At 74.8% G+C, this 216,447-nt stretch carries 174 protein-coding genes, 1 tRNA gene, 2 rRNA genes and 1 pseudogene (1 of these 178 cut by a window edge); 71 read left to right on the forward strand and 107 right to left on the reverse strand.

Translation table 11 applies throughout. The features are described 5' to 3' along the window. Positions 1-1,623 carry the 3' portion of an ATP-binding protein gene (locus tag J5Y04_RS01985; protein ID WP_209409517.1) on the forward strand. The gene continues 639 nt to the left of window position 1, outside the view, so 1,623 of the gene's 2,262 nt are visible here — the last part of the coding sequence; its start codon lies beyond the left edge, outside the window; its stop codon occupies positions 1,621-1,623. Positions 1,624-1,799: 176 nt separating this feature from the next. Here the strand turns inward: J5Y04_RS01985 and J5Y04_RS01990 are convergent, their stop codons facing one another. The 6 genes from J5Y04_RS01990 to J5Y04_RS02015 all read right to left on the reverse strand — a co-directional run bounded on the left by J5Y04_RS01990 (position 1,800) and on the right by J5Y04_RS02015 (position 5,496). Further along, positions 1,800-2,006 carry a hypothetical protein gene (locus J5Y04_RS01990; protein ID WP_209409520.1) on the reverse strand — a complete coding sequence of 69 codons (207 nt, stop codon included), beginning with the start codon at positions 2,004-2,006 and terminating at the stop codon, positions 1,800-1,802. A gap of 168 nt (positions 2,007-2,174) precedes the next feature. Then, positions 2,175-2,387: a hypothetical protein gene (locus J5Y04_RS01995; protein ID WP_209409523.1), complete on the reverse strand. Its 213-nt coding sequence runs from the start codon at positions 2,385-2,387 to the stop codon at positions 2,175-2,177. Then, positions 2,384-3,139: a cupin domain-containing protein gene (locus tag J5Y04_RS43405; RefSeq protein ID WP_209409525.1), complete on the reverse strand. Its 756-nt coding sequence runs from the start codon at positions 3,137-3,139 to the stop codon at positions 2,384-2,386. The genes J5Y04_RS01995 and J5Y04_RS43405 overlap by 4 nt, the downstream gene beginning before the upstream one ends. A 274-nt stretch (positions 3,140-3,413) precedes the next feature. Further along, entirely contained in the window at positions 3,414-3,824 is a 411-nt protein-coding gene (locus J5Y04_RS02005) for a hypothetical protein (protein ID WP_209409527.1), read from the reverse strand. Then, a complete protein-coding gene (locus tag J5Y04_RS02010; protein ID WP_209409529.1) occupies positions 3,821-4,267 on the reverse strand; it encodes a hypothetical protein in 447 nt (148 codons plus the stop codon). The genes J5Y04_RS02005 and J5Y04_RS02010 overlap by 4 nt, the downstream gene beginning before the upstream one ends. Before the next feature lie 137 nt (positions 4,268-4,404). Continuing rightward, positions 4,405-5,496, reverse strand: a complete 1,092-nt coding sequence (locus J5Y04_RS02015) for a hypothetical protein (RefSeq protein ID WP_209409531.1) — start codon at positions 5,494-5,496, stop codon at positions 4,405-4,407. A gap of 160 nt (positions 5,497-5,656) precedes the next feature. Between J5Y04_RS02015 and J5Y04_RS02020 the strand changes: the two genes are divergently transcribed. The 7 genes from J5Y04_RS02020 (at position 5,657) to J5Y04_RS02050 (ending at position 14,043) form a co-directional block, all read left to right on the forward strand. Next, positions 5,657-6,994 (forward strand): alpha/beta family hydrolase, encoded by a 1,338-nt coding sequence (locus J5Y04_RS02020; protein ID WP_209409533.1) that lies wholly within the window; start codon positions 5,657-5,659, stop codon positions 6,992-6,994. Between the two features lie 273 nt (positions 6,995-7,267). After that, a complete protein-coding gene (gene hppD / locus J5Y04_RS02025; RefSeq protein ID WP_209409535.1) occupies positions 7,268-8,482 on the forward strand; it encodes a 4-hydroxyphenylpyruvate dioxygenase in 1,215 nt (404 codons plus the stop codon). Between the two features lie 55 nt (positions 8,483-8,537). After that, on the forward strand, positions 8,538-9,737 hold the full coding sequence (locus tag J5Y04_RS02030; RefSeq protein WP_209409538.1) for a homogentisate 1,2-dioxygenase: 1,200 nt from the start codon (positions 8,538-8,540) through the stop codon (positions 9,735-9,737). After that, complete coding sequence (locus J5Y04_RS02035; RefSeq protein ID WP_209409540.1) at positions 9,734-10,618, forward strand: hypothetical protein; 885 nt, start codon at positions 9,734-9,736, stop codon at positions 10,616-10,618. Before J5Y04_RS02030 ends, J5Y04_RS02035 begins: the two co-directional genes overlap by 4 nt. Further along, positions 10,615-11,835 (forward strand): fumarylacetoacetase, encoded by a 1,221-nt coding sequence (gene fahA / locus J5Y04_RS02040; protein ID WP_209409542.1) that lies wholly within the window; start codon positions 10,615-10,617, stop codon positions 11,833-11,835. The genes J5Y04_RS02035 and fahA overlap by 4 nt, the downstream gene beginning before the upstream one ends. Before the next feature lie 178 nt (positions 11,836-12,013). After that, entirely contained in the window at positions 12,014-13,078 is a 1,065-nt protein-coding gene (locus J5Y04_RS02045; protein WP_209409543.1) for an enoyl-CoA hydratase/isomerase family protein, read from the forward strand. A gap of 176 nt (positions 13,079-13,254) precedes the next feature. Further along, positions 13,255-14,043 (forward strand): enoyl-CoA hydratase, encoded by a 789-nt coding sequence (locus J5Y04_RS02050; RefSeq protein WP_209409545.1) that lies wholly within the window; start codon positions 13,255-13,257, stop codon positions 14,041-14,043. A 198-nt stretch (positions 14,044-14,241) separates the two neighbouring features. Here J5Y04_RS02050 and J5Y04_RS02055 read toward each other — a convergent pair whose 3' ends face one another. Next, positions 14,242-16,098, reverse strand: a complete 1,857-nt coding sequence (locus J5Y04_RS02055; RefSeq protein WP_209409546.1) for a potassium channel protein — start codon at positions 16,096-16,098, stop codon at positions 14,242-14,244. 270 nt (positions 16,099-16,368) lie between these two features. Between J5Y04_RS02055 and J5Y04_RS02060 the strand changes: the two genes are divergently transcribed. After that, entirely contained in the window at positions 16,369-16,968 is a 600-nt protein-coding gene (locus J5Y04_RS02060) for an HdeD family acid-resistance protein (RefSeq protein WP_307852883.1), read from the forward strand. Positions 16,969-17,014: 46 nt separating this feature from the next. Here the strand turns inward: J5Y04_RS02060 and J5Y04_RS02065 are convergent, their stop codons facing one another. Next, the gene (locus J5Y04_RS02065; protein ID WP_209409550.1) at positions 17,015-17,689 is read right to left on the reverse strand and encodes a DUF6461 domain-containing protein; all 675 of its coding nucleotides are present in this window, start codon (positions 17,687-17,689) and stop codon (positions 17,015-17,017) included. Positions 17,690-17,823: 134 nt separating this feature from the next. Beyond that, positions 17,824-19,260, reverse strand: coding sequence for a CoA transferase (locus J5Y04_RS02070; protein ID WP_209409552.1), 1,437 nt, complete (start codon positions 19,258-19,260; stop codon positions 17,824-17,826). Between the two features lie 331 nt (positions 19,261-19,591). Between J5Y04_RS02070 and J5Y04_RS02075 the strand changes: the two genes are divergently transcribed. After that, positions 19,592-20,335 (forward strand): N-acyl homoserine lactonase family protein, encoded by a 744-nt coding sequence (locus tag J5Y04_RS02075; protein WP_209409554.1) that lies wholly within the window; start codon positions 19,592-19,594, stop codon positions 20,333-20,335. A 182-nt stretch (positions 20,336-20,517) separates the two neighbouring features. Here the strand turns inward: J5Y04_RS02075 and J5Y04_RS02080 are convergent, their stop codons facing one another. Both J5Y04_RS02080 and J5Y04_RS02085 read right to left on the reverse strand, forming a co-directional pair. Then, positions 20,518-21,783, reverse strand: coding sequence for a cytochrome P450 (locus tag J5Y04_RS02080; protein WP_209409556.1), 1,266 nt, complete (start codon positions 21,781-21,783; stop codon positions 20,518-20,520). A gap of 90 nt (positions 21,784-21,873) precedes the next feature. Further along, on the reverse strand, positions 21,874-23,208 hold the full coding sequence (locus J5Y04_RS02085) for an ATP-binding protein (protein WP_209409558.1): 1,335 nt from the start codon (positions 23,206-23,208) through the stop codon (positions 21,874-21,876). Between the two features lie 421 nt (positions 23,209-23,629). Here J5Y04_RS02085 and J5Y04_RS02090 point away from each other — a divergent pair, with 421 nt between their 5' ends. Beyond that, complete coding sequence (locus J5Y04_RS02090) at positions 23,630-24,535, forward strand: hypothetical protein (RefSeq protein ID WP_209409560.1); 906 nt, start codon at positions 23,630-23,632, stop codon at positions 24,533-24,535. Positions 24,536-24,799: 264 nt separating this feature from the next. Here the strand turns inward: J5Y04_RS02090 and J5Y04_RS02095 are convergent, their stop codons facing one another. Continuing rightward, positions 24,800-25,117: a zf-HC2 domain-containing protein gene (locus tag J5Y04_RS02095; protein ID WP_209409562.1), complete on the reverse strand. Its 318-nt coding sequence runs from the start codon at positions 25,115-25,117 to the stop codon at positions 24,800-24,802. A 79-nt stretch (positions 25,118-25,196) separates the two neighbouring features. Between J5Y04_RS02095 and J5Y04_RS02100 the strand changes: the two genes are divergently transcribed. The 4 genes from J5Y04_RS02100 to J5Y04_RS02115 all read left to right on the forward strand — a co-directional run bounded on the left by J5Y04_RS02100 (position 25,197) and on the right by J5Y04_RS02115 (position 30,143). After that, the gene (locus J5Y04_RS02100) at positions 25,197-25,787 is read left to right on the forward strand and encodes a sigma-70 family RNA polymerase sigma factor (protein WP_241002464.1); all 591 of its coding nucleotides are present in this window, start codon (positions 25,197-25,199) and stop codon (positions 25,785-25,787) included. Positions 25,788-26,081: 294 nt separating this feature from the next. Continuing rightward, positions 26,082-27,464: an MFS transporter gene (locus J5Y04_RS02105; protein WP_209409566.1), complete on the forward strand. Its 1,383-nt coding sequence runs from the start codon at positions 26,082-26,084 to the stop codon at positions 27,462-27,464. Positions 27,465-27,511: 47 nt separating this feature from the next. Beyond that, entirely contained in the window at positions 27,512-28,849 is a 1,338-nt protein-coding gene (locus J5Y04_RS02110; protein ID WP_209409568.1) for a cytochrome P450, read from the forward strand. A 103-nt stretch (positions 28,850-28,952) separates the two neighbouring features. Next, entirely contained in the window at positions 28,953-30,143 is a 1,191-nt protein-coding gene (locus J5Y04_RS02115) for an L-tyrosine/L-tryptophan isonitrile synthase family protein (RefSeq protein WP_209409578.1), read from the forward strand. Here the strand turns inward: J5Y04_RS02115 and J5Y04_RS02120 are convergent. The 4 genes from J5Y04_RS02120 to J5Y04_RS02135 all read right to left on the reverse strand — a co-directional run bounded on the left by J5Y04_RS02120 (position 30,128) and on the right by J5Y04_RS02135 (position 33,791). Further along, positions 30,128-30,949, reverse strand: coding sequence for an ABC transporter ATP-binding protein (locus J5Y04_RS02120; protein WP_209409580.1), 822 nt, complete (start codon positions 30,947-30,949; stop codon positions 30,128-30,130). The genes J5Y04_RS02115 and J5Y04_RS02120 overlap by 16 nt on opposite strands. Continuing rightward, positions 30,946-31,989: an iron ABC transporter permease gene (locus tag J5Y04_RS02125; protein WP_209410033.1), complete on the reverse strand. Its 1,044-nt coding sequence runs from the start codon at positions 31,987-31,989 to the stop codon at positions 30,946-30,948. Before J5Y04_RS02125 ends, J5Y04_RS02120 begins: the two co-directional genes overlap by 4 nt. Before the next feature lie 111 nt (positions 31,990-32,100). Next, positions 32,101-33,189 (reverse strand): ABC transporter substrate-binding protein, encoded by a 1,089-nt coding sequence (locus J5Y04_RS02130; protein ID WP_209409582.1) that lies wholly within the window; start codon positions 33,187-33,189, stop codon positions 32,101-32,103. A 191-nt stretch (positions 33,190-33,380) separates the two neighbouring features. Further along, positions 33,381-33,791: a hypothetical protein gene (locus tag J5Y04_RS02135; RefSeq protein ID WP_209409591.1), complete on the reverse strand. Its 411-nt coding sequence runs from the start codon at positions 33,789-33,791 to the stop codon at positions 33,381-33,383. Between the two features lie 188 nt (positions 33,792-33,979). Here J5Y04_RS02135 and J5Y04_RS02140 point away from each other — a divergent pair, with 188 nt between their 5' ends. Together J5Y04_RS02140 and J5Y04_RS02145 are read left to right on the forward strand one after the other, a co-directional pair. After that, a complete protein-coding gene (locus J5Y04_RS02140; protein ID WP_307852885.1) occupies positions 33,980-34,768 on the forward strand; it encodes a helical backbone metal receptor in 789 nt (262 codons plus the stop codon). 114 nt (positions 34,769-34,882) lie between these two features. Continuing rightward, positions 34,883-35,899: a lytic transglycosylase domain-containing protein gene (locus J5Y04_RS02145; RefSeq protein ID WP_209409599.1), complete on the forward strand. Its 1,017-nt coding sequence runs from the start codon at positions 34,883-34,885 to the stop codon at positions 35,897-35,899. A 1,232-nt stretch (positions 35,900-37,131) separates the two neighbouring features. Here J5Y04_RS02145 and J5Y04_RS02150 read toward each other — a convergent pair. From J5Y04_RS02150 to J5Y04_RS02185, 8 genes are all read right to left on the reverse strand, one after another. Further along, positions 37,132-39,639, reverse strand: coding sequence for a hypothetical protein (locus tag J5Y04_RS02150; RefSeq protein WP_209409601.1), 2,508 nt, complete (start codon positions 39,637-39,639; stop codon positions 37,132-37,134). A 207-nt stretch (positions 39,640-39,846) separates the two neighbouring features. Then, positions 39,847-41,391, reverse strand: coding sequence for a lipase maturation factor family protein (locus J5Y04_RS02155; protein ID WP_209410037.1), 1,545 nt, complete (start codon positions 41,389-41,391; stop codon positions 39,847-39,849). Positions 41,392-41,670: 279 nt separating this feature from the next. Then, positions 41,671-42,138, reverse strand: a complete 468-nt coding sequence (locus J5Y04_RS02160; protein ID WP_209409603.1) for a MarR family winged helix-turn-helix transcriptional regulator — start codon at positions 42,136-42,138, stop codon at positions 41,671-41,673. A gap of 149 nt (positions 42,139-42,287) precedes the next feature. After that, the gene (locus tag J5Y04_RS02165; protein WP_245203970.1) at positions 42,288-44,399 is read right to left on the reverse strand and encodes a hypothetical protein; all 2,112 of its coding nucleotides are present in this window, start codon (positions 44,397-44,399) and stop codon (positions 42,288-42,290) included. Further along, positions 44,396-48,325, reverse strand: a complete 3,930-nt coding sequence (locus J5Y04_RS02170; RefSeq protein WP_209409605.1) for a DUF5682 family protein — start codon at positions 48,323-48,325, stop codon at positions 44,396-44,398. The genes J5Y04_RS02165 and J5Y04_RS02170 overlap by 4 nt, the downstream gene beginning before the upstream one ends. A 4-nt stretch (positions 48,326-48,329) precedes the next feature. Then, positions 48,330-49,532: an AAA family ATPase gene (locus tag J5Y04_RS02175; RefSeq protein WP_209409607.1), complete on the reverse strand. Its 1,203-nt coding sequence runs from the start codon at positions 49,530-49,532 to the stop codon at positions 48,330-48,332. Further along, a complete protein-coding gene (locus J5Y04_RS02180) occupies positions 49,529-54,778 on the reverse strand; it encodes a hypothetical protein (RefSeq protein WP_245203971.1) in 5,250 nt (1,749 codons plus the stop codon). The genes J5Y04_RS02175 and J5Y04_RS02180 overlap by 4 nt, the downstream gene beginning before the upstream one ends. Further along, complete coding sequence (locus J5Y04_RS02185; RefSeq protein ID WP_209409609.1) at positions 54,775-55,635, reverse strand: DUF4132 domain-containing protein; 861 nt, start codon at positions 55,633-55,635, stop codon at positions 54,775-54,777. The genes J5Y04_RS02180 and J5Y04_RS02185 overlap by 4 nt, the downstream gene beginning before the upstream one ends. A gap of 216 nt (positions 55,636-55,851) precedes the next feature. Here J5Y04_RS02185 and J5Y04_RS43410 point away from each other — a divergent pair, with 216 nt between their 5' ends. Then, on the forward strand, positions 55,852-59,925 hold the full coding sequence (locus J5Y04_RS43410; RefSeq protein WP_209409611.1) for a DEAD/DEAH box helicase: 4,074 nt from the start codon (positions 55,852-55,854) through the stop codon (positions 59,923-59,925). 16 nt (positions 59,926-59,941) lie between these two features. Here J5Y04_RS43410 and J5Y04_RS02195 read toward each other — a convergent pair whose 3' ends face one another. From J5Y04_RS02195 to J5Y04_RS02205, 3 genes are all read right to left on the reverse strand, one after another. Further along, positions 59,942-61,081, reverse strand: coding sequence for a sorbosone dehydrogenase family protein (locus J5Y04_RS02195; protein WP_209409613.1), 1,140 nt, complete (start codon positions 61,079-61,081; stop codon positions 59,942-59,944). Between the two features lie 183 nt (positions 61,082-61,264). Further along, complete coding sequence (locus J5Y04_RS02200) at positions 61,265-62,131, reverse strand: ABC transporter ATP-binding protein (RefSeq protein WP_209409615.1); 867 nt, start codon at positions 62,129-62,131, stop codon at positions 61,265-61,267. Between the two features lie 137 nt (positions 62,132-62,268). After that, a complete protein-coding gene (locus tag J5Y04_RS02205) occupies positions 62,269-63,312 on the reverse strand; it encodes an ABC transporter substrate-binding protein (RefSeq protein ID WP_209409625.1) in 1,044 nt (347 codons plus the stop codon). 254 nt (positions 63,313-63,566) lie between these two features. On the opposite strand from J5Y04_RS02205, the gene fhuB reads away from it, so the two are divergent. From fhuB to J5Y04_RS43415, 4 genes are all read left to right on the forward strand, one after another. After that, on the forward strand, positions 63,567-65,732 hold the full coding sequence (gene fhuB, locus J5Y04_RS02210; RefSeq protein WP_209409628.1) for a Fe(3+)-hydroxamate ABC transporter permease FhuB: 2,166 nt from the start codon (positions 63,567-63,569) through the stop codon (positions 65,730-65,732). Positions 65,733-65,752: 20 nt separating this feature from the next. Then, the gene (gene fes, locus J5Y04_RS02215) at positions 65,753-66,961 is read left to right on the forward strand and encodes an enterochelin esterase (RefSeq protein WP_209409631.1); all 1,209 of its coding nucleotides are present in this window, start codon (positions 65,753-65,755) and stop codon (positions 66,959-66,961) included. A 150-nt stretch (positions 66,962-67,111) separates the two neighbouring features. Next, positions 67,112-67,444, forward strand: a complete 333-nt coding sequence (locus J5Y04_RS02220) for a hypothetical protein (RefSeq protein ID WP_209409640.1) — start codon at positions 67,112-67,114, stop codon at positions 67,442-67,444. Between the two features lie 206 nt (positions 67,445-67,650). Next, entirely contained in the window at positions 67,651-68,607 is a 957-nt protein-coding gene (locus tag J5Y04_RS43415) for a GNAT family N-acetyltransferase (RefSeq protein WP_209409642.1), read from the forward strand. A 100-nt stretch (positions 68,608-68,707) separates the two neighbouring features. On the opposite strand, the gene J5Y04_RS02230 is transcribed toward J5Y04_RS43415, so the two are convergent. The 4 genes from J5Y04_RS02230 to J5Y04_RS02245 form a co-directional block, all read right to left on the reverse strand. Further along, entirely contained in the window at positions 68,708-69,922 is a 1,215-nt protein-coding gene (locus J5Y04_RS02230; RefSeq protein WP_209409644.1) for a hypothetical protein, read from the reverse strand. 92 nt (positions 69,923-70,014) lie between these two features. Then, positions 70,015-71,451 (reverse strand): DHA2 family efflux MFS transporter permease subunit, encoded by a 1,437-nt coding sequence (locus tag J5Y04_RS02235; protein WP_374105934.1) that lies wholly within the window; start codon positions 71,449-71,451, stop codon positions 70,015-70,017. Beyond that, the gene (locus J5Y04_RS02240; protein ID WP_148641942.1) at positions 71,448-71,645 is read right to left on the reverse strand and encodes an MbtH family protein; all 198 of its coding nucleotides are present in this window, start codon (positions 71,643-71,645) and stop codon (positions 71,448-71,450) included. Before J5Y04_RS02240 ends, J5Y04_RS02235 begins: the two co-directional genes overlap by 4 nt. Beyond that, positions 71,638-79,011, reverse strand: coding sequence for a non-ribosomal peptide synthetase (locus J5Y04_RS02245; RefSeq protein WP_209409653.1), 7,374 nt, complete (start codon positions 79,009-79,011; stop codon positions 71,638-71,640). The genes J5Y04_RS02240 and J5Y04_RS02245 overlap by 8 nt, the downstream gene beginning before the upstream one ends. Before the next feature lie 120 nt (positions 79,012-79,131). Here J5Y04_RS02245 and J5Y04_RS02250 point away from each other — a divergent pair, with 120 nt between their 5' ends. Continuing rightward, positions 79,132-80,328 carry a M20 family metallopeptidase gene (locus tag J5Y04_RS02250; protein WP_209409662.1) on the forward strand — a complete coding sequence of 399 codons (1,197 nt, stop codon included), beginning with the start codon at positions 79,132-79,134 and terminating at the stop codon, positions 80,326-80,328. A 50-nt stretch (positions 80,329-80,378) separates the two neighbouring features. Here J5Y04_RS02250 and J5Y04_RS02255 read toward each other — a convergent pair whose 3' ends face one another. The 6 genes from J5Y04_RS02255 to J5Y04_RS02280 all read right to left on the reverse strand — a co-directional run bounded on the left by J5Y04_RS02255 (position 80,379) and on the right by J5Y04_RS02280 (position 86,146). Next, positions 80,379-81,260 carry an AMP-binding protein gene (locus J5Y04_RS02255; protein WP_209409670.1) on the reverse strand — a complete coding sequence of 294 codons (882 nt, stop codon included), beginning with the start codon at positions 81,258-81,260 and terminating at the stop codon, positions 80,379-80,381. After that, positions 81,260-81,484, reverse strand: coding sequence for a phosphopantetheine-binding protein (locus J5Y04_RS02260; protein ID WP_148641946.1), 225 nt, complete (start codon positions 81,482-81,484; stop codon positions 81,260-81,262). The genes J5Y04_RS02255 and J5Y04_RS02260 overlap by 1 nt, the downstream gene beginning before the upstream one ends. Positions 81,485-81,489: 5 nt before the next feature. Next, positions 81,490-82,122 (reverse strand): isochorismatase family protein, encoded by a 633-nt coding sequence (locus J5Y04_RS02265; RefSeq protein ID WP_209409672.1) that lies wholly within the window; start codon positions 82,120-82,122, stop codon positions 81,490-81,492. Positions 82,123-82,134: 12 nt separating this feature from the next. Beyond that, on the reverse strand, positions 82,135-83,928 hold the full coding sequence (locus tag J5Y04_RS02270; protein WP_209409674.1) for a (2,3-dihydroxybenzoyl)adenylate synthase: 1,794 nt from the start codon (positions 83,926-83,928) through the stop codon (positions 82,135-82,137). Further along, on the reverse strand, positions 83,925-85,127 hold the full coding sequence (gene dhbC, locus J5Y04_RS02275) for an isochorismate synthase DhbC (protein WP_209410052.1): 1,203 nt from the start codon (positions 85,125-85,127) through the stop codon (positions 83,925-83,927). The genes J5Y04_RS02270 and dhbC overlap by 4 nt, the downstream gene beginning before the upstream one ends. A gap of 236 nt (positions 85,128-85,363) precedes the next feature. Continuing rightward, positions 85,364-86,146, reverse strand: a complete 783-nt coding sequence (locus J5Y04_RS02280) for a 2,3-dihydro-2,3-dihydroxybenzoate dehydrogenase (RefSeq protein WP_245204152.1) — start codon at positions 86,144-86,146, stop codon at positions 85,364-85,366. 371 nt (positions 86,147-86,517) lie between these two features. On the opposite strand from J5Y04_RS02280, the gene J5Y04_RS02285 reads away from it, so the two are divergent. The 3 genes from J5Y04_RS02285 to J5Y04_RS02295 all read left to right on the forward strand — a co-directional run bounded on the left by J5Y04_RS02285 (position 86,518) and on the right by J5Y04_RS02295 (position 89,228). Next, the gene (locus J5Y04_RS02285) at positions 86,518-87,786 is read left to right on the forward strand and encodes an MFS transporter (protein WP_307852886.1); all 1,269 of its coding nucleotides are present in this window, start codon (positions 86,518-86,520) and stop codon (positions 87,784-87,786) included. Positions 87,787-87,790: 4 nt separating this feature from the next. Continuing rightward, a complete protein-coding gene (locus tag J5Y04_RS02290) occupies positions 87,791-88,462 on the forward strand; it encodes a TetR/AcrR family transcriptional regulator (RefSeq protein WP_209409678.1) in 672 nt (223 codons plus the stop codon). 67 nt (positions 88,463-88,529) lie between these two features. Continuing rightward, on the forward strand, positions 88,530-89,228 hold the full coding sequence (locus J5Y04_RS02295) for a siderophore-interacting protein (RefSeq protein WP_209409680.1): 699 nt from the start codon (positions 88,530-88,532) through the stop codon (positions 89,226-89,228). A gap of 12 nt (positions 89,229-89,240) precedes the next feature. Here J5Y04_RS02295 and J5Y04_RS02300 read toward each other — a convergent pair whose 3' ends face one another. The 9 genes from J5Y04_RS02300 to J5Y04_RS02340 all read right to left on the reverse strand — a co-directional run bounded on the left by J5Y04_RS02300 (position 89,241) and on the right by J5Y04_RS02340 (position 98,930). Beyond that, a complete protein-coding gene (locus J5Y04_RS02300; RefSeq protein ID WP_153882763.1) occupies positions 89,241-89,378 on the reverse strand; it encodes a hypothetical protein in 138 nt (45 codons plus the stop codon). Between the two features lie 196 nt (positions 89,379-89,574). Further along, positions 89,575-90,615: a zinc-dependent dehydrogenase gene (locus J5Y04_RS02305; protein ID WP_209409682.1), complete on the reverse strand. Its 1,041-nt coding sequence runs from the start codon at positions 90,613-90,615 to the stop codon at positions 89,575-89,577. A gap of 69 nt (positions 90,616-90,684) precedes the next feature. After that, entirely contained in the window at positions 90,685-92,550 is a 1,866-nt protein-coding gene (locus J5Y04_RS02310) for a 1-deoxy-D-xylulose-5-phosphate synthase (protein WP_209409684.1), read from the reverse strand. Between the two features lie 30 nt (positions 92,551-92,580). After that, positions 92,581-93,630, reverse strand: coding sequence for a hypothetical protein (locus J5Y04_RS02315; protein WP_209409686.1), 1,050 nt, complete (start codon positions 93,628-93,630; stop codon positions 92,581-92,583). A gap of 240 nt (positions 93,631-93,870) precedes the next feature. Further along, positions 93,871-94,551, reverse strand: coding sequence for an LmbU family transcriptional regulator (locus tag J5Y04_RS02320; protein ID WP_245203973.1), 681 nt, complete (start codon positions 94,549-94,551; stop codon positions 93,871-93,873). A gap of 379 nt (positions 94,552-94,930) precedes the next feature. Then, on the reverse strand, positions 94,931-96,013 hold the full coding sequence (locus tag J5Y04_RS02325) for an aldo/keto reductase family protein (RefSeq protein ID WP_209409688.1): 1,083 nt from the start codon (positions 96,011-96,013) through the stop codon (positions 94,931-94,933). Positions 96,014-96,092: 79 nt separating this feature from the next. Further along, complete coding sequence (locus J5Y04_RS02330) at positions 96,093-97,382, reverse strand: ATP-grasp domain-containing protein (RefSeq protein ID WP_209409690.1); 1,290 nt, start codon at positions 97,380-97,382, stop codon at positions 96,093-96,095. Then, complete coding sequence (locus J5Y04_RS02335) at positions 97,379-98,677, reverse strand: hypothetical protein (RefSeq protein WP_209409692.1); 1,299 nt, start codon at positions 98,675-98,677, stop codon at positions 97,379-97,381. Before J5Y04_RS02335 ends, J5Y04_RS02330 begins: the two co-directional genes overlap by 4 nt. A gap of 4 nt (positions 98,678-98,681) precedes the next feature. Further along, a complete protein-coding gene (locus J5Y04_RS02340; protein ID WP_148641959.1) occupies positions 98,682-98,930 on the reverse strand; it encodes an acyl carrier protein in 249 nt (82 codons plus the stop codon). Positions 98,931-99,297: 367 nt separating this feature from the next. Here J5Y04_RS02340 and J5Y04_RS02345 point away from each other — a divergent pair, with 367 nt between their 5' ends. After that, the gene (locus J5Y04_RS02345) at positions 99,298-99,702 is read left to right on the forward strand and encodes a hypothetical protein (RefSeq protein WP_209409694.1); all 405 of its coding nucleotides are present in this window, start codon (positions 99,298-99,300) and stop codon (positions 99,700-99,702) included. Here J5Y04_RS02345 and J5Y04_RS02350 read toward each other — a convergent pair. Next, positions 99,638-100,783 (reverse strand): CapA family protein, encoded by a 1,146-nt coding sequence (locus tag J5Y04_RS02350; protein ID WP_209409696.1) that lies wholly within the window; start codon positions 100,781-100,783, stop codon positions 99,638-99,640. The genes J5Y04_RS02345 and J5Y04_RS02350 overlap by 65 nt on opposite strands. A 310-nt stretch (positions 100,784-101,093) precedes the next feature. On the opposite strand from J5Y04_RS02350, the gene J5Y04_RS43420 reads away from it, so the two are divergent. The 4 genes from J5Y04_RS43420 to J5Y04_RS02370 all read left to right on the forward strand — a co-directional run bounded on the left by J5Y04_RS43420 (position 101,094) and on the right by J5Y04_RS02370 (position 105,038). Further along, positions 101,094-101,900: a universal stress protein gene (locus J5Y04_RS43420; protein ID WP_209409698.1), complete on the forward strand. Its 807-nt coding sequence runs from the start codon at positions 101,094-101,096 to the stop codon at positions 101,898-101,900. 53 nt (positions 101,901-101,953) lie between these two features. Then, entirely contained in the window at positions 101,954-103,213 is a 1,260-nt protein-coding gene (locus tag J5Y04_RS02360; RefSeq protein WP_209409700.1) for a M48 family metallopeptidase, read from the forward strand. Between the two features lie 121 nt (positions 103,214-103,334). After that, entirely contained in the window at positions 103,335-103,757 is a 423-nt protein-coding gene (locus J5Y04_RS02365) for a MarR family winged helix-turn-helix transcriptional regulator (RefSeq protein ID WP_148641963.1), read from the forward strand. 111 nt (positions 103,758-103,868) lie between these two features. Then, positions 103,869-105,038 (forward strand): PP2C family protein-serine/threonine phosphatase, encoded by a 1,170-nt coding sequence (locus J5Y04_RS02370; protein WP_209409702.1) that lies wholly within the window; start codon positions 103,869-103,871, stop codon positions 105,036-105,038. A 114-nt stretch (positions 105,039-105,152) separates the two neighbouring features. Here the strand turns inward: J5Y04_RS02370 and J5Y04_RS02375 are convergent, their stop codons facing one another. Next, a complete protein-coding gene (locus J5Y04_RS02375; protein ID WP_209409704.1) occupies positions 105,153-106,580 on the reverse strand; it encodes an ABC transporter substrate-binding protein in 1,428 nt (475 codons plus the stop codon). Then, the gene (locus J5Y04_RS02380; RefSeq protein WP_209409706.1) at positions 106,571-107,185 is read right to left on the reverse strand and encodes a hypothetical protein; all 615 of its coding nucleotides are present in this window, start codon (positions 107,183-107,185) and stop codon (positions 106,571-106,573) included. Before J5Y04_RS02380 ends, J5Y04_RS02375 begins: the two co-directional genes overlap by 10 nt. A gap of 310 nt (positions 107,186-107,495) precedes the next feature. On the opposite strand from J5Y04_RS02380, the gene J5Y04_RS02385 reads away from it, so the two are divergent. From J5Y04_RS02385 to J5Y04_RS02395, 4 genes are read left to right on the forward strand one after another with little or no spacing between them, the layout of a single operon-like run. Further along, on the forward strand, positions 107,496-108,107 hold the full coding sequence (locus tag J5Y04_RS02385) for a hypothetical protein (protein WP_209410058.1): 612 nt from the start codon (positions 107,496-107,498) through the stop codon (positions 108,105-108,107). Positions 108,108-108,123: 16 nt separating this feature from the next. Beyond that, positions 108,124-110,097, forward strand: coding sequence for an ABC transporter permease (locus J5Y04_RS02390; protein WP_374105935.1), 1,974 nt, complete (start codon positions 108,124-108,126; stop codon positions 110,095-110,097). Then, entirely contained in the window at positions 110,094-110,858 is a 765-nt protein-coding gene (locus tag J5Y04_RS43870) for an ABC transporter ATP-binding protein (protein ID WP_374105936.1), read from the forward strand. Before J5Y04_RS02390 ends, J5Y04_RS43870 begins: the two co-directional genes overlap by 4 nt. Then, positions 110,855-111,535 carry an ABC transporter ATP-binding protein gene (locus J5Y04_RS02395; RefSeq protein WP_209409708.1) on the forward strand — a complete coding sequence of 227 codons (681 nt, stop codon included), beginning with the start codon at positions 110,855-110,857 and terminating at the stop codon, positions 111,533-111,535. Before J5Y04_RS43870 ends, J5Y04_RS02395 begins: the two co-directional genes overlap by 4 nt. Here the strand turns inward: J5Y04_RS02395 and J5Y04_RS02400 are convergent. Then, positions 111,480-111,899: a MerR family transcriptional regulator gene (locus J5Y04_RS02400; protein ID WP_209410060.1), complete on the reverse strand. Its 420-nt coding sequence runs from the start codon at positions 111,897-111,899 to the stop codon at positions 111,480-111,482. The two genes, J5Y04_RS02395 and J5Y04_RS02400, sit on opposite strands and share 56 nt — an antisense overlap. Positions 111,900-111,967: 68 nt before the next feature. Here J5Y04_RS02400 and J5Y04_RS02405 point away from each other — a divergent pair, with 68 nt between their 5' ends. Beyond that, positions 111,968-112,915 (forward strand): NAD(P)-binding domain-containing protein, encoded by a 948-nt coding sequence (locus tag J5Y04_RS02405; RefSeq protein WP_307852887.1) that lies wholly within the window; start codon positions 111,968-111,970, stop codon positions 112,913-112,915. Here the strand turns inward: J5Y04_RS02405 and J5Y04_RS02410 are convergent. The 7 genes from J5Y04_RS02410 to J5Y04_RS02440 all read right to left on the reverse strand — a co-directional run bounded on the left by J5Y04_RS02410 (position 112,869) and on the right by J5Y04_RS02440 (position 120,102). After that, positions 112,869-113,684 carry an SDR family NAD(P)-dependent oxidoreductase gene (locus J5Y04_RS02410; RefSeq protein ID WP_209409710.1) on the reverse strand — a complete coding sequence of 272 codons (816 nt, stop codon included), beginning with the start codon at positions 113,682-113,684 and terminating at the stop codon, positions 112,869-112,871. The two genes, J5Y04_RS02405 and J5Y04_RS02410, sit on opposite strands and share 47 nt — an antisense overlap. Positions 113,685-113,840: 156 nt before the next feature. Next, complete coding sequence (locus tag J5Y04_RS02415) at positions 113,841-114,527, reverse strand: response regulator transcription factor (protein WP_245203975.1); 687 nt, start codon at positions 114,525-114,527, stop codon at positions 113,841-113,843. Continuing rightward, the gene (locus tag J5Y04_RS02420) at positions 114,517-115,806 is read right to left on the reverse strand and encodes a sensor histidine kinase (RefSeq protein WP_209410066.1); all 1,290 of its coding nucleotides are present in this window, start codon (positions 115,804-115,806) and stop codon (positions 114,517-114,519) included. Before J5Y04_RS02420 ends, J5Y04_RS02415 begins: the two co-directional genes overlap by 11 nt. Before the next feature lie 157 nt (positions 115,807-115,963). Then, the gene (locus J5Y04_RS02425) at positions 115,964-116,749 is read right to left on the reverse strand and encodes an ABC transporter permease (RefSeq protein WP_209410068.1); all 786 of its coding nucleotides are present in this window, start codon (positions 116,747-116,749) and stop codon (positions 115,964-115,966) included. Positions 116,750-116,796: 47 nt separating this feature from the next. Beyond that, complete coding sequence (locus J5Y04_RS02430) at positions 116,797-117,735, reverse strand: ABC transporter ATP-binding protein (RefSeq protein ID WP_245203976.1); 939 nt, start codon at positions 117,733-117,735, stop codon at positions 116,797-116,799. A 145-nt stretch (positions 117,736-117,880) separates the two neighbouring features. Beyond that, complete coding sequence (locus J5Y04_RS02435; RefSeq protein WP_209409714.1) at positions 117,881-118,456, reverse strand: RICIN domain-containing protein; 576 nt, start codon at positions 118,454-118,456, stop codon at positions 117,881-117,883. 131 nt (positions 118,457-118,587) lie between these two features. Beyond that, the gene (locus J5Y04_RS02440; RefSeq protein WP_209409716.1) at positions 118,588-120,102 is read right to left on the reverse strand and encodes a glycosyltransferase family 39 protein; all 1,515 of its coding nucleotides are present in this window, start codon (positions 120,100-120,102) and stop codon (positions 118,588-118,590) included. A 66-nt stretch (positions 120,103-120,168) separates the two neighbouring features. On the opposite strand from J5Y04_RS02440, the gene J5Y04_RS02445 reads away from it, so the two are divergent. Then, entirely contained in the window at positions 120,169-120,621 is a 453-nt protein-coding gene (locus J5Y04_RS02445) for a protein phosphatase (protein ID WP_209409718.1), read from the forward strand. A 34-nt stretch (positions 120,622-120,655) separates the two neighbouring features. Here J5Y04_RS02445 and J5Y04_RS02450 read toward each other — a convergent pair whose 3' ends face one another. Both J5Y04_RS02450 and J5Y04_RS02455 read right to left on the reverse strand, forming a co-directional pair. Then, positions 120,656-121,384 carry a hypothetical protein gene (locus tag J5Y04_RS02450; RefSeq protein WP_209409720.1) on the reverse strand — a complete coding sequence of 243 codons (729 nt, stop codon included), beginning with the start codon at positions 121,382-121,384 and terminating at the stop codon, positions 120,656-120,658. 168 nt (positions 121,385-121,552) lie between these two features. Further along, positions 121,553-122,887, reverse strand: coding sequence for an MFS transporter (locus J5Y04_RS02455; protein WP_209409722.1), 1,335 nt, complete (start codon positions 122,885-122,887; stop codon positions 121,553-121,555). An 88-nt stretch (positions 122,888-122,975) separates the two neighbouring features. Between J5Y04_RS02455 and J5Y04_RS02460 the strand changes: the two genes are divergently transcribed. Beyond that, complete coding sequence (locus J5Y04_RS02460; RefSeq protein ID WP_209409724.1) at positions 122,976-123,968, forward strand: DUF5937 family protein; 993 nt, start codon at positions 122,976-122,978, stop codon at positions 123,966-123,968. Positions 123,969-124,056: 88 nt separating this feature from the next. Here the strand turns inward: J5Y04_RS02460 and J5Y04_RS02465 are convergent, their stop codons facing one another. Continuing rightward, a complete protein-coding gene (locus tag J5Y04_RS02465; RefSeq protein ID WP_209409726.1) occupies positions 124,057-124,251 on the reverse strand; it encodes a hypothetical protein in 195 nt (64 codons plus the stop codon). 311 nt (positions 124,252-124,562) lie between these two features. Between J5Y04_RS02465 and J5Y04_RS02470 the strand changes: the two genes are divergently transcribed. Both J5Y04_RS02470 and J5Y04_RS02475 read left to right on the forward strand, forming a co-directional pair. Continuing rightward, positions 124,563-125,474, forward strand: a complete 912-nt coding sequence (locus tag J5Y04_RS02470) for a ribosome-inactivating family protein (RefSeq protein WP_209409728.1) — start codon at positions 124,563-124,565, stop codon at positions 125,472-125,474. A gap of 423 nt (positions 125,475-125,897) precedes the next feature. Continuing rightward, a complete protein-coding gene (locus J5Y04_RS02475) occupies positions 125,898-126,422 on the forward strand; it encodes a GNAT family N-acetyltransferase (protein ID WP_209409731.1) in 525 nt (174 codons plus the stop codon). Between the two features lie 94 nt (positions 126,423-126,516). On the opposite strand, the gene J5Y04_RS02480 is transcribed toward J5Y04_RS02475, so the two are convergent. Next, complete coding sequence (locus tag J5Y04_RS02480; RefSeq protein WP_209409733.1) at positions 126,517-127,176, reverse strand: helix-turn-helix transcriptional regulator; 660 nt, start codon at positions 127,174-127,176, stop codon at positions 126,517-126,519. A gap of 149 nt (positions 127,177-127,325) precedes the next feature. On the opposite strand from J5Y04_RS02480, the gene J5Y04_RS02485 reads away from it, so the two are divergent. Next, positions 127,326-128,729, forward strand: a complete 1,404-nt coding sequence (locus J5Y04_RS02485) for an MFS transporter (protein WP_209409735.1) — start codon at positions 127,326-127,328, stop codon at positions 128,727-128,729. Positions 128,730-128,878: 149 nt separating this feature from the next. Here the strand turns inward: J5Y04_RS02485 and J5Y04_RS02490 are convergent. From J5Y04_RS02490 to J5Y04_RS02500, 3 genes are all read right to left on the reverse strand, one after another. Then, positions 128,879-128,950 (reverse strand) — tRNA-Glu (locus J5Y04_RS02490). Between the two features lie 178 nt (positions 128,951-129,128). Further along, positions 129,129-129,611, reverse strand: coding sequence for a YbaK/EbsC family protein (locus J5Y04_RS02495; protein ID WP_209409737.1), 483 nt, complete (start codon positions 129,609-129,611; stop codon positions 129,129-129,131). Continuing rightward, entirely contained in the window at positions 129,608-131,278 is a 1,671-nt protein-coding gene (locus tag J5Y04_RS02500; RefSeq protein ID WP_245204172.1) for a 2-isopropylmalate synthase, read from the reverse strand. Before J5Y04_RS02500 ends, J5Y04_RS02495 begins: the two co-directional genes overlap by 4 nt. Before the next feature lie 256 nt (positions 131,279-131,534). Between J5Y04_RS02500 and J5Y04_RS02505 the strand changes: the two genes are divergently transcribed. The 6 genes from J5Y04_RS02505 to J5Y04_RS02530 all read left to right on the forward strand — a co-directional run bounded on the left by J5Y04_RS02505 (position 131,535) and on the right by J5Y04_RS02530 (position 138,186). After that, a complete protein-coding gene (locus J5Y04_RS02505; protein WP_209410072.1) occupies positions 131,535-132,230 on the forward strand; it encodes a FadR/GntR family transcriptional regulator in 696 nt (231 codons plus the stop codon). 384 nt (positions 132,231-132,614) lie between these two features. Further along, entirely contained in the window at positions 132,615-135,506 is a 2,892-nt protein-coding gene (locus tag J5Y04_RS02510) for a nitrate- and nitrite sensing domain-containing protein (protein ID WP_245204174.1), read from the forward strand. After that, a complete protein-coding gene (locus J5Y04_RS02515; protein ID WP_209409739.1) occupies positions 135,503-135,934 on the forward strand; it encodes a roadblock/LC7 domain-containing protein in 432 nt (143 codons plus the stop codon). Before J5Y04_RS02510 ends, J5Y04_RS02515 begins: the two co-directional genes overlap by 4 nt. 7 nt (positions 135,935-135,941) lie before the next feature. Further along, positions 135,942-136,364: a DUF742 domain-containing protein gene (locus J5Y04_RS02520; protein ID WP_374105937.1), complete on the forward strand. Its 423-nt coding sequence runs from the start codon at positions 135,942-135,944 to the stop codon at positions 136,362-136,364. A gap of 3 nt (positions 136,365-136,367) precedes the next feature. Further along, the gene (locus J5Y04_RS02525) at positions 136,368-137,015 is read left to right on the forward strand and encodes an ATP/GTP-binding protein (protein WP_209409742.1); all 648 of its coding nucleotides are present in this window, start codon (positions 136,368-136,370) and stop codon (positions 137,013-137,015) included. A 37-nt stretch (positions 137,016-137,052) separates the two neighbouring features. Beyond that, entirely contained in the window at positions 137,053-138,186 is a 1,134-nt protein-coding gene (locus tag J5Y04_RS02530) for an FAD-dependent monooxygenase (protein WP_209409744.1), read from the forward strand. A 276-nt stretch (positions 138,187-138,462) separates the two neighbouring features. Here the strand turns inward: J5Y04_RS02530 and J5Y04_RS02535 are convergent, their stop codons facing one another. The 3 genes from J5Y04_RS02535 to J5Y04_RS02545 all read right to left on the reverse strand — a co-directional run bounded on the left by J5Y04_RS02535 (position 138,463) and on the right by J5Y04_RS02545 (position 143,880). Beyond that, the gene (locus J5Y04_RS02535) at positions 138,463-139,248 is read right to left on the reverse strand and encodes a serine hydrolase (protein WP_209409746.1); all 786 of its coding nucleotides are present in this window, start codon (positions 139,246-139,248) and stop codon (positions 138,463-138,465) included. Between the two features lie 310 nt (positions 139,249-139,558). Further along, positions 139,559-140,326: a leucyl/phenylalanyl-tRNA--protein transferase gene (locus tag J5Y04_RS02540; protein ID WP_209409748.1), complete on the reverse strand. Its 768-nt coding sequence runs from the start codon at positions 140,324-140,326 to the stop codon at positions 139,559-139,561. Positions 140,327-140,340: 14 nt separating this feature from the next. Further along, positions 140,341-143,880, reverse strand: a complete 3,540-nt coding sequence (locus J5Y04_RS02545; protein WP_307852888.1) for an amino acid adenylation domain-containing protein — start codon at positions 143,878-143,880, stop codon at positions 140,341-140,343. A 141-nt stretch (positions 143,881-144,021) separates the two neighbouring features. Between J5Y04_RS02545 and J5Y04_RS41295 the strand changes: the two genes are divergently transcribed. Further along, a complete protein-coding gene (locus J5Y04_RS41295; RefSeq protein ID WP_245203979.1) occupies positions 144,022-147,195 on the forward strand; it encodes a bifunctional diguanylate cyclase/phosphodiesterase in 3,174 nt (1,057 codons plus the stop codon). A gap of 25 nt (positions 147,196-147,220) precedes the next feature. Here the strand turns inward: J5Y04_RS41295 and J5Y04_RS02555 are convergent, their stop codons facing one another. From J5Y04_RS02555 to J5Y04_RS02565, 3 genes are read right to left on the reverse strand one after another with little or no spacing between them, the layout of a single operon-like run. Then, positions 147,221-147,586 (reverse strand): helix-turn-helix domain-containing protein, encoded by a 366-nt coding sequence (locus J5Y04_RS02555; RefSeq protein WP_209409752.1) that lies wholly within the window; start codon positions 147,584-147,586, stop codon positions 147,221-147,223. Further along, positions 147,583-147,981, reverse strand: coding sequence for a type II toxin-antitoxin system RelE/ParE family toxin (locus tag J5Y04_RS02560; RefSeq protein WP_374105938.1), 399 nt, complete (start codon positions 147,979-147,981; stop codon positions 147,583-147,585). The genes J5Y04_RS02555 and J5Y04_RS02560 overlap by 4 nt, the downstream gene beginning before the upstream one ends. Positions 147,982-148,012: 31 nt before the next feature. Continuing rightward, complete coding sequence (locus tag J5Y04_RS02565; protein WP_209409756.1) at positions 148,013-148,978, reverse strand: DUF4331 family protein; 966 nt, start codon at positions 148,976-148,978, stop codon at positions 148,013-148,015. Positions 148,979-149,216: 238 nt separating this feature from the next. Between J5Y04_RS02565 and J5Y04_RS02570 the strand changes: the two genes are divergently transcribed. Then, entirely contained in the window at positions 149,217-149,921 is a 705-nt protein-coding gene (locus tag J5Y04_RS02570) for a TetR/AcrR family transcriptional regulator (protein WP_209409758.1), read from the forward strand. Between the two features lie 136 nt (positions 149,922-150,057). On the opposite strand, the gene J5Y04_RS02575 is transcribed toward J5Y04_RS02570, so the two are convergent. After that, the gene (locus J5Y04_RS02575) at positions 150,058-150,801 is read right to left on the reverse strand and encodes a hypothetical protein (RefSeq protein ID WP_209409760.1); all 744 of its coding nucleotides are present in this window, start codon (positions 150,799-150,801) and stop codon (positions 150,058-150,060) included. A gap of 90 nt (positions 150,802-150,891) precedes the next feature. Continuing rightward, positions 150,892-151,428, reverse strand: a complete 537-nt coding sequence (locus J5Y04_RS02580) for a PadR family transcriptional regulator (RefSeq protein ID WP_209409762.1) — start codon at positions 151,426-151,428, stop codon at positions 150,892-150,894. A gap of 214 nt (positions 151,429-151,642) precedes the next feature. On the opposite strand from J5Y04_RS02580, the gene J5Y04_RS02585 reads away from it, so the two are divergent. Continuing rightward, complete coding sequence (locus tag J5Y04_RS02585) at positions 151,643-152,101, forward strand: pyridoxamine 5'-phosphate oxidase family protein (RefSeq protein ID WP_209409764.1); 459 nt, start codon at positions 151,643-151,645, stop codon at positions 152,099-152,101. Between the two features lie 74 nt (positions 152,102-152,175). On the opposite strand, the gene J5Y04_RS02590 is transcribed toward J5Y04_RS02585, so the two are convergent. Next, positions 152,176-154,215 (reverse strand): NADPH-dependent 2,4-dienoyl-CoA reductase, encoded by a 2,040-nt coding sequence (locus tag J5Y04_RS02590; protein ID WP_209409766.1) that lies wholly within the window; start codon positions 154,213-154,215, stop codon positions 152,176-152,178. 222 nt (positions 154,216-154,437) lie between these two features. On the opposite strand from J5Y04_RS02590, the gene J5Y04_RS02595 reads away from it, so the two are divergent. Next, positions 154,438-155,775 (forward strand): monooxygenase, encoded by a 1,338-nt coding sequence (locus tag J5Y04_RS02595; RefSeq protein ID WP_245203983.1) that lies wholly within the window; start codon positions 154,438-154,440, stop codon positions 155,773-155,775. Between the two features lie 27 nt (positions 155,776-155,802). Here J5Y04_RS02595 and J5Y04_RS02600 read toward each other — a convergent pair whose 3' ends face one another. After that, the gene (locus J5Y04_RS02600; RefSeq protein WP_209409770.1) at positions 155,803-156,378 is read right to left on the reverse strand and encodes a TerD family protein; all 576 of its coding nucleotides are present in this window, start codon (positions 156,376-156,378) and stop codon (positions 155,803-155,805) included. A 336-nt stretch (positions 156,379-156,714) separates the two neighbouring features. Continuing rightward, positions 156,715-157,620: a LysR family transcriptional regulator gene (locus J5Y04_RS02605; protein ID WP_209409772.1), complete on the reverse strand. Its 906-nt coding sequence runs from the start codon at positions 157,618-157,620 to the stop codon at positions 156,715-156,717. Between the two features lie 105 nt (positions 157,621-157,725). Between J5Y04_RS02605 and J5Y04_RS02610 the strand changes: the two genes are divergently transcribed. Together J5Y04_RS02610 and J5Y04_RS02615 are read left to right on the forward strand one after the other, a co-directional pair. Next, a complete protein-coding gene (locus tag J5Y04_RS02610; RefSeq protein WP_209409774.1) occupies positions 157,726-158,505 on the forward strand; it encodes an SDR family oxidoreductase in 780 nt (259 codons plus the stop codon). A gap of 200 nt (positions 158,506-158,705) precedes the next feature. Then, positions 158,706-158,999, forward strand: a complete 294-nt coding sequence (locus tag J5Y04_RS02615; protein ID WP_209409776.1) for a hypothetical protein — start codon at positions 158,706-158,708, stop codon at positions 158,997-158,999. Between the two features lie 148 nt (positions 159,000-159,147). On the opposite strand, the gene J5Y04_RS02620 is transcribed toward J5Y04_RS02615, so the two are convergent. After that, positions 159,148-160,716, reverse strand: a complete 1,569-nt coding sequence (locus tag J5Y04_RS02620; protein ID WP_209409778.1) for a glycerol-3-phosphate dehydrogenase/oxidase — start codon at positions 160,714-160,716, stop codon at positions 159,148-159,150. Between the two features lie 137 nt (positions 160,717-160,853). Beyond that, entirely contained in the window at positions 160,854-161,462 is a 609-nt protein-coding gene (locus J5Y04_RS02625) for a TetR/AcrR family transcriptional regulator (protein ID WP_209409780.1), read from the reverse strand. 20 nt (positions 161,463-161,482) lie between these two features. Between J5Y04_RS02625 and J5Y04_RS02630 the strand changes: the two genes are divergently transcribed. Both J5Y04_RS02630 and J5Y04_RS02635 read left to right on the forward strand, forming a co-directional pair. After that, on the forward strand, positions 161,483-163,105 hold the full coding sequence (locus tag J5Y04_RS02630) for an FAD-binding oxidoreductase (RefSeq protein ID WP_245203984.1): 1,623 nt from the start codon (positions 161,483-161,485) through the stop codon (positions 163,103-163,105). Positions 163,106-163,342: 237 nt separating this feature from the next. Then, positions 163,343-164,260 carry a diacylglycerol kinase gene (locus tag J5Y04_RS02635; protein WP_209409782.1) on the forward strand — a complete coding sequence of 306 codons (918 nt, stop codon included), beginning with the start codon at positions 163,343-163,345 and terminating at the stop codon, positions 164,258-164,260. A gap of 64 nt (positions 164,261-164,324) precedes the next feature. Here the strand turns inward: J5Y04_RS02635 and J5Y04_RS02640 are convergent, their stop codons facing one another. Together J5Y04_RS02640 and J5Y04_RS02645 are read right to left on the reverse strand one after the other, a co-directional pair. After that, positions 164,325-164,603, reverse strand: a complete 279-nt coding sequence (locus J5Y04_RS02640; RefSeq protein WP_209409784.1) for a hypothetical protein — start codon at positions 164,601-164,603, stop codon at positions 164,325-164,327. Positions 164,604-164,821: 218 nt separating this feature from the next. Continuing rightward, entirely contained in the window at positions 164,822-165,412 is a 591-nt protein-coding gene (locus J5Y04_RS02645) for an HAD family phosphatase (protein ID WP_209409793.1), read from the reverse strand. 103 nt (positions 165,413-165,515) lie between these two features. Here J5Y04_RS02645 and J5Y04_RS02650 point away from each other — a divergent pair, with 103 nt between their 5' ends. The 4 genes from J5Y04_RS02650 to J5Y04_RS02665 all read left to right on the forward strand — a co-directional run bounded on the left by J5Y04_RS02650 (position 165,516) and on the right by J5Y04_RS02665 (position 169,308). Further along, positions 165,516-165,878 (forward strand): hypothetical protein, encoded by a 363-nt coding sequence (locus J5Y04_RS02650; protein ID WP_209409795.1) that lies wholly within the window; start codon positions 165,516-165,518, stop codon positions 165,876-165,878. 1 nt (position 165,879) lies between these two features. Continuing rightward, the gene (locus tag J5Y04_RS02655) at positions 165,880-167,199 is read left to right on the forward strand and encodes a tetratricopeptide repeat protein (RefSeq protein ID WP_209409797.1); all 1,320 of its coding nucleotides are present in this window, start codon (positions 165,880-165,882) and stop codon (positions 167,197-167,199) included. Next, positions 167,196-168,773: a Clp protease N-terminal domain-containing protein gene (locus J5Y04_RS02660; RefSeq protein WP_209409799.1), complete on the forward strand. Its 1,578-nt coding sequence runs from the start codon at positions 167,196-167,198 to the stop codon at positions 168,771-168,773. The genes J5Y04_RS02655 and J5Y04_RS02660 overlap by 4 nt, the downstream gene beginning before the upstream one ends. A gap of 97 nt (positions 168,774-168,870) precedes the next feature. Beyond that, entirely contained in the window at positions 168,871-169,308 is a 438-nt protein-coding gene (locus J5Y04_RS02665; RefSeq protein WP_209409801.1) for a hypothetical protein, read from the forward strand. A 12-nt stretch (positions 169,309-169,320) separates the two neighbouring features. On the opposite strand, the gene J5Y04_RS02670 is transcribed toward J5Y04_RS02665, so the two are convergent. Next, the gene (locus J5Y04_RS02670) at positions 169,321-169,641 is read right to left on the reverse strand and encodes a hypothetical protein (protein WP_209409803.1); all 321 of its coding nucleotides are present in this window, start codon (positions 169,639-169,641) and stop codon (positions 169,321-169,323) included. A gap of 204 nt (positions 169,642-169,845) precedes the next feature. Further along, complete coding sequence (locus tag J5Y04_RS02675; RefSeq protein ID WP_209409806.1) at positions 169,846-171,402, reverse strand: hypothetical protein; 1,557 nt, start codon at positions 171,400-171,402, stop codon at positions 169,846-169,848. Between the two features lie 364 nt (positions 171,403-171,766). Here J5Y04_RS02675 and J5Y04_RS02680 point away from each other — a divergent pair, with 364 nt between their 5' ends. After that, positions 171,767-172,201 (forward strand): hypothetical protein, encoded by a 435-nt coding sequence (locus tag J5Y04_RS02680; RefSeq protein ID WP_209409814.1) that lies wholly within the window; start codon positions 171,767-171,769, stop codon positions 172,199-172,201. On the opposite strand, the gene J5Y04_RS02685 is transcribed toward J5Y04_RS02680, so the two are convergent. After that, positions 172,180-173,022, reverse strand: coding sequence for a helix-turn-helix domain-containing protein (locus J5Y04_RS02685; protein WP_209409816.1), 843 nt, complete (start codon positions 173,020-173,022; stop codon positions 172,180-172,182). The genes J5Y04_RS02680 and J5Y04_RS02685 overlap by 22 nt on opposite strands. A gap of 86 nt (positions 173,023-173,108) precedes the next feature. On the opposite strand from J5Y04_RS02685, the gene J5Y04_RS02690 reads away from it, so the two are divergent. Beyond that, complete coding sequence (locus J5Y04_RS02690; RefSeq protein ID WP_209409818.1) at positions 173,109-174,047, forward strand: LLM class flavin-dependent oxidoreductase; 939 nt, start codon at positions 173,109-173,111, stop codon at positions 174,045-174,047. A 30-nt stretch (positions 174,048-174,077) separates the two neighbouring features. Here the strand turns inward: J5Y04_RS02690 and J5Y04_RS02695 are convergent, their stop codons facing one another. The 7 genes from J5Y04_RS02695 to J5Y04_RS02725 form a co-directional block, all read right to left on the reverse strand. Then, positions 174,078-175,439, reverse strand: a complete 1,362-nt coding sequence (locus J5Y04_RS02695) for a DUF2252 domain-containing protein (RefSeq protein WP_209409820.1) — start codon at positions 175,437-175,439, stop codon at positions 174,078-174,080. A gap of 212 nt (positions 175,440-175,651) precedes the next feature. After that, the gene (locus J5Y04_RS02700; protein WP_209409822.1) at positions 175,652-177,292 is read right to left on the reverse strand and encodes a multicopper oxidase family protein; all 1,641 of its coding nucleotides are present in this window, start codon (positions 177,290-177,292) and stop codon (positions 175,652-175,654) included. After that, positions 177,289-177,777, reverse strand: coding sequence for a hypothetical protein (locus J5Y04_RS02705; protein ID WP_209409824.1), 489 nt, complete (start codon positions 177,775-177,777; stop codon positions 177,289-177,291). Before J5Y04_RS02705 ends, J5Y04_RS02700 begins: the two co-directional genes overlap by 4 nt. A 377-nt stretch (positions 177,778-178,154) precedes the next feature. Then, entirely contained in the window at positions 178,155-180,716 is a 2,562-nt protein-coding gene (locus J5Y04_RS02710) for an FtsX-like permease family protein (RefSeq protein WP_209409826.1), read from the reverse strand. Further along, positions 180,713-181,525 (reverse strand): ABC transporter ATP-binding protein, encoded by an 813-nt coding sequence (locus J5Y04_RS02715; RefSeq protein ID WP_209409827.1) that lies wholly within the window; start codon positions 181,523-181,525, stop codon positions 180,713-180,715. Before J5Y04_RS02715 ends, J5Y04_RS02710 begins: the two co-directional genes overlap by 4 nt. A gap of 278 nt (positions 181,526-181,803) precedes the next feature. Beyond that, entirely contained in the window at positions 181,804-182,592 is a 789-nt protein-coding gene (locus J5Y04_RS02720; protein ID WP_209409829.1) for an aminotransferase class IV, read from the reverse strand. Beyond that, positions 182,585-183,553: a GNAT family N-acetyltransferase gene (locus J5Y04_RS02725; RefSeq protein ID WP_209409832.1), complete on the reverse strand. Its 969-nt coding sequence runs from the start codon at positions 183,551-183,553 to the stop codon at positions 182,585-182,587. The genes J5Y04_RS02720 and J5Y04_RS02725 overlap by 8 nt, the downstream gene beginning before the upstream one ends. 150 nt (positions 183,554-183,703) lie before the next feature. Here J5Y04_RS02725 and J5Y04_RS02730 point away from each other — a divergent pair, with 150 nt between their 5' ends. Beyond that, entirely contained in the window at positions 183,704-185,074 is a 1,371-nt protein-coding gene (locus tag J5Y04_RS02730) for a glycosyltransferase 87 family protein (protein ID WP_307852889.1), read from the forward strand. Then, positions 185,020-186,303, forward strand: coding sequence for a glycosyltransferase family 4 protein (locus J5Y04_RS02735; protein ID WP_209409844.1), 1,284 nt, complete (start codon positions 185,020-185,022; stop codon positions 186,301-186,303). The genes J5Y04_RS02730 and J5Y04_RS02735 overlap by 55 nt, the downstream gene beginning before the upstream one ends. On the opposite strand, the gene J5Y04_RS02740 is transcribed toward J5Y04_RS02735, so the two are convergent. From J5Y04_RS02740 to J5Y04_RS02750, 3 genes are read right to left on the reverse strand one after another with little or no spacing between them, the layout of a single operon-like run. Continuing rightward, positions 186,285-186,941 (reverse strand): response regulator transcription factor, encoded by a 657-nt coding sequence (locus tag J5Y04_RS02740; RefSeq protein WP_209409846.1) that lies wholly within the window; start codon positions 186,939-186,941, stop codon positions 186,285-186,287. The genes J5Y04_RS02735 and J5Y04_RS02740 overlap by 19 nt on opposite strands. Then, positions 186,929-188,263 (reverse strand): sensor histidine kinase, encoded by a 1,335-nt coding sequence (locus J5Y04_RS02745; protein WP_209409848.1) that lies wholly within the window; start codon positions 188,261-188,263, stop codon positions 186,929-186,931. The genes J5Y04_RS02740 and J5Y04_RS02745 overlap by 13 nt, the downstream gene beginning before the upstream one ends. 9 nt (positions 188,264-188,272) lie before the next feature. Continuing rightward, the gene (locus tag J5Y04_RS02750) at positions 188,273-189,217 is read right to left on the reverse strand and encodes a DMT family transporter (protein ID WP_209409850.1); all 945 of its coding nucleotides are present in this window, start codon (positions 189,215-189,217) and stop codon (positions 188,273-188,275) included. 191 nt (positions 189,218-189,408) lie between these two features. On the opposite strand from J5Y04_RS02750, the gene J5Y04_RS02755 reads away from it, so the two are divergent. From J5Y04_RS02755 to J5Y04_RS02785, 7 genes are all read left to right on the forward strand, one after another. Beyond that, complete coding sequence (locus J5Y04_RS02755) at positions 189,409-190,284, forward strand: LysR family transcriptional regulator (protein ID WP_209409852.1); 876 nt, start codon at positions 189,409-189,411, stop codon at positions 190,282-190,284. Between the two features lie 296 nt (positions 190,285-190,580). Beyond that, positions 190,581-191,795 carry a chitinase gene (locus J5Y04_RS02760; protein WP_307852891.1) on the forward strand — a complete coding sequence of 405 codons (1,215 nt, stop codon included), beginning with the start codon at positions 190,581-190,583 and terminating at the stop codon, positions 191,793-191,795. Between the two features lie 201 nt (positions 191,796-191,996). Continuing rightward, entirely contained in the window at positions 191,997-192,239 is a 243-nt protein-coding gene (locus J5Y04_RS02765) for a hypothetical protein (RefSeq protein ID WP_209409855.1), read from the forward strand. Continuing rightward, on the forward strand, positions 192,236-192,709 hold the full coding sequence (locus J5Y04_RS02770; protein ID WP_209409857.1) for an SsgA family sporulation/cell division regulator: 474 nt from the start codon (positions 192,236-192,238) through the stop codon (positions 192,707-192,709). Before J5Y04_RS02765 ends, J5Y04_RS02770 begins: the two co-directional genes overlap by 4 nt. A gap of 383 nt (positions 192,710-193,092) precedes the next feature. Next, positions 193,093-193,251, forward strand: a complete 159-nt coding sequence (locus J5Y04_RS02775; RefSeq protein WP_209409859.1) for an SflA family class IV lanthipeptide — start codon at positions 193,093-193,095, stop codon at positions 193,249-193,251. Between the two features lies 1 nt (position 193,252). Further along, positions 193,253-195,904: a class IV lanthionine synthetase LanL gene (gene lanL / locus J5Y04_RS02780; protein ID WP_209409862.1), complete on the forward strand. Its 2,652-nt coding sequence runs from the start codon at positions 193,253-193,255 to the stop codon at positions 195,902-195,904. A gap of 149 nt (positions 195,905-196,053) precedes the next feature. Next, complete coding sequence (locus J5Y04_RS02785; RefSeq protein ID WP_209409871.1) at positions 196,054-196,887, forward strand: PIG-L family deacetylase; 834 nt, start codon at positions 196,054-196,056, stop codon at positions 196,885-196,887. Positions 196,888-197,067: 180 nt separating this feature from the next. Here J5Y04_RS02785 and J5Y04_RS43125 read toward each other — a convergent pair whose 3' ends face one another. The 12 genes and pseudogenes from J5Y04_RS43125 to J5Y04_RS02840 form a co-directional block, all read right to left on the reverse strand. Beyond that, on the reverse strand, positions 197,068-198,177 hold the full coding sequence (locus J5Y04_RS43125) for a chitinase (RefSeq protein ID WP_374105940.1): 1,110 nt from the start codon (positions 198,175-198,177) through the stop codon (positions 197,068-197,070). Positions 198,178-198,219: 42 nt separating this feature from the next. Continuing rightward, a pseudogene (locus J5Y04_RS43130) lies at positions 198,220-199,146 on the reverse strand (carbohydrate binding domain-containing protein); the annotation flags it as partial. A 30-nt stretch (positions 199,147-199,176) separates the two neighbouring features. Beyond that, positions 199,177-200,721 carry an FMN-binding glutamate synthase family protein gene (locus J5Y04_RS02795; protein ID WP_209409879.1) on the reverse strand — a complete coding sequence of 515 codons (1,545 nt, stop codon included), beginning with the start codon at positions 200,719-200,721 and terminating at the stop codon, positions 199,177-199,179. A gap of 662 nt (positions 200,722-201,383) precedes the next feature. Next, on the reverse strand, positions 201,384-203,600 hold the full coding sequence (locus tag J5Y04_RS02800; RefSeq protein ID WP_209410087.1) for a PAS domain S-box protein: 2,217 nt from the start codon (positions 203,598-203,600) through the stop codon (positions 201,384-201,386). Between the two features lie 530 nt (positions 203,601-204,130). Next, positions 204,131-204,958, reverse strand: coding sequence for a tyrosinase family protein (locus J5Y04_RS02805; protein ID WP_209409882.1), 828 nt, complete (start codon positions 204,956-204,958; stop codon positions 204,131-204,133). Between the two features lie 50 nt (positions 204,959-205,008). Then, on the reverse strand, positions 205,009-205,401 hold the full coding sequence (locus J5Y04_RS02810) for a tyrosinase cofactor (RefSeq protein WP_245203994.1): 393 nt from the start codon (positions 205,399-205,401) through the stop codon (positions 205,009-205,011). A gap of 349 nt (positions 205,402-205,750) precedes the next feature. Then, positions 205,751-206,092 carry a hypothetical protein gene (locus tag J5Y04_RS43875; protein ID WP_374105939.1) on the reverse strand — a complete coding sequence of 114 codons (342 nt, stop codon included), beginning with the start codon at positions 206,090-206,092 and terminating at the stop codon, positions 205,751-205,753. Between the two features lie 37 nt (positions 206,093-206,129). Next, positions 206,130-206,474, reverse strand: a complete 345-nt coding sequence (locus J5Y04_RS42785; protein WP_209409884.1) for a transposase — start codon at positions 206,472-206,474, stop codon at positions 206,130-206,132. A gap of 232 nt (positions 206,475-206,706) precedes the next feature. Continuing rightward, positions 206,707-207,063: a hypothetical protein gene (locus J5Y04_RS02825; RefSeq protein WP_209409886.1), complete on the reverse strand. Its 357-nt coding sequence runs from the start codon at positions 207,061-207,063 to the stop codon at positions 206,707-206,709. 174 nt (positions 207,064-207,237) lie between these two features. Beyond that, the gene (locus J5Y04_RS02830; protein WP_209409888.1) at positions 207,238-207,966 is read right to left on the reverse strand and encodes a flavodoxin family protein; all 729 of its coding nucleotides are present in this window, start codon (positions 207,964-207,966) and stop codon (positions 207,238-207,240) included. Between the two features lie 223 nt (positions 207,967-208,189). Further along, the gene (locus J5Y04_RS02835; protein WP_209409890.1) at positions 208,190-208,915 is read right to left on the reverse strand and encodes a DUF5995 family protein; all 726 of its coding nucleotides are present in this window, start codon (positions 208,913-208,915) and stop codon (positions 208,190-208,192) included. A 170-nt stretch (positions 208,916-209,085) separates the two neighbouring features. Beyond that, a complete protein-coding gene (locus tag J5Y04_RS02840) occupies positions 209,086-210,750 on the reverse strand; it encodes a peptide-N4-asparagine amidase (RefSeq protein ID WP_209409893.1) in 1,665 nt (554 codons plus the stop codon). Positions 210,751-211,022: 272 nt separating this feature from the next. Here J5Y04_RS02840 and J5Y04_RS41300 point away from each other — a divergent pair, with 272 nt between their 5' ends. Beyond that, a complete protein-coding gene (locus tag J5Y04_RS41300) occupies positions 211,023-214,205 on the forward strand; it encodes an AAA family ATPase (protein ID WP_307852892.1) in 3,183 nt (1,060 codons plus the stop codon). 173 nt (positions 214,206-214,378) lie between these two features. Here J5Y04_RS41300 and J5Y04_RS02850 read toward each other — a convergent pair whose 3' ends face one another. The 3 genes from J5Y04_RS02850 to J5Y04_RS02860 all read right to left on the reverse strand — a co-directional run. Beyond that, positions 214,379-215,815 (reverse strand): glyceraldehyde-3-phosphate dehydrogenase, encoded by a 1,437-nt coding sequence (locus J5Y04_RS02850; RefSeq protein ID WP_209409895.1) that lies wholly within the window; start codon positions 215,813-215,815, stop codon positions 214,379-214,381. 311 nt (positions 215,816-216,126) lie between these two features. Next, positions 216,127-216,243: ribosomal RNA gene (gene rrf, locus J5Y04_RS02855) — 5S ribosomal RNA — on the reverse strand. An 83-nt stretch (positions 216,244-216,326) separates the two neighbouring features. Further along, positions 216,327-216,447 (reverse strand): 23S ribosomal RNA (locus J5Y04_RS02860); the annotation flags it as partial.

Below are 216,447 nucleotides of genomic sequence, written 5' to 3' on the forward strand. Positions count from 1 at the left end.
GCCGGCGTACTGCTGTTCCGGCTGCTGCGGCCGGCGCCGGACGGCCCCCCGGACGGGCCCGCGCCGCACCCGGCGCACCGGATGCACGTGGCGGCGATGCTCGGCGCGTACCTGCTCTGGGCGGGCATGCAGGACTACTACAACCGCCGCTTCCAGTACGAGTACTGGCTCAGCTACTCGCTCTTCACCGCCGCCGGGGCGGTCTGGGCGGTCGCCGTGGCGTACCTGGTGATCCGGGACGGCGGCTGGCGGCTCGACCGGGCGGCCCGGTCCGTGCTGACCGGGCTGCTCCTGGCCACCGGGCTGACCACGGTGTTCGTGGTGTTCGCCGCCGTGCTCTCCGGCTGGCTGGTACCGGGCCGGGGCGGGGCGGCGCTGGTGCTGATCGCCCTGGTGTTCGGGCTGGGCGGCTTCCTGCCCCGGGCCGCCCGGTGGGCGGTCGGACTGGTCGACCGCCTCTACTACGGCGACCGCGCCCAGCCGTACCAGGTGCTGCGCACCCTGGCCGGGCAGGTCCGGCAGACCGTCGACCCCGAGCGGCTGCCGGCGGCGCTCTGCGCCACGGTCGCCGAGGAGCTGCGGCTGCCCGGGGTCGCACTGAGCGTCACCACCCGGGCCGGGCGGCGCCGGCTGGCCGCCGTCGGCCGGCTGGACGGGCCCGGGCAGGACTTCGCGCTGGTCCACCACGGCACGGTGATCGGGGAGCTGACGGTCGCGCCGCGCGAGGGCGAGGAGCGGCTGGACCCGGGCGACATCGACATCCTGCGCTCGCTCGCCGACCAGGTCTCGCCCGCGGTCGCCTCGCTGCAACTGCGGGAGGACCTCCAGGCGAGCCGGGAGCAGATCGTCGCGGCGCGGGAGGAGGAGCGGCGCTGGCTGCGCCGGGACATCCACGACGGCCTCGGGCCCGCGCTGGCGGGGCTGCGGCTGCGGGTGGACAACGCCGCCTCGGGAGCGGCCTCGGGGACCGCCTCGGGAGGCGCCTCGGAAGCCGCCGGGAGCGCCGTCCCCGGGAGCGGCCCGGGCGCGGGCCTTGCGGAGACCCTGCACGGGATCTCGGGGGACCTCGCGATGGCGATCAAGGAGGTCCGGCGGATCACCGACCGGCTCGGTCCGGCCCCGCTCGGCGAGTTCGGGCTCGCGAGGGCCGTCCAGCAGCTCGCCGCCAACTTCAGCGGCGCCGCGCTCACCGTCACCGCCTCGATGGCCCCGGACCCGCTGCCGGACCTGCCGGCCGCCGTCGAGGTGGCCGCCTACCGGATCACCGCCGAGGCGCTGAACAACGTCCTGCGCCACGCCCGGGCCCGGCGCGCCCAGGTGTCCGTCCGGGTGGACGCGGAGACGCTCACGCTGACCGTGCAGGACGACGGGGTGGGGGTGGGGGAGCCGACCGGGGCGGGGCGCCCGCCGGAGGAGGCCGCGGAGAGCACGGGCGGGACGTCCGGGTGGGCGGGCGGCGGGGTCGGCCTCCGGTCGATGGCCGACCGCGCGGCGGAGATCGGCGGCAGGTGCACGGTGGCGCCCCGGGCGGGGGAGCACGGGACGCGGGTGCTGGCGGTGCTGCCACGCTTCCCGTCGGCGGGCGGGGCGGACGGGGCCCGACGGGAGGCACCCGGCGGCTGACCGCCCACCGCGCGACGACCGCCCCCGGCGCTCGCGGCGCCGGGGGCGGGGTCGGGATCGGGGTCGGGATCGGGGGTCGGGGGTCGGGGCTCGGGATCGGGGGTCGGAGTGGGTCGGGATCGGGGGTCGGGGGGAAGGTCCCGGCAAGGGGCTCCGGGGAAGGGCGGCGGGAGGGCTCAGCCCTTGCAGTCCTTCTCACCGGCCTTGCACTTCCTGTTCCTCACGACGGGCCGCGCCGGCCTCCTCGCCGTCGACTCCTGCGTCCGGCAGGACCTGGCCGTTGCGCTGACGACGGAGTTCTTGAGTACGAAGGTCGCCGCTGCGCAGCCGACGACCACGACCGACGTGACGCCGAGCGTTTTCCTCGCGGTGTTCGTTGCCATGGGTGGTGCTCCAGACTCTTCGTCTTCCGCGCGACCGGGCGGGCCGGCCGCTCTTCCACCACTGTGCGCGGGAGCCCGCCCCGGGCACATGGGCCCGCCGTCCCGTTCCGGTCCCAGGGTGCGGGTCCGAAGCCGGGACGGCGGGCGTCCGTGCAGGCCGGGGCGGGATCAGCGACTGCCGTTCCAGGGGCCGCCGGGCGTGAACGGCCGGTCGGCGGCGGTGCGTTCGTCGGGGATGGTGACGTTGACGATCCGCCCGCCCCGGCGCCGGCCGGCGTGGGCCGGCGCGATGACCGTGGCCCGGTCGCGGTCGTCATCGGCGCCGGTGACGACCGCGACCGGCAGCGCGCTCCGGCCGGTGACGGTTCCGGGCGCGTTCATCGCAACGCCTCCTCCGCGGCCGGCCGGACCTGGTAGCCGGCCCGGGCCGGACTCGCCGCGCCCAGGTGGCCGAACACGGCGGCGGTCGGATGCCCCGGACCGGCCCGGAAGCCGTGCCACTCCCCCGCCGGGACGTACACCAGGTCACCCGGGCGGACCGCGACCTCGCGGGTCGCGGCGAGGTGCCGGCCACCGCCCGCGAGGACGAGGAAGAACTGGTCCGCGTGCGGGTGCCGGTGCAGTTCGTGGCTGCCGCCGGGGGCGAACCCGGAGGCCGCGACGGCGACCTGCCGGGCACCCACCGTCTCCGCGGTGGCGAGCCAGTGCACGGCCGTCCCGGCCGGACCTCCGGCGGCCGGGCCGTCCTCCCCTTCGAGCGGGCCGGTCCGTCGTGGCGGAGCCGCGAGCGGCACCGCCGACGGGGCGGGCGCGGGCGGTGGGCCGGCCGACGTGCCTGCCCGGACGGTCAGGACGACGGCCGGGGCGCCGGGCAGCACGACGAGTCCGCAGTCACTGCCCGGCGGGTGGTAGAGGCCTTCGCCGGGGCCGAGGACCCGGCCGGCCGAGCGGACCCGGCCGGAGAGCACCACGGTCACCGACTCGCCGGCCGGGGAGGGTGGTTGCCCGACGCGGACGCCGGGCGGCAGGGTCTCGACGGTCAGCCCGCCGAGGGCGGACGGCAGGCGGCGTGGGTCGATCAGCCGGCGGAACGCGGGGGCCGTCCGGGGGACGGCCGCGGGGACGAGGATCACGTCGTTCCTCCTTGCGGGGTTCGGTGTTCACCGGCGCTCCGGTGTCCGCCGGTGGTGTGGAGTCCGCCGGTGGTGCGGTGAACTCCGGTGGTCGGGGGTGCGGTGGTCCGGGGTGCGGTGGTGTGGCGCTGCGGTGGTCCCCGGTGGTGCGTGGTCCGCTGCGCGTGGGGCCGCGGCGGGAGGCACCGCGGCCGTCGCCCGGGGAGCACCCGGCGCCGGGCCTCGAAGTGCAGGGCGGTCGTGGTGCGGGCCGGCCCGGGGGCGGTGACGGCGTTCACGGCCTGGTCCGTCGTTCGGCGCGGCGGAGCGCCAGGGCGTGTCTGGTCGCCGAGGCGCGGCGGGGTGCGGTGAGGGCGAGGCCGAGCAGCTCGGCGCCGAGCGGTCCGGCGTCCAGGTGCAGCGGGGTCCCCCGGCGGGCCAGCAGCAGGTCCCCGTCGACCGCCAAGTGGGCCGGCTCGTCGGGGGACCGGCCGACCAGGAGGGAGCCGCGCAGCACGTAGAGGACGTTCTCGGTCTCGGTCTGTCCCGGCAGCACGTGGTGGGCTCCCGGGCTCAGCCGCAGGTGGTCGAAGGACTCGCAGGCGCTGGCGAGCATCGAACGGCGGGCCAGGCAGCGCAGCCGGATCCGTTCGCCGTGCGGGCCGAGGATGACGGCGGCGGCGGCCGAGGCGGTGGTGACGATCACCTGGTCTCGCCTCCCTTCGGGCTTTCGGGGTGGTCCGGGTGGTGGGGGTGGTCCGGGCCCGCCGGGTCCTCGCGGCCCGCCGAGCCGGTGGTGGCCCGGTGGCCGGGCGGGCGGCCGGCGACGGCGAGGACGGCGTGGAAGTACTCCAGGCCCGCGGTGCTGGCGGTCAGGACCGTCCGGGCGCCGAGCGGCAGGGTCAACGCGGTGCCCTCGACGAGCGGGACCGCGGCATCCGGGCCCGCCTGTCCGTCGGCGTCCGGGACGGTCGCCGTGCCCGAGCCGGCGGTGATGTAGAGGGCGTGTTCAACGCCTTCGGCGGCCACCTCGGTCCTGCGGCCCGGGTCGAGCCACTGGAGGCCGACCACGCGCAGCGGGCCGGTCAGGACGCGGCCCGGGTCGACGGCGCCGCGGCGGCGGAGGTCCGTGATGACGGTGCCCGTCATGACGTGAACTCCCTTCTGGTGTCCGGCGGTCCGTGCCGGTCCGCCTCTGCTGTCCACGGTGTGGCGCCCGCCGTCCCGGCCGCACGGGGAGCCGGTCCCGTCCTGTTCCCGCCCGCCGCCCGAGCCCTTCCGCCGGGTCATCCGGCGGCCGACAGGCAGTCCGGGGCGAGGCCGCGGCTGTGCGGAACGACGGTCCGGCCCGGTCCCCCGACGGCCGCCAGGAGCGCGGCGGCGTCGACCGGGGTGAGCAGGCGGCCCCCTGCGCAGTGCGGGCGCCCGAGGCCGGCGAGCAGCAGCAGGCCGGGCCCGGCCGCGGTGGTGAGGGCCGCGGCCAGGGCCCGGGCGTCGGCCCCGGCGGGCGGCGCGGGCAGGCCGGTCGCCGAGCCGTTGCGGGCCAGCAGTTCGTTGTGGGCCCACGCCCCGGCGCCGTCCAGCAGTCCGAGGCCGGCCGCGACGCGGGCGGCGAGAATCAGCCCCAGGGCGTCGGCGTCGCCCGGTGCGAGCGCCACGCCGGAGGCGGTGGCCACGGTGCTGCGGACGGCCTCGCCGAGGCGGCGCCCGTAGCCGAGCGCGAGGGCCGGTCCGGTCTCGAACGGGTCGAAGCAGACCAGCGCGGCCCTGGCGTCCGCACAGAGGGCGAGGCAGGCGGCGAGGGTCTCCGGGGTGTAACGGGCGTCCGGGCGAAGGGTTGTGGCGAGCGCCGCGAACTGTGCCGGGCAGACGGCGAGGACGTGCCGGACGACCTCGACCATGCCCGCCCGGGTCTCGGGGGCGGGTCGTCCGGCCAGCAGGTCGCTGCGGACCCAGACCAGCCCGGGTGCGTTCCGGGCGGGTGCGCGGGGTGCGTCCGGGGGCGGGCGCAGCAGGGTCAGGGCCGGGCCGCACGCGGCCGCGAGGGTGGTCGGCAGACGGATGTCGGCCGGGACACCGCAGGCCCGTTCGCCGCCGAGCGCGATCACCACGGTGCGGCCGTCGGCGGTCGGCCGGGCAGGAGGCGGGCCGGGCCGTGTGAGCACGGTGCACGGCGCGATCGCCGCGGCGACGGCACGGACCCGGGCGAGCGCGCCGGCGGGAGCGGCGGCGTCGGCCACCAGGACGAAGCGGTCGGCCCCGAATCCGGCGATCCGGTCGGCGAACTCCGCCCAGGAGGCTTCGCCGCGGCGCACCAGCAGGGCGAAGTTCGCGGGTCCGGCCTGGATGCGGCGGTCGAGTTCACCGGTGCGGCCCATCGTGGTCCTCCTCCAGCCGGGTCTCCGGCCTCGACCTTGGGCCGCCCGACGCCCCGGGCGCCTGAGCCGCCGCTCCCGTCCCGGTCGGTCCCGGGACGGCCCCGCCGGGCGCCCCCCACGCCCGCCCCGCCGACGTACGGTGGAACTCGGAGGCCGCGCCATGCACGTCACCGGGACCAACTTCACCGACCGCACCGACGCGGGCCGCCGGCTGGCCGCCCGCCTGGGCCACCTGCGCGGGCCCGGCACCGTCGTCGTCGCCCTCCCGCGCGGCGGCGTGCCGGTGGCAGCCGAGGTGGCGGCCGCGCTCGGCGCCCCGCTCGACATCTGTGTGATCCGCAAGCTGGGCGTGCCCTACCAGCCGGAGCTGGGGATGGGCGCGATCGGCGAGGACGGCGTCAGGGTGCTGAACGACCAGGTGATGCGCGTCGCCGGGGTCGGCGCCGGGCAGCTCGCCGAGGTGGAGCGGGCGGAGCGCGCCGAGCTGGAGCGCCGGGCCCGCCGCTACCGGGGCGACCGCCCGCCCGCCGACCTGCGCGGACGCACCGTGGTCGTGGTCGACGACGGCGTCGCGACCGGCTCCACGGCCCGGGCGGCCTGCCGGATCGTCAAGGCCAGGGGCGCGGCCCGGGTCGTGCTGGCCGTCCCGGTGGCGCCCCGGGACTGGACCGACCGGCTCTCCGACGTCGCCGACGAACTGGTCTGCGTGAGTACGCCGTCGCCGTTCTTCGCGATCGGCGAGTTCTACCGCGATTTCTCGCAGACCGGTGACGACGAGGTGCTGCGGCTGCTCGCCGCGGCCCGCGGCGAGCAGCCCCACGCGCCGGCCGAGGTGGACCGCGAGCTCACCGTGCCGGCCGCCGGCGTGCTGCTGGCGGGCCGGCTGACCGTCCCGGTGCGGGCGGCGGGCGTGGTGGTGTTCGCGCACGGCAGCGGCAGCAGCCGCCACAGCCCGCGCAACCGCCACGTGGCCGCCCACCTGAACCGCGCGGGCCTGGCGACGCTGCTGTTCGACCTGCTCACCGAGGCCGAGGAGCCGGACCGGCGCAAGGTCTTCGACGTCGACCTGCTCGGCACCCGGCTGACGGCCGTCGCCGGGCGGCTGGCGGACCAGGAGGAGACGCGGGACCTCCCGCTCGGCCTCTTCGGCGCCAGCACCGGCGCCGCCGCCGCGCTCTGGACGGCCGCCCGGATGGGCGAGGGCGTGCGCGCCGTGGTCTCCCGGGGCGGGCGGCCGGACCTCGCCGGCCCCGAGCGGCTGGCCGCGGTCACCGCGCCGACGCTGCTGGTGGTGGGGGGCCGGGACACCGTGGTGATCGAGCTGAACCGGCAGGCGCAGTCCCGGCTGCGCTGCGAGAGTGTACTGGCGGTGGTCCCGCACGCCGGCCACCTGTTCGAGGAGCCGGGCACGCTGGACCAGGCCGCCGAGCTGGCCCGTGACTGGTTCCTGGGCCGCCTTCCGGCCGACCCGCCGGGGCCGCCCGGCCACCCGGCCTGACGGGGCCGACGGGGCTGGCGGGACCGGCCGACGGAGCGGACGGGAGGTGCGGGCAGGTTTTCCGCAGCAGCCCCGATCGGCAGCACATTCTGCCCAGCCGAACCCGGGATTTCCTGATCAGCTTGTACACATTGAACAGTGAAAAAGCGACCTGTTGCCCAACCACCCCGACAGGAGCAAGCTCTCCGCTCAGCCGTACCGCGCCCACCCTACGCGGCGCGGCCGCCTCAAGCGGATGCCTCAGAGCCGAGGCCCAAAGTGGAGGAACGACCGATGACCCCGCAGTCCCACGCCCTTGAGCTGACCCCCGAGGAGCGCGAGGCCGGCCTCGACGCCGACCAGCTGCGCCGCCTCGTCGGCCTCGTCGAGCACGACCCGGCCACCGACCCGTTCCCCGTGACCGCCCAGGACGCGGTCGTCTTCGTGGTCGGCAACGCCACCCAGACGGCGCAGTTCTACCAGGCCGTGTTCGGCATGGAGCTGGTCGCCTACTCCGGCCCGGAGACCGGCCGCCGGGACCGCAAGGCCTTCGTGCTCCGCTCCGGCTCCTGCCGCTTCGTGATCAAGGGCGGTGTGCTGCCGGACAGCCCGCTGCTGGACCACCACCGCCGCCACGGCGACGGCGTCGTCGACCTGGCCCTGGAGGTGCCGGACGTCGACAAGTGCATCGAGCACGCCCGCGCGACCGGCGCCACCGTCCTGGAGGAGCCGAACGACGTCTCGGACGAGAACGGCACCGTGCGCCGCGCCGCGATCGCCACCTACGGCGAGACCCGGCACACCCTGATCGACCGCTCCCGCTACCACGGCCCCTACCTGCCCGGCTTCATCGCGGCCGAGAGCAAGGTCAAGCACCCGGAGGGCTCGCCGAAGCGCCTCTTCCAGGCGCTCGACCACGCCGTCGGCAACGTCGAGCTCGGCAGGATGGACGAGTGGGTCTCGTTCTACAACCGCGTCATGGGCTTCGTGAACATGGCCGAGTTCGTCGGCGACGACATCGCCACCGACTACTCCGCGCTGATGTCCAAGGTCGTCGCCAGCGGCAACCACCGGGTGAAGTTCCCGCTCAACGAGCCGGCCATCGCCAAGAAGCGCTCGCAGATCGACGAGTACCTGGAGTTCTACACCGGCCCCGGCTGCCAGCACATGGCGCTCGCCACCAACGACATCCTCACCACCGTGGACGTGCTGCGTTCGCGCGGCGTCGAGTTCCTCAACACGCCGGACTCGTACTACGACGACCCGGAGCTGCGGGCCCGGATCGGCAAGGTCCGGGTCGACATCGACGAGCTGAAGAAGCGCGGCATCCTGGTCGACCGCGACGAGGACGGCTACCTGCTGCAGATCTTCACCAAGCCGATCGGCGACCGCCCGACCGTCTTCTACGAGTTCATCGAGCGCCACGGTTCGCTGGGCTTCGGCAAGGGCAACTTCAAGGCGCTGTTCGAGGCGATCGAGCGCGAGCAGGACGCCCGCGGCAACCTGTGAGCGTCGGGGAACGGTGAGCACGGCCGGCTGAGCCCGGCCGAGGAGGAGCAGGACGATGGCGCACTACCGGCAGCTGGGCAGCATCCCGCCCAAGCGGCACACCCAGCACCGCACGCCCGAAGGCGGGCTGTACTACGAGGAGTTGATGGGCGAGGAGGGGTTCTCCTCGGACTCCTCGCTGCTCTACCACCGGGGCATCCCCTCGGCCGTCGTGGACGCGGTGCCGTGGGAGCTGCCCGACCAGTCCCTGGTGGCCAACCATCCCCTGCTCCCCCGGCACCTCAAGCTGCACGAGCTGTTCGCGGGCCAGGAGTGGAAGTCCGCGGACGTCGTCGGCAGCCGCCGTCTCGTCCTCGGCAACGGCGACGTGCGGATCTCGTACGTCGCCGCCGGGGCCCCGAGCGAGCTGTACCGCAACGGGCTCGGCGACGAGTGCGTGTACGTGGAGTCCGGCGCGGGCACGGTCGAGACGGTCTTCGGCACGCTGGAGGTCGGCCAGGGCGACTACGTGGTCATCCCCCGGGCGACCACCCACCGCTGGGTGCCCTCCGGCGACGAGCCGCTGCGCGCCTACTGCATCGAGGCGAACAGCCACATCACCCCGGTGAAGCGCTTCCTCTCCAAGTACGGCCAGCTGCTGGAGCACGCGCCGTACTGCGAGCGGGACCTGCGCGGCCCGTCCGGCCCGCTGCTGGTCGAGGGCACGGACGTCGACGTACTGGTCAAGCACCGCGGCCCGAACGGGATCGCGGGCACCCGGTACACGGTGCCGCACCACCCGTTCGACGTGGTCGGCTGGGACGGCTGCCTCTACCCGTACGCGTTCAACATCCGGGACTACGAGCCGATCACCGGCCGGATCCACCAGCCGCCGCCCGCGCACCAGGTGTTCGAGGGCAACGGGTTCGTGATCTGCAACTTCGTGCCCCGCAAGGTGGACTACCACCCGCTCTCGATCCCCGTCCCCTACTACCACGCCAACGTGGACAGCGACGAGGTCATGTTCTACTGCGGCGGCGACTACGCGGCCCGCAAGGGCTCGGGCATCGGCCAGGGCTCGATCTCGCTGCACCCGGGCGGCCACACCCACGGCCCGCAGCCGGGCGCCTACGAGCGCAGCATCGGCGTGGAGTTCTTCGACGAGCTCGCCGTCATGGTGGACACCTTCCGCCCGCTGGAGCTGGGCGAGGGCGGCCGGGCCAGCGAGGACGCCAACTACGCCTGGACGTGGGCCGGCCGGGGGCCGCAGCGGTGACCGGCACCTCCGCGCCCGCCGGGGGCGGCATCCCCCCGCTCTTCCAGGGCCTCTTCGACGACGCGGCGGTGTTCCCGCCGGGGAACCTGCCGGTCGCCGAGGCGGTACCGGCGCACCGCGCGCACCGCTCCGCGTGGTACTCCGCCGCGGTCGGCCCGCTCCTGTGCGGGGCGGGCCGGCTCGGCGAGCTGGCCGCCGCGGCCCCGGCCGGCGCGGGCGGCCCGCTCCGGGTCGGGCTCGTCCTGCCGGGGGGCAGTGCCGAGCTCGGCCCGGCACTCGCCGCCGCCGCGCCGTTCGAGGTGGCCGGCGTCGAGCTGGCCACCCGGGACGCCGCCGAGGCGGTGGCCGCACTGGACCTGCTGCTGCCGCCGGACGTCCCGGCCGCCGTCGAGCTGCCGCGCGAGCTGCTGCACGGCGACGCCCTGGGCGAGGTCCTGGACGTGCTGGTCGACAGCGCGTACCGGGCGAAGTTCCGCACCGGCGGGGTGGTGGCCGGTGCCTTCCCCGACGAGGACGAGCTCGCCGGGTTCCTCACCGGCTGCGCGCAGCGCGGCCTGCCGTACAAGTGCACCGCGGGGCTGCACCACGCCGTCCGGCACACCGACCCGGTCACCGGCTTCGAGCACCACGGCTTCCTGAACGTCCTGCTGGCCGCGCTGGAGACCGACCGCCGGGCCGCGGCCGAGGTGCTGGCGGAGCGCTCGGGCGAGGTGCTGGCCAAGGCCGTCCGCGAACTGACCGACCATCAGGTCACGGTGATCCGCAACTCGTTCACCGCCTTCGGCACCTGTAGCATCGCCGAGCCCCTGGACGACCTGGCCGCGCTCGGCCTGCTGTCGCCCGGGACCGGCCCCAGCCCCACGTCCCAGGAGGACCGTTGACCACGCCCCGCAGCTGGCTCGCCAGCGCCCAGGACTCGCCGTTCGGCGTGCACAACCTGCCGTACGGCGTCTTCACGGCCGCCGACCGGCCGGGCCACCGGCGGATCGGCGTGCGCATCGGGGAGTTCGTCCTCGACGCCGGGGCCGCCGCCCGGGCCGCCGGGGAGCCGTCCGTCCTGCTGGACGCCAACACCCTCAACCCGCTGCTGGGCGCGGGCCGTCCGGTCTGGACCCGGACCCGCGCGGCACTGACGCACTGGCTCACCGACGAGTCGTTCCGGGACGCGCTCTCGCCGCTGCTGCTGCCGGTGGCCGAGGTGGAGCTGCACCTGCCGTTCGAGGTCGCCGACTACGTCGACTTCTACGCCTCCGAGCACCACGCCACCAACCTGGGCCGGATCTTCCGCCCCGGGTCGGACCCGCTCACCCCCAACTGGAAGCACCTGCCGATCGGTTACCACGGCCGGGCGGGGACGGTCGTGGTCTCCGGCACCCCGGTGGTCCGACCGCACGGACAGCGCAAGGCGCCCGCCGACGCGCTGCCGTCCTTCGGCCCGACCCGCCGGCTGGACATCGAGGCGGAGGTCGGCTTCGTGGTCGGCGCCCCGTCCACGCTCGGCACTCCCGTCGCCCTCGACGACTTCCGCGAGCACGTGTTCGGCGTCTGCCTGGTCAACGACTGGTCGGCGCGCGACATCCAGGCCTGGGAGTACGTGCCGCTCGGCCCGTTCCTCGGCAAGTCCTTCGCCACCTCGGTCTCGCCGTGGATCGTGCCGCTGGACGCCCTGGAGCACGCCCGGGTCACCCCGCCGGCCCGGGACGTCGAGCCGCTCCCCTACCTGGACGACCGGGGCGGCGAACCCTGGGGCCTGGACCTGGCGATGGAGGTCCGCCTGAACGGGCACCCGATCTCCCGCCCGCCGTTCGCCTCGATGTACTGGACGGCGGCGCAGCAGCTCACTCACATGACGGTGAACGGCGCCTCCCTGCGCACCGGCGACCTCTTCGCCTCGGGCACCGTCTCCGGCCCCGCCCCGGAGACCCGCGGCGCACTGATCGAGCTCACCTGGAACGGCGAGGAGCCGGTCAAGCTCCCCGACGGCACCACCCGCACCTTCCTGGAGGACGGGGACGAGGTCACCATCACCGCCACCGCCCCCGGCCCGGACGGCGCGGTGATCGGCTTCGGCGAGGTCACCGGCCGGGTCGCGCCGTAGCGGCCGGCGCGGCGGCGGGCCCGGACACGGAGAACCCGTTGGGCACAGGGGCGGTACCGGTGGCCGGTGCCGCCCCTCCGCCCGTCCCGGACGGGTCCTACCGTCCGGGACGGGTCCTAGTACGGTGGACGGCGAGGATCTTCGGAACGAGCGGCGACGAGGAACGGGAGCGGGCCCGATGGGTGCAGAGGTGCTGGTCCACCAGGACGGCGGCGTCGGGCGGATCGTGCTCGACCGGCCGCGGGCGCTCAACTCGCTGACGCACGGCATGATCACGGCCGTCCACGCGGCGCTGGAGGAGTGGGCGGCGGACGACACCGTGCGGGCCGTGGTGCTGACCGGCGCCGGCGAGCGCGGGCTCTGCGCCGGCGCGGACATCCGGGCGATCCACGAGGACGCCAAGGCCGGCGGGGCCGGTTCGCGGGCGTTCTTCCGCGACGAGTACGGGCTCAACGCGCTGATCGCCCGCTACCCGAAGCCGTACGTCGCGGTGATGGACGGCATCACCATGGGCGGCGGCGTCGGCCTCTCCGCCCACGGCGCCGTGCGGATCGTCACCGAGCGCTCCACCGTGGCGATGCCGGAGACCCGGATCGGCCTGGTGCCGGACGTCGGCGGCAGCCGGCTCCTGGCCCGCGCCCCGGGCGGGTTGGGCACGCACCTCGGCCTCACGTCCGCCTCGATGGGCCCCGGGGACGCGCTGCTCTGCGGCTTCGCGGACCACTTCGTCCACTCGGCGCGGATCCCCGCGCTGCTCGCGGACCTGACCGCGCGGCTCGCCGGGCCGGCCGTCGGGGCCGCGGCCGCGGTCACCGCCGCCGTCACCGCCCACGCCGAGGCCGCGCCGCCCGCCGCGCTCGCCGCGCAGCGGGCGTGGATCGACGCCTGCTACGGCGCCGACACCGCCGAGGAGATCGTCGCGCGGCTGCTGGACACGGGGCTCCCGGAGGCCAAGGAGGCCGCCGAGCAGGTGCTCGGGAACTCGCCGACGGCCGTCAAGGTCACGCTCGCCGCGCTGCGCCGGGCCCGCACGCTGCCGTCGCTGGAGGCGGTGCTGGACCAGGAGTACCGGATCTCCTGCGCGGCCCTGGCCGGGCACGACCTGGTCGAGGGGATCCGCGCCCAGGTGGTGGACAAGGACCGCAACCCGCGCTGGTCGCCCGCCGACCTCGCCGGGGTGTCGGAGGCGGAGGTCGCCCGCCACTTCGCGCCGCGCGGGGACGACGAGCTGGGCCTGGCCTGACCGGGCCCGGCGGGCCGGCCCCGCACGGGCGGCGGCGCCGGGCCGCGGCGGCGGCGCCGCCCGTGACGACCGTCTCGCATGGCAAGACTGGCGCGAGCGGGGGTGCTTCGGAGATCGTTGGGCGGTCAGGGCGCACCGTGCACGGTGCCGAGCAGCGGAAATGGGAGTCAACGGCGATGACCGAGACCACCGAGACCTACGAGACGATCCTGGTCGAGCGCAAGGGCCGGGTCGGGCTGATCACCCTCAACCGGCCGGAGGCGCTCAACGCGCTGAACACCCGGCTGATGAACGAGGTCGTCGTGGCCGCCACCGCCTTCGACCGCGACCCGGAGATCGGCTGTCTCGTGATCACCGGCTCGGAGAAGGCCTTCGCGGCCGGCGCCGACATCAAGGAGATGCAGGGCAACCGCTTCCCCGACGTCTACCTGGACGACTGGCTGGGCCCGTGGGACCGGCTCGGCGAGCTGCGCAAGCCGGTGGTGGCGGCGGTGGCCGGCTTCGCGCTGGGCGGCGGCTGCGAGCTGGCGATGCTCTGCGACATCCTGCTCGCCGCGGACACCGCGAAGTTCGGGCAGCCGGAGATCAAGCTCGGCGTCATCCCCGGCATCGGCGGCTCGCAGCGGCTGACCCGCGCGGTCGGCAAGGCGAAGGCGATGGAGCTCTGCCTGACCGGCCGGATGATGGGCGCCGAGGAGGCCGAGCGGGCCGGCCTGGTCTCCCGGATCGTCCCGGCCGACCAGCTGCTCGCCGAGGCGCTGGCCGTCGCCGAGAAGGTCGCCGCGATGTCGACCCCGGCCGCCATCATGATGAAGGAGAGCGTGAACCGCTCCTTCGAGACCACCCTCGCCGAGGGCGTCCGCTTCGAACGCCGCCTGTTCCACGCGGCGTTCGCGACGGCCGACCAGAAGGAGGGCATGGCCGCCTTCGCCGAGAAGCGGCCGGCCTCCTTCACCCACCGCTGACCGGTCACGGGTAGCGGACGGCGGCCGGCAGGCTTCTCGGCTGCCGGCCGCCGGGCGCCGGGCGCCGTCCGTTCGCCGGAGCCGCCCGCCTGGACTGCCCGCCCGGACTGCCCGCTCCCCGGAGCAGCCGGAGCCACCGGGCGCCGGCCGTCCCACGGCCGGGGCCGCTCCCGGTCCGCCGCGCCCCGGCCCCGCCCGTCAGTCCTCGCTCACCAGTGCCGTGTTGAGCCGGGCCAGACCGCTGCGGGTCGCGGCCACCACGATCCGGTCGCCGGGCGCGAGGGCACGGGTGCGGTCGGGGTAGCTCCACCGGTAGGTCTGCGGGCTGGCGGCCAGGCGGACGGCGACCACGCGGACGCCGCCCGGGTCCTCCAGGTCGTGCCGGTTCATCCCGACCAGGCCGCCGCCCTCCTCGGCCCGCAGTTCGGCGATCAGCAGCACGTGCCGGAACACCGACAGCGTGCCCAGCACCTCGCGCCCCATCAGGGCGGCGGCGAAGGCCGGCGCGGCCAGGTAGGACGTCGACCGGGAGGCGGCGTTGTCCAGCGTCGCGTACACGTGGCGGGCGAAGTTGTCGTCGAACAGGCGGACCACCACCCGCACGTCGGGCCGGCCGGCGCGGGCCTCCAGCGCGGCCTCCAGGTTGGTGGCGTCGTCCCCGCTGACCGCGACCACCGCCCGGCTGTGCTTCAGCCGGGCCCGGCGCAGCTGTTCCGCCAGCGGGCCGTCGTCGACGACCACCGGCACGCCGAGTGCGCGGACCGCGGAGATGCCGCGGGCCTGCGGGTCCCGCTCCAGGCCCACCACCGGCACGCCCAGGCCGTGGAGTTGGGCGACGACGCGGGTGCCGACGTTGCCCAGGCCGGCCACGATGACGTGGTCCCGGGTGCCCGCCCCGGGGTTGCGGGGCTGGCCGCGCCGGCCGGAGCCGAGCACCTCGACCATGATGGCGGTGGCGACCGGCGCGAAGGTGATGCCGCAGAAGGTGATCACCACCTGGGCGACCCGTTGCCAGAGGCCGCCGGTGCCGGTGCCCGAGGCCGCGTCGGAGGGCTGGTCGGGCTGGGCCGCGCCCGCCAGGTCGAGCAGCGCGACGTAGAGCGACCAGCCGAAGTCCCGGTTGAGATACCAGAGCACTCCGAAGGCCATCAGCACCGCCGCGAGCGCGGTGATCAGCACCAGCCGGAGCCGGGCGCTGGTGAAGAAGCGCAGGGTGTCGAGTAACCGCCAGCGCAGTCGGCGCGCCCAGGAGATCCGGACCGGTGGTTCGCTGGGCAGGGTCTGCAGTGCGGCCACCCCGCCGGCCTCCTCGGGGTCCGGCTCCGGCTCGGGCCCCGCCCCCTGATCCGGCTCCGCCCCCTGCCCCCGCTGCGCGGGCACTCCCCCGTCGGCCCTCCGGACCGGGCCGTCGTCGCCGAACTCGGAGGCCAGCCGGACGAAGGGGGCCGAGTCGCCCTCCTGCTCGGGCAGCAGCCGGATCCGGCTGACGTCCTGCCGGTCGATCTGGTCGGCGACGATGCAGATCCGGCCCGGGTCGATGTCGTCGTCGTAGGCGATGTGCAGGAAGCGGTCCCCGACCTGGACGGAGTTGGGGCGGGAGAGCGCGGCCGCGGCGAAGGCGGGTGCGGCGGTGGCGGAGCCGGAGAGCGCGGCGCCGTTCCTCAGCAGCCGTTCGATGTTCTCGCCGAGCCGCTGGTTGAACATCCGCAGCACGATGCGGATGTCGGGGTTGCGGTCCTGGGCGGTCAGCGCGGCGTGGATGTTCTCCTGGTCGCTGCCGTCGACCAGGGCGATCCCGCGGGCGGTCTCCACCCGGACGGCGCGCAGCGCCTCCTCCGTGATGCTGCCGGACTCGACCACGGCCGCCACCCCGGGCAGCCGTTCGATCTGCGGCGCGTGTTCGCGCGTGCGGTCCGGTACCAGTGCCACCACCGGGACCTCGTAGTGCTCCACGAGTTCGACGATCAGGCGGTGGGCGAGCGCGTTGCCGCCGCAGACGATGTAGTGCTGGCCGATGGGCTCGACCGGAGGGGTCCCCCACCCTTCAGAAGTCATATCGCCGGATGATATCGACAGCGCATGAGCAGAGGGTGTCCGCGGAGCGACTGAGGGGAGATCAGTTCCCCCTGTGACCCCGCCACTCGAACGGGCGTACCCGGCGGGCGGCCCGACCCTTCCGTGACGATCATGAGAGCGCCACCTGTCCGAGGCCCACACCCGTCCGAGGCTCACGCCCTCCGCGGGCCGACGCCCCTTCAGGCCGACGCCCGGCCAGGGCCGCCCCCGCCCGGGCCCACGTCCGTCACCCGTCAGGAGTACGCCACCGTGGTCTCCCCGATCATCACCCCCAACGGTTCCCCGGTCCAGGGCCCGCTCGCACAGCTCGCCAAGGCCGCCTGGCAGGTGCTGCTGTTCGCCGGGCTCGCCTCGCTCGCCCTCGGGATCGTCGTCTTCGTCTGGCCCAAGCAGACCCTCCTCGTGGTGGGCGTGCTGTTCGGCCTCTACCTGCTGATCATCGGGATCGTGCAGCTGGTCGCCGCCTTCGGCACGCACGCCACCACCGCGATGCGGGTGCTGGCCTTCATCAGCGGCGCGATCTGCGTCCTGCTCGGTCTGCTCTGCTTCCGCGACGCCGCCCGGTCGGTGCTGCTGCTGGCGATCTGGATCGGCATCGGCTGGCTGTTCCGGGGCATCACCCAGCTCGTCGCCGCGATCTCCGACGAGGCCATGCCCGCCCGCGGCTGGCAGGCCTTCGCCGGCGCGGCCAACACCCTGGCGGGCGTGCTGCTGATCGTCTGGCCGGTCGGGTCGATCACCGCGCTGACCGTACTGGCCGGGTGCTGGCTGCTGTTCCTGGGCCTGATCGAGATCATCACGGCCTTCCGGATCCACTCCCAGGCCAAGCGGATCCCGTCCGGCGTCTGACACCGGGAACCGCCGGGCCCGGGTCGGGAAGCCGGGGAGCAGGGGACTACGGCACGGGGGCGTAGCCGAGCCGGAAGCCGGCCGTGTCCAGGCGCTCCGGGGTGAGGCGGACGTCCGTCAGCCGCTCGGCGAGCGCGAACGCCGCCTCGGTGTGCAGCCGGGGCCCGGCGTCGACGGCATCCGGGGCCGGGTCCGGCGCGGCGTCCGCGTCCTCGTCGTCGGTGAGGTCGAAGCCGCAGTGCGCGAGCAGCTCCGCGATCCCCGGGGCCTCGGCGTCCTCGCCGTCGCGCTGGGTGGGGAAGAGCGGCTCGAAGTGCAGCCGGTTCGCCGCCCCCTCCTGCCAGTGGAAGCTGTCCACCGCGTTGCAGTTGCGGAAGTGCGAGACCAGTCGGGTGCCCTCGGCGAGCCGCGACAGCGCGTCCCACAGCGAGCCCAGGTAGCCGTTGACCTCGACCGCGACGGCCCAGCCGTCGAACTCGGTGACGGCGACGAGCATCAGATCCTCGTCGCCGTCCGGGGCGTGCTCGTCCTCGCCGTCGTCGAACGTCTCCCAGGCCTGGACCACCGCCGCCAGGCCGGTGACCGAACGGCCCGGGGCGGCGTCGAACCGGCGCAGCAGCTCGTCGGCGGAGATCCCCTGGACGTGCGTCAGGCAGTAGGCCTCGGCGAGCTCGGGGTAGCGCTCGTCGAACCAGGTGAAGTCGGTGGCGTGTGCAGGCATGTCAGGGATGCTGCCAGATCACACCGACAGCGCCGGCGCCCGGCGGTCCCTCGGTGCCGCACCGCCCGGTCACCGGTGCTGCAGCGCCTGGCCACCGGTGCTGGTCCGCCTGGCCACCGGTGCTGCACCGCCTGTCACAGCCAGGCCGGCGCGTCCGTCCCCCAGCGGCCCGGCGGGCGGGCCCAGTCGGTGGGGCCGCCCGCGTACGCGACCGGGGACAGGGCGTGGCGCAGCACGCCGTACGGCGAGCCGGTCTCGGTGATCCACCGCTCGGGCTCGTACGGCCGGTCGTCCAGCGGTTCGGCGGGCGTGATGCCGTGCTGGAGCCAGGAGGCGGTGCCGGCCAGGGAGTAGCGCAGGTGGCGGCCGCCGGGGCGGCCGGTGCGCTGGTCGGTGAGCGCGCGCAGGACGCCGGCGGCGATCAGGTAGCCGGTGCCGTGGTCGAGGGCCTGCGCGGGCAGCACTCCGGGAGGTCGGCCGCCTGCCGCCCCGGCGCCGTCGTCACCGGCGCCGTCGTCACCGGCCTCGGTGACCGCGATGCCGACGCCGGCCTGGACCAGGCTGTCGAAGCCGCGGCGCCCGACCCAGGGCCCGGACCAGCCCCAGGCGTTGAGCTGGGCGACGATCAGGCCGGGCCGGCGTTCGAGCAGGGCCTCGGGGGCGAGGCCGTGGGCGTCGAGGGCACCGGGACGGTAGCCGGTGACGACGACGTCAGCGGTGGCGAGCAGCTCCTCGAAGGCGGCGCGGTCGGCCGGGTCGGCGAGGTCGAGGCGGGTGGAGCGCTTGCCGAAGCCGGTGTCGGCGTGGGCGTCCTCGGCCTCCGGCAGCCGGGTCGGGTCGATGCGCAGGACGTCGGCCCCGAGCAGCGCGAGGGTGCGGGTGGCGACGGGGCCGGCGATCACCCGGGTGAGGTCGAGGACGCGGACGCCGGCGGCGGGCAGCGGTGCGGCGGCCAGCGGACGGGCGGCCGTCTCACCGACCACCCGGACCTCCACCAGGGGGTGGGTGGTGTCACCCGGCGGCACGACGGCGACGGCAAGCGCCCCCGCCTCGTACGCGCGCTCCTGGATCCAGGCGGCCGGGTGGTCGCGCAGCGTCCCGGCGAGCTGCTCGGGTCCGGTGTCGGCGGGCAGCCCGAGGGCGCCGAGCAGGCGGGCCCGGTGGTGCGGGTAGTTGGCGTGGGTGCGCACCCACCCGTCGGCGGCCGGCCAGAAACCGGAGAGCGGCGCGAAGCTGACCGGCGTGCGACCGTCGATCCGGAGATGGCGTTCGCTGACGAATGCGGTGGCGACGGCGCCCTGGTCGATCGACACCTCCGGGACGGCGCCGGCGCCCCGCAGCGCGGACAGCTCCGCGGCGGCCAGCGAGCAGGCCGCGACGGTGGCCCGGGCCAGCTGCCGGACGGGGAGCCGGGCGGGCAGGACGCCGTCGGGCCCGTGGAAGGAGACCCGCTCCAGCAGCCCGGCCGACCCGCCGAGGGCGGCCCAGGCGTGCGCGGTCGGCCCGTCGTGCGGGCCGGGCCCGCCGTCCGGAGCGGGCTGGTCGGACGGGTGCATCGGACGCTCTGTCATGCCCGCATTCTGCTCCGCTTCTCAGGAGTTCGCCGTGACGCCCGCCACCCGCAACCGGCAGCGCCACGGCGGCGACGGTCATCCGCCGGACGGCCCGCGGGGTCGGGGCGGAACGGCCGCCATGGCCGCAGCCGGCGGGCGGTCCGGCCCGGCCCGGCCGTACACCACGGCGCGGGCCGTGGAGGGCGGCGCGGGCCTGTGCGTCCGGCGGGCCTGTGCGTCGGGCGGGCCGGGGGCGCACGCCTTCCGACCGCGGCCTCCCGGGCGGCGGATAGGGTGCGAACGGCGGGGGCCGGCCGCAGCCCCCGGACCGGCACAGGGAGGCCACGCCATGCAGAGCACCGTCCGCCGTCTCGACCTCGGCCACTTCGTCCGTCCCGCGTCCGAGACGGGCTGCCCGAACGCGGGCGGACCCGCCGCGGGCGGGCCCGAGCCGCGCGTCGAGCCGGTCCTCGCCTACCTGGTGCGGCGACCGGAGGGGCTGCTGCTCTTCGACACCGGGATGGGCGGCGGCGACCCGGAGACCGCCGACCCGGAGACGGAGGCCCACTACCGGCCGGTCCGGCGGCCGCTGCCGGAGGCGCTCGCGGCTGCCGGGGTCGCGCTCGCCGACATCGACCTGGTCGTCAACTGCCACCTCCATTTCGACCACTGCGGCGGCAACCCGCTGCTGGCGGGCACGCCGGTGCTGGTGCAGGCGGTGGAGCTGGCGACGGCCCGGCGCGGCGACTACACCTTCGACGCGCTGGTGGACTTCCCGGGCGCGGTCTACCGCGAGCTGGACGGCGAGGCGGAGGTCTGGCCGGGCGTACGGGTGGTGCCGACCCCCGGGCACACCGCCGGGCACCAGTCGCTGGTGGTCGAGCAACCGGACGGCGGCGCGGTGGTCCTGGCCGGCCAGGCCTACGACTTCGCCTCCGAGTACGGCTCGGCGGTGCTGGCACGGCGGGCGGCCCGCGAGGGCGTCGCGCCGCCGCTGCCCGGCTACCGGGCGTGGGTCGACCGGCTGGCGCAGTTCACGCCGCGCCGGGTGCTGTTCGCGCACGACAACGCGGTCTGGGAGCCCGCCGAGTAGCCGTGGGCGCGCCGGCGCGGCGCACCGGCGCGAAGGCCCGGGCCCGGCGGACGGTGGCGGCGGGCGCTCGTGGCTCTGCCCCTCCCTGCACCGGGACGAAGGACCCCGACCCGGGATCGGAGGGAGCCCCGGCCGGGTTCGGAGAGGCACGGCCCAGGATCGGAGGGAGCCCCGGCGCGGTGTCAGAACGCGAACCGCAGGGCGCGGACGCGGTTGTCGAAGCTGGACGGGATCAGCTCCGGTTCGCCGACCGAGCGGGCCTCGGGCAGGCGGGTGAACAGCTCGCGGTAGAGCACCTTCATCTCCTGCCGGGCGAGGTGCGCGCCGAGGCAGTAGTGCGGGCCGCCGCCGCCGAAGCCGAGGTGCGGGTTGGGGCTGCGGGTGATGTCGAAGGCGTCCGGTTCGGCGAAGACGGCCTCGTCGCGGTTGGCGGAGCCGAAGTAGAGCACCACCTTCTCCCCCGCGCGCAGCAGGGGCCCGTCGGGGCCGCCGAGCCGGTGGTCGACGGCCAGGGTGCGGCGGAACTGGATGATCGGGGTGGCGTGGCGGACGATCTCGTCCACCGCGCCGCCGAGGTGGCGGTCGAGGTCGCCGACCAGCAGGGCGCGCTGCGCGGGGTGGGCGGTGAGCAGGTGCAGGCCGTGGGCGAGCGCGTTGCGGGTGGTCTCGACGCCGGCCACCAACAGCAGGGAGAAGAAGGCGCCGAGCTCCCGCCCGGTCAGCCGACGGCCGTCGACGTCGGCGGTGACCAGGGCGGACACCAGGTCGTCGGTGGGGCGGCGGCGGCGTTCGCGGCCGAGGTGGGCGACCATGCCCTGCATCCGGGCGAGCGCCCGCAGCCCGCGTCCGGGCACCCGGAGCCGGCTGCGCAGCGGGCGGGCCACGCCGGTGTGCTCGGAGGCGTGGTTGACCTGGTCGAGGATGGCGCGCCGCGGCTCCTCGGGAATGCCCATCATGTTGCAGATCACCTGGAACGGGAGCTCGGCGGCGACCGAGGTGACGAAGTCCTCGGGCCGCTCCCGCTCCACCCGGTCGACCAGGCGGGCGGCCACCTCGCGGATGTCGTCCTCGACCCGGGCGATCAGGCGCGGGGTGAAGGCGCGGGAGACGATCCGGCGCAGCTGGGCGTGGCGTGGGTCGTCCAGGTTGACCATCGAGTCGCCGAACAGGAACCGGACCCAGCGGGCGGGTTCGGGGGTGGTGACGCCGGGACCGCTGAGGAAGACGGCGGGGGTGCGGCTGGCCTCGACCACGTCGGCGTGGCGGACGAGGGCGTGGAAGCCCCGGCCGCCGGACCGGCCGCCCGCCGCCCGCTCGCCGAAGTACACCGGGCCGGGCAGCCGGCGCAGTTCGGCGAAGGCGGCGGCACGGTCGGGGGCCGGCAGTTGCCAGAAGCGGGGGTCGGCGAGGTCGGCGGCGGGGGCGTCGGATGCGGTCGTTGTGTCCATGCCGGGGCCTCCTGTCCTGTCGGTTCCCACATTTAGTCAGCACCGACAGGGATCGTGTCAAACCGCAACTATCGTCATACAGAAGGACTTTCAGACCCTGGCATGCGAGGTGATGTCCGCGCCGAACTCCTCGATCATCGCCGGGGTGACGGTCGGCCGGGCCTGGGCGATGGCCGCCAGGTAGTCGGCGGTGCTCGCGCCGTCGTCCCCGGAGGCGCCGCCGTCCGTACCGCCCGCCGGGGCGCCGTACGAATCGCTGCCGCCCGCCGGGCTGCCGTCCGGTGCGACGAGGTCCCGCTCGAACGCGGACTGGGCGGCCACCCGGGCGGCGTGCTCGATGTCGGCCGGGGTGAAGAGTTCGCTCGCGCCGACCAGCGCATCGAGGTCGACGTCCGCCCGGCCCGCGGCGTACCGGGACCAGATCGCGGCCCGGGCGGCCGCGTCGGGGGTGCCGATCGGGATCAGGTAGTCGAAGCGGCCGGGGCGCAGGAAGGCCGGGTCCAGCGAGCGGATCGAGTTCGTGGCGCAGACCAGCAGCCGCTCCTCACCCTCGCGGAAGCCGGGGATGAGCTTCAGCAGCTCGTTGGTGACGCCGTGCATGCCGCCCTGGGCACCCTCGGTGCGGACCGGGGCGATCTCCTCCACCTCGTCGATGAAGACCAGCGCCCGCTCCAGTCGCCCGATCCGGGCGAAGGCGTCTCGCAGCGCGGCCGCCAGGTTGCCCTCGTCGGCCAGCCGGGACGGCAGCAGCTCGACGAACGGCCAGCCCAGCCGGGAGGCGATCGCCCGGGCGAAGGTGGTCTTGCCGGTCCCGGGCGGCCCGAACAGCGCGATCGCCCGCGGCGGGCGCACGCCGTGCCGGGCCGCCCGCTCCGGCTCGGCGAGCGGGAGGACCACCCGGCGCTCGATCAGGTTCTTCTCGGTCTCCATGCCGGCCACCTTGGCCCAGAGGTCGCCGGGCAGCAGCCGGCCGCCCAGCTCCTCCAGCAGCCCGCCGGCCGCGCCGGCCGGCGGCTCGTCCTTCTCGAAGTAGGCGGCCGCCGGGCGGCGGGTGTAGCCGGCGTTGTGCAGGCCCTCGCCGAGCAGCTCCTCCTCCGGCAGCACGTACGCGATGCGGCGCACCCGGCAGGCCACCAGCCGGCGCTCCAGCTCGCGCAGCAGCGCGCTGGCCAGGCCGCGGCCGCGCCAGCCCGGGGCGATCGCGATGCGCATCACCCAGGCGCGCTCCCCCGCCACGGTGGCGAGCGCGGCGCCGATCGGCTCGCCCTGGTGGACGGCGACCACGGCGGGCTGGCGGGAGGTCAGCGCGCCGATGCACTCCGCGAGGGAGAACACCGACTCCTGGCCCAGCCCGGCCGTGGTGTCGATCAAGTGGACCACCGCCGCGAGGTCGTCCTCGCGGTAGTCGTGAATGAGCCAGTGCACCGGCCGGCCCGCCTCTCCGTTCCCCGCCGGCTCCGGGCCGGCCGCCCGACCGGCGGCGCTGCGCCGCACGGTGCCCGAACGGTACGGGCGGGCCCGGACACCGGTCCCGTGCCGGAACGGACAACCCGGGCCCCGGCAACCGTACGAACCGCCTCTACCGCCGGGGACCGTGAAGAGCACCGCCCGGTGGAGGAGCCGGGGCGGTACCGGGGCGGTACCGGGGCGGGGTACCGGGCCGGCCGCCCGGCGCCGGAGGGTGTGAAGGCGCGGTCCGCGGTCCGGCAGGGGCGGGCGAGCGGGACGGACGGGACGTCAGGGGTGTGCGGGGCATCCGGCGCGTTCGGGGCCGGGCATGCTCTCACGGGGCGGAACCGGCCAATACCCGAGGGGGCGGTACGGACCGGGCGAGGCGGGTGCGACGATGAGTGTCATCGTGATGACCGACCGGATCCGCTCGCTGCGCGCCGTGGTCTTCGCCGCGCTCTGCGTGGCGCTGGCCGCCACGGCGCACGTCGCCATGGCCGGCTCCGGGGTCTCCGCGCCGGTGCTCGCGGGCGCGTTCGCGGTCACCCTCGGCTTCACCTGGCTGCTCGCCGGACGGCGGCGCGGCCCGGGGCTGATCAGCGCCTGGATGGTGGCGGCGCAGACCGCGCTGCACCTGACGTTCGAGCAGGCCGGGGCGCTCGCCTCCGGCAACGGACTCGTGCGGCTCGCTCCGACGGACTGGGCGGCGCTCCTGCTCTGCAACCCGGACCGGGCGCCCGCCGGGCTCTCGCCGGCCGACCTGGCCCGGATGGCCGGCATCGATCCCGACGTCCCGCCGACCGGGGACCTCCGGCCGTCGGCCGGGGTGCACCACCTGGCCGCGCACGGCGGCACCGCGTCCGCCGGTCCCGCCGGGGCCGCCGACCCGGGGATGGCCGGGATGGCCGGCATGCCCGGGATGCCGGGCGGGTCCGGCGGCACGGGGCTGTCGGGCGGGGCGGGGATGTCCGGTGGTTCGGGGATGTCCGGTCACGACATGGCGGCGCACGGCATGTCCGCCGGGATGATCGCCGCCCACCTGCTCGCCGCGCTCGCCTGCGCCCTGCTGCTCTGGCGCGGCGAGACGGCGCTGGCCCGGCTGTTCGAGCTGCTCGGCGCGCTCGGCGCCGTGCTGGCGGGAGCGCTCCTCGCTCCCCTGCTCGCCCTCTGGTCCCGGCCGCACGGCTACCGACCGCCGGTCCCGCCCGGACCCGCAGCCCACCGGCTGCGCCCGCCACGGCTGGTGCTGCTCTCGCACGCCCTGATCCGCCGCGGCCCGCCGTACGCCGCCCCCGTCTGCTGACGCGCCCGCCGTCCGACACCCGACGCCGACACCGGCGTCCGCTGCGCGGTGGGCAGGTCGCCCTGCGCCGTGCCGTAGCCGATCGGCCACGCCGCCAGGGCCCGGGTCCGCGTACGCCGACGCCCCCGCCGGGGCGCCACCGCGTACGGGCCGGCCCCACCGACGCCGAGCGTGCCGCCCGCAGCGGCACCGCTCCCAGCCCTTCCCTCAGGACCTTCCATGCCTGACCACGACGGCGCACCGGCCTGCTCCGGCGCCACCGTCCTACCGCACCGGCCCGCCGCTCCCCTGCCCGGGACGGCCGGCCGCCGCGGACCCGTCCGCTCCGACGCGCTGCCCGCCGATGCCCTGCCCGCCGAGGCCCTGCCCGCCGAGGCTCGCGAGGAGCTTCGCCGACCAGTCCGCCGACGGGCCTTCGGCCCCGGCTCCCGTCACCGCACCGCGCAGCCGTTCCGCGCGGTCCAGCCACTCCCGGCAGGCCCCGCACCGGGCCACGTGCTTGTCCAGCCGCCGGTCCGGCAGACCGGCCGGCTCACCGTCGATGCGGGCGGAAAGAGCGGTGCGGAACTGGACGCATCTCATCCGACCATCGTCCCGCATCGCCCGGCGCGGCGGACCGGCCGGGTGGGCGCGACCGCAGCCGCCGCCCGGGGAGGCCGCCGTGGATGACGAACAGCTGACGGCGCTGGCCCTGTCCGCCCGGGAAGGCCGGGCGGCCGATGTCGAGGCCTTCGTCCGGGCCACCCAGCGGGACGTGTGGCGGTTCGTCGCCCACCTCACCGACGTGCAGTCCGCCGACGACCTCGCGCAGGAGACGTTCCTGCGCGCCCTGCGCAGCCTGCCCGGGTTCGCCGGCCGCTCCTCGGCCCGGACCTGGCTGCTGTCGATCGCCCGGCGGACCGTCATCGACCGCTACCGGACGGCCGCCGCCCGGCCGCGCTGCGCCGCCCTGCCGGACTGGCAGGAGGCCGCCGAGCGGCAGGGCACCGCGCCCGCCTCCGGGTTCGAGGACGGGGTCGCGCTCGGGGACCTGCTCGACCGGGTGCCCGCGCAGCGCCGGGAGGCGTTCGTGCTCACCCAGGTGGTCGGGCTCAGCTACGCCGAGGCCGCCGAGGTGGCCGGCTGCCCGGTCGGCACCGTCCGTTCCCGGGTGGCACGGGCCCGCGAGGAGCTGATAGCCCGGCTCCGGGCGGCCGAGCGCGGCGAGGCTCCCCCGCCCGGCCCGGCCGCCGAGCTGGCGGCCGCCTGCTGACCGCCACCCTCCGGCAGGTGACGACCGGCAGGTGACGGCCGGCACGTGATGGCGTCGCCCGTGACGGCATCGCGCGTGGACCGCCCGGCCGGGTGGTGGCGCCGCCATCCGGCCCGGCCGTCACCCCCCGGGATCGGCCGGGATCGCCCGGGATCAGCCGGAACCGCGGAAATCCGGCCCACCCGGAAGATTCCTTCAAGTGTTCGGAACTGGAGCCCCGCCGCCTCCGACTGCTGTACCGGACGCCGCCGCCGAGGCGGTGTCCGGAACAGCGCGGGGAATCGGAGGAGCACCATGTCAGCGCAACAGCCGCTGGCCACGGGTGGGCTGACCAGGGACCAGGCGGCACCCGAGGACCGGTGGAGCCTGGTGGTGGCCGCCGGGCTGCTCTCGTTCGTGGCGATGCTCGACATGAACGTGGTCAACCTGGCCCTCACCGACATCGCGGACGGCCTGCACGTCTCCCCCACCACCGCGCAGTGGGCCGTACTGGGCTACCAGCTCCCCCTGGTCGCCCTGCTGCTGCCCGCCGGGCGCTGGCTCGACCAGGTCGGCGCCCGCTCCGCCCTCCTGCTGGCGGTCACCGGCTTCGCGCTCTGCAGCGTGCTCGCCTCCGTTGCCCCGTGGGCGAGTTGGCTGGTGGCCGCCCGGCTGGCGCAGGGCACGTTCGGCGCGGTGCTGTTCGTGCTGATGCCCGTGCTCGCGGCCACCGCCGTCCGGCCGGAGCTGCGCGGACGGGCGATGAGCGTGCCCGCCACGCTCGGCCCGCTCGGCGCCGTCGCCGGACCGGTGGTCGGCGGCCTGCTGCTCGACCACGTCGGCTGGCGGGCGGTCTTCCTGGTCAAGCTGCCGATCTGCCTGGCCGCGCTGGTGATCGCCCACCGCAACGCCCCGCACGGCGGCAGGCTGCGGCTTCCCGACCGGGGCTCGCTCGGCGACGCTGCCCTGATCGGCTCCGCCGTGGCCGCCGTCCTGCTCGGACTCACCCTCGCGCCCGACGCGCCGGCCTGGCTGCTGCTCGCCCTGCCCGCCGCGCCGTTGGTCGTCCTCTGGCTGCGCCGCCCCGGCGGCCGGCCGGTCGCCGCCGTGCTGCGCGAGTCCGGCACCGCCGCCGTCAACGGCTCGGTGCTGTCGCTGGCCGCCGGGTTCGCCGCCACCCACTACCTGCTCGCCCAGCACCTGCGCCGGGACGACGGCATCAGCGCCACCACCACCGCCCTGACCATGCTGGCGTTCCCGCTCGGCATGGTCCTGGCCGGCCGTTTCGGCGGGCGGCTGGCCGACCGCCGGGGCGCCCGGCCGACCGCGCTGACGGGTGCGACCGTCACCGCCGTCGGCATGCTGCTGCTCGTCCCGATCGACACCGGCTGGTCGCCGCTCGACATCTCCTGGCGGCTCGCGCTCGCCGGGACCGGCATGGGCCTCAACGGCGGCCCGGTCCAGGCCCTGGTGATGACCGCCGCCAGGCCCCAGCAGCTGGCCACCGCCGGATCGGCCGTCCAGCTGGCCCGCAGTCTCGGCTTCGCCCTCGGACCCGCCCTCGCCACCGCGGCCTCCCTGTCCGGCCACGGCGCCACGACGGGCGTCCGCGCCGGGCTCGTCCTCGCCACGCTGGCCGCCGTCCTGGCCGTGGCCCTCCTCTCCCTGCACCACCGCACCGACCGCGCGGGCACCTGACGCCCCGACCGCGCGCACCACGGACCACCGACCGGAGGAACCTTCGCATGACCGACACCGTCCACGATCCGACCGCGGGAGGGCCGGCCGACGACGCGCCGCGCTGCCCGTTCGGGTACGACGAACTCCCCGACCCGGTACCGCTGTACGGACCGGAGTACAAGCGCGACCCCTATCCGCTCTACCGGCGGATGCGCGAGGCCGGCCCGATCCACCGGGTGCGGTTCCCGAGCGGGATCGCCGCCTGGCTGGTCACCGGCTACAAGGCCGCGCACGAGACCCTCAACGACCCCCGGCTCGGCAAGAACCACCGCCTGGGCAACGCGGGTTGGCGCAAGCTCGCCTCGATCATGCCGGAGCCGCAGCACTCGCAGCTCCAGGTCCACCTGCTGCACCAGGACCCGCCGGAGCACACCCGGATGCGCCGGCTGGTACTGGACGCGTTCGCCCCGCGCCGGGCGGAGAGCCTGCGCCCGCGCCTCCAGGAGCTGGCCGACGCCCTGGTCGACGACCTGCCGGAAACCGGCGGCGCCGACCTGGTGGCGGGTTTCGCGGCCCACTTCCCGTTCCGGGTGCTCGCCGAGGCGATAGGCCTGCCGCAGGAGCTGGCCGTCCGCTTCGACCGCGACTGGGGCAAGGTCGTCCAGCCGGTCGGTCCGCTGGACCCGGGCCGGCCGGCCTACGAGGGCCGGCTGCGCGGCCTCCAGGCGTACATCGCCGACGTGGTCGCCCACAAGCGCGCACACCACGACCCGGCCGGGTCCGACGTCGACCTGCTCGGCCGGCTCGTCGCCGCCCGCGACGCGGGCGAGTTGAGCCCCGAGGAGCTCGACTCGATGGTGTTCCAGCTGCTGGTGGCCGGCCAGGAGCCGGTGACCAACCAGATCACCACCATGCTGGTCACCCTGCTGCGCCGCCCCGACCAACTCGCCCGGCTGCGCGAGGGCATCGCCGCCGACCCGGGCCTGCTCACCCGGGCGGTGGAGGAACTGCTGCGCCACGACTCCGCGTTCGAGCTCACCACCTGGCGCTTCCTCGCCGAGGACGGCGACCTGCACGGCACGACCGTCCCGGCCGGGGTCTCCGTGATCGTCTCGCTCTGCGCGGCCAACCGCGACGACGAACAGTTCCCGGACGCCGACGTCCTCGACTTCGACCGCACCCCCAACGCCCACCTGGCCTTCGGGCACGGCATCCACTACTGCCCCGGCGCCGCCCTGGCCCGGGTCGAACTCCAGGTCGCCCTCGGCACCCTGCTCACCAGGCTGCCCGGGCTGCGCCCGTCCGCCGAGCCCGGCGAGGACCTCGAATCGCTCGTCTGGGTGCCCGCCGTCCTCGCCCGGGGGGTGAACCGCCTGCCGGTCGCCTACGACAAGCGGGCCTGACCCGCACGACCGCTCCCGGCACCCCCTCAGCGTCCCGGCGACCAGTGCCGGGGCGTGGCTACGCCTGCCCCGAAGCCCGTCCACCGTTCCGTGGAGGATCACCATGCCGCCCGCCGGCACCGTTTCCACCGACTCCCAGACCGCCGACGCACCGGCCACGGCCGACCAGGGCGCGGCCGGCCGGCCCGCCGCGCCGGCCGCCGCTGCTCCGTCCGGCGCCACACCCTCCGGCGCTGCACCCTCCGCCGCCGCGCCGGGCGCCCCTGCCCGGTCCGTTCCTACCCAGTCCGTTCCCGCTCCGTCCGCCGCCGCGCCGGCGTCCGTACCCGCTCCGTCCGCCGCCGCGCCGGCGTCCGTGCCCGCCGGCGCCGTGACGGACCCGCGGGAGGTCGCCCGGATCTCCGCGGAGATCCTCGGCCTGCTGCTGCCGCACCGCCGCGCCTCCGACCCCGAGGTGCACGCGACGCCCGCCGACTTCCCGCTCCAGCTGGAGCAGTTGGCGGATTTCCTCACCACCGGCGACCCGGTCCTGTTCACCCTGCCGGGCTTCCCCTGCAAGTCGCCCAACCCCGCCAAGGTGCTGAGCCACCTGCCCGACGAGGGCGAGCGGCTCTCGCTCACCTTCCTCAACGGTCTCTGCGAGGAGATCGGCAAGCTCTACGAACCCGGCGCACAGATCCTGATCTGCTCCGACGGGCACATCTTCGGCGACCTGATCCACGTCCCCGACGACCACATCGACCAGTACTCCGACGAGCTGAGCGCGATGATCGAGCGGGAGGGCCTGACCCACCTCGCCACCTACGACCTGCGTGCCGTCCTCGGCGACCTGCCCTTCGACGAGAAGCGCGCCCGGGTGCACGACCGGTACGCGCCCACCCGGGAGGAGCTCCGCGAGCAGGTGATGACCGACGAGGAGACCCTGAAGCTCTACCGCGGCATCACCCGTTTCCTCACCGAGGACACCATCGGCTTCGAGGGCAGCCGGTCCGCGCTCCAGCGCGAGTGCCGCCGGCGCGCCTACGGCGTCATCCAGCGCAGCCGGGCCTGGGGGGACCTGATCGCCGAACAGCACCCGCGGTCCTTCCGGCTCTCGATCCACCCGCAGAAGGCGGGCGTCCTGAAGTTCGGCATCCGACTGCTGGAGGCAGCCGACGCCTGGATGACGCCCTGGCACTCCTCGGTACTCCACCGTCCGGACGGCCGCTGGGAGTTGATGCGCAGCGAGGAGGCCGCCCGGGTCGGCCGCCTGGTCGAGCTGGGCGGCCGCCCCAGCCACTACGAGACCTCCTGATGCTCCATCAGCCCGTCCGGAAGTGAGCGGGCGGACGCGGGCGTGCGGTGGTCGAAGGCGATCAACGGATCACCGGTGAGAGGGTGTTCGACCACCGCCGCCCGCACGCCGAACACCTCGGCGAGCAGGTCGGCGGTCAGCACGTCCCGCGGCGCCCCGGACGCGACCAGGGCGCCGTGGTGCAGCACGTGCAGCCGGTCGCAGACCGAGGCCGCCGCATTGAGGTCGTGCAGTGCGACCAGCGTGGTGCGGCGCTGCTCCCGCAACAGCGCGAGGAGCTCGACCTGGTGCCGGACGTCCAGGTGGTTCGTCGGCTCGTCCAGCACCAGGACGTCCGGCTGCTGGGCCAATGCCCGTGCTAGCAGGACGCGTTGGCGTTCACCTCCGGAGAGCTGGGCGAACCGGCGGTCGCCCTCGTCCGTCATGCCCACGCGCTCCAGCGCCCCGGCGACGATCTGGTGGTCCTCGGCGTCGTCCGCCGCGAACGCCCGCTTGTACGGGGTGCGGCCCATCGCCACCACCTCGCGGACGGTCAACTCGAAGTCCCCGCCGCGCTCCTGGGGCAGGGCGGCGATGTGCCGGGCGGACTGCGCGGGGCTCAGCCCGGCCAGCTCGCGGCCGGCCAGCAGGACGCGCCCGGCGCTCGGCCGCAGGTGCCGGTAGACGGTGCGCAGCAGGCTGGACTTGCCGCTGCCGTTCGGCCCGACCAGCCCGGCGATCTCGCCCTCCTTGGCGACCAGGTGGACGCCGGCCACCACCGTCCGCCCGGACAGGGTGACGCTCAGGTCCTCGACCGCGATCCTCAATTCCGCTCCAGTCGTCGGTCCAGCAGGAAGAGCAGGGTGGGCGCGCCGAGCAGGGCGGTGACCACGCCGATCGGCAGTTCCTGGGTGTCCAGCGCGGTGCGGGCGATGGTGTCGACCACCACCAGCAGCACCGCCCCGGTCAGGGCGGAGAGCGGCAGCAGCCGGCGGTGGTCACCGCCGGCCAGCAGCCGGCAGACGTGCGGCACCATCAGGCCGACGAAGCCGATCGCGCCGGAGACGGCGACCAGAACGCCGGTCAGCACGCTGGTGACGACGAAGATCTCGCGGCGCAGCCGGGTGACGTCGACGCCGAGTCCGGCCGCCGTCTCGTCGCCCATCAGGAGCGCGTTGAGCCCCCGGGCGCGGGCCTGGAGCAGGCCCAGCCCGAGGGCCACGGCGGCGGCAGGGACGGCCAGTTGGCCCCAGACCGCGCCACTGAGGCTGCCCATCAGCCAGAACAGCACGCCCCTGGTCTGCTGTTCGTCGCTGGTCTGCAGGACGAGGTAGCTGGTGAAGCCGGTGAGGAACTGGCCGATGCCGATGCCGGCCAGGACCAGGCGCAGCGGGGAGAAGCCGCCACCGCGCCGGGCCAGCAGCCAGACCAGGGAGAAGGCGGCGAGTGCGCCGAGGAAGGCGGCCAGCGAGATGGTCAGCCCGACGGCGCCGCCGAAGGCCATCTCAAGGCCGAGCCCGCTGCCGAGGACGATCACGGCCACGGCGCCCAGCGAGGCGCCGGAGGAGATCCCGAGCAGGTAGGGGTCGGCGAGCGGATTGCGGACGAGCGCCTGCACGGCGGTGCCGACGAGGCCGAGCCCGGCCCCGACCGTCGCCGCCAGCAGGGCGCGCGGGACGCGCAGCTGCCAGACGATGAGGTCCCGGGTGCCGGGCTCGGGTGCGCTGCCGGTGAGCCGGTGGCCGATCACCGACCAGACCTCGCCCGGGGGGATGTCCACCGACCCCAGGGAGACGGCGGCGGTCAGCGCGGCGACCAGGGCGAGGGTGAGCACGGCCGCGAGCGGCCCGGCGCGCATGGTGCGCATGGTGCGCGTCCGGGGCCGCCCGGTGGTGGTGACGGTGCTGGCGCCGGTGGTGGTGGCGCCGGTGGTAGTGGGGGCGGTGTTGGTGGCGCCGGTGCCTGCCGGTGTCACGGCCTACCGGCCGTTCTTGACGAGGTCCGGGTGCACGGTGGCGGCGATCTGCCGGACGGTGTCGGCGTTGCGGACCCCGCCGATGGTGGTGACCTCGGACCCGATCCGCAGGAACCTGCCGTCCTTGACGGCCTTCAGGCCCTGGGTCGCGGGGAAGCCCTTCAGGAACGCCTCGGCCTCGTCGAAGGCCTTGCGGGTCTCCTCCTCGGTGCCGCGGGTGCGGACGGCGAGCTGGATCCAGTCCGGGTTCTTCGCGACGACGTCCTCCCAGGAGACCGGCCTGAAGTCGGCGTCGCAGTCCGCGAACACGTTGCGCGCGCCGGCCAGGGTGATCACCGCGTTGGCGACCTGCCGGCCGCAGACGGCGACCGGCTGCTTGGTGCCGGCGTCGAAGTCGAAGAAGAAGTAGCCGGGCCGCTGGTCGGCGGGGACACCGGCGGTCGCGGTGCGCACCTCGCCCACCGTCCGCTCCATCCCGGTGACCAGCTCCTCGGCCCTGGCGCCCGTGCCGGTGACCGCGCCGAGCCGGCGCAGGTCGTTCTCGACCTCGGCGAGGTCGGTGCGCGTCCCCTTGGCCGCCTTGGGCGTGCCGGAGCAGGCGGTGGAGAGGAGGTAGACGTGCTGGATGCCGGCCGCCGTGAACTCCTCCTCGCCCGGCCCGGCGCCCGCGCCGCCCATCATCGGCATCGACCCGAAGGCGTCCACGTAGAGGTCGGCGCCGGAGCCGAGCAGCTTCTCCTTGGCGATCCCCATCTCGCCCAGCACCGGCACCTTGGCGCCCTGTTCGGCGATCGACGCCGGCAGGCTGCCCTTGCCCGGCGGGAACCCCGTGCCGATCACGCGGTCCCCGGCACCGAGCTGGAGCAGCATCTCCAGGCCGGCGGCGTTGCTGGTGACGATCTTCTTCGGCGCCTGCTTGACGGTGGTCTCCTTGCCCGCGCAGTCGGCCACCTTCACCGGGAACGCGCCGACGGCGGCGGTCTGCCCGCCACCGCCGCCGCTTCCGTCCGTGCTCCCTCCACCGCCGCTCCCACACGCCGTGGCGAACAGGGCAACAGCGGCCGCGATACCGCAGAACACGCGAGGGCGCATGAGAACTCTCCTGGTCAATGGTCGTGCTCGGGCCCGTCCTACGAACCCGGACCAGGTAGTCGGCCGCCACCCCCGCCGGGTTCCCGGGACTTGAGGATCGTTCGGAGCGGCAGGCAGGGCCGGTCACGCCCGGCCGGGGCGGCGGCAGGGCCGGGCGAGGCGGTGGCAGGGCCGGGGCCGACGTACCCGCGTCAGGCGGGGCGGTGGCAGGGCCGGGGCGGCGGGCCGTCCAGCCGGGCGAGGGCCGTGCGTACCGCGATGCGCCCGGCGGCGTGGAACGACCGGTCGCGCGAGTCGACGTCGTGCACGACGGTGCGGTGCACGACGACGGCCACCGCCACCCGGCCCGCGGCCGTCCGTCCGGCCAGTTCCTCCTGCATGCCGGCGGCCAGGGCCGCGTGGTACCCGGCCAGTTCGCCCGGCGTGGGGCTGCCGACCACGGTGGCGTCGCGCGCGACCTCCAGGACGAAGCCTTCTTCCCAGGGCTCGAAGTCCACCGTGACGTCGGCGAGGTCGCAGGGGCAGCCGGCCTGACGGGCGTACACCGCACGTACGCCCCGGACCGGCTGCGGCGGGAAGGTCATCGGCTCGGCGTCGTCCATGGGCCGACGGTAGTCCACCACCGGCCGCGGGCACTCCATGGGCCGGGAGGAGGGGGCGGGAGACGGGAGGCGGGGGCCGGTGCCGGGCGGGGGCGGAGTGGGGGGTGGGCGGAGTGGGGGTGGGCAGGCCTTACGGTGGGCGGGTGCCGCAGACCCTTCTCCCGCCCCGCGATCCCTCCGGTCCCCCCGTGGACGACCTCGGGCTGCCCGTACCGCTCGGACCGGGGCCGGTGAGGCGGGTGGTGTCGCTGGTCCCCTCGCTGACCGAGGCCGTCGCCGTCACCGCCCCGGGGCTGCTGGTGGGCGCCACCGACTGGTGCTCGCACCCCGCCGACCTGGCCGTGGAGCGGATCGGCGGTACCAAGAACCCGGACGTCCACCGGATCGCCGCGCTCGCCCCCGACCTGGTCATCGCCAACGACGAGGAGAACCGCCGGCCCGACCTCGACGCGCTGCGGGCCGCCGGTCTGGCCGTCTGGGTCACCGACATCCGCACGCTGGATCAGGCGTTCTCCTCGCTGCACCGCCTCCTGACGGCGGGCTGCGGCCTGCCCCGCCCGGCGTGGCTCGACGCCGCCGAAGCCTCCTGGGCCGCCGTCCGGCCACTGCCCGGCGCCGACCGGCTCCGCGCCGTCGTGCCGATCTGGCGCCGCCCCTGGATGGTGCTCGGCCGCGACACGTTCGCCGGCGACCTGCTCGGGCGCCTCGGCGTCGACCTGATCCACGCCGGCCACCCCGAGCGGTACCCCGCCGTCCCGCTGCCCGAACTGCTCGCCGCGGAAGCCGACCTGGTGGTCCTTCCGGACGAGCCGTACCGCTTCACCGCGAACGACGGCCCCGAGGCGTTCCCCGGTGTCCCGGCCGCGCTGGTCAGCGGGCGCCATCTGACCTGGTACGGACCGTCCTTGGTGGAGGCGCCGGGATTCCTGGCGGAGCAGCTGGCACGGGCGTCGACGCACGGGCACGAACGGCGGTGAGTTTCGCGCCGGACCCATGGCAGGCCCACCGGTCAGGGCGATGATCCGACCATCGTAGGATGTCGCCCTCTCGCCGGGACGGCCGGTGACACAGGGGGGCGGAACAACATGAAGGTGCGTGCTTCACGGCAGGCGCTGGTCCTGGTGTCGGCGGCGGCCGTGTCCACGGCACTGCTGACGGGCTGCGGCAGCAAGAAGGCGGACGACACCGCCGGGGGACCGCCGGCACCTGCGGCGGCCACCGTCACGGACGCCCCGCCGACCACCGCGCCGACGGCCACCACCTCGCCCAGCGCGACGACGAGTGCCACCGCCTCTCCGAGCGCGAGCGCCTCGCCGAGTGCGACGACCGGCAAGACCGCCAAGCCGAGCCCGACCGCCTCGGCGAGCAGCGCCAAGCCCACCACCGCCAAGCCCGCCGACCCCGCCCCGAAGGCCGCACCGGCCCCCGCTCCGGTGGCGGTCGCGGCGCCCGCGCCGACCCCCAAGCCCGGGCCGGTCGCGCCCCCGCCGCCGCCCGCGCCCGCCACCCCGCACGTCCCGCCGCTCCAGAGCGGCTGCACGCCGAGCAAGCCGCAGCCCGACGAGCCCAAGGAGGCCGTCGCCACCGCGCTGACCACCGCCGCCGGCCAGACCCGCACGCTCAACCTCAGCAGCGGCGGCACCGACAAGCTCCCGCCCCTGCCCGTCAACCTGGTCAAGGCGATCGCCTGGCAGGAGAGCGGCTGGCAGTCCGGCATCCTCGCCTGTGACGGCGGCATCGGCACCATGCAGATCATGCCCGCCACGGTGAGCTGGATGAACAGCAAGTTCGGCACGACCTCCGACCCGAAGACGCTTCCCGGCAACGTCCAGCTCGGCACCCAGCTGCTCGACTGGCTGGTCGCCTACTACGGCGACTCCTCCTTCGGCGGGAAGTACGACCTCTCCCCCGACCCGGCCACCGGCAAGACGCCGCTACTCGACCTGGTCGTCTCCGCCTACAACGCGGGCGCGGGCAACGTGCACTACAACACGGTCACCGACCCGGCCACCGGCACCACCACCGGCAGCCTGGCCATCCCCAACCCCGGCTACGTCGCCAGCGTCAAGGCGCTGATGTCCAGCGCGCCCTGGAACAAGGCGGGCTGAGCGGGAACGCTCCCCCGGTCCGCCGAAGGGCCCCGGGGCTCCCCCGGTCCGCCGAAGGGCGGGGCTCCCCCGGTCCGCCGAAGGGCCCCGGGGCGCCCCCGGGGCAACCCCGCCGCCGCCCCGGGTCCGACAGCGCTTGACGCCGGCGCCGGGCGGAGGCCCGGCACCAGCGAGCCGACGGGACTGCTTGCAGCGCAGGTCACGCGTCCGGCAGGCTCCCCGGATGACCTCCTTCGCACAGCGATATGCCGCTGGTGACCACGAGGCCGTGGGGGCGGACATGCGCCGCCTCGGGCCGGTTCCCGATGCCCTGTCCAAGGACTGCGCGACCGTCGCAGCGGAGACGATGCGCAGGGTCCACCGTCATGTCGGCCGCCTCGGCGATGCACTGACGGAACTCGGCCTGGTCCCGATCGCGGGACTGGACGCGCTCAAGCCGCGACGCCGGCCGACCACGTCGAACTGGACGCACTGGCCGGGGAGGTCGGCGCCCTGCCCTTCGCCCTCGACGCCTGTCTTCGCCACATCGGCAGGGTGGTGTTCGCCGGGGACTGCCCCACGGTGGACCTGACCTGGGCGGAGGGGGACCAGTACGACGTCGCGGGTCTGTACCCGGATCCGCTGGTACTGCCGGACGTCGAGCACCTGCGCTACTTCTGGGACGGGCACCGTGAGCCGCTGCGGGACCGTCCCGGGTCGGAGGAAGCTGGATTCCTGTTCGCGTTCGCCCCGGACGAGCTGCACAAGCCAACATCAGCGGCTCGACCCACGACATCCTCCTCGCGGAGGCGACGGCCGACCCGGTCATCCGGGGAGTCGAAGGCCGTCCGGGCATCACCCTGGTCGAGTACCTTCGCCTCTCCATTGCCTGGGGCGGAATGCCCGGCCGGTCGTTGCGACCCGACCGAGCACCCTCCGCCCTGGCAGCGCTCCAAGTCCGCCCGGACTTCTAACTCCGAGGAGCACGGAGGTGCCCGCGCCGCCCCGCGCCGCCCCGCGTCGCTCAGCCTGCACGGATTCCCGGACACGCAGGAAGGCGGCGCCACCGTACGAATTCGGTGGTGCCGCCTTCCGTCACCCTTCAGCCCTGCGGCTGTGGCGCCTGACCGATCCGGCGGGCGATACCGGCGATCCTGCCGCCGCTCCGGTCAGAGCCGGTCGGAGCCGGTCGGAGCCGGTCGGAGGCAGTCGGAGGCAGTCAGGAGTCAGAGGCAGACAGAGCTGGGTCGGCGTCAGGCGCGCGCGGCCGTGACGGCGGCGCCCAGCGCCTCCTTGATGCGCGGGCCGAGCCGGGCGAAGCCCAGCTCCTTCATCGCGGCCCGCAGTAGCTCCTCCTCGCTGCGAACCACACCGTCGCCGTCCACCCACCGCACCACGGCGAGCAGTTCGTCGGCGGAGTAGGCCGTGACAGGACGGCCCGGCGTGAAGTCGGGCTTCTCGGCCCGGGCGGGGACCTCCGGCTCGACGACCGGCTCCACAGCCTCCGGCTCGGGCAGCTCGGCCACAACCGGCCCGACCTCAGCCACGGGCTCCACCTCGACCTCGGCGACCGGCTCCACAACCTCCGGCTCCGACACCTCAGCCACAACCGGCCCGACCTCAGCCACGGGCTCCACCTCGACCTCGGCGACCGGCTCCACAACCTCCGGCTCCGACACCTCAGCCACAACCGGCTCGACCTCGGCCACGGCCTCAACCTCGGGCTCCTCGGCAGCGGCCTCAGCTTCGGTCTCCTCGGCCACCACCTCAGCGGCAACCGGCTCCGCTTCGGCGACGGGCTCTGCCTCCACGACGAGCTCGGCCTCGGCCTCGACCTCGACCTCGACCTCGGCGACGGGCTCGACCTCGGCAACGGGCTCGGCCTCAACCTCGACAGCGGGCTCGACCTCGGCGACCGGCTCCGGCACCTCGGCAGCGGCCTCAGCTTCGGTCTCCTCGGCGACAGGCTCGACCTCCACCGCGAGCTCGGCCTCGGCCTCAACAACCGCTTCCGGCTCGGTGACCTCCACCTCGGCAACCGGCTCCGCAACCTCCGGCTCGACCTCCACGGCGGCCTCGGCCTCGACCTCGGCCACAGCCTCAACCTCGGCAACGGGCTCGGCCTCAACGACGGGCGCGACCTCGGCAACCGGCTCCACAACCTCCGGCTCCGACACCTCGGTCACAGCCGACTCGACCTCGACAACGAGCTCGGCCTCGGCAACGGGCTCGGCCTCAACCTCGACAGCGGGCTCGACCTCGGCGACCGGCTCCGGCACCTCGGCAACGGGCTCGGCCTCAACCTCGACAGCGGGCTCGACCTCGGCGACCGGCTCCGGCACCTCGGCAGCAGCCTCAGCTTCGGTCTCCTCGGCCAGCACCTCGACAGCAACCGGCTCCGCGACCTCCGGCTCGACCTCCACGGCGGCCTCGGCCTCGACCTCGGCTACGACCGACTCGGCCTCGGCCAGGGGTTCGGCCTCGACCTCGGTCTCCTCCGCGTGCTCGACCTCCACCGCGGCCTTCACCGGGGTGATGTCGACCAGGTCGTCCGCCGCGGGGGACGGCGCCGGCAGGGTGACGACGGGCTGGATTTCGACGGGTTCCTCGGCCGTGGGCTGCTCGTCCTCGGCCACCTCGGCCACCTCGACGTCGGCCTCGGCCGCCTCGACGGCCTCCGGCCCGGCGACCTCGACCTCCACCTCGACCTCGGCCACGGCCTCCACCTCGGCCAGCGCCTCGGCGGCGTCCTCCCGCTCCGTCAGGCCGTCCCGCTGCCCGCCCGCCAGGGCCTGACGGGCGTTGAAGGCGGCCTCGGCGGCGCGGCGGTCGGCGCGGGCGGCGGTGAGCTCGGCGAGCAGGTCGCCGAGGCCGGCCTCCTCCAGGGAAGTGCGCAGGGAGCGGATGGTGGGAATGCGGTAGAGGGTGCCCTCGTCAGCGGCCAGGCGCTCGACCAGGTCGATGAGCTCGCCGAACGGCAGCGCGTCGAGGTCACGCTCGGGCAGCAGGCGGGCGAGGTCGCGCAGGCCGGTGCCGATGGCCTCGAAGGCGGCGGCGGTGCGCTCGGCCAGGGCGCCGTCGGCCGGCGGGACGGGCAGGGCGCCGGACGGGGCGAGGACGGCCCAGGCGCGACGCTCGATCTTTGCGGAGGCGAGTGCCTCGTGGAGTTCCTCGGGGCGCGCCTTGCGGCCGTCGGCGGCCAGCGCAGCGGCCTGCTTGCGCAGTGCACGACCCTTGAAGAAGGAGAGCTTGATGCCGCGCTCACGGCGCCAGGCGCGGTCCGCGGTGGCGGCGACGAGCGCGTCGAGGTCGGCCTCGTAGGCGGCACCGGTCAAGGTGGACGAGGTCTGGTGGACGCGCTGGAGCGTCTCGGCGAACAGGGCGGCGACGGCGACGGTACCGGGCTCGCCGAGCTTGGCGTCGGCGGCGAGGGCGGCGACGGCCTCCCAGGTCTGCTGGAGGTCGCGACCGCGCAGCTCGGCGAGGACGGTGGAGGCGGCGCGGGCGTCCTCGGGAGTGGCGACGGTGTCGACGGCCGCGTACCAGGCGTGGGTCTCGGCGGTGAGGGTGAAGGCGCCGAGTTCGGCGTAGCGGCCGAGCTCCTCGCGGAGGTCGGTGTCCGCCGCCTGGCTGCGGGTCTGCTCCAGGTCCGTGGCGTCCTTGGCGTCGTTGGCGTCGGCGTCGGCCACGGTGGCGGCGTCGACGGCCTTGGCATCGGCGGCGTCGGCCGCGTCGGCGTTGCGCGAGTGAAGCACTGTCATGTGAGGTCCGGTTCTGGGCGACTGCGGCGGGGCGGGCGGCGAGGGGGACGGCGGACCGGGTGCGCACGGAGGCCCCGGCGGGTGGGGCTGGGGGTGCGCGGTCGGCCTACCGGTTGTGGAGGCCAAGAATACGGGTGCCCGTTCGAGCCTTGCACGCACCCACCGCTCGACGGACCGGTGTCGCGTGCCACACCGCCCGCCTGGCCGCTACCCGGGAGGTCCGGGCGGGTGGTGCGGGGCTGGGCCGGGCGGGTGACCGGGCCGACGGCGCAGGCCCTCCACCGGCACGCTCCGGGTACGCCGACCGAGCGGCGGCCGGTAGCCGGATCGGGCGAGGGTGTCGAGGGTGACCGGCGCGAGGTACTCGTGCAGCGGCGTCCGGTGCCACCAGGCTCCGGTTTCGCGCAGTTCGCGCCAATCGGTGAACCGGTAATGGTGGAGGGTCGCCCGGACGTGGGTCGGCGGGGCGTCGGGGAAGGGGTTGTGGCGCAGCAGCCGCAGGGTGGCCGGGTCGTTGGTGAGCAGCCGCGCGACGAACGGCAGGAACCAGGGCCGGGCGTAGGCGGGCGAGATGCCGGCGAACCACATCAGCCAGTCCAGGCGCAGGTGGTAGGGGGCGTACTGGCGCGGGAGGCGGCTCACGTCGCCGGGCTTGCCCTTGAAGTCGTACTCGCGCCAGACGGTGTGCCGGGTGACGGTCGGCTCGTCGGTGCCCTCGACGACGACCTCCTGGCGGATGCGGTTGACGCTGCCGAAGGCGCCGTAGGTGTTGACGAGGTGGAGGCGGTTGAAGGAGCGGTTCATCACCTGCCGGCGCGAGACCAGGTTCCGTACCGGCCAGTAGCTGAGGACGGCGACGACGACGGCCAGCGCGATCACCACGGCCTCGAACCAGCCGGGGGTGCCGCCGTACGTGCGCGGGTGGACGGGCAGGCCGAGCCGGGCGGGGTCGACGGCGGCGAGGGCGAGCGTGATGGTGAGCCAGTTGAGCCAGGCGAAGTTGCCGGAGGCGACCAGCCAGAGCTGGGTGGCCACGATCACGCAGGCGGCATAGGTGGCGACCGGCTGCGGGAGGAAGAGGCCCACCGGGACGATGAGTTGGGTGAAGTGGTTGGCCGCCGCCTCGACCCGGTGCAGCGGCGCGGGCAGGTGGTGGAAGAACCAGCTGAGCGGACCGGGCATGGGCTGGGTCTCGTGGTGGTAGCGCAGGCAGGTCAGGTCGCGCCAGCAGCTGTCGCCGCGCAGTTTGATCAGTCCGGCGCCGAACTCGACCCGGAAGACGAGCCAACGCATCAGCCACAGCAGCAGGACGGGCGGGGCGGCGGCGTCGTTGCCGAGGAAGGCGGCCAGGAAGCCCGCCTCCAGCAGCAGGGACTCCCAGCCGAAGGAGTACCAGGTCTGGCCGACGTTGACGATCGAGAGGTAGAGCACCCAGAGCAGTGCCCAGAGGAGTACCGAGGCCCAGAGCGGTACGGCGTCGCCCAGCCCGGCGACCAGGCCGGCGGAGACCGCGGCGCCGGTCCACGCGACGGCGGCGAAGAAACGGTCGCTGTAGTGGAGGTGGAAGAGACCTGGGGCCTGGCGGAACGACACCCGGGCGGTGTAGCGGGGCACGGGAAGCATCCCGTCGGCACCGATCAGCGCTCTGAACTGGGCGGCGGCGGCGAGGAATCCGGTGAGGTAGACGGCGGCCAGCAGCCGTTGCACGAGCAGCCTGCTCAGCCAGTACTCGGGGGCGGCGAACCAGTCCATGCGGCCCATGCCTACCACCGGCCCGGGCTGCCGGGCGTCCGCTCGGGTGTGCGGCGGGGGCGGTTCACCCGGGCGGCACTCCTTCCCGTTCCCGGCGCGAGCCGGCGGCGGGCGGAAGGCGGCGGCCTCGGGCGCCAGGCGGCCTCGGGCGCCAGGCGGCGTCCGGCACCGGGCCGACCCCGGCGGTCCGAACGGCTCGGCGCCGGGGTCAGGCGGCCGGGATCGGGCGATGGGGCCGGGGTCAGGCGGTGAGGCCGGGGTCAGGCAGTGGGACCGGGGTCAGGCGGTGATCGGGGCGGTGGGGGTGAGCTCCAGCTCGTCCAGGGCGTTCACGAGCGGGGCCAGCTCCGGAATCCCGGTGGCCTTCGCCAGCGTCGCCTCCAGGGTGGCGTCGTGCACCGGGCGTGCGGCCTGGAGCAGTTGGCGTCCCTCCGGGGTCAGCTCGGTGTAGATGCCGCGCCGGTCGTCCGCGCAGAGGAAGCGGCTGAGCAGGCCGCGGTCCTCCAGCCTGGTCACCAGGCGGGTGGTCGCGCTGCTGCTCAGCGCTGCCGCACGGGCCAGCTGCTGCATCCGCATGTGCCAGCCGTCCTGCCGGGAGAGGGCGTCCAGCACCGTGAACTCGACCACCGAGAGCTGGTGCTCGGCCTGCAACGCCTTCTCAAGCGCCGTGTCGATGAGTCCGTGCAGCGCGGCGAGCGTACGCCACCCGCGGGCGCGGATCTCGGCGGCATCGTCGTGGATACCCATGGCTCGCCCTTCTCTTCCCGGTCCCGTCACTGGTGTCGGCGCCGGTAACGTGTCCGATCCGGGCCGATGGTGTGACGACCGGTCGAACGTCTCCCGTCCACCAAGTATGCCATTCGGCGCGGTTTACCTGCCTGTACAAGTACTTTTCCTTATGGGGCGGGCGTGACCTCCTCCCCCTGCCGCGCCCAGCCACCGGCGCAGAGCGCCGAGGCCAGCTCCTCGCCGTAGCAGGCCGCCGCCAGCCACGCAGTGGTGAACGCCTCGTGATCATCCGCCACCACCCGGCCGAACACGTCCCGCAGCTGGTCCCCCGCCGCAGCGCACAGCCCGCCCAGCAGCAGCGCCCCCGTCGCGAGGCCCGCCGCCCGCAGCCATGCCCCGTCCGCGTCCAGCGTCCCGGCCTTCCCCGTGCCGAGGGCGAGCGCCGGCCGCCCGCCGGTCACGGCCTGCTCGACCCGGCGGGTGAGCAGGTGGACGGGGACGTCGGGTGCGTCGGAGCCGTCCGAAGCCCGGACCGAGACGGCCGTACCGGCCGGGTCCATGGGGCTGGGTGGGTCCACGGGGCCGACCGGGCCCACGGGGTCGGCCGGGTCGTGAAGGCGCTCGGGGACGGGCCCCGGGAGGGGCTGCGGGAACGGCCCGGCGAGGCGTTCGGGGAGGGAGAGGTCGGCGGTCTGCAGCCGCTCCAGGCCCAGGTTGACCCGACCCGCCCGGTCGGCGGGAAGGGCCAGCGACGGGAGGCCCACTTGATCGTGCAGCCCCGCCTGTCCCGGCCCGTCCGGGGCCGGGGCGAGTGGAGCCGGGGCCACCGCGAGCAGGCGCAGTTCGGGGCGGGCGGCCCGTTCCAGCCGGCCGATCACCCGCAGCCGCAGGCCCGGCGCGGTCGCGAGCAGCGCCAGATTGCCCCGGAACGCCAGGCCCGGGTGGTCGTGCGCCGCGCGCAGCGCGACCACCAGGCCGTCGCAGTCGGCGAGCAGCCGCACCGGACCGGCCGCACCGTGCGGTGCGGCGCCGAGCAGCGTGACATCCAGGAAGAGCAGGTCGCTTCCGGCCGGCCGGCTCTCGTACGGCACCGTCGCCGCCGACAGGGCACGCTCCACCTGCGTGGCTGCCGGCTCCGCCCAGAGGCCGGCCGCCGGCTCCGCCGTCCACGCGGCACCCGCCGCGCGGACGGCCTTCACGGAGGCCCCCGCGCCGAGCCGCCCGTTGGCGGACCTGGTCGCCCCCTGGACGACCAGCCCGGCACGGCTGAACTCGCGATGGCTGAGCAGCGCGTCGCCCAGCCGGACCGCCCGGCCGCCGGCGCCGACGGCCTGCGGTGCCGCGGCCGTGGCATCGGCGTGCGGCATGACCTCCGCGATCGTGCTCAGCCGCCCGGTGGCGTCCACCGCCCAGGTGAGCACTCCCGCGTGGGTGGCCGTCAGCACCGGCTCGGAGAACAGCCCGTACAACCGCAGGCCGCCCGCCTCCGCGTAGGTCTGCCGGGCGGTGCCGCGCAGGTCGGCGGTGCCGCCGTGGCCGTTCACCAGGGCCGTGGTCAGTTCGAGCAGCTCGCGCACGGCCGCGACCAGGTCGGCGAGCCGGTGGTCCGGCTCGCCCGAACGTGCCGCGCGGATCCTGGTCACCACGGCCACCGCCGCCGCCGACGGCCGGTGGAGCCCCGCGAGCCGGGCCCGGTGCCCCGCGCGGAGCAGCTCCGCCTGGACCACCGCCCCCGCCCCGCCGACGCCGGCGGCGAGGACGGCGGCGGCGGCCCGGTGCAGGTGCCGGAGGGCGGCCGACTCGGCCGGGGTGAGCGGTGCGTCCGGCCCGGGGGCGGCGGCCGGAGGCTGTTCGCCGCCCGCCTCCGCCGGTGCGGCCGCTGTCGTGACGCCCTCCGGTGCGGCCGCTGCCGTGGCACCTGCGGGTGTGACCGCTGCCGTGGCGTCCGCCGGGGGCACGGGCTCCTGTTCGTCCTCCGCGAGCCGGCAGACGGTGACCGCCGCCGCGCGGTGCACGCAGGCGGGCGCGAGCAGGCAGCCGCAGCGGACGCCGGCCTGGTCGACGACCACTCCGCCCGGCGCGTGCAGGACCAGCTCCGCCTCCTCGTCCACCGCGACCCGCCAGTCGTCGCCGGCGCGCTCCACCGGCCGTGCGGCCAGCTTGGCGGCCGCACCGTCCAACCGCTTCTGCAGGCGCGCCGACAGCCCGCCGACCACCTCGGCGACCACCTCCGGCCGCACCGCCGGCCACGTCGTGTCCGCTTCCATCGATGCCGTCATCGGATCTTCTCCCCCACCCACCGGGCCAGTTCGAGCGGGCTGAGCGCCGCCACCGGCATCCCGGCCGCGACCAGTTGGCTCGCGACCGCCTTCGAGTACCGCGCCGTCCCCGTGTCGTCGAGCGCGGCGCAGCCGAGCAGCCGGCAGCCCGAGTCGACCAGCGCCCGGGTCTGTGCGAGCAGCCCGCCGACCGGGCCGCCCTCCTCGAAGTCGCTGATCACCGCGACCAGCGTCCGGGACGGCACCGTCACCAGCTCACGCGCGTACTTCAGCCCGCTCGCGATGTTCGTGCCGCCGCCGATGCGGACCTCCAGGAGCAGGCTCAGCGGATCGTCCACCCGCTCGGTCAGGTCGACGACCTCGGTGGAGAACGCGACGAAGTGGGTGCTGAGCGCGGGCACCCCCGCCAGGATCGAGGCGGTCAGCGCCGCCCACACGGTGGACGACTCCATCGACCCGGAGACGTCCACGACCAGGATCAGCCGCCAGTCCGCCGCCTTGCGGGCCCTGGTCCGGAAGACGGGCCGCTCGGGGACGATCACCGTCCCGCCGTGCTCGTCCCCCGGTCGTGCGGGGCGGGCGGTGGCGAGGTTGGCCCGGATCGTCCGGTCCAGGTCCAGCCCGCCGCCCGGCCGGCGGCTGGGCCTCGGGACGCTGATCCCGGTCAGCGCCGGGCGCAGCCTCGTCGCCAGCTCCCGGGTGAGCTCGTCCACCAGCCGTCGCACCAGCGGGCGCAGTCCGGCGATCCGTGCCTCGGGCAGCCCGCCGGCGTGTTCGAGCACGGTGCGGAGCAGCTCGACGGAGGGGCGGACGGCATCCGGGTCGATCGCCTCCAGCGCGTCCGTCCGGCCCTGCGCCGCGGCCGCGGCCAGCACCTCCTCCCGGATTCCCGGCCCGAACAGCGCGGCCAACTCCTCGCCCCACTCCCGTACGCCCGGATACGGCGCCTCCCGGCCGCCCCGGTTGCCGCCCGCACCGCCCCGGCCCTCCAGCCCCGGCCCGGAACCCTCCCCGCGGCCGGTGCCGTACAGCTCGTCGAGCGCGGTGGCGAGCCGGGCGGACCGTCCGGCGAGGCCGCCGTTCCCCGGCCGCCCGAGCAGCAACCGCCACCGCTCGGCGGGGGCGAGGAGCTGGGCGGGTGCGTCGGTCCGGGCAGAGATGGTGGCGGTGTCGGGGGTATCGGGGGTGGCGGTGTCGGCAGGGGTGGCGGCCGGAGCCGGGCGGTCCGGCGTCGCGGCGAACGCCTCCGGGAGGAGGCCGCGCCGGCCCAGGGCGGCGCGGGCCGCGAGGTCGGCGCGGGCCCAGCCGGCGAGCAGCGCGGGCGCAACGGCGTCGGGCAGGGCGTGCAGTCGGGTGCCGAGCCGCTCCTCGACCAGGACCAGCAACCGGTCACGGGCGGCCGGGCTGAGGGTGTCGAAGCCACCGCGCAACGCGGGCAGCCGGTCCAGGAAGCCGGTGTCCGGCAACGTGGTGACCCGCTCCAGCACCGGTTCGAGCACCTCGGGCGCGGTGTCGAAGAGCCCCTCGGCCGCCGTCAGCAGCCCGACCAGCGCGCGCCCGAGTGCGAACCGGCTTTCGGGGCCGGTGGCACCGTCGACCCACGAGGCGGCCCGGCCCCCGAACGCCGTCGGAGCGTCCTGGCCGAGCAGCACCCGCACCGCCCCCGCCGCACCACGGACCAACGGGCTCCCTCCGTCGGCGAGTTCGGCCAGCGTCCGGCCGAGCCGGACCCCGCCCGAGCGGTCGGCCCGGCGCGCGAGCTCCACCAGCGCACGGGCGTCCGCCGGATCGTCCGACCCGCCCAGGCCCTCCAGCTGACGCACCGCGGCGGTGGTCAGCAGCTCCCCTGCGGCCGCCAGTGCTTCGGCGGACACCGGGTTCAGGTCGGCTGAGGCCGCGGCCCCCTCGACCGGACCGGCCGGCGACGGGGAGGCGGAGGCCCCGGCCCGGCGAACGCCCACCGGAGGAGCGGGCGCCGGCCCGGGTGCGCCGAGCGCATCGGCCGCCGCGGCATCGGCCTCGTCGGCCGGGCCGGACGGATCCGGGGCGAGACCGGGGACGTGGCCCGCGGTGAGGCGGTCGAGGAGGGCGAGGGCGTCGAGGAGTTCGGGGAGGGCGGCGGTCTCGGGGAGGACGGCGGTGAGCTGGCCGAGGCGGGTGCCGGCGAGGGCGGGGAGGCCGCAGGCGGCGGCTTCGGCGAGGCCGGTGAGGACCTCGCGGGCGGTCGGACCGTCGCCCTGCCGTTCGCGGCGCAGGCGTTCCCGCAGGGCGCCTTCGGCCGCCTGGGCCGGGGTCACCCCGCGGGTGCCGGCGACGGTGAGCATCGCCGCGGTGGCCGGGGTCCACTGCACGCGCCAGCGGGTGCCCAGGGTCTCGGTGCCTCCGGCGCCGGTGGTGGCGACCGGTTCGGCGTACGGGACGGCGCAGGCGGTGAGGCGGTGGAGGAGCAGCTCGCGACGGCGGTCGAGGACCGAGCGCAGCGGGTCGAGGCGGAGTTCGCGCGGTCCGGCCTCGGCGGTGTCGGCGGGGCCGGGGAGGCCGAGCCGGGCGAGGAGGGCCTCGACGGCGGGCGCCAGGCCGCTGCGCGGAGCGCCGGGGGCGGCGCGACCGGTGCGGGTGCCGACCAGGACGCTCTCCAGGGCGCGGGCGACGGCGCGGCCCCGGCCGAGCGGTTCGCCCTGGGCGAGGACGGTCTGCACGGCCTCGACCAGTTCGCCGCGGCCGGGGGCGGCGAGGCCGCGCAGGCGGGCGAGGTCGCCGGCGAGGCGGACGACCTCGCGGGCGTCGGCGGGGCCGGAGGGGTGGTCCTGGGTGCGCAGGGCCTCGCAGATCCGGACGGCGGTGCGGACGAGCGCCTCGGCGAGGTGCTCCGGGTCACCGCCGGCGGCGAGGACGGTGTGCTGCCACTCGGGATCGCGGATTCCGGCCGGGTAGCCGGAGCGGGCGTCGAGCAGGGGGTAGGTGTAGGGGATCAGCGAGACGACGTGGCCGCCGTCGGGCACCGGCCGCGCCTCGGCCGCCGCACCGTCCTGCGGGTCGGACTGTGGGTCGGCGTGCGGGTCGACCTTCACACCGTCCCGCGGATCTGGCTGTGGGTCGGTCGGCGGATCGAGCAGCGCGGGTGCGTGGAAGGCGCCGACCACGGCGGCGACCCGCCGCCCGCCTGCCGCCGCGGCCCGGATGCGCGCCCGCATCCACTCCTCGCGCCGCAGGTCGTACCGGTCTATGCCGGTGCGGGCGGCGGCGTCGTGGCGCATGGCCCAGCCGACCAGCAGTGCGGCGCGCCGGACGGCCTCCGGGGTGGAGCCGGGGGCCGCGGTCTCGACCAGGCGGTCCCAGAGGTCCTCGTCGTCGTCGCGGCCGGTGAGCCGGTGGCGCAGCGCGTCGGCGACCCCGGGGTGGCCGCCCTCCCCCGGCGCGTCGGCCGGGCCGTCGGCGTGGGCGGAACGGCCCTGGCCCCGGTGGGCGAGCGGCAGGTCGCAGGCGAGCGCCTCCACGCCGTTGCGCCGGGCCCACCGCAGCGCGGCCAGCTCCGGGGAGAAGTCGGCGAACGGGTAGAAGGCGAGCCCGGACGCACCGTCACCCGTGGGCTCCCCCGGGCCGCCCCCGGCCCCGCCGGGGGCGGCGGCGAGGGCGACCGGTGCCTCGGTGGACTCGTCCGCCAGCCAGCCGAGCCACGGCTGGAACTCGGCGGGCAGTTCCACCAGCACCACCTCGGGGCGGGCGGCGTCGAGCAGCGCGGGCACGACCGCGCTGAGCGAGGGGGCGTGGTGCCGGACCCCGATCAGGTACGGCCCGGGCGTGGCGGTGCCCGAGGCGGCCAGCCGGGCCGCCTCCGACTCCACCACCCCCCGCGGGTCGGCCGGCACCCGGCGGGGGTCGTCGGCGTCCGCGCCGTGGGCGTGGACCGCGCTGCTCGTCGTCATCGCCTCACGCCTCCAGTGCCGGGCGGAGGTCCCACAGGGTGCGCCAGGTGCCGGCGCCCTGCTCCGCACGGCGGCGGACCGGACCGTCCCAGTAGCCCAGCAGGCGGGCGGCGTCCGACGGGTCGTCCTTGCGGACGACGCCGATCAGCTGGCCGGGCAGCCGCCCGAGCAGGTCGCCGCCGTCGGGCAGGTAGGCCGCGGAGACGCCGAGGGCGGTGGCCACCGAGACGGCCTCGGCGGTGCTCATCACGGTGGACGGGCGCTCGACGTCCCACCCCTCGGTGGAGCGGCCGGTGCGCAGGTCGCGGAAGGCGGTGACGAGTGCCTCCAGCACCGCGTCGTCCACCGCGTACGGCGCTCCGGCGCGGGCGACGGCGGCGGTGGACTGGCGGCGGACCAGCTCGACCTCGGCGGCGAGGCTGCCGATCGGGCCGACCGTCTCGAAGTTGAACCGCCGTTTGAGGGCCGCCGACATCTCGCTGACGCCCTTGTCCCGCAGGTTGGCGGTGGCGATCAGGGTGAAGCCGGCCGCGGCGTGCAGCTGGCCGTCCGGGGTGCCGGCCAGCTCCGGGACGGCGATGCGCCGTTCGGAGAGCAGCGACACCAGGGCGTCCTGGACCTCCGGCAGGCAGCGGGTGACCTCCTCGACCCGGGCGACGGCGCCGGTGGTCATCGCGGTGAGCACCGGCGAGGGCACCAGCGCCTCCCTGCTGGGGCCCTTGGCGAGGAGCAGGGCGTAGTTCCACCCGTACTTGAGCTGGTCCTCGGTGGTGCCGGCGGTGCCCTGGACGGTGAGCGCGCTGGTGCCGCAGACGGCTGCGGCGAGCAGCTCGGAGAGCATCGACTTGGCGGTGCCGGGCTCGCCGACGAGCAGCAGGCCGCGCTCGCCGGCGAGGGTGACGACGCAGCGCTCGACCAGCGCCCGCTCACCGACGAACTTCTGCTCGACGGCGAGGCTCTTCCGCCCGGCCTTGAGCTTCTCGCCGTCGCTGCCCATCACGAAGGTGACGACAGCGCGCGGGGTGAGCCGCCAGCCCGGCGGGCGGGGGCCGGAGTCGTGCGCGGCCAGGAACTCCAGCTCGGCGGCGTACTTCTCCTCCGCCGGGACGCTCTGCCGCGTCGGGGTCGGCGTCCCGGCCTTCGCCGTCCGGGCGGGAGGGGGCCCGGCGGCCGGGGGGTGGGTGTTCACGGTCTCGGTGGTGCTCATCGGCGGGCCTTCCTGCGCTTGCTGGTCCGGAGCTCTTCGTAGCCGGGGGTGTCCCCGTCGCCGATCCGCTGCCAGGCCCGGGCGAACAGCTCCGGGACGGACAGGTGCGGCAGGACGGTGTGGTGGGTGGGCAGTTCGTACAGGCCGGCCTTCCAGGTCTCGGCGGGCAGGCCGGGGGCCTTGGCCTCCTGCCAGCCGCCGGGCAGGAAGAGGCTGCGGCCGGCCCGGGCCCGCTTGGCCTCCAGCACCAGTCCGGTGGCCGCGAGTTCGGCGCGGGCCCGCTTCAGCCGGGCGGGCTTCCAGCCGGTCCAGCGGGCGACGTTGCGGTCGGTCGGGTCGGGCAGCGCGAGCAGCTGGAGGTAGAGCGCGGCGGCGTCCTCACCGAGGCCGTGCGCCTTGACGGCCTCGGCGACCAGGTCGGGCACGCTGAGCTGCGGGTCCTGCGCCCAGCCGGTCGGCGCACCGCCCTCGGGCCCGGCCTCCGGCAGCGACACCAGCCGCTCCAGCTCGCCGCTCAGGACCGCTTCCAGGGCGCGCCGCTCGCCGGCGAACCAGTAGCTGGCGGAGAGCCCGCCGAGCAGCTCCAGCAGGGGGTCGTCGGCGCCGGTGAGCCCGGCCGGGCGCAGCCAGACGTGCTCGTCCTCGCCGCCGCCGGGGGCGAGGACGAGTGCCTCACCGCAGCGGACCAGGCCGTCGGCGTCGGCGCCGCCCTCGGCCGGCAGCCCGTACCGGGAGCGCAGGACGGCGGCCAGCTTCTGGTCCTTGAAGGTCAGATGGAGGTCGTGGTCCAGCAGCAGGCCGGGGTCGGCCAGGCGGGCCCGCAGTGCGGCGACGGCCTGCGGCAGCAGCGGGCGCAGCGGGCTGTCGGCGGGCAGGTGGTAGGCCAGCCAGCGGAGGGCGTCGACCGTCCCGGCGAGCGTGTTGCCGCCGGGCACGGCGGCGGGGTCGTCGGCGCGCAGGCGGACCGCGCCACCGTCCTCGTCGGCGCGCACCCGGTAGCCGGTGGTGCGGCTGAGCCAGGGCGTCCGGGCGGGGTTGAGCACCGCCTCGATGTGGCCGATGTCGGCGCCGCTGACGGTGGCCTGGGCGTCCTCGGGCAGCGTGACGAGCGTGCCGAACAGCTCCGTCCAGCGGGCCGCCCCGGCGGCGGTGTCGGGGCCCTCGGTCCAGAGGCTCTCCGGATCGGCGGGCAGCAGCGCGCCCCAGACGTCGGCGAGGGAGGTCCGGTCCCGGTCGCGGAGCCAGTCGCGGGCGGCCTTGGCCTCGGTGTTCCTGAGGCCGTACTCCTTGAGCCGGTCGGCCGGCAGCACGTTGCCGTACCAGTGGAAGAGGGTGCCGGTGGGGCTGAGCAGCAGGGTGGCGCGGGTGGTGCCGATGCCGGTCCGCGCCGCGAAGTCGGCGGCGTGGTCCGGCTCCCGGGTGGTGGCGCCGCGCAGGGCCAGGACCCGCCGGAACCCGGCCAGCCACGCGGCGCTGATCCGCTCCTCGGTGTTGCGTTCCTCGACGGTGGTGAAGTGGGCGACGGGGCCGAACGCGCCGCTCGGGTCGTGGTCGACGGCGAGCCAGTGCACCCGGTCGCCGTGGTGGTGGCGGCAGCCCAGGACGACGACGGTGCGGTCGCCGTGCCGCAGCACCTGCCCGGCGCGCTTCTTGTGCCGGTGCTCCCGGCCCGCCTCGTCGAGCGGCTCGCTGAGGGTGATCTCGCGCAGGGTGGCACCGCGGTCGGCGAGCAGGCCCTTCGTCAACTCGTCGAGCAGCACCACGAGGGAAGACCGCTCGGCGCTCCCGGTGAGCGGGGCCGCGGCGGCGTAGGCGAGGGTGCCGAGCCGGCCGAGCAGGTGGAGCCAGCCGTGGTGGTTGTCGTCGCCGAGCAGCCGGACCTGGAGCGGGGTGGACCAGCCCTCCCCGCCCTCGGGCACCGCGGGCGGGGCGGCGAGGACGGCGGTGACGGTGCGCAGGTTGTTGAGGGCCAGCCACCCGCCGTCGCTCCCCCAGGACGGGCCGAAGCCGCCGAGGTCGGGGAGCAGGATGCCGACGGCCTGGCGCAGCTCGTGGTCACGGCCGTGCTCGGGCTGGTAGGCGGCGCTCCGCCGGGCGGCGTCGGCCTTGGGGCGCGCCTCGGCCTCGGGCTGCGGGAGGAACCGGGCGACCCGGTCGAGCAGGTCGGCGGCGGCCCGGGCGAGCCCGGCGACGCCGGCGCGCAGCAGCGGGTGGGAGACGCCGGGCAGCGCCTCGCCGACCGCGGTGACGGGCACCCTGCTGCGGGACTTCTTGCCGTTGGCCAGCAGGCGGCGGGTGCCCTGGACGGTGAGCCAGCGCTGCTCGTCGGCGGGCACCGGCTCGACGTCCACCGGCCAGGCGGCGTCGATCAGTTGGGCGGCCTGCTGGGCGGTGACGGCGCGCAGGACGCGCGAGCCCTCCTCGTCGCGCGGCCGCAGGGCGTGCCAGTGGACGAGCGGCGGGACGTACGCGGTGCCGGCGGCGGCCAGCCCGCCCGGACGGCAGACGCTCAGGTCGGCGGTGGTATCCGTGTCGGCCGTGGTGACGGTGCCACCGGCGGTTCCGCCCGCCGGGGTTCCGGCCGCGTGGGTTCCGGCCGCGTGGGTTCCGGCCGCCGGGTCGGCGTCGGTGTGGGCGTCGGTGTGGGCACCGGCGGCGTCGGGCAGGGCGAGGGCCAGGCCGCCGCCGCGCTCCTCGACGACCAGCGGGCGGGCGCCGCCGGGCAGGGCGAGCCGGCCGACCGGGAAGCGCCGGGCGTGGGTGCCGTCACCGGCCAGCACGAGGGTGGTGCCGTCGGCGGTACCGGTGGTGACGCGGCCTCCGTCGACCCGGACCCAGCTGCCGAGCGCGGCACCGTCGGTGCCGAGCGGGGTGGCCTCCAGCCCGGGCTGCATCGGCAGCAGCCGGGTGCGCTGCACGTCGAGCCGGCCGGCCGCGGCGGTGGCGGCGATCCGTGGCGGCTCGGCGGCGCGGCCGAGGGTGCCGGTGGCCGGGTCCAGCTCGGTGAGGTGGCCGCCGCCCCGGCCGTGGCGGACCGTCCAGTGGCCGGTGCCGTCGCCGGTCACCGGGTGCTCGGCGGGCATCCGGGTGTCCCCGGCGTGCAGGGGGCGCTCTCCGGTGGTCCGCCCGCCGCCGGGCAGCGGGAGGGACGGGACGCCGGGCTCGTCGTTGCCGCCGTAGTAGCGGACGACGGTCTCGCCGCCGAGGACGAAGGTCTCGGCCGGACGACCGGACCAGTAGGCGTGCTGCTTGCCTTCCCGGTACCAGGCGACGAGCAGCTCGCCGTCGACGTAGCGGAGCCGGGGCCGCTGCCACCGCTCCAGCTTGTCGGGGATGCGCAGGGTGTGCTCCAGCACGATGCCCTGTGGGCCGGTCACCACGACCTGGTCCTTGCGGGCCAGGATCAGGTGCGGCCAGGCGTCCTCGGTGTACAGGCCCTCGGGGAGCTGCCGGCCGGCCGGGCCGCCGGGTGCCGTGCCCGACTCGACGCCGAGCCTGCGGAGCGCCTCTTCGAGGGCGGGCCAGCCGAGTTCGTCGAGGATGCCGGCCCGCAGGGTGCGGGCGAGCAGGCCGGTGACGTCGAGCCCGGCGATCCGCTCGGCGGCGGCCGGGTTCTCGCTGCGGATGGCCGTGCGGCTGGTCCGCAGGACGCGCAGCAGGTCGGCGGCGCTCGCCAGGCCGCGGGTGGCCAGGAGTTCGTCGGCGCGCGCGTCGGACCACTCGACGAACAGCTCGCGCAGCACCGGGAGGGCGGGCACCTGCCGGGCCACGGCGGCGTCCCAGGCGCCGGGGACGGCGGCGCGCAGCGCGGGCCGGAACCGCGGGTCGGCGGCGAGCGCGGCGAGCGTGCGGCTGTCGGGCCCGGACCGGGCGACCCAGGCGGAGAGGTCGAGGGAGAGGCCGTCGGCGGGGTCGGCGACCGGGACGCCCTCGGCGAGCAGCAGGTCGAGCACGCCGAGCTGGACGGTGCTGCGCCGCACCCCCGTCAGCAGGTCGACCGGGACGCCGTCGGCGCGCAGCCGGCCGGCCATCCGGCCGGCGAGGGCGATGGTCTCGGACCCGGGGCTGTCGTTGTTCCAGCCCCGGCCGACGTGGTTGCACCAGCTCCGCAGCCAGTCGGCGGGATCGGTGGGCCCGGCACCCTCGGCGGCCCCGGCGCCCTCCGCGGGCGCGGTGCGCGGCCCGGTGAGCAGCTGCTCGGCGCCGCTCTCGGCGAGGACGGCGAGCCAGGAGGCGTCCTGGGCGTTGCGGTCGGAGGTGCCGGCCGGGTCGGGCAGGATCTCCAGCAGGCGGGCGCGGACCGCCTCGTCGCTGCGGCCCAGGTCGATGACGGCGCCGTGCCAGGACTTCCAGAACGCGCCGGGCGCCCGGTTGACGGCGGGTGAGGCGAGCAGCTCGGCGAGGAGCGCCCGCTCGTGCTCGGTGCGGTCCAGCCCGGCGGCCCGGATCAGGGCGCGGGCGTCCTCGGCGACGCCCGCGTAGGGGGCCATGCCGGCTGCCGAGCGTTCGGTGCAGAGCTGGCGGAACCGCTGCCAGGCGGTGAGCGGGTCGAGCCGGGTGCTCAGCTCCTTGACGTACTGGCGCAGCGACTTGACGGTGAGCGCGCCGGCCAGCGCGAACTCCAGGAAGACGGCGCGCAGCCGCTCCTCGTCCACGGTGAGGCTGTGGGTGCGCTCGGCCTCGCGGGCCTTGCCGAAGAAGGTGCCGGCGTAGGTCTGGTTGCCCTGTTCGAGGAAGATCCGGCCGACCTCCTCGCAGTAGGTGGGCAGGAAGTGCGGCACGGCGCGGCCGAGGCGCACGGCGAGCGCCTCGAAGCCGTCCTTGGCGTGCCCGGGCTTGGACCTGGCCTGCCGGGCGAGCCGCTCCATCTCCTTGACCAGGGCGAGCGCGTGGTGCCCGTTGGCCGGGTCGTGGACCAGCGCCCAGGCGGGGAAGCCCAGCGCCTCCTGGCGGACCTGGCCGACCTCGGCGGGCTCCTCCGCGGGCCTGAGGCCGAGGAACTCGACCGCCAGGTCCTCGGCGGGGCCGAGCGCGCCGGGCACCAGCCGGACGATCCGGCGCCCGTCGAGCGCGGGGTGGGCGTAGCTGCGGGCGGTGAGAACGTCGGCGGGGCTGTCGGGCCGTCCGGCGCCGGGCAGCGTGCCGGCCGGGAGCACCGCCCCGGCGTCCAGCAGGCGCTCGCGCTGTCCGGTCGTACCGGTGCCGCCGCTCTCGGTGCGGCCGGTGTCGGTGGCGCTGGTGGTCATGCGGCTTCCTCCCCTTCGATCGTGCGGCCGGCGTGCAGCGCGGCGGCCATCCGCATGCCCTCGGACCAGGCGACCGGCCCGACCTGGGCGAGCGGCAGGACCTTGCCGCCCTGGCCCGTCCAGCTGAGTGCGCCGGTCTCGCACTCGTCGTACTCGTAGTAGTCGCCGACCCAGACGCGGGCCTCCAGGGCGACGCCGCCCTCGACGACCGGCAGGACGGCGTGGCCGCCGCGCACCCGGTAGCCAAGCCGGGCGCAGCGGCCGAGCAGCTCGCGCAGCTCCTTGTAGCGGCCGCCCGCGTAGGTCGTGACCTCGGTGCCGGGCGCGTCGGCGCCGGCCGGGCGGTGCCACACCTCCCGGTACAGCTGCTGGACCTGCTGGGCGACGCCGAGTTCGACGGCGAACTCGCGCAGCTCGTCCAGGTCGTCCAGCAGGACGGGGTGGGGTATCCGGATCTCGGCGTCGGTGAGGCGCACGGTGTCCCCGTCGAGGTCGACCAGGCCCAGCCCGCGTTCGGCGTCGGCCCCGCGCAGGAACCCGGCGACCGAACCGTCCGCGCCGGTGACCACCAGGTCGCGCAGGACCTCCTGCCAGGCCTCGTCGGCCCAGACCGCGGTGACCACGGCGGCGGGCACCGGCAGCGAGCGCACCATCCACCGCTCGGCGTCGTCCAGGCAGCGCCGCCGGTGCCCGGCCAGCCACTCGGTGAGCTGCCTGAGCCCGGTGACCACCGGATCGTCGTTCAGCTTCGACGGGACGGACTTCAACAGGCGGCCGGCCGCGTTGCGGCAGACCACCTTGCCCTCCTCGTCGAGCGCGACTTGGTAGCCGCCCGTTCCCGCTTCCACCCACGCCACGGCCGCTCTCCTCCCAGCTGCTGGTCAGTGATGCGAGGAACGTAACGGGACACACTGACAACGCGTCGGCCGGGGGACAGCCTCCGGGCAGGCTCGATTCCAAACCCATCGAACGGGTGAACGATGGGAAGTTCCGGCCCCGATCCGGTAGATTCGCCCGGAATCTGATCGGCACACGAAGCGGCTCCGGGCCGCCTGGTCGGCACGGGGGAAACGGTGGGGACCGGACGGGCGGAGACCCGGCGCCAGGAGGCGCTGCTGGAGTGCTGGCGGGCGGTGGAGCTGTTCAGCCCGCCGCCGATCCCCGCCCCCCGCCGCCGGCGCACCGGCCGGTCCGGCGGTGCCGACGAGGCGCTGTGCGACCTGACCCCGGTCCCCGGGGAGCCGCGCCCGCTGCTGCCCTGGGCGCCCGGCCACCCGGTGACGGCGGCCCGGCTCGCCCCGCGCGGCAAGATGTGGCGCCACGAGGTCTACGGCGGGGTGTTCGAGCTGGAGCGGCTGCGCCAGGCGATGATCGCGGCGCTGCCGAACGGCACCGACCCGGACCCGGGCGTGCCGGCCCGGGAGCTGGTGCTGAACGGGCAGAGCGCGATGTACGCGCTGGTCCTGGACGAGCACGGCCGCCTGGTCGAGGACACCCCGGTGGTGTCCGCCTGCGCCTGGGCGGCCGGGCGGCTCTTCGACCCCGGGCCGTCGGCCGACGGCTGGCTGGACGGATTCGAGGACCTGGACGAGGCGTTCGGGCTGGCCGTCCGGGAGCTCACCGCGACACCGATCCCGCACGTCGCCTGGGCGGAGTCCCGGCGGCCCGGGCCGCCCGACGCGACGCTCCGGGACTCCGGCCGGCCCGCCGGCGACCGGGCCACCCGGCCCGGCGCCGACCCGAACGGCGGGCGCTCCGGGAGCGGTTGGCAGCGGCTCGTCGCCGAGATCCTCGGCGGCGCGGCGGTCGGCGCGCTCGCCGCCCTGTTCGGCGAGGTCGCGGGCGCGGCCGCCCAGGGCGCGGTGGAGCCGCTGGTCCGGCGGACGGTCGACTGGGTCGAGGCACGCCGGGCCGCCCGCGACCGCACCGGCGGGACCTCGCAGGCGGACGCGGGAGCCCCGGCGGGCGCCGGCGGCGCGGGTGCCGACACGGCGCCGGGCGGCGGCAGCGCCACCACGGCCCGGTCCGGTGGCGGCGGAGTTCCGGCCGCGCTCCCGGTGGACGACGAGTTGCCGGCCCCGGGCGCGGGGGAGGACGACGGCCCCCGGCCGGTCTCCTTCGCGGACCTGGTCGCACTGACCGCCCAGATCGCCGACCTGTGCGGCGTCCAGCACCTCCTGGACCCGGCCACCATCCGGATCAGGAGCCGCCTGGTGCGCCGCCCCAAGGACGCCCGGGCATCCGCGACCGTCGGCCAGCTCTTCCTCAACAGCCTGCTCCCGCCCGACCTGGCCAGGGTCCGCGCCGCCGCCGACAAGGGCTTCGGCCCGGCCCTGACCGCCTACCTGAGCGCCGGCGAAGAGCTCGACCCGGCCCACCGCACCGACGTCCGCGAGGATCGCGCCGCCGTCCTCGCCGGCGTCCGTCCCGCGCTGACCCCGGCCGGACGCTGGCCCGCCGAGGCCCGCCACCCGCTGGCGCTCAGCCAGCAGTTCGCCGTCAACCGGCTGCTCCGGGCCCGCGAGGGAACGACCGGCGGCCTGTTCTCCGTCAACGGGCCGCCGGGCACCGGCAAGACGACCATGCTGCGGGACCTCGTCGCCGCCCTCGTGGTCGAACGGGCGGCCCTGATGGCCGAGTTCGACCGGCCGGAGCAGGCGTTCACCGGGCGCCCGTGGTACGGCAAGGACCGCCAGGGCGTCCATGCGCGCTACGTCGCCGCACTCGACCCCCGGCTGACCGGCTTCGAGATCGTGGTCACCTCCTCCAACAACGGCGCGGTCGAGAACATCACCGCCGAACTGCCCGGCCTCGGTGCCCTCGCCGAGCACTGGCACCCGGACGAGGGCCACTTCGCCGACCTCGCCTCGGCCCTGCTCAAGGGCGCCCCGGCGTGGGGGCTGATCGCCACCGTGCTCGGCAACAAGACCAACCGCAAGGAGTTCGTCGACCGGTTCTGGTGGGGCCGGCTGCCCCCCGAGGAGAACGCCGCCCGGACTCCCCTGGGGCTGCCGCCGCTTCGCGGGATGCAGGCCGTCCTCAGCGGCTGGATCCCCCCGACTCCACCGCGCACCCGGAGCCGGCCCGGCGCCGCCGCCGCTCCCGCGGGCCCCACCGCTCCCGCGGGCCCCGCCGAGCCGGTGCCGTCCTGGCCGGAGGCCGTGGCGGCGTTCCGCGCCGCGCAGGCCGAGGTGGAGCGCCTGCGCACCCAACGCCTCGCTCTCGCCGAACTGTTGGACACCGTCGAATCATCCGCAGCCGAGCAGCGCATCCAGCACCTGCGGTCCGCGGTGCGGGCCGCCCGGGCGCGCGACGCCGAGGCCGGGGACCGGCTGCGCGAGGCCGAACAGGCCACCGCGGCGGCCACGCTCGCCACCGCCACCGCCACCACGGCCCGCCGGTCCGCCGAGGAGCGGCTCCGCCAGGCCGACCTCGACCTGGCCGCCGCCCGGGCGGACCTCGCCGCGGAGCGCGAGGTCGCGGAACAGCAGCGCCGGTACGTGGAGGCCCTGGCCACCCGGCACGACACCCCGGCCGGCGTCGAAGGCGGCCTGCGCGGCGGACTGCGCCGCCTCTTGCAGACCTCGGCCGACCGGCGCGCCGCCGAGGAGCAACGGGGCCGGTCCCAGGCCGAGATCCTGCACCTGCTGGACACCGGCCGGGCCGGCCTCGACGACCAACTCGCCACCGTGGGGCGCTCCGTGCGGGCCGAGGTGCTCGCAGTGGACGCCCGGGCACGGATCGCCGCCGAGGCCGCGGCCGGGGAGGGCCGCCTGGCGGCCGCCCAGGACCGCGAGCGCCGCGCCGAGGCCGAGGAGACCCGGGCACGGACCGGGTCGGTGCACGCCCGCCGCGAGGCGGAGAGGGCGGCCGGGGAGCTCGAAGCCGCCGTTGCCGGGCTGCGCGAGGGCCGGGAGCGGCTCGACGCGGCAGCCCTGGAACTGCCGTCCCTCCCCCGGGACTGGGCCGAACTCCCCGACCAGGAGCAGGAACTCGGCTCCCCCTGGGCCGACGAGGCCTGGGCCACCGCCCGCAGCGACCTGTTCCTGCGCGCCCTGGACCTGCACCGCGCTCTCGTCGCCGGGTCCGCGAAGAAGGTGCGCGGCAACCTCCAGGTACTGATGGAACTGATGGCCGGCACCAGCGGCCCCGTCCCCGACGAGCAGGTCCAACAGGCCTGGCAGACCCTGTTCCTGGTGGTTCCGGTGATCTCCTCGACCTTCTCGTCGATCGGCAGCATGTTCGCCCGGCTCGACCGCGAGTCGATCGGCTGGGTGCTGGTCGACGAGGCCGGGCAGGCCGCACCGCAGGCCGCCGTGGGCGCGCTGTGGCGGGCGCGCCGGGCGGTCCTGGTCGGGGACCCGCTGCAACTCACGCCCGTGATCACGATGCCGACGGCCCTCCAGCGGCGGCTGCTGGAGGCGTACGGCGTCCACGAGGAGTGGCTGCCGTCCGGCACCTCGGCGCAGGCGGTCGCCGACCGGGTCAACCACTGGGGCACCTACCTGCCCGCCCCCACCGGTGACGCCGACGACGAGCAGGTGTGGGTGGGCTCGCCCCTGCGCGTCCACCGCCGCTGCGAGGAGCCCATGTTCACCGTCAGCAACCGGGTCGCCTACGACGGCCTGATGGTCTACGGCACCGCGTCGAAGCCGTTCCCCGACGAGGAGCACCCGGGGCTCCTGCCCAGCCGCTGGTTCGACACCGAGGACCCGGAACGCAGGGCCGGCGCCGCCTGGAGCCCGCGCGACGGGCGGGCCTTCGAATTCGTCCTCAACCAGCTCGAACTGCACGGCGTGGGCATCGAACGGCTGCGCGTCATCGCACCGTTCCGGGAGCTGGTCAAGGAGTGCAAGCGGATCTGCGGCGGTCGCGAGGGCTGGACCAGGGACCTCCTGGAGGAGCGCTGCGCCACCGTCCACAAGGCCCAGGGCAAGGAGGCGGACGCGGTGATCCTCGTCCTCGGCGGCGGTTCGCCGGGCGCCCGCCACTGGGCCGCCGAGACCCCGAACCTGCTGAACGTCGCCGCCAGCCGCGCCAAGCGCCGCCTCTACGTGGTCGGCGAGCGCCGGCTCTGGGCTCCGGAGCTCCACTTCGACGTCCTGGCCGAAGAGTTGGAGGTCTTCGACCACCGCCGGGACCGATGACCCGCGGCCTGCGCCACTACGGCAACGAGAGGCGCAGGATGCGGTCGTCGCCGGGGTGGGGGTCGCCGGCGCCGTCGGTGTTGCTGGTGACCAGCAGCAGGGTGCCGTCCCGGTCCGCGACGACGGTGCGCAGGCGGCCGTAGGCGCCGGTGAGGAACTCCTGCGGCGCGGCGGCGAGGCGTTCGCCGTCGAGCGGGACGCGCCACAGCCGGGTGCCGCGCAGGGCGGCCACCCAGACGGCTCCGTCGGCGTAGGCGATGCCGCTCGGCGACGCCTCCGAGGGGCGCCACTGGACGACCGGGTCGGTGAACTCGGGGCGGTTGCCGATGCCCTCCACCACGGGCCAGCCGTAGTTGGCGCCGGGCCGGATCAGGTTCAGCTCGTCCCAGTTGTCCTGGCCGAACTCGGACGCCCAGAGCCGGCCCTGGGGGTCCCAGGCGAGCCCCTGGACGTTGCGGTGACCGTAGGAGTAGACGGGCGAGCCGGGGAAGGGATTGCCGGGGGCCGGGGTGCCGTCGGGGGCCAGCCGGAGGATCTTTCCGCCCAGTGAGCCCTTGTCCTGGGCGAGAGCGGGATTGCTGCTGTCGCCGGTGCCCGCGTAGAGCAGGCCGTCCGGGCCGAACGCGATCCGGCCGCCGTTGTGCCGGTGGCCGCGCGGAATGCCCGTCAACAGAACCGCCGGGTCGCCCAGTTGCCGGGTGGCGGGTTGGGCGGGGTCGTACGGGAAGCGGACGATGCGGTTGTCGGCGTCGGTGCTGAGGTAGGCGTAGACCAGGTGGTCGGTTGGGTAGCCGGGTGACAGGGCGAGGCCGAGCAGGCCGCCCTCGCCGCCCGCCACCACACCGGGCACGGTGCCGGCCTCCGTCCGGGTGCCGTCCTTCGCGGAGACGCGGAAGATCCGCCCGCTGTCCCGCTCGGAGACGAGGAGGTCCCCGTCGGGCAGCACCACCAGGCCCCACGGCGACTGCAGCCCGTCGGTGACGGTCGCCCGGACCACCGGGGCCGAGGCGGAGGCCGACCCGGCGGGGAGCGGTGAGGAGGCGGAGGTGGCGAGGTTCGAGGGCGCCCCCGTGGGGCCGGTGGCGGAGGAACAGCCCACGGCCGCGACCGGCCCGAGCAGCAGGGCGAGCGACACGACGGCGGAACGACGGAACACCGGTGGGCCTCCCGGAGCGCGGCGGGTGCGGATGCGGCGCCCCCAGCAGACCACACGCACCCGCCGCCCGGATCGCAACCCGCCGGGCGGCGGACGACCGCCCGACGGACGACCGCCCGACGGACGACGGCACGGCGGACGACGGCACGGCGGACGACGGCACGGCGGACGGCCCGTGGCCGTTCAGCCCGCGGCCGCCCGCACCCCCTGCGCCGGCCCCACGCCGGCCCCCGCACCCGCACCCGTAGCCGCGCCCGCACCCGTACCGGTCCGCGTTCCCGCTCGCGGCACGATCACGGGCGCGCCGTCCCCGGGTGCCGCCAGCACGTCGCTGTCGATGTCGTACAGCGCCCGCACCAGCGGCGCGTCCACCACCTCGCGCGGCGCCCCGCAGGCCACCACCTTGCCGTCGCGCAGCGCGACGACGACGTCCGCGTACCGGGCCGCCGCCGCGAGGTCGTGCAGCACCATGACGACCGTGCGCCCGCCCGCCGCCACCGTGCGGACCAGCTCCAGCACCTCGACCGCGTGCCCGAGGTCGAGCGCACTGGTGGGCTCGTCCAGCAGGACGACGGGCGTGTCCTGCGCCAACACCATCGCCAGCCAGCAGCGTTGGCGCTGGCCGCCGGAGAGGCGGTCCAGCCTGCGGTCGGCGAAGGCGTCGACCCCGGTGGCCCGCAGCGCCTCGGCGGTGAGCCGCTCGTCGTCCGCCGACCACTGGCGGAAGAGGCCCTGGTGCGGGTGGCGTCCGTAGCGGACGAGCCCGGCCACGGTGACCGCTTCGGGCGCCTGCGGGCTCTGCGGGAGCAGCGCCACCCGGTGCGCGGCCTGCCGGGGGCGCAGCCGCCAGACGTCCTCCCCGCCGACCAGCACCCGCCCGGCGTCGGGCCGGTGGAGCCGGGCGACGGAGCGCAGCAGGGTGGACTTGCCGCAGCCGTTCGGGCCGACGATCGCCACCACCTGCCCGGCGGGCAGGGTGAGGTCGACGCCGCTCAGCACCGGACGCCCGGGGCCGTATCCGGCCGTGAGGCCCTCGACCGTCAACTCCATGGAGCGCTCCTTCGGTTGGATCGGACATCGGTTGCCGGGACGGCGGGTTCCGGGACGGCGGGTTCCGGGACGGCGCAGACGGGACCCCTGCGACGGACACCGCAGGCCGGGCGCCCTACGCCGGGTGTCCCCCCGCCTCAGGACTTGGCGCCGAGCGCCTTGCCGATGTCGCCGATGACCACGTCGGCGGCGAGCGGACCGCCGCGGGTGGACCAGACCGAGCCGTCCACGGTGACGGTGTGGTTGTTCTTCACCGCGCCCAGCTCCTGGTAGGCGGGCTTCGACTGGACGTCCTTCAGCGCCGCCTTGCCGTCGTCGGTGAGGGTGGAGAGGAACAGCCAGTCGCCGTCGATCTCGTTGATCTTCTCCAGGCTGAGCGCCGGGGTGTGCGCGTTGCCGTCCTTGTCCTGGGTCTTCGGGCGGGTCAGGCCCATGTCGAGGGCGACACCGCTGGCGAACTGCTTCTTCTCCATCCAGCTCGGCCCGGTCGGGTTCCAGCGGACGATGGAGACGGCGGCGCCCTTGTTCGCGCCCAGCTCGCCGCCGGCCTTGGCGGCCTTGGCGTCGTAGTCGGCGATGACCTTGTTGGCCTGGTCCAGCTTGTTGACGGCGTTCCCGATGCCGCGGAAGGAGAGCTTCCATTCGTCGGTCGGGGCCATGGTGACCAGCGTCGCCGGGGTGATCTCGCGCAGCTGCTTGAGCATCTGCTCGTCCTGCATGTCCCCGGCCAGGATCAGGTCGGGCTTGGCGGCGATCACCTTGTCCATGACGGGCTGGAGCAGGTTGCCGACGACCGGGACGCCCTGGACCTTGTCCTTGAGGTAGGCGGGCGGCTCGTTGAGGCCCTGGCCGTTGGTGATGCCGACCGGCTTGACGCCGAGGGCGAGCACCGCGTCCAGGTCCTCCTGGGTGAGGGTGACGATCCGCTTGGGCTCGGCGGGGATCTCAACGGCCTTGCCGGTGGCGTCCTTGACGGTCCGCTTGCCGCCGCCGCTGCCGCCGCCGGCCGCGTCCGCGGCGGGGGCGCCGGAGGCGGACGCCCCGCCCTTGTCGGCGGAGCCCTTGTCGGAGGAGCCGGACGAGCCGCAGCCGGTGAGCAGGAGCGCGGCCGCGCCGGTGGCGGCCAGCGCCTGGACCGCCCGGTGGCGGGCGAGGTGGAGCGGGCTCTGGGCGGTCGACATGTGTGCCTCCGGGCAGCGGTGTTGCAGACGGCGGTAGGGGCGGGGCCGTCAAAGCGGTCGGTCGGGACGAGCGATGAAACGGGCGTGACGGTGAAGACGGGCGTGACGGTTGAACGGTGTGACGGTGAAACGGGTACGGCGGTGAAGACGGGTCCGGCTGAGGGCCGTTGCGGACGGCGGGCCAGGGCCCCGGTGGTATGGCACGGGCCCGGGCGGCCATCGAGCCGCAATGACCATTAGGTTAGCCTTACCTTATGACATTGTCGCAAGTGGGTGCCTCCGAGCAGGCCCGCACCGGCCCCGCCGCCGAGGTCCCGCCGCCGCCCGCGCCGGTCCGCCGCACCACCTGGCTCACCGTCGGCGGCATCGTCGCGGCCCTGCTCGCGCTCACCGCACTCTCGCTGTCCGTCGGCGCCGGCGAGATCGGGCCGACCCGGGTGCTCGACTACCTGCTCGACCGCGGCGGCGCCCGCAGCGACGGCCGGCTCGCCCTGGTCGTGGGCGACCTGCGCCTGCCCCGCACCCTCACCGCCCTCCTGGTCGGTGCCGCGCTCGGGGTGGCCGGGGCCCAACTCCAGTGCGTCACCCGCAATCCGCTCGCCGAGACGGGCCTGCTCGGGGTCAACGCGGGGGCCTCGCTCGGCGTGGTCGTCGGCATCGCCGTGCTCGGTGTCCAGACCTCCTACGGCTACCTCGCCTTCGCCTTCGGCGGCGCCGTACTCGCCAGCGCCCTCGTCCTGCTGATCGCCGGCAGCCGGGGCGGCGGTTCGCCGATGCGGCTGGTGCTCGGCGGTTCGGCCGTCGGCGCCACCTTCGGCGGCCTGACCGGCGTTCTGATCGTCAACTCCCCCGAGGCGTACGACCGGTACCGGGTCTGGGTGCTCGGCTCGCTGGCCGGGGTCGAGGGCTGGACGACGCTGCGCCAGCTCGCCCCCGTGCTCGGCGCGGGCTTCCTGGTCGCCGCGTTCACCACCCGCCCGCTCGCCGCACTGGCGCTCGGCGACGACCTGGCCCGCGGCCTCGGCCACCGCCCCGGCGCGACGCGGGCGGCGGTCGCCACGGCCGTCACCCTGCTCACCGCCTCGGCGGTGGCACTGGCCGGCCCGATCTCCTTCCTCGGCCTGCTGGCCGGCTTCCTCGCCCGCGCGGTCGCCGGCCCCAGGGTCGGGCGGCTCACCCTGCTCGCCGGCCTGGTCGGCGCAGCGGTGCTGACCGGCGCGGACGTCCTCGCCCGTGTGGTGGCCCGGCCGTTCGAGGCGCCGGTCTCGGTGATCGTCGCCCTGGTCGGCGCACCCACGTTGATCGCCATCGTCCGCTCCCGGAAGATGGCCGCGCTCGGCATGACCGACACCGAGCCGACCGGGTCCTCCTCCGCGCACGGGGAGGCCAGGGCCCCCGGGCCCGACCTGGTCCTGCGGCGCGGCGCGCTCTCCCTGCTGCTCCCCCGCCGGTCCGCACTGGCCGCGCTCGGCCTGGTGGCCGCCCTGCTCGCCGCCGTGGTGGTCTCCGCGCACGCCGGGCAGAGCGAACTCGGCCTGGGCCGCACCTTCCAGGCCGTCTTCGGCTACGGCGACCGGCTCGACGTGCTGCTGGTGCAGAAGTTCCGCCTCGGCCGGATCGTCGCGGGCCTGGCCGCCGGCGCCGCGCTCGGCCTGGCCGGCTGCCTCACCCAGACGCTCGCCCGCAACCGGCTCGCCACTCCCGAACTGCTCGGCGTCAACGACGGCGCCACGGCCGCCGTCCTGTTCTCCGTCACCGCCTCGGGCACGTTCGGCGCCTGGTGGGCCGGGCCGCTCGGCGCGCTGGCGGCGGTCCTGGTGGTCACGTTCGTCTCCGGCGGCCTCGGCGCACGCGGGTACCGGGTCCTGGTCGTCGGCCTGGCCATGTCGGCACTCGCCTCGGCGCTCATCCAGGTGGCGATGGCCCGGCGTTCGCTCAACTCGGCGGGATCGCTGTTCGTCTGGACCTCCGGCTCGCTCAACGGGCGCGACTACGCGGTGGCCACGCCGGTGCTGATCGGGCTCGCGGTGCTGGTGCCGTTGGCGTTGGTCGTCGCCCGGCGGCTGGCGGTGCTGCGGTTCGACGACAACGTGGCGTCCTCGCTGGGCGTCGACCCGGCCAGGGTCCGCCTCGCCTGCCTGCTGCTGGCCGTCGCGCTGGCCGGGCTCGCCGTCGGGGTCTGCGGACCGGTCGGTTTCGTGGCGCTCGCCGCCCCGGTGATCGCCGGCCGCCTCGCCGGGCCCGCGCGGGTGCCGGTGCTCGGATCGGCGCTGGCCGGGGCGGTGCTGGTGGTGCTCGCCGACACGCTCGGCCGGGTGCTGATCGGCGGCGTCGAGATCCCGGTCGGCATCGTCACCACCGTCCTCGGCGGCCCCTTCCTGCTCTGGGTCCTGCTCGGCCGCAAGGGCAACCCCGCCTAGATCTTCGAGGAGTCATCGACATGCAGAGTGAACTCGGCCCGTCCCAGGACGGGTTCTGGGACCGGGTGGCAGCGGAGGGTGCGCCGCTGGTCGAGCCCGACCCGGACGACCCGGCCCACCGGCTGGTCACCTTCGTCCACCGGGACGACCCGGACGACCCGTGCGACGGCGTGCTCGCACTGGTGCACACCGTGACCGACAAGGACCGGCACGCGGGCGACCTCACCCCGCACTTGATGGAGCGTCGGCCCGGAGGCTGGTCGCTCACCTACCGGCTGCGCGCCGACCACCGGGCCTCGTACCAGCTGTACCCCGTCCACGGGACCGTCCCCGGCACGGCGCGCGCCGACTGGCTCCGGGTCCTGGACGGCGCCCGGCCCGACCCGCTCGCCCACGGCCCGCGACTGCCCGCCCGCGACGGCCGGCACCCGTCCTCCGTCCTCGCGCTTCCCGACGCCCCGGCGCAGCCGTACGCCGAGCGACGCGACGGCGTACCGCGCGGACGGACGGTGGCGGCGGAGGTCGACGGCCGACGGGTGGACGTCCACCTTCCCGCCGGGCACCGCGCGGACGGCGGACCGTACCCGGTGCTCGTCCTGCTGGACGGGGAGATGTGGGGCGAGGTGCTGTCCGTCGGCGACACCCTCGACAACCTCGTGGCGGACGGGGCGGTCCCGCCGGCCGTCGCCCTGCTCGTCCACACCATGGGCCCTGGCCGCCCGGACGACCTGAGCTGCAACCCCGGCTTCGTGGACTTCCTCGCCGACCGGCTGCTGCCCTGGGCCTCTGCCGGGTACGGCACGGCGCTCACGCCCGACCGCACGGTCATCGCCGGCCAGAGCGCCGGCGGACTGACGGCCGCGTTCGCCGCGTTCCGGCGGCCGGAGCGGTTCGGCGGCGCGCTGTCGCAGTCGGGCTCGTTCTGGTGGCCGGACGGGACGGAGTTCGACGCCGGGAGCGAATGGCTGACCCGCCAGTTCGCGACCGGGGAACGACGGGCGGCGCGGTTCTACCTGGAGGTCGGACTCCAGGAGTGGATGCTGCTCCCGCAGAACCGCCACCTGCGGGACGTGCTGGTCGCGCGCGGCTACGACGTCGAGTACCGCGAGTTCAACGGCGGCCACGACTACGCCTGTTGGCGCGGCGGCCTGGCGGACGGCCTGGCCCACCTGCTGGGTGCGCCCCGGGGCGGGGACCGGACCGGCCGGCAGACAGCCGCACGGGCGTGAGGGCCGGGGCGGCGCGGTGGGGCCGGGCTCGGGCCCGGCCCCACCACACCAACGGGCACGGGCGTGTTGGACACACGGTTCGTGGGCGATCGTCAGCTAGCCTGCGTCGACGAGGTGACGGGTGACGTCACAGCGACGAAAGGACTGATCGTGGCGGAGAACTACACGGATCGGCCGGCGCCGGAGTCCGTGCGCATCATCGACTTCGACGAGGCGAAGGCCGTCCCGGGGATCGTCCCCGGTACCTTCATCCTCGTCGTCAACGGGGTCATGCCCTACCTGAACATGACGGTCCGCCTGTCGCCGCTGGTCTACATCCAGCGACCGGACTACTGGGGCATCGAGGTCGTCGGCTCGCTGCACGGCGTCGGACTGCCCGCCACCGCGCCGTACACCGTCTCCCTGCCGCTCGACGGCATCCTCGGGACCAGGGGGATCGAGGTGATCGGGGCGAACAGGACCGAGCGGATCGACCTCCCCTGAGGCCCGTGACGACAGGTCCGGGCCCACCGGCTTCGGCGCACCCCCGAAGACCCCCGGGAGGCGCCCGCCCGGGACCCCCGGGGTCGCCCGCACGGAATCACCCCAGAGCCACCCAGGGCCACCCGGGGGCACCCGCAGGAAGCCACCCGCCCGGGATCCCCCGTTCCCGTGCGGGATCACGACGAAGCTTAGTACAATGTCACATTGTGACTTATCGTCCGTTCCAACCCTCCACCGACTACCCGCCGCTGGCCGGGCTGCTGTCCGCCACCGGGGCGCGGCCGGTCACAGCCGAGGAACTCCGCGCCCAGGACGCCCGGCTACCCCCCTCCGGCAGCCTCTTCAGCACGTCCGGCGGGCTGCTCACCGGCTACGGGCGGATCCGGCTGGTGACCCCCGGGGCCGACGGGGAGCTCCTCGCCTTCGCCACCGCCTGGCGGGCGCCGTGGACGCCGCCCGGCGATGTGGCCTCGCTGATCGTCGGCTCGGCCGGCCTGGCGACCGCGCGGCTCCTGCCCCTGGCGGACGCACTGGAGCAGTGGGCCCGCGGTGCGGGTGCGCGCCGACTGCTCGGGGAACTGCCCGACGACAGGGCGGACCTCCTCCGCCTGCTGGTCGCCCGCGGCCACCGGATCGACGCACACGTCCGCAGCGCCTCGGCCCGACTGGGCGCGCTGCCGCCCGCCGCACCGCCGCCGGGAATCCGCTTCGGCACGCTCGCGGCCACCTCGGCCCCCCGGCCGGCCCTCCAGCTGTACCAGCTCTATCGCGAGACACTCGACGACAACCCGGGGTTCGTCGACGCACTGCCCGACTTCGACCGTTGGTACGCCGAGGTGGTGGCCGGCGACGGGTGCCGCCCGGACTGGGTGTTCACCGCCGAGTTCGCGGGGCGCATCGTCGGCGTCAACGCCGTCCGCGCCACCGACGACCAGCTCACCTGCCACATCGACTACACCGGCGTCGTGCGCCCCTGGCGGTCCCGCGGACTGGCGCGGGCGCTGAAACTGCACGCCGCCCACCGCCTCGCCGCCCACGGTGTGCGGACCGCACGCACCGAGGTCGAGGCCGGCAACCTCCCGATGATCGCCGTCAACACGGCCCTCGGCTACCGCTGGGAGACCGGCCACCACCGCCTGGTGAAGGACCTGCCGGGGTCCTGACATGTGATCGGCCATCGGCCCGCCCGACCCGGGTCGGCGTGACGGACCATCCCGGGCCGGCACGGCCGAGGAACCGGGGCGGCGCGGCCGACGGCCCGTCCTAGTCCTGCCAGTGGAACAGCAGGGTCTCGACGGTGAGGGGCTCGCGCCTGCCGAAGTAGTAGACGAAGAGGCCGGTGACCCGGATCGAGCCGGTGGCCTCGTCGATCCAGCGGAAGCCGGCCGATTCGAGGGCCCGGCGGGCCGTGCAGTCGTCGCCGTCGCCGGTGGCGAACCGTCCGAGGGTGCTGATGAACAGCTCTCCGTCGGCGCAGTCGATCACGTGGTAGGTGCCCTTCCCCTGGTGGCTGTGCCGGCCGGCCGGGACCGGGGGTTCCGGTGCGAGGCCCGCCGCGGTCAGCGCGGCCGTTGCCCGCCGGAGCCGCTCGTCCTGCCCGTCCGGTCCGAGGCGGACCGGGGGCTCGGTGCAGAGGGCCTCGATCCGCCACCGTGGATCGCTCTGCCGCTCACAGCCGTGCCCGTACTCGTGCACGATCGCCCGGCGGAGTTCGTCGTCCAGACCGGCGACCTCGACCCGGGGGCGCCCCAGCGACTCGTGGACCGCCCGGGTCTCGGCGGCGTCGCCGGTGAGGCGGTGCAGGGCGTAGGCCGCCCAGAGCTTGGCCTCGGTCGTCGGCGCCCCGCCGAGGTGGCCGCGCAACCGGTCGGCGTCGGTCAGCAGCGACTGGGCGAGGTGCGCGACCGCCCGGTCCGGGTCCGCGAGCGCATCGGTCACGTCCTCGCCGGCGCGGTGCCGCATGCGGACCCGGAAGACGCGGTCCTCGGGCCGGGCGTCGCCGAGGCCCGCCATGACCACCGCGGCCCCGTACCGGGCGGTCAACGCGTCCAGCCCGGCTTCGCCGACCTCCCGCCAGCGCGGCCAGGGGCTGGCCGCGAGGGTGGCCAGCTCCTCCGTGGCCGTGAGGTCCCCGAGTCTTCCGCGGGCCTTGAGGATCGCCTCGGGCATGCCGAACGAGCGGTCGCGGCGCCGGTCCTCGTGCCACAGCCAGGGCAGGAGTTCCGCCCGGTCGGCGAGGAGGTCCAGGAGCGCGGTGCGGACCCCGGCCACGTCACCGGTGTCCTCGACGCGGGCGAGCAGCTCCGCCACCCACCGCTGCGGCACCCGCCCGGCCAGCGCGACCGCGCACGCTCTGCGGTGCCACCAGGGGTGCCCGCGGTCCACGACGTACCGCGCGAGTTCGTCCGCGTCGACCTCGCGCAGCCCGGCGATGTCGGCCTGTCCGTTCCCCGTGAGAAGCGTCTCGATGCTTCGCATACGGGGACTGTACTGCCCCGAGGGCCGCCGGGTGAGTACCCCGACGGCCCTGGATGCCGGTGATTCCGGTCCGAACTATCGTGCGGCACGGCTCAGTTCATGGCCGGCGGCGCCGGAACCCCCTTCGGCAGGCGGGCCGCGACCAGGGCTGCGGCCGCGACCGCGCCCGCCGTGACGAGCAGCGCGGCGCGGTAAGGGCCGGGCTCGGCGGTGTGCGTGCCGTCCTCGGCGAGCGCGCCGATCAGGGCGGCGGTGGCGGCGATGCCCAGGGCCCCGCCGAGGGTGCGCACGATGGTGAACAGGCCCATCGCCCGCCCCATCGCCGGCGGCGGCACGTCGGCGAAGCCGGCGATCTGCAGGGTGAGCACGGCGGTACCGAGGATCAGGCCGACGCCGAACATCAACGCCCTCACCGCCCACGCGTTCTCGCCGACGCCCGGGACGGCCAGCGCTGCCAGCACCAGCGCGGCGAGGAGCAGCGCGGGAACGGCGAGGCCGCGTGGGCCGATCCGCGGCAGCAGCCGGTCGACCACCTGGGAGGCGGCCATCAGGCCGAGCGCCTCCGGGAAGACGCTCAGCCCGGCGTCCAGCGCCGAGGCGCCGAGGGCGGCCTGGTGGAGCAGCGGGAAGACGAACAGGGCGCCCATCAGCCCGGCGGAGGTCAGCAGGGCGAGCCAGGTGGCGGTTCCGAAGGTCCGGTCGGCCAGCAGCCGGAGGTCCACCAGCGGTTCGTCGGCGCGCAGTTGGTGCCGGACCGCGAGGCCGAGCAGCAGCACGCCGAGCACTCCGCCGGCCGCCACCGCCGGGGAGGACCAGCCGTGCGCCGGGCCGAAGCCGAGTGCGTAGGTGAGCAGGCCGAGGCCGGGGGTGGCGAGCAGGAAGCCCGCGGTGTCGAACCGGCCGGCGGTCTCCGCGCCCTCGTCGCGCAGCCCGGCCAGGCCGGTCAGCGCCGCCGCCACCCCGATCGGCACGTTGACCAGGAACAGCCAGTGCCAGGAGAGGTGTTCGGTGAGGAACCCGCCGAGCGGGGGCCCGAGGGCGGGCATCAGGGCGGTCGGCACGATCAGCACCTTGCCCAGCCCGGCGCGCTCGTGCGGCGCGAAGGCGCGGAAGAGCAGCGTCATGCCGACGGGGGTGAGCAGTCCTCCGGCCACGCCCTGCACGGCCCGGGCGGCGGCGAGCGTGCCGAGGCCGGGTGCGGCGGCGCACAGGGCCGAGGCGAGCGTGAACGCGGCCAGCGAGCCGAGGAAGACCCGCTTCACCCCGAACCGGTCGCCCAGCCAGCCCGCCACCGGGAGGCCGACGGCGAGGCCGACCAGGAAGGCGGTCTCCACCGCGTTGGCCGCGGAGACCGGCCGGCCGAAGTCCTCGGCGATGGTGAAGAGCGCCGGGTTGACGATGGTCGAGTCCAGGCCGTTCATGCACATCGCGGCCGTGTAGACGAGGACCACCGCGACGCGCCCCGCGAACAGGGGGCGCGCCGCGGGTACCTCGGCGCCGGCGGGCGCGTTCGCGTCCGTGGAGGTCACCGGACCGGGCACAGGTCGGTCCAGTTGGCGGTGATCCAGTCCAGTGCGACGGCACGGGCGCACGGCCCGTGGGCGACGGTCCAGCCGTCCGGGACGGCGGCGAAGGACGGCCAGAGGGAGTGCTGGCCCTGGTCGTTGACGAGGGCGAGGAACTCGCCGTCACCGTCGAAGGGGTTGGCGGGGGCGTCACTCATGGGTGGCGTTCTCCAGGTGTGCGGGGTCGTCGGGGTGGCCGGGGTCGTCGGGGTGTGCGGGGTCGTCGGGGTGTGCGGGGTTCGAACGGGTCTCAGGGCGCTCGGGGCCCGCGGCACGCGAGAGCTCCGCGAGGTGGTCGGCGATCACGCCCGCGATGTGCTCGACGGGGGCGGGCAGGGTCATGTCCTTGTGGGAGCAGGCGACGTCGGTGTTGTGGATCCGCCCGGCAACGTGGGGAGCCCAGAGTTCGGGGACCAGGGTCTCGTCGATGGTGTCGACGGTCGCCCGGAAGAAGAGCACGTCGCCGTCGAAGCGGCGGTGGTCGTACCCACGGACCAGGTGGTTGGTGTTGAGGTAGATCCGGTTGAGCGCCTCGACCGTGTCGTCGTCCAGGCCGGCCAGCGGGCTGCCCTCGCGGCGCAACAGTGCGGTGACGTGGGTGAGTTCGAGCGGCCGGCCGTCGAGGTCAGCGGGGCCGTAGCCGCCCATGGTGAGCAGGGCTTCGAGGGCCTCCGCCTGGTCGGGCACCGGCAGGTCGCGGAACCCCTCCGCCGGGTAGGCGTCAAGGACGGCCAACAGCTCGACGGCGCAGCCGAGTTCCTGGAGGCGGACGGCCATCGCGTGGGCGATGATGCCGCCGGTGGACCAGCCGAGCAGGCGGTAGGGGCCCTGCGGCTGGACCTCGCGGAGCCGGCCGACGTAGTGGGCGGCCAGCTCCTCCAGGGTGCGCGGCAGCGGCTCGGCGGCCGTGGCGGCGCCGACGCCCTGGGCCTGGAGGCCGTAGATCGGCACGTCGGCCGGGAGGTGACGGATCAGGCCGGTGTAGCACCAGCTGAGGCCGCCGGCGGGGTGGACGGCGAACAGCGGGGCCTGCCGGCCGGGGGCGGCCGGGCGCAGCGGCAGCAGGACGTCGAGCGCGTCGGCGCCCGGGGCGCCGGCGGAGAGCGCGGTGTCCAGTGCGGCCGCGGTCGGCGCCTGGAAGAGCGTGCCGATGCCGACCTCCAGGCCGAGGACGGCGCGGATCCGGCCGGCGAGGCGGACGACGAGCAGCGAGTGCCCGCCGAGGGCGAAGAAGTCGTCCTCGACGCCGACCTCCGGCAGGCCGAGCACCTCGGCGAAGAGTTCGCAGAGCTGCTGCTCGCGGGGGTTCGCCGGGGGCCGGCCGCCACCGGCGGCCGGGGCGTCGGGGGCGGGCAGGGCGCGGCGGTCGAGCTTGCCGTTGGCGGTGAGCGGGAGCTTCTCCAGCAGGACGACGGCGGACGGGACCATGTGGACGGGCAGGCCGGCGGCGGTGTGGGCGCGCAGTTGCTCGGCGGTGAGGTCGGCCGTGGACGGCGCCGGCACCGCGTAGCCGACCAGCCGCTTGTCGCCGGGCACGTCCTCGCGGACGATCACGGCGGCGTCGGCGACGTCCGGGTGGGCGGCCAGGACGGCCTCGACCTCGCCGAGTTCGATCCGGAATCCGCGGATCTTGACCTGCTGGTCGGCGCGGCCGAAGTACTCCAGGACGCCGTCGGCGCGGCGGCGGGCGAGGTCGCCGGAGCGGTACATCCGGGTGCCGCTCTCGCCGAACAGTCCGGCGTGGGGGTCGGCGACGAAGCGCTCGGCGCTGAGGGCGGGGCGCCCGAGGTAGCCGCGGGCGAGGCCGGCGCCGGCCACGTACATCTCGCCCGTGACGCCGGGCGGTACGGGCTCCAGGTGCTGGTCGAGGACGTAGACCCGCAGGTCGGGGATGTTGACGCCGATGGTGCTGCTGGTGCCCGCGGCGGCGCTCGCCCGGTCGAGGGCGATGTGGGAGACGTGCACGGTGGTCTCGGTGATCCCGTACATGTTGACCAGGGTGGGCGCGTCCTCGGCGTGCCGCTCGTACCAGTCGTCGAGGCGGCCCAGTTCGAGTGCCTCGCCGCCGAACACCACGTACCGCAGGGCGAGTTCGCTGCCGGGGCGTTCCCGGTCGGCGGCGCTGAGCTGGTAGAAGGCGGACGGGGTCTGGTTGAGGACGGTGACCCGCTCGCGGGCGAGCAGGTCGAGGAAGGCCGCCGGGTCGCGGCTGACCAGGTGCGGGACGACGACCAGGCGGCCGCCGTGCAGCAGGGCGCCCCAGAGCTCCCAGACCGAGAAGTCGAAGGCGTAGGAGTGGAAGAGCGTCCAGACGTCGTCCGCGCCGAAGCCGAACCAGTGGTCGGTGGCGCTGAACAGGCGGACCACGTTGTGGTGGGTGACGGGGACGCCCTTGGGCCGGCCGGTCGAGCCGGAGGTGTAGATGACGTACGCGACGTCGTCCGCGCGCAGCGGGCGGGTGCGTTCGTGCTGGGCCAGCGGGGTGGCGGGGTGGTCGGCCGCCTCCGGTCCGTCGACCAGGAGCAGCGGCACCTGGTGGGCGGGCAGCCGGGGCGCGGTGGCGGTGTCGGTGAGCAGTGCGGCGGGCGCTGCGTCGGCCAGCATGTAGGCGAGCCGGTCGGCCGGGTAGTCCGGGTCGAGCGGCAGGTAGGCGGCGCCGGACTTGGCGACGGCGAGCAGCGCGACGACCAGTTCGAGCGAGCGCGGCAGGGCGAGCGCGACGATGGTGCCGGGGCCGATTCCGCGGGCGGCCAGCAGGCGGGCCAGCCGGTCGGCGCGGGCGGCGAGGCCGGCGTAGTCGAGGGTGGCGCCGTCGCAGCTCACGGCCGTCGACGAGGGGTTGGCGAGGGCGGCGGCCTCGAACAGCTCGGGCAGCGTGGCGCCGGGGGCCGCGGTCGCGGGGGCGCGGCCCGCCACGGCCGGGCCCTCCGTAGCCGAGCCGGGTGCGGCGGAGGCCGCGGCCGGGGCGCCGTTCCACTCGACGAGGGCGCGGTGGCGCTCCTGCGCGCTGATGAGCGGGAGCCGGCCGATCGGCGTGTCGGGCGCGGTGGCGGCGGCGGTGAGCAGCCGGGCGAGCCGGGCGGCGAGGGCCTCGACCGTGGCCGCGTCGAACAGGTCGGTGCGGTACTCCAGGAAGCCCGCGATGCCCCCTTCCCGCAGTTCGCCCGCGTTGAGGGTGAGGTCGAACTTGGCGGTGCCGGACGGCACGGCGGCGATCCGGGCGGTGAGCCCGCCGCCGAGCGCGAACTCCTCGTCGGGGACGCTCTGCCAGGCGAGCATGACCTGGAACAGCGGGTGCCGGGCGAGCGAGCGCGGCGGGTTGAGCTCCTCGACCAGCCGGTCGAAGGGCAGGTCGGCGTTGTCGTGGGCGCCGAGGACGGCGGTGCGGACGCGGCCGAGCAGCTCGCGGAAGCCGGGGTCGCCGGAGGTGTCGGTGCGCAGGACCACCGAGTTGACGAAGTAGCCGACCAGGGAGGCGGTTTCGTCGGAGTCCCGGCCGGCGACGGGGGTGCCGACGGGGATGTCGGTGCCGCAGCCGTGCCGGGTGAGCAGCGCGGCGAGGCCGGCCTGGACGGCCATGAAGACGCTGGTGCCGGTGGTGCGGGCGAGCGCGGCCAGGGCGGCGTGGGCGTCGGCGCCGAGGGCGAACGGGACGGTGGCGCCCCGGTGCCCGGCGACGGCCGGGCGCGGGCGGTCGGTGGGCAGGTCGAGCTGGTCGGGCAGGCCGGCCAGGGTCTTGCGCCAGTGGTCGAGCTGCCGGACGGCGAGCGGGCTGGGCGCCCCGGCGGTGCCGAGCAGCTGCCGCTGCCAGGCCACGTGGTCGGCGAACTGGAGTTCCGGCAACGGCAGTTCGGGGGCGCGGCCGGCCAGGCGCGCGGAGTACGCGGCGGCCAGGTCGCGGGCCAGCGGGGTGGTGGAGGCGCCGTCGCCGGCGATGTGGTGGAGCAGCAGGAGCAGCGTGTGGCTGCCGTCCTTCCCGGTGAACAGCGTTGCCCGCAGGGGCGGTTCGGCGGCGAGGTCGAACGCGTACCGGACGGCCCGGGCCAACGGTTCCCCGTCGTCCAGCCGGCCCCCGCCGTGGAGTGGCACGGCGGCGGGCGGCGGCACCTGCTGGTACGGCTCGCCGTCGGCGTCCTCGCGGTGGAGGGCGCGCAGGATCTCGTGCCGGGCGGCCAGGTCGGTGACCGCGTGTGCGAGGGCCTCGCGGTCGAGCGGTCCGGTGAGGGTGAGGGCCAGCGGGATGTTGTAGGTGGGGCTGGGGCCTTCGAGCCGGTGGAGGAACCAGAGGCCGCGCTGGGCCGGCGAGAGCGGCAGCCGCTCGGTGCGCGGGGCGGGCAGCAGGGCCGGGCGCGGTTCGGGGGCCGAGCGCTCGCGCAGCAGGGCGGCGAGCGCGGCCGGGGTGGGGTGGCGGAAGACGTCGGCGAACCCGACGGCGGCACCGAGGGTGTCGCGGAGCCGGGCGGCGAGGCGGCCGGCCAGCAGGGAGTGGCCGCCGAGGTCGAAGAAGGAGGCGGACCGGCCGGGGGCCTCGGGCAGGCCGAGGACGGCCGCGAACAGCCCGCAGACGACCTCCTCCTGGGGGGTCGCGGCGGCGTCACCCCCGGGTGCCGCGCCGGCGGCCGGCTCGGGCAGGGCGCGGTGGTCGAGCTTGTCGTTGCCGGTGCGCGGCAGTTCGTCCAGGACGAGGACGGCGGCGGGCACCATGTGCGCCGGCAGCCGCTCGGCGAGCGCGGCACGCAGGGCGTCCGGGTCGAGGACGGCGCCGGGCGCGGGGACGGCGTAGCCGAGCAACCGCCGGCCGTGCGGTCCCGGCCGGGCGATCACCACGGCCTGGGCCACGGAGGGGAGTTGGCCGAGGACGGCGGCGATCTCGCCGGGCTCGATCCGGAAGCCGCGGATCTTCACCTGGTCGTCGGCGCGGCCGAGGAACTCCAGGGTGCCGTCGGCGCGGCGGCGGGCGAGGTCGCCGGTGCGGTACATCCGGCCTCCGGGCGGGCCGAACGGGTCGGCGAGGAAGCGCTCGGCGGTGAGGTCGGGGCGGCCGAGGTAGCCGCGGGCCAGGCAGGCGCCGGCCACGTACAGTTCGCCGGCCACGCCGTCGGGGGCGGGGCGCAGCGAGCCGTCGAGGACGTAGGCGCGGGAGCCGCGGACCACCCGGCCGACGGGGGCGCCGTCCGGGCCGGGGGTCCAGGAGTAGGCGTCGACGGTGGTCTCGGTGGGGCCGTAGAGGTTGAGCGGGGTGAGGCCCTCGACGGCGGTGAGGCGCTGCCAGAGCGCGTCCGGGGTGGCCTCGCCGCCGACCACGACCAGTGCGGGGCGGTGCCTGTCCTCGTCCAGCAGCCCTTCGGCGAGGAGGACTTCGAGGTAGGAGGGGGTGACGTCGAGGTAGTCGATCCGCTCCCGGTCGACGTAGCCGGCGAGCGCGGCCGGGTCGCGGTAGGTGTCGTCGTCGAGCAGGTGCAGTTCGTGGCCGTGGACCATCCAGAGCACCGGGTCCCAGGAGGCGTCGAAGGCGAAGGACGCGCTGTGGGCGACGCGCAGCCGCTCGCGGCCGGTGCGGCGGACGGCGGGGGCGATGTGGTCCTCGCCGTGGCCGGCGTGCAGGTTGGCGAGCGAGGCGTGGGTGACCACGACGCCCTTGGGGCGGCCGGTGGAGCCGGAGGTGTGCAGCAGGTAGGCGGTCCGGCCGGGGTCCGGCTCGGGGAGGGCCCGCTCCCCCGGCAGTGCGGCGATCGCCTCGCGCACGGCCGGGTCGTCCAGCACGACCGCGGGCCGCGTCCCGGCTCCGGGCAGGGCGGCGAGGGCCTCGGCGGTGCCGACGGCGCAGACCGGCCGGGAGTCGTCCAGGATGTCGGCGATCCGCTGCCGGGGGTGCGCGAGGTCGAGCGAGAGGCAGGCGCCGCCGGCCTTGAGCACCGCGAGCATGGCGGTCACGGTGTCGGCGCTGCGCGGCAGGGCGAGCGCGACGGGCGTCCCGTCGTGGACGCCGAGCGCGGCCAGGTGGTGCGCGAGGCGGTTGCTCGCGGCGTCCAGCCCGGCGAAGGTCAGGGTGGTTCCGCCGCTGCGCAGGGCGACGGCGCCGGGCGTCCGGGCGGCCTGCGCGGCGAAGAGGGCGGGCAGGGTGGCGGTGACGGCGGGCTCGTCGCGTCCGGCGGTGGCGCGGTGCACCGCGTCGGCGCCGAGCAGGTCGATCCGGGCGATCGGCGTCTGCGGGTCGGTGAGCAGCAGGTCGGCGAGGCCGTCGAGGTAGCGGAGCAGGCCGTCGCGGTGTGCGGCGAGCGAGTGGGCGTCCTGGCGGTCCGGGTGGGCCTCCAGACCGATGCGCAGGGCGCCGTCGGGGCCGGGCGAGACGGCGAGGGCGAGGTCGTCGACCGGGCCGGCGGCGAGGTTGCGGACCGTGCCGGGCAGTCCGGCCAGGTCGAGGTCGCGTTCGAAGGCCTTGATGTTGACCATCGGGCCGAACAGGGCGCTCCGCCCGCCGGTGAGCGCGAGGTCGCGGCGGAGTTCCTCCAGCGGGTAGCGCTGGTGGCGGCGGACGGCGCGGACCTCCAGGACGACGCGGCGCAGCAGTTCCGCGGCGGTGTCCCACGGGCGGACGGCGAGGCGCAGCGGCAGCACGTTGGCGGCGGCGACCGGGGTGCGCAGGGCGGCCGGGCCGCGGCGGTTGGCGAGCGGCAGGCCGAGGACGACGTCCTCGGTGTCGGCGAGGCGGTGCAGATAGCCGGCGGTGGCGGCGATGACCAGCTCGGCCCAGGTGGCACGGGCGGCGCCGGCGGCGCGCTCGAACCTCGCGAGCGTCCCGGCGGGCAGCGAGGTGCTCTCGCGGGTGGGTCCGGCGGCGGTGGACGGGGCGCCGGGCAGGGTGGCGGGGGCCTGGGCCCCGGCGAGCCGCTCGCGCCAGAACTCGCGGTCGGCCGCGTGGTCGGCGCCCGCACGGTAGGCGGCCTCCTCGGCGGCGACCTCGGCCGGGGTGGCGAAGGTGCGGCCGGCGGGCCGCTCGCCGTCGGCGTACGCCGTGTACAGCTCGGCGACCCGCCCGCCGATCAGGGTGAGCGCGTAGGCGTCGACGGCGAGGTGGTGGACGCGCTGGTACCACCAGTGGCGGTCGTCGGCGAGCCGGATCAGGGCCTGGGTGAAGAGCGGGCCCTCGGCGAGGTCGACCGGGCGGGCGAGGTCGGCGCGCATCCAGGCCTCGGCCTCGGCGTCCGGGTCCGCGGCGGCGCGCAGGTCGAGCCGGTGCAGCGGCCAGGGGCGGCCGGGGTGCAGGCGCTGGCGCGGGGCGCCGTCCTCGCCGGTGGTGACGACGGCGGTGAGGGCCTCGGCCTCGTCGAGGGCCTGGCGCAGGGCGCCCTCGAAGAGGTCGGTGTCGAGCGGGCCGGTGATCTCGACGGCGTCGCCGGTGTTGTAGACCGGGCTGCCGGGGTCGAGCGCCTGGGCGTACCAGATCGCCGCCTGGGTGGCGAGCAGCGGCACGTCGTCGGCAGGGACGGCGGCGGGGACGGACGCGGCCTGGTGGCGACGCATGGTTCTGAGAGCTCCTCGGGTCCGGCGAACGGAACGCCTACTTAGGTTAGCCTAAGCTATCTACATATCGTCTGGTCAACAGCCCGCAGAGCTGCGGGCCCTGACGCCCCGGAGGCGCCGATGTCCCCCCTGAACGCGAGCCCCGAGGCGGGCGTGGAGCACCTCAAGGCCGCGGAGCACCCCGGCGCCGCGGAGCACCTCAAGGCCGCGGTCCGCGACCGCGTCCTCGCCCACCGGGACGAGCTGCTCGCGCTCAGCCGCCGCATCCACGCCCACCCCGAGACCGCGTTCGGGGAACACCGCGCGGCCGCCTGGTGCGCCGAGCTGCTGCGCGGCCACGGGTACGCGGTCACCGCGCCCGCCCACGGCCTGGAGACCGCGTTCACCGCGACGCTCGGGACCGGACCGGTCACCGTCGCCGTGGTCTGCGAGTACGACGCCCTCCCCGGGCTCGGCCACGCCTGCGGCCACAACCTGATCGCCGCCGCCGGCCTGGGCGCCGCACTCGGGCTCGCCCCGTACGCCGACCGGCTCGGACTCACCGTCCGGGTGATCGGCGCGCCCGCCGAGGAGCGCGGCGCCGGAAAGGCGCTGCTGCTCGACGCCGGCGCCTTCGCGGGCGTGGACGCGGCGATGATGGTCCACCCCTGCCCGGTCGAGGTCGCCGACTTCCGCTCCTTCGCGCTCGGCACCCTCTCGGTCCGCTACTCCGGCCGCGCCGCCCACCCCAGCCTGAACCCGCACGACGGGCGCAACGCCGCCGACGCGCTGACCGTCGCGCAGGTCGCGCTCGGGCTGCTGCGCCAGCAACTGCCGCCGCACTGGCGGGTGCACGGGATCACCACCGCCGCCGGCACGGCGCCCAACCTGATCCCGGACACCGCGACCGCCGAGTACGAGATCCGCACCTCGGCCGCCGAGGACCTCACGGAGCTGCGCGAACGGGTCGAGGCCTGCTTCCGGGCAGGCGCGCTGGCCACCGGCTGCGAGGTCGAGCTGGGCCGGCCCGAGCCGGACTACCTGGACTTCCGCGGCGACGCCGCACTGCTCGCGCTCTGGCGGGCCAACGCCGCCGCGCTCGGCCGGCCGGAACCGGTCGAGAGCGGACCGTTCGCCTGCACGGACATGGGCAACGTCTCGCACGTGCTGCCCGCCATCCACCCGGTGCTGGACATCACCGGCGGCGCCTGCGCCCCGCACGAGGCGGCGTTCGCCGAGGCCGCCGTCTCGCCCGAGGCGGACCGCGCCGTCCTGGACGGCGCGGTCGCGATGGCGTGGACGGCGGCGGACTTCGCCGCCGGGCGGCGCGGCGCGTGACGGGCCGGGGCCCGGCCGCCCCGCCCCCCGGTGTCGACCGGGCCCCGGCGTCAGAGCACCCCCGGCGTCAGGTGGACCGGCCCCGGGTCCGGCAGCAGGCCGCCGATCACCGCCGGGGCCGCCCGCAGTGCGGTGACGCCCAGCTCCCGGACCACCTCGCCAACCTCGGCGGGCCGGTCCGGGTCGGTCAGCACCAGTGCCGCACCGGTCCGCAGCGGCCAGAGGAACTCCCAGAGCGGCAGGCCCAGTTGCAGCACCCGGTCGCCCGGCCCCAGCCCGTACGCGGCCTGCAGCGCGCGCACCCTGCGGTCCGCCTCGGCGTGCGCCACCGGGACGCCCGCCGGGCGGCCGCCCGGGCCGTAGGCCAGCCAGAGCGGGTGCTGCGGGGTCAGTGCGCGGGGCGGATCGGTGACCAACTCCGCGGCCAGCTCGCCCTCCTGGGGCCGGACGGCGCCGGGCACGCCCTCCCCCAGGACGCAGACCGGGCGGGCGTCGGCCAGCAGCCAGGCCCTCCGGCCCGGCGCGTCGTCCGCGTCCAGCGGCAGGTACGCCGCACCGGACTTGGCCACCGCCAGCAGCGCCGGCACGACCTCGGCCGGGCGGGTGAGCGCCAGGCCGACGACCGTACCGGGGCGGGCGCCGAGGCCCGCCAGGTGCCGTGACAGCCGGTTGGCGGCGGCGTTCAGGTCGCCGTAGGACACCACCGAACCGTCCGGCAGCACCAGCGCGGGCGCACCGGGTGTCCGGGCGGCCTGCGCCTCGACCGGGCCGATCACCGTGGTCGGCGGCCGCTTCGGCCGCCGACCCGCCTCCCCGCCCGGCCCCGGCGGGGCGTCGGGCAGGCGTTCCGGGGCGTCCGGCCAGTGGTTCCGGGTGTCCGGCCACAGCGCCGGGGCGTCGGCCGGCCCCGTCAGGACGTCGGCCGGGTCCATCAGGACGCGCCCAGCAGTTCGGCCCAGGCCTCGACGGCCGGCCGCTCGGCGAGCTGCAGGAAGGCGACGTCCGCGCCCTCCGACCGCCACCGCTCGGCCAGCGCCATCAGCCGCACCGAGTCCAGGCCCCAGTCGGCCAGGTTCTCGTCCAGCGGGATGTCCGCCGGGTCCTCGCCGAGCAGGTCGGCGACCTCGGCCCGGATGCGCTCCACAGTGAATGCCATGCCCGTCAATTCCCTTCCAGTACGGCGTCGGTGGTGGTGACCAGGCCGCAGCGGCCGGCCACCCAGGCGAGGGCGGCGCGGTGCTCGTCCGGGCCGAAGTCGGCGACCGCGTCGGCCACCACGAAGGCCTGGACGTCACGCATCCACGCGTCGCAGGCGGTGGCCTGCACCCCGATGTGCGCGTACACGCCGGTGATCACCAGCTGGTCGCGGCCCTGCGCGCGCAGCAGCTCGGCGAGCCCGGCGCGGACGAAGGCGCTGTACTTCCACTTGGTGAGCACGGTGTCGCCCTCACCCGGGGCGACCGCGTCGGCGATCGCCTCCGCGCGCGGGTCGTCCGGGATGCCCGGACCCCAGAAGTCCTGCTGGAGGCCGCGCTGTTCGGGGCTCTGGCCGCCGGGCTGCGCCGAGTAGACGACCGGGATGCCGAGCCGCCCGGCCTCCTTGCGCAGCCGGCCGACGTTCTCGAAGAGTTCGGTGACCGGGGCCGCACCGGTGTCGAAGGCGTCCATGAAATGGTTCTGCAGGTCGTGCACCAGCAGGACGGCGCGCGACGGGTCGACCGTCCAGGAGACCCGGTTGGCGGGGAGTTCACCGGCGGAGGGCATGGGATAGGAGGGGATGCGGGGCAGGCCCACGACGGTGCTTCCTTAGCTCTGAGAGGGGATGGGCGGGACGGACGGGACGGACGGGACGGACGGGACGGACGGGACGGACGGCGCGGACGGCGCGGACCCGGCGGCCGGAGCGGCCGCGGCGGCGAGACCGGCCGCTATGGCGGCGCGCAGGTCCTTCTTGCTCACCTTGCCGATCCCGGTGGCGGGAAAGGCGTCGACGAACTCGACCCGGTCCGGCACCTTGTAGTCGGCCAGGCCGCGCCCGCGCACGAAGCGCTTCAACTCGACCGACTTCGGCGGGGCCTGGCGGGCCTCGTCGCGCAGCACCACGTAGGCGCAGGTGCGCTCGCCGAGGTACGGGTCGGGCATCGACACGACGGCCGCGTCGTGCACGGCCGGGTGGGCGAGCAGGTGGTTCTCGATCTCCTCCGCGGCGACCTTCTCGCCGCCCCGGTTGATCTGGTCCTTGGCCCGCCCCTCGACCACCAGGTGGCCGGTGGGGGTCCGCCGGACGAGGTCGCCGGTGCGGTAGAAGCCGTCCGCGGTGAACGAGTCGGCGTTGTGCCCGGGAGCGTTCCAGTACCCGCGGATGGTGTACGGGCCCCGGGTGAGCAGATGGCCGGTGGTGCCGTCGGGCAGGTCGCCGTCCTGGTCGTCGACCACCCGGACCTCGTCGTCCGGGGAGATCGGCCGGCCCTGGGTGGTGACGATCACCTCCTCCGGGTCGTCCAGCCGGGTGTAGTTGACCAGTCCCTCGGCCATCCCGAACACCTGCTGGAGCGTGCAGCCCAGCACCGGGCGCACCCTCCGGGCGGCCTCCTCGCTGAACTTCGCGCCGCCGACCAGCAGCACCTCCAGGCTCGCCAGCCCCGGGTCCCCGCCCGCCGCCCGCCGCCGCTCGGCGGCCTCCAGCCAGAGCAGCGCCAGCGGCGGCACCAGGCCGGTGATGGTCACACCCTCGCGCTCGATCAGCGGGAACGCCGTCTCAGGGCCGGGCTGCGGGCAGAGCACCACCCGGCCGCCCGCGTACAGCGTGCCGAGCGAACCCGGCGAGCTGAGCGGGAAGTTGTGCGCGGCGGGCAGGACGCAGAGGTAGACGCTCCGCTCGTCCTGGCCGCAGATCCCGACCGAGCCGCGCAGCGAGTAGATGTAGTCGTCGTGGGTGCGCGGGATCAGCTTCGGCACGCCGGTGCTGCCACCGGACAGCTGGAGGAACGCGACGTCCCCCGGCTCGGGGCCGGTCTCCGGAAGGGCGCCGTCGACCGGCACGTCGGCCAGCCGGACGTGCTCGCCCGCGTCCTCGCCGGCCACCAGGACCAGCCGCAGCGACGGGTTCTCCGCCCGTACGCGGCTGGCCAGTTCACGGTAGTCGAAGCCCCCCTCGACCGCCGGGACGACGTAGCCGGCCGCGCCCGTGAAGGAGCAGAAGTGGCCGACCTCGGTGTGGCGGTGGGCGGGCAGGGCGAAGACCGGCAGCGCGCCGATCCGGAAGAGGCCGAAGACCACCTCGAAGAACTCGGCCACGTTGGGGAGCTGGACCACCACGCGGTCGCCCCGGCCGATGCCGCGGGCGAGCAGGCCGGCGGCCATCCGGTCGGCCCGGCGGTCGAGTTCGGCGTACGTCCAGCGCCGGGTGCCCTCCGGGCCCGCGCCGCCGGGGTCGACGATCGCGATGCGCTCACCGTGGGCGGCGGCGCGCTCGCGCAACATCCGGCCGAAGGTCTCGCCGCGCCAGTACCCGGCGGCGCGGTAGCGCTCGGCGAACTCCGCCGGATAGGGCGTGAATCCGGCCAGCACCTCGTCCACGCTGTCCTGCGGGCGGCTCATCGCGGCACCCCCGCGGCGTCCAGGAAGGTACGGAACTTGGCACTGGTCTCCGCCAGTTCGGCCTCCGGACGGGACTCGGCGACCACGCCCGCGCCCGCGTAGACCCGCAGCGTCCGCTCGTCCGCCTCGGCGCAGCGCAGGGTCACCACCCATTCGCCGTCGCCGTCCGCGTCGCCCCAGCCGACCATGCCGGCGTAGAGGCCGCGGTCGAACGGCTCGATCTCCCCGATCGCCTGCCGCGCCAAGGGCGTCGGCGTGCCGCAGACGGCCGGGGTCGGGTGCAGGGCGGCGGCGAGTTCCAGCGCGGAGACGGCCGGGTCGGCCAGCTCGGCGGTGATGGTGGTGGCCAGGTGCCACATCGCCGCGGTCCGGACGAGGGTGGGCCGCTCCGGCACGTCGAGCGTCCGGCAGTACGGCGTCAGGGCCGCACGGATGGCGTCCACGACGACGGCGTGCTCGTGCAGGTCCTTCGGGGACTCCAGCAGTGCGGCGGCCCGGCGGACGTCCTCGCCGAGGTCGGCGCTGCGCGGGACGGAGCCCGCCAGCGGGTTGGCCAGCACGGCGGTGCCGCGGCGGGAGAGCAGCAGCTCGGGGCTGGCGCCGATCAGGGTGCGGCCGCCGCCGGCCGGGACGGCGAAGGTGTAACCGCCCGGGTCCCGGCGGGCCAGGCGCTGGAGGATCGCCGGCAGGTCGAGCGGGCGTCCCGCGCTCAGCTCCAGGGTGCGGGCGAGGACGACCTTGCTCAACTCGCCCGCCCTGAGCCGGCGGACGGCCTCCGCAACGCCGGCGCCGTACGCCTCGGGCTCGGGCACCGGACGGACCTGCCACTCGACCCGGTCGGCGGCCGGGGCGGGCAGGGCGACCAGCGGGTCGTCGCGCAGCGCGCCGCACCGGCGGACCCGGGCGGGCACGGCCAGTTCGGCGCGGGCGTCGTGGTCGAACGCCACCGCGCCCACCACCAGCGGGTGTTCGACCCCGTCGCGGCGGGCCCGGTCGAGTGTCTCGGCGACCCGGACCGGCAGCGGGCGCGCGTCCTGCGGCACCCGGGCGTGCACGCCGTCGGCGAGCAGCGTGCGGGTCGGCGAGGCGAAGAACGCCTCGTCGGGCGCGGCCCGGTACTGGCCCAGCAGCCCGCTGGCCGCGCCGATGACGGTGTGGTCCGTCCCGGCGGGGGCGTGGTGCACCGTGGTCACCTGGATTCTCCCAGTCTGCGAGTGGCCGCCGGGCGCTGCTCGTGGCGCCGGCCGGCGGGTGGTGTGGTTCGAGGGTGTCCGTGGCTCCGACGGGCCCGGGGGCGCGTCGGGCCGGGCCCGTGAGGTCGGGGCGCGCGGTTCGGACGTGCGGGGTCGGACGCGCGGTTCGGACGTGTCGGGTCGGACGTGTCGGGTCGAGTCCGACGTGTCGGGTCGGATCGTGTCGGGTCGGGCCGACGCGCTCAGGCGCGCAGGGTGGCGCCGCCGTCCACGTACAGGTCGTGCATGGTGATGTGCCGCGCCCGGTCCGAGACCAGGAAGGCCACCGCCTCGGCGATGTCGGCCGGTTGGGCGATCCGCCCGAGCGGGATGCCCACCCGCCAACCGGCCGGGTCGCCGTCGACGACCCGCCGTTCGGCGGCCTCGGCGTCGCCGCCCCAGAGCGCGCGCTGCATCTCGGTGTCGGTGGACCCGGGCGAGACGATGTTGCAGCGCACCCCGGAGCGGGCGAGCTCAAGGCCGAGACAGCGGGTGAACATGGTGGCGGCCGCCTTGGACGCCGCGTAGGCGGCCATGCCGGCCCGGGGCACGCCGGCCGCGTTGGACCCGACGGTGACGACGGCCCCCGTGCCGCGCTCCGCCATCCGCCGGCCCACCGCCCGGCAGGTGTGGAAGACCCCGGTGGTGTTGACCGCGAAGGTCGCCGCCCAGTCCTCGTCGGTCAGTTCGACCGCGGGTGAGGTACGCAGGATCCCGGCCACGTTCACCAGGACGCCCAGCGGACCGAGTTGACGCTCCACCAGGTCGACGGTGGACTCGACGGCGGCCGCGTCGGTGACGTCCAGCACGTACGGGCGGACGCCGCCGGCGGCGGCCGGATCCCCGCCCGCCGGCTCCGCGGCGAACTCCTCGGCGAGCGCGGCGAGCGGGCCCGGATTGCGGTCGACCGCCGCGACGACGGCGCCCGCGGCGACGAGCGCGCGCGTCACGGCCGCGCCGATGCCCTGCCCGGCGCCGGTGACCATCGCAGTGGTACCGACCAGTTCGGACTGAAGCACAGGAAATCCCCTCCGACCAGCAACATTAGGCAAGCCTAACCTAACACAATTGTTCGGGTGCGCCGAGAGGGCGTGGATCCTGCGGGACCGTCAACTAGTGGGAACGTGAGGACCCTCGGAGCCGAAGGCGCCGGCCGAGCAACCTGGACGCAACGTTGCGTCTAGTGTTACCGTCCAACCGAGACGCACCGTTGCGTCCACTTTCACCGTGACAGTCAGCCTTCTCCGTGACGTTCAGCGCGCCTCGAGCGGCCGTTCCCGGGCCCACGGCCCCGGAGCCCCCGAGCCGCAGCGCCGCGACGTCCCCGAGAAGCCCCGATGAATCCCCGAGGAGCCCCGTGCCCACCACCCGTCCATCCCCGGCCGGCCCACTCGCCCGCGCCGCGGTCGCACTCGCCTTCTGGGTCACCATGGCCGGCACCACCGTCCCGACCCCGCTCTACCCGCTCTACCAACAGGCCTTCGGCTTCTCGCCGTTCATGGTCACGGTGATCTTCGCCGTCTACGCCGGCGGCGTCGTCGCCGGCCTGCTGACCCTCGGCCGGCTCTCCGACGCGATCGGCCGCCGGCCCGTCATCGCCGCCGCCCTGCTGCTCGCGGCGGCCGCCGCCGACCTCTTCGAGGTCGCGGACTCGCTGCCCTGGCTGCTCGCCGCCCGGGTGGTCTCCGGCCTCGCCGCGGCCCTGATCACCGGCGCCGCCACCGCCGCCCTGCTCGACCTCGCCCCGCCCGAGCGCCGGCTGCGCGCCCAGACCCTCGCGCTCGCCGCCAACATGGGCGGCCTGGCCGGCGGCACGCTGCTCTCCGGCGCCCTCGCCGAGTGGGCCGGCTCGCCGCTGCGCCTGCCCTGGACGGTGATGCTCGCCCTCACCGCCCTGGCGCTGGCCGGGCTCGTCGTCGTTCCCGCCATCGCACCGGGAGCCGCCCCCGAGGCCGCGCCGACGGGCTCCGGCGACCACCCCCGGAGCGCCGCCCGCTTCCGCCCGCGGTTCCAGCCGCTGCGCATCCCGGCCGGGATCCGCCCCGCCTTCCTGCGCGCCGCCCTCGCCGGCGGGTCCGGGTTCGCCGTGCTCGGCGTGCTGACCGCGGTCAGCGGCCTGTTCCTGGCCAACGTCCTGGGGCTCCGTCACCACGCTCTCACCGGCCTGGTGGTCTGCCTGGCCTTCGCCGCCACCGCCGTCGGCCAGCTGCTCGCCCGGGTCTTGCCCAAGCAGCGTGCGCTGCCCACCGCCTGCGCCGGGCTCGTCCTGGCCGCCGCCCTGATCGCCACCGCACTGCTCACCGAGTCGCTGCCGCCGCTGCTGCTCGGCGCCTGCGTCAACGGCCTCGCCACCGGTACCGCCGTCGGTACCGGGCTCGGAGCCATCAACACCGGGGTCGCCCCACAGCAGCGCGGCGAGGCGGTCTCCACCTTCTTCGCGGTGCTGTACGGGATGCTGTCGGTGCCGGTGGTCGGCGTCGGCGTCCTCATCCAGGCCACCGGTCTGCGCACGGCGGGCGTCACGTTCAGCGCGCTGGTCGCGGTCCTGGCCGTGGCCGTCGCGGCCGGGCTGGTCCGGCGGCCGCGGACCCCGCTCCCGTCGACGGCCTACACGGAGGGGGCATGAGAGGATGAGCCCGACCAACGCCACCGGCCGGCTCCCGCAGCGGCCCGCCCGTGAGGACCTCCGCGCCATCGCCGCCCAGCCCCGCACCGCCACCGGCAGCAGCAGCGCGAGCAGCAGCCGCCGGAGCGAGGCCGCGCGCCTGGCCGTGCTCAACGCCGCCGACGACCTCCTGGTGGAGCACGGCTTCGAAGGCCTCACCATCGAGGGCATCGCCGCGGCGGCCGGCGTCGCCAAGCAGACGATCTACCGCTGGTGGAAGTCCAAGGTCGACATCCTCTTCGACAACCTGGTCCTCGACGCCGAGACCGCTCTGGCCTGGCCCGAAGCCGCAGCCGACGGCCCCGCCGGCCGGTCCGGTCCCGCGCAGGTGCGCGCCTACGTCCACGGCTTCGCCGTCTTCCTCGGCGAGGCACCGGCCGGCCGCGTCCTCCAGGCCCTCCTGGGGCACGCCCAACTCGACGCCCGTACGGCGGAGTTGCTGCACACCGGGTTCCTGGACGGGCTCCGCTCCCGCGACGTCGCGCAGACCCGCGCAGCGCTCGGCTGCTCCGAGGACGAGGCGGCCGTGCTCCTCGACGTGCTCCTCGCACCGCTCTACCACCGCGCCCTGGTGCTGCGCCGCCCGCTCGACACCGCCTTCGTCGACGCGCTGCTCGACCAGCACCTCCCGCGCTGACCCCCCTTCCCGCTCAACTCCCCGCCGTCAGGCCCGTGTCCACCTCCGGGCCCGCCAAGGAGTCACCATGTTCAAACGCCCCCGGCCCGTCCACGACGTCGAGGTCACCGCGGTCGCCCCGCTGACCTCCACCCTCACCAGGATCACCTTCACCGGCCCCGGCCTGTCCGGGCTGGAGATCGAACACCCCACCCAGTGGGTCAAGTTGGCCATCCCCTCGGGACCGTCCCGGGCCTACACCATCCGCCACCACCGCCCCGCCGCCTACGAGGTCGACATCGACCTCGTCCTGCACGGCAACGGGCCGCTCGCCCGCTGGGCCGCCGCCGCACGCCCCGGCGACCGGGCCAGCCTCGCCGGCCCGCGCGGGCGCCGCCCCTCCTTCGACGGCGCCGCGCACGTCCTGCTCGCCGCCGACGAGAGCGCCCTGCCCGCCGCGCTCACCGTCCTGGAGGGGCTCCCGGCCGGCGTGGAGGTGTCCGCCTACTTCGAGATCGCCGGCCCCGCGGACACGCTGCCGCTGCCGGCCCGCACCGGGCTCACCACGGCCTGGCTCCCCCGTGCTCCGGCCCACCCCAAGGGGCACCGCCTCACCGAGACGCTCCTCGCCACCGACGTTCCGCCCGGCACCACCGCCTGGCTCGCCGGGGAGTCCGGCGCCGTCGCGACCGTCCGGCGCCACCTGCTCACCGACTGGGCCCTCCCCCGCGACCGCGTCCACGCCAAGGGCTACTGGAAGCACGGCGAGGCCGACCACAAGGGCTGATCCGTGGCCCGGTCACCGTCGCACGGCCGGCCGGGCCATCCGCCTCATCCCCCGCACGCAGGCGATGAGCAGATCAACAGCCGACACCAGCACCGACAGCAGCGACCGTACGGTGACGGCGAAGAATATCTGGATCCGGTTCCACACCATGCCGACCCACTCCCCTCCAGCCCGGACCGGGCTCAAAACGGCTCGAACAGCACAAATGGCGCAACCGCCCCGGGGGGAACGGTCGGCGCCGGCAACGCTCCTGACACTCCATCACACCTTCGGTGACCGTGGCAGCATGCACGAAGCCGGCCGGGGGCACCCATGCCCCCGGCCGGCACGCGCACGCGGCCCTGCGTCAGGGCGCGATCGTCACCTTGAGCCCCGCCCCGCGCTCCAGGATCGCCAGGGCGTCGGCGAACCCGTCCAGGGGGAACGTGTGCGTGATCAGGTCGTCCACCCGGACGGTGCCGTCGGCGATCAGCTCCAGCGCGCGGGCGTTCTGCTCGGGGCTGGAGGAGTTGGCGCCCATGATCATCAGCTCGCGGTAGTGCACCAGGTTGGCGTCGACCGCGGTCATCGGAGCACCCTGGGGCAGTCCGCCGAAGAGGCTGATCCTGCCCCGTCGCGCGGCGTAGCGGATCGCCTCCTCCTGGGCCGGGACGGAGGCCGAGGCCGTGATCACGACATCGGCGCCGAGCCCGTCGGTGAGCCGGAACACCTCCTCGGCGACGTCCGTGTCCGCGGCGCAGATCACCCCGTCCGGCTGGACCAGTTCGGCCGCCCGGGCCAGCCGCTCGCGGTTGAGCTCGACCAGGAACACCCGGGAGGCGCCCCGGGCGCGGGCGAGCCGGGCGTGCAGGCAGCCGATCGGCCCCGAGCCCACGATCACCACGTCGTCCCCGGCGCCGACCCCGATCAGCTCCTGGCCGTTCAGCACGCACGCGAGCGGCTCCGCGACGGACGCCTCGGCGAAGCTCACGCCGTCCGGGATGCGGTGCACCCCGCCCACGCCGACGACCTTCTCCGGGACGACCATGTACTCGGCGAACCCGCCGTCGTAGTGGTAGCCCATCGCCTCGAAGTTCGGGCAGACCGTCATCCGCCCGCGCCGGCACTCGTGGCAGTGCCCGCACGGGATCGCGCCGATCACCTGGACGCGGTCGCCCACGGCCCAGCCCTCGACGCCGGAGCCCAGCTCCACCACCTCACCGGCGATCTCGTGACCGAGCACCCGCGGCGGGTCGATCCGGTGGTTCCCGTACCGGTAGATCTTCAGATCGGTGCCGCACAGCGAGGTGTTGCGGACCCTGAGCTTCACCTCGCCCGGACCGGGCGTGGGCTCGGGCGAGTCCTCGATCAGGATCTTCTCGGGAGCGTAGAAACGCGCAACCTTCACTTCGCTGACTTTCTCGTAGGGGGTCGGTCCGAGGTGCCCGGAGGCGGGGAGTGTGCGGTGGGACGCGGGTCAGCTCGTGCCCGGTGCGGCGCCGGCCATCGCCCCGAGGCCGAGCAGGCCCTCGGCCCGCTCCACCACCGCGGCCGTGCTGACGCCGAACTCGACGAGGACCTCGTCGCGGGGGCCGATCGGGAGGAAGGCGGGCGGCAGCGCGATCTCGGCCGTGGCGGGCGTCCCGCCGCCGGTGTTCCGCGCGTCCGCGAGGTGGGTGAGGAGGTCCGCGTACAGGCCGGTGCCCGCCATCAGGTCCTCGACCGTGATGACCGCCCGGTGTCCCGTCGCGTCGGCGAACACCTCGGTGACGGCCGGCCGCAGCCGGACGACCTCCCACACCGTGGACGAGACGCCGTGCTCGCACTCCAGCACGCTCGCCGCGGACATCGCCGTCTGCACCATCGCACCGTGCGCCAGCAGGCAGAGGTCGCTGCCGCGGCGGCGCAGCAGGGCGCTGGTGCGGGCGCCGTCGGGCTCGTCCTCCAGGGGCTTCCACTTCGCGTACCGGACGACCGTCGGGCCGCTGTCCCGGGCCACGGCGGAGCGGAGCAGGTCGCTCAGCTGGGCGCCGCTGGTGGGTGCGTAGATCTCCAGGCCGGGGACGGTGCGGAGCAGGCCGACGTCGTAGATGCCGTGCGAGGAGGCGCCGTCGCCGCCGGTGACCCCGCCCCGGTCGACCACGAAGGTGACCGGGAGCCCGTGCAGCGCGACGTCGTTGACGACCTGGTCGATGGCGCGGGTGAGGAAGGTGGCGAACACCGGGAAGACGGGCCGGCAGCCCTGACTGGCGAGCCCGGCCGCGAGGCCGACCGCCAGCTGCTCGCAGATCCCCACGTCGTGGTACCGCTCGGGGAAGCGGCGCTGGAACTCCAGCAGGCCCAGGCTGTCCGGCATCGCCGCCGTGATCACGTGGACGCGGGGGTCCTGCTCGGCGAGTTCGCACAGGGTGCCGCCGAGCACGTCGCCCCAGGACCGGCTGCCGAGCGGCAGCCGGGCGGCGTCCCCGGCCGCCGGAACGGCTGCGGCGCCGCCCGTCCCGCCGACCTGGTGCAGCCGCATGACGTCGTCGTTCTCGGCCTCGGACCAGCCGAGCCCCTTCTGGGTGCGCACGTGCACCACGACCGGCCCGTCGGTCCCGGCCGCGTCGGCGAGCGCCGCCTCCAGCTTGCCGAAGTCGTGGCCGTCGACCGCACCGATGTAGCTGAACCCGAGGGCGGTGAAGAAGAGTTCGACGTTGCGCTGGTCGTCCGGACCGCCCGTCTCGGCGTCGCACGGCTCGCCGAGGGTCAGCCGGCTCATGGTCCTCGCGTAGGACCTGCCGTTGTCGTTGTAGACGATGACCACGGGCTGCCGGCGCACGCCGATGGCGTTGATGGCCTCGTACGCCACGCCGCCGGTCAGCGCGCCGTCGCCGATCACGACCACCGACCTGGTCCCGCGGGCCAGGGTGATGCCCAGCCCCCAGGCCGGCCCGGTGGAGGAGTGGCTGTTCTCCATCGTGTCGTGCGGGGACTCCTCGCGGGACGGGAAGCCGGACATCCCGGTGCGCTGCCGGAAGTCGGCGAACCCGGCCGCACGCCCCGTCAGGATCTTGTGGGTGTAGGCCTGGTGGCCGATGTCGAAGATGATCGGATCGTCCGGGGAGCGGAACACCCGGTGCAGGGCGATGGTCAGTTCGACCACCCCGAGGTTCCCCCCGAGGTGCCCGCCGGTCCGGTTGACCTCCGTGATCAGGAAGCTCCGGATGCGGGCGGCGAGGCGCTCGCACCCCTCCGTGTCCAGAGCACGGACCGCCTCCGGGGTGAGGCCGGTGAGATCGATTTCGTTATCGGATCCGGCAACGAGTCCACTGTCGTTGCCCTTGCCGCCAGGCGCAGCCACGAGGAAATCCTTTCACGAGAAAAGACACCGCTATTTCAGCAGCGTCAGCTGAATCCGGACATTCGTCTGCTGGTAGTCCGCGACGGTGTCGCGCAGTCGGCGCAGATACTTGAGGTAGAGGTCGAAGTTCTGCTTGCGGGGCATTTGCACCAGCAGGCTGCTGAACTTCAGGATGTCGGCGAGCGCGGCGTCCATCCGGCCGATCTGTTCCCGGACCTCACCGCACAGCTCCTCGCCGAGGGCGGCGGTGATCGTCGGCTCGCCGAGCAGGTAGTGCAGGTAGTGCTGGACCGGCTGGAACCGGTTCTGGATGTGCTTGTTCAGGCGGGACTGGTCGTTGAAGAGCACGGCGCCCTCGGCGAGGATCGCGTCGGCCCGGCGCTCCCAGTCGGCGATGAGCCGGTCGATCCCGTCCACGCCGACGACCACCGGGGTGACGTACCGGCTGAGCCGCCCGTCGTAGAGCCGCAGTCCGAACTCGGCGAACACCGCGCGGAACGCGTCCAGCGGGGCGAGGCCGACCAGTCGGTCGATGACGGCCGAGGGCCGGATCTCGGTGACCGGGACCAGGCCGTCCTCGGTGTACGCGAGGCTCTCGGTGAGCTTGGCGAACGGCACGGGCTTGCGGTCGGCCCGGAAGTTCGGGTCCGGACTGGTCTTCGTGTAGTAGACGGTGTCCTCGTCGTCGATGTCCACCACGAGCCACTCGGTGAGGTACGGCGTGCCGTCGGTGTGGACCAGGGACACCAGCAGGGCCACGTGCGAGCCGGCCGCGACGGCGGACCGGATCTCCTTGCCCAGCTGCTCCACGGGGACGTCGCGCTCGCTCCAGGAGTCCCGGCAGACCAGCTCCATGAAGCCGTTGTAGCGGCTGATGATCGGCACGTCGCCGGTGACCTCGAACTGCCAGTCGTAGCAGCGGTCCATGAAGAGCAGGGGGAACGCGGGCGAGTCGCGCAGGATGTTGTAGCGGTGGAAGACGTGCCGCTCGTGGCACACGTAGTACTGGGACCGGTCGAGCTGCACCTCCCGGCGGGCCTGCTCCGAGGCTGTCATCGCGAGATCGTTCGTCTCGGTCACCGTCACTCCTTCACTGTGGGTCGGCGGATTCACCGGGGTGGTCAGAAGGGAAAAGGAACAGCGGACGGCACACCGGACGGAATCCGGTGGCAACGCCGGGAGGACCGGCCGCGGGCAGCGGAGGTCCCGCCCGCAATTCCGGTCCGGCATTCCGGCAGGGCATTCCGGCAGGGCATTACCGGCCGGTGTTTTCGGCCGGAATTCGGGGAAGGGTGTGCACGAGGGCGGGAACGCCGCCGGTCAGGCCGTCCGGGCCGCTTCGTCGAGCGCGCGGAGGGCCCAGTCGGAAACGCTGAGGCTGGCCTGTTCGGCCGCGGCGCGCCAGAGCTTGACGCGATCGGCGGTGATCTCCAGTTGCAGGTCGATCCCGCCGCCCCGGCCGGCCTCCCCCTGAGCGCCGTCCGGCCCGCCGTCGACGCCGTCCGCGGTCGTGTCCGCCGCCTCCGCACGCTCGTTGAGACTGGCCCGCACCTCGGCACGCAGGCGATTGCGCGACCACCCGTGGTCCTCCGCCTTGCGCAGCCAGTAATCCTGCTCCGGATCGGCCAGCGAGGCAACCTCCGCGTGGTGGCCGAAGCTGAGCGCGTCCCGCCGGCGGGACAGCGGGAACCGCCGGGCGACCCAGGCGTAGTTCCGCAGCGTCTGGTAATTCAGCGAACAGTTCTCGATCGCCTCGCGATAACGGCCGTTGTAGGCCGTCTCGCCGTGCAGGAGCCAGTCTCCTAGACACCACGCGGACGACGCGTGTACCGTCGACAAAAGGCGCCCCATGAGGACCCATTTTTCGTACGGAAGCCGGTTCGGCAGGTCGAGACCGGTCCGCGGAATAGAGATGGCACCGGCCTCGGCGGCCGGACCGAATTCCATCATTTGTTTCTGTGACTTTGTCACGTCAGCAGCTGCGGCAACAGCGACTGTCATGCTTTCTCCTCGCAGCAGAACCCGCGATGTGCAGGGCGATGGGCGTCCGCGCGAAGTCGGCCGGCGAAGTCAGGGACGCGCACGGCCCGCGGACGACGGAGAAATGTCAGGCTGTTGCAGGCACCATGATCACTGTTTCCCCCGTAATCATCTGTTGTTCACCTGAAGTTTGAATTGCGTTCCCCGTAATGACATCTTGATCATGACAGGACAACCCCAGGGGGTCAAGACTTCAAGGCTTCGGGGGCCGGCCCGGTGAAAAACGGCGGCTATGTCCGAATCACGCCGGTCGCAGCGCGGACGAACCTTTTCGGTGGTGAATCAAGCCGGGACGCGCAGGGCCTTCGGCCGGTCGGTCACGGCCGTCTCCCCCGCCCGCTCACGCCGCACCCGCGGTGGCCGCCGTGCTGTAGGTGCCGGCGGACTGGTCGTACGGCTGCGCCAGGCCGGCCCGCGCCGCGACCGTGCTGTAGGTGCTGGAAGCGGGCGTGTACGCCGGGTCGGTGATGATCTCGCCGGCCAGGACGTCGTCGATCCGGCGCATCGTCTCCTCGTCCAGGCGGACCCCGGACGCCGCGGCGTTCTCCCTGACCTGGTCGGGGCGCGACGCCCCGACGATGGCGGCGGAGACCGCCGGGTTCTGCAGCGTCCAGGCGACGGCGAGCTGGGCGAGCGTCAGGCCGGCCTCCTGCGCGACCGGCTTGAGGCGCTGGATCTTCCCCAGGATCTCGTCGGCCAGGAAGTACCTGATGAAGTTGGAGCCGTGCTCGTCGGTGGCCCGCGACCCGGCCGGCGGGGCCGCCCCCGGCAGGTACTTGCCGGTCAGCGCCCCCTGCGCGATGGGCGAGAAGACCATCTGGCCGATGCCGTGCTGCCGGCTCATCGGGACGACCTCGGTCTCGATCACCCGCCAGATCATGTTGTACTGCGGCTGGTTGGAGACGATCCGGTCCAGGCCGAGGTCCTCGGCGATCTTCATGGCCTCGGCGATCTCCTCGGCCCGCCACTCCGAGACCCCGATGTACAGGACCTTGCCCTGCCGCACGAGGTCGTCGAACGCGCGCAGCGTCTCGGCCAGGGGGACGTCGTGGTCGTAGCGGTGCGCCTGGTAGAGGTCGATGTAGTCGGTCCCCAGGCGGCGCAGCGAGGCGTTCGCCGATTCGATGATGTGCTTGCGGGAGAGCCCGCGGTCGTTGGCGCCCGGCCCGGTGGGCCAGTACACCTTGGTGCAGATCTCGACGGACCCGCGCCGCACGCCGGCCAGCGCCTTCCCCAGGACCTCTTCGGCCTTGGTGAGGGCGTAGACGTCGGCCGTGTCGAAGGTGGTGATCCCCTCGTCCAGGGCCGCGGAGATGCACTTGCGCGCGCCGTCCTCCTCGATCTGCGACCCGTGGGTGAGCCAGTTTCCGTAGGCGATCTCGCTGACCTTCAGGCCGCTCTGGCCGAGTTGACGGTATTCCATGCCGATTCCTAGCTGACCGATGGGCGTTCCACCGCTGCGCCCCGCCCCGGAGGAACGGGGGCGGAGCGGGGCGGGCGGCTCAGTAGACGATCTCTATCGATTCCTCGAAGCTCTTCAGGAGCTCCGTCAGGCTCGGGCCGCCCGGTACCTCGCGGTGGCGCCCCATGATGTTGCAGAAGTAGTCGGAGATCAGGTCACCGTCCGGGTGGAGGTGGTGTCCCGGCTCCTTGAAGCAGACGCAGAGGAGGACCTCGTCGCGCTCGCGCAGTTCGTCGAGTCCCTCGATCGCACGGATGATCCCCGAACCCCGGTGGGGCACGTTGAACCAGAAGTAGGTGGTGTCCCCGTGGGTGTCGGCCTCCGGGCCCGCGGCCTGCGGCCTGCGCAGCGCCGGTCCGGTCCGGCGGTCGAACTCCTCCCGGCCGTCGCAGACCAGGCTGAGGTACATCGCCCGCATGAGGTCCGCTCCGCGGGCCCGGTGCGCGAGGTCGTAGAAGATCCCGCCGGCGCCCGGCCGGGCCGCCGTCTCCAGCACGTAGGGCGTCCCGTCGTGGAACCGGACCTCGGTGTGCGTGGGGCCGTGGGAGATGCCGAGGGCGCGGACGGCGTCGTGCGTCAGGTCGATGACGGCCCGGCGCAGCTCCTCCGGCATCGACGGCTCCAGCGCGTACAGCCGGTCGGGGAAGTACTGCCCGGACGAGACCTGCTCGGAGTTGTTGGCCAGCAGGAAGTCCGCGGCCGGCCGGCCGTCGAACCACACGGTGTCGACGGAGTACTCGCGCCCTTCGAGGCACTGCTCGACGAGGAACCCGGCGGCCGGGACGCCGTCCTGCGCCATGGTGGTGGCGTTGAGCAGGGCGATCTTGCGGACCTGCTCCAGCAGTTCGGCCTCGGACTCGACCCGCCGGACGCCGCAGCTGGCGAACCCGTGGGTGGGCTTGACGATCGCGGGGTACGCGACCTGCGCGAGGTCCAGCCCGGCGCGCGAGGTGAAGTGGGTGCCCCGGGGCGTGCTGACCCCGGCCGCCTGCCAGATCTCCTTCATCCGCGCCTTGTCGCGGGCCGCGCCGGCCGACGCGACCGGGTTCCGGCCCACGCCGAGGGCCCCGGCCACCGCCGCCGTCGCGATGACGTACGGCTCCTGGTTGGTGAAGGCGGCGACGGCCGGGCGGCCCTCGCAGGCCGCCGCGATGTCCGCCGCCACCCGCTGCGGGTCGTCGCGCACGTCGAGCCGGAGCGAGGGGACGCCGGCCGGCGGCTCGGCACGGGCGGAGACGAACAGCAGCCGGTCGCCCTCGTCCGCGGCCACCCGCTCCATCGCCCGGGTGAAGTAGTCGGTCGTCTCCACGCAGACGAAGGTGCGGTTCACGACCGCGCCCCCGTGATCCGCCCGGCGTTCGCGTCGACGCGGTCGGCGAGCTCGGACAGTCCGGTGTCCCCGTGCTCGGTGAGCAGGAAGGCCAGCCGGTCGATGCCGAAGCCGACGCAGAGGGTGGAGGCGGCCAGCCCGCGCTCGTCGCGGATCCGGAAGGCGTCGGAGAAGTGGCTGCCGTGCTTGTTGAGCGAGGCGCTGGCGACCTTGCGGCCGAGGGTGTGCGAGCGCACGGCCAGCTCGATCTTGCTGTCGGAGACGAGCTGGGCGAACAGCTGCGCGCCGGCGCCGTCGCTGAAGAACATGTCCGAGGCCGTCTCCAGCGAGAAGTCCAGGCCCAGCAGGAGCGCGGTCACGGCCATCAGGTCCAGCAGTTCGCCGTGCATCCGGGCCACCGGCTCGGCACCACCGACCACGACGCCCTCGCGCATCCGGAACTCGTACAGCCGCTCCTGGTTGTTCAGGTTGCCGGACTCGTCGCGGAAGATCGAGCCGCCCACCGTCATCACGAGGGCCTCGTCCTCGGCGAAGACCTGGTCCTCCAGGAGCTGGTAACAGTGCAGGCAGGCCGCGGGGTTGAGGAGGTCGCGCGGGGCCTTCAGGTAGTCGAGCACCTGCCGGTCCGTGCCCCGCTCGCCCTTCTCGGCCGCCCCGCGCCAGTACGGCAGGAACTCCTCGAACAGGTCGGGGTCGTTGCTCACCGGCGCCACGAAGCTCAGGTGCTGGCAGCCGGTCTCGAAGTACCCCGACCGGTCCACGACCGAGCTCGGGATCATCGAGGGGATCAGCAGCTCCTCCGCGTCGTACGCCTGGGCGATGCAGCGGTTGGCGAACCGGTCGAGCGCCGCCAGCAGCGCGGCGCTCTCGTGCCCGTACACGTTGACGCCCGGACGCAGCTGTGCAGCACGGCCGGTGACCGCCCGGCGGCCCGGCCGCCGCGCCACGCGGCGCAGCTCCTCGGAGAGGGCGGCCGCGGCACCTGCCAGGACCTCGGTGGGGAACCGGGCCGGGCGGTCGGCGAGCCAGGCCTCGACCGAGGCCGGGTCGCCGGAGTCGAGCAGGGTCCTCGTCCGCACGCCGCGGGGGATCGCCTTGAAGCGCTCCAGGATCTGCCCGACCGAGCGCTCCAGCTTCTCCAGGGGCACGGCGTCCTGCGAGACGACCGTCAGCTCGTCGGTGCCGAACTCGACCGCGGTGACCTGGGGGAAGTAGAAACGCAGCTGTGTGGTGAGCGTGTCACGCACCGCCGGCTGTCCGACGGCCGCCTTGATGGTGGTCCTCAGCGTCTCCATCGGGTCACTCAACTCCCAGGAATGCCTTGATCCTTGCCAGCGTCGACACGTCCGACAGCTGGAAGGCCTCGTAGTCGATCTCCTTGCCGAAGTCCGTCTCCATCCGGACCACCAGCCCCATCACGGCCATGGATTCGAGCCCGAGCTGCGTCAACGGGGCGTCCTGGTACTCGTCGTACCGGTCGCAGACCAGGGCGACGGTCTCCTCCGGCAACAGACCGCTGAACAGGGTGCGGATCCATTGGTGGTCCATCGGCGGGGCCTTTCTCGTCCTGGGCTGCCGACGGGCGGGCAGGCGCCGGCCGTCGGGGAATGATCCTTCGGCGACGAATACTCTCAGCCACCGCCCGTACCGCGGCAAGAGATCGTCGGCCGCTGCCCCCGCCCCTCTCCGGCCCCGTGACCTGCTCAACCTCGGCGGTCCGGCCCACCGTTGGCCGGGTCCGTCCCGCCGGCGGGACACCCGCCGGCGCCCCCTGCCCCGCCGGGGCCCGGAGGCGGACTCCGGCCCGGGGTCTCTGCTAGCGTGGCGCCCGAGGTCCTTCCTCCGCTCGCCCGCGGCCTTCCGCGCGCCGGGAAATCCACCTGACGACGGGCCGTCAGGTCCCTACCGTGGGACCGTGTGCATCCGCCCTCAGACCACCGCCAGGCACTTCGTCTGCCTGCCCTGCCGCGTCTCGGTGAAGCGACGGGCCGCGCCGGGGCACGACCGCTGCCCGCGCTGCCGCGGGCAGCTGATCGACGCGGGGCAGGACCTCGCGGTCCCGAAGCGGCGGGACGACGCCGGCTGGCGGGCGCTGACCGCCGTGCTCGCCGCCGGGGTGACGTTCCACTCGCGGTGCTGCTACGGCCCCGGATGGCGGCCGCGGACGCCGCGCGAGGTGCGGGAGCGGCTCGCGCTGGCGGGCCGGGGCGGCATCCCCGTGGCGGAGGCGATCACCACCCGGGACCTGGACGAACTCAGCGAGCGGGCCCGGGGGCGGGCGCCAGGCCGGTACAACCGCGGAGGCCGTCCCTCCGCTTGAGCGCCGCCTCCGCGGCGGCCCCGCTCTGCGGAACGGGCACGCCCTGGCCGTCGACGGTGGCCGGGGTGAACACCTCGCCGGTGACCTTGCCGGCCGAGGTGAGGGTCAGCGTCGTGACGCCGGTCTCGTTGGAGAACGCGTAGTTGGACGTGCCGTACCAGAGGAAGTTGCCGAAGCCATACCCGACGTAGGTGTTGCCGAGCATGCCCGAGCCGAGCATGGTGTGCGCGTGCGTGCCGACCACCGCGGTGGCACCGGCCGCCGCGAGCTTCTTGGCGATGGCGGTCTGGGGGCCGGTCGGACAGGCCTTGCCCTCGTCGCCCCAGTGCAGGTAGACGATGACGACGGGCGCCTGCTGCTTCGCCGCCTCCACCGCCTTGACCAGCGCGGGGGCGTCCAGCGCCGAGGCGATGCCCGGCTTGTTGGCGCCGGCCCGCCACTTCTGGTTGGTGATGTCCTCGACCTGGCTGGCGGCGACCACCGCGACCTTCACGCCGCGGACGGTGGTGACGTACGGGGCGTACGCCTCCTTGGCGTTGTGCCCGACGCCGACGACCGGGATCGGCGAGGCGTCCTTGGCGGCGAGGGTGTCGGCGAGGCCGTCCGGGCCGAAGTCGACGGCGTGGTTGTTGGCCATCGAGACGACGTCGACGCCGGAGTCCTTGAGCGCGGTGAGCGCCTTGGGCGAGGTGCGGAAGGTGTAGGTCTTCGACTCGGGGGCGCCGCGGTCGGTGATCGCGGTCTCCAGGTTGAGGACGGCGAGGTCCGCGTCGGAGAGGGTCCTGGAGATCGGGCCGAGCGCCTGCTCGGGCGCCTTCACGGCGAGCCGGGCCTCCGTCCGGCCCTCGAAGTGGACGTCGCCGGCGAAGGCCACCGTGATGCTGCCGTCGGGCCGGGGCGCGGCGGCGCTGCCGGACGGGGCCGGCGCCGCGGTGCCGCTCGCGGCAGCGGAACCGTCGGCCGTCGGCCCGGCCGCGTCGGCGGCCGGCGCGGCCTTGGCCGGCGCCGGGTCGTCCGGTCCGCAGGCGGCCACGGGTATCAGCCCGAGCAGCAGTGCGACGGCGGCCGCGACACGGCGCATGTGAGATCCCCCCGGGGTCGATTCAAGAGCGGTCAGCCTACGCCACTCCCCCGCGCGTCCTTCGCCCTGCCTCCACACCTTGTTCGTCGAACGGCGAGCCCCCGGACCGGACGCGCGGGCCTCCCCGCCGCGGGCCGGACCGTCGCGGGCCGGACCCTCGCGGGCCGGACCGTCGCAGGACCACCCGGCCCAATCGCCCTCCCCGATGCGGCCGTCCCGTCCCTGGCGCGTCCGGCCCTGCGGCGCGCAGCGTGGAGGGTACGGCGAGCGTCCGCGCGTGCGGGGCCCCGGGACCGTGAGGCGGTGGGTGATGGAGGGCGCAGGGATCACACCGGGCACCACGGCGGGCGCCCCGAACGGCTCCGCCCACGGGCGGATCGTGGTCGGGATCGACGGCTCGGCGCCCTCGAAGGCGGCGCTGCGCTGGGCGGTCGGGCAGGCGGGGCTGACTGGTGCCCGGGTGCACGCCGTGGCCGCCTGGGAGTACCCGTCGCTGTACGGCTGGTTCGCGCCGATGACGGACGACGGCTTCGAGCGGTCGGCGCTCCGCACGCTCACCGCCGAGGTGAACGAGGTGGTGGGCCGCGACCGGCCGGTGGAGATCCGGGAGAGCCTGGTGCTCGGGCACGCGGCCGAGGTGCCGCTGGGGGCCGCCGAGGGGGCGGACCTGCTGGTGCTCGGCAGCCGGGGGCGCGGCTCCTTCACCCGGACGCTGCTCGGCTCGGTGAGCGCCCGCTGCGCCGTGCACGGAGTCTGTCCGGTGGTGATCGTCCGCGCGGACGGCACGGCGTCCGCGCCGCCGCACACGGCCCGGGCCGTGGCCGCCGTGGAGGGCGGCGGGGAGGGCCGCGGGGAGGCGACGGTCCGCACCAAGGACTGGCAGCTGAGCCTGCACGTGGTCGAGGACGGGGACACCACCCGGGTGCACGCCGTGCTCGACGCCGACGGCAGCGTGCTGCACAGCGACGCGCTGGCCCGGCGCAACCCGGTCGACGACCCGGCGCCGGCGGTCGGCGACGACTTCGCGGTCGGCCGGGCCCTGGTCGACCTGGGCCACCAGTTGCTCCGCGCCGGCACCCGCTCCGCCACGGGCCCGGCGGAGCGGGCCGGCGGCTGACAGAATTCGAAGGACGGACGACGGACGCCAGAAGACGGATGACAGACACGCAGATGACCGACTCTGCCGGCCCGACCCCGGGCACCCCAGCACCCTCCCGCGAACCGCACGGCACCCCCGGCCCCGGCTCAGCTTCCGAGCCCGGACCCACCCCCGGCCCCGCCTCCGACTTCACCCCCGCCGAGCGCGCCCGCGGCCGCGCGCTGCGCCGTGCGCAGGTGCCGTGGGCGCTCGGCGGGCGGCTGGCCGGCCTGACGCTGGCGCTCGCGCTCGGGCTGACGCCCGCCGGGGCGGGGCTGGTGACCGCGGTGGGCGGCTGGTTCGGCGGCTCGCGAACGGCGGCGGTGCTGGCCGGAGCGGCCGCGCTGGTGGTGCTCGGGCAGGCGGTGCAGCTGCCGTTCGGCGCGGGCGTCCGCTCGGCGCGCGCCCGGTACGGGCTGGTGACGCAGGGCTGGGCCGGCTGGGCGGTGGACGCGCTGCGCGGGCTGGCGCTCACCCTGGTACTGGCCCTCCCCGTCGCCCTCGGGCTGTTCGCGCTCACCGCGTGGTCGCCGGACCACTGGTGGCTGCCGGCGGCGGGCGCCGCGGCGCTGCTCACGGCGGCGCTCTCGTTCCTCTACCCGCTGCTGGTGGAGCCGGTGTTCAACCGCTTCACGCCGATGCCGCCCGGCCCGCTGCGCAGCGCGCTGCTGGCGCTCGCCGACCAGGACGGCGTCCGGGTGCGGGACGTCCTGGTGGCGGACGCGTCACGACGGACGACGGCGCTGAACGCGTACGTGTCCGGGCTGGGCGCGACCCGTCGGATCGTCGCCTACGACACGCTGCTGTCGACCGCGGAGCCCCGCGAGGTGGAGCTGGTGGTGGCGCACGAGCTGGGGCACGTCAAGCACCGGGACGTGCTGACCGGCACGCTGCTGGGTGCGCTGGGGGCGGCCGTGGTGGTCGCCCTGCTCGGCCTGCTGACGGGCTGGGGCCCGCTGCTGTCGGCGGCCGGGGTGGCGGACGTCGCCGATCCGCGCGCCCTGCCGCTGCTGGCGGCCTGCGCCGCGCTGCTGGGCGCGCTGTCGGGCCCGGTGCAGTGCGCGACGAGCCGCCGGATCGAGGCCCGGGCGGACCGGCACGCGCTCGAACTCACCTCGGACGCCGAGCAGTTCGTCGCGATGCAGCGCAGACTGGCTTTGGTCAACGTGTCCGACGTCGACCCGCCGCGGGCGCTTGAGCTACTGTTCGCCACTCACCCGAGCGCGACCCGCCGGATCGCGGCAGCCCGCGCCTGGCAGGCCTCGGCGCCCGACGGGGCCCGGACCGGCTGACCGGTACGTCCGACCGGCCCACGGCCGGGCGACGCAGCCGGGCGACACGGCCGGCCAGGGCACGCAAGGAGCCAAAATCGTTGTATAGTGCAACAAATTCTCCCGAGGAGGTAGGTCCGCCGTGCCCGGCCGCGATACGTCGATCGACACCATCCAGCGCGAGCTGACCGCCTTCGCCCGGCGCGCCCGGCACAAGGCCAGCCAGCTGCACCCGGACCTCTCCCTGGTCACCTACAGCATCCTCGACCTGATCAACGAGCGCGGCGGCTGCCGGGCCGCCGACGTCGCGATGCACTTCATGCTGGACAAGTCCACCGTGAGCCGCCAGGTCACCGCGCTGGAGAAGCTCGGCCTGCTCCGCCGCGAGGCCGACCCGGACGACCAGCGCGGCCAGATCCTGCGCGCCACCGAGGCCGGCCTCACCCTGCTGCGCGAGGCCAACGAGCAGCGCCGGGCCTCCTTCACCGCCCGCTTCACCGACTGGTCGGACGAGGACGTCGCGCGGTTCGCCGACTACCTCGCCCGCTACGGCGCCCAGGACTGAGCACCGGCGGACCCGGACGCGCCGGCGCCGGGCACCGGCAGGCCCGGACCGCGCCCCGGACGGCGGCCCGCCGACGTGCGGTGCACAGCCCGGACGGTGTACAGAGGAGAGGTGCCACTTCGGCAGCGTCCCGGTGACGGCCGCCGGTCGTGGCGGCCCGGCCGCCGCGCTCTGACGGTGCTGGCGCTCGCGCTGATCCTGGCGATCACCGTCGTGGACATCCTCGCCCCGCCCGACATCCACCTGGGCCCGCTGCTGATCGTCGCCCCCGCGCTCACCGCCTCCTTCGCGGGCGCCCGGGCCACCACGGTCATCGCCCTGCTCGCCCTCGCCGCGCTGACCTTCATCGGGATCCAGCGCGACGGCCTCTACACCGCCAACCACGAGACCCAGCTCGGCGCGCAGGTCGCCGTCTCGGCGCTGATCGTCGGCCTGCGGGTGCTGCGCGACCGGCACGAACGGGAGCTGGCCCAGGTCCGCTCGGTCTCCGAGGCGGCCCAGCGCGTCCTGCTGCGCCCGCTGCCGGACCGGATCGGGCCGCTCCACCTCGCCTCCGTCTACCTGGCCGCCGAGGCCGAGGCGCAGGTCGGCGGGGACCTCTACGCGGCGGCCCGCACCGCGACCGGCACCCGCCTGCTGGTCGGCGACGTCCGGGGCAAGGGCCTCTCCTCGCTCGGCGACGCCGCCCTGCTGCTCGGTGCGTTCCGGGCGGCCGCCCACCTCCACGCCGAGCTGCCGGAACTCGCCACCTACCTGGACGGCAGCGTCTGCTGGGACCTCGCCCAGCTCGGCGAACAGAACCGGCTGCGCCGGGCGGTGGCGGGCGCCGTCCCGGGCCCGGAGGGGGACGGGCCGACCACGGACGACAGCAGCGAGTCGTTCATCACCGCCGTGATCCTGGACATCCCGGACGACGGCTCCGTCCTGCGGCTGATCGACTGCGGCCACCCGCCCCCGCTGCTGCTGCACGCCGACGGCATCACCACGCTCGGCGCCCGCCACCCCGCTCCCCCGCTCGGTCTCGGCGAGCTGGCCCCGACCGCGTACGAGGTGGAGGTGTTCCCGTTCGTCCCCGGCGACCGGCTGCTGATCTACACCGACGGCGTGATCGAGGCCCGCGACGCCGAGCGGCGCTTCTACCCGCTCACCGAACGCGTCACCGCCTGGCGGGACGACCGTCCGACCGCCCTGCTGGGCCACCTGCGCCGCGACCTGCTCGCCCACGTCGGCGGCCGGCTGGACGACGACGCGGCGATCGTCGTGGTGGAGCGGCTCACCTGAGCACACCCCGCCCGAGCGCGGCCCCGGGGCGGACGCGGCCCCGGGCGGGTCACGCCCGGACTGCGTCACCCGGACGGCGCCACCGGGGTCACGGGCGGGGTCACGCGGCCGGGGTCACGGCCGGTACGGCAGCTGTGGCACGTCGAAGCAGTTGGTGGTCATGGACGCCACCTGGGTGACCCAGCCGCCCCTTCCCCCCTCCGCCGTGTCCTGCCAGCGGGCCGCGTTCAGACAGGCGCGGGTCAGGCCCGACGGCGGCGGCTGCGGCACGAAGGAGGCGGGCAGGATCAGGCCGTGCGCGTCGTAGGGCTCGGCACGGTTCATGAAGCCCCCGACGCAGGCCCGCGTGAGCTCCGCGCCGCAGGAGTCCATCGCGTCGGTGAGCCACTGCGCACCCGCCCAGCCCTCCAGCTCCCAGGCCGAGAGCAGCGGGGCACGGTCGGGGTAGTACCGGGCCATCGCGGCGCGGAAGTCCGCCACCGCCGGGTGGTCCACGTCCTCGTAGTTGAGGCTGGACGAGGTCGCCCAGAGCACGTTGCGGCAACCGGGTGACGACTGGTAGTCGGTGCGGACGGTCTCGGACCAGTTCTGGACGTTGGTCACCTTCGCCTCGACCTCCACCCCCGCCTCGTCCAGCGCGCGGCACAGGGCCGCGTTGCCGCGGGTGTCCATGGCGTCGAACAGCAGCTGCGAGCCGTCGGCGCGGACGGCGGCGGCGACCGCCTGGAAGTTCGGCAGCGCGAAGTCGACCGTCTGCGTCAGGACCCGGTAGCCCTCCGCCTCCAGGCCCTCCCTCAGCTGGGCGGCGTAGCGGGCCGAGTCGGCCTGGTTGTAGGCGACCACCGCGGCGCTGCGTGCGCCCAGCCGCTCCTTGAAGAACCGGTACACCTCGGTGGTCTGGTAGAGCGTCCCGTTCCAGCCGACGGCGTTCCCGTCGCGCGGGGCGCTGTTGCCGTAGATCTCGTAGAGGTGCGGCCAGCGGTCGTACGCCGTGCCGATCGGCTGGCCGCCGACGTCCGGCACGGCCTTCCCGCTCACGTACGGGGCGCCCGCGTAGTCCAGCACGCTGCCGGAGACGAAGGCGAAGACGTGCGACTGGTCGATCAGCCGGTGCACGCAGTCCTGGTTGCCGATGCCGCTGCCGCCGTCGTCGCAGGTGACCGGCTTGACGGTGCGCCCGTGCAGGCCGCCGCGGTCGTTCAGGGCCTGGAAGAAGGCCAGCGCGCCGTAGCGGGGGCCGCTGAACACCTCGCTGCCGACCGGGCTGGTCAGCGAGGTGACGATGCCGACCCGGATCTCGGTGGCGGTGACGCCGGTGTCGGAGGCCGGATTGCCGCCCGTCGTACCGCCCCCGCCCGGGGTGGGGCGGGGGCCGAACGCGCTGTCCGGAAGCCGGGTCCCGCAGGCGGCGACGGGCAGCAGCACGAGCAGCGGGACGAGCGACAGCGCCAGGGCGCGGACACGGACGCGGGCGCGGCGCGCGGGCCGTCGGCGGACGGGTCCGTCGGCGGCCCGGCGGGAGGGCGGCGCCGTCAGCTGCATCCGGGGATCGGGGTTCCGCTGCCCGCGCCGGCCTGGGTGAGCAGGCCGCAGAGGGTCGAGCGGGAGACCTTCCAGGTGCCGTTCTCCAGCACGGCCTGGCCGGTGGCACTCGGCTCGACCACGGTGCCCTGGAGCGAGAGCTCGTAGGTGACGGTGGCATCGGTCGGCGAGGTGAACGCCACGTCGGTCACCCTGGCCTTCACCTGGCCGACCCGCGGGTCCTGGGAGAAGCCCTGGAGGGCGGGGAGCAGCACGTCACCGTTCTGGAGCAGACTGGCCTTCTCCGGGATCGGGGTGCTGGGGTCGAAGAACTTCTCCCAGTTCGCGGTGACCTGGTTCTTCGCGGTCGCCGGGTCGGCGGGCGCGGTCCCGCCGGGGCTCGCGCTGGCACTGGCACTGGCGCTGGCACTGGCACTGGCACTGGCCGACGCCGAGGCGGACACGGATGCCGACCCCGAGGCCGTCGAGGTGGACTTGCTGCTGCTGCACGCGGCCACCGTGCCCACCAGCAGCAACGCGAGCAGCGCGCTCGCCGACCGCAGGACCGGGCCGCCGCCCCGATGCGTGCCGCGGGTGTCGCGGGTGCCGCTCTGCCTCACGTGCATGGTGTTCCTCTCGACTGCGGCGGTCACGTCGTCGGCGCCGAAGCCCCGACCGCGCCGGCCGCGCCGCCCGGATGCGCCGCGCGGCCCGCTCCGCCGATGTCCGGATGCTGTTCCAGGCCGATCCTGGAAATGTCGCAAGTGACACCATCAAGGCGGATTCATGGACGAATCGCAATCCGGGGGCGAAAGTGCCGCCGCTCAGGGGGCGGGCGGCCCTCCCGCCGCCGGCCCGCGGCGCCCCGCCGCGCGGGCGGTGCGGACGGTCCGCGGCGCGCGCGGGTGGAGCGAGTGGCGCGAGTGGACCGGCTGGATCATCGCGGCCGCGGGGGCCGCCCTCTGCGTGCTGGGTTGGTACGGGGTGTCCGGCGAGCAGTTCGCCGAGCAGCAGATCCCCTACCTGGCCTCGTCCACCATCCCGGGCGCGGCGCTGATCGTGGCGGGCGTCGTCCTGGTCGCCCTGCGCTCCTCCGGCCGCTCCCCGGGGCCGTCCGACCGCTCCGCCGACCTGACGCACCGGCGGGTCGAGCGGCTCTACGCCCTGCTGGTCGAGCCCGACGACGGGCCTGGCGACGGCTCCCCCGGCGACAACTCCCCCAGTGACGACGCCGACGGCACGGGCGCCGCGGGCAACGCGGGCAACGCGGGCAACGCGGGCAACGCGGGCAACGCGGGCAACGCGGAAACCGCCGGCGTCACGCTGGCCGTCCCCGAGGGCACCCTCTACCACCGGCCGCACTGCCCGCTGGTGACCGGCAAACCCCGGGCCGTACCGGTGGACGCCGCCGCCGTCCGGGCGCGCGGGCTCGCCCCCTGCCGGCTCTGCGAACCCGGGCCGCCCGGCGGGGCCGACCCGCCCGAGGGCCCCGCCGACCCGCCCGAGGGCCCCGCCGGCCCGGGCGACGCCGCCCCACCGGCCGGCTGAGCGGGCGGAGGTCACCGTGCCGGACGTCCTCACCCCCGACTCCCTCGGCCTCACCGTCGACCTCGCGCTCGCCGGACTGACCGTCGGCTGCGCCGCCGCCCTGAGCGGCATCGGCCTGGTCGTCTGCCACCGCGCCACCGGCGTGCTCAACCTCGCCCAGGGCGCGCAGGCCATGCTCGTCGCCTACCTGCTGCGCGACCTCGTCGTGGTGCGGCACTGGCCGGTCTGGCCGGCCGTCGCGTGCTGCCTGCTGCTGGTCGCCCCCGCCCTCGGGGTGGTGCTGGACGCCCTGGTGTACCGGCCGTTGCAGCGGCGCGGCGCCGGGACGGCCGAGACCGTGGTCGCCGGGGTCGGTGTCTTCGTCCTGCTCATCGGGGTGGTGGTGCTGCTCTGGGGCGCCGCCCCGCTGAGCGGCGCGCCGTCCCCGTTCGGCGGTACTCCGATCGTGCTGCCCGGCGGACACACCCTGCGGCCGGACACCGTGGCGCAGCTCGCCGCCATCCTGGTGCTCTCCGTGACGGTGGCCGCGACCACCCGCTTCACCCGGTTCGGCCTCCAGCTGCGCGCGGTCGTCGACGACCGCCGGCTCGCCCGGCTGGCCGGGGTGGACGCCGACCGGGTCTCGGCGGCCGGCTGGGCGTTCGGCTCGTTCACCGCCGGCCTGGTCGGTGTCGCGCTGGCGCCCTACCTGCTGCTCGACCCGTACGGGCTGCCGCTGCTGGTGATGGAGACGATGGCGGTAGCGGTGGCCGCCCGGCTGCGGTCCATCCCGGTGGCGGTGGCGACCGGCCTCGGCCTCGGGATCGCGCAGGCCGAGATGACCCGGCTGCGCCCGCCCGGCCAGCTGCTGCCGCTGGTGCAGGCGGTACAGGCCAACCTGTTCGTGGTGGCGCTGCTGGCCGCCGCCCTGCTGGCCGGCCCCCGGATCACGGGCGGGCAGCCCGACCGTGCCCCGCTCACCGCGCCCGGGCCGGCCGGCGGGGGGCGGGCGGCCCGGGCGGCCTGCCTGGTGCTGCTCCTGCTGCCGCTCGGCTTCCGCGGCAACGACCTGCGCAGCGCGCTGCTGGTGCCCGCGCTGGCCCTGATCCTGCTGTCCATCGTGGTGGTGACCGGGTACGGCGGGCAGATCTCGCTCGGCCAGGCCGGGTACGCGGGGCTCGGCGCGCTGGGGACGGCGCTGCTGATGTCCGGACGGATCCCGGGCGTGCCGCCGCTGCCCGCCGCGCCCGCGCTGCTGCTCGCGGTCCTGGCGACCGCGCCGCTCGGTCTGCTCACCGGCTGGCCGGCGATCCGGCGGCGCGGGTTGGCGCTCGCCCTCGTCACCTTCGCGGTCGGGACGGCGATGAGCCGCTTCGTCTTCCAGCAGCCGTACGCGACCACCGGGCTGACTCTCGACCGGCCCGCCTTCCTGGCCGGCGACCGGGCCTTCTACCTCGCCGAACTGCTGCTGCTCGGGCTGGGCCTGGTGGTGGTGCACGCGCTGCACGGGGGGCGGCTGGGCCGGGCCCTGACCGCGATGCGCGACCACGAGCAGGGCGCGGTGGCGGCGGGGGTGGACGTGCCCGGGCTGAAGCTGTTCGCCTTCGTGGCCGGGGCGGCGCTGGCCGCGCTCGGCGGCGGGCTGATGGGCCTGGCCGGGCGGGCCTTCGACGCGGCCTCGTTCGACCCGGTGCTCGGTCTGCTCTGGTTCGCGGCCGTGGTGGTGGCCGGCGCGGACAGCGCGCTCGGGGCGGTGCTCGCCGCCGCCCTGCTGATCGGCCTGGACTCGGGCACGGTGGCGGGGGTGTCGGCGGTCGCGGTCGGCGTCCTCGCAGCGGCGATCGGCCGCCTGCCGGGTGGCCTCGCGGGCGTGGCGGCCCGTCTGCCGCGCCGCCGCCCGGCGGAGGCCGCCGCGGCGCTGCCGCCCGCCCGGCTCACCCCGGCGGGCCGGCGGCTCCGCGCCCTGATCGCCGCCCGGCGCGGCGACGCCCCGGGGGAGGCCCGGCCGTGAACCGTACGGACATCGGCCGGGCCCGGCTGACCGCGCGGGGGGTGGTCCGCCGGTACGGCGGGATCGAGGCGGTGGCCGGGGTGGACCTGGCCGCGCCGCCGGGGCGGATCACCGCACTGATCGGACCGAACGGCGCCGGCAAGAGCACGCTCTTCGACTGCCTGGCCGGGACGGTGCGCCCGGACGCCGGCCGGGTGCTGCTCGGCGGCCGTGACGTCACCCGGCTGCCCGCGTACGCCCGGGTCCGGCTCGGGCTGGCCCGGACGTTCCAGCAGATCGCCGTCTTCCCGACCCTCCCGGTCGCGGACAACGTCCGGATCGGCGCCGAGCAGCGGCGCGGCCGCCGGCCGGACCCGCGCGCGGTGGACGGGGCGACGGCGCGGGCCCTCGCCCTGTTCGGGCTCGGGAGCGTCGCGGCGCAGCCGGCCGGCGACCAGCCGACCGGGGTGCTGCGCCTGGTGGAGCTGGCCCGCGCCCTGGCCGGCGACCCGCGCGTGCTGCTGCTGGACGAGCCGTCGGCCGGTCTGGACGCGGCGCAGACCGCCCGGCTGGTCTCCGTCCTGCGCGGCCTGGCCGGCCGGGGCATGGCGCTGCTGCTGGTCGAGCACGACCCGGACCTGGTCGGGGAGCTGGCCGACACCGTGTACGCGATGGCCGGCGGCCGGGTGGTGACGTGTGGTCCGGCCCGCGCCGTACTCGCCGACGCCCGGGTGGCGCGGCTGTGGGGCGGGGCGGCGGCACCGACGGGGGCCGGCCCGTGAGCGTCGAAGCCGCCCTGCGCTCGGCCCGCGTCCGGTACGGGCCGCTGGAGGCCCTGCACGGGGTGGACCTCGCCTTCCCGGCCGGCGCGGTCACCGTCCTGCTCGGCCGCAACGGCTCCGGCCGCACCAGCGCGTTGCACGCGCTCGCCGGGGTGGTCCGCCTCACCGCCGGGCGGGTGCTCTGGCAGGGGCGGGACGTCACCGCGCTCGACGCGCACCGGCGGGTCCGGCTCGGGCTGGCGCTGGTGCCGGCGGAGCGGGCGGTGTTCACCTCGCTGACGGTGGCCGAGCACCTCGGGCTCGGCGGCTCCGACCCCTCCGGGGCGGACGAGGTGCTCGCGCTCCTGCCCGAGCTGTCCGCCCTGCTGCCCCGACCGGCCGGGACGCTCTCCGGCGGCCAGCGGCAACTGGTCGCCGTCGCCCGGGCGCTGACCGCACGCCCGCGCCTGCTCCTGCTCGACGAGCCGGACCGGGGCCTCGCACCCGCCGTCACGGCCCGGCTCCACGCCCACCTGCTCGGCACGGCCGCCGCCGGGGACCGGACGGTCGTGCTGACCGCGCAGTCGCTCCCCCGCAGCCTGGCCGGGGCGGCGGTCGTCCACGTGCTGCACCGGGGCGAGGTCAGCTTCTCCGGGGAGCCTTCCGAGCTGAGGGGGCGTCCGGCCGGGGCGTGGTGATCAGTTCGCCCGGCGCCGCGGCGGCCATGATGTCGCCCAACAGGCGGCGTGCGGACTCGAGTTCGCTGATGGTCCCGGCGATCCGGGCGTCCTCGGCGGCGAGGCCGGCGAGGAGTTCGGGGCACGTCGGGCCGGGGCGGCGCTCGCCGGGGGCGGGCAGGCCGGGGAGGAGCCCGGCGATCACCGTGCTGCTGAGGCCCGCCGCGAGCAGGGTGCGGATGCCGTGGACGGTGCGGACGTCGTGCTCGCCGTACTCGCGGTAGCCGCTGGGGCGGCGTTCGGGGCTGAGCAGGCCCTGCTCCTCGTAGTAGCGCAGCGCACGGGTACTCACCCCGGTCCGCCGGGCCAGTTCCCCGATCCGCACCACGGCCCCCTCGGCGCCCGTTCCCACGCTTGACCCTCACGTCGACGTGAAGGTCTAGCTTAACCGCCGTGACAGACTTCCGATCCTCCGCAACCAGCCCTTCCCACACCCCCGTTACCGTGCTCGGCCTCGGCCCGATGGGCCGCGCGCTGGCCTCCGCGCTGCTCACGGCCGGCCATCCGGTCACCGTCTGGAACCGCACCCCCGGCCGGGACGCCGACCTGCTCGCCGGGGGCGCCGAAGCCGCCGTGAGCGCCGCCGGGGCCGCGAGCGGGAGCCCCCTCACGCTCCTCTGCGTCCGCGACCACGACGCCGCCCGGGCCGTCCTCGACGCCGCCGGCGAGGCCCTGCGGGGCCGGACCGTGGTCAACACCACCTCCGTCGCCCCCGGACAGGCCCGGGAGACCGCCGCCCGGGCCGCCGGACAAGGCGTCCGGCTGCTCAACGCCGCGATCCTCACCCCCACCCCGACCATCGGGCAGCCGGGCGGCGTGATCGTCTGCTCCGGCGAGGAGGAGCCGTTCCACGCGCACCGGCCCGCGCTGGCCGCTCTCGCCGGCACCGTCACCCACCTGGGCGCCGACCCCGGCCGGGCGGCGGCGTACGACGCGGCGCTGCTGGACTTCTTCTGGACCACCGCGCACGGCTACCTGCACGCCCTCGCCCTGGCCCGCGCCGAGGGCATCACTGCCGCCGAACTCGCCCCGTACGCCCACGGGTTGCCGCGCATCCTGCCGGCCCTCATCGATGACTGGGCCCGCCGCGCCGACGAGGGCCACCACCCCGGCGACCTCAGCAGCGTCACCTCCGCCGCGGCCGGCCTCGCCCACGTCGCCGGCACCGCCCGCGCCCGCGGCTTGGACACCGCCGTCCTGGACGCCGCCCTCGCCGTCACCGCTCGGGCCCTCGCCGTCGGCCGCGGCCCGGAAGGCGTCTCGGCGCTGATCGAGGTGCTGGGCGCCCGGCGGCCTACTGCGCCAGGTAGCCCCCGTCGACCGGGAGGACGGCCCCGGTGACGAAGGAGGCGTCGTCGGAGGCCAGGAACACGACGGCGGCGGCCACTTCGGCGGGCGCGCCGAGGCGGCCCATCGGGTGGAGCCGCTCGATCGCCGCGAGGTACTCGGAACCGCCCGGCTCGTCCCGGAGGCGGCGCACGCGCTCGGTGGTGATGGTGCCGGGGGCGACGGCGTTGACCCGGATGCCGCGGTCGGCCCACTCGACGGCGAGGTGCTTGGTGAGGCCGGAGGCGACGAACTTGGCCGGCCCGTAGACGGCCTGGCCGCGCTGGCCGGCCTCGCCGGAGATGGACGAGACGCAGACGATCGCGCCGCCCCGGCCCCGCGGGGCCGCCATCGCCTCGATCGCGTACTTGCAGGTGAGGAACATGCCGCGGCCGTCGACGGCCATCACCTGGTCCCACTCCTCGGCGCTCGCCTCGGTGATCTCCATCAGCGGCAGCACGCCCGCGTTGGCCACCAGGACGTCGAGGCGGCCGTGCCGGTCGACGGCGGCGGCGATCATCCGGCGGGCGTCGTCGTCGCGGGAGACGTCGCCGACCACCGTGCCGACGGCCTGCGGGAGTTGCTCCGCCAGTCGGCGCAGGCCGGCGGCGTCGATGTCGGTGGCGACGACCGACGCGCCCTCCCGGGCGAAGCGCTCGGCCACCGCGCGGCCGATGCCGCTGGCCGCGCCCGTCACCACGCACACCTTGCCGGCCAACCGGCCGCCTCCCGGGAGTCCGTCGCCAGGGGATCCGTCACGCGGTTCGCCGCTCACCTCGGTCATGGCACCGGACTCTACCGACCATCCGTCAGAAACCGTGGTGCGCAACGGTTCACCGGTCCGCGGAAGTGGCGGCGGAGGTGGTTGCGAAGGTGGCGGTCCCGGTGCGGCAGGGGCGGTTCGGCACGGGCGCGCCGGTGGCGCCACGACGGACGGGCCCTACCCGAGGATGCGCCGCTCGTACGCCTGGGCCACGGCGGCGGCCCGGTCGGCCGCGCCCAGCTTGGCGTAGATGTGCGTGAGGTGGGTCTTCACGGTCGCCTCGCTGATGAACAGCACCCGGGCGATCTCCCGGTTCGAGGTGCCCTTGGCCACCAGGGCCAGCACCTCGCGCTCGCGCGTCGACAGCGGCGTCTCCTCCGGCCCCTCCCCGCGGGGGCCGTCCTCCCCGTGGGCCGCCCCGCCGCGGGCCGCCGGGGTACGCACCGCGGCGACCAGCCGGGAGGCGACCGCCGGGGAGAGCACGGTGCGCCCCTCGGCCGCGGCGCGCACCGCGGTGAACAGCTCGTCGCGCGGTGCGTCCTTCAGCAGGTAGCCGGTGGCGCCGGCCTCGATGGCGGGGAGGGTGTCGGCGTCCGTGTCGTACGTGGTGAGGACGAGGACGCGGGCCCGCGCACCCCGGTCCGTGAGGGCGGTGATGGCCTCGACCCCGCCGCCGCCCGGCATCCGCAGGTCCATCAGGACGACGTCGGGGTCGAGCGCGGCGACCCGGGCCACGGCCTCGGGGCCGCTCGACGCCTCGCCCAGCACGCGGAACCCGGGGTCGGCGGCGAACATGCCGCGCAGGCCGTCGCGCACGACGGGGTGGTCGTCGACGAGGAGCAGGGTGATCACGTCATCGCTCATGGCGCACCAACGGTACGCGAGCCGAGACCGCCGTCCCGAAGCCGGGTTCGGACTCGATGGTGACCGAGCCGGCGATGCGCTCGGCCCTGGCCCGCATGCCGGACAGGCCGAAGCCGCCGGTGCCGGCGCGGGCGGAGGCGGTGGGCAGGGCGAGCGGGTCGAAGCCCCGGCCGTCGTCCCGCACGTCGAGGACGACCTCGTCGTCGATGAAGGAGAGGGTGAGCCCGAGACGGGTCGCCTGCGCGTGCCGGGCGGCGTTGGCGAGCGCCTCCTGGCCGATCCGCAGCAGGGTGGCGGCGATCTCGCCGTGCAGCTCCTCCACCGTGCCGGTGACGGTGAACTCGGCCTGCACCCCCGTCCGTTCGCGCCACTCGGCGACCGTCTTGCGCAGCGCCCCCGGCAGCGTGTCGTGCTCCAGCGCCGCCGGCGAGAGGTTGCGGACGGAGCGGCGGGCCTCGCCGAGGCTGTGCCGGGCGAGGTCGGCGGCCCGGTCGAGGTGGCCGCGCGCGGCGGCCGGGTCGGGGGCGGTGGCACCGGCCTGGAGCTGGGTGACGATGCCGGCCAGCCCCTGCGCGATCGTGTCGTGGATCTCGGCCGCCATCCGGGTGCGCTCGTCGGCGACCCCGGCCTCCCGCGCCTGGACGAGCAGTTGGGCGTGCAGGGCGGCGTTCTCCGCCAGCGCCTGCTGGAGCGCGGCGTTGGCCCGGGCCAGCTCCTCGATGGCGGCGGCCTGGGCGCGGGCCCGTTCGGCCTCCTGGGCGGCGACCCGGCTGAGCACCACCAGCAGCACGAGGTGCACGGTGAGCAGCCCGCCGAAGACGACCATCCCCGTCGTGCCGCGCGGCGGGAACCCGCCGGACTGGGAGCCCGCCAGGGTCACCGCGGTGGCGACCATGCCGGGCCAGCGCAGGCGCCGCGGCAGGAGCCGCTCCGCGTCGTAGTAGCCGGCGGTCGCATAGGTGGCGAAGAACGGGTTCAGCCAGGTCAGCGCGAAGGCCAGTGCCCAGCGGACCCCGTAGTACGCGGCGCTGTAGGCGGACGGGCCGGGGCGGTCGCGGGCCGCCGCGAGCCACCACAGTTGCAGCACGACGGCCGCGGCGGCGAGCGCCCCGACGGCCGCCCACCGGGGCCCGTCCATCCCGATCAGCCGGGAGGTGGCCGCCGAGAACAGCAGGCCCGCGCCGAGCAGGGCGAACGATCCCCAGCGGTGGAACACCGCCCACCGCCGCTCGACGGCGGTGCCGGCCCTCGCGGCGTTCTCGGCCCCCGTCCGCGCCACGTCGCTCCCGCCCCGGTCGCTGCCGGGCGCACCACCCCCGACGGCGATACCCCCGACGGCGATCCCGCCGGGCCCGCCCCTGTCGGCCGCGTCCCCGCCGGCCCCCCCGTACGCAATGGTCACCCGCCCAGTCTGCACGAGGCCGATCACCACGGCGTCACTCCCACCGGAACCAGCGGGCGGCCGCCGCCAGCAGCGCCACCACCCAGACCGCGAGCACGCCCAGGTGCCCGAAGCCCGGCCAGGACCCCGCCGACGCCTCGCCGAACGCCTCGGCGGCGGCGCCGAACGGCGTCCAGCCGACCACCCGGGCGAGGGCGTCCGGCATCGCCTGCACCGGCACCCAGGTGCCCACGCAGAACATCATCGGGAAGTAGACCGCGGTGCCGACCCCGTTGGCGATCTTCGAGGTCCGGGAGAGCGCGGAGATCACCGCGCCGAGGGCCAGCGCGCCGAGAGCGGCGAGCACCAGGGCGAGCAGGTAGCCGAGCGGCTGCCGCGGCAGCGCGACGTCGAAGACGATCCGGCCCACCGCCAACGACAGCGCGGCCGACACCAGCGCGGCAGCGCCGTGCAGGACGATCTGCGCGCCGAGCAGCGCGGCCGGGCGGACCGGGGTGGTCGACATCCGGCGCAGGATGCCGCGCTCCCGGTAGCCGGTGATCACCGGTGGCATGGCCGCGACGGCGGCCGTGAGCAGCGCGATGAGCACGGACACCTGCCCGTAGGCGTCGACCGTCCTGATGCCGCCGAGCGACTCCTTGACCTCGCGGAAGGCGGGGATCGAACCGAGGATCACGAGCAGCAGGGTGGGGAACACCAGGATCCAGAAGACGCCGGCCGGCTCCCGCAGGAAGAGCCGCGCCTCGGCGGCGAGGACCGCGGCGGCCGGCCCGCGCCGGCGGACGGCCCGGGCGGACGGCGTGGACGGCGTGGACGGCATGGACGCCCCGGACGTGGACGTGGGAGTGGACGGCGTGCGGGCGGCGGTCATGACTCGGCTCCGGTCAGGTCGATGAACGCGTCCTCCAGGGTGGCGTCGGTGACGCGCAGTTCATGGGCGGTGATGCGGTTGCGGGCGAGCAGGGTGAGGACGGCGTCGACGGTCTCGTCGGTCCCGGCCAGCGTGAGCCGGCCCTCCTCGGAGACGACGGAGACGAGCCCGGGCAGCGCGGCGAGGTCCGCCTCGGCCGGCGGCACCGAGGGCCGGAAGGAGACGACCCTGGCCCCGGCCGAGCGGCCGATCAGCCCGGCCGGGGTGTCCAGCGCGACGATCCGCCCCCGGTCGACGACGGCGATGCGGTCGCAGAGGCGCTGCGCCTCCTCCATGAAGTGGGTGACCAGCAGGACGGTGACCCCGCCCTCCCGGACCGACTCGACCAGCTCCCAGGTGGCGCGCCGGGCCTGCGGGTCGAGCCCCGTGGTCAGCTCGTCCAGGACGACCACGCGCGGCCGGCCGATCAGCGCCAGCGCGATGAACAGCCGCTGCTTCTGCCCGCCGCTGAGGTCCGCGAACCGGGTGGACAGCCGGGAGGTGAGGTTCAGCCGCCCGGCCAGCGACCGCCAGTCGGCGGGGTCGGGGTAGCAGGCGGCGTACAGCTCCAGGGCCTCGCGGACGGTCAGCTTGGGCTGGAGCTCGCTCTCCTGGAGCTGGACGCCGAGGACCCGGGTGGTCGCCGCACGGTCGGCCCGCGGGTCGAGCCCGGCCACGCGCACGGTGCCGCCGTCGGGAACGCGCAGCCCGGCCACGCACTCGACCACGGTGGTCTTGCCGGCACCGTTGGGGCCGAGCAGACCGAAGATCTCGCCCTCGGCGACGGAGAAGGAGACGCCGTCGACCACCGGGCGCCCCGCGTAGGACTTCTGAAGGCCGGTCACCTCGATGACGGGGCCCGAGGCGGGCGGCGCTGGACTGCCGGAAGGTTTCATGGGTCCAGCTTCGCGAGCGGCCGGGACGGGCGGCATCCGCCGATCCGCTCGACCCGGGGCGCCCGTATCAACCGATCGGTTGATACGGGCGCCGGGGCTCCCCTCGGCCGCGCTCAGCCGATCGTCAGGACGAACGGCGTTGCTTCTAGTACAGCGTCCAGAGGTGGTCGTCGGTGCCGCCGTAAGCCCAACCGGCTCCATAGCAGTTGTAGACGGTCAGCGGCAGGCCGTTGCGCTCGCCGCCCCAGTTGGCGACGTCCAGGCACAGCGTCGGAGTGGTGGCCATCAGGGTCTTGACGTTCATCAGCACCCCGTAGCCGGAGTAGTCCGAGGACGGCTGGAAGACCCACTCCTGGTTGTCCCCGCCGCCCGGGGAGCAGGTGTACATCCCGACCTGGGTGCCCGGGTCCACCACTCCGTAGTTCGGCACGTCCATGCACTGGCCGCTCTTGATGTTGCGGATCGTGAAGGCCGACATGCCGCGGTAGACGTTGCCGTCGTAGTCGAAACTCCACTGTTGATTGTCGTTGCTTGACCCGTCGCACGTGTACTCGTACACCTTGGTGTTGTACTCCGCGCCGTAGTTGGGCAGGTCGGCGCACCAACCTGAGGCCAGGTTGTACAGCACCCCGGGGTTGGCGGCCTGGGCCGGAACCGAACTGACCGCCACGGCTGCCAGCACCGCCGCTGCCACGGCCGCCACCCGCCTGAATCGCTTCATCGTTCCTCCGCTGCGTGAGGGATCGGGGCGTCAGTTCACCATCCACACAAATGACTTGGCCATGACAGGACCGACCGGGGGTGACGGAGTGTCCGATTCCCCCGGTCGACTTGGCCGATCCCCGACCGGCCCTAGGAGTAGTGCCGCAGCTCCGGCCAGAGGGCGGACCACGGCCTGGTGGTGCCGGTGCACAGCAGGACGGGGGCGTGCTGCTCCTGGTTCGCCACTCCGTGGCCGTTGTCGACACGGGCGACCACCCGGCAGCCCGTGAAGTACCGCTCCACGCCCGCGGACCCGTCCGGGTGGAGCAACAGGACCGGGCCGTCGGAGGTGTCCGGCGGCGGGCCCCAGTCGGCGAGGCTCATGTGCCCGGAGTAGGGGGCCGGGAGTCCGTGGCGCGGGCCGTACCGGGCCAGCGCGCCCGCCTCGCCGTAGTTCGAGGTGAAGATCACCGCCCGGCCCCGCCGGTCGGCCGGAATCGCGGACCAGCCTCCGGCGGCGGCCTCGGCCAGTTCGGGCCAGCCGATCTGCTCACCCTGCTCCGCGTCGATCCCGTTCACCACCGGGACCAGCTGAGCCGGCAGCACCGGCAGGGTGATCACGACGTTCACCGCGGCCGCGAACGCCAGCCACGCCGCGAACCGCACCCGGCCACGGCGTGGCCGCGCCGCCACCCGCTGCGCCAGCGGCTCGCAGCCCGCGGCGACCAGCACCAGCAGCAAAGGAAACGCGTAGTACGGCTTGCCTCCGACGGCGATCACCGCGACGCAGATCACCGGGTAGGCGACGGCGAAGGGCCTGGCCCAGTGCACGGCCCGGTCCCGGAGCAGCCGCCGGAACCCCGCCACCCAGACCGGCACCAGGACCGGGGACAGGTAGAGGATCTGCATCGGCACGAACATCAGTCGGTTGCCGGCCCCGTCCCTGTCGCTGATCCCACCGGCCACGGTCAGCTCGGGCCAGCCGTGCGCGGCCTGCCACCACAGGTTCGGCAGCGCGACGACCAGCGCGACCGCCAGTCCGGCCACCGGCCACCAACTCCGCAGCACGTGCCGGGGCCCGACCGCGAGCACGGCGGGGACGAGGGCGACGGCGAGCAGCACGACGAGGTCCTTGTTGAGCAGCGCGACCCCGGTGGCCGCGCCGAGCGCCACCCACCAGCGGCCGTCGCCGGTCCGCAGCAGGCGCAGTGCCGGCAGGCAGACGGCCAGCCAGGCGAGCAGGTCGAAGGTGCTGGTGTTCAGCAGATGACCGACGGCGAGGACGAACGCCGAGCAGGCCGCGCAGCAGGCGGCGAGCAGCTGACCTTGTCGTCCGGCACCCAGCTCCCGTGCCAGCAGTGCCATCAGGGCGATGCTCGCCGCGCAGATCAGCGCCGGGACCACCCGTAGCCCGGTCAGGCTGTCACCGAACACCGCCGTCGACGCCCGTCCGAGCAGCGGGGTCAGCGGCGGCTGGTCGACATAGCCCCAGGCCAGGTGCTCGCCGGCGGTTAGGAAGTACAGCTCGTCGCGGTGGAATCCGTAGCGGCCCGCGAGCAGGACCAGCAGGGCGGCGACCGCGGCGGCGACCGCGGTGACCTGCTTGGCCGCGAACGGCCTTACGACCATGGCCGGTTGCTCCGGCGCATCCCCCCGAACGCCCATGGGGCGAGTGTCGCAGTCGTGCGGCCGTGGAGGAAGGGGCCTGCCGCCCCGTCGTAGGCTCGCCCCATGACCGTCTCTGTCGACCGAGCCTCCGGGGCTCCCTGGGATCCGACCGCCGCCGGAGTGATGCGACTCCCCTCCGGCCGGCTGGTGCGGGGGCGCGGCCTGCTCCGGCCGGTGCCGCCGGGCCCGGGGCCCGATGTCGGCTTCTACCTGTTGGGCCGGCGGCCCGCGGCCTTCCCCTGGGAGACCAGGTGGCTCCGCTGGCCGGACTTCAGGCTGCCCGCCGACCGCACCGAGGCCGCCGCGGCCCTGCGGGAGGCGTGGGAGCGGTCGACCGCCGAACGGGTCGAGCTCGCCTGCGCCGGCGGCCGCGGCCGGACGGGCACGGCCCTCGCCTGCCTGGCGGTCCTGGACGGGGTACCGGCCGGCGAGGCGGTGGCATACGTGCGGGAGCACTACGACCGGCACGCGGTGGAGACGCCGTGGCAGCGCCGGTTCGTGGGGCGGTTCGGGTAACGGGCGCGCGTTTCACGGACGGGCCCGGGGGCGACTACCGGGCCGACGCCGCGGCCAGGAGGTACGACGGCTGGACCATGGCGGCCCACCAGGTGGACATGTCGTCCTCGGGGTCGTCTGGCTGCGGGGTGCGCCAGCTCGTGGCGGCGTGCAGGACGGCGTGCTCGCCCGGTTCGAAGGGCGGGAGGGTCCAGGTCAGGCCGCGGTAGCCGTCCACGTACTCGACGCCCCAGGTGAGGCTGGGCGAGCGGCGGTAGACGTCGTCGAGGTGGGCGGCCCAGCGGCGGGGCACGGAGTCGCCGGCCTCCGCGCGGGCACAGATGTCCTCCTCGTCGGAGCCGCTCAGGGTGAGGACGGTACCGGCGTTCCCCAGACTGACGGCGGCCACGGCCTGCGTGCCGTCGTAGCCGCTCTCCACGTCCGCCGGCACCGCGCGGAAGGCCGCCGAGAGCTCGACGCGGCGCAGCGCGGTGCGCGCGTACACCTGCCAGACGGCGCCCCAGCAGGCGTCGACCGGGACGGTGAAGTCGGTGGCGGACGCCTCGAACGGGCAGAGCAGCAGCTCCAGTTCGACGGACTCGCACTCCCAGCGGTGGATCAGGGCGCCGCCGGGCAGCCGATGGGCGCGGGTCGGCTGCCGCGGCACCGGCCGGCGGTCGACGACCGCGCCGAACTCCAGCACGCCCAACGGGGTGGGGACATCGGGAGCGGCGGACACGAACGGCCCCGCAAGGCGGGGAACGGAGGGCAGCAGACCGGGCATGCCGGCAGCCTACGCACACCGCCGGGCGGGCACCCTCGGCACCCGCTCTGCACGGGAAGTCGGACCGGCCGACTTCCCGTGCAGAGCGGCAGGACGACAGGGCCGCAGGACGACAGGGCGGCAGAACCGCAGGGCGGCACGCGGGCCGCCGGCACGGACGTCGGCGGCTCAGAGGCCCGGCAGTTCGCGAAGCGTCCGCAGGGGCGAGAAGTAGACCGGCACCCACACGAGGGCGAGGCCCACGGCGCCCGCCCAGAGGGCGGCACGGGTGGAGAACAGCTCGCCGAGCAGGCCGGCCAGTGCCGCCCCGGCCGCGAGGGAGCCGGTGAGGACGAAGCGCATCGTGGCGTTCATCCGGCCGAGCATCCGGTCGGGGGTGACGCTCTGGCGATAGCTGACCTTGAGGACGTTGTCGATGCCGACCTTGAAGGTGGTGGCCAGCCAGCCGCCGCCGGCGAGCCAGAGCGCCGGGCCCCGGTCGACCAGCGCCACCGCCACACCGAGCGGTGCGACCGCCAGACCCATCGACCAGAGCACCCGCCCGGCGCCGAGACGGCGGGCCAGGTGGCGGGCCGACAGCGAGCCGAGGAAGACACCGATCCCGCCGACGGCGAAGAACAGGCCGATCGCGGCGTCGGGGAGCCGGAGCTCACGGACGAACAGGACGGGGAGCACGGTCTGGCAGAGCTGGATGGACAGGTTGGTGCAGCCACCCGCCAGGGCGACGGCCCGCAGCGAGGGGTGGCCGAAGACGAAGCGCAGGCCCTCCCGGATCTCCCGGGCCAGCCGCCGGCGGTCCGCCGCCTCGGGCGCCGGCTGAGGCTGCGGCTCCGGCCGGCGGAGGCGCAGCAGGCAGACCGCCGACCAGAGGTAGCTGACGGCGTCGACGGCGAGCGCGAGGGGCGCGGAGACCAGTGCCACCAGGAAGCCGCCCGCGCCCCGGCCCCCGACCTGGGTCGCGGCGTCGACCGTCACCAGGTACGCGTTGGCCCGGGCGAGGTGGTCCCGGCCGACGAGGTCCGGCAGATGACTCAGCGCGGCGACGTCGAAGAAGACGGTGGCCGCACCCGTCAGCAGGGCGACCAGGCAGAGCTGCTGGATGGTGAGTGCACCGAACGCCCAGGCGACCGGCACCGAGGCGAGCAGCACCACCCGGACGAGGTCGGCGGCCACCATCACGGGCCGCTTGCGCAGCCGGTCGACCCAGGCCCCGGCGGGCAGACCGATCAGCACGAACGCCAGGGTGCCCATCGTCGACAGCAGACCGACCTGCCCCGCCGAGCTGTCCAGCGCCAGCACGGCGACCAGCGGGAGCGCGAGCTGGCCGACCGCGCTGCCGAGTCTGCTCACCCCCGTCGCGCCGAGCAGCAGTCGGAAGTCGGGATCGCGGAGAAGCGGACGGCTGGTCGCGGGCCGGGACGCGGGCGGCCGGGTCGCACCGGGGTGAGTCGTGACGGGGTGAGTCGTGCCGGGGTGAGTCGTGCCGGGGTGAGTCGTGGTCATGCGGCGAGCCTCGCCCCGTGCCCGGACCCGGACCATGAATTTAGGCTGAGCTAAAAGCAAGAGGCCGAGCGAGCGACGGGGATGCGCCGTGCTGGAGTTGGAGTTCACCGCCCGCGACCTGGCGCGGACCAGGTTCGCCCTGTCCCCGCTCTGGGAGGTCGTGGCGAGCGTCCGGATCCTCAGGAACCCGGACGCGCACCCTCTGTACCGGCCGTGGAGCGACCAGGTACGCCCGCGACTGGCCGCCGCCGGGCTGGACTGGGGCCTGCTCGCCGACCTCGTCCCCGACCCGCCCCGGGCGATCCCGATCTTCATCGCTCCCCCGCCGACGACTCCGCTGTCCGACCTGACGGTCGAGCTGGCCGCGCTCCGGGCGACCCCGGCGGAACGGGTCCGCGCCGGCCTCGGCGGGAAGCGGGCGCCACGGTCCGCGCGGATCGACGCACTGCTCGCCGACCCGCACGGCGGCCTGGCGGAGCTCGCCGAAATCGTCGAGGCCTTCTGGGAGATCGCGCTCGCGCCGTACTGGCCGCGGGTGCGCTCACTGCTGGAGGGCGACGTACTCCACCGGGCCAGGCTGCTGGCGGAGGGCGGCGCCGACCGGCTGCTCAACGACCTCGACCCGGCCGTCGCCTGGGACAGCGAAACGCTGCGCATCCGGCACCGCTCCCCCGGCGGCTCCCTCCGGCTCGGCGGGCACGGCCTGCTGCTCGTGCCGTCGGTGTTCGCCTGGCCCCGCGTCTTCTCCGTCACCGCCCCCGCCTGGCAGCCCACCCTGCGGTACCCGCCGCGCGGCATCGCCACCCTGTGGGAACGGCGCACGGCGGTGGCCCGGCCCCTCGCCGCGGTGCTCGGCCGGACCAGGGCGCACCTGCTCGCCGAGCTCGACCTCCCGGCCTCCACCACCGACCTGGCCCGGCGCACCGGCATCACCCCGGGCGGCGTCTCCCAGCACCTGACCGCCCTGCGCGCCGCCGGCCTGGTCGACGCCCACCGCGCCGGCCGGTACGTGCTGTACACCCGCACCGAGGCCGCCGAGGTGCTGCTCACGGCTGCCGAACGGGGCGGGAGGGAGGACTGAGGAGCAGGGTGCGACCCCGAGCTGCGGACCTGCGAGCCGTGACCTGCGAGCCGTGGACCCAAGGACAGTGGACCCAAGGACAGTGGGCCTACAAGCCGTCGTCCGAGGACCGGCCGACGCTGCGGCTCTCCTGCTTCTGGTAGCGCCGCAGCATCCTGCCCGCGCCGACGGTCAGCCGGGCCACCACACGCGCCCAGCGGGGCCCGCCGCGGTCCGCCCAGACCACGCAGACGCAGCCGCCGATGACCGCCGCCAGGATGCCGACCAGGACCAGTCCCACCATGTTTCCCACCCCTGCCTCACAGTTGGTGCCGGCGATCCTCCCGACCGAAGGACAGGACCGGATTTCGAGCAGCATACGCACCTTCCCGCCCGGCCGACTTCCTGCACGGTGGTGGGACCGGGCAGGCCGGTCGGCGATGGCAGGGCGGGGAGTGCGCTGCAGATCAAGAGCCGTGGCCCCGGCGGCACATCAGTGGATCGTGCGGCGGATTAGCGTGCCGACAGCGCGTCATGGATGCTCGCCATGTGCGGAAACCAGTGGCCGGGCCGGCGCGCTGACGACCCGTCTTTTCACCATTGAGGAACTCCCGCATGCTCACAATGAACGGATCCGGCGCACTGGTACGGGTGCGCCGACAATTGGTCGGCGCACTGGTGGCCCTGGCCCTGGCGGTCGGGCTCATGGGTATGACGCCGCCTTCGGCGCACGCCGACACCAACAACCGCCTCAGCACCATCAACTGGGACATCAGCGACCTGAACGGCGGCGGTGCGTCGGCGCACCAGCGGTATTGGGACGTGATCTCCCAGCTCCACTCGCTCAGCAGCCACGACTGGTTCAGGACCGACCTGGACGAGACCGTCGTGGCGGACAACGACCAGCTCATCCAGATCAGCCTGAACCGGGGCGGCGCCTACCTCGGGGCGATCTACTTCTGGCCGCACAACCTCTACGTGGCCGGCTTCTACCAGGTCGGGGGAACGCACTGGGTCTTCAACGACGGTGACGCGCAGAGGGAGCGCTTCAACCGGGTGCTGGGCGTCCAGGCGAGCACCCTCCCCTGGACCAGCAACTACAACGGCCTGCCCGGCGGCGGCACCCGGCAGAACCAGCAGATCAACGGGCCGCGGCTCGACAACGCCCTGCAGCAGGTGCGTCAGATCGCCGCGCTCCAGAACAGCGGCAGCGGGCGCGCCGTCCTGGCGGACTCCCTCGTCATGATGATCCAGGCCACCTCGGAGGCGGCGCGCTTCGGACGGATCTTCGACAACATCCGCGGCAACATCCGTGACCACGGCGTCGCCCAGATCGGCACGGAGAACGTCAACCTGGAGAGGAACTGGGACACGCTCTCGAACTGGGTGTACCGGGTCATGAACAACGCCGGCACCCCGCCCGTCACGGTCGGCGAAGGGGTCTTCGCCCGTACGTTCTACACGTTGCAGCAGCTGATGCAGTACGTGTCCTACATGGACCTCTACAGCGGGTCGCGTCCCAGGTAGTCGCTTCCCCGTGGATGACGAACCGCCAACGGCAGGTGGGCGGCCACACCCCTGTGGGTGGCCGCCCACCTGCCGTTGTGGCCGCCGGCAGCACGCACGGGAAGCCGGCCGGGCGCAGGCGTTCGTGGAGTTCGCCGCCTCCCTCTGACGCACCACCTTCCGCCTCGGCCGTCCACCACCCGGCGGGCGGCCCCAGTGCATCCGGGCGAATAAATCAGGAGCGTTGAAGCCCCCGCCCTGCTACGGTCGCCTCGTCCGTGCTTGACCAGGATGCCGAGAGAGACGGGGAAGGTGAGATTGTGGCCGCGGTGATGACCGCTGCGCCTGTGCTGCGCAGCGCCCGGATGCCCGTCCTCATCTCCCGGGCCCTGGTCTGACCGTACTTTCCGCGTTGCGCCGGGGCCCTTCATCCAAGGGTTCACCATGTCCTCGACCTCTTCCTGGCTCACCCGCACCGAGACCCCCTCGGACGTCCCGACCGTCCAGGCCCTGACCCTCGCCGCCTTCGGCCGGGCGCACGAGGCCGACCTCCTCGCCGCGTTGCGCGCCGACGAGGGCTGGATCGACGGCCTCTCCTTCGTCGCCACGCAGGCCGCCGACCCGACCGGCACGCCCGTCGCCCATGTCGTCCTCTCCCGGGCGTACATCGGCGACGTCCCCGCTCTCGCCATGGGGCCGGTCTCCGTGCACCCGGACCACCAGCGTTCGGGCGCGGGCTCGGCCACCGTCCTCGCCGCGCTCGATGCCGCCCGCACGGCGGGTGAGCGCTTCGTTTTCCTGCTCGGGCACCCGACGTACTACCCGCGGTTCGGCTTCGTCCGCGCCTCCGCGCACGGCATGGAGCTCACCATGGACGTGCCCGACGAGGCGTGGATGGCGCTCAGCCTGAACGAGGGCGACCCGCTGCCGTCCGGCACGGCCCGCTGGGCGGCGGCGTTCGGCATGTAAGCGCGGAGGTAGTGGAACTGACGTCACGTCATTGACGACGGGGTCGCAGCCGCCCGGCTGCGACCCCGTCGATGGGGCCCGTCACGGCGCGGGATCACGGCGTCGCCGACGGGCCGGTGCGGACGACGGCCTGGTCGCCGTGGGGGCCGAAGAGGTGCAGGATCTCCACCGCGTCCGCGCCGGCGGGGCCGAACCAGTGCGGTTCGCCGGTGTCGAACTCGGCCACCTCGCCCGGACGGAGGATGACCTCGCGCTCGCCGAGGATGAGCCGGAGTTCACCGGCGAGCACGTAGAGCCATTCGTAGCCGGCGTGGGTCACCAGCTCCGGTTCGCGGTGCCCGAGCACCTGCTTGAAGACCTGGACGCGGCCGGGGTACTGCGTCAGCGGCACCAGGACGCTGCCGCGCTTCCTGCGCTGCGGCTTCAGGTGGACGCGCGGATCGCCGGTGGCGGGCGCCGCCACCAGCTGGTCCAGTGCGACGCGGTGGGTCCGCGCGAGCGGGATGAGCAGGTCGAGTGTCGGGCGCCGTTTGCCGGACTCCAGGCGCGACAGCGTGCTCACGGAGATCCCGCTCTCCTCCGCGAGCGCTTCGAGAGTGAGGCCGCGGTCGCGCCGCAGGGCCCGCAGCCGCGGCCCGATGCTGTCGAGGATCTCCGCGACCCCGTCGTCCGGGCCGTGCGAGGCGTGCGAGGGGTGCGAGGCGTCCGGCACGTACGAGGCGTCCACCGGGTCCGTACGGTCCACGCGGCTCATCCGGTCCTCCGCTTCACCCAGTCCATGCGGTCCATGCGGTTCATGCGGTTCATGGGGACCATTTTGCAGTCTTCGCAAAGACCCTGGGCCGGCGCCGGTCCCCGGTCCGAACATGGGGCCGCAAGCGATGCCGAACGGAAGGTGGGCCCGTGACCACAGCAATTCTGGCTGCTCAACCCGCATTGAGCGCCCGCCGGCGGTGGACGGTGCTGGCCGTCTGCGCGCTGAGCATGTTCCTCGTGGGCCTGGACACCACGATCGTCAACGTCGGTCTGCCCGAGATCGGACGCGGCCTGGGCGTGGACACCCGCAGCCTGGAGTGGGTCGTGGACGCCTACACCGTGGTCCTGGCCAGTCTCCTGATCGCCTCCGGCGCCCTCGCGGACCGCTTCGGACGCCGTCGCGTGTTCCGGACCGGGCTGGTCGTCTTCGGCCTCTCCTCGCTCGCCTGCGCGGTGGCCCCGTCGCTGGGGTTCCTCGTCGCGGCGCGGGCCGCCCAGGGGGTCGGGGCCTCGATGCTGAGCCCGGTGGCCCTGGCGATCGTGGTCAACGCGATGCCCGATCCGCAGGAGCGGGCCCGGGCGATCGGCGTCTGGGCGTCGGTCTTCGGGCTCAGCATGGCGGCGGGCCCGGTCACCGGCGGGGCGCTGATCGCGGCGTTCGGCTGGCGATCGGTGTTCTGGATCAACGCACCGGTCGTCATCGGGGCCCTCGTCCTGGTCGCGGTGTTCGTGCCGGAGTCGCGCGGGCAGCTGGCCAGGCCGCTCGACCTGCCCGGCCAGCTGCTCCTCACCCTTGCTCTGTGCGCCGCGGTCGCCGTCCTCATCGAGGGCCCGCGGATCGGCTGGACCTCGCCCCTGGCGCTCGCCGGCTACGCCCTGGTCGTGGCTGCGGCGGCCGGGTTCGCCCGGGTCGAGCGGCGCAGCAGCGATCCCCTGATGGACCTCGGGCTCTTCCGGCGGGCGCCGTTCGCCACGGCCGTCCTGGGCGCCGTGGCCGTGTTCGTCGCGCTGAACACGAGCCTGCTGCTCAACACGCTCTACCTCCAGCACGCCCGGGGCTGGACGCCTCTGGCGACCGGGGCGGCCACTCTGCCGATGGCGCTCGGGGCCGCCCTGTGCGCGCCCTGGTCGGGTGCCCTGGTGGGGCGTCTCGGACCGCGACGTCCGCTCCTCCTGGCGGGCGGGTTCACCGCCGCCGGCGGTCTCTGCCTGGTGGATCTCGGCCGGGACACCAGCGTCCTGCTGCTCCTGCTCGCCTACCTGCTGATCGGGGTCGGCTTCGGCTTCGCCAACGCGCCGATCACCAACACCGCGGTCGCCGGCCTGCCGCCGTCCCGGGCCGGCGTGGCCGGGGCCATCACCTCGACCGCGCGCCAGGTCGGCTCGGCGGTCGGCATCGCCGTCGCCGGGGGGCTGGTGGCCGGCGTCGGCCCCGACGGACTCGCCGATGCGTCGCGTCCCGGCTGGCTGCTCGTGACGGCCTGCGGACTGTTCCTCTTCGCGGTGGCCCGGGCCTCGGGACCGGGCCCCCGCCCGACCGCCGGCCGGTAGCCCCCAGCTGCCGGCCGCCCCCACGGACCGCACCACACGGCCACACGCCACACGCCACGCGCCACATGCCACACGCCGCACCGGCCTCGCCACCGCCCCGGGAAAACCGAAAGGGGCGGAAGTCGAAAACGACTTCCGCCCCTACGAGTTGGAGCGCCGGGCCCGAATTGAACGAACCCCTCCCACTGAAAGTGGGCGTGCTACCGCTGCACCACCGACGCCTGACAGCCCGGGTCTCGATCACTTTCGCGATCTCGTCCTGCTGACGTGGAAGAACTTATCAGCGGATGATCCGGAGGTGAAATCGGCCCTGCCGCCGCGGCCGCTGTCGGCCCGGGACCGGCCCCGCACCTCAGGCGGCGGCGCCCGCCCGGACCCGGCCGGACGGGCGCCGTGCGCTCACTCCGCCGCCACCGCCGACGGCGTGCCGCCGGTCAGCCTCAGCAGCTCCTCGTACGTCATCGGCACCACTGTGTGCGGGTGTCCGGCCGCGGCCCAGAGCAGCTCGTACCCGGCCAGCGCCGTGTCCACGACGGTGCGCAGCGGGGCCGGGTGGCCGGCCGGGGCAACGCCGCCGATGGCCTGGCCGGTGGCCTCGCGGACCTGGGCCGCGGACGCGCGGGTGATCGGGCCGGTGCCCAGCTCCCGGGCCAGGTGGGCCGTGTCGACGCGGTGGGCACCGCTGGTCATGACCAGCAGGGGCGCGTCGTCGCAGCTGAAGACCAGGCTGTTGGCGATGGCGCCGACCTCGCAGCCGAGCGCGGCGGCGGCCTCCGCGGCGGTGCGGGCGGAGTCGGGCAGGACACGGATCTCACCGGGCAGGCCGGCCGCCGCGAGGGCGTCGGCCACGGCCTGGCTCCGGGTGGGGAGTGCGGGCGTCATACCGGCATCCTCTCCTGCCCGTTCGCCGTCGCGCGGCCGACGGCGCTCAGCACGGCCCGTACGCCGGCGGTGAGGACGGAGGAGTCCCGCCCGACGCCCCAGACCACCTCTCCCCCGACCCGCGCCTCGACGTACGCGACGGCGTCGCTGTCGGGGCCGGTGCGGACGGCGTGCTCGGTGAAGCCGAGGATGTCGACGGCGGTTCCGCCGGCGCGCAGGGCGGCGGTGACGGCGTCCAGCGGGCCGTTGCCCTCGCCCCGGTGCGGGCCGACCTCCGCCCAGTGCCGGCCGTCCTCCTCCCCGGTGCGCCACGCGGCCTGCACCGCGGCGTCCAGGTAGGTGGCGCGGAACAGTGCGTACAGCTCGTCGGCGGTCACCTCGCGCCCGCTGTCGTCGGCCGACTCCTGCACCACCCGGGAGAACTCGATCTGGAGGCGGCGCGGCAGCTCGAGCCCGTGCCCGGTCTGCAGCAGGTAGGCGATGCCGCCCTTGCCGGACTGGCTGTTCACCCGGATCACGGCCTCGTAGTCGCGCCCCAGGTCCGCCGGGTCGATCGGCAGGTAGGGGACGGCCCACGGCGCCTGCGCCGCCGGCACGCCCAGGTCGGCCGCCGTCTTGGCGTGGTGGGCGAACCCCTTCTTGATGGCGTCCTGGTGGGTGCCGGAGAAGGCGGTGTGGACGAGGTCCCCGACGTAGGGGTGGCGCTCGTGGACGGGGAGGCGGTTGCAGTGCTCGACGGTCCGGCGGATCTCGTCGATGTCGGAGAAGTCGATCATCGGGTCGACGCCCTGGGTGTGCAGGTTGAGGGCCAGCGTCACCAGGTCGACGTTGCCGGTCCGCTCGCCGTTGCCGAACAGGCAGCCCTCGACCCGCTGGGCGCCGGCCAGGACGGCGAGTTCGGCGCAGGCGACGCCGGTGCCGCGGTCGTTGTGCGGGTGGACGGAGAGGATCACCGCCTCGCGCCGGGCGAGGTGGCGGTGCATGTACTCGATCTGGTCGGCGTAGACGTTGGGGGTGGCGATCTCGACGGTGGCGGGCAGGTTGTGGATGACCGGGCGGTCGGGGCTCGCGTCCCAGAGCGCGGTGACGCCGTTGCAGACGTCCAGGACGAAGTCCGGCTCGGTCAGGTTGAACACCTCGGGCGAGAACTCGAAGCGCAGGCCGGGGCGGTCGCCGGCCCGCCGGGCCATGTGCCCGGCGGCGGCGGTGACCAGGGCCCGGACCTCGTCCCGGTCGCGGCCGAGGACGACGTCGCGCCAGGCCGGGGCGGTGGCGGTGTAGAGGTGGACGACGACCTTGGGCAGGCCTTCGACGGATTCGAAGGTGCGGTCGATCAGGTCCTCGCGGGCGGCGGTGAAGACGACGACGGTGACGTCCTCGGGGACGGCGCCGGGGGTGGTGGCCAGCCGGCGGACGAAGTCGAAGTCGGTGCGGCTGGCGGAGGGGTAACCGACCTCGATCTCCTTGAAGCCCATGGCCAGGAAGAGGTCGAACATCCGCTGCTTGCGCGCCGGGTCCATCGGCTCGGCCAGCGCCTGGTTGCCGTCGCGCAGGTCGACGGGGACCCAGAGCGGGGCCTGCTCGATCCGGCGCGAGGGCCAGTCCCGCGGCTCTCCGGCAGGCAGGTGGACCCGCTCGTGGGCGGGCCGGTAGCGGTGGTGCGGCATGGCGCTGCCGCGCTGCGGGTTCCAGGCGGGCGCGGCGGCCGGGACGGGGCCGGCGGGGGTGCGGAGCGTGGGAAATCGCACGGTGAAGGTCCTTCGCGAGGTCGGTACCGGAGGACGAACCGGCAGCACGGCGCCCCGCAGCGGGGTGCCGGTCCGGTCAGACCCCGCTGCGGCCACCAAGAAGGAGACTCCACGGCTTCATGCCGGGTACGGTAGCCGCCGACCAACTCCTCAGACAACCTGTCAGGTGAACGCGATGTCCTCGCTCGGCGGCCCCCTCCGTCCCTCCCCCCTGGTCGACCAGGCCGCCCGGCGGATCGCGGAGCAGATCGCCGCCGGGCAGTGGCCGGTCGGCGGCAGACTGCCGGGCGAGGTGGCGCTGGCCCGGGAGTTGGGCGTCGGCCGGTCGACGGTCCGGGAGGCGCTGCGCGCGCTGGCCGGCGCCGGGATGGTGCGCAGCCGCCAGGGCGCGGGCGTCTTCGTGACGGCGGACCGGCCGGGCGGGGACTGGCCGGCACGGCTGCGCAGGGCGGAGCTGGCGCACCTGTACGAGGTCCGGACGATGGTCGAGGTGCAGGCCGCGCGGCTGGCCGCCGTCCGGCGCGGCGAGGCCGACCTGGCCGCGCTGGACCGGGCGCTGACCGCACGCCGGGAGGCCGGCGGGGCGGCGGACGCGGTCTTCGTGGACGCCGACATCGCGCTGCACAGTGCGGTGGTGGCGGCCGCCGGCAACCCCGTGCTGTCCGACCTCTTCGCGGAGTTCGTCCCGGTCCTGAGGGAGCGCCTGGTCGAGCTGGTGGCCCTGCTGGAGCTGCGCAAGGGCGACCCGGGGCACGGCTACGCGGCGCACGCGGAACTGGTGGAGGCGGTCCGCCGGGGTGATGCGGAGGGCGCCGGGCAGGTGCTGGCGGACGAACTGGAATCGACCCGGGCGCGGTTGCTCGCGGGCTGAGCAGCACCGGCACACACTTCTCACACGATCCCCCCGGACGCCCCCGGGGCGCCCTGCCGACCACCGCCCATCTGCCCTGATAACGCGTCATTGCAGGTCATCCCGTATGACAACGGTCCTTCGCCCACCAATCATGAACCTGCGAATGACATGGTGTTAAGGCTGTGTGTGCATCCCGTCCAGAGAGCGAACGGGTTTTCACTCCTATTACACGGTATGACTAGTATCGCCTCGTCAAAGGCCCGTGCCCGGACGGTCCGGCCCACCAGGCCGACCGCCTTCCCCTAGGAGTCAGCTCTGCGCGCGCGTGCGAATCGGCGGCCCCCGACGCCGAAGACCCCCCGCAGGCGGCCACGCCTGTCCCTGCGGACGGCACTGCTCGTTCTGGCCGTCGTCCCCGGTGTCGCCCTCGCGGTCCTCTGGGCGGTCACCAGCGGCCAGACCTTCGCGGACTTCAACCGCCAGGCCGACCAGGGCCTGCTGGCCCAGAAGGCCGGGCAGCCGTCCAACATCGTCTACTACAACCTCCAGGAGGAGCGCCGGCTCAGCGCCGAGTCGCTCGCCCGGCCCGGCAGCGTCACCGAGGCACTGCGCCGTCAGCGCCAGGCCACCGACGACGCCGTGCGCCAGTTCCAGGCGCTCTCCGGCGAGACCGCCGGCAACGCACCCGCCGAGGTGCGCAGCGCGGTCGCCGAGGCACGGCAGGCCCTGGGCAGACTGGCCGAGCAGCGGTCCGCCGTCGACCGCGGCGCCGTCGACCAGCAGGCCGTGTTCAGCTACTACACCGACCTGATCGCCGTCGACCTGCGGCTGTTCACCGCACTGAGCCACGTGGACAACGGCGAGGTCACCTGGATCTCCAAGACCCTGGTGAACGCCTTCTGGGCCAAGGAGATGCTGGCCCGCGAGGACGCCATCCTGGCCCGCGGCTGGCCGTCCGGGAAGCTCGCCACCGGCGACTTCCAGCAGGTCCAACAGGCCATCGGCGCCCAGGACCACCTCTTCACCGTCCAGGTCGTCCCCTACGTCCCGGCCGGCGAGGCCGCGGCCTGGCAGGACCTGATGAACAGCCCGGCGTGGCAGGCCAAGTCCGCCGTCGAGCAGTCGCTGACCAGGCCCGTCACCGCGGACACCGGCGGCACCATCAGGCTGCCGGCCGCCCAGGACCAGTGGCGGCAGGCCGTCGACCAGCTCAACCCGCAGCTGGTGAAGGTCATCGAGACCCGGACCAGCGGCATCGTCGAGGTCGGCAAGGCCTCGTTCCTCTCGCTGCTCACCAGCTTCGCCCTGACCACCGTGATCGGCCTGATCGCAGTCGTCGCGGTGATCGTCACCAGCTGGCGGCTGACCCGCTCGCTGCGCCGCCGGATCGAGGAACTGCACACCCAGGCGCAGGAGCTGGAGCGCACCCTGCCCGAGGTCGTCGAGCGCCTCGCCCAGGGCGAGCAGGTCGACGTCGAGGCCGAGACCCGGGCGGTCACCGCGGGCGACCACGGCAACGGCACCGACGAACTGGCCCGCCTCGGCCAGGCGCTCAACCTGGCCCGCGCGTCCGCGCTGGCGACCGCCGTCCGGCAGGCCGAGCAGCACCGCGGCTTCGAGCGGCTGCTCCAGCGCATCGCCCGCCGCACCCAGCTGCTGATCGGCCGGCAGCTGAAGAAGCTGGACGAGCTGGAGCGCAAGCACGAGGACCCGGAGGTGCTGGAGGGCCTGTTCGACCTCGACCACCTCACCGCCCGCCTGCGCCGCTACGAGGAGAACCTCGTCATCCTGGCCGGCGGCCAGCCGCAGCGGCGCTGGCGCAAGCCCGTCCCGCTGCTGGACGTGCTCCGCTCCGCCCAGGGCGAGGTGCAGGACTACCGGCGGATCATGCTGGACGTCGAAGGCCACCCGTGGCTGTCCGAGCGCGCCGTCGGCCCGGTCGCGCACGTGCTCGCCGAGCTGATGGAGAACGCGGCGAACTTCTCCAAGCCGCCGACACCGGTCGAGGTGCGGGCCGCCATGGTCGGCCGCGGGCTGGCGGTCGAGATCGAGGACCGCGGGCTCGGCATGGACCCGGCCCAGTACGACGCCGCCAACGAGCTGATGAGCCGTCCGCCCCGGACGGACGTGCTGGCCCGGGTGGACGACATCCGCCTCGGCTTCCACGTGGTGTCCCGGCTGGCCGCCGGCACCGGCCTGCGGATCGAGTTCCGGCCGTCGGCCTTCGGCGGGACACGGGTCGTCGTGCTCGTCCCCGCCGAGCTGGTCATCGACGGCGACGCGGGCCTTCCGGACGCGACCCCGGCCACGCCGATCCCGCTCACCCGGCGCCCCCGCACGACGGTGCCGGCCGTGACGCCCGCCCCGGAGGCGGACGGCGGCGATGCGGCGCCCGGACCGGCCGGCGCCGAGCCGCCGGAGATCCTGCTGGTCCCGCCGACCGCGGGGGCGGCGCCGGTCGAGGCGTTCGCGCACGTCGAGTACGTCCAGCCGCTGGAGCAGCCGGCGGAGTCCGCGCAGCCGGTCGAGCACGGTTCCCCGGCGGACGGCCCGGCGTGCGACACGGCGTACGCCGCCGGGTACGGCGACCGTCCCGCGTACGACACCCCGGCGGACGGGACCCCGGCGTCCGCCCCGGCCGGGCCCGCCCCGGCCCCCGGGTACGACAACCCCGCCTACCCGGACATCGCGTACGCCAAGGTGACCCCCGCCGAGGCCCCGTACGCGGACGAGCAGTACCGGCCGGCCGACCACTACCGGCTCGCCGAGCGGCGGGAACGGCGCGAGTACACGTCCTCGGTGCCGCTCAGCGAGCCCGGCGGCGGGCAGCCGCCGCTGCCGCAGCGGATCCGCCAGGCCAGCCTGGCCGCCGAGCTGCGTCTCCCGCCGGCCCGGACAGGGCACACACCCGGCCCGGACGGCCCCGCCCCGGCCGGCGACGCCTCCACCGGGCGCCAGCCCGGCGCGGCCGGCCCGTTCCAGCGCCCGGCACGGCGTTCGGGGGCGGCGATCGGCGCCTTCCAGCGGCAGTCCCGCGCGGCGCGCGGCCACGGCCGCGGTCACGACTCCGGCGAGCACCACCTCCCCGAGCGGAGCACGGACCGGACCCCCGACCGGACGCCCGGCGTCATCCCCGACCGGACCACGGACCGGACCCCCGACCACGGAACCCACCCGGTTCCCCCCACCGGCCCCGCCGAACCCGCCGGCCCCCCGACCCCCGCGCCCGCCCCCTCCCCCTGGGCACCCCCCGCCGCGGACCCCCGAACCACAAGGACGGATGAGCAGTCATGAACCGTACGATCGCCACCCACCAGGACCTGGACTGGCTGCTCGACGGACTCGTCGACTCGGTGCCCGGGACCAGGAACGCCGTCCTGCTCTCCGACGACGGCCTGGTCGTCAGTCACTCCCGCTCCATCGAGCGCGCCGACGCCGAACGCCTGGCCGCCGTCGCCACCGGCCAGCAGAGCCTGGCCCGCGGCGTCGGCCAGCTCTTCGACGGCGGCCCGGTGCACCAGGTCATCGTCGAGCTGTCCGAGGTCTGGCTGTTCATCATCGCCGCCGCCCAGGGCACCCACCTGGCCGTGGTCGCCTCCCAGGAGGTGGACGCCGAGGTGATGTCGGTGGCCATGCACACCCTGGTGCAACAGGTCGGCCAGAAGCTGACCACCCCGGTCCGCAGCGAGTTCGACGCCTTCGCGGCCAGGAACCGGGGTTGATGCCCCGGTGACCCCGCACTGGAGCGAGCTGCCCGACGAGGACGAGGAGGACGGCTCGGACTCGATGGTGCGCCCGTACACCATCACCCGGGGCCGCACCGCGCCCGAGCGCGACGACCTCACCCTGATCACGGTGCTCACCACCGTCGAGGACGAGGCCCGCACGGCCCTGGCCCGGGGCTCCCGTGCCGGCTCGCGCGGGCTCCAGCCCGAGCACCGGACGATCCTGGACCGCTGCCGGCGCCCGGCCGCCGTCGCCGAGGTGGCGGCCGCGCTGGACCTGCCGGTCTCGGTCACCAAGATCCTCCTGGGCGACCTGGTCTCCCAGGGCCTGCTGCTGGCCCGCGCCCCGCTCTCGGTGGCCCGGGCCGGCGGGGGCGCGGACCTCGGTCTGCTCACGGCCGTACGCGAAGGACTCCGGAGACTCTGAACCATGGCACCGACCGCACCCCTTCCCCCCTCCGCCCCCGGCACCGCCGGCACCGCCGACAGGGCCGGCACCACCGGCGCGGCCGACGCCCCCGCCGCCGTGAAGATCCTCATCGCGGGCGGCTTCGGCGTCGGCAAGACCACGCTGGTCGGCTCGGTCAGCGAGATCGCGCCGCTGCGCACCGAGGAGTACCTCACCCGCGCCAGCGTCGGCGTGGACGACCTCGCCGGCGTCGACAGCAAGGACACCACCACCGTCGCCCTGGACTTCGGCCGGATCACCGTCAGCCCCGAGCTGGTGGTCTACCTGTTCGGCACGCCCGGCCAGGAACGCTTCTGGTTCATGTGGAACGACCTGGTGAACGGCGCGCTCGGCGGGATCGTCGTCGCCGACACCCGCCGGCTGGAGACCAGCTTCGCCTCGATCGACTTCTTCGAGAGCCGGGGCATCCCGTTCGTGGTCGCGATCAACTGCTTCCACGGCCGGAACACCCGCACGCCGGACGAGATCCGGGCCGCCCTGGACCTCGACCCGCAGGTGCCGATGCTCCTCGGCGACGTGCGCGACCGCTTCTACGGACGGGACCTCCTGCTGGCCCTCGTCGACCACCTGATGGACCTCGCCGCCGTCCCGCCCGCGCCCGTCGGCTGAGCCCCGCCCTCCCACTCCCCCTGTTTGGAGATCCGTCATGACCCCACCCCTGCGCGTCCTGGTCCACGGCGGCGGGATCGGCGGCCTGACCCTGGCCACCGCCCTCGCCCGGCGGGGCCACCAGGTCGACGTCGCCGAGCTGCGCGACGGGCTGGAGGCGCTCGGCGTCGGCATCATCCAGCCGTCCAACGCCCTCCACGTGATGCGCGAGATCGGCGTGCTGGACGCCTGCCTGGCCGCCGGCTTCGAGTGGGAGGTGCTGACCATCTGCGACCCGGGCGGCGCCACCCTCGCGAGGATCCCGCAGCCCCGGATGGGCGACGCACCCTCCAACAACGGCATCCCGCGGCCCGCCCTGGCCGGGGTGCTCTCCGCCGCCGCCACCGAGGCCGGCGCGTCGCTCCGCTTCTCCGCCACGATCACCGGACTCGACGACGACGGCGAGGGCGTGGACGTCACCCTCTCCGACGGTCACAGCGGCCGCTACGACCTGGTGGTCGGCTTCGACGGCATCGGCTCACCGCTTCGCCGGCGGCTGTACGGCGACACGTACGCGCCCGAGTACACCGGCTTCGCCAACTGGCGGGTCACGCTGCCGCGCCTGCCCGAGGTGCAGGGCGTGGTGATGTCCGCCGGCAACCTCAGGGCCAAGGCGCTGCTCACCCCGATCACCGACGAACTCATGTACCTGGGCTCGGTGTTCGCCGAGGCCGAGGACTTCCGCCCGGACCGGGAGCACGCCCACGAGCAGCTCGCCGAGCGGCTCGGCGGCTTCGGCGGCCCCATCGCCGAGGCGCTGGCGCAGGTCGCCGACCCGTCCGCGGTGGTCTACTCACGGATCTCCCAGGTCACGGTGGAGGAGCCCTGGCACGTCGGCCGGGTGGTGCTGGCCGGCGACGCCGCGCACGCCTCCACCCCGCACCTGGCCCAGGGCGCGGCGATGGCGGTCGAGGACGCGCTCGTCCTCGCGCAGTCGCTGGACGACGCCGAGGACGTCGCCACCGCGCTGGCCGCCTGGGAGGAGCGCCGCCGGCCGCGTGCGATGTGGGTGCAGGCGCTGTCCCGCGCCGTCCTCAAGCAGGAGACCGGCACCCCGACCACCCCGGAGGAGGACGAGCTGCTGAAGGTCGGCATCCCGGGCGCCGCGCACGTCCTGGTCCAGCCGTACTGACGCCGCACCGCCGCACCGCCGTCACTCCGACGGCCCTGCGCGGGGTTCTGCCCGCGCAGGGCCGCGGACGGGATGGACGACCGTCCGACAGGTAGCGCGGCCGGCTCGAGGGGTACGGGATGTCGTCGCGGCCGGCGCGAACCGCTCACCGAACTCCACCTCAACCTGCACGGCGACGTCACCGTGGCCGACCGCCTCCTCGCCTGCCCGCCCTGGACGGCCGCTCCTTCGAACTCCCCGGACACGAACTCCCCGGCCACCCCGGATTCGTCCGCATCAGCTCGACGAGGCCGCGCCGGACGGGCCGGAGGCGGTCGCGATGTCGTGACGGCGCTCCCAGACCGCCGCCGAGACCCTTGCCAGCAGCCGGGCCGCCGGGTCCGCCTCGTCCTCGCCCGAGGCCAGCGGGCCGGTGTAGCAGACCGCCAGCAGGTACGGCGGGCAGTCCTCGGGGCTCACCAGGCCGACGCTGTGCCGCGCCCCGGGGACCCAGCCGTTCTTGAAGGCGATCCGGGTGCCCGGCGGCAGCCCCGCCGCCAGGTCCACCCGGAAGGCGTTGCGCTCCAGCAGGGCCAGCAACTCCGGCTCGTCCGCGAGGGACTGGAGGAGGCGGACCAGGTCGCGGGCGCTCACCCGGTTGTGCACGCCCGCGTCGCGCGCCGCGTAGTCCTCGATCCCGCGCGGGCTGGCGCTGCCGGTCGCGCCCGCCCGCCGCCAGACGTCGGCCACCGCCTCGTGCCCGGCCCGCGCGAGGCAGAGGTTGGTCGCGAGGTTGGAGGAGTGCGTGATCATCCGCTCGGCGAGGGTGCGCAGCGGGGCCGTGCCGCCGAGCAGCGCCCAGGGCTGCGGGTCGCTGTCCCAGCCGGGGTCGTTGGCGAACTCCCCGCCCGCCACCGACTCGAACCGGTTGACCACCGGCACCTCGGCGTCGAGATCCGCCCCGCTCCGGTACAGCGCCGCCAGCACGGCCACCTTCATCGTGCTCGCCGCGTCGTGCAGTTCGTCGCCGGCCCGGACGAGGACGGGCTCGCCGCCCCAGGGCGCCACCACCACGGAAACCATGCCCGCCCACGTTCCCGGGCGGAGCTCCGGGCAAACCGGCCGGGCAGGCCCGCCGCCCCCGTACGACCCCTGTCCACCCCCCGGCGCACGGCCCTGGACTTCCGAACTCAACGGACGGGAAAGGCCTCTGCGCACAGGGGGCGGGTTCCATGAGCACTGAGAGACTGGCACTTCCGCACGAGTACCGGGTGGCGCCACAACGTCGACGTGGAGCAGGAGCTGGCCAGGCTGCACGCCCTGCTCGCGGGGCGGCGCGGGGCGGGGTGAGCGGCCGGGACCAGCCGAGGCCGGACGGGGTGAGCGCCGGGGGTCAGCGCCGCCCCAGGCGGGAGACCGGGAGGGCGTCCGGGGCCAGCGGCCGCAGGTCGGCCGGGGCGGCGAGTGCGGCGAGGTAGTCGGCGCGGGAAGTGGGGACGGCGCCGAGGGTGCGGACGTGCGGGGTGTCCCACTGGGCGTCGAGGAGGCGGCCGCCCGCGTCGGCGAAGCGGGCGGCGAGGTCGGCGACGGCGACGCGGGCGGCGTCGGACCGGCGGTGGAACATCGAGTCGAGGCTGAGGACGGGTCCCGCGGTGACCCCGAAGACCCCGCCGATCAGCTCCTCGCCGTCCCAGACCTCGGCGCTGTGCGCCGCGCCGCGGTCGTGCAGCTGGAGCAGAATGGTGCGTAACCCCTCGGTGAGCCAGGGCGGTTGGCGGCCCTCGGCGCAGGCGGCGAGGACTCTTGGGAAGGCCCGGTCGGCGCTGGTCCACCACGGCAGGCCGTTGCGCAGCCGCCGGGCGAGCCGGCTCCCGATGCGCACTCCGCCCGGCGCGATCACCGGGCGAGGGTCCGGGGACCACCAGGCCAGGGCGTAGGGGTCGTCGTCGACGGCGGCGGCCCCCGGGAGCAGCGCCACCGTGCCCGAGGCCACTGCCTCCTCGAACCGGGCCTCGTTGAAGGCGCTCGCGTAGTCGTCGGCGGCGGGCATCGGGAACAGCCCGCGCCGGTACGCGGCCAGCAGCACGTCCGCCGCGAGCCCGCCCCCGAACGCCACCGGCCCGTCCCCCGGCGCCCGCGCCACGTCCAGTCCGTCGAACATCCCGGCCGTCCCGTTCACCGTCGCAACACCCCCACGGGCGGGGCCAGGAAGCCCTCCGCCGTCAGCTGCTCCAGGTAGTGGTCCAGCAGCCCGTCGTCGACCGCCGGAAGGTCGATCCCGCTGCCCACCAGGGCCTGTTCGGTGTTGGCGCGGTCGAAGAGCGGGAACGTCGGGCGGAAGTACATCTCGCTGATGGAGAGTTCCGTCCCCGGGCTGCGGTCGACGAAGAGCGGGACGAACGGGGTCATCGGATGGGTGGGGTGGCCGGCGGCGAAGCGGACGAGGTCCTGGACCCAGGAGGCGTAGGGGACTTCGTCCACCGGGTGGCCGCGGGCGCGCAGGCGGGCGGCGAGGTCGGCGAGGACGCCGGGGCGGGGTGAGGTGACGTGGTAGACCTCGCCGTTGGCGGGGGCGTGGGCGGCGATGTGGGCGACGGCCTGGCTGAAGCGGTCGGCCGGGACGAAGTCGAGCAGCAGCCGGACGTCGGGGCAACTTCCGCTGTCCGCCATGTACTTGATCAGCGCGCAGATCTCGGTTCCGGTGTTCATCACCCCGGTGGCGAGGTCGCCGGTGACGTCGTTGGTGCGCAGCACGGTGACCGGCAGGCCGGCCGCGGCCGCGTTGTGCAGCAGCTGTTCGGCGACCCACTTGCTCTCGACGTAGCCGACCGCGAGCTTCTCCGGGTACGCGAGCGGCATCCGCTCGGTGACCTCGGCGACTCCGGCCGGGCCGAAGCCGGCCAGGACGGCGAGGGTGGAGAGGTAGTGCACCGGGACGCCGCGGGAGTGCCCGGCCAGCCGGACGATCTCGCGGGTGCCGCCGACGTTGGCGGCGCGCAGCTGGTGGTAGGGGTAGATGAAGTTGACCTGTCCGCCGAGGTGGTGGATGGCGTCCAGGCTGTCGGCCAGTTCCTCGAACCGGTGCTGCGTCAGGCCGAGCAGGGGTTCGGTGAGGTCGCCGACCAGCGGGACGACCCGGGCGTCGGCCAGGTCGTGCCGGAGGAAGCGCTGTTGCGCGGCACGGATGCGTTCGAGGGCGTGTTCCTCGTCGGGGGCGCGGACCAGGCAGTGGATGCGGGCGCCGGTGGTGCGCAGCAGGGTGTTCAGCAGGTGCGCGCCGCAGAAGCCGGTGGCGCCGGTGAGCAGGATCTCGGCGGGTTCGGCGCGGCAGGGCGCGGGGTGCCAGGACTGCCGGACGGGGGTGCCGGGTTCGGCTTCGGCGGCCCAGTCGACGGTCGTCTCGCCGAGGCCGTTCCAGGCGGAGCGCGCCGTCCGGGTGGCGTCGGCGAAGGCGCGCAGGGTGGAGTCGCGCAGCAGCGACCGGGTGAGGAAGCGGATCCGGGTGACGTCGATGCCGAACATGATCCGGGCCCGGGCGAGCATCTCCATGGCGAGCAGGGAGTTGCCGCCGAGTTCGAAGAAGTCGTCGGAGGGTCCGACGGTGTCGACGCCGAGCAGCTGGGACCAGAGCTGGGCGATGCCGGCCTCGATCGCGCCCCCGTTGCCGTCGGGGCGCGCGGCCCCGTCGGCGCGCGCGATCTCGTTCGTCCGCCCGTTCTCGTCCGTCCGCCCGTTCTCGTCCTGGCGCCCGGTCTCCTCCGCCGGTCCGTCGCCCCGTCCTCCACCGGCCCGCCGCTGGAGTTGTGGCGTGGTGTGCGGCAGCCGGCGCCGGTCGATCTTGCCGTGGGGGGTGAGCGGCATGCGGTCGAGCAGCACGAACTCGGCCGGGACCATGAAGTCCGGCAGCCGTTCGGCCAGGTAGGCCCGGATCTGCGGACGCCGGGCGCCGGCGCCGGACTCGGCGCGCCCGGTCAGCGTGTAGTAGGCGGTGAGGACGCGCGTCCCGTCGTCGCTGCCGTCGGCGGCGACGCGGGCCTGCCGGACGTCGGGGTGGGCGGCGAGCACCGATTCGACCTCGGCGGGGTCGACGCGGTAGCCGCGGACCTTCACCTGGTCGTCGAAGCGGCCGAGGATCTCCAGGTTGCCGTCGGCCCGCCAGCGCCCGGCGTCGCCGGTGCGGTACATGCGTTCCCCGGGGACGGCCGCGTACGGGTCGGGAAGGAACGTTTCCGCGGTCAGGCCGGGCTGTCGCCAGTAGCCGCGGGCCAGGCCGGGGCCGCCGAGGTAGATCTCGCCCTTCTCCCCCGGCCGCACCGGGGAGAGCCGCGCGTCCAGCACGTGCACCCGCACGCCCGGCAGCGGCCGCCCGATCGGCACCGGGGCCGCCGCGGCGGCGGCCGACGCCCCACCGGCCGGCGGCCCGTGCGCGGCGCGCCCGTGCGCACCGCCGGCCAGCACCTCCGGCGTGACCTCGCAGAGCGTGGAGGTGACCGCGGCCTCGGTCACCCCGTACGCGTTGACCAGCCGGACGCCGGGCAGCCGGTCCAGGCAGGTGCGGCAGTCGTCGGCGTGCACGGTGTCCCCGCCCACCACGACCAGCCGCAGGCCCGCGGGGGCCGGACCGCCCTCGGGGAGCAGGGCCAGCACGTGGTGCCAGTAGGCGGGCGTGAGGTCGGTGACGGTGAGCCCCAGGTCGGGCATCCGGTGCACCAGCTCGGTGGGCGCCCAGGTCCGCGCCCCGCCGAGGACGAGGGTGGCGCCGCTGACCAGGGTGGCGAGCACCTGCTCCAACGCGGTGTCGAAGCCGAGGGCGGCCAGTTGCAGCACCCGGTCGTGCGGCGTCAGCCCGTAGGCGCGGACGACGCGATCCAGGGTGAAGAGGAGGGAACGGTGGGTGACGGGCACGCCCTTGGGCGTACCGGTGGTGCCGGAGGTGTAGATCAGGTACGCGAGGTCGTCCGCAGCGGCGGTGTCCGGCTCCGGTCCCCCCTCCCAGGTCTCCGCCTCCGCGTCCGCGGCCAGCACCTCGGCGCCCGTGAAGCGCCGCCCGCGCCCCGCCACCACCGCCGAGGCGCGGCAGTCCTCGACGAGCTGCGCGAGCCGCCGCTCGGGGTGGGCCGGGTCCAGCGGGAGGAAGGCCCCGCCGGCCTTGAGCACGCCGAGCCAGGCCGTCACGAGGCCGGTCCCGCGCTCCAGGCAGACGGGCACCACCCGGTCCGGTCCGACGCCCCGGGCCCGCAGCGCGGCGGCCAGCCGGTCGCTGCGCCGGTCCAGTTCGCGGTAGCTCAGTTCGCCGTCCTCGGCGAGCACGGCGAGGGCGTCCGGATCGTCGGCGGCGCGCGCCCGGAAGAGCCCGTGCACGGTGCCCGCGGACCCGGCGGCCGGCGGCCGGCCCGCGCCCGTGTCCGCGTCCGGTCCGGCACCCGTGCCGTGCGACGGCCCGAGCCCGAGCCCGTCCCACCGCCACTCGCGTTCCACGTAGGCCCGGCAGGCCGCCCGGCTGTCCGGGCCGAACACCGTCCGCCAACCACTCGGAACGGTGAAGTCACCTGGCCAGATCGCATACCGACCGTCTTCGTTGCACAACACGGCGTGACGACCGGAGTTCACTTCCGACCGTGCGCCCTGTGCGCTGTCTGCTGCATCATCCACCGGCTTGACCTCGTGCTGTGGCGGCAGAATGCTGGGAGGTGCGACATTTCCGACTATACGCACTCACGGCTCATTTCGAACGTCCGGTCCCGACCCGACGGACGGACGCGGCCCCTGCCCCGAAGGGCGATTCCCGGAAGACCCGTCCTCACCCGAACTCCCCCGCCCGACCGGCGGAGTGATGTCGTGGAGGAGGTAGCCTCGTTGACACGCCGGCGACAACACCTGATGGTCTGTTATCTGGTGTGGATGGTGCTGTTCACCTGCATCTACTACATCTACCCGACGCAGCGGATCATCTGGTGGACAGGCATCGGCCTCGGCGGCGTCGCCGCCATCGTGGTCGGCGTCCGACTCAACCGCCCCTCCCACGCGCTCTTCTGGTACCTGCTCGCACTCGCCAACCTCAGCTTCACCGCCGGCGAGGTCGTCCAGGTCATCCAGCTGGAGTTCCTGCACCTGGGGAGCCCCTTCCCCTCGGTGGCCGACGGCTTCTACCTCGCCGAGTACCTGCTGTACGCGGCGGGCGTCCTGGGCTTCATCCGCTGGCGGACGGCCCATCAGGACCGGGCCAGCCTGCTGGACGCGCTCATCCTCACCATGGGCCTCGCCCTGCTCGCCTGGATCTACCTGATCCTCCCGTACGCCCGGAACCCCGACCTCAGCTGGTTCCAGAAGGCCGTCTCGATGGCCTACCCGCTGGGCGACGTGATCGTCCTCTTCCTGCTGCTGCGCCTGCTCGTCCCACGCGGCGGGAGCAGCCGGGCGCTCCAGCTGCTCACGGTCGGCACCGTCGGCCTGCTGATCTCCGACATCCTGTACGGGCTGATCCAGCTGCACGGCGACTGGCACATCGGCACCCCGGTCGACCTCGGCTGGGCCGCCTTCTACACCGCCTGGGGCGCGGCCGCACTGCACCCCTCCATGGTCGAGCTGACCAGACCGGTGCCCTCGCAGGTGGTCGACCTCGGCCGCGGCCGGCTGGCCCTGCTCACCGCGGCCTCGCTGATCGCGCCGACCATCCTGATCGTCGAGTCCGTCAACGGCAACACCAACAACGCCGGGGTGATCGGCGCCTTCTCCGCCCTGCTCTTCCTGCTCGTCCTGGCCCGCCTCGCCATCGTGGTCGGCGCCCGCCGGCAGGCCCTGGCCCGGGAACGGGCGCTGCGCGAGGCCGGTGCCTCACTGACCGCGGCCGTCACCGTCGAGGAGGTCGCCGACGCCGTCCAGGCCGCCGCCTCCACCCTGATGCCGGCCGAGCCCGGCCACGTCGCGCTGCTCGCGGTCACCGAGGCCGGCGTCCTGCACATCCGGCACGCCGAGCGCGGACCGGCCCAGCACACCCTGGGCGACGGCCCCGGCTCGGACGAGGTGCTCGCCCTGGCGGCCGTCCGCGAGACCCGGTTACTCCCCGTCGAGGACATCGGCAGCGACCTGGCCCTCCGCTTCGACGGCATGCCCTCCGCCCTGCTCTGCCCGCTGACCCTCGCCGAACGCCCCTCCGGCGACCCGTTGATCGGCGCACTCATCGTCACCGGAACCGAACAGGAGCTGACCAGCCTCTGGAGCTCGCTGGAGATCCTCGCCGCCCAGGCCGCACTGGCCGTCGAACGCGTGATGCTGAGCCAGGAGATCAACCGCCGCAACAGCGAGGTCTACTTCCGCACCCTGGTGCAGAGCGCCAGCGACGTCATCCTGATCCTCAACGCCGACGACGGCGTCCGCTACGCCTCCTCCTCCGCCGAACGCGTCCTCGGCTACCCCAGCCTGGACGGCACCCTGATCACCGACCTCGTCCCGCCCGAGGACAGCCGCGCCGTCGGCAGCGCACTGGCCCGGATGCGCGGCCTGGACGGCGGCGGGCGGTCGGGCGACAGCCGCGAAATGCAACGTGAACACTGGCGCCTGCTGCGCCACGACCGCACGCCGATCGAGGCCGAGGTCCGCTGCAACGACCTGCGCGGCGACCCGACGGTGGGTGGCCTGGTGCTCACCCTGCGCGACGTCACTGAACAGCGCCAGATGGAGCGCGAGCTCACCCACCGCGCCTTCCACGACTCGCTCACCGGCCTGGCCAACCGCGTCCTCTTCCAGGACCGCGTGGGCCACGCGCTCTCGCGCGGTGAGCGCAGCGGCGCCATCACCGGGGTGCTCTTCATCGACCTGGACGACTTCAAGGTGGTCAACGACACCCAGGGGCACGCGGTCGGCGACGAACTGCTGGTCGCCGTCTCGCTCCGGGTCTCCACCGCGCTGCGCACCTCCGACACGGCGGCCCGGCTCGGCGGCGACGAGTTCGCCGTCCTGGTGGAGGACGCGCTGCGCCCGGCCGACGTCGGCGCCACGGCGGACGCGGTGCTGTCCGCCTTCACGGAGCCGTTCAAGCTGAGTGCGGGCGCCGTCCGGGTCACGGCCAGCATCGGCGTCGCCACCACCGAGGACAGCGTGGACGGGACCGAGCTGCTCAGCCACGCCGACCTGGCCCTGTACTCGGCGAAGTCGGCCGGCAAGCGGCAGTGGTGCCACTACCAGCCCGCGCTCCAGGCCGGGCTGGTGGAGCGGCACGAACTGAACGAGAACCTGGACACCGCGATCGCCGAGTCCGCGTTCAAGCTGTACTACCAGCCGATCGTCGACCTGCAGACCGGCGACCTGGTCGCCTTCGAGGCGCTGGTCCGCTGGCCGCACGACCGGCGCGGCATGGTGCTGCCCGACGACTTCATCGCACTCGCCGAGGAGAGCGGCCAGATCGTGCCGCTCGGCGCGTGGGTCCTGGAACGGGCCGCCCAGGAGGTGGCCGGCTGGCACCGGCTCAGCGGCGACCGGCGCAGCGCCCGCGGCCTTCCGCCCCTGCGGGTCAACGTCAACGTCTCGGCCCGGCAGTTCCGCGACGCCGGCTTCGTGGACGTGGTGCGCAGCGCCGTCCGGACCTCCGGGATCACCCCGCAGGCGCTCGTCCTGGAACTGACCGAGTCCGTGCTGATGCGCCGCGACGAACGCGTCCACACCGACATGCGCACCCTGACCGGGCTGGGCGTCGGCATCGCCATCGACGACTTCGGGACGGGCTACTCCTCGCTCTCCTACCTGCGCGAGTTCCCGATCTCCATCCTGAAGATCGACAAGTCCTTCATCGACGGCCTCGGCCTCTCCCAGCAGCAGTACGCCCTGGTCGAGGGCATCACCCGGATCGCCGACACCCTCGGCGTCCAGGTCATCGCGGAGGGCATCGAGAACACCGAGCAGCGCGACCTGCTCGCCGCCATGGGCTGTCCCCTCGGCCAGGGCTACCTCTTCGCCCGCCCCCTCACCCCCGAGCAGGCCCGCACCCTCATCGAGGAGTACGCCGACCTCAGCGACGCCCGCCCCCCGGCCTGACCGGACGGCGACGCCCCGGGCCGCCCTACGCCGCCGACCGGCCGTCCCCCGGTTCACCGTCACCGGGCCGGTCGCCGTGCGGGGAGAAGACGAACGAGGAGGCGTCGCCGTCCAGGTCGATGGTCAGCGACGCGTCCAACGCCTTCGCCAGCCGGGTGAGCAAAGGCAGGGTCGGCAACGAGTCGCCACCCTCGATGGTGGAGATCTGCGGCTGCGTCATGCCGGCCCGCCGTGCCAGCTCCGCCTGCGACAGGCCGAGCAGGGTGCGGCGGTCGTGAACGGCCTGCCCCAGAGCGAACGCATGTCCCGCCTCGACGTAGGCGGCGGACTCCTCGACCTGTTCGCCGAGGAGCCTCCTGGTCCGGCGGGTCTTCCAGTGCGCGTGGTTCACGGACTCTCCTCCTTGCTCCGGTCGTAGGAATGCTCGGCCGGGCCATGGGCCGCCTCGCATTCTCGCTGCACCTGCTGGGCGCGGTCGACCTCTGTCGTCTCGCGCTGCCGCGTCTTGCGGAACACCGTCAGCAGCACGATGCGCCGGTCCGGCGCCAGCCAGTAGGTGATCCGCACGGCGCTGCCGTCCATGACGAACCGCAGCTCGCGCACCTTACCGCCGAGATGCCGCGAGTAGGGCTCCGCCAGTGTCGTCGGCCGGCTTGCGAGCATGTCAACCGCACGCTCGACCTTGTCGTACCGGGCATCCGGAAGAAGCTCCAGCCATTGCCGGACCTCGGGCTCGATCTCGATCTGCCATGGGTGGCTCACAGGGGCGACTATACAGAAATCCATATACCGGCACGGCCCTGTGAGCCGTTCCCCCCTACTCCGCCGGGTGCGGGTGGCCGAGGTGGGGGAAGGTCGGGAGGAGGTCGGTGTGCGGGGGGATGTGGTCGCTGAGGATCTTGCCGCCGGAGACCATGGCGAGGCGGGCGGAGGTCACGTCGTCGCTGAGGGTGCGGCCGTTCGGGTAGGCGGCGGGGCGGGAGCGGTCGTAGCGCAGGACGTCGGGCAGGACGAGCTTCAGCGTCTCCGTCGCCGCCTCGGTGGTGTAGTCCCCGGTGTGCTGGAGGACGGCCGTCCAGGCCTCGCGGTACGTCGCCCAGTCGTCGGCCGGCTCGCCCGTGTTGTACGAGTCCTTGACCTCCTCCGCGTTGAAGTACGCGGTCAGCGAGGGGTGCGCGCCCCGGTCGACGGAGATCAGCTGCCCGTCCAGGTGGAGGCTGACCCGGGCCCAGACGCCGATCACCGGATCCGGGCCCAGCTCGGCGTCCGGGACTTCGAGGGCGATGCCGAAGACGTTGGCCTCGGCCATGGCGTCCTTGCCGGTCCAGGTGAAGTTGTTGACGATCCCTTCGAGGTCGGCGAAGAACGGGTCGCTGCGCAGGCCCACGGAGAGCTTGTAGCCACCCACCTCCGCCACGTCCGGCGCGTAGCCGAAGGCGACCGGCACGTTGGCGAACAGCACGTCGCCGCCCGCCTCGTGCCTCCGGGCCGCCTCCCCGGTGGCGCGGTGGACGGTGACGGTCTGGCCGCCGGTGCCCGGGCCGGAGAAGGTGAACGAGTAGGCGACGTCCGCCCGGTTGTCACCGTCGTTGTCGATGTTGATCCGGTAGACGGCGTCCGGGTGGAACTCGGCGGCCCGGGTCGGGGCGTACGGGTTCACGTTCATGATGAGGACGGTCCGGCCCGAGGCGTCCGAGCCCGGGAAGGCGAACAGGTCGGTGAGGTCGAGCCGGGCGTCGCCGCGCGGTGAGCGGAGGTTCGGACCACTGAGGTGGTGGGACATGGCGCTGCGCTACCTCGTCTCTGTGCATCCCCCTGGTTGTCGGATCCGTGGTACCAGTGGGACCCGTGGCACGGGGGGAGGCCACCCGTACCGGGGGCCGCCGTCCGCCGATCGGCCGACGGCCGACGGCGCCGGGCGGTCACGGGCCGTCGCGGGAGCGGACGGTCGCCGCGGGCGCGGACGGCCGCCACAACGCCAACGCTGTTGTCATAGCCCTCGTTGCCCTAGGCTGCCCGCCATGACGGAACGCGTGGTCCCCGAACCGCAGCGGCGGCGCAGACGGCCGACCAAGCAGGGCACGGTCCTGTCCGAACAGGTCATCGTCGAGACGGCCCTGCGGCTGATCGGCCAGCACGGCGCGGCCGCGCTGACCGTCCGCCGCCTCGGCGCCGCCCTGGGAGCCGACCCGAGCGCCGTCTACCGGTACTTCCACAACACCGACGACCTGATGCTCGCCGTCGCGGACGAACTCATCGGCCGCGCCCAGCACGGCCTGCGGCTCACCGGTGACTGGCGGGCCGACCTGCGCGAGATCGGCATGCGCATCCACACCGCCTACCAGGCACACCCCCAGGCCGCCCAGCTCGCCGCCCACCGCACCACCGGGCGGGACAACGAGACGCGGGCCGTCGAGACGATCCTCGGCGTCCTGCGCCGCGCGGGCTTCCCCGACCCGGAGGCCGTCCGGATCTACCACGCCTTCGTCGACCAGGCGCTCGCCTTCGCCGCCCAGGACGCCGCCGCCCTCGCCCTGCCCGCCCCCGCCCGCGCCGCCGACCTCGCCGTCTGGCGCCTGCGCTACGCGCGCCTCGGCCCCGACACCCACCCCCACATTGCCGCCACCGCCGACCTCCTCGTCTCCGACATGGACCGCAGCGGCTACCCGTTCGCCCTCGACCTCCTCCTGGAGGCCGCCGCCACCCGCCTGGCGGCACAGCCCTAGGAAGAACAGGCCCCCGGCGCCACGAGCCGACGGTGACGCCACCGGTCCGGGAGGGCAAGGCCCCCCGAGGCGAACCCCCGCCCGGAGAGGCCCGCCCTCCCCCGCGCTCCGGGGAGAACGGACCTTTCGCTGCCGGTCAGACCGCGGCTGCCGGGGCGGTGGTGCTGCCGGCGGTGCTGCCGAGGATGTGTTCGGCCTTGGCGACGGCGGCGCGGTAGTAGACGGAGGCCAGCTGGGACGAGTCGTCGTCGCGCTGGAAGAAGCCGTAGGCCATGGCGGTGGGGCCGAAGCGTTCGATGCCGAGGTAGCCGTTGAGCACGACGCCGGCCAGGTTGCCGTCGAGGCGGACGGCGGGGGCGTCGTGGCGGTCGCCGAGGGTGATGGGGGTGACCCGGAAGGTCACGGCGGAGCCGGTGCCGTCGGTGAAGGTGAGGCTGTGGCAGTTCGCGAACGCGTCGGTGACGGTGGCGAAGTCGGTGGTGAGCTTGGCGGAGTCCTCGGCCGTGAGCGACTCGGTCACCATGGGGTTGCCGCCAGGTCCGTCGAACTCGGCTTCCTGATGGGGGGTTTGTGGCGAGGCCCCGGTGTCCTGCCGGTTCAGCAGGGCGCGCAGCGCGTCACAGCCGGCCACCGGGGAGGCGCCGCCGCTCGGTGACGCGCTCGCCTCGGACGGGATCTCGGTGAAGTCCGGGCCGAGTTCGGCGGCGGTGAGCAGGGCCGCCTTCAGCTGTTCCGACGTGGGCAGTTGCTCGGCCGGGGCCGCCTGGAGGGTGATGGCCGCCGACCGGGCGGAGCCGGTGGCGCTGCCGGCCGCACCGAGGGTGACGGCGGTGGCCACGGCCGCGGCGGCGAGGGCGAGGAGAGGCCGCGAGTGGGACATGCGGGCCCCCGATCAGGAGTCGGACAGGGACAGGCACCCAGTGTCGCACCGGGGCCGCCGCGCCGCCCGCCCGAAGCGCAGGGCCGCAGCTCAGGACGGGTCGGGGAGCTCCGCGAGGGTCCCGGTGAGCCACTCCACCCAGAACGACTCCAGACCGATCCCGGCCCGCAGGACGGCATGCTGGAGCCGGTTCTCGCCGGCCGACCCCTCGGGCGGGAAATCCCGCCGTTCGATCTCCTCGTAGTCGGCCAACTGGGCGCGGTGGAGCGCGAGATGACGGTTCAGCTCGGCCTCCAGGCCGGCGGTGCCGACCACCGCCGCCGCACGCAGGCGCAGCAGCAGCGGCTCACGGACGGCCTTGGGATCGTCCCCGGCGGCCGTCCACCGTTCGAGCTCGGCGCGGCCGTCGGGCAGGACCTCGTACTCCCTCTTCTGGCCACGCACCGGTCCCGTCTGCGGGAGCGCCCGAATCTGGCCGGAGGCCTCCAGGCGGCCGAGTTCGCGGTAGATCTGCTGGTGGGTGGCGGACCAGAAGAAGCCGATCGACTTGTCGAACCGCCGGGTCAGCTCCAGCCCCGAGGAAGGCTTCTCCAGCAGGGCGGTGAGGATGGCGTGCGGCAGTGACATGGGCCGATCCTAGGGCGTGGCACCGGGGGCCGCCCCTGGCGCCGGAGGCCGGTCCCGGCGCCGGAGGCAGGACCCGGCGCCGGAGGCAGGACCCGGCGCCGGAGGCAGGACCCGGCGCCGGAGGCAGGACCCGACCGGGGCACGGCGAGAAAGTAGTCCACAAAAAGGTAATCCAGTTCGGAACTTTTGCATGCGCCGGAAAGTTGGACCGGTCATGACTCAGCGACCAGCGCCCCGCCCCCTCTCCGACGAGGCCCTCTCGGACCTGCTCGGCACCCGGCAGTTCGGCACCCTCGCCTCCGTGAAGCGCAGCGGCCACCCGCACCTGACCACCATGCTGTACCAGTGGGACCCCACCGGGCGCGTGGTGCGGTTCTCCACCACCGCCGACCGCGTCAAGGTGGGCCACCTGCGGCGCGACCCGCGGGCGGCCCTGCACGTCCAAGGACCGGACGCGTTCTCCTTCGCCGTCGCGGAGGGCGAGGCGGAGGTCTCGGAGGCGACGGCCGTCCCGGGCGACGCGGTCGGGCAGGAGCTGCTGGCGATGCTCCCGGCGGAGTTCCGGCCGGCGGACCCGCGGGAGTTCCTGGCCGAGCAGGTCGCCGAACGGCGGGTGGTCATCCGGCTGCGGGTGCAGCGGCTGTACGGCACGGCGCTCGACGTCAGCGGCTGAGGGCGGGCGCACGGGCGCCGCCCCTCCCTCCCGGGTGGGAGCGAGGGGCGGCGCCGGTGCGGGAAGCCCCGAGGTCAGAGCGCGGCGGCCAGCTCGGTGCCCTGCTTGATGGCGCGCTTGGCGTCAAGTTCGGCGGCGACGTCGGCGCCGCCGATCAGGTGCGGGGTGAGACCGAGTTCGCGCAGGGCCGCGTCGAGGTCGCGGCGCGGCTCCTGGCCGGTGCAGAGGACGACGGTGTCGACGGGCAGGAGCTGCCGTTCGCCGTCCACGACGAGGTGCAGGCCGGCGTCGTCGATCAGCTCGTAGGTCACGCCGGCAACCATGGTGACACCGCGGTGCTTGAGCTCGGTGCGGTGGATCCAGCCGGTGGTCTTGCCGAGGCCGGCGCCGACCTTGGTGGTCTTGCGCTGGAGCAGGTGGACGCTGCGCGGAGGCTCGGGCCGCTCGGGGCGGGTGAGGCCGCCGCGCTCGCGGTACTCGGGGTCGATGCCCCACTTGCGGTGGAAGACGGGCGGGTTGAGGCTCGCGGCGTCGCCCTGGTCGGTGAGGTACTCGGCAACGTCGAACCCGATGCCGCCGGCGCCGAGGATGGCCACGCGATTGCCGACGTCGGCGCCGTCCCGCAGCACGTCCAGGTAGCCGACCACGCTGGGGTGGTCGACTCCCGGCAGGTCGGCGGGGATCCGCGGGGTGACGCCGGTGGCGAGGACGATCTCGTCGAAGCCCCCGGCGGCCAGCTGCTCCGCGTCCACCAGGGCACCGAGCCGCAGCTCGACGGCCAACTCGGCCAGCCGGGTGCGGTAGTAGCGCAGGGTCTCGTCGAACTCCTCCTTGCCGGGGATGCGCCGGGCGATGTTCAGCTGCCCGCCGACGGTGTCGGCCGCGTCGAACAGGGTGACGGCGTGGCCGCGTTCGGCGGCCGAGACGGCGAACGCGAGGCCGGCCGGCCCGGCGCCGACGACGCCGATCCGCTTGCGCGTCCTGGTGGGGGCGAGGACGAGCTCGGTCTCGTGGCAGGCGCGCGGGTTGACCAGGCAGGAGGTGATCTGCCCGCTGAAGGTGTGGTCCAGGCAGGCCTGGTTGCAGCCGATGCAGGTGTTGATGGAGGCGGCGCGGCCCTCCTGCGCCTTGGCGACGAAGTCGGCGTCGGCGAGCAGCGGACGGGCCAGCGAGACCAGGTCGGCACAGCCCTCGGCGAGCACCTGCTCGGCGATCTCGGGGGTGTTGATGCGGTTGACGGCGACCAGCGGCACGCCGACCGAGCCCATCACCTTCTTGGTCACCCACGCGTAGGCGCCGCGCGGCACGGAGGTGGCGATGGTGGGGATGCGGGCCTCGTGCCACCCGATGCCGGTGTTGATGATCGTGGCGCCGGCCGCCTCGACGGCCTGGGCGAGCTGCACGACCTCGGCGAGGGTGGAGCCGCCGGGAACGAGGTCGAGCATGGAGAGGCGGTAGATCAGCACGAAGTCGGGGCCGACCCGCTCGCGGACCCGGCGGACGATCTCGACCGGGAACCGCATCCGGTTCTCGTAGGAGCCGCCCCACTCGTCCTCGCGGTGGTTGGTGGCGGAGGCGGTGAACTCGTTGATCAGGTAGCCCTCGGAGCCCATGATCTCGACACCGTCGTACCCGGCCCGCCGGGCGAGGGCCGCGCAGCGGGCGAAGTCCTCGACGGTCTGCTCGACCTGCTCGGCGGTGAGCGCGTTCGGCACGAACGGGCTGATCGGGGCCTGGAGGGCGCTGGGGGCGACCAGGTCGGGGTGGTAGGCGTAGCGGCCGAAGTGCAGGATCTGCATCGCGATCCGGCCGCCGGCCGCGTGGACGGCGTCGGTGACGACGCGGTGCCGGTCGGCCTCCTCCTCGGTGACGAGCATGGCGCCACCGCCCCAGGGGCGGCCGGCCTCGTTGGGGGCGATGCCGCCGGTGACGACCAGGCCCACGCCCCCGCGGGCGCGCTCGGCGTAGAAGGCGGCCATCCGGTCGAAGCCGCCGGGCGCCTCCTCCAGTCCGACGTGCATCGACCCCATGATCACGCGGTTGGGGAGGGTCGTGAAGCCGAGGTCGAGCGGGCTCAGCAGGTGGGGGTAGGGCGGCTGGTCGGCGGTGCTCATCGGCGTCTCCTGGGCGACGGGGGCGGCTCTTCGTTACCAGACGGTAGGGGATGCCTCGGCACCTATGCAACAAGTTGCATAACCGGAATCACCACCCCTCGGCGCCGAATATCACTGACTCGCCGTCAGGTCACCGCGGAACGCGCGTATGGTCGTTGCGCGACGCGGGGTTCGCAGCGGACCCCCGGAGAGGGGGCGGCAGTGCGGGGTGGCTCGATAGCCGTGGTCGGCGGAAGCATCGCGGGGTGCGCGTTCGCGCGGGCCGCCGCGCGGGGCGGGGCGGAACAGGTGGTGGTCCTCGAACGCAGCCCCGGCCGGCTGGAGGACCGGGGAGTGGGCCTCTGCGTCCTCGACCCCCGGTACGACGAGCTGGTCCGGGCCGGCCACCTGGACGACGGGATCCGGCACCACCGGCTCACCCACCGCCACTGGCTCACCCGCGAGGGCACGGGCAGCGGGGGCGGGAGCGGTACGGGCGGTCCGCGCGGGCGGCTGCTCTGGGCACAGGAGATGCCGTTCCACTCCTACCACTGGGGCGTGCTCTGGCAGGCGCTGCGCGAACGCACCCCGGACAACGTGGCCTTCCGCCTCGGCGAGGCGGTCACCGCGGCGGGCGGCGGTACGGACGGCGGGGACGGCACAGGTGGCGGGGAGGGCAGGGAGGGCACGGGTGGCGGGCACGGTGACCGCGGGCAGGCCTGGATCGAGAGCGCGGGCGGCGGGCGCGAGACGTACGACCTGGTGATCGGCGCCGACGGCTACCGGTCGGTGGTCCGCGAGGCGGTCTGCCCCGAGTCCGCCTTCCCCGATGCCCGGCCCGCCTACGCGGGGTACGTCTGCTGGCGCGGCAGCTTCGACGCCCGGCTGCTGGACGGCCTGCCCGGCGGTGCCGCGCTCTGGCCCGAGGGCGAGGTGATCACCGTCTGCTACCCGGGCGGCCAGGTGGTGCTGTACCGCATCCCGGGCCTGGAGCCCGGTTCCACCCAGGTCAACTGGGTCTTCTACGCCCCCACACCGCCCTGGCTGAGGCCGGACGGCGTGACCAGCGTCCCGGCCGGGACGCTCACCACCGGACGGTTCGAGGAGCTGGCCGCACTGGCCGAGCGGCACCTGCCGTCGTACTGGGCCGGGGTGGTCACCCTCACCCCGCGCGAGCGGACCTTCCTGCAGCCGGTCTACGACCTGGCGGTACCGCGCCGCACGGCCGGCCGCCTGCTGCTGGCCGGCGACGCGGCCACCGTGGTCCGCCCGCACAACACCAGCGGTGTCGTCAAGGCGTTGCAGGACGCCTGCGCCTTCGAGGACGCCTGGCGCACGGCCGGCTCCTGGGCCGAACTGCTGCCCGTGTACGACGCCGAGCGCGGTGCCGTCGGCCGGGAGACGGTCGAGGTGGGACGGCGGCTCGGGCGGGCCCAGGTCACCGAGGCGCCCGACTGGTCGGGCATGGACGAGGCCGCGATGGTCGACTGGTGGCGGCAACAGGTCGCCGGCACCGGCGGGTTCGGCGGCCACGCCATCGCGCAGCCGCCGACCCTCCGTCAGAACACCTCAGCGGACTAGGAGTTCACCGGCCCCGTCGGCATCGCCTCAGACGTTGACACCGTAGTCGGTGGCGATGCCGCGCAGGCCGGAGGCGTAACCCTGGCCGATGGCACGGAACTTCCACTCGACGCCGTTGCGGTAGAGCTCGCCGAAGACCATCGCGGTCTCGGTCGAGGCGTCCTCGGTGAGGTCGTACCGGGCGATCTCCTGGCCGTTGGCCTGGTTGACGATCCGGATGAACGCGTTGCGGACCTGCCCGAAGCTCTGCAGGCGGGCATCGGCGTCGTAGATCGACACCGGGAAGACCACCTTGGCCACGTCGGCGGGCACCGCGTCCAGGTCGACCTTGATCTGCTCGTCGTCGCCGTCGCCGCCGCCGGTCAGGTTGTCGCCGCTGTGCTCGACCGAACCCTCGGGGCTGCGCAGGTTGTTGAAGAAGACGAAGTGCTGGTCCGAGACCACCTTGCCGAGCGCGTTGCAGAGCAGCGCACTGGCGTCCAGGTCGTAGTCGGCCCCGGTGGTCGTGCGCACGTCCCAGCCGAGGCCGACGATGACGGCGGTCAGGCCCGGCGCCTCCTTGGTCAGCGAGACGTTGCCACCCTTGGCCAGCGAAACTCCCACGATGCCCTCCTCGTTTGCTCTCCCTGCCGAAGAATCTACAACACTGTAGAGATCACGAGAATCCACTCGCCACGATGCGGGGGGCGCGCCGGAAGGACGCGGAGCCCGGGGGCGCGGCAGCCGGGAGGGCTCACCGGGCGGGAGGGCTCGGGCCCCGGGGGCACCGGAGCCGACGGGACGCGGCGGCCGGCAGGCACAGCAGCCGGGGGCACGGCAGCCTGGAGGCACGAGTGCCGGCCGGGCCGAGGGGGGCGACCCCACGATCGGGCGCCCCCGCCCCCGCCCCCGCCCCCGCCCCCGACCACGACCCCGACCGCGGCCCCGACGCCGGCCCCCTCACGCCTCCAACAGCTCGGCGACGTGCGGCGGCAGCAGGCACGCCTGCCGGGCCAGCACCTCGACGAAGGCCGCCGTCAGCGGGTCCGGCCGTGTCCGGGTGTACGCGACGAGCGGGCGCCGTACCGGCGGTTCGGGCCGTCGGACCAGGCCGTCGAAGCCTGGCGGCACGATGTTGGCGGGCACCAGCGCGGGCCCCAGCCCGGCCGCGGCGAGCAGCGGCGCGGCCGCCGTCTGCTCCGTGCGCACCGCGGCCCGCGGCCGGAACCCGGCCTCCGCACAGGCCCGGTCCAGCAGGTCGGCGAGCCCGTTGCCGGGCGCGTAGTGCACCCAGTCGCGCCCGGACAGGGCCGCCAGGTCGACGAGCCGACGGTCCCTCACCTCGTCGTCGGCAGGCAGGGCGAGGACGAACTCCTCCACCCCCAGCTCCCGGATCGGCCCCTCCCAGTCGGCCGGCGGCGTGCCCACCGCGACGTCCGCCTGACCGGCCGCCATCGCCGCGTGGAGCTCGTCGTTGTGGGCGTACTCGCGCAGCCGGATCCGCACCTGCGGGTGGAGCCGGCGCCACGCGCGCAGCACCGGCGGCAGGATGCCGAGGCTGACCGAGTAGACGGTGGCCAGCTCCAGCTCCCCGCCGTCGAGCCCCGCGGTGAGGCGGGCCGCCGTCCGCAGCCGCTCGGCGTCGGCGAGCGCCGCCCGGGCGTGCGGCAGCACCGCCCGCCCCATCGGCGTCAGCCGGACGGCGCGCGGCAGCCGCTCCAGCAACGTCCCGCCGACGGCCCGCTCCAGGGCCCGCACCTGGTGCGACAGCGCCGGCTGGGTGACGTGCAGCAGCTCGGCGGCACGGGTGAAGGAGCCCGTGTCGACAACGGTCACCAGGTATTCGAGCTGTCGCAGCGTAGCCATGCAGGGAGTTTATGGGTTACCGAGAAAACAAGCCTTGGACTCATCCGCAGGTGCCGGTGGAAGGTCGAAGGGAACCCAGCCCCTCCTCCGATCGGAGCCGCCGCCATGACCACCTCCCCCTCCACGTCCACCGTCCCCTCCTCCCTCCCCACTGCCCCCTCCTCCCTCGCCGGCCGCCGCGTCGTCGTGGTCGGTGCCGGCTCGAACACCGGTCGCGCCCTCGCCCGTGCCGCCTCCGCGGCCGGCGCCGAACTGGTCCTGGCCGGACCGGACCCCCGCAAGCTGGAGTGGACGGCGGGCGAGCTCAGCGGTCCGGCCGAGGTCGTCCCGGTCGACCTCGCCGACGAGGCCTCCATCGCCGCCCTCGCCGCCGCCACCGGCGCCTTCGACCACCTGGTGTCCACCGCCGCGATGCCCGCCAACGGCCCGCTTGCCGATCTCGAACTCGCCGACGTCCAGCGGGCGTTCGCCGCCAAGGTCTACGGCCCGCTGCTGCTCGCCAAGCACCTCGCCGGCCAGGCCGTCACCGGCACCCCCGACGGCGCGTCCTTCACCTTCTTCTCCGGCGTCGCCGCCTGGCGCCCCGCCCCCGCCCGGACCGTGATGGCCACCACCAACGGCGCGCTGGCGTTCCTCGTCCAGGCCCTCGCCGTCGAGATCGCCCCCGTCCGCGTCAACGCGATCTCCCCCGGCATCGTCGACAGCGGTTCCTGGGACCGCATGGGCACCGACAAGGACCCCTTCCTCCGCTCCGTCGCCGAGCGCAACCCCGCCCGCCGCGTCGGTACCACGGAGGACCTCGTCCGCGCCGTCCTCTTCACGATGACCAGCCCCTTCGTCACCGGCACCGTCCTCCACGTGGACGGCGGCGGTCGGCTGGCCTGAGGACGACCGACGGGCCGCACAGGCCCCCCGGGGGCGACCTCTCAGACCTCCCGGGGGCCTCCCGCAGACCTCCCTCAGACCTCCCCGGACGGCGGGCAACCGCACGCCCGGCCGGGGCCCGCGGCCGGACGTAGACTGACCGGGCAGCGTCCGCAGGCCGCTCCCGCTCCCCTGCGCGGAGGTCCCCCGAGGAGGTCCCGATGCGCCAGCGGCACAGCTTCCACCTCGACCGGGGCGACCACTCCGTCACGGTGAACGTCCGGTCCGGGTGGATCACCGAGACCGAGTTGCTGGTGGACGGCAGGGAGATCGCGTTCCACCGCGTCCACGGCCACGGTGTCTACCCGCTCACCCTCGCCGCCGAGTTGGCCGAGGAGCCGCCGCTGCCGCTCGCCGTCCGGCTGGAGCGGACCGGGACACCCGAGCACCCGCTCGCCTGCGTCCTGGAGCTGCGCGGTGCCGTCCACCCGATGCCGGAGCGGACGGAACGCTGAGGGACGGAGCACTCAGGGACGGGGCACTGAGGGACGGGGCGCTGAGGGGCGGGGCGCTCAGGGACAGAGCGCCGGGAGCCCGGCCGGCGGCTTCCGGCCGGGCGGATCCGTTGCGGCGGCCGGATCCGTTGCGGCGGTCACCGCGGCGTCATGCCCGCCCGGACTCCGCGGCCGCCTCCGCCACGATCTCCTCGACGGCCGCCCGGGCCCGGGCGGCGTCCTCCGCCACCAGGGCGATCCTGGTCCGGCGGTGGAGCACGTCGTCCGCGTCCAGGGCTCCCTCGTGCGTGACCGCGTAGGCGATCTCGGCACGGGTGACGTCGACGCCCTCCGCGACCGGTGCGGCCGTTCCCGCTTCCAGGACCTCGCGGGCCGCGCCGCCGTGACGGGCGAGCAGCGAGGCCGGCACCTCACCGTCGGGCGCCGGGCGGCTGTCACGGTGGGCGGGCGCGCCGACCAGCGGGAGGCGGGCCGTCCAGCACTTGCGGGCGGACAGTCCGCGCAGGCGGGTGGCGGTGTCCACGGCGTCCTCGGCCATCCGCCGGTAGGTGGTGAGCTTGCCGCCGACCACGGTGATCACGCCGGACGGGGACTCCAGCACCGCGTGCTGCCGGGAGAGGTCGGCCGTGGCGCCGTCGCCGGTGTCGATCAGCGGCCGCAGCCCGGCGTACGCGCCGCGCACGTCCGCCCTGGTCAGCGCGGTCTGCAGGGCGGTGTTGACGGTGTCAAGCAGGAAGGCCAGCTCACCCTCGGTCGGCTGCGGTTCGTCCGGGATCGGGCCGGGTGCGTCCTCGTCGGTCAGGCCGATCGCGACCCGGCCGAGCTGCTGCGGCAGCGCGAAGACGAACCGGCTGGTGGAGCCGGGCACCGGGACGGTGAGCGCGGCGCTGGGCCGCCCCAGGGCGGCGGCGTCGACCACCAGGTGGGTGCCGCGGCTCGGTCGCAGCCGGATCGACGGGTCCACGTCGCCCGCCCAGACGCCGGTGGCGTTGACCACCGCGCGAGCGGCGAGGGTGAGGGACTGCCCGGTGAGTGCGTCGGTGAGACGGGCCGAGGTGCCGGTGACGTCCTCCGCCCGCACCCGGGTCAGCACGGTGGCGCCGTACTGCGCGGCCGTACGGGCCAGTGCCACCACCAGCCGTGCGTCGTCCACCAGTTGGCCGTCGTGCGCGACCAGCGCACCGGCGAGGCCCTCCGCCCTCACGCCGGGCACCAGTTGGCGGGCGCGGTCGGCGCCGACGCGGCGCACCCGCGGCAGCAGGCCGCCCGGGGTGCCGGCGCTCAGCCGCAGCGCGTCGCCCGCCACGAATCCGGCGCGGACCAGCGAGATCTGCCCCCGGCTCATCAACCCGGGCAGCAGCGGCACCAGTTGGGGCATCGGGCGGACCAGGTGCGGGGCGGTGCGGGTCATCAGGACGCCGCGCTCGACGGCACTCTCCCGGGCCACGCCGACCCGCCCGGAGGCGAGGTAGCGCAGGCCACCGTGGACCAGCTTGGAGCTCCACCGGCTCGTCCCGAAGGCGAGGTCGCGAGCCTCGACGAGGACCGTGCGCAGGCCGCGTGCGGCCGCGTCCAGGGCCACCCCGGCGCCGGTGACGCCACCGCCGATGACCAGCAGGTCGACGGCCGGGCCGGAGGTGAGCGCGTCCAGTTCCAACTCCCGCCGCCTGGCGTCGAGTCGGGCGGTTCCGGCGTAGGGACCGGCGGTGGTGGTCATCTGGTGCCTCCGTTGGTGTTCCCGCCGCTCACGGCGGGAGGTGTCCGTACGTCAGGGCGCGAGGTGTCCGTGCATCAGTGCGTGTGGTGTCCGTAGGTCAGGGCGCGAGGTGCCCGTTCACGGTGCGGGGCGTCCGTTCACGGCGCGAGGTATCCGTTCAGCGCCCGGGCCAGCTCGCGCCGCCAGGCCGCCTCGGGCAGCAGTGCGGCGACCATGCGGTGCGACTGCACGGTGGACTGGGCGATCAGCAGCACCATGGCCGCCATCTCGACCGGTTCGCCGGCCCGGATCGAGCCGTGTGCCTGGCCCTGCTCGATCCCCGCGCACAGCGCCTCGATCAGGCCGCGCTGGCTGGTGCCGAGCCGCTCCACGACGTACTCGAAGAGCGTGTCGGAGTCGGCCGAGCGCAGGAGCGCACCCAGCACGGGGTGGTCGCGCAGCCGGACCGCCACCTCGACCACCCCGTCGACGAGGGCCTCGCGGTCCTCTCCGACGAGCGCGACCGTCTCCTGGGTGGCCCGGATCTCGCGGGTGAGCAGCGCCCCGATCACCGCCCGGACGTCCGGCCAGCGCCGGTAGACGGTCGGGCGGCTGACCCCCGCGCGGCGGGCGATCTCGGCCAACTGGGTCCGGCGCACGCCGAGATGGACGATCAGCTCGGCCGCGGCGTCGAGGATCGCGTCGTCGGTACTGCGGGGCTCCGGGGCTCCGTCGGGGCCGGCTGGGCTCGCGTTACTACTTGACATGATGTGTGAAACTGTAACGCATGGCACCTGAGACGCAAGCGGGACCGGCCGGCGCCGCGTTGCCGCTCCCCCCGATGAAGTGGGACGCCTGGGGCGACCCGGCCCTCGCCAAGGAGCTGTCCGCCGACATCAAGGCCCTGCTGGCCGCAGCCCTCGGCGTCACCGGCGACGCGACCCCCGGCCCGTCCGCCGACGAGGTCGTACTGAGCCCCTCGCGGCTGGCCGAGGCCGACCTGAAGGCGCTCGCCGCCGTCGTCGGCGAGGCCCACGTGAGCGCCGCCGACGCGGACCGCCTCCCCCGGGCCGGCGGCAAGTCCACCCCCGACCTGCTCCGCCGGCGCAGCCGCGGACCGCAGGACGCGCCCGACGCTGTCGTACTGCCCGGCAGCGAGGACGAGATCACCGCGCTGCTCGCGCTCTGCGCCGAACGCCGGATCGCCGTCGTCCCGTTCGGCGGCGGCACCAGCGTGGTCGGCGGCCTCGACCCGGAGCGCGGCGCGTTCACCGCCGTGGTCTCGCTCGACCTGCGCCGCTTCGACCAGCTCCTCGACCTGGACGAGACGTCCGGCGAGGCCGTCCTCGGCGCGGGCCTGACCGGCCCGGCGGCCGAGGCCCTGCTCTCCGCCCGCGGCTTCGAACTCGGCCACTACCCGCAGAGCTTCCGCTTCGCCACCATCGGCGGCTTCGCGGCCACCCGCTCCTCCGGCCAGGACTCCGCCGGGTACGGGCGCTTCGACGAGATGGTGCGCGGCCTGCGCGTCGTCACCCCGGCCGGCGTGCTCGACCTCGGCCGCGCCCCCGCCTCCGCCGCCGGCCCCGACCTGCGCGAGCTGTTCCTCGGCTCGGAGGGCACCTTGGGCGTGATCACCGCCGTCCGGGTACGGGTGCACGCGGCACCCGCGGTGAAGGCGTACGAGGCCTGGTCCTTCCCGGACTTCGCGACCGGCGCGGCCGCCCTGCGCGCGGTCGAGCAGCAGGGCACCGGCCCGACCGTCATCCGGCTCTCCGACGAGGCCGAGACGATGGTCAACCTGGCGATGACGGAGAAGATCGGCGGCGAGCCGGCCGTCACCGGCTGCCTGGCGGTCACCGTCTTCGAGGGCACCGCCGACCAGGTCGCCACCCGTCACCAGCTCACCCGCGACGCCCTGCTCGCGGCCGGCGGCACCTCGCTCGGCGAGGCGCCCGCCCGGGCCTGGGAGCACGGCCGGTTCAACGCGCCGTACCTGCGGGACTCGCTGCTCGCCGCGGGCGCGCTCTGCGAGACGCTGGAGACGGCGACGGACTGGCGCCGGCTCGCCGACCTGCGCTTCGCCGTCACCTCCGCGCTGACCTCGGCGCTCCCCGGCGCACTCGTCCTCTGCCACATCTCGCACGTCTACCCGACCGGCGCCTCGCTCTACTTCACCGTCGTCGCCGCCCTCGGCGAGGACCCGCTCACCCAGTGGGCCGCCGCCAAGCGCGCCGCAGGTGACGCCATCGTCGCGGGCGGCGGCACCATCACCCACCACCACGCCGTCGGCGCCGACCACCGGCCCTGGATGGCCGACGAGATCGGCGAGTTGGGCGTCCGCATCCTGCGCGCGGTCAAGGCCGAACTCGACCCGGCGGGCATCCTCAACCCCGGCAAGCTGATCCCGTGAGCTGCCCTTGGGGCTCCCCCCGGCCGAAGCCGGGGGGAGCGCGAGTCGCCGGAAGGCGCGCGTGGGCTCATGCCCCTGCCGGGCCGAGGCCGACGGGAGCGCGGGTCTCCGGAAGGCGCGCGTGGGCTCGTGCCTCCGCCGAGTGCAGCGAGGTGGGCGCATGAGCGAGCGCAGCGAGCGAATCGTCGGAAGGCGCGCGTGGGCTCATGCCCCTGCCGAGTGCAGCGAGGTGGGCGCATGAGCGGGCCGGGAGGGGCCGTCCGCCGCGTCGTCCTCCTCACCAACCCCGCCGCGGCCGCCGGCCACGCCGAGCCGGCGGCGCGGCGCGCCACCGCCCGCCTGCGCGCCCTGGGCGTCGAGGTGGACGAGCAGGCGGGCACCTCGGCGGAGGAGTCCCTCCGCCTGGCCCGAGCCGCCGTCGCCTCCGGTTCCTGCGACGCGCTGGTGGTCGTCGGCGGGGACGGCATGATCAACCTCGGTCTCCAGGCCGCGGCCGGCAGTGACGTGCCGCTCGGCGTCGTCCCGGCCGGTACCGGAAACGACCACGCCCGCGCGTACAACCTGCCTCGCGACGCACCCGAGGCCGCCGCCGACGTCGTCGCCGCGGGGCACACCCGGTCCGTGGACCTCGGGCGCGTCACTGCTTCGGACGGGTCGTCGCACTGGTTCGGCTCCGTGCTGGCCAGCGGCTTCGACTCGCTCGTCAGCGACCGCACCAACCGGCTCCGCTGGCCGCGCGGCCGGATGCGCTACAACCTGGCCATCCTGGTCGAGTTCGCCAACCTCCGGCCCCTCCCCTTCCGCGTCACCCTCGCCGACGGCACCGTCATCGAACGCGACCTGACGCTGGCCGCCGTCGGCAACACCAGCAGCTACGGCGGCGGCATGCTCATCTGCCCGTCCGCCGACCCCGCCGACGGCCTCCTCGACCTCACCCTCGTGTCCGCGATGCCCAGGCTGCGGATCGCGCGCTTCTTCCCGACCCTCTTCAAGGGGACGCACGTGGAGCGCCCCGAGGTCACCACCCACCGCACGGCCTCGCTGCGGATCGAGTCGCCGGGCATCACGGCCTACGCGGACGGCGAGTTCATGGCCGCGCTGCCGGTCGACGTCACCGTCGTCCCGGGCGCGCTCCACCTGCTCGCCCCGGCCTGACCGCGGACCGGTGTGGGCCCCGTCGGAGGATCTCCGGCGGGGCCTTCGCCGCCTTCGCGACCGGTCAGCCGAACAGCAGGTCGTGCAGCGTCACCAGGAACATGCCGGCACCGACGGCCGTGAACCCGCATCCGACGATCTTCTGGACGACCACGACCGCCCGGTCCGTCCGTTCCCGGCCGGAGACCTTGTCGCTCACCCGCCTGAGGGCAGCAGGCGTACTCGCCTGAGCCCGTTGCCGGTGCCACGTCGCGAAGCCCCGGAAGTCGGTGACGATCCCCCAGCCCAGCGCCGCCACCAGCAGGGCGAAGACCAGGGCAGCGATCCGCCCTGTCGTGCCCATCTCCCCCGCGGGACCTCCCGCCACGGCAACCGCCGCCACCCTCTGATGCACTGCGCCTCCCCCGGTACCAATGACGGACACCACCATGCCAGAGCGCGGGCGCCCACCCCACGGCCGCAGCCCCGCACTCTCCGCCTCCCGGCGACGAGCCGGCCGGACGGCCGGACGGCCGATCCTGCACAGGAAGTCGGACCGGCCGACTTCCTGTGCAGGGTCGCTCACCGTTCCTGGGGCGAGGGGACGCGCACGGACGCCATGCCGGCGGCGGTCGCGGCCTGGATGCCCAGATCGGTGTCCTCGAACACCAGGCAGTCCCGCGGATCGACGCCGAGCCGCTCGGCCGCGAGCAGGAAGGCCTCCGGGTCGGGCTTGGCCCTCGCGTAGTCGCCCGCGCAGACCAGCAGGTCGAAGCTGTCGAGCAGCCCGAGGGTGGTCAACGACGCCGTGACGGACTCCCGGGTGCTGCCGGAGACCACGGCGCTCGGCAGCCGCCCGTGCGCGTACTCGACGTGGGCCCGGATCCCGGGAACGGCCTTGAGCTGCGGCAACAGCTCGCCGTAGAGGTCCTCCTTCCGGCGGGCGACGGCGTCCACCGGCATCGCCAGCCCCTGCTCCTCGTTGAGCGAGGCGATGATGTCGGCGACGGTCCGCCCGCCCCAGGCGTAGAAGAGGTCCTCGGGGAAGGTGCAGTGCCACTCGTCGAGCGCCTGCTTCCAGGCCCGGTAGTGCAGCGGCATGGAGTCGGCGACGGTGCCGTCGCAGTCGAACAGGTAGGCCCGGAACTCGCCCGGCGGCAGCGGGATGATCATCGGATCAGGGTATCCCTCGGCCGTTTCCCGGCCCGCGGGCCGCCCGATTGTCAGTAGACTTCGGCCTCGACTTCGTCCATTTCCAGGCCACTTGGGGGGCGCCATGGACGTGCACATTTCGGTGACCGGTGAGCAGACCGCCGGGGAGGCCGAGTCGCTCGCGGACTGGCTGCGGGGGGAGCCGGGGCTCGCGGGCGTCAGGCTGACCGGCGCGGTGCCGGCAGCGGGCGAGCTCGGCTCGGTGGCGGACCTCGTGACCGTCGCGGTCGGCGCCGGCGGCGCCGTCTCGGTACTGGCCGCGTCCCTGCGCACCTGGTTCGCCCAGCCCAAGCGGAGCGACGTCCGGTTGAAGATCCGCCGACCCGGCGGCGAGACGGTCGAGTTCGACGCCAAGCGGGTCCGTGGCCAGGACCTGGAGGCCATCCTGCGCCAGGTGCTGGACGGCGGCGCGTCCGAGCAGGAGTGACGTGCGCCTTCCGGATCCCCAGCGGTCCCGGATCGTCCTGATCGGTGCCGGAAGCTACACCGACCAGGACCTTCCCGACCTCGACACCGTCCGGCGGACGATCACCGACCTCGCCGCGGTGTTCACCGACCCGGCGCACGGCCTCGTCCCCGAGCACCACTGTGCGGTCCTGCTGGACGACGGCGACATCCGCACCGTCGGCCGGCGGCTGCGCGCCGCCGCGCAGGAGGCCGAGGACCTCCTGCTGGTCTACTACGCCGGGCACGGCCTCGTCGCCGGACGCCGCCACGACCTCTACCTCGCCCTGCCCGACAGCGAGTTCGAGGCGCCGGAGTTCGGCTCGCTGGAGTACGACAAGCTGCGCAGCGCCGTCCTCGACAGCCGGGCCGCCGCCAAACTCATCGTCCTCGACTGCTGCTTCTCCGGCCGGGTCGTCACCGACTCGATGGCGGGCGGTGCGGGTGAACAGCTCAACCGCCTGGAAGTGGAGGGCACTTACGTCCTCACCTCCGCCCAGCGTGACCAGGTCGCCCTCTCCCTGCCCGGCGAGGACTACACCGCCTTCTCCGGACGGCTGCTCCGGCTGCTCCGGGAAGGCGTGGTCGGCGGCCCCGAACTCCTCACCGTCGACGACCTCTACCGGCGGCTCTCCGCCACCATGACCGCGGAAGGCCTTCCCGTCCCGCTCAACCGCGCCACCCGGACGGCCAGCCTGATCGCCCTCGGCACCAACCGCGCGTACGCGGCGGCGGCCGGGCCGGACCTGCGGAAGCGGGTGAGAGCCGCCGTCGAGCAGGGCAAGTCCGGTGACTGGCACGGTGCTTCGGAGGAGCTGCGCCGTATCCTCGACGAGCAGACCCGCATCCTCGGCGCCGACCACGAGGACACCCTCCGCAGCCGTCAGTGGCTCGCCCACAGCCTCGGCGGCGCCGGCGACCCGGCCGAGGCCGCGCGCATGCTGCGCCCGCTCCTCGCGGACCACACCCACCTGCTCGGCCCCGACCACAGGGACACCCTGCGCAGCCGGCAGTTCCTCGCCGTCAACCTCGGGGAGGCCGGCCACCGGGAGGAGGCCGTCGCCATCCTGCGCATCCTGCTCGCCGACCGCAGCCGGGTCCTCGGCTCCGAGAACCCGCAGACCCTGCGGACGCGACACCTGCTCGCGCGCAACCTGGCACTGACCGGTGCGGTGGACGAAGCACGCGCGCTGCTGAGGCAGTTGGTGGACGAGCGGGAACGAATCCTGGGAGCCGGGCACGAGCACGCGGAACGGGCCCGGACGGATCTGGCGGGGCTGGGCCCGGAGGGGGGTGAGCGGTGACCGACTTCGAGAAGTACACCGATCGCGCGCGGCGGGTGGTGAACCTGGCCCAGGACGAGGCCCGGATGCTCAACCACAACTACCTCGGCACCGAACACCTGCTGCTCGGCCTGCTGCACGAGGGCGAAGGGGTCGCCGCAGTGGTGCTCGGCCGTCTCGGGGTCACGCTCGGAGCAGCCCGCGAGCAGGTCGCAGACTTCATCGGCCTCGGGCAAGTGCCTCCGACCGGCCACCTCCCCTTTACCCCGCGCGCAAGGAAGCTCCTGCAGCCACTGGCCTTCGACGAGGCCAGGACGCTCGGCCACGTGTACGTCGGGACCGAGCACCTCCTGCTGGCCCTGACCCAGGACAGCAGAGGCGTCGCTGCCCAGATCCTCACGGACCGGTTCGGCATCCCGCTCGCCCGGATCCGGCACGACGTGCCCGCCATCCTGTCCGGGTCCGATCCGGAGCCGTTCGTGCCGGACGCACCAGCTCTACCGCCCAAGCCGCATCGGCCGCCCCTCACGCACCGGCCACTCCTGGGCGAGCTCGCCCGCGACCTCGGCCGGGAAGCCGCCGGCCAGGAGCTCTTCCCCGTCGTCGGCCGGACGGCGGAGATCGAGCGGATCGCCCAGGTGCTCTCCCGGCGGCAGCGGAACGTCCCCCTGCTGGTCGGCGACCCCGGCGTGGGAAAGGCGAGCGTGGTCGCCGGACTGGCCCACGCCGTCGCGGCGGGCACCGCACCGGCCGTCGTCGCCGGCCGGAAGGTCTACTCGCTCGACGTCGGCGCGCTGTTCACCGATCCCCAGCACCATGGCCGGTTCGCCGAGTTGATGTCCGGCCTGCTCGCCGAGCTCCAGCAGGGTGACGGTGGCGGTCTCGTCCTCTTCCTCGACAACGCGCTCACCGTCCTGCACACCTCCGACGGCCGGGCGGAGGCGCTCGCCTTCTTCCGGCCGGTGCTGCGCAGCCCCGGGGTCTCGGTCATCGCGGCCTGCACCGCGTCCGAGTTCCGCCGCCGGGATCCGGACCCGGGCCTCGACGAGTTCCTCCAAGCGCTGGAGATCGGCGAGCTCTCCGCCGACGAGGTGCAGGAGGTCCTCGCCCACATGCGTTCCCGCCTGGAGCAGCACCACGGCGTCGCGATCACCGACGAGGCGCTCCGGGCCGCGGCCGAGCTGGCCCGCGACCACCTGCCCGGTCAGGCCCTGCCCGGCTCGGCGATCGACCTGCTCGACCAGGCGAGCGCCGTGGCAGGGAGCCGGCGGGTCGTCGAGCACGCCGACCCGGTCGCCGCGGAGTTCGAGCAGCGGCTCACCGAACGCCGGGGCCACCTGGACTCGGCGACGGCCTCGCAGGACCTCGTGCTCGCAGGCCACTACGCGGAGGAGGTCGAACGCCTGACCGCTGCTCTCGCCGAACACCGCCGCCGCACCGCGCCGGAGGGGCCGCAGGGCCGGCTCGTCACCGCCGCCGAGGTGACCGAAGCCCTCACCACCTACGCCGGTGTCCCGGACACCCCCGCACCCCGCACCCCGGCCCGCCCCGCACGCGGCGGCCCCCACGACCCCTCGGTCTGGTCGATGAGTTGAGCGCGTGCTCACTGCGCAGGAAGTCGGCGGGAGCGACTTCCTGCGCAGTGGACGAAATGCCGGCGCGTGCCGGGGTCGGCCCCGGTACCGTGCCGCTGTGCCCAGCCCCCCCGCCCACTGCCGCGCCCATGGCGCCGGCCTCGATCCCGCCTCCCTCATCGGCCGGCGGCTGACCGGCGTCGTCGCGGCGTGGCACGTGTACGAGGAACGGCTCGATCCCCTGCCGGTGGAGGTCTGGCTGCTCGACGACCTGGGCGGGGCGATCCGCGTGGCGAGTGGGACGGACTGGTGCCTGGAGTTGGAGCCGTCCGCACCGTACGAGGGCTACGACATGGGCGACTGGGGACGCTTCGAGGTCACCGCGGCGGACGACGCGACGCCGTTCGCCCGCCACCTCGGCGAGACCGTGCTCGGCGCGCGGGAGGAGTACGAGCGGCTCACCGGCCGGATCGCCGTCGAACTGGACTTCGCCTCGGGCACCGTCCGCTGCGCGAGCGAGGACGGTGTCCTGCACCTGCGGACCGGCGAGCGCTAGAGGTGGTCCGGCTCACCACCGCCGCTGGCGCGCCAACGCGCCCTGGAGCCGGCGGACCTCGGCGACGAGGCGGGGTACGTCCGAGCGGGCGGACGCGATGAACTCCAGGTCGGCGTGGAGTTCCGGGTGCCGCGAGCCCAGTTCGGCGTTCCCGACGTACCGGCGGACGTATATCTCGTCGTCCGGGTCCGCGTCGGGCCGCACCTGGATGAAGCTCTCCCCGCCGATCCCCTGGCCTTCCAGGTGGGCCTTCCACGGGCCCGGGGCGGCCGCGGCGGCCCGCCGTTCGATCGCGGTCAACTCGTCATCGGTCAAAGGACCTTCGGCAGTCATACCGTGATCATCCCGTCACGGCCCGCGGCTGTCCACGGGGTCCGGCCGCTCCGGCCGCGGTGCCGGGGGGCGGGGGCCGACGGCCCGGGGCCGGCGCAGGAGGTGCGGGATTCGGGGCCGGGCACGCAGCGGCATACGGCGTGCAGCGACGAACCCCCGGGCCGATCGGATCGGCCCGGGGGTTCGTGGCGTGCGGACGAGCGCTCAGCTCTTCGGCGAGGCCGAGGGCAGGGCGCCGCTCAGCAGCGGCCACTCGCGGTGGAAGGGCGGGAGCGGGAGCTTGCCCTCGATGATCGGGGTGCCGAAGACCTTCAGGTGGGCGGTGAGCGCACCGTTCAGGTCGACGCCGCCCAGCAGTGCCCAACTGCCCTGGAGCTGCGGCGAACCGCCCGGGACGTCGACGGCCAGCGAGCCGTCGGCCTGCGCCCGCAGGTAGGGGGCGACGGTCGCCTCGACGCCGACGGTGTCGTAGAGGCCGACGCTGACCTCGGCGGCGAGTGCGGCCCGGACGGCGGCCTTGCCGGAGACCCGGACGTGGACCGGGGAGACCTTGGTGTCGGCCGCGTCGGTGCCGGAGGTCCAGCCACGGCCGCCGGTGTAGTCGGCGTGGACGGCCCAGTTACCGGTGATCTCCTGCTCGGCCTCGACGTGGACCTTGCCGTCGGCGCCGATCTCCAGGTAGCAGGTCAGCCCGAGGTTGACCACGACCGGCAGGCCGGCCACCGTGACGACCGGGCTGGCCTGGAGCTTGGCGAACGGCAGGCGGATCGGCGCGGAGCCGGTGCTGCGGGCGAGATCGCCGCTGACCTTCCACTGCGCGTGGGCGCCCAGGTCGAAGCCGATGGACGCGGTGCGCGGGCTGCCGGCGCCCGCGCCGTGGTAGGCGAAGTGCAGGGCGGGGTGCAGCTGGAGCGAGGCGGAGGCCGCCGCGCTCAGGCCGTCTGGCAGCGGGATCGGCGCGTTGACGTCGACCTCCAGGGTGCCGGAGGCGTCGGCCTTGGTGGTGCCGTTCTCGCGGGCGACGGTCGCCTTGAGGTCCTTGACCAGCGGCGTCACCTTGATCGCGTTCGGGTCGACGGGCACCTTGCCGTCGGCCTCACTGCTGCCGAGCAGTTCGGAGAGGGTCGCGGGCCGCGTGGCCACGGTGACGGCCCCGCCGCCGGCCGACTTCACGGCCGTCACGGCGACCAGTGCGCCCTGCGGCGCGGCCTCGGTGGGCGGGCTGGCGAGGAGCTGGCCGGGCTTGACGGCCTCGGCGGGGGTGGCCGCGGCGGTCGGGGTGGCGGACGCGCCGGCGGACGGACCGGCGGACGGACCGGTCGGCGCGGCGGCCGAGAGAACCGCCGTGCCCGCGGCCGGGTCGTACGCGGTGACCTTGAGGTTGCCGGCCTCCGGGGCGACGGCCGCACCGTCCTTGCCGGGCGCACCGATGGCGGCCTGCTGCGCGCCCGGCTGGGCGGCCGCGACCGGCAGCGTGGCGGCCTCCGCCGGCCGGCCGGCCGAAGGCGTCGCGGTCTGGCCGCCGGCACCGGCCCGGGGCGAGCCGGACGGCCGTGCGGCCGGTCCGGCCGTCTTCGCGTGACCGGCCGGGTTGGCGGGGGTCGCCGGGGCGGACGTGGCCGCCGGAGCGGCGTTGCCGACGGCCTCCATGTCGACCGGGGCGGCCTGCTGCGTGCCCGAGGTCGGGCCGCACGCAGCGACACCGAGCAGCAACAGCGATACGAGGGCAGGGCGGACCGCCGTGCCGAGGGGACTCTTCAACGAAGCTCTTTCGAAGTGGCGGACGCCCGTACGGGCGCCCGGGACCAGTGGCTTCAGCGGCGGCCCGAACGGCCGCGCCCGCGCTATGTTACTGACGGGAAACAAGCTTGTCGAAGACATGCAAACGGTGAACAAATGGTCAAGGAACCATCAATTCCCTGCCATGAAAGACAAGTTGACCGACTTCACTGAAAGGCCACCAGACCTTCGGCGGGTGCCTCCGGCGCACCATTCCGCCGACCGGCGGGCCACCACCCCCGCCGGTCGGCCGGGTCATTCCCCGCCGGGAATTGTTCCCATCACCTGCCCACCGCAGGATGAGTGCTGTCCGGGCACACCGCCGACACAGCGCGAGGAGCACACCATGACCACCACCGCCACCACCCCCACCGCACAGGACATCGCCGACCGCTACATCGCCCTCTGGATCGAGCCGGACCCTGCGGCGCGCCGCAGGGCGATCGAGCTGGCCTGGGCGGAGGGCGGCGTGCACCTGCTCCAGCCTCCGGTGGAAATCCGCGAGCGGGCCGCCGAGTTGGGGTTCGACGACACCGTGCTGGAGGCTTCCGGGTACGACGCCATCGAGACCCGGGTCGCCCGCAGCTACCAGGAGTTCGTCGCCGCCGGGGAGTTCACCTTCCGGGCCCGGGGCAACGCGACCCGGCTGCGCAACATGCTCACGTTCAACTGGGAGATGGTGCCCGCCGCCGGCGGCGAGGCGCTCGGCAGCGGGCTGGAGGTGCTGGTGCTGGACGAGGAGGACCGGATCACGGCCGACTACATGTTCCCCGGCGCCTGAGCCCCGTCGGCCGCCGGACCGGCCACCACCGAACCGACCGCCGAACCGACCGCCGAACCGGCCGCCACCGGACCGGCCACCGGGCCTCCCTCCGCCCGCAGCGCCGCCGCCGTCGCCTCGTCCGCCGGGAGGAAGGCCTCCAGCTTCAGCTCGGCGAGCGTGATGTCGACGGCGGTCGCGAAGGTGGTGACCGTCGTCATCAGGTGCAGGTCACCTCGCGAGGTGCGCAGGTGGAGCGGCACTGCGAAGCCGAGATGGTCGGCCCCGACGGAACCGAACTCTGGTACGTACGAGGCGAGTTCGGCGTGCAGCTCACCGAGGTGGGCCGTCCGCTCCACGATGTGGCGGGCCCAGGCGGCGAAGTTGAGGATGCGCGGGGCCAGGCCGTCGGGGTGGAGGGCGAGACGGTAGGCGTTGGTCCCGGGGCCGACCAGTTCGGGGGCGGCACCCTCGGTGATCAGGTCGAGGGCCGCGTTGGCGGCGACCACGGTGCCCTGCCGGTCCACCACCAGGGCGGGGTAGGGCAGGTGGCCGGCGAGGATGTGGTCGATGGCGGTGCGGACGGGGGCGAGGTCGGGGCTGTCGAGCGCGCTCTCGCGGTACGCGGGGGCGTAACCGGCCGACAGCAGCAGCTCGTTGCGCTCGCGCAGCGGAAGGTCGAGCGACTCGGCGAGGCGGACGACCATGCCCCGCCCCGGCACCGAGCGGCCGGACTCGATGAAGCTGAGGTGCCGCTGGGTGGTGCCCGCGCGGGTGGCGAGGTCGAGTTGGCTGATGCGGCTGCGGGTGCGGCGCTCACGGAGCGTCTGGGGAAAGTCCACGTGCCAGTTGTAGCCGGTGCGGCGGAGTACCGGCCATTCCCCCAAGGGAATTGTGACGACATCCGCCACCGGCGACGCTCTCCGGCATGGACATCGGTGTACTTCTCCCGACCGGCAGGGCCCAGTGGGGCACCGCCGGCGACCCGCGCGAGCTGATCGCCTTCGCCCGGGAGGCCGAGGAGTCGGGCTACTCCTCGCTCTTCGCCAACGACTCGCTGCTCAGCCCGCGCATCGAGACGCTCACCATGCTGGCCGCGCTCGCCCCGGTCACCTCGCGGGTGACCCTCGGTACCGGCGCCCTCCTGCCGTTCCTGCGCCGGCCGGTCCAGGCCGCACAGGCGCTGGCCTCGATCGATCTGCTCTCCGGCGGACGGCTGGCCGTCGCGGTCGGGGCTGGCTTCCCGGGACGGTTCGGACGGCCGCTGTACGAGCTGTCGGAGGTGCCCTGGGCGCGCCGGTTCGCGCGGCTGGACGAGACGGTGGCGCTGTGGCGGGCCCTGTGGAACGGGGAGACCTCCTTCCACGGCGAGTTCCACGACCTCGCCGCGATCCCGGCCGCGACGGCCCCCTTCCGCCCGGGCGGCCCGCCGGTCTGGCTCGGCGGCGCGACCCCGGCCGCGCTCGCCCGCACCGGGCGGCTCTACGACGGTTGGCTGCCGTACCCACCGGACCCTGCCGACTACCGCTCCGGACTCGCGGAGGTCCACCGGGCCGCGGCCGACGCCGGGCGCCGGGCGTCGGACGTCACCGCGGCGCTCTTCGTCTCGGTCCGCATCGACGAGAGCGTGGCGGGCGGCCGCGAGGCGATGGACGCCTACGCGCACGCCAACTACGGAATGCCACTCGCCGAGTTGGAGAAGATCCAGGCAGTGGTCACCGGCACCCCGGAAGACGTCCTCGCCGGGCTCGCCCGCTACCGCGACGCGGGCGCGCGCCACGTCGTCGTCCGGCTCGGCGCGCTCGACCTGCCGTCCCAGCGCGAGCAGCTCCGGCGGCTCACCGCCCTGCTGCCCGGACTGGCGTGACGCCGCCGCCCGAACCGGTGTGACATCACATCAGATCCCGCGCTTCGCCTCCACCGTGCCGTCCTCGATGGCGGCCAGCAGCGCGGCGTGGTCGGTCTCCGTCTGGTCGGCGTAGTGGACGGCGAAGTCGGCGATCGCCTCCGCGAAGGTGTCGGCGCCGCCGAGGTAGCCGGCGACGGCGAGGCGGTCGCCGGAACGGGCGTGGGCGCGGGCCAGGGCGCGGCCGCAGAGGTCGGCGTAGGCGCGCAGGCCCGACGCCGTCATGCCGGAGACGTCGGCCGAACCCTTCATGTCGCGCAGCTGGCGGCCGTAGAAGTGGACGCCGGCCGGGCCGGTGGTCCAGCCGAGGAAGATGTCGCTGGCCGCCTGCATCAGGTGCTGGCCGGTCACGACGCGGCGGCCGCCGTGGAAGACCGGCGCCTCGGCGGGCGGGCGGCCTTCGGGCAGGTGCTCCTCCAGGACGGACCGGCCGGCCTCCTTGAGCTGGAGGAAGAGCGGGTCCTGCTCGTCGCGGCCCTCCAGCAGGACGATGAAGCAGCGGGTGCCGACGCTGCCGACGCCGACCACCTTGCGGGCCGCGTCGACGAAGTGGAAGCGGTCGAGCAGGACGCGGCGGTCCTCGGCCAGGCTGGCCCGGTAGTCGCTGAAGATCTTGCCGACCCGGCGGAGCTCGTTCCCGGGGAGCGGCTCGATCAGCGGCGGCTCGGTGATGATCCGGCGGCGGCCGTCCTCCCCCACCTCGGTGAGCTTGCCGAAGGCGTGCATGCTGGTCCGGCGGCGGGCCTTCGCGAGGTTGGCCTCGACCTGCTTGCGGCTCTTGGCCTTGCGCACCAGCGGGAGGATGTCGTCGGTGTCGATCCGGGCGTACCAGACGTCGAGCTCGCCCAGCGCGGCCAGTTTGCGCATGGCCGTGGCGTACCCCTGGGCGGCGGTGAACGCGGCCCGGCGGACCTGGTCCGCGTCGTGGCCGTTGCCGCGGCCGGCCACGGCCACACTGGCGGCCAGCCGTTTGACGTCCCACTCGAACGGGCCGGGGTAGGTCTCGTCGAAGTCGTTGAGGTCGAAGAGCAGTGCGCGCTCCGGTGATGCGTACACCCCGAAGTTCAACAGGTGCGCGTCACCGCAGAGCTGGACGGTGATGCCGGTGTCGGGGCCGGCCGCGAGGTCGGCGGCCATGACGGCGGCCGCGCCGCGCAGGAAGGCGAAGGCGGACTCGGCCATCCTCCCGTAGCGGATCGGCAGCAGCTCGGCGACCCGGCCGACGCCCTGCCGCTCCAGCACGGCGACCGGGTCGGGGCGGTCGGCGGCGGGGATCCAGAGGCCGTGGGCGGCGCGCGAGACCCGGGCGCGGGCGGCCCGGCCGCGGCGGCGGCGTTCGGCGGGAGTGGTCATGCACGGCTCCTCGGTCTCGTACGCGGCCACGCGGCCACGCGGCCGCCCGGCCGGCGCCGCGGACCCGGGTGCGGCTTCCCCGGCCGGTGGGCGGGCATCTCCCTGCGACGCTAGGTCACCCGCCGGGGCCCGGCACGTCGAGGCGCGGGCAGGCCTGCGGCACGCCCACCCGCGCTCGGCCGAACAGGTGAAGTCCGGGGGACTTCGGCGCCTCACTCGACGACGAAGTCCGCCATCATCGCCATGTCCTCGTGCTCCAGGTTGTGGCAGTGCAGCATGTACGCCCCCGGGTAGTCCGTGAAGCGGACCAGCACCTCCACTGCCTCCGTCGGCCGCAGGTCGACGGTGTCCTTCCAGCCGGCGTCGTACGGGCCCGGCTCCCGGCGGTTGCGGGACAGCACCTGGAAGTGGTCCAGGTGGAGGTGGACGGGGTGGTGGAGGTCGGTGAAGAACCGCCAGATCTCGGTGGTGCCGAGGGCGGGACGGGCGAGGGCGCGGCCGGGCACGTAGGGCCTGCCGTTGATGGTCCAGCCGTCGTTGCGGCTGCGGCGGAACCCGAAGGTGCGGGTGGTCGCGGCGGCGGCGGGGTCGAGCCGTTCGAAGGCGGCGAGCCGCTCGGGCACGGCCGAGTCGTCCTGGACCGGCCGGGAGGAGACGTCGAACCGCATCACCTCGGCGGTCCGCTCGCTGCCGAGCCGGTTCATCAGGCGGACGGACGTCCCGGGCGGGTAGCGGGAGAAGTCGACGACGAGGTCGAAGCGCTCGGCCGGGGCGATCTCGACGGCGTCGTGCGCGACCGGGGCCTCCAGCAGGCCGCCGTCGCCGCCGATCTGGACCAGCGCGTCGCCGCCGGCGGGCTGCGGGTCGAGCTCCAGGCGGTAGAGGCGGGCGTTGGAGGCGTTCAGCAGGCGCAGCCGGTAGCGGGCGCGGTCCACGTCCAGCCGGGGCCAGGGCGCGCCGTTGACCAGGAGGACGTCGCCGAGCACGCCGTTCATGTACTCGTCGGTGACGCCCGGGACGGTGAGCGCCGCCGGGTCGATCGCCGGGTAGCGGAGGGAGCCGTCCTCGGCGAAGGCGCGGTCGGCGAGCATCAGCGGGAGGTCGCGGTCGCCGCGCGGCAGCGGCAGGGCGTCCTCCTCGTCGTCGTGGACGAGGTGGAACCCGGAGAGGCCTCGCCAGATGCCGGGGCCGGTGAAGCCCATCCGGTGGTCGTGGTACCAGAGCGTGGCCGCGCGCTGCCTGCCGGGATAGGTGTAGGTGCGGTCGCCGTTGGTGGTCCGGGCCAGGGCGAGGGCGGCGCCGTGCTCCATCCCCTCCATCCCCTCCATCCCCTCCATCCCCGCCCTCCCGGCCATGCCCGCCATGCCCGCCATGGCGGCGTGCCCCTTCGCGTCGCCCGAACCGCCCGACGCCGTCGGCAGGATCAGGTCGATCGGGTAGCCGTCGCTGTCCGCCGGGGTGTGCCCGCCGTGCAGGTGGACCACCGACGGGACGGGCAGCTCGTTGCGGTGGCGCACCACCGTCTCCCGGCCGGCCCGGACGGCCAGCGTCGGGCCGGGGTAGCTGCCGCCGTACGTCCACGACTCGGTGCGCAGGCCGGGCAGGATCTCCAGCCGGGCGACCTGCTGGGTGATCTCGTAGTAGTCGGTGCTGCCGTCGCTGCGCACCGGCCGCAGGACCGGCGGCAGCGGCAGCGGCACCTGGAACGCCTCCGGCAGCTCCACCGCGCTGCTCAGCAGAAGGCCCGGCTGTCCCTCGGTCAGCAGGCGGGCGGCGGCCGGGACGGCGAACGCCCCCAGCGCGCCCGCGCCGACCGCGGCCGCGCCGATGCCCAGGAACCGTCGGCGGTTCACGGGGCCACCCCCACGTGCCCTCCCGGCCGGGGTAGCAGGCCGGCACCGTCGGCGTCTTCGGGGCCGCCCGCTCCGGCGGGGGCGGGCGGGCGAACCGGCAGCGGCTGCCGCCAGGCGCCGACCAGGGCGAACAGGGTGCCGCTGACCAGCAGCACGCCGAGCACCACGTGCAGGCCCAGCGCGCGGTTGTAGCCGAGGCCGATCTGCAGCATCACCGCGGCCGTCAGCAGCGCCGAGACGCCGAGCGGCCAGCGCGGGCCGCGGCCGGGCCACCGGACCAGCACTCCCGCCACCAGCTGGCAGACCGCGACGGCGGCCAGCGCCGTCGCGCCCGCCGCGTGCATCGCCAGTGCCTCGTAGTGGCCGTTGAGGAAGCCGGCGGCGAGCACGGTCTGCAGGAGGGCCAGGACGGCCGGCGCGGTGGCGGTCGCCCGCAGCAGGATCAGCGGCCAACGGGGGGCGGGGGCCACGGGAGGACTGCTCATGGAGGGCTTCTCTCTGCTCGGCCGGGGCGGCGGGGGCGGGGCACCGGAGACGGGCCTGCGGAACGGCACACGGAAGGGGCGGACGGAACGGCCCGGCGAAACGGGCTGAAGGAACGGGCTGTAGGAGGGACGGACGGAGGGACCGGGCGGAGGGAACGGGAAACGCCCCCGGAGGCGGCTCGGCCCCGGACGGCGCGGCGGCGAGCGTAGCTGATCCGACATCACGATCAGCGCACCTGAACGGTGTTGATGCCCGCAGCCACCCCCTTGCGCCGTTCCGGGGCCCGTTTCTCACCCGAACGGGCGGTACGCCGTGGTCGCGCACCGCCCGTTGGTCCGTGAGCCCGCAGCGGCCCGCAGGCCACCCCGGGTGCCCGCTACTGCTTGCCGCCGCCCGCCGTCACCGGGCGGGTCCGGAGCAGTGCGCGGGCCGGCAGACCGGTCGCGCCGAGGCAGAGCAGCACGGCACCCGCGGCCAGCGGCAGGGCGGTGCCGGCCGGGACGTGCGGGGCGGCGCCGGCGATGCCCCGGGTGATCGGGACCAGCGTGATCCAGGCGATCACCCCGCCGACCGCCAGACCGGTCGCGGCGACCAGCAACGCCTCCCAGCGCATCATGCCGCGCACCTGCCGCCGGGTCGTCCCGGCCAGGCGCAGCAGCGCCACCTCGCGGCGCCGGTCCAGCACCGTCATCACCAGGGTGTTGGCGGCGGTGACGGCCGCGAAGCCGCCCAGCACGCCGGCCATCACGGTGTTAGCCCAGGCGCTGATCTCCTGGGCCCGGTCGACCTGCGCGGCGTACCCGGCCCGGTCGGTGACGGTGACGCCGCCGGCCCCGGTGGGACCGGCCGTCGCCGCCAGCCCGGCGGCGACGGCGGCCCGGTCGGCGCCGGGCGTGTCCGCGACCAGCACCTGGCTGTCGTACCCGGCCGTGACGTGCGCCGCGACGGCCGCCCGCGGCAGCAGCACCTGGCCGAAGCCGAGGCCGCGTTCGTAGGTGGCGACCACCGTCGGCCGGACCGGGGTGCCGTCGCCGAGCCAGAGCGGGGCCCGGTCGCCGACCTTCACGCCGAGGTTGTCGGCGAGCGCGGCGTCCAGGGCGACGGTGTCGGCCGAACGGCCGAGGTCGGCGAGCGAGCCGCTCCGCACCCCGAGGTCGAGGACCCGGGTCAGCTTCGCCGGGTCGCCGTTGACGCCGAGGGCGGTGGCGGTGGCCGGCATGTCGCCGGCGCGGTAGACGGCGCCGGTGCGCAGCACGCCGACGGCCGCCTCCACACCGGGCACCCCGGCCGCCCGCGCGGCGGTGGCGGCGGGCAGGCCCGGACCGACCGGGCCGACCACGTGGTCGGCGGTGATGCCGGTGCGCACCTGCTCGCCGGTGACGTGGCGGACGGTGCTCTGCATGAAGAGCAGGGTGCCGCAGAAGGCGGTGACCATGACGATCGGCGTGATCGCGGAGGCCAGCCGGCGGGCGTTGGCCCGGGTGTTGTCGGCGGCCAGCGAGCCGGGCGCGCCGGCGGCCGCCCGCAGCGGAGCGCCGAGCACCCCGGCGGCGGCCCGGGCCACCCAGGGGCCGAGCAGCGCGACGGCCATCAGGAAGCACATCACCACGCCGAGCGCGGTGTTGGCGGCGTTCATCCCGTCCAGGCCGGTGGCGACGGCGGCCAGCGCGACGCCCCCGGCGGTGAGGAGCAGCCCGGCTACGGTCCGCACCTTGCCGGGCCGGGCGGGCTCGACGGCCGCCGCCCCGAGCGCCTGCCCCGGTCGCAGCCGGGCCGGCCCGCGGGCGGCGAGGAATCCGGCGGCCAGCGCGGCGAGCGTGCAGGTGGCGACGGAGGCGAGCATCGGCAGCGGGCCGACGGAGAGCGCGACGCCCCCGGGAACGGCGCCGCGGGAGGCCATCTCGCCGAACCACCAGCGGGCCAGGGCCAGTCCGGGCAGGATTCCGAGCGCGCCGGCGACGGGCGCGACCAGCACCGCCTCGGTGGCGATGGTGCGGCGGATCTGGCGCGGGGTGGCGCCGATCGCGCGGAGCAGGGCGAACTCGCGGGCGCGCTGACCGGTGGCCAGGGCGACGGTGCTCATCACGGCGAAGACGGCGGTCATGGTGGCGATGCCGCCGAAGGAGCCGCCGAGCGCGGTCAGCATGGTGCGGCTCTCGTTCAGCGCGGGCTGTTCGACGGCGCCGCGGGCGTCGCCGGTGAACACCGTCGCAGCGCCGCCGACGGCCTGGCGGACCTGGTCGGCGAGCGTCCTGCGGTCCACGCCGTCGCGGGGCTGGACGGCGATCGCGTCCACCGTTCCCGGGTGGCCGGAGAGCCGGTCGGCGACGGCGTCGGCGAACCAGGCCTGCGGGCCGCCGCCCGGCGTCGCCGCGAGGCCGGAGACCCGGTACGTGCCGGTGCCGCCGGGCGCGGTGAGCGTCACGGTGGCGCCCGGCGCGAGGTGGGCGGCGCGGGCGGTGTCGGCGTCGAGGACGACCTCGCCGGTGCCGGGGGCGCGGCCCTCGGCCGGCCGCTCGTCCGGGCCGGCGATGCCGAGCGAGGCGAAGCCGCGGCCGGTCAGGCCGGTCAGGCCGGGCAGGCCGCCGGTGGCGCCCGCGGGGACGGGGAAGGCGGTGTCCGGACGGGCCGACGCGACGCCCGGCAGGGCGGCGATCCGCCCGGCCAGGGCCGCGTCCACCCGGGCCCGCTCGGGCACGGCCTGCTTCGTGGTCTCGGTCCCGTCGGCGACCTTGCGGGTGACCGACACGTGCGGGTCGGCCGCGACCACCACCGGGGTCTGCGCGTAGCGCACCGGCGCCACGCTCGCGGTGAGGCCGGTCTGCAGCAGGGTGCCGCAGGCCGTGATGACGGCCGCGCCGAACAGCAGGGCGATGAAGGTGCCCGCGAACGACGCGGGCCGGAAGCGCACCGAGGCGCGCGCCAGTCCGTTGCTCATGCGGCCACCCCCACCGGGCGCGCGGTCAGCCTGACCATCCGGTCCGCGACGGCCTGCGGGTCCGGGTGGTGCAGCTCGCCCGCGAGCGCGCCGTCGGCCAGGAAGAGCACGCGGTCGGTGAAGGAGGCGGCGACCGGGTCGTGGGTCACCATGACAACGGTCGCGCCCATGGTGTCCACGGCGTTCCGCAGCAGGCCGAGCACCTCGTGCGCGGTCCGGGTGTCCAGCGCGCCGGTCGGCTCGTCGGCGAAGACCACGTCCGGGCCGGTGATCAGCGCGCGGGCGATCGCGACGCGCTGCTGCTGACCGCCGGAGAGCTGCCCGGGCCGACGCCCGGCGTGCTCGCCGAGGCCGACCTGGGCCAGCAGCTCCCGCGCCCTGCCCCGGTCCTGGCGCTCGCCGGCCAGTCGCTGCGGCAGCAGCACGTTCTGCAGCACCGTCAGCGAGGGCAGCAGGTTGAAGGACTGGAAGACGAAGCCGATCCGGCTGCGGCGCAGTTTGGTGAGCCGGTTCTCGCTCAGCCGGGTGATCTCCTCGCCGCCCAGGTACACCTCGCCGCCGTCCGGGCGGTCCAGGCCCGCCGCGCACTGCAGGAAGGTGCTCTTGCCGGAGCCGGACGGCCCCATGACCGCGGTGAAGGTGCCGCGCTCCAGCGCCAGGTCGACGCCGCGCAGGGCGTGCACCGCCTCGGCGCCGCGCCCGTAACTGCGTCGGACCGCCCGCAGTTCGATCGCGGCGTGGGCGGGGCGCCCGTACTGCTCGGTCTGCCCGGTGTGCTCGGTCGGGCGGCGGTCGCGGCGGGGTGCCATGGTGGGCCTTCCTTAGGGAATCGTCGCTGGTCATCGACGTGTTCCAGCCTAGGAAGGCCTTCCGGGAGCCACCATGGAGGCCACTGGCGGACGCGGGGTGGGGTTTTCCCCACCCTCGCCCGCCCTTTCGGGCCGGATCCCGCGGGGTCGGGCATCCGCAGGCCGGGTCTGCGCACGGGTTCGGGCCGCTGCCGGGTCGGGCTCCTCTGGGACCAGGCCGCTTCGGGGTCGGCCGGGAACCTCGGCCTCGATCCGCTCGCGATCGGGCCGCTCCGGGGTCAGACCTCCTCGGCCTCGATCCGCTCGTACGCGGTGCGCAGGGCGGCGAGGACGGGGTGGGCCGGGTCGAAGGCGGTGCCGTCGACCGCCGCGATCGGGCGGACGCCGACGCCCGCGTTGAGCGCGAACGCGGCCTCGAACCGGCCCAGGTCCCCGGCGGCGACGGGCCCGCGCCGCTGCGGGCCCGGGTGGGCGCGGCCGAGCAGGGCGGCGGTGACGCCGGGCAGCGCCTCGCCCTCCGGCCAGACCAGCTGCCGCCCGTCGTGGAACCCGACGTTCCAGGTCGCGCCCTCGGTGACCAGACCGTCCGGGCCGACCAGCAACGCGTCGTCGTAGCCGTCGAGTTGCGCCAGCCGGCGCTGCCGGACCAGGCCGAACAGCCCGACGTGCTTCACCTCCGGCAGCTCGCGCCGGTACTCGGTGGTGCGGACCCTCAGGGGCGCGGGTGCCGCTGCCGGGGCCGGGCGCGTGGTCACCAGCAGGCGGGGCGCGGCGTCGGCCCCCGGGCGTTCCAGGCCCAGCGCCGGGTCGAACACCGTGACGCGGACGATCACCGCCGACCCGTCCGCCGGCAGTACGCTGCGGATCCGCCGCCGCAGCACCTCGCGGTCCGGACCGGTGCCGAACAGCGTCCGGCCGTCCCGCACCAGGCGGTCCAGGTGCAGCGTCAGGCCGCGCACCCGGCCGGCCTCGGCGCGCAGGGTGGTGAAGTGCCCGTAGTTCAGCAGCCCCAGGGCCGCGACCTGCCCGGCATCGGCCGGCACGCCGTCGATCTCGATCTCAGCCATCCCCCGAGTCTCCCAGCCGCACCCCCGGGGCGCCGGACACGGGGGAGCCGGCGGCGCGGGGGCCCGTGTCACGGGGGCCGCCCATACGGGAGCCACCGGTACGGGCGGGCTGCTCGAAGTGCTCGATCCGGTACGCCAGCCCCTCCGGTTCGCCGGTGTCCGCCCAGCGCCAGGCCTCGGCCCACCACTGCGGGCCGCGGACCAGGGGGCGGCCGGCCAGGGCGAGATGGAGGGCCAGGGTCGAGCGGGCGAAGGCGTGGACCCAACCGTCGCTCTGCCGGTACGCGGCCGTCTCGTCCAGCCGGAGCCAGCGGCCCTCGCGGCCGGCGGCGAGCAGCGGCACCCAGCCGTGCGGCCCGTCGGCGACCAGCAGGACCAGCCGGTCGTCCTCCTCCGCCACCCGGTAGGGCGGGAGTTGGGGCATCCGGGCGAGGCCGAGGGCGTGCTTCCAGGAGACCGCCCAGAGACCGCGGCGGAGGTAGTAGCGCACGGCGTGCTGCCAGGTCCAGTGGGCCTCCAGCCGGTAGCCGGGCAGGCCTTCGGCGGTGGCGGCCCGGTAGACCTCGTCCAGCGCGGCGGCGGCCAGCCCGCGGCCACGGGCGCAGCGGCGCAGGTAGACGGAGGAGACGGCCAACTGGCCCGGTCCCTTGGTCCAGTTGTCGACCGCCACCGTGCCGACGGGCCGCCCGCCGGTCTCGTCCAGCACCCAGTAACGGCGCCGGTACAGCTCGCCGTCCGGCCACTCCCGGCCGCTCTCGCCGAGCCGTTCGCGCAGCGCCCGCTCGGCGTCCGTGCCCAGATCCTCGGGGTCGACCGGCTCCGCCAGCTCCCCTTCGGCCCGGGACGCGAGGTCCCAGAGCGCGAACCGCCGGCCGTCGCCCTCCTCCACCGCCCGCAACCGGGGCGCCGACCCCAGCCGCTCCTGCGCCCGCTCCACCGCCGCATCCCAGGACCTCACCACGGAGTCCACGATATCGGGCGCCGGCCACCGAACGTGACTCGATCACCACCGAACGTCAGCACGAACGAGGGTGATGGTAGGGGAAACCCGACCCCGGGTCTCGACCTGGCCGTCATGACCCCCGCCCGCCCGCGCCGCTGCAATGGAAGGGTGCTGATCCACCGGGCCGGCAGGCGGCCCACCATCCGACAACTCACCCGCCCCGCGTACCTGTTCGGCCGACGAGCCGGGTGGTTCGCCGGCTGGCTCGCGGCAGCCGGCTGGGCGGGCGCGTTCCCGTTCACCTCCGGGCTCGCGCCGCACCGCAGTTGGGGCGCCGTCGCGGCAACCGGCTATCTGGCGGCGGCCGTTGCCGTGCTCGTGGTGCCCTGGCGGCGGGCCCGGCCGGTGTCGGTGGCGGTCGCGACGGCCGGCGCCGTCGTCGTACCGCTGCTCGGGCTGGCGCTCACCGGGCAGGGGCAGAGCGAGGTCACCGTGATCGAACGGTCGGCCGCGCTGCTCCTGGAACACGGCTCGCCGTACCTGGCCGAGCCGCTGACCGTGACCGACTACACGCCCTACCTGCCGGCCATGGCGCTGCTGGGCCTGCCGCGTGCCCTGCTCGGGGCGGACGGGTGGCCGGCCCGGCTGTTCGGCGATGCCCGGCTCTGGTGCGCCGCGGTGTTAATCGGCTGTCTCTGGGCCACGGGCCGTCCGTACCGGCGCGGGCTCGCCCTGCTGGCCGCCTCGCCGCTGGTCGCGCTGCCGCTCTGCGTCAGCGGGGTGGACCTGCCGATGACCGGTCTCTGCTGCCTGGCCCTCGCCCTCGGCGCCCGGGGCCGCCCGGGCGCGGCCGGTCTCGCGCTCGCCCTGGCCTGCTCGCTCAAGTGGACGGCCTGGCCGGCGGTCGCGGTCACGGCCGCGCTGCTGGCCGCCACCGCCGGCCGGCGGGCCGCGCTGCGCGGGACGGCCGTCGCGGTGGCGGGTACGGCCGCCCTGGTGCTGCCGGTGGCGCTGCGCTCACCCGGTCCGCTGGTACGGCAGGTGTTCGCCTTCCCCACCGGACGCGGCGGGCTGCCGACGCCGGCCGGCAGCCCGCTGCCGGGGCGACTGCTCGCGGACCTCGGCCCGGCCGGCTGGTACGCCGCCGTCGGCCTGCTGCTGCTCGCCGGCCTGGCCGTCGCCGGCTCGCTGGCGGTGCACCCGCCGCGGGACGCCGCGGGCGCCGCCGACCGGCTGGCGCTCGGGCTCTGCCTGGCCTTCCTGCTCGCACCCGCCGGGCGGTTCGGCTACCTGGCCCTGCCGCTCGTGCTCGTCGTCTGGGCCCGGGTACCCGCCGTCCCCCGGCCCTCTCCCCGGACGGCGCCGCTCCCCCGGACCGCGCCGGCCCTCGGCGCCCCACCGGCCTCCCCGCACTCCACCCGCCCCCTGCACTCCACCCACCTCCCGCACTCCACCGACCGCCGAACCGAGGTTGCACCGACTCCATGGCCAGCACACTCGTCGTCACCAATGACTTCCCGCCCCGGCAGGGCGGCATAGAGACCTTCGTCCACGCCCTGGCCACCCGGCTGCCCGCCGGCGAGGTCGTCGTCTACACCTCGGCCGAACCGGGCGCGGCCGCGTACGACGCCGGCCTTCCCTTCCCGGTGGTCCGCGACCGGTCCCGAATGCTGCTGCCGACCCCCCGGGTGACCCGCCGGGCCGCCGAGATCGCCCGCGCGAACGGCTGCGACCGGGTCTGGTTCGGTGCCGCCGCCCCGCTCGCCGCGATGACACCCGGCCTGCGGCGTCAGGCCCCGGGGATCGGGCGGACGGTCGCCACCACGCACGGCCACGAGATCTGGTGGGCGCGCACCCCGGGCGCCCGCCGGCTGTTGCGGCGGATCGGCGACAGCGTGGACGTGGTCACCTACCTGGGCGAGTACACCCGGGCGAGGATCGCCCCGGCGCTCGGACCGCGGGCCCGGCTGGAGCGGCTCGTGCCCGGCGTCGACACCGACCTGTTCCGCCCGTCCGGCGACGGTGCGCGCGCCGGCGGGCCGGTGGTCCTCTGCGTCGCCCGGCTGGTCCCGCGCAAGGGCCAGGACGTCCTGATCCGCGCGCTCCCGCTGATCCGGCGGGCCGCGCCCGGCACCGTCCTGGTGCTGGTCGGACGCGGCCCGGACGAGCGGCGGCTGCGCACGCTGGCCCGGCGGCACACCGAACCCGGGTCGGTGGTCTTCGCCGGCGGCCGGGAGCACGCCGCGACCGCGGCCCACTACGCGGCGGCGGACGTCTTCGCCATGCCCTGCCGCACCCGGCGGGCCGGGCTGGAGGCCGAGGGGCTCGGGATCGTCTTCCTGGAGGCCGCGGCCGCCGGGCTGCCCGTGGTCGCGGGCCGCTCGGGCGGCGCACCCGACGCGGTGCTCGACGGGGTCACCGGCACGGTCGTCGACGGCCGCAGCCCCGCCGCGGTCGCCTCGGCGGTCGGGCGTCTGCTGCGGGCGCCGGCCGCCGAGCGGGCCCGGACGGGGGCGGCCGGACGGCGCTGGGTGCAGCAGGAGTGGTCCTGGGAGACGTCGGCACGCCGGCTGGCCGGGCTGCTCGACCCGGAGCACACGGACGCGGACCACCGTGAGGCGGACCACCGGGACGGGGAGCACCGGGAGGCGGAACGGCTCGGCGCGGAGCACCCCGGGGCGGACCAGCCGGGGGCGGACCGCGCGGACGCGGAACGACCCGCACCGGACCGCGCGGCCGCCGGCGCGCCCTACTCGCCGCGCAGGTGAGCCAGCACGGCCAGCACCCGCCGGTTGCCCGCGGCCGGGTCGAGGTCCAGCTTCATGAAGATGTTGCCGCAGTGCTTGACCACCGAGGCCTCCGTGATGCTCAGCCGCCCGCCGATGGCCTGGTTGTTCAGCCCCTCCGCCATCAGCCCGAGCACCTCCCGCTCGCGCGGGGTCAGCCGGGCCAACGGCCGCTGCGGCGACTGCTGCCGGAGCAGCACCCGGACCACGTCCGGGTCGATCACGGTCTGCCCGGCGGCCACCCGCCGCAGCGCGTCCAGGAAGTCGGCGACCTCGCCGACCCGGTCCTTGAGGAGGTAGCCGAGCCCGGCCGGCTGCGCACCGGCCGCGCCGAGCAGCCGGGTCGCGTACGGGGTGGCCACGTACTGGGAGAGCACCAGGACGGGCAGCCCCGGGTGCCGGTCGCGCAGTTCGAGGGCGGCGCGCAGGCCCTCGTCGTGGAAGTCGGGCGGCATCCGGACGTCGGTGACGACGACGTCCGGCCGGTCCGCGTCCACCGCGGCGGCCAGCGCGGTCGCGTCGCCGACGGCGGCGATCACCCGGTGCCCGCCGCGGGTGAGCAGTTCGACCAGCCCGGCCCGGAGCAGCACGGCGTCCTCGGCGATGACTATCCGGAGCACGGCACCTCCACCCGCAGCCTGGTCGGCCCGCCGATCGGACTGGTCACCATCAGCCTTCCCCTCAGGATCGCCACCCGGTCGGCCAGCCCCTGCAGCCCGGCCCCGGCGGCCGGGTCGGCCCCGCCGCGGCCGTCGTCCGTCACCTGGACCACCAGCCGGCCGCCCTCGATCCGGCCGTGGACGGTGATCGCCGCGGCCCCGCTGTGCTTGGCGGCGTTGGTGAGCGCCTCGGTGACGGTGAAGTACGCCGTCGTCTCGACCGGGCCGGGCAGCCTCGCCGGCAGGTCGATGTCGACCGCGACCGGGATCGGGTGGCGCAGCGCGACCTCGGTGACGGCGGCCGCCAGCCCGTGGTCGGTGAGCACCTGCGGGTGGATGCCCCGGACCAGGCCGCGCAGCTGCTCCAGCGCCTGCCGGGCCTCGTCGCGCGCCCGCTCGACCAGCGCGGCCGCCCGGCCGTCACCGCCGTCACCCTCGCTGCCCCCGCCGTGCCCGCCCAACTCGTACGCGGCCAGACCGAGGGTCATGCTGAGCGCGACGAGCTGCTGCTGGGCGCCGTCGTGCAGGTCGCGTTCGATGCGGCGGCGCTCGGCCTCGAAGGCGTCGACCAGGCGGGCCCGGGAGCGGGTCAGTTCGAGGACCTGCCGGCCGAGGTCCTCGTCCCGGGGGCCGAGCAGGAAGCGGACCAGCCGGACCCGGCCGACGGTCAGCAACGTGCCCGCGTAGGCGCAGAGCAGCAGCCCGGCCAGGCCGACGGCGGTTGCGGGCAGGGCCTCCACCGGGCCCGGGACCGCCTGTCCGGGGATCAGCATCACCGTCTCGGGGGCCAGCGCCCAGACCACGACCGGGGAGCAGACCAGCGCCGCCGAGAAGACCAGCAGGGCGGTGAGGCCGAGGTCCGCGGCGGCCAGCGGCAGCGCGAACAGGGAGGTGTAGCCGAGCTCGCGCCAGGTGGCCCGCTCGCGCAGCCGGGTGCGGAGACGGACCCGGCGGCCGGCCCCGGGCAGCGGGCGGTGCGGATCGGGCACGGGCACCGGCTCGACCAGCCGCAGCCGGCGACGTTCCAGGGCCCCGACCGGCAGGCCGATGACGGCGACGGCCGGCAGCACCAACAGGCCGACGCCGACCACGGACAGTGCGAGGCCCGCCGCCAACAGCACGACCAGGACGACGAGCAGCAAGAGGCCGAGCACCGCTCCGCTGAGCACGTGCGCCCAGCAGCGCCAGGGGGTGGACGACCGGAGGAAGCGCAGCGGCCGCGCACGCAGGGCCGCCCGGACGGCGACGGGTTGCTGTCCCTCGTCCGACCGGTTCTCACCCATCCGGCCAGCCTAACCGACCGTCTGACGGCCCTTCGGCGCAGCGGCCGGGGCGGGCGACGCGGTCGGGGCGGGCGCGGCCGGCTGCCGGGTCAGGGCGACGGCGGCGATCACGGCCAGGCCGCCCAGGAGGGCGTTCCAGCCGACGGGTTCGGCGAGCAGGAGGGCGCCGAGGGCGGTCGACCAGAGCGGGGTGACGTAGGTGACGGCGGCGGCCACGACCGTACCGGCGGTGCGGAGCAGGGTGAGGTTGAGGATGTAGGCGACGCCGGTGCCGAGCGCGCCGAGGGCCAGCAGGGCGGCGGCCGGACCCGCACCCGGCCAGCGCGGGGCGCCGGCGGCGAACGGGGCGACCAGGGCCGACTCGGCGGCGGCGCAGGCGATCTGCACGGCGGAGAGGCCGGTGGCCGAGTGCGGGCGTCCGGAGACGTGGCGGCGCAGGTAGGCGAAGCCGGCGCCGTAGCAGCAGGTCGCGGCCAGGCAGGCGAGGCCGCCGGTCACCCCGCCCGGGCCGGGGCCGCGCCACACCCCGAGGAGGGTCAGCACCCCGGCGAAGCCCAGGCCGAGCCCGGCGAGGCGGCGCGGGCCCGGGCGCCGCTCCCCGGGCACCACGAGGACCGCGAAGACCAGCGTGAACAGCGGGGTGGTCGCGTTCACCACCCCGGCCAGCACCGAGCTGACCCGGGTCTCGCCGTAGGAGAAGAGGGCGAACGGCACCGCGTTGAGCAGCAGTGCGGCCACCGCCGAGTGGCCCCAGGTGGCGAGGTCGCGCGGGGCGGGCTCGCGGCGCAGCGCGAGGATCGCCCAGAGCGCCGCCGCCCCGAGGACGCAGCGCCAGCACGCCACCCACAGCGGGGGCACCCCCGCGTCGACGGCCACCTTGATGAGCGCGAAGCTCGCGCCCCAGATCGCCGACAGTGCCACGAACCCCGGCCACCAGCGCCGCACCCCGACCACTCGTCCTCTCTCCTGCCTTCGCCCACGCGGGCCTTCGCACGAACGGGCCTTCGCACGACGAGCGTTCGTGCCCGTACGCCCGTGTGCCGTGCACTCGTGTGCCGTGCACCCTCGTGCCCGTGGACAGAGGGTCGCCCGAGGCCGGAGCATGAGTCCAACAAGTGGTGATGCCGCACGGATGAGGAAGTCTCATGGCCTCGGAGGTCAATCTCGCCCAGCTCAGGGCGCTGATCGCGGTCGCCGACGCGGGCGGGTTCGGCACGGCCGCGGCGGAGCTCGGCATCAGCCAGTCCGCCGTCTCGCACGCGGTCGCCGCGCTGGAGCGCACCCTCGGCGCGCCCGTCCTGCACCGCACCGCCCCGGCCCGACCGACCCCGCTGGGCGAGCAGATCCTCCCGCACGCCCGGACGGCGGTCGCCTCCGCGGCGGCCGTGCGCACCATCGCCACCCGGCACTCGGGCGGCCTGACCGGCACCGTCCGGCTGGCCGCGCCGACCACCGTCTGCCAGGGCCTGCTGCCCGGACTCCTGCGCGACTGGCGGGCGGCGCACCCCCGCCTCACCGTCAGTGTCTTCGAGGGCGAGGACGACGAGCTGGCCGTCTGGCTGGAGGCGGGCACGGTGGACGCCGCCGTACTGGTGGACGCCGACCCGGTGCCGCCCGGGTCGGTGGCGCTCGGAGCGGACTCGATGCACGCGCTGCTGCGCCGTGACCACCCGCTCGCCGGGGAGCCGGCCGTCGACGTGGCCGACCTGGAGGACGACGACTTCCTGCTCTCCGAGGGCGGTTGTGAGCGCCGCATCCGCGAGGCCTACCGCCGGGCCGGCGTCCGGTTCGCGCCCCGGCACCGGATCCGCGACCTCAACACCCTGATCGGCATGGTGCACGCCGGTGTCGGGGTCTCGGTGATGCCCGCGCTGGCGCAGCCGATGCTGCCGGCCGACTGCGTCCTCGTCCCGATCCGTCCCGCCGTCCACCGGTCGCTGACGCTCACCGGGCCGGGCGGCCGGCCCTGGTCCCCCGCGGTGAACGGGCTGGTGGCGGCCGTCCGCTCGGCACGGAGCTGAGCCACCCGCCGACCGGGCGGCCGGAGCACACCGCCCTTCCCGGCGAAGTCGACTTGACTGTTTCGGGGTTGACGCCCCCTCGGGACAGGTCTATACCAGTGGAGGTCTTCGGCGACGCGGCGTCGCCGTCGGCCTCCCCGGGGCCCGACGCGTCTCCCCCACTGTTGGCGCGGGTGGGCCTCCCCTGCCGTTTCCTTGAGAGGTCTCCCATGGAACGTGCTCTTCCCCCACAGCAGTTGGCACAACAGCCCGGTCGGCAACCCGGGGCGCAGCACCGGCGCAGGCACCCGCGGGCCGTGGTCGCGGCAGTCGGTGTGCTCGGGCTGGTGGCCGGCGGGCTCGCGGCGCTCGCCGGGAGCGGGTCGGCGGCGGCCGCGGTCGACGCGGCGTCGGCCGCCACCGGGCTCGGCAGCAACTGGTACGCCTCGGCGCCCTACCTGATGCCCGAGGACAACAGCCCGCCGGACGCGGCGGCGGTGATGGACGCGACCGGGCAGAAGGCGTTCCAGCTGGCCTTCGTCCTGGACAAGGGAGGGTGCTCGCCGGCCTGGGGCGGCACCTCCTCGATCGACACGGACACCGCCATGCCGGCGGTGATCCAGACGATCCGGGCCAAGGGCGGCGACGTCTCGGTCTCGGTCGGCGGCTACGGCGGCACCAAACTGGGCCAGACCTGCGGAACCCCGGAGGCCACGGCGGCCGGCTACCAGAAGGTGGTCACCAAGTACGGCCTGAAGGCGATCGACTTCGACCTGGAGGAGCCGGAGTACGAGAACACGGCCGCGATCCGCAACGAGATCGGGGCGGCCCGGATCCTCCAGCGGGACAACCCCGGGCTCTACGTCTCGATCACCACGGCCGGGACCAACGCCGGCACCGGGTGGTTCGGGCAGCAGATGCTCAACGAGGCCAAGTCGCAGGGCTTCACGCCGGACAACTACTCGATCATGCCGTTCGACGGCGGGTTCAACGGCGCGGCGGCACAGACCGACGCGCTGGTGAGCTTCAACCGGATCCTGCAGACCACCTTCGGCTGGACCGAGGCCAACGCCTATGCGCACGAGGGCGTTTCGCTGATGAACGGCCGGACCGACGCCGCGGAGTACTTCCGGCAGGCCGACTTCCAGACCGTGCTGGACTTCGCGCTCGCGCACAAGCTGGCCCGGTACACCTACTGGTCGGTCAACCGGGACCGGCAGTGCCCGGGGACGGTCGACCCGGGGCTCTCCGGGTCGTGCTCCAGCGTGACGCAGAACGACTGGGACTTCACCAAGTTCACCGTGCGGTTCGCCGGGGCCACCCCGCCCACCACTCCCCCGACCACCCCGCCGCCCACCAGCTCCTCGCCCGGAGCCTGCACCGATCCGGCGTGGAGCGCCGCCACCACGTACACCGGCGGCGCCAAGGTGTCGTACGGCGGCCACAGGTACCACGCCAAGTGGTGGACGCTGAACGAGAACCCGTCCGCCAGCGGGCAGTGGGGCGTCTGGTCCGACGACGGCCCCTGCTGAGCCCGGGTGGGCCCGCCCGCTGCACGCCACGGCCGGCGGGCGGGCGGGCGGGCCCACCCCTGCACGCCCCCGCCGAACCGGGCCACCACCGCCGAACCGGGCCACCACCGCCGGACCGGGCCACGGCCTCCGGAGCGGGCCACTGCCGCACAACGCCCGAAGGAGGTGTTGCCGTAGCTGGCCCCGCTCGTTGTTCCCGGTATGAGCTCAGACTTCCGGGCGAGCGGCAGCGCCCTTGACGAAACGATTCTGCATGAAGCGGTCCTGCACGACGCGGTCCTGCGCGAATCCCCGATCTTCGCCCGGCTCGCCCTGCTCTGGCTCGACGCCGGACGGATGGTGCCCGGCCGGCCCGACCAGGAGTGGCGCCACCTGACCGAGCCCCCGCAGCTCTTCCGCCACGGCCGCACCGCCGTCGCCCTGCACCCCGGGGAGGACGCATGACCTGCCCGGAGACCCCGCGCGTCCCCTCCCAGCGCACGCCCGCCGGGTCCTGCGCCGTGCCGCTGGAACTCCGGGCCGTCGTCTGCCCCGGCATCACCGTCTCGGTCGCCGCCTGCCTGCGCTACGACCCCGCGGAGCCGTACGCGGTGTACCTGGACAACCACACCGACCTGGACGAGCCGATCACCTGGATGTTCGCCCGCGACCTGCTGGCGGCGGGCATGGACGCCCGGGCCGGCACGGGCGACGTCTCCGTCCACCCGGGCACGGGCGCCACCGCGCAGACTCTCTTCATCGCACTGGGTGGCGAGAACGGCACGGTCGTGCTCCGTGCGGAGGCCGCCTCGGTCAGAGCCTTCCTCGCCGCCACCGAGCGGATCGTGCCCTTCGGCTCGGAGCCCGGGCACCTCGACCTGGACGGACTCCTCCACCGGCTGCTGGAGGAACGACCCCCGGAGCCGGACCGGTGACCGCCCGCACCCGGCCGCCGGCCGCCGCCCCGGAGGCCGCGGGGGCCTTCCGGGTCCGGCCCGCCGTCCGGCCGGGACGGCCCCTGCGCCCGCCCGGGGCCGCTGCCCGGGCGCCCGCTCGCGGCGGCGGCCGCCTACGCGCCGACCTCCGTCATCGTCCGCCATCGGTCCTGACGATGGCGGACGGTCGACGACGGAAACGGGCACACCGTTCCTCCACGGATGTGCTCACCCTGTGAAGTTGACGCGTTCTGACCCCTTGTCAGACCAATCATTCCTACCTACCTTCGTGGATCAGGACTCCGGCCCCATCGGGCCCGGAGGTCCGCGGCGGCCGCAACCCGCGCCGCCGCAGGACGCACGACAAGACCTGGAGGCGTCACATGCCCACAGCCGTGATCGAGATCCGCGACGCGGGACCGCTGGTGGTCGACGACGAGTTCATCCTGTTCGAGGACGACGACCGCAGCGACCACGACGCCACGGCGTGTCTCGCCGACCCGTGGGTGACCGCCACCACCCGCTTCGCCTGCGACCTCTGACGTGACCGAGTCCATCGCCGGCCGAAGCGGATGGTCCGATGACACCTGGTCGTACCTGAACGATCCGCGGATGCCGGCGATGGACCACGGTTGGAAGCTGCACGTCTCGGCCCGGCCCGGCGACCTGGAGGCCGTGACCGGCCTCGTCCTGCCGGTGCTGTCGCGTCACGTCTGCCACGCGAAGTGGGCCCGGAGCCCGGGGACCCTGCGCGAGATCAACTCCGGCGTGTCGAGCGCGGGTGCCGTCGGGAAGGCGATCACGGTCTACCCGGCACCCGGCGTCCTCGTCGGGCTCGCCGACGAACTCGTCGCCGTACTGCGCGGCCGGGAGGGCCCGCAGATCGTCAGCGACCGACGGGTCGATCCGGCCGCCCCCGTCTACTACCGCTACGGGCCCTTCACGGGCGACTACCGGACCGGCCGGAGCGGGCGGCTGGAGTCGGTCATGGTGGGCCCGGACGGCCGGGCGTACGACGGCCTGGCCGGCGGTTCGTACCGCTGCCCGCCGTGGGCCGAGGATCCGTTCGAGAACCGGCCCGGGCACGACGCCGGGCCGCGCTCCTCCGCCGGGTTCGGCGGTGGACGCTACCGGGTCACCGGCGGCATCGTGCGCAAGCCGCAGGGCAACGTCTACCGCGCGGTCGACCTGGTCACCGGGCAGCCGGTGGTCGTCAAGCAGGCACGGGCCTTCGTGGCCGAGGACGAGTCCGGGGCGGACACCCGCGACCGGCTGCGCAACGAGCGCACGGTCCTGGCCGCGCTCGACGCCGTCCCCGGCGTGCCCCGCGCGCTCGACTACTTCCGGCACCGCTCGGACGAGTACCTGGTGATGACCAGCTGCGGCGGGAGGGACCTGCGGCGGGAGGTCCAGGAGAACGGCCCGTACCGGCCCGACCCGGCCCGGCCGACGCGCACGGTGCCCGACCTGGCCGCCCAGCTCCTCCGCGTCCTGGACGGCATCCACCTCCGGGGCGTGGTCGTCCGCGATCTCAAGCCCGGCAACGTGGTGCTCGACGCCGCGGACCGGTGCCAGGTGATCGACTTCGGGATCAGCGCGCTGGACGGCGCCGGCCCGGACGGCTCGACCCCCGGCTACAGCGGCCCGGTCCGCCGCGGGGCCGGCGGCACGGCCGAGGCCGCCGACGACTACTACGCCCTGGGCGCGACGCTCTGCTTCGCCGCCACCGGGATGGAACCGGTGATCGTCGACGCCGACGACGCCGTCAACCGGGACCGCACGCTCGACTGCCTGGCCTGGGCGCTGCCCGGCGACGACCACCGGTGGATCCGGGCGGGGATCGCCGAGCTGATGAGCTTCGATCCGGCCGTGCGGACCGCCGGCGCCGACCGGCTCCGGGCCGCCGCGCCCGGCGCGGCGCCCGGAGTGCCCGCGGCAGTGTCCGGGGTACCCGCGACGGCGGCGGTGTCAGGGGTGTCAGGGCTGTCCCGACCGTCCCGGGGCCCCGGACGGCTCCGCTTCGACGACGGCCTGGCCGAGGAGGTCATCGAGCACACGGCCGCGTTCTGCGTCGACGAGGCCCGCAGGATCGCGGACCCCGTACTCGCCGCCCGCGCGACCATCCCGACGCCGGTGGACGTCTACGGCGGGAGCTCGGGGCTCGGCCTGGAGCTCCTGCACCACCTCCACCGGCCCGGGGTGCGGGAAACCGTGGACGCCCTGGCGCAGTGGACGGCCGGCCAGTCCAGGAACCTGTCACCGGGCTTCTACTCCGGCCGTACCGGCGTCGGGCTCTTCCTCGCCGAGGCGGGGGCGGCCCCGGCCCCGGCGGGGCCCGGAGCCCACCCGGATCACCCGGACCACCCGGACCTTCCGGACGCCCCGGACCTTCCCACCCGCGGACCCGACGGCGGACCGCCGGAGGCGGACCTGATCGAGGGCGTCGCCGGAATCGGCATCGGCCGGCTGCTCCTCGCCCGGCAGGCCTTCGCCGGCGGTGACAGCCGGCTCGCCGACCGGCACCTCGCCGTCGCCGCCGAGTGCGACCGGATGCTGGCCTCCGGCAGGGCCCGGCTGACGCCGGCGGGCGCCGACGGGATCGGCAGCGCCGCCCTGCGCGAGGGACTCGCGCACGGCGACGCGGGTGTCGCGTACTTCCTGGTCGAGTACGCGGGCGCGACCGGCGACCCGGCCGCCCTCCACCGGGCCCGGCGGGCCTGCGCGGACCTCGCCGCCGTCACGCCGGGCATCATCGCCGCGGCGGCCGGCCCGGGGGCGACGCGCCGCTACGGCTCGTGGTGCCGGGGCCTGGCCGGGATCGGGGCGGTGCTCGTCCGGGCCGCCGACCGCCTCGGCGAACCCGGGCACCTCGTCCTCGCCCAGCGGGCCGCGCGCACCTGCTCCGCGCTGGCGCCGCGCATGCCCCTGGTCAACCAGTGCTGCGGCCTGGCCGGCGTGGGCGACCTGATGGTGGACGTCGCCCGGGCGTCGGGGTCCGAGGAGTTCTGGAACGCCGCCGAGACCGTCGCCGCGATCATCCTGAGCCGCAGCGGCGGCACCCCGTCCCGTCCGGTGTTCCCGGACGCCGGACTGGCCCGGTCGAGCGCCACCTGGGCCGGCGGCTCCGCCGGCGTGCTCGCCTTCTTCCGGCGACTGCACGACCGCGGCGGGCCGCGGCTCGGCCTCGTCGACTGACCACCTCCGGGCGCCGGGAAGCCGCCGGCGCCCCCGGGCACGCGCACGGGGCGGCGCAAGTTCTCTGGTCATCCGATAATGCGGGCGGCAGTCTGCCCATGTGCCGCAGACTCGGACCGAGCACTTTTTCAGACCGGAGGATGGCATTCATGGTTGACCGGCCCTTGACGCTGATGGCGGTGCACGCCCACCCCGATGACGAAGCCACCGGAACCGGGGGTGTCCTCGCGCGGTACGCCGCGGAGGGCGTCCGCACGGTCCTCGTCACGTGTACCGACGGCGCCTGCGGTGACGGACCCGGGGGCGTCAAGCCGGGCGAGCCCGGACACGATCCGGCGGCCGTCGCCGCCATGCGTCGTCAGGAACTCGAGGCGAGCTGCGAGGTGCTGAACGTCGGCCACCTGGAGCTGCTGGAGTACGCCGACTCCGGGATGATGGGCTGGCCGGCCAACGACGCCCCCGGGTCCTTCTGGCGGACGCCCGTGGAGGAGGGCGCGGCCCGTCTCTCCGAACTCATGCGCCACTACCGGCCCGACGTGGTGGTGACCTACGACGAGAACGGGTTCTACGGCCACCCCGACCACATCCAGGCGAACCGCATCACGATGGCGGCGCTGGAGATGACCGGGATGTCGCCGAAGGTGTACTGGACGACGGCGCCGCGCTCGATGATGCAGCGGTTCGGGGAGGTCATGCGCGAGTTCGGCGCGGACTGGGAGGAGCCGGATCCGGCGGAGGCCGCCGCGATGCCCGAGATCGGACTCCCCGACGAGGAGATCACCACCTGGGTGGACACCACCGAGTTCGGCGGCCAGAAGTTCGACGCGCTGGCCGCGCACGCCAGCCAGGGGGAGAACATCTTCTTCCTGAAGATGGGCAAGGAGAGGTTCACCGAGCTCATGGGCGTGGAGACCTTCGTGCGCGTCGCGGACACCACCGGCGTGGCCGTACCCGAGAACGACCTCTTCGCCGGACTGCGCTGATCCCGGCACGGCCCCGGCCGCCGTCCGCGGCGGCCGGGGCCGTGGACGGCGGCGGTGCAGACGGTCCGGGTCCTCGGGGTCAGCGGACGTCAGCGGACGTCAGCGGACCTCACCGGACCTCCTCGGACCCAGCGGCCCTCAGCGGTCCTGAGCGGACCTCAACGGGGAATCAACGGGGGATCAACGGCCCTGGAGGGACCTGACGTTGTCGCCGAAGGTCCAGCCCTTCGAGCCGTCCCAGTTGGCCGACCACGTCATGAGCCCCTTCAGTGCACCACCGAAGGCGTTCCACGACTGGCCGACCAGGCTCGGCGCCATGTAGCCGCCGCCCGCACCGGGCTGGGCCGGCAGACCGGGCACCTGCTTGTCGTACGGCACCTTGATCGTGGTGCCCTGGATGGTGAGGCCGTTGTTCAGGCAGGTGGTCTGCGCGGTGAAGCCCTGGACGGTACCGGCCTGGTAGGAGTCACCGGAGCAGCCGTACATGCTGCCGTTGTAGTACTGCATGTTCAGCCACCACAGGCGGCCGTTGTCGACGTACTTCTTGATGATCGGCAGGTAGGCGCCCCAGATCGACCCGTAGGTGACGCTTCCGCCGGTGACGTAGGCGGTCTCGGGGGCCATGGTGAGGCCGAAGCCGGCCGGCATCTGGGCGAGGACGCCGTCGATGATGCGGATCAGGTTGGACTGGGAGGCCGACAGCGTGTTGATGTTGCCGCTCCCGGACAGGCCGGTCTCGATGTCGATGTCGATGCCGTCGAAGTTGTACTTCTTGAGGATCGGGACGACGGTCGCCACGAACTTGTCGGCGACGGTGCTGGAGCTCAGGTCGATGCCCGCGGCGGCGCCGCCGATCGACATCAGGAGCGTCGCCCCGGCCGCCTTGGCCTGGCACATCTCGGCGGGCGTCGAGACCTTGACGCCGGCGTCCATGCCGTCCTGCCACAGGACGGTGCCGTCCGAGAGGATCACCGGGAAGGCGGCGTTGATGACGTTGTAGCCGTGCGCGGCGATCCGGCTGTCCGTGATGGGGACCCAGCCCATGCCGGGGTGGACGCCGTTCGCGGCGCCGTCCCAGTTCTCCCAGTACCCCTGCAGGACCTTGCCCGACGGCCTGGGCTTCGTGGGGCAGGTGTCCCCCGGCGGCGCCGTGGTCGGCGGGGCGGTGGTCGTGGGCGGCGCCGTGGTCGGCGGGGCGGTGGTCGTGGGCGGCGTCGTGGTCGGCGGGGCGGTGGTGGGCGTGGTGGCGGTCGGCGTGGGGGTGCCGCCGCCGGGGCCCGTGAGCGACACGTCGTCCGCGTAGTACGCGGGCTGCCCGTACCAGCCGTGCAGGTAGACCGTCACCGAGGTGGTGCTCGCCCCGGTGGTGAAACCGACGCTGAGCTGGCCGTACGACGGGCTGCTCGGCGTCCAGGTGGACGGGGCACTGGTGATGCCGGAGCCGGTGGCGCCCAGGTAGACGTAGCTGCCCTGGACGTAGGCGCTCAGCGTGTACTGGGAGTTGGGCTGCACGCTGATGGTCTGGGCGCACTGGGCGTTGTCCAGGCCGGTCGGCGTGGCCCTGAGCGCGGACGTGCCGGAGTGGACCGGGCTGCTCACCGCCGCACCGGAGCCGCCGGAGCAGGTCCAGTCGGAGAGTCCGTTCTCGAACCCGGGGTTGGCCACCAGGTTGGTGGTGGCGGCCCCGGCCGTGACGCTGCCGGCCACGGCGATGCCGGCACCGATGACGGCGGCGGCGCTCACCCCGGCGAGGGAGCGCTTCAGGACGGTCGGTCCGCTCTTGGCGCGGCTGGTCCGGTTCACCTGCGGCGCGCGCTCCACGGTCGCCCGGTGCGGGAGGGCGGCCCGGGGCGGCTCGCTCCCGGTCAGGTCGCCTTCGAGGCGGCCGGGATCCGGACAGGGGCGGTGGTGGCCCGACAGGCGCGGAGTGCGCGATCTCCGACGGAACATGCTGTGCTCCCTTCCCGCCGAGCGCCATGGACATGACCGGCGTGGGCGTGGCGCCCGGCTCTGGGTGAGGTGGGGGACATGTGGGGCTGTGCCGGACCGGATCGTAGGAGGGGCGGCAGGGCCCGTCAATAGGTCTGGACCAATTGCGGGAGTACGGCTCATTCCGGCAAGGACGGTCCGCGCAAGTTCCGCGTACGGGAAGGCCGCTGACTCCTCACCACCGGCGCGCCTCCCTGGCCCCGGACTCCGTGGCCCGACCCCTTCGTGGCGCGGGGCCGGGACGACGAGGGGTCGCCCCGGCCTTCGCATCGGACGGGCGGCCTTCGCCCCCGCCTCGCGTCAGACGGCCGGCTTCCGGACGGGGGCCGACCCGGTGGTGAGAAGTGCCGTGATCTCGTCGGCGAGGTGCGGGCCGAGCTCGCCCCAGCCGTCCTTGTAGCCGTAGACGCCGGCCAGGGTGCGGGCCTCGTAGTCGCCGTTCATGATCTCGATGTCGTCGGGCGTGATGAGCGAGGGGTGGGCGACGCCGACGGCCGCCGAGACCTTCATCAACTCCTTGCGCAGGGTGCGCAGGTACGCAGCCGCCCGGTCGGCCTTCGAGGCCGGGTCGATGCCGCGGGCCAGCCACGGGTTCTGGGTCGCGATGCCGGTGGGGCACTTGTCGGTGTGGCACTTCTGCGCCTGGATGCAGCCGATCGACAGCATCGCCTCACGGGCCACGTTGATCATGTCGACCCCCAGGGCGAAGGCGACCGCGGCGTTCTCGGGCAGGCCGAGCTTGCCGGAGCCGATGAAGGTCAGGTCGTCGGTCAGTCCCAGCTCGGCGAAGGTGCCGTAGACCCGGGAGAAGCCCATCCGGAACGGCAGCGACACCGAGTCGGCGAACATCCGCGGCGCCGCCCCGGTGCCGCCCTCGCCGCCGTCGACCGTCACGAAGTCGACCCCGCGGTCACCCCTCGCCATCAGCGCGGCCAGCTCCTGCCAGAAGCCCGTCTCCCCCACCGCGCTCTTGACCCCGACCGGCAGGCCGGTCTCGGTGGCGATCAGCTCGACGAAGTCGAGCATCGAGTCGACGTCGCCGAACGCGGTGTGCCGCGACGGGGAGGCACAGTCCTCGCCGACCGGGATGCCGCGGATCCCGGCGATCTCCGGGGTCACCTTCGCGCCCGGCAGCATCCCGCCCAAGCCCGGCTTGGCGCCCTGGGAGAGCTTGATCTCTATCGCCTTGACCGGAGCGCCGGCGACCACGTCCTTGAGCTTGTCGAGGTTGAACGTGCCGTCCTCGTTGCGGCAGCCGAAGTACGCCGTACCGAGCTGGAGGACGAGGTCGCCACCGTTGCGGTGGTACGGCGAGAGGCCGCCCTCGCCCGTGTTGTGCATCGTGCCCGCCAGCGCCGCACCCTTGTTGAGCGCCGTGATGGCCGCCCCGGAGAGCGACCCGAAGCTCATCGCCGAGATGTTCACCACGCTCGCCGGCCGGAACGCCTTGGCGCGCCCGCGCGGCCCGCCCAGCACCTTGGCCGACGGCAGTGGGGCCTGCGGGTCGTGCGCGTCGGGCAGGTTGCCGGCGAACGTGCGCTGCTTCAGGTAGGCGTGGCCCTGTACGTGCTCGACGTCGACCTCGGTCCCGAACCCGAAGTAGTTGTTCTCCTCCTTCGCCGACGCGTAGATCCACGTGCGCTGGTCACGGCTGAACGGGCGCTCCTCCTCGTTGGAGGTCACGATGTACTGCCGCAGCTCCGGCCCGATCGTCTCCAACAGGTACCGGGCGTGCCCGACCACCGGGAAGTTCCTGAGCAGCGCGTGCCGCTTCTGGACGAGGTCACGGGCTGCCAGGAGCGCCACCGCTGTTGCGGCGGCCGCGCCGATCTTCCGGGCTTGCATGGACGTTCCTCCTCGATGCACGACCCCGTCACCGTGCGGTGAAGTCGTCGTGCCGTGTGGGGTGTTGGACGGCGGGCACACGGCCGAGCGAGCGGCGACGTCCGTCGAAGAATGCCAAACGATGTTAAGAGGCCACGCGAACGGGTGTGCGGCCAGGGTCCGGTCCGGAGCCGGCTTCGCGACGGCGGGTGACGATGGGGCGCCCGGCCGGTGCGCGGCGACGAGGCCCCCGGCGGTCGGCGGGTGGTCACCGTCGTGACGGCCGCCGACGGCACCAGGGGTCGGCCAGGCGCCGTCGGTGAGGGCGACCCGGCCCGCCAGGTCGTACAGGTAGAGCAGGTTGAGCTCCGGGAAGGGGTGCCTGTCCGAGATCCGGGCGTATCCCGGATTGCCCATGCCGCGGCTGCCCGGGACGCGGGCACCGTGGGCCCCGCCTTTCTCTTCCGGGAAGTCTCCGCGCGGAACGGTGAAACCCGCGAGGCCACCTCAGCCGTTGACCCGGCCGGAGCCGGGCGGCCACCGCAGCCACCGTCCCCAGGGGACAACCGCATGACGCACCACCAGGCCGGCATCCCCACTCGGGGCGCTGGTGGCGAACCGAAGCAGGAACGGTTCGCCGTCTCGGCCGCAGGGCGGCCACGGGAGCGCCTCCGGCGGGCCGCTCAGAGCCGGACGGTGAACCAGATGGTCTTGCCGCTGCCGCTGGGGCGGACCCCCCAGCCGTCGGCCAGGGCGTCGACGATGATCAGCCCCCGGCCGGACTCCTCCTCGCTGGTGGCGAGGCGGGGGTGGGGTAGCTGGGAGCTGCGGTCGCCGATCTCGACGGTGAGCTCGGTGCTGGTGCGGCGCAGCAGCAGGTCGATAGGCCCCCGGCCGTGCTGGACGGAGTTGGTGAGGATCTCGGACAGCAACAGGCAGGCGTCGTCGGTTCGCTCGGCGCAGCCCCAGGCGGTGAGCGTCTTGGTGAGGAAGGCGCGGGCCTCGCCGACGGAGGAGGGAACGGTGGGCAGGTCGGTGGTGGCGGTGGCCAGCGGGGCGGCGGGAAGCTGCAGCAGAAGGAGAGTGACGTCGTCGTTGTGGCCGTCGCTGTCGGGCAGCACGGCGGAGAGGACGTGGTCGGCGACGGCCTCCAACCCGCCGTCGGCGGTGAAGGCGCGGTCGACGGTCGCGGCCAACTCGGTGATCTGGGCCTCGATGTCGCCGCCGGGGACCTCGACCAGGCCGTCGGTGTAGAGCAGCAGGGTGGCGCCGGGCGGTACGGCCAGACAGGCCTGCTGGTGGGGAATGCCGCCGACGCCGAGCGGGGCGCTCACCGGGGCCGGCAGCGCCCGGATGGTCTCGCCGGGGACGGCGAGGAGGACGGGCAGGTGCCCGGCTGAGCAGATCGTGACCTCGCCGGCGTCCGGGGCGATGACGAGGTAGCAGCAGGTGACCAGCTGGTCGGGCAGCTCAAGATCGGTGACGGCCGCGTCCAGGGCCTGCATCAGCCGGCGGGGTTCCATGCCGGTCTTGGCCAGTGCGTGGGCGGCGGAGCGCAGCTGCCCCATGACGGCGGCCGCCTCCAGCCCGCGGCCCATGACGTCTCCGATCAGGACGCCGACGCGGCCGGCGCCCAGGGGGATGAGGTCGAACCAGTCGCCGCCGACCCCGGCGCCCTGGGTGGCGGGCAGGTAGCGGCTGGCGGTGGCCAGTCCCGGGATGGCGGGCGGGGTGCCCATCAGGCTGCGCTGCAGGGTGAGGGCGATGTGCCGTTGCTGTTCGTACAGGGCGGTGAGTTCCGCCTCCGCTCGTTTTCGGTCGCTGATGTCGCGGACGATGGCGCAGGCACCGGTCACCGTGCCGTCGGCGGTCCGGGTGGGCCACAGCGTCACGTCCACGTCGATCAGCCGGCCGGTGCGGGTGACCCGCAAAGTCTCGAAGTGCTCGACCTTCTCGCCGTCTCCCAGTCGCTTCAGCAGCGCCGTGATCTCCTCCCGGTGCTCGGGCGGGGCCAGCATGGCCACATGGCGGCCGAGCGCCTCGGCGGCCGTGTAGCCGTAGAGCGAGTGGGCGGCGGCGTTCCAGTAGGTGATGCGGCCGTCGAGGGTCTTGGCGAGGATGGCGTCCTGGGAGGACTCGACCAGCGCGGCGAGCTCGTTGATGCGGGCTTCGGCGGCCTTGCGGTCGCTGACGTCGCGCACGGCGGCGGAGAAGAGCAGACCGTCCGCGGTCTCCAGCGGGCTGAGACTGATCTCGACCGGGAACTCCGTGCCGTCCTTGCGCAAGCCGTGCAGTTCCAGCCCCGCCCCCATCGGACGCACCTGCCGGTTCGCCGCATACTCGTCGCGGTGCCGGTGATGCTGACCCCGGAACCGCATCGGCACCAGCAACTCCACCGGACGCCCCAGCAGTTCCTCACGCGGATACCCGAACAACGCCTCCGTCTGCGCGTTGACCAGCGTGATCACCCCCGCATCGTCCGCGATCACCATCGCGTCCGGCGCCGCCTCCAACAACGCCCGGAAGCGGGCTTCGGCGGCCTTGCGGTCGCTGACGTCGCGCACGGCGGCGGAGAAGAGCAGACCGTCCGCGGTCTCCAGCGGGCTGAGACTGATCTCGACCGGGAACTCCGTGCCGTCCTTGCGCAAGCCGTGCAGTTCCAGCCCCGCCCCCATCGGACGCACCTGCCGGTTCGCCGCATACTCGTCGCGGTGCCGGTGATGCTGACCCCGGAACCGCATCGGCACCAGCAACTCCACTGGACGCCCCAGCAGTTCCTCACGCGGATACCCGAACAACGCCTCCGTCTGCGCGTTGACCAGCGTAATCGCCCCCGCATCGTCCGCGATCACCATCGCGTCCGGCGCCGCCTCCAACAACGCCCGGAAGCGTTCCTCCATCGTCCCCGCGCCCGCCGTGACACCCCGGCAGCCCGTCCCCTGGCCGGCAGTCGTGTCCTTGCCCGGTCTCCGGCCCACCTCGTCGCCCACGCCCGCTCCCTTGCCTTGCCGTACCGGTGGTGGTGCTCCACCCCAGCGCATCAGGGCTCCGGGCACCTACCTATGTCCGCAATTGGCCGCTGACATTTGAATGCTCCTAAAAGAAGATCAAAAATGACCATATGCCTCGGGGCTTGGACCCACTCATCGTCGAGCGGGCCGCCCGGTCGGTGGCAGCCCGACGGGAGCGCGGGCTGAGGGCCGTCGCAGCACGCCGAGCGGGCCGGGCGCGACGAAGGCCGGGGCCGGGCCGCTTCGGCCACGCTCGACACCCGCCTCGACCGGGACGACGCCGCGGCGAGCCCCTTAACGCTCGACTCACCGGTCCGAGGAGGCCGACGGTTCAGCGGTGTTCGGGCACTCGTCCGGTCCTACGGGCCGGGGACCGGAGCAGTGGCCACTGCTCCGGTCCCCGGCCCGCACCGGTCGGATCAGTACGCGCTGTCGTACGTGTAGAACTTGGTGTGGTCCAGCAGGTCAGCCGGGGTGACGTCGTTCCACGGCTTCATGGTGTCGTTGAGGGCGACCACGTTCCTGGTGCGGCGGACCGGCTGGTAGCCCTGGCCCGCGTGGCGGCTCTGCCAGCCGGCCCAGAGGCGGTCGATCATGCAGTGGTGCATCCAGAACACCGGGTCGTTGGGCGACATTCCGGTGCTCATGGTGCCGCCGACCCAGACGTGCACCCGGTTGTGCACGTTGACGCCCACCCAGCCCTCCAGGTTGTTGCGGAAGCCCGCGCTGGAGCTGTTGAACGGCGCGGCATCGTACGTGGCGATCCCCAGCACGGCGTCCACGTCGGCCTTGGTCGGCAGGTCCTCGCCGCTCTGGCCCAGCCGGCGGATCAGGTAGTTGCGGGTGTCGGGCCTGACGGTGAGCGTCCAGTTGCCGGAGCTCTGCGCGAACGGGCCGGTGGTCACGCGGCCGTCGCTGCCGGCACCGCCTCCGCCGAGAAGGTCCGGGCCCCAGAGCGAGGAGTCCGGGCTGCGGTCGGTGGTCCAGTCCCAGTACGGCAGCGTGACGGTGGCGTCGATCGCCTGCAGTGCCCGCTCGAAGCGCAGCAGGAAGCTGCGGTGCCAGGGCAGGAAGGACGGCGAGCGGTGACCGGTGCGCTCGGTGGTGTCGGTGTCGCTCATGATGAAGTCGTTGTGCGTGCTGACGAACGCGTCGTAGGCACCGCGGCGCTTGAGTTCCAGGACCGCGTTGACGAAAGCGCGCTTCTCCGCGGCCGTCAGGGTCGCCTGGTTCTTGCGGACTGCCATGGTTCTTCCTTTGAGGGTGGTCTGTGCGGAGGCCGGAGTGCGGTCCGAAATCAGGCGGCGAGCGGGGCCAGGTCGGCGCCGTCCAGGGAGTTGACGGCAGCCCGGACCAACGCGCGCGGCGTGGTGAAGGTCTGGTAGTGGTTGATGACGCTGATCCAGGTGCCGTCCGCATTGCGCATCATGTGCAGTTCGCGGCCGTCGATCAGCACCATGTAGCCGCTCATCGCGTGATGGCCGTCGCCGGACATCGGCATGCCCTGGATGCGGCGGCCGCGGAAGACCTCGTCGAAGCTTTCGCCGCCCTCCGTGTCGGCGCCGCTGGCGGGTGTCACGGTGGGGCCGGTGAGGCCCAGGACGACCGTGCCCGCGGCGACGGCCGTCGCGGCAACGGCGCCTTGCAGCATCCGCCGGCGGGTGATTTCGGTGGTGGTGTCTTCGGACATGGCAGTGCCCCCCAGATGGAAAACGTGAAGAACTCTCAGTGCCCCCGTAGCACGCGGACCGGTCGGCAGATTCGGCGGCGATCGGCCCGCTCGAAATCATTCCTACCAGTCGTGAGCGAACAGTCCGGATGCGTGATCGACTTGAGGGCCAAAAGTGATCATTTCAAGCCGGTCACGTGAAGGATGTTGCATCTTCCACAGAAGCCAGAGCTTCGGTTCGCAGCGAATCCTGCGCGCGAAAACCGGAGATCCTTCACCCGGGCGGCCACCACGCCGCAAGGCCTGCGGCCCTGACGCACCCTTTGTGACGGTCGTTACACGAACAGGTTGACGCGATGTCACCAGGTGATCACGCGCTGCCCCGCCCCGCCGACACGACCTCGATGGCGAGGCGATCCGGCGGTGGGTACGGACGCTTCTCGATGGCGTCCAGGTACTGACGCAGAGTCCGTCCGTCGACGGGGACCGAGTTGATGCCCCGGATGACCTCGCCGGCGCACAGGCCTGCCGGCCCCAGCCGTGGCGGCACGTGCCCGGGCTCCCCGATCGGGCGGCAGCGAATGAGCCGTCGGCACGGACAGCCGCCGACCCGGCCGTAGTGGGCGTACTGGCCTTCGGAGTTGGGGATCGACGGGCAGGCGTGGAGCCGCTCGACCACCTTCTTCACGCCCCGCCTGACCAGCGGCTCCATGACTGACACACCCCAGGAGTCCCGCTGCCCGCCGTGTTCACCCCGCACGCCACCCCAGGAGCTCCCCGGCCTTCGGGAACGAGGTGTCGTCGATCACCCACTCCTCCGGCGCGAGGGCGGAGGTCATCTCCCGGACGATCCGCCGCAGCACCGGCGCGTGGTCCCGCGGCGACTGGCCGACGAACTGCCGCAGGGCCCGCATGTTCCCGTCCGGCAGCCGTCCGGCGATCGGCTGGATCGACGTGCGCCACCCATCCGGCATCAGTCCTTGCAGGTGGCAATCCCCCTGCCGGCAGCGGTCCTTGCGCGCCCGGGACGCGAACACCTCGGCCGCGAACGCGCCGAGGTGTTCGCGCGGCTTCTCCACCTCACCAGGATCCACCGGCCGCAGCGTGCACCGCCGCGGCAACCGAGATCAAATCAACCTGACGAAGTACTACCGGCCGAGCGCCCGCGTGAACCGCTCGCGACACACTCGAACCAGCCACGCGGTACAACTACCCATCGAACAAATCGAGTTGTCAGGCATCTGTCGCCCGCCGCCAGCAGCCTTCCCGGTCGGTGCCGCCGCCATCCGGCATCGCCGGCAACGGTGACCCGAACGACGGCGTCCGTCAGTACGAAGCGCTGGTGGCGCACCGACCGAGGTCGGTGTTGCACACGACGACGTACGAAGTGATTCCGGAGTCCTGGAGCTGGAGGGTGTAGTGCCTGTCGCCCCGGACGTTGCTGTAGGCGCTGGACCAGCGGCCGTTCGACTGCTGGAGGTTGACCGTGCAGTAGTTGCCCGTAGTGGAGATCACGTAGCCCTGCACCCAGTCGTGCCCGTTGTAGTACTGAACGTTCATGCCGCCGGCACAGCCGGGGACGTTGGCGGGGTAGGTGGCGTCGGCCGACGCCACCCCAGTGCTGAGACCCAGGCTGCCTGCGGCGACGGCAGTCACGGCGGCGAGGCGGACGGCAGTGCGCAACCCAATCATCGTTTCCCCCTGTGGAGTTGGCGGCTGATTCCTGCGACCTATGCTGCCATCGAACCCCCCTGAAGGCACGTCTCCCGCACGAACCCACACACGCCTGGGACGACCTGCCGCGCGCGGCGTGGCGGCAGCCGTGGCCGGAGCCCCTCGGCTGAACCAGACCCCGGCTCAGCGGTGTTCGGGGTTCTCGAAGTCGAAGCGGCAGCCGGCGTCCCACTCGGAGCGCTGGTTGCCGTGGGCGGGGATGCCGCCGGCGTCCTTGAGCATGCGGGACAGGTGGAGCAGGTTCCACGTCATGAAGGTGGCGTTGCGGTTGGTGAAGTCGTTCTCCGGGCCGCCGGAACCGGGGTCCAGGTAGGACGGGCCGGGGCCCGCCTCACCCACCCAGCCGGCGTCGGCCTGCGGCGGGATCGTGTAGCCCAGGTGCTGGAGGCTGTAGAGCACGTTCATCGCGCAGTGCTTGGCACCGTCCTCGTTCCCGGTGATCAGACAGCCGCCGACGCGACCGTAGTAGGCGTACTGGCCCTCGGAGTTGAGGATCGACGAGCAGGCGTAGAGCCGCTCGATCACCTTCTTCATCACGGAGGAGTTGTCCCCGAGCCAGATCGGGCCGGCGAGGACGAGGATGTCGGCGGCCATCACCTGGCTGTAGAGGACCGGCCAGTCGTCCGTCTCCCAGCCGTGCTCGGTCATGTCCGGCCAGACGCCGGTGGCGATGTCGTGGTCGACCGCGCGGAGCACGTCGACCTGGACGCCCTGGCGCTGCATGATGCCGGTGCTGACGTCGATCAGGCCCTGGGTGTGGCTGCGTTCGGGTGAGCGCTTGAGCGTGCAGTTGATCACCAGGGCGCGCAGGTCGTCGTGGCGGCGGGGCGGGGCGGGCTGCGGAGCGGACATCGGCGGGGCCTTTCGACGGGCCTTGCGAACCTCGCGACGGGCCGTGCGACGGGTCACGTCGCCGGCCCGGCGGCGGGTCTCGTGGCGGAGCGGTCGCCCACCAGTCCAACCGGACCGCCCCGCCGCCGCCTGCCGGGTGGGCCGACCGCCTTACGGGGCCGACCCGCCCGGTGGGCGCACCCGGTGGACGCGCCGGGCGGCCGGAGTCCGCCGGGCCGGACCGTCAGGCGCCGTCCGGCTGGTCGAGCGGGGGCAGGACCGGGGTCACGAACAGCCGACCCGCCAGAGCGGCCCCCGCGGTGACGGTGGCGAGGGTGGCGTCGTAGAGCGGACGCAGGTTGCGCTGGTGCCAGAGGGTCTGGGTGGCGGCCCAGGCGGCGTCGCGGGCGCGGGCGATGGAGAAGCTGGCAACGATGTGCTTCAGCGGTTCGGCGGCCTCGGTGGCGGCCCGGATGACCTGCGCCTCGAAGGAGGCCCGGACCTCCGCCTCGACCTGGGCCAGCAGCTCGTTCACCTTGAGGTAGTCGGCGTGCACGGGCGGCGTCTCCGGCGTGGTGCGGCGTTCGATGCAGGTCGACACCACGGCGAGCGGGAGGTCGTGGTTGATGTGCGCGTTCATCCCGGCGAAGGCGAACTGGACCGGCCAGACCACCCGGTCGTCCCTCGCGTCGAACAGCGGCTGCCAGGACGCGTTCACCGGGCTTCCGGCCTCGGCCGCGTCCACGGCGTCGAAGTAGAGGTTGGCGAAGACCACGTCCAGGCGCTCGATGAACGCCTGGTCCTGGAAGAAGCCGGCCCGGAGGCGTTCGCCCACCAGCTCGGTGACCCGCAGGTACATCCGGTTGAAGCAGGCGACGCCGTCCCGCGGGTCCTGCCGGGCCCTGATCGCCCGCATCCGCTCGACGACCTCCTCGACGCTCTGTGCGCTCCTGGTCCGCGACTGGGTCATGGTGTCCCCTTCCGAGGCGTTGGGTGGTGCCGTTCGGTCCGACTGCCACCCATACACACCGCCCGCCACCGCCACGCCCGCCGCCGTCCCGGACACACCGGCCCCGTTCACCCGAACCGCCCCTCGCGGCCGTCGGCCGGGAGGGGCGGCAGGGGCGACCGGTCCCGGGCCTACTCCACGGGCCAGCCGTCCACCGTGGTGATGCTGCGGTGGTAGGGCCCGTCCGGCCCGGTGCTGCGGTAGTCCTCCACCGAGCCGCCGGTGCGCACGGTGCTGTCCCCGTCGTGCCGGTGGGCGGTCGGGCGCAGGGTGTGGTCGACGGTGGACCGCCCGGTGGTCCGGCCGCCGACGGCACCGGTGTCCTCGCGGTGGTAGCCGAGTTCCATGGCCGTCCGCTGGTCGCTGTTGCCGGCCGCGTCCCGGGTGACCTTGTAGCTGACGTCCAGCGGTTCGCCCTCGTGGACGGTGGTGGTGCGGTGCGGGCCGGCGCCCCAGGTGGCGGTGGTCCGGGTCAGGTCGGCGTGGTTGTGCAGGGTGAGGTCGTTGCCGCCGTCGCGCAGCTGCTGGGCGGAGCCGAAGACGAGGTCGTCGCGGACCTCGGTGGTGACGCGCCCGTGCGAGGTCTGCACCCAGCCGCGCGCCAGGTCGTGCCGGTTCGCCGTCACGTTCCAGTCCCCGCTGCCGCCGCCGTGGTCCGTGAGGACCGTCCCGACCGCCGCCTCCGGTGCCACCCGGTACTCGGTGAGCTGCCCGGTGGTGCGGGCGGCGCCGCGGTCGACCTCGGCGAACAGGTTGACCTGCCCGCTCCAGAGGTCGTTGGCCTGGGCCTCGGCCGCGTTGACGGCGATGCCGACGGAGTGCGGGCGGCCGTCCAGCAGCAGGCCGACGTACGGGGTGAGGTCGACCCGGTACGCGGGCAGGTCGAAGGCGAAGACCCCGGGCGTGGGCCGCCAGAGCAGCGGGTCCCACCCCCCGGTGTAGATCACCGGGTAGGGCCAGACCGCGCCGGCCGTCCGTCCGTCGATGCTGAGCCGCAGCTCACGGAACGGGCCCTTCCCGCACACCCCGGACCCCGGGTTGGCGCGGGCGAACTCGTCCGGCGCCGACGCGTACGCGAACTCCTCGCAGGCGCCCCCGCCCCGCGCGTACACCTCGGCGGTCAGCCGCTCCAGGTTCTGCGGGAAGGTGAGCTCGCGGCCGGCCGTCGGCGCGGCCTGGGTGAGCCCGAACGCCCCGGTGGTCAGCACCCGGTCGGCGGTGCGGGCCGCGGGCCACCGCGCGGAGGTGGTGTAGAAGGTGAGGCTCGCCGAGATCCGGAACACCCCGGTGTAGGTGGCGTCGGTGACGTTGGCCAGGTCGAAGGAGAACGGCTGCGCCCCGCCCGCGAACAGCGGCGCGTACCGGGTGACGTCCCGCTCGACCGCCCACTCGATGCCGTCCTTGGAGGGCTCGGGCGTCGACGAGAGCAGCACCTGCACTCCGCCGACCCGCACGCTGAACAGCCGGTCGAACTGCCGGCCCGCCACCTGTCCGTGCAGGTCCATCACCACCGCCGACCACGGCCCCGCGCACTCCGCCGGCGGCGCCACGGTGGCGCTGTACGGCGTGTCCGGCGGATTCCCGTACCCGTCCCGGAACGGCTGGTCGTGCATCACCTCGACCGTGCACGAGCGCGTGTCCGGCCTGGTGAGCGGCCTGACCGCGCTGAGCGGGTCGTGGTAGTCGCTGCCGAAGTCGGCGTGCGCGGGCCCGGCGGCGGCCAGCGCCCCGGTGAGGGCGAGCAGGACCGCCCCCAACAGGCGGCCTGCTCGGCGAAACAGCGGACGAACAGCCATCGGTGTCCCTCTCCTCGGCCCGGACGGACGACCCCGGCATCCTCCCGACAGTGGCATGCCACCGTCAATACTCGTGCCCGCCGGACTCCTGGCTCCGGGCCCCGGACTCCGGCTCCGGCTCCGGCTCCGGCTCCGGACTCCGACTCCGGCTCCGGTATGGCGTTTCGGCAACGAATGCAACCTTCCGCATCCACGGTGCGTGCACGCTCTGGTAGGGATGTGGCGGTTGCGGGCGCGGGTCGGCGTCGCGCGGCACGCGGGAGGGGAAGCACGTGGGCACGACATCGAGGGTGGCCGTCATCGCCGCCGAACAACTGGCCGTCGACCGGGCGTACGCCTGCTACGAGGCGAAACTGGCCGAACTCGCGGACGGGGCCGCGGCCGGTGCGGCGGCCAGCGGCAAGGACGGCATCGTCGCCCGGGCCGAGGCCCGGGCGCGGGCGGACGTCTTCCGCCTCGACGACGAGAACCTCGTCACGATGCGCGTGGACGCCCAACCGGACGGAGCGGCCGAACCGGAGGTCTTCTACCTCGGGCGGCGGACGGTCCACGACCCCGAGACCAGCGACACCGTGGTCATCTCCTGGACCAACGCGCTCGCCACCGCCTGGCGCCTGGCCACGCCCGACGCCCCCGGTGAGGTGCGACTGCGGCGCCGTCTGGACTGCGACGGACGGACGGTCACGGACTACCGCGACGACATCGTGCCGTCGGCCGCCACCGGGGCGGAAGCCGGCGTTCCGTCCCCCGGGGACGCGGACCGTACCGCGCGTACCGCCCGGCCCGTCGTGGACGACCTCCTCCTCAGGGACCTCGACCGCTCCCGGCGCACCCGCATGCGCGACATCGTCGAAACCATCCAGCCCGATCAGATGGCCCTGGTGGCCGGCCCGTCCACCGATGTCCTGGTCGTCCAGGGCGGCCCCGGGACCGGGAAGTCCGCCGTCGGACTGCACCGGGTCACCTGGCTCGTCGACAACAGGCGCTTCCGGGCCGAGGACATCCTGGTCGTCGGACCGCACCGGCGGTTCCTCGAATACGTCGGCAGGGTCCTCCCGACCCTGGGCACGCGCAACGTCACCGCGGTCGAGCTCCCCCTGCTCTGGCCCGGCAGCGTACGGGCCCAGGACGACGCGTCCGTCCGCCGGGTCAAGTCCGACGAGCGCATGGCGGAGGTGCTGCGCCGGAGGGTGGAGGGCAACTGCCGGCGGACCGCCGTCGAGGCCGCCGTGGCCCCTGCCGAGGACGGCCGGGAGGAGCCCGTGCTCACCGTCGTCCTGGGCAGCGCGCCGCTGCGGGTGCCGGCTTCCGAGGTCCTCCGCGCCTTCGACGACGCCCGCGACGGCACGGGGCACTACCGGGCACGCCGCGACCGCTTCCGCAACCTGCTGGTGGACCGCCTGCTGGCCGCGTTGCAGCAGGGGTTCCCCCAGCGGGCCCTCGACCAGGCCGTCCGGCGGGACGTCGAGCGCCACCGCCAGGTGTCCGCACTCGTCGAACGGGCCTGGCCGCCGCTCAGCCCCGAGGAGGCGCTGCGAAGCCTGCTGAACACGCCCGCCAGGCTGGCCGAGTGCGCCTCCGGGGTGCTCGACGCGCAGGAGCAGGCGCTGTTGCGGCGCCCGGCGGCCGAGCGCGCCGAGGACGAGCCCTGGACGCTCGACGACCTGGTGTGCCTGGAGGAACTGCGCTCCCTCATCTCGGGCGAGACGCCGCAGCGCTACCCCCACATCGTGGTGGACGAGGCCCAGGACCTCACCCCCATGCAGGCCAGATCACTGCGGCGGCGGAACCCGAAGGGGTCGATGACCGTCCTCGGCGACCTCGCCCAGGCCACCGGCCCGCACGGCTACGCGGACTGGGAGCGGATCGCCCGGATCCTGGCGGGCGAGGGCGGCTGGCACCTCGAACAGCTCACCACCAGCTACCGGGTGCCGGCCCGGATCATGGAGTTCGTCGCCCCCCTGGCCCGCGAGGTGGCCCCGTCCGTTCCGTTCCCCGTCGCCGTCAAGGAGGCCGACGGGGAGGCCGTACGCATCGTGGAGACCACTCCCTGGCAGCTGCTGGCCGAGGCGGTCGGGCACGCGGCACGGCTCGCCGGCTCCGACGGCCGTACCCAGCGCTCGATCGCCCTGGTCGTCCCCGAGGACTCGGACTGGCTCGCGCAGGTCCAGCTGCTGGTCGACTCCGCGGAGGAGATGACCGACGAGGTGCGGGAGGCGGTGACCGTCCTGACCGCCGGCGAGGCGAAGGGCATGGAGTTCGACCACGTCCTGGTCCTGGAGCCGGCCACGATCACCGCCCGCGGCCCCGAGGGAGCGCGCCAGCTGTACGTGGCGCTGACCCGGAGCACCCAGACGCTGACGGTCCTGCACGCCTCACCGCTGCCGGCGGTCATGCTGCCCGCCGCCGACGGGACGCCCCCCGCCGACGCCGACGCCGACCGGCGCCCCGGCCCCGGCACCGTGGATGCCGTGCGTTCCCTGGCCGTCGACGAGATCGAGGTGGGCACCGAAGCGGGCACCGTGTTCGCCGGTCTCACGCCCGAGCAGCCGGGTCCGGCGAGTCCGGGGTTCCCCGCCCGGCTCCGGCGCTCCCTCGCAGCGGACCTGGCCAAGGGCCACGTCGAGATCTCGCCCCGCGGCGCACTGCTGGTCCGCGGCATCTCGCTCACCTGGACGCTCTCGCCGGACGGCCGGTCGGTCGTGTCCGTCCGTCGGCACACCCCCCTGGACGCGGAGATCCACGCCACCCTCGGCCTGCCCGAGGCGGACGAGCTCGAACCGGGTACGGGGCTGAGGGTCCGCGCCCTCGCCCACGGCGACCGGTTCCATTGGCGGGTCACCCCCGTGGCGACGGACCGGCAGCGGCGCTACGTCCTGGAGCTCCGGCAGGACGACCCGAGGCCCGAGCCCGGACAGGAGCTGGACGTCCGGGTCGTCCGGCGGCACTCCGACGTCTACGTCGTGGCGGCGGACGCCGCCCCGGGAACGCTGAGCGACGAGGAACCGGCGGCACTCGGCGGGCCGTCACCGGCCGCCCTGCTCACGGCCGAGCTCAGGGCCCTGGCCGACCGGGACCGGACGTGCCTCAAACACGAGGCTGTCCGTCATCAGCTCAAGAGTTCGCTCCTCTTCGCTGGCCACCGGCCGGACGACTCGCCGATCGCCGACGTCATCCGGCCCGGCGCCCGGGGGCCGGTCGTCTACGAGGTCCTTCCGGCCGGCCGGACCTCGTACCACGCCGTTCGGGCCGGCGCCGTCCGCCTGCGGGAGATCGCCCAGGTCCTGCCCGACGCACCCGGGCGGCTCTGCGTGGTCCTGCCCGAGGCGCCGGACGAGCCGTGGATCCCCGAACTCGTCCAGCGCGTCCTGGACGTCGCCGTCATGTGGCACTCCCCCACCGGATGGCAGGGCCCGGGCGGCTCCGAGCCGATGGGCGCCGCCGACGATGCCTGAACCCCGCGGGGCGCGGTCCGCGGGCGGGCCCGTCCGAACGCGCCGGTAACGAAGGGTGGGGCGGCAACCGGAGAGAACCGGTTGCCGCCCCACCCTTCGTGCGGGTCCCACGGTCAGATCCTGACGGGCCCGACGGACGTGACGGACCTGACGGACCTGACGGACCTGACGGATCAGACCGCCGGGGCCGGGTACGTCGGGTACTCGACGCCGGAGACGTGCTGGACGACCCGGATGACCTGGCAGGAGTAGCCGAACTCGTTGTCGTACCACAGGTAGAGGATGGCGTTGTCGCCCTCGACCTTGGTCGCGCCGGCGTCGACGATCGAGGCGTGCCGCGAGCCGATGAAGTCGCTGGACACCGCGTCGGGGGCGGTGGTGAAGTCGATCTGGCGCCGCAGCGGCGAGGTCAGCGAGACGTCACGGAGGTACTCGAGGACCTCCTCGCGGTCGGCCTCCTGCGAGAGCTGCAGGTTGAGGATCGCGATCGAGACGTCCGGGACGGGCACGCGGATCGAGCTGCCGGTGATCTTCGCCTTCAGCTCGGGCAGGGCCTTGGCGACGGCCGAGGCGGCACCGGTCTCGGTGATGACCATGTTCAGCGGTGCCGAACGGCCACGACGGTCCGACTTGTGGTAGTTGTCCAGCAGGTTCTGGTCGTTCGTGAACGAGTGGACGGTCTCCACGTGACCACGCAGCACGCCGTACTTGTCGTCCATCGCCTTCAGCGGCGGAACGATCGCGTTGGTGGTGCAGGAGGCGCAGGACAGGATCTGCTCGTCCGGCTTGATCGTGTCGTGGTTGACGCCGTGCACGATGTTCGGGACGTCGCCCTTGCCCGGCGCGGTCAGCACGACCTTCTCGATGCCCGGCCGCAGGTGCTTCGCGAGGCCCTCGCGGTCACGCCACTTGCCGGTGTTGTCGATGAGGATGGCGTCCTTGATGCCGTACGCCGTGTAGTCGACCTCGGAGGGGTCGTTGGCGTAGATCACCTTGATCGCGTTGCCGTTGGCGATGATCGTGCTGTTCGCCTCGTCAACGGTGATCGTGCCCTGGAACTGACCGTGGATGGAGTCGCGACGCAGCAGCGAGGCACGCTTCACGATGTCCTGGTCGCCGCCCTGGCGGACGACGATGGCGCGCAGGCGCAGGCCACCGGACTTCTCGATCAGCAGCCGGGCCACCAGGCGGCCGATGCGGCCGAACCCGTAGAGCACGACGTCGCGCGAGTCACGGCGCTCGATCTTGTTGTCACCGGTCGCACCGGCCACCGCCTGCGCGGTGAACTCCTCCACCGACAGGCCGTGGTCGTCGGCCCGGTAGGTCTCGGCGAGCATGCCGATGTCGATCTGCGAAGGACCGAGGTCGAGCGTGGTGAGCGCCTGCAGGAACGGCAGGGTCTCGGTGACCGAGAGCTCCTCGCCGGCGATCTGGCGGGCGAACCGGTGGGTCTTGAGGATGCTCACCACCGACTTGTTCACCAGGGAGCGGCTGTGCAACAGGACAGTGACGTCCCGCTCCCGATGCAGTCGGCCGATGACCGGGATCATCGACTCCGCGATCTCCTCGCGGTTCTTCCAGTCCGTGAACACGTCGTCGTTGACAGTCACAAGTCCATCTTTCGAGCTAGGAGGGTAATCCCATCCTAGCTTTCGGCCGCGTTGATCCTTCACGCGGACCCCCTCCGACGAGGGGCTTCCCCCACCCGACGGCCCTTTTCGGCCCGGAACCGCCCCTCGTCGAGCCCGGAAAACGGGCCTGCGAGGCCGACCTACGGGCCGGGAACGTGAACTTCACCACCCTCGGCCCTCGACGGGTCCCGATGCGGGCCGGGCCGGCCGCGGTCCCCGGAGACGCAACGCTCCGGGAAATGCAAAGAACCCCCGATCCGTGATGGATCGGGGGTTCTTTGTGAATGATTGTTCGGCGGCGTCCTACTCTCCCACAGGGTCCCCCCTGCAGTACCATCGGCGCTGTGAGGCTTAGCTTCCGGGTTCGGAATGTAACCGGGCGTTTCCCTCACGCTATGACCACCGAAACACTATGAAACTGTCGGCCGCACCATGACAGGCCATGTCATGGGGTCGTTGTTTCAGAACAACACAGTGGACGCGAGCAACTGAGGACAAGCCCTCGGCCTATTAGTACCGGTCAACTCCACCCCTCACAGGGCTTCCATATCCGGCCTATCAACCCAGTCGTCTACTGGGAGCCTTACCCTCTCAAGGAGGTGGGAGTGCTC

Source organism: Kitasatospora sp. RG8 (assembly GCF_017813315.1).
GTDB lineage: Bacteria > Actinomycetota > Actinomycetes > Streptomycetales > Streptomycetaceae > Kitasatospora.

What these genes read in the sequence shown, in the direction of transcription:
- J5Y04_RS02110 (WP_209409568.1), top strand. Translation starts at nt 27,512, where the DNA reads ATGACCGACACCGTCCACGATCCGACCGCGGGAGGGCCGGCCGACGAC.
- J5Y04_RS02440 (WP_209409716.1), bottom strand. Translation starts at nt 120,102, where the DNA reads ATGGGCGTTCGGGGGGATGCGCCGGAGCAACCGGCCATGGTCGTAAGG.
- J5Y04_RS02205 (WP_209409625.1), bottom strand. Translation starts at nt 63,312, where the DNA reads ATGTCGACCGCCCAGAGCCCGCTCCACCTCGCCCGCCACCGGGCGGTC.
- J5Y04_RS02090 (WP_209409560.1), top strand. Translation starts at nt 23,630, where the DNA reads ATGAGTGTCATCGTGATGACCGACCGGATCCGCTCGCTGCGCGCCGTG.
- J5Y04_RS02840 (WP_209409893.1), bottom strand. Translation starts at nt 210,750, where the DNA reads ATGGCTGTTCGTCCGCTGTTTCGCCGAGCAGGCCGCCTGTTGGGGGCG.
- J5Y04_RS02295 (WP_209409680.1), top strand. Translation starts at nt 88,530, where the DNA reads ATGTTCAAACGCCCCCGGCCCGTCCACGACGTCGAGGTCACCGCGGTC.
- J5Y04_RS02770 (WP_209409857.1), top strand. Translation starts at nt 192,236, where the DNA reads ATGACCTGCCCGGAGACCCCGCGCGTCCCCTCCCAGCGCACGCCCGCC.
- J5Y04_RS02575 (WP_209409760.1), bottom strand. Translation starts at nt 150,801, where the DNA reads ATGTCCCACTCGCGGCCTCTCCTCGCCCTCGCCGCCGCGGCCGTGGCC.
- J5Y04_RS02375 (WP_209409704.1), bottom strand. Translation starts at nt 106,580, where the DNA reads ATGCAGCTGACGGCGCCGCCCTCCCGCCGGGCCGCCGACGGACCCGTC.
- J5Y04_RS02010 (WP_209409529.1), bottom strand. Translation starts at nt 4,267, where the DNA reads ATGACGGGCACCGTCATCACGGACCTCCGCCGCCGCGGCGCCGTCGAC.
- J5Y04_RS02615 (WP_209409776.1), top strand. Translation starts at nt 158,706, where the DNA reads ATGCGCCAGCGGCACAGCTTCCACCTCGACCGGGGCGACCACTCCGTC.
- J5Y04_RS02020 (WP_209409533.1), top strand. Translation starts at nt 5,657, where the DNA reads ATGCACGTCACCGGGACCAACTTCACCGACCGCACCGACGCGGGCCGC.
- J5Y04_RS02680 (WP_209409814.1), top strand. Translation starts at nt 171,767, where the DNA reads ATGACCACCACCGCCACCACCCCCACCGCACAGGACATCGCCGACCGC.
- J5Y04_RS02245 (WP_209409653.1), bottom strand. Translation starts at nt 79,011, where the DNA reads ATGCGTCGCCACCAGGCCGCGTCCGTCCCCGCCGCCGTCCCTGCCGAC.
- J5Y04_RS02495 (WP_209409737.1), bottom strand. Translation starts at nt 129,611, where the DNA reads ATGACGCCCGCACTCCCCACCCGGAGCCAGGCCGTGGCCGACGCCCTC.
- J5Y04_RS01990 (WP_209409520.1), bottom strand. Translation starts at nt 2,006, where the DNA reads ATGGCAACGAACACCGCGAGGAAAACGCTCGGCGTCACGTCGGTCGTG.
- J5Y04_RS02135 (WP_209409591.1), bottom strand. Translation starts at nt 33,791, where the DNA reads ATGGACGACGCCGAGCCGATGACCTTCCCGCCGCAGCCGGTCCGGGGC.
- J5Y04_RS02340 (WP_148641959.1), bottom strand. Translation starts at nt 98,930, where the DNA reads ATGGACCACCAATGGATCCGCACCCTGTTCAGCGGTCTGTTGCCGGAG.
- J5Y04_RS02500 (WP_245204172.1), bottom strand. Translation starts at nt 131,278, where the DNA reads ATGCCGCACCACCGCTACCGGCCCGCCCACGAGCGGGTCCACCTGCCT.
- J5Y04_RS02505 (WP_209410072.1), top strand. Translation starts at nt 131,535, where the DNA reads ATGTCCTCGCTCGGCGGCCCCCTCCGTCCCTCCCCCCTGGTCGACCAG.
- J5Y04_RS02150 (WP_209409601.1), bottom strand. Translation starts at nt 39,639, where the DNA reads ATGACAGTGCTTCACTCGCGCAACGCCGACGCGGCCGACGCCGCCGAT.
- J5Y04_RS02605 (WP_209409772.1), bottom strand. Translation starts at nt 157,620, where the DNA reads ATGGCTACGCTGCGACAGCTCGAATACCTGGTGACCGTTGTCGACACG.
- J5Y04_RS02280 (WP_245204152.1), bottom strand. Translation starts at nt 86,146, where the DNA reads ATGGTCACCGGCGCCGGGCAGGGCATCGGCGCGGCCGTGACGCGCGCG.
- J5Y04_RS02095 (WP_209409562.1), bottom strand. Translation starts at nt 25,117, where the DNA reads ATGAGATGCGTCCAGTTCCGCACCGCTCTTTCCGCCCGCATCGACGGT.
- fes (WP_209409631.1), top strand. Translation starts at nt 65,753, where the DNA reads ATGCAGAGTGAACTCGGCCCGTCCCAGGACGGGTTCTGGGACCGGGTG.
- J5Y04_RS02590 (WP_209409766.1), bottom strand. Translation starts at nt 154,215, where the DNA reads ATGAGCACCGCCGACCAGCCGCCCTACCCCCACCTGCTGAGCCCGCTC.
- J5Y04_RS02735 (WP_209409844.1), top strand. Translation starts at nt 185,020, where the DNA reads ATGGCCAGCACACTCGTCGTCACCAATGACTTCCCGCCCCGGCAGGGC.
- J5Y04_RS02565 (WP_209409756.1), bottom strand. Translation starts at nt 148,978, where the DNA reads ATGTCCCACCACCTCAGTGGTCCGAACCTCCGCTCACCGCGCGGCGAC.
- J5Y04_RS02775 (WP_209409859.1), top strand. Translation starts at nt 193,093, where the DNA reads ATGCCCACAGCCGTGATCGAGATCCGCGACGCGGGACCGCTGGTGGTC.
- J5Y04_RS02360 (WP_209409700.1), top strand. Translation starts at nt 101,954, where the DNA reads ATGACCGACTCTGCCGGCCCGACCCCGGGCACCCCAGCACCCTCCCGC.
- J5Y04_RS02610 (WP_209409774.1), top strand. Translation starts at nt 157,726, where the DNA reads ATGACCACCTCCCCCTCCACGTCCACCGTCCCCTCCTCCCTCCCCACT.
- J5Y04_RS02435 (WP_209409714.1), bottom strand. Translation starts at nt 118,456, where the DNA reads ATGAAGCGATTCAGGCGGGTGGCGGCCGTGGCAGCGGCGGTGCTGGCA.
- J5Y04_RS02635 (WP_209409782.1), top strand. Translation starts at nt 163,343, where the DNA reads ATGAGCGGGCCGGGAGGGGCCGTCCGCCGCGTCGTCCTCCTCACCAAC.
- J5Y04_RS02620 (WP_209409778.1), bottom strand. Translation starts at nt 160,716, where the DNA reads ATGACCACCACCGCCGGTCCCTACGCCGGAACCGCCCGACTCGACGCC.
- fhuB (WP_209409628.1), top strand. Translation starts at nt 63,567, where the DNA reads ATGACATTGTCGCAAGTGGGTGCCTCCGAGCAGGCCCGCACCGGCCCC.
- J5Y04_RS02515 (WP_209409739.1), top strand. Translation starts at nt 135,503, where the DNA reads ATGAACCGTACGATCGCCACCCACCAGGACCTGGACTGGCTGCTCGAC.
- J5Y04_RS02810 (WP_245203994.1), bottom strand. Translation starts at nt 205,401, where the DNA reads ATGTCCGAAGACACCACCACCGAAATCACCCGCCGGCGGATGCTGCAA.
- J5Y04_RS02765 (WP_209409855.1), top strand. Translation starts at nt 191,997, where the DNA reads ATGAGCTCAGACTTCCGGGCGAGCGGCAGCGCCCTTGACGAAACGATT.
- J5Y04_RS02200 (WP_209409615.1), bottom strand. Translation starts at nt 62,131, where the DNA reads ATGGAGTTGACGGTCGAGGGCCTCACGGCCGGATACGGCCCCGGGCGT.
- J5Y04_RS02160 (WP_209409603.1), bottom strand. Translation starts at nt 42,138, where the DNA reads ATGGGTATCCACGACGATGCCGCCGAGATCCGCGCCCGCGGGTGGCGT.
- J5Y04_RS02480 (WP_209409733.1), bottom strand. Translation starts at nt 127,176, where the DNA reads ATGAGCCGCGTGGACCGTACGGACCCGGTGGACGCCTCGTACGTGCCG.
- J5Y04_RS02650 (WP_209409795.1), top strand. Translation starts at nt 165,516, where the DNA reads ATGGACGTGCACATTTCGGTGACCGGTGAGCAGACCGCCGGGGAGGCC.
- J5Y04_RS02180 (WP_245203971.1), bottom strand. Translation starts at nt 54,778, where the DNA reads ATGACCACCAGCGCCACCGACACCGGCCGCACCGAGAGCGGCGGCACC.
- J5Y04_RS02475 (WP_209409731.1), top strand. Translation starts at nt 125,898, where the DNA reads ATGTCCTCGACCTCTTCCTGGCTCACCCGCACCGAGACCCCCTCGGAC.
- J5Y04_RS02645 (WP_209409793.1), bottom strand. Translation starts at nt 165,412, where the DNA reads ATGATCATCCCGCTGCCGCCGGGCGAGTTCCGGGCCTACCTGTTCGAC.
- J5Y04_RS02535 (WP_209409746.1), bottom strand. Translation starts at nt 139,248, where the DNA reads ATGGTTTCCGTGGTGGTGGCGCCCTGGGGCGGCGAGCCCGTCCTCGTC.
- J5Y04_RS02625 (WP_209409780.1), bottom strand. Translation starts at nt 161,462, where the DNA reads ATGTCAAGTAGTAACGCGAGCCCAGCCGGCCCCGACGGAGCCCCGGAG.
- J5Y04_RS02045 (WP_209409543.1), top strand. Translation starts at nt 12,014, where the DNA reads ATGGGTGCAGAGGTGCTGGTCCACCAGGACGGCGGCGTCGGGCGGATC.
- J5Y04_RS02530 (WP_209409744.1), top strand. Translation starts at nt 137,053, where the DNA reads ATGACCCCACCCCTGCGCGTCCTGGTCCACGGCGGCGGGATCGGCGGC.
- J5Y04_RS02720 (WP_209409829.1), bottom strand. Translation starts at nt 182,592, where the DNA reads ATGGCTGAGATCGAGATCGACGGCGTGCCGGCCGATGCCGGGCAGGTC.
- J5Y04_RS02450 (WP_209409720.1), bottom strand. Translation starts at nt 121,384, where the DNA reads ATGCCCGGTCTGCTGCCCTCCGTTCCCCGCCTTGCGGGGCCGTTCGTG.
- J5Y04_RS02070 (WP_209409552.1), bottom strand. Translation starts at nt 19,260, where the DNA reads ATGACAGAGCGTCCGATGCACCCGTCCGACCAGCCCGCTCCGGACGGC.
- J5Y04_RS02430 (WP_245203976.1), bottom strand. Translation starts at nt 117,735, where the DNA reads ATGAAACCTTCCGGCAGTCCAGCGCCGCCCGCCTCGGGCCCCGTCATC.
- J5Y04_RS02465 (WP_209409726.1), bottom strand. Translation starts at nt 124,251, where the DNA reads ATGGTGGGACTGGTCCTGGTCGGCATCCTGGCGGCGGTCATCGGCGGC.
- J5Y04_RS02695 (WP_209409820.1), bottom strand. Translation starts at nt 175,439, where the DNA reads ATGACCACTCCCGCCGAACGCCGCCGCCGCGGCCGGGCCGCCCGCGCC.
- J5Y04_RS43875 (WP_374105939.1), bottom strand. Translation starts at nt 206,092, where the DNA reads ATGGAGCCGCTGGTCAGGCGGGGCGTGAAGAAGGTGGTCGAGCGGCTC.
- J5Y04_RS02670 (WP_209409803.1), bottom strand. Translation starts at nt 169,641, where the DNA reads ATGACTGCCGAAGGTCCTTTGACCGATGACGAGTTGACCGCGATCGAA.
- J5Y04_RS02170 (WP_209409605.1), bottom strand. Translation starts at nt 48,325, where the DNA reads ATGACGACGAGCAGCGCGGTCCACGCCCACGGCGCGGACGCCGACGAC.
- J5Y04_RS02335 (WP_209409692.1), bottom strand. Translation starts at nt 98,677, where the DNA reads ATGGAGACGCTGAGGACCACCATCAAGGCGGCCGTCGGACAGCCGGCG.
- J5Y04_RS02175 (WP_209409607.1), bottom strand. Translation starts at nt 49,532, where the DNA reads ATGAGCACCACCGAGACCGTGAACACCCACCCCCCGGCCGCCGGGCCC.
- J5Y04_RS02710 (WP_209409826.1), bottom strand. Translation starts at nt 180,716, where the DNA reads ATGAGCAACGGACTGGCGCGCGCCTCGGTGCGCTTCCGGCCCGCGTCG.
- J5Y04_RS02250 (WP_209409662.1), top strand. Translation starts at nt 79,132, where the DNA reads ATGTCCCCCCTGAACGCGAGCCCCGAGGCGGGCGTGGAGCACCTCAAG.
- J5Y04_RS02055 (WP_209409546.1), bottom strand. Translation starts at nt 16,098, where the DNA reads ATGACTTCTGAAGGGTGGGGGACCCCTCCGGTCGAGCCCATCGGCCAG.
- J5Y04_RS02065 (WP_209409550.1), bottom strand. Translation starts at nt 17,689, where the DNA reads ATGCCTGCACACGCCACCGACTTCACCTGGTTCGACGAGCGCTACCCC.
- J5Y04_RS02705 (WP_209409824.1), bottom strand. Translation starts at nt 177,777, where the DNA reads ATGAGCAGTCCTCCCGTGGCCCCCGCCCCCCGTTGGCCGCTGATCCTG.
- J5Y04_RS02050 (WP_209409545.1), top strand. Translation starts at nt 13,255, where the DNA reads ATGACCGAGACCACCGAGACCTACGAGACGATCCTGGTCGAGCGCAAG.
- J5Y04_RS02165 (WP_245203970.1), bottom strand. Translation starts at nt 44,399, where the DNA reads ATGACGGCATCGATGGAAGCGGACACGACGTGGCCGGCGGTGCGGCCG.
- J5Y04_RS02410 (WP_209409710.1), bottom strand. Translation starts at nt 113,684, where the DNA reads ATGACCGAGGTGAGCGGCGAACCGCGTGACGGATCCCCTGGCGACGGA.
- J5Y04_RS02155 (WP_209410037.1), bottom strand. Translation starts at nt 41,391, where the DNA reads ATGGACTGGTTCGCCGCCCCCGAGTACTGGCTGAGCAGGCTGCTCGTG.
- J5Y04_RS02690 (WP_209409818.1), top strand. Translation starts at nt 173,109, where the DNA reads ATGGACATCGGTGTACTTCTCCCGACCGGCAGGGCCCAGTGGGGCACC.
- J5Y04_RS02755 (WP_209409852.1), top strand. Translation starts at nt 189,409, where the DNA reads ATGGCCTCGGAGGTCAATCTCGCCCAGCTCAGGGCGCTGATCGCGGTC.
- J5Y04_RS02300 (WP_153882763.1), bottom strand. Translation starts at nt 89,378, where the DNA reads ATGGTGTGGAACCGGATCCAGATATTCTTCGCCGTCACCGTACGGTCG.
- J5Y04_RS02525 (WP_209409742.1), top strand. Translation starts at nt 136,368, where the DNA reads ATGGCACCGACCGCACCCCTTCCCCCCTCCGCCCCCGGCACCGCCGGC.
- J5Y04_RS02560 (WP_374105938.1), bottom strand. Translation starts at nt 147,981, where the DNA reads ATGGATTTCTGTATAGTCGCCCCTGTGAGCCACCCATGGCAGATCGAG.
- J5Y04_RS02255 (WP_209409670.1), bottom strand. Translation starts at nt 81,260, where the DNA reads ATGGACCCGGCCGACGTCCTGACGGGGCCGGCCGACGCCCCGGCGCTG.
- J5Y04_RS02290 (WP_209409678.1), top strand. Translation starts at nt 87,791, where the DNA reads ATGAGCCCGACCAACGCCACCGGCCGGCTCCCGCAGCGGCCCGCCCGT.
- J5Y04_RS02350 (WP_209409696.1), bottom strand. Translation starts at nt 100,783, where the DNA reads ATGCGCCGTGTCGCGGCCGCCGTCGCACTGCTGCTCGGGCTGATACCC.
- J5Y04_RS02745 (WP_209409848.1), bottom strand. Translation starts at nt 188,263, where the DNA reads ATGGGTGAGAACCGGTCGGACGAGGGACAGCAACCCGTCGCCGTCCGG.
- J5Y04_RS01995 (WP_209409523.1), bottom strand. Translation starts at nt 2,387, where the DNA reads ATGAACGCGCCCGGAACCGTCACCGGCCGGAGCGCGCTGCCGGTCGCG.
- J5Y04_RS02015 (WP_209409531.1), bottom strand. Translation starts at nt 5,496, where the DNA reads ATGGGCCGCACCGGTGAACTCGACCGCCGCATCCAGGCCGGACCCGCG.
- J5Y04_RS02640 (WP_209409784.1), bottom strand. Translation starts at nt 164,603, where the DNA reads ATGGGCACGACAGGGCGGATCGCTGCCCTGGTCTTCGCCCTGCTGGTG.
- J5Y04_RS02425 (WP_209410068.1), bottom strand. Translation starts at nt 116,749, where the DNA reads ATGCCGTCCACGCCGTCCACGCCGTCCGCCCGGGCCGTCCGCCGGCGC.
- J5Y04_RS02105 (WP_209409566.1), top strand. Translation starts at nt 26,082, where the DNA reads ATGTCAGCGCAACAGCCGCTGGCCACGGGTGGGCTGACCAGGGACCAG.
- J5Y04_RS02380 (WP_209409706.1), bottom strand. Translation starts at nt 107,185, where the DNA reads ATGCACGTGAGGCAGAGCGGCACCCGCGACACCCGCGGCACGCATCGG.
- J5Y04_RS02470 (WP_209409728.1), top strand. Translation starts at nt 124,563, where the DNA reads ATGCTCACAATGAACGGATCCGGCGCACTGGTACGGGTGCGCCGACAA.
- J5Y04_RS02795 (WP_209409879.1), bottom strand. Translation starts at nt 200,721, where the DNA reads ATGCAAGCCCGGAAGATCGGCGCGGCCGCCGCAACAGCGGTGGCGCTC.
- J5Y04_RS02445 (WP_209409718.1), top strand. Translation starts at nt 120,169, where the DNA reads ATGACCGTCTCTGTCGACCGAGCCTCCGGGGCTCCCTGGGATCCGACC.
- J5Y04_RS02325 (WP_209409688.1), bottom strand. Translation starts at nt 96,013, where the DNA reads ATGGAATACCGTCAACTCGGCCAGAGCGGCCTGAAGGTCAGCGAGATC.
- J5Y04_RS02320 (WP_245203973.1), bottom strand. Translation starts at nt 94,551, where the DNA reads ATGACAGTCGCTGTTGCCGCAGCTGCTGACGTGACAAAGTCACAGAAA.
- J5Y04_RS02580 (WP_209409762.1), bottom strand. Translation starts at nt 151,428, where the DNA reads ATGTCACTGCCGCACGCCATCCTCACCGCCCTGCTGGAGAAGCCTTCC.
- J5Y04_RS02585 (WP_209409764.1), top strand. Translation starts at nt 151,643, where the DNA reads ATGACTCAGCGACCAGCGCCCCGCCCCCTCTCCGACGAGGCCCTCTCG.
- J5Y04_RS02540 (WP_209409748.1), bottom strand. Translation starts at nt 140,326, where the DNA reads ATGTTCGACGGACTGGACGTGGCGCGGGCGCCGGGGGACGGGCCGGTG.
- J5Y04_RS02800 (WP_209410087.1), bottom strand. Translation starts at nt 203,600, where the DNA reads ATGGAGGAACGCTTCCGGGCGTTGTTGGAGGCGGCGCCGGACGCGATG.
- J5Y04_RS02805 (WP_209409882.1), bottom strand. Translation starts at nt 204,958, where the DNA reads ATGGCAGTCCGCAAGAACCAGGCGACCCTGACGGCCGCGGAGAAGCGC.
- J5Y04_RS02630 (WP_245203984.1), top strand. Translation starts at nt 161,483, where the DNA reads ATGGCACCTGAGACGCAAGCGGGACCGGCCGGCGCCGCGTTGCCGCTC.
- J5Y04_RS02130 (WP_209409582.1), bottom strand. Translation starts at nt 33,189, where the DNA reads ATGCGCCCTCGCGTGTTCTGCGGTATCGCGGCCGCTGTTGCCCTGTTC.
- J5Y04_RS02260 (WP_148641946.1), bottom strand. Translation starts at nt 81,484, where the DNA reads ATGGCATTCACTGTGGAGCGCATCCGGGCCGAGGTCGCCGACCTGCTC.
- J5Y04_RS02415 (WP_245203975.1), bottom strand. Translation starts at nt 114,527, where the DNA reads ATGAGCGATGACGTGATCACCCTGCTCCTCGTCGACGACCACCCCGTC.
- J5Y04_RS02115 (WP_209409578.1), top strand. Translation starts at nt 28,953, where the DNA reads ATGCCGCCCGCCGGCACCGTTTCCACCGACTCCCAGACCGCCGACGCA.
- J5Y04_RS02230 (WP_209409644.1), bottom strand. Translation starts at nt 69,922, where the DNA reads ATGCGAAGCATCGAGACGCTTCTCACGGGGAACGGACAGGCCGACATC.
- hppD (WP_209409535.1), top strand. Translation starts at nt 7,268, where the DNA reads ATGACCCCGCAGTCCCACGCCCTTGAGCTGACCCCCGAGGAGCGCGAG.
- J5Y04_RS02570 (WP_209409758.1), top strand. Translation starts at nt 149,217, where the DNA reads ATGACGGAACGCGTGGTCCCCGAACCGCAGCGGCGGCGCAGACGGCCG.
- J5Y04_RS02075 (WP_209409554.1), top strand. Translation starts at nt 19,592, where the DNA reads ATGCAGAGCACCGTCCGCCGTCTCGACCTCGGCCACTTCGTCCGTCCC.
- J5Y04_RS43420 (WP_209409698.1), top strand. Translation starts at nt 101,094, where the DNA reads ATGGAGGGCGCAGGGATCACACCGGGCACCACGGCGGGCGCCCCGAAC.
- J5Y04_RS02270 (WP_209409674.1), bottom strand. Translation starts at nt 83,928, where the DNA reads ATGAGCCGCCCGCAGGACAGCGTGGACGAGGTGCTGGCCGGATTCACG.
- J5Y04_RS02830 (WP_209409888.1), bottom strand. Translation starts at nt 207,966, where the DNA reads ATGTCCGCTCCGCAGCCCGCCCCGCCCCGCCGCCACGACGACCTGCGC.
- J5Y04_RS02125 (WP_209410033.1), bottom strand. Translation starts at nt 31,989, where the DNA reads ATGCGCACCATGCGCGCCGGGCCGCTCGCGGCCGTGCTCACCCTCGCC.
- J5Y04_RS02715 (WP_209409827.1), bottom strand. Translation starts at nt 181,525, where the DNA reads ATGGCACCCCGCCGCGACCGCCGCCCGACCGAGCACACCGGGCAGACC.
- J5Y04_RS02030 (WP_209409538.1), top strand. Translation starts at nt 8,538, where the DNA reads ATGGCGCACTACCGGCAGCTGGGCAGCATCCCGCCCAAGCGGCACACC.
- J5Y04_RS02240 (WP_148641942.1), bottom strand. Translation starts at nt 71,645, where the DNA reads ATGAGTGACGCCCCCGCCAACCCCTTCGACGGTGACGGCGAGTTCCTC.
- J5Y04_RS02835 (WP_209409890.1), bottom strand. Translation starts at nt 208,915, where the DNA reads ATGACCCAGTCGCGGACCAGGAGCGCACAGAGCGTCGAGGAGGTCGTC.
- J5Y04_RS02455 (WP_209409722.1), bottom strand. Translation starts at nt 122,887, where the DNA reads ATGACCACGACTCACCCCGGCACGACTCACCCCGGCACGACTCACCCC.
- J5Y04_RS02785 (WP_209409871.1), top strand. Translation starts at nt 196,054, where the DNA reads ATGGTTGACCGGCCCTTGACGCTGATGGCGGTGCACGCCCACCCCGAT.
- J5Y04_RS02080 (WP_209409556.1), bottom strand. Translation starts at nt 21,783, where the DNA reads ATGGACACAACGACCGCATCCGACGCCCCCGCCGCCGACCTCGCCGAC.